Source organism: Photobacterium sp. DNB22_13_2, from assembly GCF_052873915.1.
Genome location: NZ_JBNNXU010000006.1, coordinates 115,146 through 345,201, shown reverse-complemented (window position 1 = coordinate 345,201; position 230,056 = coordinate 115,146). Strand labels below are relative to the sequence as shown.

The window sequence follows — 230,056 nt, the reverse complement described above, 5'->3', positions numbered from 1 at the left end:
AACATGATGGTTCGCCTCCGTATTATCTCAAACCAAAGCCTAGCGGCTTTGGAGTGAGGCGGACCATCTAATTAAGCCTTCCTCATTCCGCTTCAGGAGAAGTGGTGACTAGGTGGGAAGAGGAAGGCTGAAGGATTGCTCAAAATGCTGTTGTTCCTGTTTGGTATTCAGTTGGCTTTGATGCAGCATTAGAATCGATTGGATGATCTTAGTGCCTAGCCCCATAGTGCCGCAGGGGGCTTGCGGGTCGATGTCATTCTCCATGGAAATACCTAGCCCAACTGGATCGGAATTGATAGTGAGTTGTATCTTACTCGCTGACGGTGCGTGCCTAATGGCGTTGTCAAACAAGTTAGTGAATAGCCGTTGCAATAATTGTCTGTCACCGAAAACTGCGTCTTGCGTGGGAATATTTAGCGCTAGCTCGACTTTCTTTTTACTCGCCTCTGGTTGCATTGTGTCAATGACGTCCTGAAGTATATGACCGAGCTTCAAGGTTTCAAATTTCGGTTCGGTGAGTACCGATTGCTGGCGAGCGATATCGATTTGTTGTGTTAATAGGTCGGATAACTTCAAGGCATTACGCTGGGCGGTGTTGATTAATGGATCCGGTTTGGTGGCCTGAATTTGCCAAGTTTCAAGGTAACCCAGCACACTGGCGAGTGGGGTCTTGAGATCATGGCTGAGTTGTACCAGCAGTTCGTGGCGTTTTTGCTCTTGCTGCTCAAGTTGGAGAAACTGCTGCGAAATAGTTCGTGCCATAAGGTACATCTGCTTAGCGATGGGTTTTAGTTCCGCCACTTTCAGCATGGCCTCGGGTTTTAGGCGATATCCATTTTCAGCCTGTGTTTTCAGGTCTTGTGTGACACGCCTTATCGGGTTTAGTAAGGTTGCTTTAGTGAGCATATATACCGTTAAGCTGAAACCTAGAACAAGTATTAAAGCGGCCGAGGAAACCCAAGCTATTGGCGAATGTAGTAATGAGTTGAAATCACTGAACTTGGCGGCGAGGACACGTTGTTCGCTACCAATGACGACGTACAAATACCCAAGCGTAGTATTACCTTCTGTAATAGGCGCGACAGAAAATACTTTCTGGCTCAAAGAATCACGTGGATCATCGCCTAAGATAGGAAAAGGTTTGTTGGCGAGGAAATTTTGGATGGGCAAGAGATTGATTTGTTGCCTGATAATTTTTCCTTCTGGTGCCGCATGGCTTTTGATATTACCGTCGTTATCGAGGAAGTAAATTTCAAAATCAGGGCCGAGCAGCATCAGGGTATGAAAGATGGATTTCAATGCCTTGGGGTTGTAGTTACTGCCTTCCATTAGTGGACTATCATCACGCATATGCACCGCCAATTCACGATGCAGGTTTTGCTGTGTGCGTTGTTCAATATAGGTTTGCTGGTAGTTAAATAAACCACCAATAATGACAATAGACAGCAAAAACCAACAACCGGTCAGCAGAACAAGCCTCGTTTTAAAATTCATATCAGCCTCTCCAGAGTATTGCCGCGCCATCCAATATCAGGCCTCAAATTTGTATCCCACACCCCAAATGGTATGAATGTATTTGTGCTCTTCGTTGCTGGCATTGAGCTTGGTTCTTAACCGGTTAATTGTGCTACAGACCGTGTGGTGGTAACCCGAAAACTGGGTCTGCCAAACAGCCTCGAGTAACTCATCTTTGCTATATACGCGTCCCGGCCTCTTGGCCATAAAATGCAGTAAGGTAAATTCAGTCGCAGTAAGGGAAATAGCATCGTGTTTGAGTTCAACCTGATGGGTGGCAGGGTTGATGATCAGATCACCAAAATTTAATACATTAGCGCGGCTATCATCGGACGCTTGAATGGCAAGAACTGTATCGTTGGCGGCATCTTTTTTACTAAAGTGCTGGCGGCGCAAGATCGCCCTGATTCTGGCTTGAAACTCCAACACGCTGAAAGGCTTAGTTAGGTAATCATCGGCGCCAGATTCAAGCCCTTCAACCTTATCCTTCTCGGTATCTCTAGCCGTTAATACCAATACGGGAATCCATGGCTGACTACCTATTTGCTGTTGCCGTATCCCTTGGCACAGGCTCAAACCATCGCCATCTTCCAGCCCACGGTCAAGCACCAGAAGATCAAAGGTTTGTTCGGTCAAAGCTTGCCTGGCCTGTTGTAGACTCGTTACCCGAACGACATCATGCCCTTGGAAGGACAGATGCATGTTGATCAGGTCGGCAAGGTCATTATCATCTTCTACGATGAGGATCATTGCGGCTGGTACCTGTTTTTCAGCTAAGGTCATTGTGATATCCAATCATCTGAGGAGCTGGCTCCCTCAGATGACCGGATTGCGACTGATTTCTTTCACGCTATCGTTAGAGAAATGTCGAGATAGTTGTCATTACTCTGTACGGGTAATGATCAGTTGGGCTGCTGGAGACTGGAAGCGGTGAGTAGCGTCCAGTACCGATGTGCTTAAACCATCATCTTTGCTGATCACACCGGGATGGAATGAAACACGGTCGTTATCGTCGCGTTCGTTATTGAACCCTTCCCCGCCAGTTGCTGGGCCCGGAATAGTCTCGGCGGCTTCATCATTGGCCTCGGTACCTGAATCCCATGCTGGCATGGCGATGCGCAAGGTATCGCCAACCGCCAACTCGGCTAAGTCCATCGCGGTTTCAGCAACAAAGGCATCATTGGTATTGACTAACATGCTGGCCACAGAGAGATAAGATGATGCCGAGGTATCCATTGTAACGGTCACAGAATCGCTGTCAGCTGGCAGGATCACTCCGCTCCCAGCCGCTTGTACCGAGATACCGTCAGCTTGTTCGCTTAGTAGGGCGCTGTTATCTCCGCTTTCCGCGAGCATCTCAAGTGCTTCTGATGCGGGTTGACCGACAGTGAATAGCTGGTAGTCGTTACTATGACCAATGATAGCTAGTGGTGACAGGGGCTGGTTTGCCGAGGTGTTTTTAACCTCAACACTGAAAGTGGCGAGTGTCTCTTCTGGTGGCACAGGATCATCATCCGTGTCGGTCGGGCACCCCGCCAATAGCGTGACGCTCGCAGCGAGCAAGAGTAAGCGATAGTTCTTCATACTGCCTCCTTACTTCACGGTTACGGTAACAATGGCAACAGGGTTGAGCCAGCGATAAGCCGTACTGCTGATATCACTGATGCCGCCGGCAGGATCGGTATCACCGAGGTTACCCGGGTGGATATGAACACTGTCATTTGTAACCGTTGTTTCGACACCCGTCCCCCCAGTACCAAAGTTGATGAAAGGTGGATTTGGCATGCTGCCAGCGAGCTCATCATTGGCTTCGGTACCGGCATCATAACCGTTTAAGCGTACGGTATAGGTACCCGGTGTGGATGGGATTGGCCAACTATCTAAGCCGACAAAACCATCATTGGTAGGCAACAACATGGCAGTAATGGTAAGGCTATCGGCATCGCCGGTATCCATACTCGCAGTGGCTGAATCACCGGGATTGAGGATACCGCCAGCGGGGTTCGAAATGACAACAGCTCCGGCGTTACTGGCGAGGGATGATAATGGAACAATATCTCCGCCTTCGGCCATCTGCTCAATTTCAGAACTGGCTGTTTCACCGCTACGAAACAGGAAGATATCGCTGCTATGGGCTGCAACCAATAAAGGGGTGAAATAAATATTTTTGGTCGCATTGGTGATGGTGACATCAATTTCCGCTGCCTGGGCTTGCTCTGTGCTTATGAAGGCTGCCGTAAGTGATAGGGCAGTGAGTGTCTTGTTCATTGTTCTTTCCCTGTGTTGGTGAGTTACCTTCACTATGGCGAATAAATCTTGCAGGACTCTCCAAAAAATCTCACAAATTTCTCACAATGGTTTTAGAACCTAGAACCTAGAACCTAGAACCTAGAACCTAGAACCTAGAACCTAGGAAGAGCAGAACCTTGTTCATTGGAAATGCCGGAAGAGCAATAGTGTCCAGACAACGACGGGGGGGCGTGAGTTTGTTTATAGAACCCAGCATCTATATTCTTGATGAATAAACCTTCCTCCTTTAGATTACGTATTGTTTTATATAGCCAAGTAGCTTGGGCATAAATAAGATATTGATAGGAGATTGCCATGAACCGGGTACACCCTAAGTCGCTGTTTGGCAGCAAATGGACCAAAGTGGAAGTGGAAGGGCGAGAGAAGCATTTCATGGTGATAGACGTCGAATACGACGAAAATCAAAAAGTCGTTAGTTGCCTCATCCAAGCGGTCATTAATCACCGAATGTTTGAACTAGATTGGCGTGAATTAAAAGACAGTAGCCGTTGGCTAATGGGGTGGAAGTGAGGGGGGAGGCTGTAGTGGCGAATATTTTTCATCGACAGGATTGACGACCTGAATTGTTGTTAGGCGTGATCGGTTATATAACCCGCATCCTTTCTTAAATTGTGAAAAAGTGATGCAGAAGTTAATTGATGCGCTGGCGACCCAAGGTTTCTTCGTCTGGGATGATTTCCTTTCTCCTGAACAAGTGAACGACCTGAAGTCTTGTTTGCCAGGGAAATGGACTAAGGCCAGAATTGGCCGCAATGATGAAGTCTCTCGTGAGTCATCCATTCGTAGCGATAAGATCCATTGGCTAGCTGCTGAACAAGGTATCGCGGCTCAGGATTTTCTGGAAAGAATGGAAGCGATTCGCCGTGAAGTTAACCAACAATTCTTCTTGGGCTTGTTTGAATATGAAGCCCATTTCGCTAAATACGAGAAAGGTGACTTCTATCAGAAGCACCTTGATTGTTTTCGCGGTAATGAAAACCGCCGTTTGACCACTGTTTTTTATATGAACGACAGCTGGTCCGAAGAAGATGGTGGTGAATTGGTGGTCTATGACCTTGATGATCAAGAGCTAATGAAGTTAGCACCTAAATCGGGCCGCCTATTTGTGTTTTTATCCGAGCTATTTCCCCACGAAGTGCTGCCAAGTAATGTCGAGCGCTTTAGCATTGCAGGTTGGTTCCGCATCAATGGCGTGAAAAATAACACCTTAGATATTGCCCATTAATGAGCTGTAGAAAGACATTAGTGGCGAATATTTACCGCTATGTAATTGAAAATTGTAATTTTTTGTAAAGTTGCGAATTGCATTCATACTTTTTTGGTATTTTACTTGCTGCGGTATCCATCATTTTGAATTGGGTATGAAAAACGTAAGTCTGAGGGTGAGTGATGGGTAAATTATTTATTGGAAGGGACACAATCTCAGATATCAATGCCGTTGAATATCATTGGATTGCGTCATTAAGCCATGATGGTGTAGAGGTTGAGTCTATTCTTGCGCTAATTCAGCGCTGTCTTGGAGGTGATGAAATTACCGCCGAGTATTTACGAAAAATCGCATTAAAAATATGCCAGCCTATAGAATTACTACAGTATCTCGAGAGTTAACTGTCGTCTCCTGGTTTTATTACTTAGCCATACCCTGCCGGACTCAGAGTATGGCTATTTTTATTTCATAACAGATTTAATCCAAAAGCGGCTTTAATGTTTCCTAGGGTTTGTTCTGATTCTTCTTTCGCTTGTTTATTTCCTTTCTTCAACACCTCAAAGAGATAGCTTTTATCTGCGATAAGTTCCTGGCGGCGAGCTCGTATCGGCGAAATCAGCCTTTGCAGGCAGTCGGTAAGAATTTGCCCATGGATTTAGACATCTTGCTTTTACCGTCTGAAGAAAGGTTGAACAAAGGCTGGGTAATAATCATAAGCATGTTTATCATATTTTTGCTGGGGTCAACCCCGATGCCAATATAGCACTGCTGGACAGGTGTGTAGCCGCATCGAGGTTGAGTGGAGAGATGAATAACTAAAGTGCTACTCTTCTTGGTTAGACTGCTCGATGAGCCGAGTGCGCTCGTTGGTTCCTCTATTACGGATTTCGTGCATTACAAAAATTAACGCATCACGGGTCCATGGTTGGCCTGATTGTTCATCATATTGATTTGGCAATTCGACTCCCTCTGGGGCATAAGCATCAATACCTGCATCTTTTGATGTGTTGATGGTACGTAGGCTGTGTTCATAGAAACCGACGACAACAGCTTTGCCGAGCTTATCGGTGCCACCGGCTAATTTGACAATTTCTTCTGCAACACCGATGGTGCTCAGGTAAATGATCGTGCCATCACTACCAACCTTGGGGTATATCGCAGTGAGATCTTTAGCATCAATACGATCGCCAATTTCCTGCGCGATTTCCCATTGCGCGTATACTGGCTTGCTATTTTTTTCGTATATTTCCACTACCGTATCTGCCAATGCTGTGTTCATTGGGCCAGGTGATTGATTGCCGTTCTCTGCTATGCGGTTACCGAACGCATAGGCAATGATGCTATCAGCTTGATCGATTGGCAGTGGTTCACCTTGCCAGGTCAGTAAGTTTTTCATGATGAAATCAGCGGTATGAGCAGCAACTTTTTCATCCTTTAATTGTTCAGTTAATTTCACTGTTATCGCGGCTTGTAAGTCGGCATCTGATAATTTTTCGGCGCTGGCAAAAGGTGAAATCAGAACAAGAACAGATATTACAAGCACAGCAGATTTAGCAATTATATTCATATTAACTCCTTCCACTTTGTAAGGGGATAAAAACTCCATGTTAAAGGCTAGCAGTGAAATGAATTTCGGCGACTTGTCACTGCGATATTTCATGTAAGGAAGAGAAAGTAATGAGTAAGTAAATTTGTGCGACAGATCTGAGAATTGATATTCATCTGCAAGCATTTATTTTCTTTTGGTCGAGTTAACTATACTCAAGGAGATGGTGTTTAAGTATCTGAAATTAATAGCCAATATGAATGCGCCATTTTGAGTGTTGAACCGAGAGTTGTTTTGAAAGGAGATTGAAATGCGGTTAGCAATGGCGGTAGGAATAGCGTTAGCATCCTCAATGGCGATGGCAGACGGTGCTAATGTTGATGTTGAGCATGCCAAGCTTGAAAAGCAGCCCACCTTCCTTTCAAGTACTACGGTTTTAGCCGAGCAACCAAATTATACCTCCACCTATTCAAACTCTCCTTATACCAATACGACGTGGGAGCAGGTACCAAGAGAAGCGTCAGTGTATGATTCGCCTTATAACGTTGCTCTGTTTTCGGGGGAGAACGGCGAGGATATTGATCGTTTGTGGTCACAAACCAAATCTATTTTTTGGTATGGCGTGGGCGTGGCGGGCTTTATCGCTTTGTTGCCAGAAGATATCTCCAACTGGGATACCAGCGATGATCGCTTGTTGGAAAAATGGTGGGATAACGTAAGGGATGGTCCGGTATGGGATAGAGATGTGTGGTACATCAACTATATCGGTCACCCCTATTTTGGTGGTGTGTACTATCAAATCGCGCGTAAATCGGGATACCGCCAGTGGGATGCCTTTGTTTACTCCTTCATGATGTCGACCTTTTATTGGGAGTACGGCGTAGAGGCCTTTGCTGAAGTCCCTGCCATACAAGACATTGTGGTGACTCCCGTATTGGGGTGGGTGTATGGTGAATGGGCCTTTAACAAAGAGCGAGAGATTATTCAGGGAGGCGGTAAGGTCTGGGACTCAGAATGGGTGGGTAACACTTCGCTGTTCTTACTCGATCCCGTTGATAGCCTCGGCCGTGGGGTAAACCATTTGATGGGGCGGGATGTCGTGAAGTCAGGTACTGGTTATATTGGTTATCAGGATGTTGCTCTGGCTAATGGGCAAACGGATACTCAGTTTAATTTTAATATGAACTTCCAGTTTGGGGAGGGTGAAACGAGTCCTGCGATGCGACGCAGTTATACTCGGGTCCGAAACGTAACGACCAGCGATCCTGTTGACTACGGGATTGTCGGGATCTCTGTCGGAGGTCGCTATCTGGATTTGGATGATGAATGGGGCATTGAGAACAATTGGGCACCGATGATCACTCTGGGCCTTTATTATACGCCATCGTTGTCTTCCCGTTTGCAATATACCCGAGTTGATACTGACAGTAAGCTAACGGGTGAAAGTATTACCTATGAAAACTATAGCTTTGATTTCCAGTATTATTTCCTTTCCGAACATGATGTTCGCCCTTATATTAATGCAGGTATCGGCGAAACTCTGTTAGAGAAAGATCGTGATACCACAACTTTCCAAGTCAATGGTGGGTTGGGGTTACATTATCAATTAGACAATAACTGGGCACTTCAGGCAGATTGGGTGCATTTCTATAGCGGCAAATTATCGACCAATGATGATCTGTTTTCTGGGCAGTTGGTATATCGTTTTGGCCGCGGTGAGCGGTGGTGATAAATATATTATTACGCACTTTATTGTTACATTTTATGCCGATTTGATTTAGATCTCAAAGTGGCATAATTCTGCTTATAAATTATTTATGCGCGATATTTATCACGGTTTTTATAGTCCCATTGCAGATACTAATTTCGAATAACAACAATTAATTGAAATTAGATAATGGTGCGATCATGAAAAAAGGAATTATCAGCATACTCTCCCTCTCTGTATTGTTTGGTCTCGGCGGCTGTAACAGCGATTCAGAAGCGATTGATTATGGCAAGAAGGCAACGAGTTACCTAGTCAGTATTGCCGATGAGATTGAAGGGATCGGTGCGAGAGAGGCCAGTACACCTGAAGAAGAGGCGATGGGAAACTGGCTTTACGACAAGTTGACTGGCTTTGGATATGATGTTGTTGTGCAGCCATTCACCTATCAGAAAGGCGATCAATTACTTTCTTCGAAAAACTATATTATTGAGAAAAAAGGGGAGAGTGAGAAAACTATTGTCTTGGCTGCACATTATGACTCTACTGGCTCAGATCATGGTTCATTAGGAGCGACAGATAATGGTGCAGGGGTGGCGGCAGCGGTTGCAATTGCCGAAAACTTGATGCAAGAGTCGTTGCCTTACACAGTGCGTATCCTTTTCCCCGGCGCGGAAGAAAACGGCTTGAACGGATCGCTGCATTACGTGCGTCAGGCACTGGATAATAACCAATTAGACAATGTTATCGCCATGATTAACTACGACACTGTCGGAGGGGGAGATTATGTTTATGTCCATGCAGCTCACACTGATTACGGTGAGTACCAATCCACCTGTGAGAAATTAGGCCTCAGTGAGTCTGATTATAACGCTGACACCCATGTCCGAGATGCCATGCTACAGGCATCGATAGACGTTAAAGGCGAAGACGGTAAATATACGGTTCATCCAGAATTTCCTGGGTATCCGGAAGGTGAAACGGGCTCATGGTCAGATCATGCAGGGTTTGCCTGCGCTGGTATACCAATCGCTTATGTCGAAGCCACTAATTTCAACATTAACGGTCAGTGGGGATACGACGGTTATTCACAAACGACGAACCCAACAGCTTGGGATTGCTACGATGCGGAAAATAAAACCGCATGTGATCGTGACAGTGAAACTAAGTGGGGCAAGATTTGGCACACCGAGTTTGATCGGTTGGACAAACTGGAAGAACTATTCCCAGGCCGGGTGGATCAGCAATTGAGTGATAATGTGAACATCGTACTGCAGTTGCTAACGTCAAATTCTTACATCAATGAAAAATAATAAATAAACGATAAAAATTTCTTGTTTTACCTACTTGAGATTTATGGTTATAAATCTCGGTATTCTTTCAAAGATAGGTATACCCAGTCACTTGGGTATACCTACCCAAAAACTCGCTAGGTAAATGGGTAATTAGTATCAATTTTAGCATCTTTGGCCATCATACTTTCTGATGGCCTTTTTTTATCGCCTAATTATTTATTACTCAGCCATTAGTTATTTCGCTATTCAGTGCTTTGGGCTGAGCCTCACAGTTTGTCGAATAATACCCGGCAGAAACATCTGTAGTATCGTATATTCGCATATGTTTAACTGACCGACATATAGAGGATGAATGGCCAAGCAAGCAGCCCACAATGAAAACCCGCAAGATACCTCAGATGCTGATGCCATTGGCCCGCTAAGCTTATTCTCCTCGTACGAATCAATTCATATCGAGTTACGTAAACCACATCATATGCCTTGCTATCACTGGCATGGGCAAATTGAAGTGAATATCCCCTTTGGTGATGATGTCGATTACGTTATCAATGATCATCCGTTTACCATCAGTGATGGCCATGTTGGTATTTTTTGGGCCACGACACCACATCAGCTTATCGAGCCGGGAAACTCGAGCAATATGGGGATTTTAAATATTCCCATTCATTACTTTTTGTCTTGGCCACTTGATGAGGCGTTGCTCAATCAGATTACCCACGGTGCCGTTGTACAGTCTGCGCTGCCTAATCTCGTCACCGAACAGCAGATTGCGTTCTGGATGGAAGAGAGCAAGAGTAATGATATCGGCTTTCGTCAGTTGGCTGCTGATGAAATCTCCCTGATGCTAAAAAGGGTGTGTTTGACGGGGTGGGAAAAGCTTACCCATACCATGGAAAGTAAGGGCAGTATGAAGGGGCTATCGAAGCACTCCCAGTTCCATGTCCAGAAGATCCTTGAGTATATTGCTTGTAATCATGATTCATCGCTGACGGTGAAAAATATCGCTGAGCATGTAGGATTGCACACCAATTACGCGATGAACTTGTTCCAGAGCGTGATGAAGATGACCATTAAGGAATATGTCACCTCTATGCGGATCAATCATGCTCGTGCCCTGCTGACAGATACTAATCGGACTATATTGGATATCGCTCTGACGGTCGGATTTAATTCCAATAGTCGCTTTTACGAAACCTTTCAGCGCTATATGAAAATGACGCCAACCGAGTTTCGCAAGCTTAGTCGTAAAAGCAATAATCTCGCACTGCATGGCAGCAGTTTGGTATAAACTTCAATCCGAGTTACTATTTCAAGCTAATTTTGATTTAGCTTGAATGATAACAACACCAACATGAATGCCACTCTAAAACCTCAGATCATTGATCTTATTCTCGCCGATTTACAGCAAGCCTACCAAAGTGCATTGCATGCCGCCGATCAGGCACACAGTGCTGCGACTGATGATCAAAGTGTGGCGGAAACCCAATATGATACCTTGGCTATCGAAGCAGCTTATCTTGCCCATGGTCAGTCACAGCGGGTTGCAGAGTGTCTTGCTGATATCAATGCTTATGAGAAGCTTAAGTCAGCATTGCCGCAAGCAATCGAAGAGATCGTTTTAGGCTGTTTGGTCCATATTCTTGATGAAGATGACAACGACAAGTGGATCTTCTTTGGTCCGACTGCTGGTGGGATCAAGGTACAACTCGAACAACAAGAGGTTGTTGTAGTAACACCGACCTCCCCGCTGGGTGAGGCATTGCTTGGCCTGATGGTGGGCGAAGACGCAGAAGTGCACCTTGGAGGTAAGGTTGTGTTCTACGAAGTAGAGGCTATCTGCTGATAGTATGTACTTACCATATGACATGTTTGGATAAAGAAACGAGGAAGCTTGCTTCCCCGTTTTTTCGTTTATGCTTCAGGCTCTTGTTTAGTATCGGCCATACTGAGCAATGAACGGTTTGGGTTGTCCATCATTTCATCGTATAGCGCGACCGTTTCCTTGAACTGCCCTTTTTCTTTGCTTGGTACCGATGAGGCCATTGGAATGTTGGCAGTCATTGGGTTTACCGCACGGTTTCTGATCAGGAATTCATAGTGGATATGTGGTCCGGTTACACGGCCGGTGGCACCTGCAAGGGCAATTCGCTGGCCGCGAGAAACCTTCTGGCCTTTGCGGACAAGGACCTTGCTGTTATGCAAGTAGCGGGTACGGTAGTTGGTACCGTGCTGGATCACGACATATCTGCCGGCATAAGGGTGGTTGACGACTTGGGAAACCACACCATCGCCCGTTGCGATCACCGGTGTACCTGTTGGCGTGGCAAAATCAACACCGTTGTGTGGCGAAATACGGCCCGTGACAGGGTGTCGTCGTTTAGGGTTGAAACTCGAACTGATGCGGTAGGTACGGTTCCGTTCGTAAGGGTAGCGCAGGAAGGCACGCTGCAGGCTTTCGCCTTTCGAATCGTAAAAATTACCATCGCTGTGAAGGTAAGCTGTAGTGGCTCGGCCCCGGCTGTGGATACGAATAGCACGAATTTCATGCTGGCCAGTTATTGTATCGTTGACCGACTGGCGTGAAACCACCACTTCGAAGTTATCCCCGGCACGGAGATCTCGGGAGAAGTTGAGCTTCTCTTTTAGCAAGCTAGTAATTTCATAGATCTCTGTTGAATTCAGCCCAGCCTTTTGTGCAGAGACAGAGAAGCTGCCGTGGATCTCACCGCTGGCGATGATATCGTCCCAATCACCAGGAATGGTGATTTCCTCAAGCTCAAAACCATTGTCTTCTACCCGTTGATAGGCGACTTTTTGAGCAATGCTAAATTCCAATTCCAAGCGGTTGAGACGCCCTGCGGCCGAATCAACCCAAAAACGCATAGTATTGCCTGGCTGCAGTGTATCAATCTTCAAATGGTTGAGATCGGCTTCTTGCAGTTCTTGAATGCTTCGTAAAGGAATATTTAGTCGGGAGAAAATTTGGCTAAGTGTGTCACCTTTTTGAATGGTATATGCGTAACGAGGTGGCTCATATACGGGTTGATCAGCCTGATCGCTAGGAGACCATTGAGTTGTATTGATCGCAAGGTTGAGTGGAACCGTGCGTTGAGTCGTACTGGTTTGTGTTAGCAGCGCTGCTATCGTCAATAGCGAAAAGCCTGCTATCCCTAAAAATTTGGTCGACATCCACTTTCGAGAAAGCGTCGAGTTTTGCGTAGACATGGTAGAAAGAACTCGTCGTATTTATTGCTGATTTTTATGACAGATAAAGGTTCTTTATCTCGGGCTATGGAGTGTTGTTATCATTTTCCATAACCATGAATTTTTTTTGAATGTTTATAACTATGCATCCATTAAGGAGCGCTAGTCTGCCATAAAGAGACATCGGGTGTGTTAAAAAGGTTCCGTGATCGCAAAAAAATCAGTTTTCTTGCGTAAAAGATATCCGATATGTGAAGTATGTTTGATTTTTTACGGCTTAGGATAGCTGGTGAATGTCAAAGCAGAAAAAAGCGACTCTTAACATTGCCCTGACAGAAGGTATGCGCTCTAGTTAATATGATTGGTTAATAATGCATCGAAATGCATTGGGTTAACAAGAATATCAGAAGGAAGAGTGGTTTACAGGTGGTTGAAACTTGAGCAGGGTGAGGAGTTGGAAGTATCGATGACAGCGCTCTGGTTAGAGCGCTGCTTTTTGTAGATCCGAAATATTAAATAAATCGAATTTTAACGGCTTGTAGGTTGCTGCTCGAGTCATCCATAATGAACTCGACTAAGCTACCTGACGCTGGTTGGCCTTGGCTGGCGATGTTTACGCCGCAGAAACGAATGTCGCCGCCTAGATCACAAGTGATAAGGCCAGTGCGGTTAGTTGGGTTGTAGCTGCGGATAATGCCGGTATGTGAAATCATATTTTTTCCTTCGTGCCCAAACTCTGCATTCTGTCCCGACTAGCATATTCATTGTTTGCTAGTGATTGGGAACTTGCGTTGAGTTTGTGGCTATCAAATTGAGTACAAATGCTGAAAACAGCGCTTGTCTTGCCGGAATGTCAGCTAAGGCTGATCCGGTTTACTCATTGACCTTTACTATTGGGCGTCAGGAGATCACCAACTCACTGACTCATCACTGCGGAGCGCTTGCAACATAGCGCGGCAGTGGCAATAAAGATAATCTTCTTGGGGTGCATCTAACTTTGGCGAGAAGTGAGGTGTATACTTCGAAAATCATTTGTCGGTCTGAGTAGCAGACCTCGACAAACTAACCCTAAACGATGCCGTTGTAAATACATTAAATTGCAAAAAATGTGATGTTGATTAACTCAAGTAGGCATTTATAGTCTGAGCTATCTACAGATGCAGTAAGTTTGGCCCGTATTTCGAGCCAAATTCTTGCCTATGCGAGGCCGCATAGCTTACCTCTCTCACTATTTTTTGTGTTCTACCGCACTTTACCAAAGCTCTGGTTTGTTGAACGCAGCAACACAGGCTGAGTTGCCGGTTAGCGGCACTAATGGTTGAGCGGTGAGTGACTGTGCCAACCAACCGTGTGGATGAGACAGTGGTAACGGTGCCTTGAACTGCTGCTCAGTTATACACTTAAAGCCGATTTGACTGTAAAAGTTCGGATCGCCATACGTAAAGGCCAGCTCGATACCTTGTTGCTGCAGTGTGTCGAGGCCAAATTTGATCAGCGCTTGGCCGATACCTTTACCTTGGCTTTGGGTAATTACTGCAACTGGCGCCATCAAGAAGGCCGTTTTGGCTGATTCAAATGTCAGGCGGGTAAACAGAATACTGCCAACAATCTTATCTTTTTCCTTGGCAACAAAGACGAAAAGGTCATCGGCTTCTGTTGATGCCAATAATTCGCTTACCAAATTGCTGATCACTTTGCCCTCGTCTATATCTTCAGCGTCAGAAAAAGTTTGGTAAAAGAGTTGAATGATTTCTTCAGATTGATGGTGTTGGTAGATGCTGTACTGCATTATTAGCTCCTCACAAAGTTTGTACAAAAGCATAAACTGTGAAGTTATAGACAGGTCAATACTCAATACCAACAATTTCTGCTGGCTTAAACGTTAGTAGAAATTAAAAATGTGAATAGTAGAAGACAGTGAATCAGTTGGACATAAAACAAGTTATGGCTCACAAAAAAGTTGAAAAGTGGTGTATTAGCAACAAAAAAAGTAGGTAAAAGAGCCATTCTTCTTGTTTTCAACGCCGTTTCTTAGTGATAGTCTGAATTGACCGTAGGTGTTTCAACCTTCATTTGGATTCAAGGATGGATTTATGAGTTTGAAAGAAGACAAAAACTGGCGCAGCACAGAACGAGATGCGCTATGTACCGAGTATGAGATTTACGTCGAGCAAATGAAAAGCCGAGGTCTATCTTGGGTTGATTTTAATGACTGGCTAGATATCTAGTCCAAACCACTGACTTTATTCTTCTTTTCGCCTAGCCGTGATTCTCTAATCGCGGCTTCTTAATGTTTGCCATTTTGTACATAGCCTTACACTTCCTAGATTAGTCACAAGATGAATGATTTCGAACTTCCAACCTACGATTCCCTTCAAATAAACACCGAAGTCATGGCTAATGGTGAAACGCGCTCTCGCATGAAGTCTAATGATGGTTCAGGGTATATTCGTACCCGTTACCCCGATGAGCAGGGAAGTTGGCAAAACAGCCATGTTCACCACACGACCTTCGAAACTTATATCGTTCAGTCAGGCTCAATTCTTTTTGCCGAGTTAAAGAATGGCGATGTAGAGATAAAAGAAGTGTGTGCGAATGAAGTGCTAACGGTGAAACCCGGCGTACCGCACAATGTCTATGTCTTTCCGCGAACTGACTTACACACAGTTAAGCATGGTCATAGCCAGCCAGATGATTGGCATGCCTGCCCAGAGTTAGATCGTCTTCTGGCCGAAAGCTAATTTAACTGACGGTTCTTCTTCCTCCTAAATACATTTTTTGATTGTTTCTTAAGCAGTCGAACTTCTCATATCCATAAATTGACATTTTTTTCCGTCTTTTTGCCGTCTCGTTCGTCTTCCTGTTGTTACCCCTTTTCTATGGAGACCACGGTTTAATAACATATGAATATTATCTGGAAATTGCGGGGCTACATAAAAATGTTTGCCCGCCAATATTTGATTGCCATTGTGATGCTACAGGTGGTCGCATTGCTGAACCTGGTGCCATCTTGGCTGATAGGACGAATTGTTGACCTTATCAGTGTGGGTGAACTGACACTGGCTACCTTATTATTTCACCTCGGTGGGATTGTTGTCGCCGCTGTTGCCATGTATGGCTTGCGCTATGTTTGGCAGAGCAGACTTTATGGCGCATCGATTGCCATTACTAAGGTACTGCGTAAGGACTTGTTCCAGAAGTTCGCCAAGTTATCACCGTCATTTTATTCCCGTCGTAGTACAGGCGATCTGATGGCCCATGCCACCAATGATCTCAATGCCGTCGAAGAAGCTACGGGAATGGGGATCATGACGCTGGTGGATTCCTTGATAGCTGGATTTACCGTTATTTTTGGCATGATTTTCGTTGTCAGTGGAGAGCTGACGACTGTTGCCCTGTTGCCTTTCCCGTTGCTGGTTTTGGTCACGAGCCGATATGGGACTAAATTGCACAAAGCATTTGGTCGTGCGCAAGCCGCATTCTCAAACCTCAATGAAGAAACCCGAGAAACCGTCTCGGGGATCCGCGCAGTGCGTTCCCATGGTATTGGCCAACGTCAGGAGCAGCGGTTCGGCCAAACTCTTGACGAAACCTTGGACGCAAACCTTGCAGTAGCTAAAGTAGATGCGGCGTTTGGGCCGACTATCCAACTGATTTACGGCTTATCGTTTGTCATTTCCCTTGGCTACGGTGCATGGCTTATTAGCCATGGCAGTATTACCGTTGGTCTATTTACCACCTTTACGCTCTATCTTGGTCAGTTATTAGGGCCATTTATGCAATTTGGTTGGCAGTTCAATGTTTTCCAGCGGGGGAGCACCTCATGGCAGCGTTTGGAAAAGTTGTTCGCAGAAAAAGAGGATGTGGTTGAAGGCACGGAAGTACTTCCTGCTGATGCAAAAGCCAATTTGTCGATCAAGATTGATTCATTTGCCTATCAGGGTGCAAATCGACGCGCATTAGAAGGTATTGAGCTGGACTTAGCCAATGGCGGTTTTGTGGGTATTACTGGACCGACGGGCAGCGGTAAAAGTACCTTGCTGCAATTAGCACTAAGGCAGTTCCCGCTCAGCCCATCATCAACGATCAGTATTGGTGGTCACTCTATTGAAACACTGACCTTTGAGTCTCTGCGCGACAAAATGGCGTGGGTGCCGCAAAAGCCATTTTTGTTCTCCGGCACCATTGCAGAAAACATTGCGTTGGCAAAACCTGAAGCCACTGAAGACGAGATTGCTTTTGTCGCCGAGATGGCCGGTATTAAAGCCGAAATTGACGCGATGCCGGACGGGTTCAGCACCGAATTGCGTGAAGGCGGCACCAACCTTTCTGGTGGGCAGCAACAACGGCTGACATTGGCTCGAGCATTGCTGTCTGATGCAGATATCTTACTGTTGGATGACCCATTCAGTGCATTGGATATGAAAACTGAGGTGATCGTACGCCAGAACTTGAAGACACACTATGGGCACAAGACATTGCTGCTGGTGACGCAGCGGTTGACCAACCTGATAGAGGCTGATCAAGTGTTGGTGCTCAATGATGGTCAGATAGAAGAGCGCGGCACGCACCATGAATTGGTCGCTAAGCAAGGCTGGTACGCAATGGTGTATCAGCGCCAAAGTCAGCTAGTAACAGATTTACAAGGTAAAGTGGTGACAGAAAAATCACAACAGGTAGCGGTCGACATCTTCGCCGAACAACCAGCAGGAGATGCCCATGCTTAAGCGATTGTTGGCATATTCATTGCCACATAAACGCCGTTTTCTGGCGGCATTTGCCATGCTGGCCGTTGCGATAAGTGCTGAAATGGCGATCCCATGGTTGGCGAAGATCATTCTTGATGATGTGATTGTGCCACAGCAATTTGAGTGGCAGCACTTGGTATGGCTGACCGGTCTGGTAATGCTGTTTTATGTCATCTCTGCCATATTTTCCTACCTTCAGGCGGTGACATTTCGTCATGGCGCGTTGCTGGTGGTAAAGGATGTCAGGAAGGAGCTGTTCGGTCATGTTGTTAATTTTCCTATCCGGACCTTCGATAAACAGCCTACGGGAAAATTGGTGTCTTATATCACCAATGACACGGAATCGATGCGCGACATGTATGTCTCGACCATTCCGACCATTATTCAGGGTGGCTTACGTATCGGGGCTATCTTTATCGCAATAGCCTTGTTGGATTGGCGCTTAATGCTATTGAGTTTGGTACTGATCCCGGTACTGCTGCTGACCATGCATCTGTACCGTAAGATCTCTATGTCGGTATTCAATGGTGTCCGTACCCAGATCAGCAATATCAATGGACGGATTAATGAGTCATTGCAAGGCATGGCATTGATTCAAGCTTTCCGCCAGGAAAAGGCCTTTACGGAAAAGTTTGAGCAGGACAATCAGCGCTGGTTTGAATTTAGAACCAAATCGATTGCTATCGACAGCTTGATGCTGTTGCCGCTAACCCGTTTGGTTTCTACGTTGACTGCTGCAGGTATCGTTGCATGGTTTGCTAATGGCTCGCTAACGACAGTGGTTGAAGTCGGGACTTTGTACGCATTCTTGAACTATATCGAACGTTTCTTTGATCCATTCAGACAGCTGTCGATGGAGCTGCGCAAATTGCAGGTCGCGACGGTTGCATCCAAGCGTGTTTTTGAACTATTGGATGACGATTCTGAACGAGAGCGTCACCCTAAAGCCTTTGTTGAGGTGTCGGAGCAACATGATATTGAGTTCCGCAATGTTAACTTTGGTTATGAGGAAGGCAATCCGGTGCTGTCCGATGTCAGCTTTACGGCCAAAGGGGGCAAGTTTACTGCCATTGTTGGTCATACCGGTAGTGGCAAGAGTTCGGTGATCAACTTGTTGATGCGTTTCTATCGACACCAGCAAGGGGAAATATTGATCGGCGGTCAGCCGGTTGGATCTCTGCCGGATGCTCAGCTACGCAAGATGTTTGGCTTGGTCTCGCAAGACCCGACTATTTTTAGCGGCTCGGTGCTGGAAAATATCGATCTTTCTCGCAGTGCATTGGATATCGATAAAGCAAAGTTTGCCGCCAAACAAGTGAAAGCGCATAAGTTTATTGAGCGTTTATCTGGCGGGTACGACCATAGGCCCGGCCATGGTGGGGCATCTTTATCGGTGGGGGAAAAACAGTTGTTGGCTCTTGCGAGGGCGATTTCACATGATCCGAAAATCTTTTTGCTCGATGAGGCAACGGCCAACATTGATAGCGATACCGAGGAAGCCGTGAAAGAGGCGTTGGACAGTATTCAGGATGGCCGCACGGTGATCACGGTGGCTCACCGCTTATCGACCATTCAGAACGCCGATCAAATATTGGTGATGAACAAGGGTAAGGTGGTGCAAAGCGGTACCCATGATGAGTTGATTGGCTTAGAAGGCGACTACCAAGACTTATACCTGGCGCAAAAAGCACAGGAAGAGAGTGAACACTTGAGTAGTTCGCTGGGTTTAGTTGGCGCTACAGCCGCCTAATTGCAAAATTTTAGAGTAGTAAACGATGACAAACGAAAAGTATAGTTTTCTGTCGCAGCAGATCATTGAAGACGCCTGTGAGTGGGCCATCATGCACGGTGTCGCGTTTAGACAAGCTGACAATACGGCTCGGCACTGCCCGTTCAGTATTGCGCCGATGACCATGGAGCGTGAGGTGTATGAGCATCTACTAAAGGTGACGCCGCTAATCACCAAGCTGATCAGCCATGTCTCTGAAGATCACGACTTCCTGCAAGCCTCATTGGGGGATATGGCCAAGGCGGATCCGTTTTTTGGCCGCTTGATGGAGCTCCATCAGCAAGCTCATGGTGATATCAGTAGCAGCCCTGCGCGCCAACCGCTATTACTGATGCGTACCGACTTTATGGATGATCGCCAACACGGTGCTAAGGTGATTGAGTTCAACGGTATTGCAGCGGGTATGGGGCCGTTCGGTCAGCGTGCAACGGAGTTCCATGCCTTTATGCAAAACCAGTGGCCGCAGACTTACCTAGATTGGCTGGAAGATAGCGATGCGGTACCGGCAGAGAACCAGGGGCTTGAACAACTTGCCTATGCGATTGCGACTTCAGCCAAAAGGATTCAGGAGGATTTTAATGCTCAGGGTAAACCGACCTTTTTGATGGTGGTACAGAAAAATGAAGATAACGTCTATGACCAACATTTGCTTGAGGTTGCATTGCAAAAGCTGGGGCTGCGTACCGTTCGTCGTACCTTCGACCAACTCAGTACTCAGTTGTCGACGGGGGATAACCAGCGTTTGATACTCGACGGTGTCGGTGCTATCGACGTGGTCTATTTGCGCGCGGGTTATCAGTATTCAGATTACTGGGCACCAGAGCTGAACGAATCTATCTGTTGCCATACCTTGAGCCAGACTCGCTTGTTTATCGAGCAGCATAATGTGGCAGTCAATGCGACAATTAGTCAGCAACTAGCGACCAGTAAATCGATGCAGATGCTACTGACCATGATGCCAGCAGAGGATTATGCCCGCTGGGGGTTGAGCCTTGATGAAGCGCAGTTAGTAAAGAGTGTATTGGCGGAGATGAAGCCGGTAAATACTGAGACTATCGACTGGTTTAATACCCAAGCAAATCAGCATGAGTGGGTGCTGAAAAACCAAGGGGAGGGAGGTGGTCATTGCGTCTTTGGTAAGGATATCAGCGATAAATTGAGTCAAATATCACCTGAAGAATATGACGCTTGGGCCTTGATGCAGCGCTTATACCCGCATGAGCGAGAAACTCCAACTATCGCCGTACGAGATGTCGAGCAGACGATGGTGGATGACTTGGTTAGCGAAATTGGCCTGTTTACGGCATATTTCAATGGTGAGCCAATGACAGAGTTAGATGGCTATGCAGGGTATTTGATCCGCAGTAAACCGGCGAGTGAAAACGAAGGGGGGATCCACAGCGGTAAGGGGATCCTTGATTCATTAACCTTGGTCGGCTAATCGAGCGTCAGGAAGTAGATAGAGACAAGGAGGCTGCGAAGCCTCCTTTCTCATGTGTTGGCTGGTCATCATTGATGCTTAGGCTTGTTAACGGCTACATTCTAAATAGCTCAACCCGAAGGTGATTGTCGTCTTCGTATGCAATGACTGATTGGAAATTGCCATCTTGCTCTATTGCTTCAGAGAAGATGTCTTTGTCTTGCGTGTCGCCGATGAACAGGACCTGAGTGGATTTTATCATCAGACCATCTTCATCGAAGCTTGAGGTCAAATCTTCATCAACTACGCACACAAGTACCTTGCCGTAACGGGCATTGAGGTCTATATCGTGCGCTTTCGAGTACTGAACTTTGGTTTTGAGTTGTGACTCGACTGTATCGACAAGCCCAACAAAGCGATATAAATCGGTAGAGCAAGTCTGGGTTAGTTGCTCCACTTCATTACTTAGCACCGACTCCAAGTTACCCTCAGGGTGGCGGCCGTGTGCAATCCACTGTTTCGCTGACTTTCTTATTGTTCTATATCTATTGGATTTAGCGATACGTTTGAAGTACTTAACTAAAATGTTGTTTCTTTCAGCTAAGGTAAGGTGCTTGTCCAGTTTTTGGAATTCAAGGTGCAATAAAGCATTGGTACTAACATCGAGCAACAGCTGGGTTTGGTTCATTAACGTACTATCCAAATCTCTACAAGATTATCGGACTCATTATATCGAAGTTCGAATACTTTTTTTACACTTTATATCAATTACAGCCAATTGATATCACTTTATATCAATTGGCTGGTGTCGCTTGTTGTACGAAGATAGAAGTTTTGTTTATCGAGCTGATGTGGTTCAGTAATGTTTGTTGATCTTTGCGCAGCGAAGAGCTGTACCGTGAGGTTCTATCAGTTGCTCAAGATAGCCTAGGAGGGTTCCAACACTGGTTTGAAGGCACTTAGGAAGCCAGTGTTGAAATGATAGTATCCCAAATTAATGCTCCCGAAATCGGTTAGTTAATCTATTTGGTGGTTTTCCTTGAGGAAGCTCTAAATTTTGCGACTTGAATGTATATTCATGTGGTTAGTAATATCCAAGTGCCAGTTCGTTTTTTAGTCTTGTTCTGAATGTTGACTTCAATATTTCACCAAGTTGAATATTATTACTTAGGTCAATAATCGAGAGTGATTCTATCCAATAAATATCAGTAAGAAAGTGTAAGTCTTTTGCTAATTCAAATAAATCATTTATTGATAAATTACTAATATTTTCATTCCATGCTGGTGTGATATCAATAAATATTGATCTTTGAGAACTATTGTTTTCATACTCATGTTGTAAATCAGCATGAGAACGATCTATTAAAATCATTTCACATTCGCCTTCGCCGTTATCATTTACACTATAGAGTCGATCATTAATGTGAATGTTTATTTTGTTATCTTTTTCTAGTGAATCGCATAATGACATTATTAGCTATCTCTTTAAGTTTTTTGGAATTTAAAATTAAACTATCACTTGTTTATTGTTGGTGCTATGAATATGAGAAATTCACATTTGCAAGTCGATGTTGTAAATGAACAGGGAAAATAATATCTGTTATGCGTAGTAATTTCATATTCACACCTTAATATTGCACTCAAACCAATGATTTTATTGCCACTCCGTTAGGTATAAATAACTACGGGATTGGCGATGATCGTAATCAATGCGTCTATCTGGGGACCTAAAGGGATGACCTTGCGAATGGTACCCAACTTGATGCTGCTTTCTTACCGACGTTTGTATCGGGTGAGGTATAGGCCAAGCCCGATACAAACCGGGTCTAATCGAGAGAAAACAGATCTTGAAGGCCATGCTTTTGCATGAAGGTCAATAATATCAATAATTCTGGTCTTTATTTTAATATAAATTACTGGTTGATAATTTATGCAGGCTGTTGTTATTGAAAGCTTTATTTATTTTACATTGGTTATTTGCTTATTATTTATTGGCAAGTTTGCCACAATGCGTTAAGGGGTATTATGGAAGTACAGTATTCCAGAACCAGTTATTGGTGGGTTCTATTTCGTTGATAGGCGGAGTAGGTCAAACTATGGCTTGGTTTCCGACTTTTGCTGAAATGGGTGTCGAAGGTGCCGCAAAGATCGGAATAGCCAGTAATGCGCTAGGGCTTATTTTTGCCTGTCTTGTTTGGGGGCCGATTGCAACTACCTGATAAAAAATAATCGATTAGAAGTTAGTACAGATCACCAGTTAGACATTGGCGTTTACCATAGTGAAGCGGTTAAGCTGGATCACTTCGGCTATACATATGCGTGGTTAATGTTAAACCTCAGCTTGATGGTAGATTACTTTATTAATATCGCTTTACCTGACATCGGGCGCCAGTTACCCATATTTTTCGCTTGTTTATTGGTCGGTATTGTTATCGGTAGTTTTAAATCAGTGGTGTTGAAACATAAGGTAAGTAAGAACGTTCAACTAGGGCAAACCCTTATATCGGATGTTTGCCTCGGTATGTTCTTGACGATGGCGCATATGGGGCTTCAGTTATGGTAATTACAGATCTCGGTAATGTTTTTAAGTGTTGTTATGTTACTTCTGGTGGTTATGTCGATTTGCTTTACGGTACTGGTTGTCTTCCGGGCGATGGGAAAAAATTATGAAGCAGCGGTTATCAGTTCGGGTTTTGGAGGCATTACATTAGGGCCAACGGCTACTGTTATTGTAAATATGACCACGGTAACCCAGCAATGTGGCGCTGCACATAAGGATTTTATCATTGTTCTATTGGTGTGTGGTTTCTTTATTGATATGGCTAATGATTTGATAATAAACACCTTTATTCGATTTTTTAGTGACGTGGCAGGACAAAAACTTGAAATACTCAATGCTGGCTGTTGAATAATGTTTTTTTTAACTTTAATCAACGGCCATTTTGGTATGGTTAGTATTTAAGCGGTTAGCTAAAAATCAGGGGAGGATAGGCATCGAAAACTTACGGATGCAAGAAATGAGAGAGGTATTATAGGGTTTTTATGCAATTTATAATGATAAAAGAGGTGTGATCTGACCGATTATTATTGAATTTCTGTGAGCAATTTATCAAAAAACGATAAAATCACACGGGTTTTGTTATTCTCTCACTGAGATTACATTCAAAAATAGCGAATCATTCGCATGAAAAAAGGTTGATGCTGCCACAGTATTAGCATAATTGTGGATATTTAGTCGTAAAGTGACTATTTATTCCATTAACAGTAGTTATCTAGTGAAATGATATTTTGATTTTCATCACATTTCTGCTGAAATAATTAACTTACTATTTTGCCACTTCGATAAGTATTTCAAATAAATCGATTAAAATCTCTGACTACATATAAGGAAAATGTCGACATGGCTGGCATCATTAAAGTTTCACGCAATACAGAAAATGCCCCTCAAAGCACTCTATCTTCTCAAACAGTTGCTTTCTCACACTACAATAACTTTTCTGCACAGTTACCTGTAGACCCTAAAACAGGCGAGATTGTTGTCGGTGATGTAAAAGATCAAGCTAAGCAGTGTTTAACAAATATCAAAGCCATTGTTGAAAGCATTAACCATGTAATGGACGACGTTGTAAAAATCAACGTATTCCTTAAAGACCTTGCTGATATGGAAGCGGTAGACGAAGTTTACGCGACTTTCTTCAATAACCTTCTTCCTACTCGTACTGTGGTTCAAGTTAACGCTTTACCAATGGGCGATGCTTTGGTTCAGATGGATGCGCTGATCTCAAACGGTGAAGGTACTGCGCCACAAGACCCTTGTGCGCTTATCAAACTTTCTCGCAACACTGAAAATGCGCCACAGAGCCCATTATCAACTCAAACAGTTGCTTTCTCTCACTACAACAACATCTCAGCTCAGTTGCCAGTAGACGCTAAAACTGGCGCATTAGTCGAAGGCGGCGTGAAAGAGCAAACTGCACAATGTCTTAAGAACATGAAAGCAGTGCTAGAAAGCATCGATGTACCTTTCGATGACATCGTTAAAATCAACATGTACTTAACTGATCTTGCTGATGCTGACGCAGTAAACGAAGTGTACTCAACATTCTTCCCGGATTCAGCTATCGCTCGTACAGTGGCTTACGTACCAGCACGTTCTGTTATCGCAGCTGACGCACTACCAATGGGCGCTCTAGTTCAAATCGATGCTTCTGTATCTCATGGCGACGGCACACCTCCACAAGAAGTTGAAGATCGTCACAACATCGTGATTCGTGCAAACAATACTGATGCTGCACCACGTAACGCATTGCACACACAAACAGTGGCCTTCTCTCACTACAACCACGTTGCTGCTCAACTTCCAGTTGATGTGAAAACAAATGCAATCGTAGTTGGTGGCGCCAAAGAGCAAGCTGAACAGTGCATGAAAAACATCAAAGCGATTGTTGAGAGTGTTGACCACGTAATGGACGACATCGTTAAAATCAACATCCAACTTAAAGATGTTGCTGATATCGATGCGGTAAACGAAGTGTATACAACGTTCTTCCAAGGCGATCTTCCAGCACGTACTGTTGTGGGTGTTTCTCAAATTGAAATGGGTGCACTAGTACAAATCGACGCTGTTGTTTCTAACGGTGAAGGTACGCTTCCACAAGCATAATATCGTCTTGAATGCGCTGTAGCCGCCAGGCAATGATAACAAGCGTTATTCAATGATACTAACTGGGCAGGCTTTTATTATTTGGACACCTCAATGAGGGGCAAACAATAAGGGCCTGCCCATTTTTTTGATAGCAATAAATAGGGGATATGTGCTTAGAAATCCCACTGCACATAAAGCGTATTGTAGTCACTGTCCCCCTTTGATCCTGCCAAAAGCTGAAGAGAGGGTGAAAATACCCGAACGGTGATGCAGGCTGTAGCTTAGCCACATATTCGATAGTGATTTATTGTTAAGCATATCCCCCATATTGACATCGAAGGAGAAACCCAAGTCGTTCATTAGCTTGAGTGATATCACTTAGGTTCATTTCTGAAGTATTCGAATAGCTCACCACTTCAGTCATGACTGGGCGGGCAATGGTCTATTTTGTTTCTGATTCTGATTCTGATTCTGATTCTGGCTCTGAGTTACAACCCATTAAAATAACAACGGACAGCGCTAAGCTAATGGTGGTTTTAATTAACTTATAACTAGGTATGCTTAATCGTGGCAACGGCATCTCGAGTGTCTCCAGAAAGATTGAGAGTTATTTTATTTTTAGCAGGTTATCTAATCACAATAATTTAAATGTGACGTTTTGTGATATGGCTAATGATAAAGAATAGATATTACGGACACTATGTATAAGAGATATTCATTTTTGCTCGTACTTGTTTTTTTCAACGAACTACAACAACAGCCAGCATGTTGCTGGCTTGATTTTGTTTTTAATATATTGATTTTTTAATAAATTAGAAGATTTACCAAGTGAGTACTTAAGTCGATTCGCAATGTTACTACTATCATAAGAGCCCAAAAAAGGGATTCAAAGAGAATGTTTAACTTAACCATAAAGGGAGACCCTAAATAAAATAGGCAATTTTGAAATATGAGTTTAATGGTTCGTTTTGCTTTAGGTTAAGTTTAAGAAAGGTGTGCTGAAATAACGATGATTAAGAGAAATTCATATTTGGGCATTCATAAGAAAAACCGCCTTGGCATAGACGGTTTGCAGAGGGTATCCGAGACGCTTTTTGTTATCTGGATTATCAGTCGTTGATATCCTGAATGTTGATGACCAGTTGCTCCCAGTTTCTCTGGTTTTCAATATCAAACTGAGCACCTTGTTCATCGGCCCAGGTAAACCGGGTAATTGCGGAGGTTTTGCTGGTGGCTTGGTATAACCAATAAGCCTCGGCCTTAAGTGCATCGTTGATGGGCCTGTCGATAGACTCATAGACAGTTTGTTTACAGGCGTTAATGGATTCGGCTGGGAACTTGGCGATACGCTTGGCGAGTGTCTCGACGTATTCACCGATTTCATCAGGTTCAAGCGCTTTGTTGATGGTGCCATAGGCTTCTGCTTCATCGGCATCAAAATCTCGTGCGCTGAGGATGATTTCCAGCGCTCGGCCTAACCCAGCCTGGCGCGCCATTCGTGAAGCACCACCACCGCAAGGCAAAATACCCATTGCCACTTCCATCTGCATGAATTTATATTTTCCGCGTGCGGCGAAACGCATGTCACAGGCCAGTGCAAACTCATGGCCACCGCCACGGGCATAGCCTTCCAGTTTGGCAATGGTCGCTTGTGGTAATCGACTAATGCGCTCTAGTACGGCTTGTAGATCGAGGAGCTTAGCTTCGTTTCGGGCGACAGCGTCTTTAGACATATCGCGCAGCAGGTTAGTGTCATAATGGCAGACCCAAATTTCAGGGTGGGCGGATTCGAATACAACGACTTTGACCTCTCGGTCGCGCTCTAGCCGTAATGCTAGGCTGTTGAGATCGGCGAGCATCTCTTGGCCCTGTACATTGACAGGCGGGAAATCAATAGTCACCCAGGCGACACCATCATCGATCTTTACCGAAAACGTCGTGAAATTCTTATATTCCATCGTATTACTCCTCATCGCTGCATCCATTGTTGCAGTCAGTTTTTTGAATCGAGTGAATATCAAGGACATGCTGCGCTACTTTGTGGATAGAACGTACCGCACACATTAAAAACTAGGAGAGTGAAGGCTAGAGGTAAATTAGAGTTAACAGAAAAGAGAATATGGATTTTCTATATAATCACTTGGCCAATACAGAGTAAACGGCGTGTTACATCAATGATTGGTGTTTTGCGTTGTCGTAAACTGGCACCCGTTAGTACCTAGAATAGTTTTTGACAGTAGAATAATTTTAGACAGAAGAATAGTTGATGAGCCAAAACGACATCCAACAAAAAATAGCTAGTTTTACTTCGATTGAGGAGGCACTTGATTACTTTGAAATTGGTTTTGATAGTAAGTTTATCAACGAATATCGTACTCAGTTAGTTAAGCGCTTTAATGGCTATTTATTGATTTCAAAGCCTGACGATTGGTTTTCTGCTCGTCGGGCACTGAAAAATGCTTATTGCAAGGTACAGCGGGGTCGACTGGATCCGCATAGCCGCTCGGCTTGTCGAGGATGTACTTCTTGCCAGCGCCGTTAGGTTGTTTGATTACAAAGATAAAGGTGCCGAATCAGTAAAGAGTGGCTGACTCGGCAATTGGTCGTTAGCGGCTGTTTTCTTGTCGTCTGATTTAGATTGGCACAACGAGAATATCAACCGGGGATTTATTGATGAGGTGCTTGGAGTAAGAAATGATATTGCTCCAGAAGTCATGGTGGTGGCCGCAAATGATCAGCTCTACACCATTTTCTTGGATAATATCTTGTAGCTTACCGCTTAAGTCGCCGGTACCAATGATGAAGTGTTTGATTGGGTAGTCGGTATGGGTTTCAAAAGCTCTTAGTTGATCCATTTTGGGCTCGCCCAATGGGTTTTCATTCGGGGTGACTTTTATATCAATCAGCTCTGGATAGATTTCCCCGTGTGTTCCGTCAATGTGGACAAAAGAGACGTCTGCATTGAGGAGCTTTGCCAGAAAAACAGCCCTATCAATTAGCACATTGGTTTCTTCCGATAGTTCAAGTGCAACTAGGATATGTTTGTATTTCATAACTATGCCCTCCTGCTTAAAAAATATATCCAAATCACTTCAAGGTCATTGGTTATAAACCCAGCATAGTTCGAGACAGAAATAAATAGTGTCGAAGATGTCTCAGAATGGCTAAAAAGCCTATAATTTGTTGATATGTAATACAATAATGCTGAATGACCATATGTGATAAGCGGTGTGAGAAAGTGGTAGTGGTTAGTGCTTCGTCAGCCAAGAGGAAGGAGACATACCCGTGACCTTGCGAAATGCACGGGCAAAACCGGAGCGGTTGCTATATCCCACTTCTTCAGCGACGTAAACAAGTGCTTTGCCTTTTCTGAGCAGGTTTTGTGCGAGTTCGATTCGCCATCTCATTTGATAATCACCCGGTGTTGTGCCGACGATAGACTTGAATGACTCCATAAAAACGGTGCGTGACATTGCCGCTTCACAGGCAAATTGAGCCATAGAATATGACTTATCAGGTTCGTTGTGGATTAGGGTCAGCACTCGGGCCAGTTTGGGGTGAGACAGTCCGGCAAGCATTCCATCATCCAAACTATTTTGCTCGATACTATGGCGAATGAGCAAAACCAACAGGATTTCGCAGAGCCTATCGATAATCAGCTGTTTGCCTGGATGTAGTGTAAAGGCTTCGGTAAATAACTGTTCAACAATAGCTGAAAGGGAGTTGGATTGAGCCAAAGTTATCACCATCAATGGTGGGAGTGCGGTGGTAAATAGGTTATCAGGGCCGGCGCCATAATGAACGGTGGCACATACTAGCTCGGGGCCGTTGCTATCCGTGTCGTCACCTGCTTCATCTCGGGAATGGAGAGTATGTGCCATCGGCCTTGGGATAAAAATCAGGCTTGGCTCATTGAATTGATGATGGGTGTTGGTGGCATCGACGATGGTGAGTGACCCTTTCTTGAGTAGGTGAAGGTGGCCAGAGGTTATCGATGGATCATCAAAACGGGAAATGCCGCACAGGGCGCCGGTATAAAATACCCCGGCTTTTACCGAGAAATGTTGCATCAGTTGGGACAAATGGTCCATTTGTATATCCTTTTAGACCTTCTTTAGCAATATTGGCATCATCTCCGTACTATCAGTATCAAGTATAGGACTCATGTATCCCTATAAACCGGATTTTGTCGCTAGATTTATGAATGTCATTTATGCAGGAGAATCACCATGGCGACGATCACTTCCACACTACGAAACTTGTCAGCAGTCTCGCTGTTGAGCTTGTCCATGACGGTATTGGCGGCAGATATTGATATTAATGCCGATGAAAATGATTTGGCAATCAAGGGATATGATCCCGTTGCGTATTTTACCGATCAACAGGCTCAACTGGGCAGTAGTGATTACAGTGCAGCTTACAAGGGCGCTACATATCATTTTGTTGATAAGCAAAATATGGAGCGTTTTCAGGCTAATCCAACCGATTATGCGCCTCAGTATGGTGGCTATTGCGCCTTTGGGGTTGCAATGAATAAGAAGTTTGATACCGATCCGCTAGCCTGGAAAGTTGTCGACGGCAAGCTATACCTCAATTTGGATAAATCGGTGCAAAAACGCTGGTTGGAAGATACTGGAGGCTATATTACTAGCGCCGATAGCAACTGGACGAAAATCAAGCTAGTTGAAGCTGATAAGTTATAGCCTTAAAATTGCATTGATTTCCCCCTGATTTCTATTGGTCACAGCGCGGTAACGGAGAAATTGAGTATTGTCTATAATCACTATTGTTATAGGCAATACTATCGCCCCATTTATTTGTGAAGGAAAGCAAATATGACCTGCCAATTTGCTGTGGTGACGCCTGATATCACCTTAATGATGTCGGCATGGTTTAACCAAGATTTCCGCCTTTCAAACGACTTCCCTGTTTAGTCTCTGCTTGGGCTCGCCCCAAACTTAATCCACTTGAACTGAATACTGCAGCGTGATTTTGCCCTGTTGAATTAATTGTTATCCGTCACTGGCAAATGGCTTGTGAGCGGGCTATTGGAGAAAAGAGATGAAAAGGATCCCAGAACCATTTCGTATCAAAATGGTAGAGCGTATTCGAATGACGGATGAAGAAGACCGTCGCAAGGCATTGATTGAAGCTGGCTATAATCCGTTTATGCTACGTAGCGAGGATGTCTATATTGACCTACTTACTGACTCGGGAACCGGAGCGATGAGTGATAATCAGTGGGCGGGGTTAATGATGGGGGACGAGTCCTATGCCGGTAGCCGTAACTATTACAATCTCTGCCGGGCGGTTGAGCACTTCTTCCGGTACAAGTTGACCGTCCCTGCTCATCAGGGGCGTGGTGCCGAGCAAATCCTGTTCCCTTGCCTAGTTGAACGAATGCGTCAGGTCAGGGGAGGGGCGGAGGCTATATTTCTTTCTAACTTCCACTTTGATACGACCGCCGGTCATATTGAGATGAGTGGCGGTAAAGCCATTAACCTGCTGACCGAAAGTGCTTTCCACACCTCAACTTATGATGACTGGAAAGGTAACTTTGATCTAGAGAAGCTCGAAGCGGCGATCGATCAATACGGCTCGGTAAACATAGCTGCCATTATCACCACCGTTACCTGTAATAGCTCGGGTGGCCAACCGGTAGCGATGGAAAATATGCGGGCGGTATATGAATTGGCGCAGAAGAACGATATTCCCGTGGTCATTGATTCTGCCCGCTATTGTGAAAATGCGTATTTCATTAAACAGCGTGAATTGGGCTATGCGGATAAATCTATTCTGGAAATAATCCGCGAAATGTACCAGTACGGCGATATCCTGACGATGTCGGCGAAAAAAGATCCGATGGTGAACATTGGTGGCCTTTGTTGTATCAAAGATCATGAAGACTTGTTCCAGGCAGTAAGAACCCGTTGTGTGCCGATGGAAGGTTTTGTCACCTATGGTGGTATGGCCGGGCGTGATATGGAAGCCTTAGCACGGGGACTATATGAAGCCGCGGATGAAGACTTTCTTCATTACCGGATCGGCCAAGTGAAATATCTGGGTGAGCGGTTGCGCGAGGGAGGGATCCCGATCCAATATCCAACGGGTGGGCATGCCGTGTTTGTCGATGCTAAAAAAATGCTGCCACATATTCCTTCTCATCAGTTTCCGGCTCATGCTCTGTGTAATGAGCTGTATCTTGAATCTGGCGTGAGGGCGGTCGAGATTGGCTCGTTATTGATGGGGCGTGACCCACTGACGGGGTTGCAGAAAGACACTGCGTTGGAATTGATGCGTTTAACCATCCCACGGCGGGTGTATACCAATGACCATATGGATTATGTCGCCGATGCCTTGATTGCCGTGAGTCAAAGAGCCAGTGAGATATGTGGGTTGGAGTTTGAATATGAACCGCCAGTATTGCGCCATTTCACGGCTAAATTGAAGCCTGTGACGGAATAGCGGGCGAATAACCACCGTTTACCATTGGCTTACGGTGGTTTTGACGCACTTCTAACGTAGCGATGACGCTATCCCCACAATCACAGCACTACAATGGTTACTAAGTTAAGAGAGAATGCTAACTAAGGAAATCAAGATGAAAAAGACCTTACTTGCACTGATTGTGGCTGGCTTCGTACTGGCGGGATGTGATCAAAAAGCCACACCAGAGTCCCCATCTCAAACAGAGACAGATGCTGCATTGGTTGTTGAAAATCCAACTCAAGCAGGTGACGCTTCAACAACAGAAACACCGGTGACTTTACCAGAAGTTGAGCAAACGGAAGCGGTCCCAGCACAACTGCCTGAAGTGGCACAGCCAGTAGCCGATTCTGCCCACAGCACCCGCAATGCATTGGATTGGAATGGCACCTATACCGGTATTTTGCCTTGCGCTGATTGTGAAGGGATAAAGACTGAGTTGGTGGTAAAAAAGGATGGAACATTTATCCTTACAGAGGTGTACCTAGGTAAGGAAGGCAGTGCCTTTGAATACGAAGGGTCATTTAATTGGAATACTGCTGGCAATACGATTGCCCTGCCAGGTGCTGGTGATGATGCAGTACAGTACTTCGTTGGTGAAAACCAACTGTTCCGTCTCGATAAAGAAGGTAATCGGGTAGAAGGTGACTTGGCGAGTCATTATGTATTGCGTAAGCAGTAATAGATAATAAAATAGCCACCGAAAGGTGGCTGTTTTATATTCAGCCTTTCAATAATTTAGTCGACAAGCTCGACATCGGATTTCGGTACGCAGCAGCACGCCAATACTTTCCCTGACTCTCTATCGCCCGGTAGCAGGGCAGGTACATCCGGTTGGTCAACCTCACCCGATTCAAGCGTCATCTTACAAGCCCCACAGAGTCCAGCCCGGCAGCTATTAGAGACATTAAGTCCAGCAGTTTCAGCTTGCTCAAGTAGGGTCTTTTGATTATCCCCATTGAACAAATTGCCATTAACGCTGATGGTGACCGCTTTGGTTTTGCTTTCCTTGCGCGTTAACGGGCCAAAAGCCTCTTGGTGATACTGCGTTGCATCAAGGCCCGCATCCAGCAACAATGTTTTTGCATCGTCCATGAAGCGGTTAGGGCCGCATACAAATACTTGGCGTTCGTTCAACGCATCCAATTGCTCTAGGTGCGAAGCTTCAAGGCGGCCTGATAAGCCTTCCCATTTTTTATCAGGGCGGCTGAGGGAGATCATCACTTTTAGCTGGGGAAATTGCTTCTGCAATTTTTCCAATTCTTCAAGATAAGGAATGTCAGCTTGAGAGCGGCATTGGTGGTAGAAAATGACATCCCGCAGCTGATCATGGTCAGCCAGATAGCGCAGCATCGAAATCATTGGTGTTACACCGCTGCCGGCAGAGAGCAATAACAGCTTGTCGGTATGATGTCCGAGATGAAAGCTGCCGTCAGGCTGTTGGGCTACGAGGGTGTCGCCAACTTGCAGGTGGTCATGAATCCAGTTCGAAATGCGGCCGTCGTCGACACGCTTTACCGAGATCCCATAGCGGCCCGGGCGAGAAGGGCTTGAAGATAGGGTATAGCGACGGGCTACATATTCACCGTTGATTTCCACTTGGATTGGCAGGTGCTGTCCCGGTTGGTAAGTTGGCAATGTTTGCTGCCTGGCAGGCTCTAGCCAGAATGTAGAAAAGTCGCGGGCAATGTCTTCGCGTTCCACACAAGTCAGGGTAATGGATTGGTTGCCGTTATCGAGGTAGATTTCTTTGGGCTTGGATTCAAGGACTTCTACAGGATCTCCAGCTTTGATGAGGCCTTCATTGAGGGCAACTAAATTTTGGCCAAAATAGACTTCACCACTGCCGTCTGAGCGGAAGGCCGACAAGGTATTAAGTGGCTCTTTCAATGGGTTGAATTCGCCAGTGGCAGGATCGACCGTGGTCAAAATACAGCGAGAGCAAGGTTTTAGCGCTTCAAATTCAACCTCGCCGATACGAATCCGTTTCCATCCATCTTCCGCAAAAGGCTCTGTGCCTGACACGACTAAGTTGGTACGAAATTGATCCATGGTGTGTTGTTGCGGGCTTCGGGCATTGAGCTCGTCGAGTGAGGCCTCGCTAATAATCAACATCGGGTAGCCATCAGCAAAGCTAACATTTTGATTGAGTTTTGATCTCAAGCGCTGTGATTGCTCACCAGTAAATAGCAGTTGAACGGGCTCGCCGATGACTTGGCTGAACCATTCATTGGCTTCTTGTGTCGTCAGGTAGGCATTGAAGGTATCTTTCCAGACAGTCGCTTCAGATTCCGTCATTACAAAGTCGGCGTAACGTAGTTTCAATGACGGTTGTCCCGGATAGTTGAGGACTAAGCCAGTGGATAGTAATGCCGCAGACACCTTAACTAATTGTGGGTGCTTTCTTGCCGTGATCATACTGCCGTCGAGTCGGGTGACCATGAAACGGCGGTCGAAACTCAAACCTTGTTGCTCAACCCAAGCATGTGACAGGCTTACTCCTGCAATTGATTTAACAGGAAAAACGTTAATTTGGCCTAGTGTCGGAATATTGGCTGATTTACTCACAGTGTTCATCCTTGTGTCGTTATTTTTTGTACGGATAACGCCATTCTACCAAATAGTTTTTTGCTGAGGCGCAAAATTCATAAACCATAGGATCCAGAAATTTAAAGCGATATAGCTATTAACTGTTACTAGTCACAAAGTTACGCTTTGGTGATTTATACTTTTTTACAATGTTAGTGGTTAAGGGTATGAGATTTATGAATATTCGTAAGTATTAAGCTTGTTTGGTCGTTCATAATAGCTGGAAAATAAAAAACATTTAAAGAGGGAGCTATGAACCTATTACGGCATTATGGGGTAAGAGCCAAATTATTGGCATTAATCGCCATTGCAGTTATTTTAATGCTATTTAATGCAGCATTTCAGGCTAATGAGAGTTACCAAAGCGATATCGCTGATCGCAAAGGGTCGATGCAGGAGCAAGTGAAAGCGGCTATTTCTTTGGTCCAATATTACTCTGACAAATACCCACTTGATCAGCTTACAGCCCAGCAGGAAGCCAAATCGGCTCTTGCCGCAATGCGTTTTGACGGTGATAACTATTTTTGGGTAATTGCCACGGATAATCGGCTAATCATGCATCCACTGCGACAGCAGCAGGAAGGGCAATCGATGCAGGCCATCACCGACGCTTCAGGCAAGCAGCATTGGCAAGAGATGACGAATATTAGTCGTCGTGCTGGCAGTGGCTTCTTGGATTATGCTTGGATTGCCCCCAGCGGAGAGGTGTCTGAGAAAATCTCTTATGTCGAAAATTTCGCCAAGTGGGGGTGGGTAGTCGGAACCGGTGTCCATTTCTTGGATATTGAAGAGCGCTTCTTTGACAGTGCGGTGTTCCAGCTTGGCGTCAGCCTTGTTGTTGTCTCTATTTTGGTTGGATTCGGGCTTTGGATCAGCAACGACATTAGCCAGCCACTCCAGTTATTGACCGACAGAGTGCGAAAGCTGGAACAGGGCGATCTTACTCAGAATTTCACGATGGATCGTCGTGACGAAATTGGTCAGATTGCGCAAGTGCTCCATCAGGCATCTTCTTCTATGCGAACGACTCTACAAGCAGCAAACCTCAATGCTCAACAGTCGGTGAGTATGGCAGGAACCATCGCCGCCGCGAGCGAACAGTGTGCCCAATCCATTACCGAGCAAAATCAGCAGTTGGCTCAGCTGGCTACAGCGATGGAAGAGATGAGTGCAACTATTACTGATGTTGCCCAAAACGCCGAGACGGTTTCTTCCTCGACCGCAGAAATTAATGCCCAGGTTGATGCCAGTAACCAGCGTATGGTACAGGCGATGGCTGCGATCCACAGCGTGTCAGAAGGTATCGTACATTCCGATCAGCGTGTTAGTGAACTAAAGGATGGGGTTGAAGAAATCGGCAATGTGACTCAGGTGATCCAAGGGGTATCAGAGCAAACCAATTTGCTGGCACTAAATGCTGCGATTGAAGCAGCCCGTGCCGGTGAACAGGGCCGCGGATTTGCAGTGGTTGCTGACGAGGTACGAAATCTTGCAAGCCGAACCCAGCAGTCGACGATTGAGATTCAGGACACGATTGATAAGCTGACACAAAGTACGTTAAATACAGTGAAGTCGATGGCGGAAAGCACCGAGCAGACGCAGCACAGTGTCGAGCATACCGAGCAGGTGCAAAACGAACTCAACCGTATCGCTGGTTTGGTGACGGATGCCAATGACATGATCATGCAGGTCGCCACAGCGGCAGAGCAGCAGGGTACGGTAACGGAAGAGGTCAACAATACAGTTAATCTTATCCATACCGCGACCGAGGATATCAATAAGGCGGCACAGCACTTGGCATCGGAAAGCCAATCTTTGAGTGAGGCGGCAGCGACTTTGGGTGATCAGTTGAAGCAATTTAAAGTGTAAGTTGCTCCAACGAAGATAAAATGGAAATAATTTAAGCTCTAGTCTGTTGGCTAGAGCTTTTTCTTTCTTGTTGCTAATAGTTGGTCTTACTTAGTCAAAGCCTGATTTAGCCATTGGTCAAATTGACCTTTTGGTAAAGCGCCATTGATTGTCTCGATCATTTGACCGTTTTTAAACACCATAATAGTTGGAATGCTACGTATACGGTATTGTGCTGCTAGTGCTTGCTGCGCTTCAGTATCAATTTTTACAAAGCGTACGTCGTCGTTACGCTCTTTGGCGACATCCTCGAAAATCGGGGCGAAACCGACACATGGGTTACACCATGGGGCCCAGAAATCAACTACAACAGGTTTATCGCTTTGGATAAGGGCAAGAAAGTTGTCCGTCGTTCCTTCGATTGGCATGCCATCAAGTAAGCGATCTTTACAGGCTCCACAAGTCGCGATGTCATTCATTCGCTCTGTTGGAATACGGTTCATAGCCTTGCAGTGAGGACAACGGGTAGTCATTGTAGTCATAATCGGGTTCCAGTAAGTCTTGTCACTTACTAATTTAACGACTACCCAAGTATAAGCAAAGCAGGATTAACAGATTATATTGATAGAAATAATCTATCGTTTAGATTTCCCTCAAATTCTACGGTCGTTATAACATTGTTTGTTATTTATCATTTAGGTGAAGGCTTAGTGGATCAGCCCTAGCTCTTTGGCTTCCTCAATTGTTAGGCCACTAGCACGAATGTCGCGAAGCATCTCAATACGGCGGCGCGCTTCAGCCTGCTGGCGTTTGTTTTGGGAGATGTGCGAAGCGGTTTCATCTTTGAAATCCCACTTGGAAGACACATCAGACATCTCATTGTGGTCGATAGAATTGATAGACACATTAACCTCCTAAATAATCCCTGCGTCGAAATCAACTTATCTTTATCAGACGATTATGACGGCGTTAAGACGTTCAGACCGACTTTGTGACACATCCCAAAATTGTGCAAATTCCATGAAAACTTGCTTTTCTCTCCAACCAAACAGGGGTAGTGTTGACTGTTCCACCCGAGTAAAAAATCATGTGGTGAGATCACTTTTGCAAGCATCTTATTTCTTATCTCTGCCACAGCTAATTCATCGCCACTGATAGTTCAATAAATGAGCATGCAACTGATTGTTTATTAACGGTTTTGATTGTATTTTATTATGGTTGTGTGAATCGTGACCGCTTGGGCTTGGTGGGGGTTTACAGTGCCCGAAATCTCCCTTAATATTCACCGCACTTACGGAGAGATGGCTGAGTGGTTGAAAGCACCGGTCTTGAAAACCGGCATACGTTTGTAGCGTATCTAGGGTTCAAATCCCTATCTCTCCGCCACATTCTAGAAATTGGATGGTTACCATCGAGTTTCATACAGAATTGGAGCGGTAGTTCAGTTGGTTAGAATACCGGCCTGTCACGCCGGGGGTCGCGGGTTCGAGTCCCGTCCGCTCCGCCACTACAACGAAGCCTCAGCAGAAATGCTGGGGCTTTTTTGTATGCGTTGAATTTGGCGTTCGCCCTTTGGTCGAATGACTGGAGCTTTTTGTGTGAGTTGGTTTTACGTTTTATCGAGCTAACTTTTTATCAGCAATAGAAAGAACTTGCTTTTCAACTTGAGTGATTATCTCTGACGTTTGTTCCCATGTATTCCAGTAAAGCTCGACAAAAATAGATTGAGGGTCGATCGTCACTATTTCTGATTTATCTAGTCGGCTTTTAATGAGTAGTTTCGGTAACATTGTCCAAGCTATACCGTGTTTTACCGCATCAAGAAGGACATGGGAGCTAGGGAAGTAATGGGTTCTTTGCTGTCTATGTTTTACATCATAGAGCGACAAAAAACGGTCAACCAGATCATCATCCCTATCCCGATTATGAAAGCACTTGATGTGTTAGATACTGAGATAACATTGATCCAACCATAATGCCTGCCGTGCTGGCTCAGACTCCTGGGGGGGGAATTGGATTCAACTTCATAAGCTGATACATGGTTTGGTGAAAAAGGGACGAGTGGTGGGGATGGACTTGGTTGAGATAACGCCTTCATGCGATGTCGGGAATATTTCCATGATCCATGCCGAGCGCTTACTGTGCAATTTCATTGGTGCGACAGTCAGGGCTGGGTATTATCGACATCGTAAGGTGTTAGGTTGAGCCCTTGCTTGCTTAGGCGGCATTAGACACCACTATGTTGCCATTTTTCTCTGTGCGAGCTCCTTTACACCCACAGTTGGCATAGATGTTAGATTTTGATCTTATAAGCTATCGAAATAGGTTTGAATATTGTGTATCCTCCTTTTTTGAACGTTGTTTTATTTGGTGTAGGTTGGTTACATGTTAAAGATTGTGTTGGTCGAAGATGATGAAAAGCTGTGTGAGCTTCTGGCAAATTACCTTCGGCAACAGCAGTTTGAAGTGATCACAGTGCATGATGGGCTTCAAGCTCCCGATGTGATTATCAGCCACCAACCAGACCTCGTGGTGTTGGACCTCATGCTGCCTGGTATGGATGGGCTGAGTATCTGCCGTAAGATCCGCGGCAAGGTACAGAGTAAAATTATGATCCTGACCGCCAGTGATGATGATATTGACCATGTTGCAGGGCTGGAAGTGGGGGGCGATGATTTTGTCAATAAGCCAATCAAGCCACGTGTACTACTGGCAAGGATCCGAATGTTGCTTCGTCGCCAGGTAAATGGCGTAAAGTTGGATTATGATGAACAGAGCCAAAACCAACAGACGGCATCCGATGAACAGGAGCATCGTTACGGTAAACTATCAATCAATCATCGTAGCCGTAATTGCGAAATGGATGGTGAGACAGTCTGTCTGACTGACAGCGAATTCAATTTATTGTGGCTGTTGGCAAGCCATCCAGATGAAGTACTGACGCGTGAGTTTTTGGTAATGGAAACGCGTGGAATCAAATATGATGGTTTGGATCGCACCATCGATAATAAAATTGTTACCCTACGCAAAAAGTTGGGCGACAACCCGTCTCTACCAAGGAAGATTATTACAGTACGCGGCAAAGGATACTTGTTTGTGCCTGATCGCTGGTAGGCCGAGTCCATGAAGCGTCTTTATTTAGAGTTTTTTATTGGTTTATTTGGTTTGTTCTTCCTTTGCATTCTGGTCTTTTCTTTTGTGACCCAGGAGCTAACGACAGACTACGAAGCAGAGTTGGAAATAAGTCATGTTTCCAGTGTCATGCAAATCTTGGACGATGTTGCTGCGCAGCGAGGCCAAGAAAAAGCCGATAAGCTACTGGCAGGTTATGCCGAACAAAGTCATTTAACCTACCAGCCTTTTAGTTGGGATCAGCTTGGCTTCACACAGGCCGAGCACGATAAGCTCAGCCGGCGCGGAGCCTTGTTTGAAGATGAAAATCAATATTGGGTTGTGTACGGCGATCAAAAGCAGGTGTATTTCCTACAGCCTGATACTGAGCAAGATCTGTGGCAGATGTTGGATCTGGAGTTCAAATTGCTATGGGTGTCTTTTTTCGCCACGTTTGCGCTTTACAGTGCCATTATGCTGAAGATTTTGTCCAGCCGGTTTAGGAAGTTGGAGAAAGCCACAATGGCTTTTTCTGATGGTGACTTCAAGGTCAGGGCCTCTGAAAAAGCGGGAGATCGTGTCGGCCGTCTCAATGCCCGTTTTAACCAGATGGCAGATAAGATTTCCGAGTTGATCCAGAGTCACAAGCACCTGACCAATGCCATTGCCCATGAGCTCAGAACACCACTTTTCAGGATGCAATGTCAACTTGATTTATTGGAAGAGTCCGCACTGAATGTCGAGCAAAAAAACACTCTCGCAGGCCTTTATGAAGATGTCGATGAACTTGAATCTCTGATTGAAGAGCTGCTGTATTTTGCCAAGATGGAACGCTCTAGCGTGACATTACAATTGCAACAGCAGGATGTGTCCGAAGTATTACAACGCACGCTTGTTCATTGCCAAAAGGACACAGCTAAGCAACTGATCTTGGACTGCCCCAAACATTGTGTCTTTGATGTTGATGCCCATCACCTCGAACGTGCGGTATCTAATATTATCCGCAATGCTTTTCGATATGCTGAACAGTGTATTGTTGTCAAAGCATTTTGCCAAGACAGTATATTGACGATTCAGGTGGACGATGATGGCGGTGGTATTCCACCGGATGAGAGAGACAATGTACTGAAGCCATTCTATCGTGTCGGTACATCCCGAGACAGACAGTCTGGTGGTCATGGCTTAGGCTTGGCGATTGTGTCCCAGGTTGTTTCTTTGCATCAAGGTGAGCTGGAGATCAGTGAAAGTGACAGTGGCGGAGCAAGGTTTATTATCCGCTTGCCATAAGTGCGGCTTCCTGCCGATAACCATTTTAACTTGCAAGGGCAACGAGGTGGAAGATGGCGACGATCCCGGTGAGCTTGTTTCTCATTGGCTGGTAATCCGCAGGGCTATTTTCTTTTTCCACTTCGCGTATTTTTTTCTCGGCAAACCAAATGGCGACAAAGCCAAACAGCAACACTAATATTGTCCAGACATAACTGTCTGGTGAGTGCAGTAAAACGCCCCATGCAATTAGGGCGAAGAGGTTACTGAGCAACAGGGCATTGCGGCTGAGGCTGGTTTTCATGTGGTCAATGGCATTTCCCCATAAAATACCAGAAAGAAAACTGAGGATAACTGCACTGTAGGCAATAAACACCTTGTGGGCACTGAGTCCGAATAAGGTTTTGTCAGCCCATATGCAGATAAGGCTAAGTGCAAAAGGTACCAAGCCTAGATAGGCAAGGCGGGTCATTATTTGATTGGGACTTGAAGTCATTAGCGCATTCCCTATTAACAGGCTATTGAAAAAGCATAGTTGAAGAAAATGCGGTCAGATTATCTGATTTGGTCAGGAGCTATGGTGTTGCCTTGCTTTGATACCGTCGGAGCGCTTGGCTCCATAGCGGGACATAGAAATGGCAAATGCGGTACAGCAGATAACCGGTTGCCGAAAGCCCTGATAAGGATGCATTGAGGTGGATGGAAAGGCCAGCTGCTAGGCCGATGAGCATTACGACCAGTGAAAGCAAAATTGAACGCCAGACATTTTCGACGAGATAGGTGGCCCATTGGCTGAAATTGGTATTTCTTAGCTTAAAGCGTAAAAACAGCAGGACAGCGAGATACAATGCAGGGATCAAACTGACTAATGGCACTGGCCAACCGTGGTATAGGGTAAACCCAACCAGCAGTTTGCCCGAAACAGCATAGGTGAGTGCCAGAGAATGGATAAATTCAAATGGTAGCAGGCTGGCAATAGTAAATAAGCAAAGACCGATAGCGTAAACCACTGAACCAGAGAACAAGATGAAATAAACCGGTAAGCCAATGGCGAGGTGTGCTAAAGGTGCAAGTGTCATTGTATGCATTAGCCATTTTAGCCAAGAAGCATGATTATCCATAACCAACTCCATATACCTTAAGGGGATTGGGTTGCGCGTCTATCATCTAATGAATCAGTGAATGTTGCAACTACATGTATATCCTTCTTTGATGGAAATCATGATGCTAGCTATCTACAGGGGTCTATATAATCTTTCGGGTCGATTGTGTTGTTAAGGCATGACATGAAGGCCTGAGAAGCATTACTATAACTCTGTTGTTACTACTGTTGAGATTAAAAATGAGAAAGCTTTCTCTTACTTCATGCGTTTTCGTTTTGTTGTCATCCTGGCCTGTATTTTCATCGACTTTGCCGGCACCGGTTGCCTTTCAGTCGGTACCTGAAATTATGGTGCAATTTGAAGATGCTTTAGAATACCGCAAGAAAGCCGTTACTTTAGGGCGCCTACCGCATAAAGTTGAAATGGGGAAAGCGTTCCCAACTTATGTTGCCAGTGAGGATGGAAAGCCAGTCCTGGAAACAGAGAATACGATAACCGGCGAGGTCGTTATTGCCCGTAATCCATCGCCAGTTGTTGGTGCGGTTTATAATGAGTGGTTAGTGCCGACAGACGCCTGGATGACTACATATGGTGAACTACCCATGTTTGATACCTTTATGCCATTTAAACGGGTCAAAAGTATCAAGGCGATCCCCATTACTGAAGATATCTTGAGTCTACTAGGTAGCCTTGATGGTGAAACCGCCGTTATTGAGGTTGAATGGAATGACGCAGGAATGAAAGTTTACAGGGAAGGGTATCTGACGGATGGCGGTTACGGTATTGCACCGGAAGAAATGCAGCGAACCTATGAGAAAGTAGAACAATAAACCAGTAAAATTGCCCCTCGGGTGTTAATCAATGCACTCACTTCGGTGTTATATCACCAAGGAATAGATTGGGTATTTAAATTGGTTATGTTTCTTGAACTGCATGCATTGATGAGGCTCTGCCCCTTTTATCTTGAAGGTGTCAGTAATATACGCTGAATAATCAGGATACTAAAACGCTTTGTTATGAAAGTAACAAAGCGTTTTTTGTATCTAAGGCATAATTTATTCGACGGAAATCACAATAAAGCGTACTTGAGATGATTATTAGTTTTATCTTGGTGATAAGGGAGTCGAATAATAATTATTAATAGAATGGTGTAATAGTATTTATATTGTTTTCAGGTGTTCTCTAATGTACTTTATTTTTGATTTTGACGCTTAGTCAAAAATTTACTTATATTTAAAGTGGGGATATAAATGGACGTTTTATTTAAAGAATCAGTGATTGAAGTTATTGCAGAAGTATTAGAATTAGAACTCGATGAAGTCGGTTTTGATGATGCTCTCGTTGATGACTTAGGGGCTGATTCACTCGATATCGTTGATCTTTCTTTTTCATTAGGTAAAGCGTTTAAAGTTCAAATGCCTCAGAAAAGTGTTATCGCATATGCTTTAGAGGTTGTGGGTGAAGAGGGTGTTTTTGTTATTAATGAACGCCTTACTGAGCAAGGTGCACAGTTATTACAACAAAGCCCATTTAAGTACTCAGTCGATAATGTCTATGAAGGCGTTAGCCTGACTGATGTATATGTATCAACGACAGTATTGAATTGGACCAATGTTTGCTTCGCCATAAAAGAGAGTGGCCTTGTTGGTGAGGAACTGATTAAGCGGTATGTATCTACTTTTTGTGAAAAATTAAAAGCTGCTGTTTAATAGAAACTGAAGGGTTATCATGGAAACTGTTGCCGTTACAGGGATCGGGGTTGTAACCGGAGATCACCAAAACCCGGAAGGTCAATTTTTATCGTTATATAATGGAGGGTCAACAATAAAAAAAGACATACGACTTTCTCAATTGGGTATCGATAATATTGTTAGCTCACCAATACCTTCCTCTGTTATTAATATGCTTAAAAAAAAGCACCACATTGATAGTGGTAATGGCTATGAAGGGAATTGTATAGCTTTTGATGCGGTTACGCAGGCGGTTAATTCTGCAGGATTAGACGATGTTAGTATAAATAAATCCGGTTTGTTTTTTGGGATAAATAAAATATTTCCTGATGAACAAGATTTAAATACTTTGTGGGATGTCTATCAAGGAAAAAGTATTTCTGATGCCGATATGTCAAAGGTTTTGCAACGACTTGAATGTCTTAATCCTGACCAAGTGTCCGAATATATTACATCTCGGTTGAATATCGATGGGCCGAGTTTAGTTTTTGGTGATGCGTGTGCAGCTGGTGCTGCGGCAATAACGTCAGGCTACCGGAGAATTCAACAAGGCCAGTTAAACATCGCTATTTGTGGTGCAACGGAATTTGGTACTCAGCCTATTATGCAGTTGCTATTTACTAAGCTCGGGGCAACCAGCAATAACGTATTTCCAACTCCAGAGCAGACTTCAAGGCCGTTTGATAAAGAGCGTGCTGGTTGTGTATTGGCCGATGCTGCTGCATTTCTGGTGCTGGAAAATGCTGAGCATGCTAGACGCCGAGGGAAGCAAGCACTAGCGTATATTCGCGGAGCCTCTCGTCAAATCGAATCTTTTAAACTGACCTCAACAAATCCTGATGGCAGTTTGTACCGGGATTGTATTGAGAATGCGCTGGCAGATGCAAAGCTGTCGCCCGACGCCATCGATCATATTAATGCCCATGGCACATCCACAGTGAGTAATGATCAAGCGGAGTCTCGTGCTATAGCTAGCTTGTTTCCAGCTTCAACGTCAGTGACATCGACAAAATCAGCCCTTGGACATTCGTTGGCAGCCAGCGGAGCCATCGAAGCGGTGATGTCAGTTTTATGTATTGCTAGGCAGCAGGTGCTCCCGACGCTTAATTTTACCGAATCTAAGCCTGATGAGCCTAATTTGAACATAGTGAAACAAGGAAGCCACCAAGTCATAAGCCATATTTTGAGTAACTCCTTTGGATTTGGTGGGGAAAACTGCTGCTTAATTTTTTCAAAGGAGAGTCCGTAGATGCCCGTTTACTTAAGACAGGGACAGCAACGACTACCTAAAGATATGGGATGGGACGTTTTTTTTTCGCAAGCTCCTTTACCTGTTACAGCTATCGATAATACATCCAGCTTGGGGCTAGCGAGCAAGGCCGGTTATTTGAGTGATACGGATCTTAAACAAGTCGGTGTTTCCCGCATTGTCCGCAAGACTTCAGAGAAACAATCTCGTTGGGTGATCGAGAACAGTGTTAACAGCTGGCGAATGCTTTTGGGTGAGCAATTAGCGGATGAAAAGACTGGATTATTCCTAGGGCTGGGCACGGTTGATTGTGATGATGATGGCGAGCAAATTTCTTTTCAAGGTGATTACGCTGAACTGGCTAGGGAAGGGCTGTCACAAATTAAACCACTGTCCGGCCTTACACTGTTAAATTCAACCACGGCTAGCCATATTGCTGAGTTGTTGCAAATAACTGGCGTCAATGGTGTGTATTCGCCTCATGCAGATGCTGGCGGAAATGCCATTGTTGAGGCTTATTACAACCTTTCTGAAAACCAGTGTGAAATTGCACTGGTTTCTGGAGGGAGTCCAAAAATAACTCCTTGGTATTTCTTGGCCTACCAGTCGATACTGAAGGGCTTTTCTGGCCAGTATTGGTTCCCAACTGAAGCTGTGGCGACGGCTTTACTCAGCAAGAATTCACAATCTTCTGAAGGGTGTTTGCTGTGTGTCCAGCGTGGATTTAGCGCTGACTTTCAAGTTAATAATCATTCACTTGATCATATTTCATTACATTTATCACAAAGTCAGGATGCTCTACTTTTTGAAAGTCCGCTGCAAGTTATTCACGTAGGTCTTCCTGAAATAGCGCAAAAAACAATCTCATCATTCAACCGCTTCTTCCCGGGTTCTCATCATTTATTGCTAGACAAACTAATCGGTACCTCAGGGCCTGCCAGTGCCATCGTTGGAGTGAATCTGGCGCTGGAAATCTTTAAACGGCAAGTGATGCTGAGTAACGATAAAAGCCAACTCAAGACGTTTAGCTGTGAGTCAACTAATTGCCGGCATGTATTGGTGGCCTGTTATGGCCTACAGGGGCAGCAAGTGTATTTTTTGGTTGGTGATGCCGCCGTTGGAAAAGTGCTCGGTGGTGAGAAGGAAGGATCCAAGCATGATTAATCACAAAGTAGTGATCACCGGGATGGGTGTGATCAGTTGCTATGGCTATCAGTTGGCTGATTTTTGGCTGGCGATTTCTCAAGGTCAGAGTGGGATCACGAAATGGCCTAGTGTCGAGGGAACGGAGTTTCCTGTTCATTATGCTGCGTCAGTTGATACTGGCGATGTGCTAAAGGCGTTCCCTGAATGGCAAGCGTATGCTGAACCGCTAGAGCGGCGCGTGTTGTTTGGGGCGTTAGCTGCACAGCAAGCGTTAGCCGATGCTGATATTCAGTGCAGTGACGGTATTGGGGTGTTTAGTTGTAGTGGAGTACCGGAAATCAATGACACCGAGCTGATCCAATTCAATCAGCAAGGTATCCAAGCCATATCGCAACACGGCATTAGTGCGCAAGCTAATGAGTTTTCGGCGCTTCGAAGTAGTAATGACAATATCAGTGTCCAAATTGCCCAGCAATGCGGGACAACGGGACCGGTCGTGAATATTAATGGTGCGTGTGCCGGTGCGGCGCAGGCGATAGGCGCAGCTTTCAAGGCCATCCGACGCGGGGAAATTCAGCTGGCATTGGCTGGCGGGGCCGATTCGGTATTGAATGCCCGCACTATGTCTGGGTTGTTCCTGCTTGGAGCTACAGCCACTGGCAGCCATCGGGGAAGCAAACTTTGTTGTCCTTTTGATAGTGATCGTGGTGGCCTCGTTGCAGGGGAAGGCGGGGCTTATCTGGTGCTGGAAAGCGAAGTCTCAGCCAAGGCCCGCGGCGCTCGGATATATGCGGAGGTACAAGGCTATGGAAGTTCGATGGATGCCTATAAAGTCACGGCTCCGCGGCCTGATGGCAAAGGGGCACAGGCGGCAATGGCAAATGCATTGTCAGATGCAGGATTGGGCCCTGACGAAATTGATTATGTAAATGCTCATGGCACCTCAACGCCGCTCAACGACAAAATTGAAACTGCGGCAATAAAAGCGCTATTCGGCCAGGTCGACACTACCGAAGTCGAGGTTCCGTCTTTTCCTTTGGTTTCTTCCACCAAGTCGATGATTGGGCATTGGATTTCGGCTGCGGCTGCGCCGGAGGCAGTCGCGACTATTTTGGCGATATACCATGGTCTTGTACCTCCAACGATCAATCTGCACTCACCGGATCCCCTGTGCGATCTTGATTATGTTCCTGATGTGGCAAGACCATCTCCCCTGGCGCATTGCCTGTCTAATTCATTCGGCTTTGGCGGCATAAACTCCTGTTTGGTATTTGGTACTTATAATGAATAAATCTGCAATTGCTATTACAGGCGTCGGTATAGTGCTTCCCGAATCAGAGCCAATATCTGATGGAAAGGAGCTGACTGAATCGTCTCTAATTCCAAGAAAGTTACGGCGTTTTGCGGCCCGATCGATTCCCGCTTCGGTAAGTGCGTGCCAATTGGCCGTTGAGATGAGCGCTCTCGGTGAAGATAATCTGCGCGAAAAGGCCACCTTGTACACCTCACAAAGTGGTTATCAACATCCCGACTTTGACGACTTTATTGACGCTCTGAAGGGCTGGGACCAGTACGGAGATACATCCTTGATTGCAACATTATGGAAGTCTCGCCAAGTCAATCCTTTCTTAATCACCCGGGCTCTGAGTAATAACGTGGTCGGTTTAATTAGCCAAGTATGGCAGTTGAAAAATGACGGAGTGGCATTTATCCGTGATCAAGCCGGATCCGCCGCGGCCTTGGACGAAGCGTGCTTCCAGTTGCGGGGAGGATATGCGGATGTGGCCATGGTGGTGATGTCGGGTTGTGCTGAAGATTGCTATTCGGCGGTTGCTGAGCAGAAGCCTTTTCCCCGCCATGATGAAAACTGCGGCGCTGCAGTATTAATTCTTGAGTCTGAAAAACATGCCACCCAACGGGGTGCAATTGTACAGGCGTGGCTTGATAACTATTTCTTGAATGCAGCGCAAACAGATTGTCAGCTTGAGGGAGCGAAATTTTGTGAACAGAAAGGACTGGAGTGGGCTGGTATTGTGATGACAGTAGCACAGAGCATACAGCACTTGGCCTCTGATCATTTTCAAGGTTCATGGGCTGTTGAGTCAAGCAGTGGTAACAAACGTAAAGCGCTGGCAATACTTAAAAGGGATGTCGAATGAACCACTATTTACAATACTGCAAGCCATCATTGTCTAGTGCTTTGAGCAGTATCGGGTTGGATAAAACTTACCACCGTGCCCAAGGTCAGTATTTATATTATTCAGATAATCAAGGTAACGAAAAGGTGGTGCTGGATTTACTGGGCGGATACGGTGCAGTGCTGCTTGGCCACAATGACTCGGCTTTAAAGAAGCAGGCTATAGAGCTACTACAAAGTGATATACCCATGCATCACCAATTTTCAATCCGCAATGGTGCTGGAGCATTAGCTGAAAAACTACAGCCCATACTGAAAAAAGAAACCGGATGGAAAGAAACATTCCGCTGTGCTTTTACCTCAACGGGGGCTGAAAGTGTCGAGATTGCAATCAAACACAGTGAAATGAGTCGCGGTCACAAACTGGATCTACTTTTGCAACAGTCCGAGAGGGGATTGGAGCAAGTCACGCAGGCATGGAGGGTAGACCCTGATTTGTCATTGTCGCTTTCTGAGACACAAGTGCAGTCCTACCCTGAATTAGCTGGCGATTCCATTGATGCTATGTTCGACTACATCAGAGAGCACAATGCGGCTTTATTACAGCAACCGCCTGTATTTATTGCCTTGAACCATGCCTTCCACGGCAAGCTTACCACCTCAATCCAACTGACACACGGAAGTATGTACCGAGAACCTTTCCGTCGCTTGGGCTTGCGGACTGAGTTTGTCTCCATCTCTCAGTTAGATGCGCTGTGCAATGGTGACGCGCCTTGGTTGGAGCAACCGGTGCTGTTGATACCCAAGAAAGCCAAAAGAGGTTGGGTTATCGAACAGGTTACCGTTCCCACAGTTGCAGCTGTTTTGGTTGAGCCGGTACAGGGAGAGGGGGGGGTATATGTCCTGACTGAAGCTGATGCAAAAGTATTACATCGGGTGAGGGACACCCTAGATTGCCCACTGATTGCCGATGAGGTGCAGTCAGGAAGCGGTCGTTGTGGTTCATTTCTTGCGGGGAGCCAAATTGGTTTAAAACCTGATTATGTCGCGCTTTCAAAGGCACTGGGCGCTGGGATATCTAAGCTTGGGGTCGTCGCCATTCGATCGGGTCAATATGTCGATGGTTTTGATATTTTGCAAAGCTCTACGTTTGCCGAAGATGAAATGTCCTGTCAGCTGGCCGCGGCTTATCTAGATCGTCTAGCGGAAGGTGAGGGCCATGTACTATCAACGGTCCGTGTGTTGGGGGAGACACTGCTTGCGGAATTGAAGGGGTTGCATCAGGACTACCCCGATGTGATTAAGGATATTCGTGGTAAAGGGTTATTGCTCGGTATCGAATTCCAGCCTCAGGACAATGCAGCTGCACATTTAATCAGGACATCAGCCTATCAAGGAGCCTTGGGGTACCTGTTAACCGGACATTTACTGAACGAGTATGGGATCAGGGTTGCCCCTCCGGCCAGTGCTGGCAGTGTGATCCGGATAGAGCCAACCATCTTGTTGAACCAGCAACATATAGAGGAGCTTATGTATGCTCTTGATCGTGTGTGTTTAGCACTGAGATATCAAGATACGGGCTACTTAACGCATTTTCTGGTCCATGAAGAGCCACATCCTACACGTGAGCCGCAGGACTTCCGTGCTTGGTATGACTCACTTGGGCTTGATGCCGATTATTCACAGCCAGCCGATAGTAAGGTGGCCTTTGTTAATCACCTGATTTCCAGTGATTGGTTGCGACAAGTGGATGCGTCCTTGAAACATTGGTCAGATGAACAGTGTGATGAGTTGGTAAGGCGTTTTGCTTTTGATAAGCGAGTCGCCCCTTTTGCGCCGGTAAGGATGCGCTCAGCTCAAGGCCAGAGCGTGGATTTCGTTTTATATCCGATTAATGCTACCTCTCAGCAAATCAGTGAACAGCTTGAAGATAATCAATTAGAACCTCTACGTGCGGCAATTGACGAGAGGTTGGCGGCAGCGAAGGCTGATGGTTGCACCCATGCAGGACTCGGGATGTTTACGTCCATTGTGATGAACAACGGAAAAGCAGCGCAGACGGCTGGTATCTCCCTGACCACAGGGAATGCACTGACCATCGCAATGGCCCATGAAGCGTTACTCAATGCTGCCGAACAGCGAGGAACCCCACTTATCTCTGCGGCGGTTATTGGTGCAGCAGGCAATATCGGTTCGGTTTACAGTCTGCTCGCGGCAGAGCACTGCCAGCAATTGATCTTGGTAGGCAGTGGTCGGCAAGGATCGGTGAAGCGTCTTCAGAAAGTTGCTTACCAAGTTTATCAAGCTGAATGGGAAAGCCTATTCGCGTCAGAGCTGACAGCGGTAGGTATCGCCTCAGTATTACAGCCACATCAAGAAGCGATTAGTGCAAGGCTGCAAGACTCGCCAGCTAAAGCGGTTGGCGAGGTCATTTTTGCGTGGTGTCAGCAGCATTTATCCAATGCCCCTGTTTTGGTATCAACCGATCTTGGCGTCATCACCAAAGCCGATACTGTTATCTGTGCCTCAAATGCATCCGATGCCTTTATTGATATAAGCACAATTCAGCAAAACGCGATCGTTTGTGATATTGCAGTTCCGCATAACCTCTCTGATGACGCTTTAGCTGCACGTCAGGATATACGTTGTATCCGAGGCGGGATCGTACAAACTCCTCAAAATGAGAGCTTGGATCCAAGAGTGAGGGCTTACCTTGGTGAAGGTCAGATCTATGCCTGTATGGCAGAGACCGTAGTGCTTGGCATGGAGCAGTATCCTACTCATTACTCCTATGGAAACTTAACGAAAGCACAAGTTAAGTGGATCGCGCAGCGAGCGCGTGGGCACGGTATGACGTTGGGCACTGTCAAGGTAACGGAGTCGATGTAATGATATGGAATAAAAGCAATGCAAGACCGGTTGCATTGATTACTGGGGCGACGCGTGGAATTGGGCGCAGTATTGCCTTGGCGTTTGCCAGCAAGGGCTATGATATTGCCTTTTGTTACCGAAGTAACCAGGTGGATGCAATCTCATTGATGGCGGAAGTCGAAGCAGGTGGTGGCCGGGTGCTTGCCCGCCAACTAGATGTCAGTGACGAACCTGCCGTAAAAGCACTCTTTGGTGAGATAGAGCAGCAGTTTGGCCGGCTGGATGTGCTGGTCAACAATGCTGGTCAGACTCGGGATGGTCTCTTGGTCAGTATGGAAAAGTCAGATATGGATGATGTGCTGGCAACCAATGTCGTTGGCCCCATGCTGTTTTGCCGCGAGGCCGTCAAGTTGATGCTGCCAGCGCGCAGCGGAAATATCGTAAATTTGTCGTCCATCACAGCGGCTAAGGCGAATAAAGGGCAAACCAATTACGCCGCTTCAAAGGGAGCGGTAGAAGCGTTGACCCGGGCACTGGCAGTAGAAGTTGGCAAAAAAGGTATCCGAGTCAATGCAGTTGCACCAGGAGTGATCAAAACAGAGATGGCCGGTGAGTTGCTGGGCAATTTTGAGAAGCAATTGAAGCAGCGCTTGCTCGCCAAGAAGTTCGGTGAGCCGAATGACATTGCCGAAGCGGTATTGTTTTTAGCCAGGCCCGACAACCACTACATCACAGGTCAGGTACTGACTGTTGATGGTGGGATAATACTGGGTTAGCAGGGGAAAATGATGAAAGGGAAAGTTGTCATTACAGGGGCGGCAAGTGGAATCGGAGCCGCAGTACTAAAGTCGGAGCTAAGGCTGGCTGAACGCCAGATAGTAGCCATTGATATAGACCAACCGGCATTTGAAGCGATCAAGCAGTCGTTGACTCCAAATGAGAGGAGTCGTGTTACCTTCTGCTGTCTGGATCTTGCCGATAATCAGGCCATGACGGCAGCGGTCTCTGGCTTTTGTCATGTCGGGGAAGGGGTCGACAAGGTAGTGATCAGTCACGCTCTGAGCAATGAAAACCAAATTGGCCAACAATCGGTTTGGGACAGGGTATTGGATGTGAACCTACATGCCACTCAACGTCTGCTTGCGGCTTTGGAGCCCCATATCAATGCCGGTGGTCGGGTGGTGATCTTGTCTTCGGTACTTGGTAGAGCAGGCAAGGTGGCGAATTCAGCTTATTGTGTATCGAAACACGGTTTGCTGGGGTTGGTCAAGAGTTTGGCATTGGATTGGGCATCGAGGAAAATTACCGTCAATGCAGTGATGCCCTGCTGGGTGGATACGCCAATGCTGAGACGTGAACTTGCCCCCCAAGCCGATGTGCTCGGGATCTCGGTTGATCGTATGATCCGCCAGATCAAAAAGCGTATTCCCTTGAGACAATTGATCAAGGATTCCGATGTCGCCGAAACCGTTGCATTTTTGACGTCGCCAGCAGCGGCTATGATCACGGCACAGGGTATAGTCATCGACGGAGGCTTTGGATGTGGCGTGTAGTTGCCTTTTCCGGCTTGTTTATCGGTTCGATGGTTGCCTTTAAAGCACAAGCCAGTGATTGGTACGTTGAACCTCGGTTATCGGTTGCGGCTTCATCACGTTTGCATGGCAGTGAAACATTGACCTCTCAGGTTAATGCTGCTGGGTTGAAGTTGGAGCATTATGGTGATGACCTGTCGTTCAACTTCGATGGAGAGCTGCAATATGACGCCGTGTTTGACTGGACCGATCAATATAGCCGTGAAGCCCGTGACGAATACGGGACTCGTGTATGGTTAGACGAAGCCTACCTGTCGTGGCTGTGGGCCGACTGGTCGTTTTATTTGGGCTATCAAAAAGTTGTTTGGGGAGAAGCGGATGATCTTAGGGTAACAGATGTTGTCAACCCATTAGATCTCAAGGACTTTGTGCTTTTTGATATTGATGACTACCGGATCAGCCAACCGATGCTGCGCACTGAGTCTACCTTTGGTGAATGGGATGTAGAGTTACTGTGGCTATTCGATTTCGAGCCTAACCAATTAGCCGCAAGCGGTAGTGAATTTGCGATGCCGGCCTTAGATGGCGTGCCGTTTGATGAACCCAGTGGTAGTGAGTTTGGTTTTCGTTTCACAACTATCTTGTTTGATGCTGATACTAGTTTCTATGGTTTTTCTGGTTATCAGGATGACCCTGTATTTATTGCCGGTCAGCAACAGGTGATAGGCAAATATTACGATCAACACATGCTGGGCAATAGCCTGTCATTTTCGGCGGGCGACTTTATTCTACGTACCGAGTTAGCGTGGTTTTACCAGCAAAGTTACGGAACCACGTCTTTTCATCGAGAAAAACACAATACGACCCAAGGACTGCTCGGTATTGACTACCTCTACCGTGATTGGTTGATAACAGGCCAAGTGTCGGATAGGTATATCAGCGGTTGGTCGAATAGGTTAGCCGTACCAGAGTCAGACACGCTGGTTACCCTTTCGGCGGAAGGGAATTTAATGGAAAGCAAACTGACGGCAAGGCTTGCCGCAACCTATGCTGACGCCAGCGGTGGTGGCGGATTATACCAAATGAAGTTGGCTTATATTCCGACTAGCTCCTTGAAGCTGCAATTGAATGTAGATTTATTGAACGGTAATGAAAATAACTTCTTTGGACAATATAAAAACAACGACAGGGTCTGGGTGTCGACAACATATTATTTGTAAGGTAAAAACATGAAAAAGGGAATTGTTGCAGCGTTACTATTTAGTTCATTCCTATCTTATGCAAGTCCTGATGCTGACAGTATATTAACGGCTGTTCGCGATCGAGATGACGGACAATCATATGTATCAGATGTTGAACTTAATTTAATAAATTCTGATGGTAATGTCAGAGCTAGAAATATGTATATGCTGCAAAAAGATACTAATGACAAGGAAATGACATATATCTATTTCTATGACTCTGTCGATGTTCGGGGCGTTAGTTTTCTGATGTACACCTATCAAGAGCAAACAGGCAGTGCGGATGACCAGTGGTTGTACTTACCTGCCTTTAGAAAAATTCGTCGGATAGGTTCGAATGACAAGCGTGGCTCATTTATGGGCAGCACCTTCTCCTATTATGACCTAGATAAAATCCGTGTAGGGGATTACCAATCGACAGTTGTCGGTGAGGAAACCATTGATGGAAGAGATACTTGGGTTATCGAGCAAATTCCGTCATCACAAGAAGTCATCAATAAAACGGGTTATTACAAAGTGACACGTTGGGTAGACAAAGAGAGAGAGATTTTTGTTCGCAGTGATTATTTCGACGCCAAAGATGTGTTATTTAAGCGTCAGGAAGCCATTGAAGTAGAGGCTATTCAAGGGATCTGGACAGTTACTAATGCAAAAACATCAAATTTCGTCAACAACACATCATCTGAGATGATATTTAATAAATTAGAATACAACGTTGGTTTGGATAATAAAAAGTTCAGTAAGCGGGCTTTAAAAAATGGACTGAAAATATCTTCGGTTGCCGAAGTTATTCAGGGAGATGAAGGTTAAGTCATGAATGAATACATAAATTTCGTGTCCAAGTATGCAAAATCAATTATATTTTTATTGGTTTTGATTACAGGTTACTTTACTTATCATATAGGGTATCTGACTGAGGACAGCAACCCTTATTTATTACAGGAAAGCCATCCAGCAAGAAGCAGTTTGCTGGATATGCGTGAAGAATTCACGGGTACGTATGACTCTATTCTCATCGCGCTCTACAACAAAGAGTCTATTTTTAATCAACAAAGCCTCAATGCCATTTTTAACCTGACTCAGGCGGCCCGCAAAATCATGTTGGCTGATCAATCGGATATAGATCGGCTAGCCTTGCTGCAAGAAAGCTATGCACAGCATGCTGAGTTGAATACATTAATTACCGGCGTGTTGGCGCAGGGGCTTGAGCAGAATGATGCAGCAGCAGTCAGGCAGTTCGTTGCAGAAGGACATGGCCAGGAATTGGCTGCCGCGGATTTGAAATATCTCCGGGTATTAGCTGAACGTTTGGATCCTGTTCGTGAAATGGCCGGTATGTCAGCAACAGAGAATGTTTTCCTTGAGCAGGACGGTACGCTTCGCGCAAGTATTACCTTGAACCAGAATGATAGCGACCCGAGCATTATTCAGAAAGCGATCATGAAAAATGAGCTAATGGATATGGGGGTTGTTGATAAATCAGGCCATGTTGGGCTGGTGGTCATTGAAGTTAGTGTGCTTCAGGATGACGCGGAGGGGCAGCTCAGGGCATATGATACTATTAGCCATCTGGTTGATGAATACAAAGTGGCTAATCCTCAGCTGAAAGACGAGGTCTTTATTGGCGGCGTGCCTGTATTCTTTGCCGAGCAAAAGAAAATAATGGACCGTGACTTAGGCACCTTACTGCCTGTGGTCATTGTGCTGATTGCTCTCATCCTCGTGGCATTCTTTCGTTCGGGGCTCGGGGTGGCCATCCCTATGGTCAATGTTGTCATGTGTACCATTTGGACTATGGGCGCGATGGCGTTAGCCGGTATTCCTGTTGACTTGATCACCAGTGTCTTGCCTGTTTTCTTAATCACGATTTGTTCTTCAGATGCGATTCATGTCATGGCGGAGTATTACCATCAGCGCCGACAGGAGCAGTCGAACCGGCAGGCGGTAGTGGTTACTATGCGGTTGATGACGGCACCAGTTGTACTGACGACAATTACCACTTGTTTTACCTTTATTATTTCAACCACAACGAGCATCAGCAACTTGCAGAACTTCGGCATTAGTATGTCATTTGGTATGTTCGTAGCGATGATTATTTCATTGCTGTTGATTCCTGCATGGCTATCGCTGTTGAACCCGAAGAAAGCAGCTAAAAAGCAAGATAACAAGTCCGGTGAGTCATATCTCATCAGCCGCTGTCTGATTGCTATTTTTAAACCGGTTATTGCATACCGCGCCCGATTTATGGTGCTAACCACCCTAGTCATGTCGGGGCTGGTGGTATTGGCACTGCAGGTCAAGGTGGATGATATGGGCAGTGGCTATTTTGCCTCTGACAATGAATTCCGTGTCGCGGATGATTTTATTAACAGTAATGTGGCTGGTACCAGCCCGGGCTGGATCGAAATTGATACCGGAAAGCCCGGCGCTGCGCTCGATTATGACACCATCATGTTTATCGACAAGCTGGAGAAATTCATTCACCAGCAGGCGAATATCACGTTTAGCTACTCTGCCGCCAGATATGTGAGGCGTATGAACTTGGTGCTCAATGATATGGACCCAGAGTACGACCGTCTGCCTTATCGTGAAGAGATCTTTACTGATATCGATGAAGAGACAGGTGCGGTTGATACAGTGACAATTTCTGGGCAGGACATCATCCGTCAATCTATCTTGATGTATGAAAATGGCGGGGGCAGTGATTTGACCAATGTCCTCAATGGTGATTTTTCAAAAACCGTCATGCTCTACACTATGAACACAACGGTTGCCAGCGAGTTTCAAGGCTTCCTCGATGCGCTGACCCCTTGGTTGGAAGAAAACACTCCGGCGGGCGTCAGCTATAAGCTAGCAGGTGCCCCGATTATCTGGACAGCTGTACTTGATGAGTTGATTTCAGGTCAGATGCTCAGCATCGGATTGGCATTTTTGACTGTCGTGATCACTATGAGCCTGTGGTTGAAATCTTGGAAGATGGGGCTTGTCGGCACCTTGCCATTAGCGGCAACGGTGGTGTTCTATTACGCAACCATGGCGTTGTTTGGTATTGAGCTGAACATCGGAACGGCAATCATTTCATTCTTGATCTTGGGTATCGTCGATTATTCTGTTCACTATCTGCTCAGAACAAAACACGGTGTGGAACAGGGACTGTCTATTGATGATGCGTTGTTGCAGGCATTGTCACAATCAGGTCGGTCGATTATTGCCAATGTCTTTGTATTCAGTATCGGTTTTATTGCTCTGTTGTTCTCAGAATTTAAACCTATCATTGATTTAGGAACTTTGGTTGGCTTATCTTTGTTTATTAGCGGCATTATGTCGTTATATGTGATAACCCTGCTAGCGCCTTGGCTGATCCCAACAGACAAAGTGGTAACGGCAGAACAACCGCAGATGGTGTGATAAACCAGGCTGCGCGTTCGGTGAGAAAGCGCAGCCATAATATTTCAATCTGGACAATGGCTGGCGCGATAATACGCTTGATGTGGGATAACGGAAAGGAATGGCAAATTTAACGAGAAAGGAAAGGGAAAGGCGGCAAAGAGAGTCGCTATTTTTGGACATTGCCTATGATCTTTTACTAAAGGAAGGCTCGAAAGCCCTGACAATGGAAAGAGTGGCGCAGATTGCTGAATATTCCAAAGGTACAGTGTACGGCCACTTTAGCTGTAAAGAAGATATGATTTCAGCGTTGAGTGTTAGGACCTTGATGCTGCAAAAGGCGATGATGCAAATGGTCCTTGAAGGCCAGTGTTCAACCCGTGAACGAATATTGGGCTGTGCCTTGGTGTATGTACTTATCCAAGAAAAGTATCCACGGCTGCATTATTGTGTCTTGTCCCTTAATGACCCGCAGATCAGCTCCAAGCTGTCAGGCACAATGCAAGACCTTTACGGTGAAACCGAAGAGCAAGTTAAGCGTCTGCTGGTTGATACGATCACAGAAGCCCAGCAGGATGGAGATTTGTCCAGCAATATACCCGCTGACTCCATTGCCTATGCAGTGCGAGCAATGGTGTTTGGTATGTCGTTAATTGGCCATGAAGCGTTGGAGAGCGTTACTCGTTGTCACCTGAATACTCTTCTTGATGGGTTTGGCTGGCAACCGCTGACCCGAGACGTTGATTATCAACACTTTTGGCAACAAACCCGTGATTCTCTTTTGACTGTGACGATACCTGATATCCACACGAGCACTTCTTTTTAATTTCATCCTTTATTCTGATTTTTCATTATCAAGTATGGTTACGGTGCTTAGGTATATACTTTTTGGTTGCAAAATCCCGAATGGATCACATTTTTTCTTGAACAAAACCTGTTTTAGTTGTTTAGCTAAAACGGTTTAGCAATAATTGGTTCAGTTGAATTTTTGAGAGACAAGATAATGGCTAAAGTATGGGTAACAGGCGATGCCGTCGTTGATCTTATTCCTGAAGGGGAAGGGACATATTTGAAATGTCCAGGTGGTGCACCTGCGAATGTTGCTGTGGCCATTGCGCGCCTTGGCGGCGAAACAGCATTTTTCGGTCGGGTTGGCCAAGATCCGCTAGGTCGTTATATGAAGCGGGTCCTGTCTGATGAAAGCGTGAATACCGATCTGATGAAGCTGGATGATGAACACCGTACCTCGACCGTTATTGTTGACTTGGATGACGGGGGAGAGCGTAGCTTTACCTTTATGGTTAAACCCAGTGCAGATCAATTCACATCGAACGATGACGTACCAGCTTTTGCCAATGGGGAATGGCTTCATGTCTGTTCGATTGCTTTGGCCAATGAGCCATCGCGCACTACCACGCTGGATGCGATGAAAGCAATTAAAGCCGCTGGTGGCTATGTCTCGTTTGACCCTAATTTACGCGAAGAAGTTTGGGCTAAACCTGCTGAGCTCAAACCTGTCGTGATGCAAGCTGTCGCATTGGCTGATGTGGTGAAATTCTCTGATGATGAACTGTTGTTCCTCACCGAGCAGGCTGACTTGCAAGCCGCCTTAGCTTCCATCGAGGCAAGTTACCACCTGCCTTTGGTCATTGTGACCCAAGGCAAGAAAGGCGCCTTGGTCGTCCAGAGGGACGAGCAGCAATTAGTAACCGGTAAGCCGGTAAGTCCAGTTGATACGACTGGAGCAGGTGATGCATTTGTTGGTGGTTTACTGGCGGGCTTGGTATCGGTTGATAATTGGCAAGAGAAAGAGACATTGCTCGATATTATCAAACAGGCCAATGCTTGCGGTGCACTAGCCACAACCGCAAAAGGAGCAATGACAGCGTTGCCTACGGCGGAGCAGTTGGCTGCGTACTTGGCGGAATAACACTTGTGAGTGTAGAGTCGCCGTTAATAAAGAGCGGTGGTAAAGCTGAAAAGGGTCTAGCTTTTGCTAGGCTTTTTTTATGCGTGATGTACTTTACAATTTTGGATTAATTGTCCGTTACTTTTACGCATCGAACCGAAAACATATAGCCCTTGGAACTGGTTGCACTGCTGGTCGTCCAAAACTCAGTGTATGCGCCTTGGGTGATGTAAAATCCATTCCACTTTACGCCTGCAGCTTTCACTCGAAAAAGTCACTCAACTGGTCGCTGTAATTAAAGCGCTAGAATAAGAGGGCATTAAGCCAGATTTAGTCAGTGGTACCTCTGCAGGCTCTATCGCGGCCATACTTTACGCATCAGGAATGAGTCTTGGATAGATGGAAATAGCCATCGAGAAAGTCGGTATGTCAGATATGCCCATTCCCGGCGCTTTTGTCGACGTGGAAAGCCGTGGAGATATTCTTGTCGATTATCTCAACAAGAGATCAACAATGCTGATATTGTCATTGCACCAACTTATGAGCCAAGTGGTAGTGCTGCCTTTGATGAGAAAGCAGAAGAGATTCAAGCTGGTTATCTTGCTGCAAAGCAAGTGATGCCGGAAATAAAGTAGATACTTTCAAGAGCATCAACGTATACACAATGGGACAATACTGTGCCTATTTGGGGAACTGGCACGAAGCTGTAAAAAGAATATTGAAATGTTTTCGGTAGTATCAATAATCGCATTTGAGTAAAGAGTGCTTACCATCGCCTTTTGCTGCGAAAGTGCGATGGTTGCACTGATTTACTTTGTCCCGTTTACACGCGTTATGGTTCTTACCCTAAACGCCAAGCTTCAACGTCTATACAAACAGTCTCATCACTCAGTAGGCGAATAGCTGTGGCATCTGCTGCGGTAAACACGCGGGCTGTCATGACAAATTCACCTTGGTTGATAAACAGCTCTAGCGATGAATTGTCCGCCAATAGCTGCAATTCAACATCTTGCTTGTTTGGCCAGGGCAGTTCACGAATGGTTTCACCGTCAGTGGGCTGAGCATTGGTACGATCCAGGCGGATCTGCTGCTTGTCAGCATCTAGGATGATGTCGCTGTATTCACTGCCATTGTCCATCACGCGAAGTGTCGTCTGGCCTGACGCTGGCCATGATAGAGTGGTTTGTAACTCGAAGCTTTTGTTACCGAGATTTAATGACGATGTTTCGTTGCGACCTTCAAGGGTAATACTGTATTTTTCACCTCGAAGTTGGTGCAATTCACGGGCGGGCAGTTGATAGATCTTACCGTTTTGCCAAGACAGTTCACGCAGGCAAGTTAGCTGATGAACCCACTTGTCTTCAACGCTTGGCTGGTTGATCTCATCAGGCAGACCCATCCAGCCGATCATCAAACGGCGGCCGTCTGGTGCTTCCGTTGTTTGCGGAGCATAGAAGTCAAAACCGAAGTCCAATGTTTGAAAATCTGACAATCCAAGTTGGTCATTGCTATTTAATGTGGCTTTGAAATAACCGTTATGGTGAGGGATATTATGGAACTCGCTTTTGGTATCAATACCCTGTGGGCAGATGATGCCCACTAGCTGACCGTTGAGTTCGAATAAGTCTGGGCATTCCCACATATAGCCAAAATCATTCATTTCATCGCCTGCCAGCGACACAAACTCCCATTGACGTAAATCTTCTGAACGGTAAATAGCGAGTCGACCGAGTAATTCACCATTTTTGGTTTCTTGCTGTACACCCAATAACATCAACCAATGATCGCCGTTCTTTACTAGTTTAGGATCACGGCAATGCGGAGTGACTGATGGTGGAAGGCTGTCGATGACCGGGCCGTGTTTGGTGAAATTGATCCCGTCTGTCGAGGTGGCCAGGCACTGGGTAGTGATGCGATCGCGCTGCTCTCCGACACGGACATTGCCAGTGTAGAACAGCATTAGTTCTTCTTTCGTACTGACAGCATGGCCTGAAAATACCCCGTGGCTGTCGAACCAATCTGAAGGGCATAATGCCATAGGCTGGTGATACCAATTGACTAAATCTGTGCTGGTAACATGCGCCCAGTATTTATCTTTGTGTACACAATCAAAAGGGTAGAGCTGGTAGAAAAGATGGCATTCACCGTTGTGGAAGGTGAAGCCATTAGGATCGTTGAGTAGGCCCTGTGGTGGCGCAATATGCCAGATTGGACGGTACTGTGATGATGTCACTTCACTGTAATCAGCTAAGGTCTGGCGTTGGTTGTGTTCGATGATACGGCCGAGCTGATCCCAATCAGCATTGTTTAAAGGTTCGGTTGGTGTCCATGATACTTGGTTTAGGTTGCTGTTGAATGGTAGCTCATGTGCTTGGCCTGAGCGAAGTTCGGGATTATTGAGCTCCAGAATCACTTGTTGGTCGACGCAAAGTGCACGTAAGAGATTTGTTGGGCCGCCGCAGGCAGCAAGGATGTCTGTCAGTGTCATGGAAGTGAGGCCTTAAGCTGTATTTGCTTGTAATTTTCGGGAACGTTCCAAAAATACAGAAGATGCAGTAATCAAAGCAAGAGGAGCAATGGAATTACTCCCCTTAATGACGAAAAGTGTGCGTTTGATCGCTTTTTATGACCCTATAGGGTGAGAGAGGAGAAAGACAAGAGTTGAATACGGAGCCTTATGCGCTTTCGCGTGGGATCCAGTCAAAGCCCAGCACTAACTTAGAGACTTGGCTGCGGCCTTGTTCGATGATTTCGAGCAGCATTTTTGCTGCGTTATTGCCAGCAGGCTCAAACCCATAGGCAAAAGTCGACAAGGTTGGCGTGACAACGGATGCCATTTCATCGTTACCAACACCGATCACCTTAATGTCTCTTCCGGGCTGAAGTCCGGCTGCATTAATGGCCTGCATAGCACCAATGGCGATGCGGTCTGTCGCACAAAAAACCCCGTCAACCTCTTGATTTGAAAGTAAAATGCTTGCCATTTCTTGACGGCCTGATGCTATCGAAAACTGCCCCTGGCTGTGGAATTTTGGTTGACTGGCTCCCATGTGTTCCAGAGCCGTGGCAAAGCCATCGAAACGTTGTTGGTCAACAGCAATATCATCACTTTGTACCCCAAGGAAGCCAACACATTTGCATCCTGACTGGGTGAGGAATTCCCCTGCGCAGTAGCCAACCCGGTAGTCATCATGAATCACACTCGGGATGTTATAGCTAGAGCCGTCCTGACCAATTAAAATCACAGGCGCTTTGGAGCGCTTGATGGCAGTGACCAACTCAGCATCGATGTGGGTGGCAAACATCACGATGCCTTCAACCCGCTTCTGGTTGAACAGCTCGATGTATTGCAGCTCTTTGCCGGCCTCCAAACGGCTGTTGGCCAGCAAGACCTGTTTGCCTGCGAGCTCAAAGACAGCACTTAATCCATCGACACCCTGCGAGGTAGCATTAGAAGCAACGCGGGGGACAATGATTCCTATCAAGTTGGTTTTATTGGATTTTAAATCTTTTGCAACTTGATTGACTACATAGCCACATTCTTCAATCGCACGTTTAACTTTTATTTTTGTGGCTTCTTTAACGCCATATTCGTCGTTGATCACCCGGGAAACCGTTGATTTCGATACCCCGGCAAGTCGGGCTACATCGTGTAGGCTTGCCATAAATAACTCCTTGGTTAACCAAGATGATCTGCAAACTAGGGATGCTTTGCAATATTTGGTCGCCATATCGGTTATTTAGAGTGATTAAGATCACGTTTTTTCTTGGTGATTTATCATATTCATCGATCATCCTCACAGTCAACAAAGCCTAGCTTGACGGAAGCTTACTCTATCGTGAAAACTATTTCGGTAACGTTCCCGAAATGGTTTAATGATTGGTTCATCAAGATGAGTCGTTCCAGTACTTGCTATATCTTAAGGCGCATCAACTTGGATCTCGGGAGCAAAAATGATTTTAATAACGTGTGCCCATAACAGTAGATATGCTGAGGGTTGAATTTAGATTTCTAAGCGTGAATAGCATTCGCGACGGGGGTAGAAAGATGGACTTTCCGGTTATTGCCAAGCAACTTATCGAGAAGCTGGGTGGAAAAGACAACATTGCAGCAGCTGCACACTGTGCGACGCGCTTACGTTTGGCCTTGCATGATGAAAGCAAAGCCGATCTGAAAGCAATCGATGATATTGAAGGGGTAAAAGGTCAATTTCAGGTTGCCGGACAAATTCAGGTGATCTTTGGATCGGGTATCGTCAATCAGGTGTATGCCGCTATGACGGCAGAGACTGGCCAGACAGAGATGTCGACCAAGGATGTGGCCTCTGCTGGAGCGAAAAAGCAAAATGTAGTGCAACAAGCAGTGAAAGGGTTGTCGGATATCTTTGTGCCGATTATTCCGGCCATCGTTGCGGGTGGTCTGTTGATGGGTATTTTCAACCTGTTGACCGCTCAGGGTCTGTTCATTGATGGTCAATCACTGATTGATGCTTACCCGGGTATGGCTGACTTGGCGTCGATGATCAATACGTTTGCCAATGCACCTTTTGTATATCTACCTGTTTTGCTGGCATTCTCGGCATCGAAAAAGTTTGGCGGTAATCCGTTCCTTGGTGCGGCGCTGGGTATGCTGATGGTTCACCCGGACCTACTGAATGGTTGGGGTTTTGGTGGTGCTAGCGTAAGCGGCAATATTCCAGTGTGGAACATATTTGGCTTTGAGATCGAGAAAGTAGGTTATCAAGGTTCGGTATTGCCGGTACTGGTCTCTGCCTTCATTCTTGCCAAGGTTGAAAATGGTCTGCGTAAAGTGATCCCATCGGTACTGGATAATTTGTTAACGCCGATGTTAGCAATTTTCATTACTGGTTTCCTGACCTTTACCCTCGTTGGTCCTATCACTCGCGATGCTGGTTTTTTGTTAGGTGATGGACTTAACTGGCTCTATGAATCAGCAGGCTTTATTGGTGGTGGTTTGTTTGGTCTCGTGTATGCACCGTTCGTTATCACGGGTATGCACCACAGCTTCATTGCTTTTGAAACGCAATTGTTGACAGATATTGCTGTGACCGGTGGTACCTTTATTTTCCCGATTGCAGCAATGTCCAATATCGCCCAAGGTGCGGCTTGTTTGGCATTTGGTTTAACGACCAAAGACAGTAAAGCAAAAGGCATCGCGATGCCATCAGGCGTAACAGCCTTACTGGGTATTACTGAGCCAGCGATGTTTGGTGTAAACCTTAAGTACCGTTACCCGTTTGTTGCCGCCATCATTGGTGCGGCAACAGCCAGTGCGTTTATTACTTTATTTAAGGTAAAAGCAACGGCGCTGGGTGCCGCAGGTTTGCCGGGCATTATCTCAATCGCTCCAAATTCGGTGATGTATTACATCTTCGGTATGATAATTGCGTTTGTGGTCGCGTTTAGTATGACAGTCTTGTTGGGCTTAAAGCAGAAGAAAACTGCGCGCAATAAAACGGTAGTTGTCTAATTAGGTACGGAACTTAGCGATGAGCTAGGAAGAGATGTCATTGAAAAAGGGTGAGCTTTATTAGCTCACCCTTTTATTTTTTGTTTCATTACGAGGTTTGAGTTATCGACTCAGCATTGTCATGGTCATTTGTCTCATGACGGGCACCGACAATTGCACCAGTTAATGCGATTACAGTTGAGCCGACCATCGCGATGATCATAGGCCACAGCGAGGCACCACCCAGCATAGCCGCAAGTGCGCTGACTCCGGCACCGATACCGTATTGCACGGCACCAAGCAGGGCAGATGCAACACCCGCATTCTTATCGAAGTAGCGCATAAAGCAGGCACTTGAGTTCGCCATGATCCCGCCGTTGGCAGCAATGGAGATAACGAATCCGCTAACAATGAACCACAAATTTTCAGGTGCAATGATCTGGCTTGATATCAGGGCCACACCACCGATAAGCTGCAGGCTTAGAAATATTTTAAGTAAGGTTGAAGGCTCAAACGTACGCAGTAGGTAGGTATTGGTGCGGTTGATGATCACAATACCGATCACATTGGCAATAAAGAGTCCTGAAAACAGTTCGGCAGAAACACCGAAGTGATCGATATAGGCCAAAGGCGCATTGGTAATGAACGTCATCAATACCGCATAACCAAAAGCCTGTGCAAGAAGGTACCCTAGCGCACGACGCTCTTTGATGACAGAAAGGTAGCCACCCGTCCCCTTGGCTTTCTTGGAGGGTTTTGCTTTTGGCATGACCACTATAGCATTCAGTGCGACCATAATGGCAATAAAGCAAAGTAGGTAGAAGATCCAAGGCCAGCTTTGGGTGCGTAAAATCAAGGTGCCGACTGTTGGCGCAATGGAAGGGGCCAACATCATGATCAGTGCGATGAGCGAAAATAACCGGGCCGCTTCTTTGCCAACCGCATTATCACGGATCGTTGCCGGTACACCCACCACCGCTATTCCGCCGCCAAGTGCCTGAACAACCCGCCATGCCCATAACATTTCCAGTGATTCAACTCCAGCCATCATAAAGCTGCCGGCTGCAAAGAGCAGTAGCCCTGCCACCATGGTCGGCTTACGGCCAAGCCTGTCAGAGAGTGGCCCACCAATTAACTGACCTATTGCCATGCCAAGGACGTAAATACTGACGGTAACGGCAACCAGCGAGGTGTTTACACCAAGATCGCCGGCAATAGTTGGGATCGCAGGTAGGTAGCTATCAATCGCAAAAGGTGATAGCGCAAAAACAGCGGCGAGTAATAGCAACAGGGAAGTGGGGATGTGTTTAGTCATATAACCTCTTATTTATCTTTCCAGAAAGATACTAGCTGGCATTTGTCTTTCCAGCAAGATATATTTGAAGGGTTAGGAAGGAGTAGATTGATGGCGAAACAAGAAAGCGTTGCTAATATATTGAAAAGTATCAAAGAAAATTGGCCTGAATCGTTTGAACAATACTCACCGCCGATTTTACGTATTCACCGCATTCATGATTACCTGCAGCAAGACTTGGCAAAGGTGATTGATCAATACCAGCTGCAAAGTGCCGATTTCGGCGTACTGGCAACGTTGAGGCGGGCTGGCGCGCCGTTTTGCTTATCACCGACAGAGCTGTACAGTTCGATGTTGCTAAGCTCTGGTGGCTTAACCAAAGTGCTTACCCGGGTGACCACGGCTGGTTTGGTTGAGCGGATTGATAACCCCGAGGATAAACGCAGCAAGTTAGTGCAGTTAACGGAAGAGGGTAAAGTGCAGATCGATGACATCATTCGCAAGCTACACGATAGCAATCAAGAGAAGTTGAAGGTGTTATCGAAAGAAGAACAACAACAACTTGATGGGTTATTGGCCAAAATGCTGGCAGCGTGGGAGTAGGGCGTTAGTGTTTGCGGTATCCGCTAAGCTTTGTATACTGCCCGCAACGCACATTTAGCTAAGACATTAATATGATCATTTTCACGACAAACTTTGGTGACATCGAGATTGAGTTGGATTTCGATAAAGCACCGGTTAGCTCAAAGAACTTCCTGCAATACTGCAAGGATGGTTTCTACGAAGGGACGATTTTCCATCGCGTAATCGACGGTTTTATGATCCAAGGGGGAGGGCATCTTCCGGGTATGAAGGAAAAGCCGACCCGAGACCCAATTGTCAATGAAGCCAACCGTGGCCTGAAAAACAAAATCGGCACCATTGCAATGGCCCGTACTGATGCACCACATTCGGCGACAGCACAGTTTTTCATTAACTTGGAAGACAACGACTTCCTTGATTTCACTTCAACCACAAACCAAGGTTGGGGTTACGCCGTATTTGGTAAAGTTACGGCTGGAATGATGGTAGTCAACAATATCGGTAAAGCTTTGACTATGACCCGCTTTGGTCACGCAGATGTACCTCTGGACGACATTATTATCGAGAAAGTGACGATCAAAGAGTCATAATCACAAATTCGATATAAGAAAGCCACCTTTGCCGGTGGCTTTTTATTGCTTAAATTCCAACTACTCAAATTACTTATAGTTCTAGTTATTTTAACCTTTTTCCTTTCATGTTCTTCATGACTATCCGGTATTAAAAGTTTTTTAATTTTATATAAGATTTTAAATAAATAAATGATAAGAACTGGATGAAATGATTAATAAATTTTTATTAATCACTCCTATATTGTTTGAAAAATATGGTGAGAAAAAAAAGTGTGCTCTAGTTCAAGTATTTTACTCTTAATCTCTGTTTTTATTATCCCCAGAGAAGGGAATATGCCGAGGTTGATAGTTAGTCGTTTAATAACGGTTAGCCCTTTAAATTAATTTGGCAATTATATTAGGTGACTTTAATTATGCGAGAATTAACAGTAGAGCCTCTCACTAAAGAGGCATTTGCCCCTTTTGGTGATGTGATTGAAACGGATAACTCCGAATTTTTTTATATCAATGATCGCTCAGGTCAGCGTTTTCATGGGCTTGGTGCTATTGATGTGTCAGATACTGCTGCACCGTTGATTAGTATTGTGCGAGCCGCAGGCTTTGATAACAGCCTCTCATTCGACTTACTGGAAAAGCATCCTAAAGGGAGTCAGGCTTTCTTTCCATTAAACGGTGAGCGATTTATTGTTATCGTTGCTCAGGGTGATGACGATATTGATGAGCCAACATTACGTGCATTTATCACCAATGGAAATCAAGGCGTAAATTACCACCGTAATGTTTGGCACTATTTACTGTTTGCAAAAAATCAAGAAACAGACTTTTTAACGATTGACCGAGCAGGTGAAGATAATTGTATTGTCAAAAACTTATCTGCCAATTATACCATCAGTTTTTAAATATTTTAATTTAATTAAATCCTATTTGATTAGGGTGAGACAACTTACCCTATCTATAGGTGGAGAAAAGTTATGGCGAGAATGCGAGCAATAGAAGCGGCAGTATTAATTCTTAAAAAAGAAGGTGTGGATACTGCATTTGGTGTCCCAGGTGCCGCGATTAATCCTATGTATGCAGCTCTGAAAAAGATAGGTGGCATTGATCATGTGTTAGCACGGCATGTTGAAGGTGCTTCTCATATGGCTGAAGGTTATACCCGCACCGCGCCGGGTAACATTGGCCTGTGTATTGGTACGTCAGGTCCAGCCGGTACCGATATGATCACTGGCCTCTATTCTGCCTCTGCAGACTCGATTCCCATTCTCTGCATTACCGGGCAGGCACCTGTTGCGAAGCTGCATAAAGAAGATTTTCAGGCTGTTGATATCGAGGCAATTGCCAAGCCTGTTACGAAAATGGCGGTCACAATCCGAGAAGCCGGCCAGATGCCTGGCACTTTTCAGAAGGCCTTTTACGAAATGCGCTCTGGTCGCCCAGGTCCGGTACTGTTGGATTTACCGATTGATGTACAGATGACTGAGATTGAGTTTGATATTGATCTCTATGAGCCAATTACCCCTTCAAAAACATCGGCGACAAAAGCTCAAGCTCAAAAAGCGTTGGCCATGCTTAACGAGGCTGACAAGCCTGTATTGGTCGCTGGCGGTGGGATCATCAATGCCAATGCTTCTGAACTTCTGCGCGAGTTTGCAGAATTGGTCAATGTGCCCGTTATCCAAACGCTGCGTGGTTGGGGAACATTATCAGATGAACATCCGTTGATGACCGGCAGAATGGGGTGTCAGGCAAACCATCGTTACGGCAATGCCACTTACCTTGAGTCAGATTTTGTGTTTGGTATTGGTAATCGCTGGGCGAACCGTCATACAGGGGATCTGAATACATACACCGAAGGGCGAAAGTTTATTCATGTTGATATTGAGCCAACTCAAATTGGCCGCGTCTTTTCTCCAGATCTAGGTATTGCTTCCGATGCTCACGATGCATTGTCGGTATTTATCGAAGTGGCCCAAGAGATGAAAGCCAACGGTGATCTGAAAGATAGAAGTGAATGGGTGGCGAGTTGTGCTGAACGTAAGCGTACGATGTTACGACGTGAAGATTTTGATTGTACCCCTGTAAAGCCACAGCGTATTTACCACGAAATGAATAAAGCGTTCGGTCCCGAGACAAGGTATGTGTCTACGATCGGTTTGGCGCAAATTGCCGCTAATCAGTTTCTGCATGTTCACCAACCAAGGCACTGGATCAATGCTTGTCAGGCTGGCCCACTAGGTTGGACGATGCCAGCAGCATTGGGGGTGGTAAAAGCCGATCCGTCCAAGCCTGTTGTTGCCATTTCTGGTGACTATGACTTCCAATTCCTCGTTGAAGAACTCGCGGTGGGAGCCCAGTTCAATCTGCCGTATATCCATGTACTAATCAACAATGCCTATTTGGGCCTTATTCGTCAGGCTCAGCGAGCCTTTGATATTGATTACTGTGTTCAGCTTTCTTTTGAAAACCAGAATGCGCCGGAGTTGAAAGAATACGGTGTCGATCACAAGCGTGTCGTTGAAGGACTTGGTTGTAAGGCTATTCGTGTGGATCAGCCTCAAGACATTGGCCCTGCGCTAGAGCAGGCAAAAGAATGGCTGCAGAAGTACAAAGTGCCTGTTGTGGTTGAGGTATTGACCGAGCGCGTCACCAATATTGCGATGGGTCCTGATATCGACAAGGTGATGGAATTTGAAGATACCGTCGACCTCTAAGCCTTTCTAGTTAATACATATCAATCAATTTTGATCATTTATTTCGAATTTGCTGTGGCTGGAATGCCACAGCATCGAGGAGCATGAATTATGCCAAAACTCGCAGCTAACCTGTCAATGCTTTTCACTGAGCTTGATTTTATGGACCGTTTCAAAGCCGCTTCAGAGGCTGGCTTCCGTGGTGTTGAATATCTCTTCCCTTACGATTTTCCTGCTAATGAAATTGCAGCGAAGTTAGCAGCAAACGGCTTGCAGCAGGTGTTATTTAATTTACCCGCCGGTGATTGGGCGGCGGGTGAACGGGGAATTGCTTGCCATCCTGATCGGATTGAAGAGTTTCGCTTTGGTGTCCCCAAGGCGATTGAGTACGCCAAAGCGTTGGGCTGTAGCCAAGTGAACTGTCTGGTAGGTATCAAGCCGGATCATATCACTGATGATGATGCTTATCGGGTGCTTGTCGAAAACTTACGGTTTGCCAATGAACAGTTAGAAGCCGCAGGAATTGCTTTTGTTATTGAAGCCATCAACACCCATGATATCCCTGGTTTCTTTGTATCCAATACTCGAATGGCTCTTGGCTTACTGGAAGATGTCGGCTCTGACAACATTCGCTACCAATATGACATCTACCACATGCAAATAATGGAAGGTGATATTGCCCGAACGTTGGAAGCGAACCTAGACCATATTGGCCATGTCCAGTTGGCAGATAACCCAGGTCGTCATGAGCCAGGTACGGGTGAGCTGAATTACCCATTCCTACTGGCTCATCTCGATAATATTGGTTACACCGGTTGGGTAGGATGTGAATACGTTCCAGCAAATGGTACTCAGGCTGGTTTGGGCTGGCTTAAAGATTTTAATCTAGTTTAAGGAAGGGAGAGAATAAGATGAAAAATATCGGATTTATTGGTACAGGGATCATGGGTAAGCCGATGGCTAAAAACCTGCAAGATGCTGGTTACACCTTGTACTTCTCTGAACATTTTGAGCCAGCACCCGCTGAATTACTGGGGGAGAAAGGCTTTGCTTGTCCAACACCAGCAGCGGTAGCAGAAGCTGCTGAGGTGATCATTACAATGGTACCGGATACCCCTCAGGTTGAAGATGTTCTTTTCTCTGATATTGGTATCGCCAAAGGGCTTGCAGCGGGTAAAGTCGTCGTGGATATGAGTTCAATCTCGCCAATGGCAACGAAAGGTTTTGCCCAGAAAGTGGAAGATCTCGGAGCATGGTACATCGATGCGCCAGTGTCCGGTGGTGAAGTCGGCGCAAAAGCTGGCACGCTATCCATTATGGCTGGGGGGCGTGACGACATCTTCGCCCAGGTTAAGCCGCTACTTGACGTGATGGGACAGAATATCACTCTTGTCGGTGGCAATGGTGATGGCCAGACTTGTAAGGTTGCCAACCAAATTATAGTGGCGTTGAACATTGAAGCAGTAGGTGAAGCGTTATTATTTGCGTCAAAAGCCGGCGCTAACCCAGCAAAAATCCGTGAAGCCCTTATGGGCGGTTTCGCTTCTTCGAAAATTCTCGAAGTACATGGCGAGCGTATGGTTAAAGGGACGTTTGATCCGGGTTTCCGTATTCAGCTACACCAAAAAGACCTTAACCTTGCTCTGACTGGTGCTCGCGAGCTGCAACTTAACTTACCGAATACTGCCACGGCGCAAGAGTTGTTCAATACCTGTGCCGCACTTGATGGAAGTGGCTGGGATCATTCAGCGATGATTAAAGCGCTTGAACATATGAGTAACCACTCAATTCGAGGCTAATCCAATCAGCGGGCACCTTGGGGTGCCCGTTGTGGTTTTTGCTGATGTGTTCAGAAAAGGAGAGAGTGGATGAAAATTGTTATTGCCCCTGATTCATTCAAAGAAAGTTTAAGTGCCGCTGATGTGTGTCGAGCGATAGAAAAAGGTATTACCCAGCGTTTACCATCAAGTGAGGTGGTATGTGTGCCGATGGCGGATGGTGGGGAAGGCACGTTGGATGCATTAGTCGATGCGACGAATGGGCTTCGCCATACTGTGAAGGTGATGGGGCCATTACCGGATATGCAGGTAGACGCTCAGTTCGGCATGCTTGGTGACGATGAGACGGCCGTGATTGAAATGGCGAGGGCCTCTGGGATAGAGCTATTAGCTTCTGAACAGCGGGATCCTCGCCTGACTACAAGTTTTGGTACTGGCCAGTTGATTTCAGCGGCCCTAGATGCCGGGGCCAAACGGTTGATTGTCGCGATAGGCGGCAGTGCGACCAATGATGGCGGAGTTGGGATGATGCAGGCGCTTGGTGTTAGGTTCCTCGATAAATACCACTATCCAATCGGCCATGGAGGCGCTCAGTTGTCACGTATCGCGGACATTGATATGGAAAACTTGGATCCTAGGCTTGCTAAAGTTGAGGTAGTGGCGGCATGTGATGTCGATAACCCCTTGATCGGAGTGCGTGGGGCTTCGGCCATCTTTGGGCCACAGAAAGGTGCCTCCCCCGAGGTTGTTGATCAACTGGATCTGGCTTTGGCACGGTATGCCGGTTGTATCGATGAAAAGTTAGGGTGTCAGGTGGTTAATGTTCCTGGTGCTGGAGCCGCAGGGGGGATGGGTGCCGCTTTGCTGGCGTTCATGCAAGCTGAATTGAAGCCCGGGATCACGATTGTATCGGATACTGTTTCACTTGAAGAAAAGCTGCAAGGCGCTGACTGGGTAATTACTGGTGAGGGGAGAGTGGATGGGCAAACATTGGGTGGGAAGACACCGGCAGGTGTCGCCAAATTAGCTCAATCAATGGGTATTCCAACCATAGCTTTAGCAGGTTCATTAGGCGATGGCTGTGATGCATTACGCCAAGTGGGCATTGTGGCATGTTTCTCTATTTTGTCTAAACCGTGCACCTTATCTCAAGCCCTTGCTGGTGGTGGTGAAAACCTAACGTTAACAGCCTTTCAGGTGGCTGGGATGATGGTGAATCAGTCTCATTAAGGCAAGACATTCATTCGATATGACTAAAATGCAAAGTGCCACCTTAAGGTGGCACTTTTTATTTCAGAAGAGTAAAAGTGGCTGCTTAAATCAGTAATACTCCATGGCAGTAGCGACTGACGCGCCAAGATGTATTTGAGCTTTGTTTTTATGCAGCACAGCTTCAAGTGCAGCGAGTGTATGAAGAACGGCTTCTTGGCGGGCGTTATACCCCATCGTACCGATACGCCATATTTTGCCTTGAAGCGGGCCGAATGACGTCCCAATCTCAATGCCGAAACGAGTTAATAATTCTTGGCGAACTTTTTCACCATCAACCCTATTTGGAATATAGACACCAACGACATTGTTCATCTTGTAGTCTTGATCGCCAAATAGTTGTAAGCCCATAGCTTGCAGACCGGCAGCCATTGCGTTCCCCGCTTGCTTGTGGCGCGCAATGACATTGGCAGGACCTTGTTCTAGGTAGATTCTTGCACATTCTCTCGCAGCGTACAGCATTGAGGTGGCTTCAGTATGGTGGTTTAGCCTTTCTTCACCCCAGTAGTCGAGGATCATTGGCAAATCGAAGTAGTTAGATTGGATCATCGCTTCTTCACCATCAATATGGTGATTGTCGCGGATCCCTTTTTCTACATGTTTACGGCGATTGATCTGCTCGACAAATTTTGGGCTCAAGGTGAGTGGGGCACTACCCGATGGGCCACCCAAGCATTTTTGGAGACCGACGGAAACAGCATCAAGGTGCCAGTCGTCAACAAAGAGGTCATTACCGGCAACGGAAGCGGTTGCGTCACAATAAAAAAGCACATCATGGCGTCGACATATTTCGCCAATTTCAGCGAGTGGCTGGTTCATTGTCGTTGACGTATCGCCCTGAACGGTGGCCAGTAATTTAGGTTTGATCCGTTTGATGGCATCCTCTACTTGTTGAGGGTCACAGACCTTGCCCCATTCGACGTCAATGGTGGTGATCTCGGCACCGGTGCGCTGGGCTATTTCGCACAGTAAGTGGCCAAAGCGTCCAATAACAGGGATCAAAACTTTGTCGCCGGGCTGAAGAATAGACACCAATACAGCTTCAATACCGGCCCTTGCCGTACCATCAATGAGCAACGTTTCAGGGTTTTGGGTATGAAAGACTTGGCGGTATAGCTGCTGGGTTTGACGCATGTATTCCGTCATCACCGGATCATACTGACCGATGAGCTGGCTGGAAATCGCTTGATAGACACGAGGATAGGCGTTGATTGGACCTGGCCCCATCAACAAGCGCTGAGGTGGGTTGAGGGTTTCAAACAGTTCATTGTTAATCGTCATTGATTGCGGGCTCCTTGAACTTATTCTTCCGGCTTTGCTATGCGATAGTTGAAAGTATTGGTCAGTCGCATGACAGCGGCATTTAACCTGAGGATATATGGATTGATGCTATGAGATCATTGATATAAGTGGAAGAATTGTTTTTCTATAAAAAGTTTTGATAATCAATTTATGATTAAAAAAAAGAAGCGCAGGATAGGACCGACGCTTCCAAAGGCGATGTCACACGTAGTGTTTAGCAGTGGTAGAGATTTACAACGAAATATCTCGGTTACAGTCTTTGGAATAAATATAGCTAAGTGGCTCACCTCTCCCTGTTGCGTAGCAGGCTTGGGGAACGTAGGCGGCCATAAAGAGGTAATCGCCTTGCTTCACCGGGATCCAATTGTTGTCTAGGTTATAGACACCTTCACCGCTGAGAATATAAGCACCATGCTCTTGAACATGTGTCTCGATATAGCCATGGCAAGCTCCTGGCTCAAAAGTCAGTACATGAAAATTCATGTCGAACCCTAAATCTTTCGGAAGCAAGTCCTCGACAATGACATTCTCCATGCCTTCATAGTGGATTTTCTCTAGGTTATCGCGGTGGTTAACGATTAAGTGAGGCTGGTAACCTGCAATAGGTTGGTATTTTCGCTTATACAAGAAGGCCTGGCTATCTTCGCCTTGGTTGGCATTCTCGATGAATAGCAGTGCTCCCGGAGGACAGTAAATATAGCCACCTGCGGTGAGTGTATGACGTTGACCATCAGCTTCGACTGCGACTTGTCCGGAAATGACATAGAAAAAAGTTTCAATTTCTTCTCCACCAAATCCGCTACGATTGTTGCCGCCATCATGAAGGGTAACTAGATAATCAATAAAACTGGCACCTAGTTGTGGTGATGACAGGGTAGTCAGGTCGCAATTTTCAAAACCAGGTAGAATATTTTTAACTAACCCGTCTGGTGGAAGAATTGCAAAGTTGTTCTTTTTAATTACTGCGCGTGTTGCCAGTAAATCATTAATGTATCCAGTATTGTTGTTTAAGTATCCCATCTTGTACCTCGAATCTATCACCTAAAAAAGCGGGCCCGGAAGGAAGTTTTTTGGGCCCTATTACCAGAAGCTGTGTTGGTCAATAAATATTAACTAAATAAGAGACTAAAAGTGTGATCAAGGTAACTCAATTTCCACTTAAAGGTTTAATTGTATGCTGATGTCAGAATTAAATAAAAATGTTTTATAAAGAGGTAATTTACACATATAGGCTAGACATAAAATAGAGTCGTTAATATTTTATATATACAACGTTGAATATGATTTTAAGTATTTAGCATCCCGCAGGGTATATAATAAATAGGTGTATCATGAATAAAAAAAGAATTGTTATTGCGTTGGGCGGTAATGCCATGCTCAAACGTGGTGAAGTGTTATCGGCAGAAAATCAACAACGTAATATAGACAAGGCTGCCGTACTCATTAAGCAACTTGAGCAAGACTATGATGTCACCATAGTGCATGGCAACGGGCCGCAAGTTGGTTTACTGGCACTACAGAATTCGGCCTACAACGAAGTGCCGGTTTATCCGCTCGATAATTTAGTGGCTCAAACGCAAGGTATGCTGGGTTATATGCTCATGCATTCATTAACAGAACAAGGTATGAGTGATGTATCTTGCCTGTTAACCCGGGTTGAAGTGTCAGCATCCGACCCTGCTTTTTCTGATCCAACAAAATATATTGGGCCGGTATATTCGCCACAAGACCGGACTAAACTAGAAGAGCAATATGGATGGCAAATGAAACAAGATGGTCAATATATCCGTCGTGTGGTTGCTTCACCTAAACCGGTTCAAGTTATTGAAGCAAGCACAATTGTAAGCCTGCTGGACCAGGGTAAAACAGTTGTATGCTGTGGCGGCGGTGGAATGCCTGTGGTGCAACAGGAGGTTGGATATCGTGGTGTGGAAGCGGTGATAGATAAAGACTCAGTAGCAGCAATGCTTGCCGAGCAAATTGGCGCTGATTATTTGATGATCCTTACTGATGCTGATGCCGTTTATCAAGATTGGGGTACGCCTAACCAAAAAGCACTGAGGGATGTCACTGTTAGCCAGATGCGTCCTTTTGCAGCACCTGATGGCGCAATGGGACCGAAAGCAGAAGCCGTTATTCAATTTGTGGAGCGGACAGGGCAAATTGCTTTTATTGGTGCCTTGCAGGACGTAGAGCAAATTTTAGTGGGTGAAAAGGGGACATGTGTCAGACCGGCATGCACAGTTGTCCCCGAAGATGTCTTAGTGAGTTAGTTGATCGATATTTTTCAAGAACCCTTGGATTATGGGATCGTTATTTTTGAATAGATCTATAATCCATTGGGTCACTTCACCGGTTGAGTCTTGACGCCAACCAATAGAAAGTGGAGACGGAGTGCGGCTCCACTGCACTTCTTTCTCAATTAACACACCCTCATCAATCAAAGGTTTAGCGAGGTTTTTGGGCAGAAAACCAATACCGGCCCCGTTCTTGTGGCAGGCCACTTTTGTCGATAAGTCTGGTACTTTAATCTCTTTTTGCTCGCGCAGCAGCCAAGCCGTACGCTTGTTGATATGCTGCGAAGTATCCTCAATATTAATTGCAGGGTGATGCCTGAGCTGCGACTCTTTGAGTGGTACATTGAGTGCTGCCAGTGGGTGGTTAGGCGCCAGGGTAAAGCTCCAGCTCATTTTTCCGAGAGGACGTAACTTTACCGCATTATCAATAGTATCGAGCCCTGGAACACCGATTGCCAGGTGGTAGTCATTATTCAACAGGTCGTCCCATACCCCCATATATACCGCGCTAGAGATGTTGATTTGAGTAAAAGGGAAAGCCTCATGTAATGCCAGTGTGAGCTGGGAAACCGCATGTTCGTCAAAGAGTAGGTTATTTACCACGATATTAATAAACCGCTCAACGCCATCGGCAATTTGGCGCAGCTCATCTGGCATACTTTCCATCCAATCAAGCCACTTTTGACACTGTCCAAGTAAATGCTCACCAGCTTCAGTAAGGTGTACACTGCGTGTTGTACGAATGAACAACTGTGTATCGACAGCGTCCTCCAGTACCTTTATTCGATAGCTGATTGCAGCCGGCGTTTTATGTAATTCTTCAGCCGCTTTTGAAAAATTGGCATGCTCAGCAACCTTCATAAATGAGCGGATGGTTTCCCTGTCCAGCATAGGTATTCCTTGAATGAATAGTTAGGTCTGTTTTATAGATTAATACAGCAAGAAAAAAATTGATCGGGGTTCAATATTGATAAATACCTTAAAAAGATAAGTGTAATAAAATGATTTTTGATAATGAGTTATGATTTATATAAATAATATTTACAATATACATTTCTGATTTTTCATTAGTCAATAAAGATTGAACGATAATAAGGTCATTCTTTAAAAGATTATAACAATATTTTTGGTGTGATATTGCTCAATATTTTATATCTACTTCTGACTTAATCTCTAATTAAATACAGGGAAGCACAGTTAAAAAAATAGCTTTCTCATCGTTATTTATTTGGGGAAAAGGTGGTCGTACATGATCCAAGCATTTTTGAAAAAGGGTTGTTTTCAGGACTCAGTGAGTCTGATGTTGATATCAAGGCAATTAACTAATGGCGGTGATGTTGAAGAAGTGTCTGTAATGATGGGGACGCCTGCCAATAAGTCCTTGTTGGAGTCAACAGGCTTATGGCATCCACTGTTTAATGATGCGACGCCTAACGATATATGTGTCGCGATTAGGCCAACGACTGATAGCGGCGATGTATCAGAAGAAATCGCGCAGCAACTAAATGATGCCCTTGCGTCGGTTGCGCAGGCTTCTGCTGGAGGGCAACGACTTGATGTGGTTCGTCGTTGGCAAACCGCACTGGCAAAACAGCCAGAGGCCAATTTGGCTTTAATATCTGTGTCTGGAGATTATGCCGCCGATTTAGCTGATGAGGCATTAAATCATGATCTCAATGTGATGATGTTTTCAGACAATGTGTCCGTTGAATCGGAAGTTGCGCTGAAACAGAAAGCGGCTAAAAAAGGACTGCTGGTTATGGGGCCTGACTGTGGTACCGCTATGGTGGCGGGCTCTCCACTCGCTTTTGCTAACGTGTTACCAAAAGGGCCGATCAGCATTGTTGGCGCTTCAGGTACCGGTATTCAGGAACTTGCTTCGCAAGTTTGTTTAGCCGGCCAAGGGATCACGCATGCTATTGGTTTAGGCGGGCGTGACTTATCTGCTGACGTTGGCGGCGCAAGTGCATTGAGTGCACTGAATATGATGGAGAATGACCAAGAAACTGAAGTTGTCGCATTTGTCTCCAAGCCGCCAGCCCCTGAAGTTGAGCAAACCGTCATTCGTGCAATGAAAGGGATGAGCAAGCCAGTAGTCGCGCTATTTCTGGGGACTCGACAAGAAAAATCGCGAGACGGCAATGTCTTCTTTGCCAACAGCCTTGCTGAAGCCGGCAGGCTTGCAGCGATGTTAGCCAACGTCCGTCAATATGTTCCAGAGTGCAACCACACTGCCGGTAAAAACATTCTTGGTCTGTATACCGGTGGTACGCTGGCTGCTGAGGCGGCAATGCTTGCCGCAGAACAGCTAGGCCTTATAGTCGATGATGCCCACAACCAAGGTGTCATGCTTAATGATGGCGGTCACCTCATCATCGACCTCGGTGATGATCATTATACGGTTGGACGTCCTCACCCGATGATTGACCCAACTACCCGTACCTTAGAAATCGAGAAACGCGCTGTTGAAGAAAATGTTGGTGTTCTGCTGCTTGACGTTGTTATCGGTTATGGCGCAACAGCAGATCCAGCCGCAGCACTAGTCGACGCGGTTGAAAGCGTTAAATTCAAGAGACAAAGCCCACTGCATGTTATTGCGACAGTAACGGGTACTCAAGACGATCCTCAGCAACGCTCGAAGCAAATTGACACGCTAGTTGGTGCGGGAGTCGCCGTCGTCAATACCTTGGAAGAAGCGGTATTGCTGTCAGAGGCGTTAATTAAACAACAAGAAATAGAGACGGTTAAAGAGCGGCCTTCCCTTTTAGATGGGATCAAGGTGGTGAATGCGGGTCTACGTAGTTTTGCTGATGATTTGCAATCTTCGTCTACGCCAGTTGTGCATTATCAGTGGGCCCCGATCGCGGGTGGAAACTCAAAATTAGCCAGTCTTTTAAAGCAAATGCAATAGGGAAGCAAAGATATGTATTCATCAATTAATGAAGCCAATACCGCCGTTCTGGAAAAAGTGAAATCAGCACGTCCATTTTGGGTTGATGTCGCCTCTGCGGGTGAAGTTATCTCGTGGTTGGCTGAAGGTAAGCATTTACTGCATGCCGGCCCGCAGATCCAATGGGAAGAAATGACCGGTCCGATGCAAGGCGCCTGTGTCAGTGCTTGCTTGTATGAAGGTTGGGCAACAACAGATACAGAAGCTATGGCTATGCTTGCGAGCGGTGAGGTTAAATTCAGTCCTTGTCATCACCATAATGCCGTCGGTCCTATGGGCGGGATTACATCTGCAAACATGCCAGTGATTGTGGTTGAAAATAAAGCAGATGGTAACTTTGCTTACTGCAATATGAATGAAGGTATCGGTAAAGTCATGCGCTTTGGCGCTTACGGTGATGAGGTTCAGCAACGCCTGCACTGGATGCGTGAAGAGTTGATGCCGGTACTCAAGGACACGCTGAAACAGACTGATGGTGGGGTTGATTTAGGGGCTATTATGGCTCAAGGCATTACCATGGGGGATGAATTTCACCAGCGTAATATCGCTACCTCCTCATTGCTATTGAGAACGCTTGCGCCAAGCATTGCCGCTGTCGATATCAGTCAGGATGTATTGAAGAGGGTATTTGACTTCCTCAGTATTACGGATCAATTTTTCCTCAATTTGGCAATGGCATTTTGTAAGTGTGCAATGGATGCTGGTGCGACGGTTAAGGCTGGCTCTATTGTTACTGCAATGACACGTAATGGTAAGGACTTTGGTATTCGAGTCAGTGGACTAGGCGACCAATGGTTTACCGCACCAGTCAACACACCTGAAGGCTTGTATTTCACCGGTTACTCGCAAGATCAGGCAAATACGGATGTTGGTGATAGTGCCATTACTGAAACTTACGGCGTCGGTGGCGCTGCGATGGTTGCTGCACCTGGCGTTACACGCTTTGTCGGTGTTGGCGGCGTTGATGTTGCGTTGGATGTTTCAGAAGAAATGTCTGAGATCTTTGTCGAGCAAAACTCTTTGCTACAAATTCCTTCTTGGAATTTCCAGGGTGCATGCTTGGGACTCGACGTCCGACCTGTGGTTGAAACAGGGATTACACCTGTTATCAATACAGGTATTGCCCACAAGGAAGCCGGTATTGGGCAAATTGGGGCCGGAACGGTAAGGGCACCATTAGCATGTTTTGAAAAAGCCTTAGAAGCCTTGGCTCAAGAGATGGGCTTTGAGGCCAAATAAGTTACATGGAGGCGGCCTTGTGGCTGCCTTGATCAAGCCGGGGGATATGATGGTAAAAGAAGCGCTAGCTTACAGTTTATCTGCGCCGTCTAAGTTAGGTGAGTTACGTTTTGCTGGTAGTGGCAGCAAGGCGATTAATTTTCTGACTGAAGATAACAAGGTACTGACCCTTCATCGCAGCGATGCGGGGATGAGCCCCTCTGGCTGGTCAGTTTCAACCCAAGTGTTTAATCAGCTCAGTACATTAGTGCCGGAGACTCGCGACATACGTTTGGTTAGTCATGGCATGATAGTTAACGATTTACATCTGCGAAAGGGTGTAAATGGAGTGTGGCTAAAAGCGCAAGGTGCATCGTCTATTTCCTTGGAGGCGTTGACTACTTTCCTGAGTAAACAAGAAAAGGATACGGGGTTATATGGTTCATTGTCGGAAATTATAAAAGACGAAGACAAGGCACATTTTTATCCAATATTGACTCAACTTTACCAATGGTTTGAAGAGCAAACACCATGCTGGAAAGGTATTGTTGGGGCTGGGCCAGGATTAACACCCAGCCATGATGATATGTTGGTTGGTATGTTGGCTTGTGCTTATAGCCAATCCGATTTGAAAGAAAGAGCGCATAAATTATTGCCTTTATCTCTTGATTTAGGATATTGGACAACATCAGTGAGTGCTGGGTATTTAGAACAAGCAAGAAACGGCTATTTTTCAGTTGCATTACTAGATTTAATAAACACCAGTCCAGAAAAGTTTAGTTATTATGCTTCTCGATTTTTAGATCATGGCCACTATTCTGGTGCCGATACATTATTGGGCATGTGGTTGTTCTTAAAATTACAAAAAATCATAAACACTATATAAAACCTTTTAATTATAAATTCTAGATAAACAGAAAAAATCATTAAGTTTAATCGAGTGTTTATAGATCACAAAACAATATATTTCTTCAGCTAATATAGATTTATAGAAAAATGAAATAAACCTATTAGCCCGTGAAATAAAATATTTATCATGGAGTACATTATGAATCTTTCAAGTGAGCAGCTTCATCAGTTAATTAAAAATAAAATTAAACAAGCCGGTTTATCTGATGAACATGCTGATACTGTTGCAGATGTCCTTGTTTTTGCAGATGAGCGTGGCGTGCATTCTCATGGTGCTGTTCGGGTGGAGTATTATTCGGAGCGAATATCGAAGGGAGGAATAAACGCGAACCCTCAATTCACTTACGAAGAAACAGGCCCCTGTAGTGCACTTTTCGATGGTGATAATGGTGCTGGCCATGTCATTGCAAAGAAAGCAATGGATAAGGCAATAGAGATGGCAAAGTCGAAAGGTGTCGCGGTTATTGGCGTAAAGCGTATGAGCCATAGCGGTGCATTAGGCTACTTTACCAAATATGCTGCTGAGCAGGGTCTTGTGGCAATTTCTATGTGTCAGTCAGACCCTATGGTTGTCCCTTTCGGTGGCAGTGAAGTTTACTATGGCACTAACCCCATAGCTTTTTCAGCGCCTGGCCCTGATGGTAAGACAATTAACTTTGATATGGCGACCACAATACAGGCTTGGGGTAAGGTGCTGGATGCACGATCTCGTAACCAATTAATTCCTGATACCTGGGCGGTAGATAGCACAGGGAAACCGACTTCTGATCCTCATGCTGTACGAGCACTATTACCTATTGCCGGACCTAAGGGCTACGGTCTGATGATGATGGTTGATATTCTTTCTGGTGTGATGCTGGGTCTGCCTTTCGGTAAAAATGTCAGTTCAATGTATGATGATTTAGCAGAAGGGCGTGACTTAGGTCAGTTACATATTGTGATTAACCCTGAATTTTTCACAACAAAGGACTATTTCATTGATTCAATCTCTCAAACAATGAAAGAGTTGGGAGAGATAAGACCAGCGCCTGGCTTTGATAAGGTATTATATCCGGGGCAAAATAGTGACTTAATTGAAGCAAACTCAAAGAAAAATGGAATAAATATTATCGACGATGTTTATGAGTACTTGCGTTCGGATAAAATATACATCAACTCCTATGATCATAAATCTGCGTTTAATGGATAAGCAGATAAAATAAAAACAATAACAGATTTTATTAATCACCTGTACCAATATTAACATCCTATCGTAAATACATATTTTGAAACAAAATAAGGAATGAAAAGATGGATCTATTAAAAACAAAGGTAGAAGAAACGTCGAAAAAAATCACTCAATACGGTTATCAAGAAGGGGCGGGTATGACGCGTCTACTATACACCGAAGAGTGGTTATCGGCACAGAATACTTTCTTAGAGTTGTTTGAAAAAAGTGGTTTCCAAGCTTACTCAGATGATGTAGGTAATATTTATGGTCGCTTGGAAGGCACTGAGTTTCCTGATCAAGTTATTATGTCAGGCTCGCATATCGACACCGTAGTGAATGGCGGTAATCTCGATGGTCAGTTCGGTATCGAGGCGGCATTCATTGCCATGCAATACTTAAAAGATAAGCATGGTTCACCAAAGCGTTCGCTGGAAGTTGTTTCTTTAGCTGAAGAAGAAGGCAGCCGATTCCCTTATGTTTTCTGGGGAAGTAAAAACATTGTTGGTATAGCTGATAATGAAGCGGTGAAAGATCTGAGTGACAACAAGGGTGTTAACTTTGTTGATGCAATGAAAAAGTGCGGTTTTGACTTTGGAACAGAACGTACAGTAAGAAAAGATATTAAAGCCTTTGTTGAACTGCATATCGAACAAGGCAAAGTGCTAGAAACCGAAGGAAAACAACTTGGTGTCGTGACCAGTATTGCCGGCCAGCGTCGCTATAACATTACTTTGAAAGGAGAAGCCAATCATGCGGGAACGACCCCGATGGGATATCGCAAAGATACGGTTTATGCTTTTAGTAAAATTTGTAGCCAATCAATTGATAAAGCAAAAGCTGAAGGTGATCCGCTGGTATTGACCTTTGGTAAGGTGAACCCTAAACCTAATACTGTCAACGTTGTTCCGGGTCATATACTGTTTAGCATGGATTGCCGTCATACTGATAAAGAAAAACTGCTCAGTTTCAGTGATCAAACGATTGAGGATATGAAGCAAATCTGTACTGAGATGGACATTGAAATTGATGTTGATCTGTTTATGGACGAAGAGCCAATTCCGATGGATCCAACCTTGGTTGATCTTATCGATACTACGTTTGAGTCTCAAGATAAAAACTATATGCGAATGCATAGTGGTGCAGGACATGATGCGCAAATTTTTGCACCTCGTGTTCCGACAGGGATGATCTTTATTCCAAGCATTGCAGGTATTAGCCACAACCCTGCAGAAAAAACCAATCTTGATGATCTTACCGTTGGTGTTGAAGCATTGATTAATGTGCTTTATGAGCTAGCTTACAAATAATAAGCGGAAATTAATATGGAAATTAATAATCAGTCCGGTGTTGAATACTGGAAAAAACTTGTCGTAATACTTTGTTTTGGTTGGGTGGCAATTTGGATTTATCGTACAGTTCTTACACCTATTTATCCTGAAATTCAGTCAGCCCTTGGCGATATAAGTGATACACAGATAGGTCTTATTGCTACATTTTATTTTGCTGCATATTGTGGTGGTCAAATTCCTGCCTCTATTGTTGTTGAAAAAATGGGACAGAAACTAACCCTTTTATGTGGTTTTAGCTTATTTACTGTCGGTACACTGGTTATTGCCAATGCGCCCTCAATCAACATGGTATATGCAGGTTCATTACTGTCCGGATTAGGTTGTGCTTCTTTCTTTTGCTCGGCTTACTCATTGTCTGGTGAGTATGTACCACCAGAGCGCCGTGCGTTTGCATCAGCAATTGTGAATAGTGGTTCAGCTGTGGGTATGGGGATCGGCCTTATTGGATCCAGTGTTCTTGTGAAGAACATGGGGATGGCATGGAATAATGTGCTCTACATTTCCGCGGCTGTCATCTTCGTAATGCTTGTGGTATTTGCGGTAATGATTAAACCACATAAAAAAGCACAAGCTTCGGTCGAGACCCAAAAAGAAGATTCAGCTTCAGTTGAGACTGATAAACCAGACTCCTCTTTACTGAGCCCGGAACTGATTGCGGTATATTTCCTATATTTCTGCACTTGTTATGGTTACTACATGATAGTGACTTGGCTACCGAGTTACTTGCAGACAGAACGCGGATTTGAAGGCGCTGCAATTGGTGGTGCGTCTGCTTTGGTTGCGATGGTTGCGGTTCCTGGTGCGCTGTATTTTAGCTCATTAGCTGATAAGTTTAAGTCACAAATGATTAAGCTGGTTGTGGCGCTGGAGATAGCGGGTGGCTTAATGTTGGCCTTTACCGTTTTATCGCCGAATACAACGGCGTTGATGATCAGCCTTATTGTTTACGGATTTTTAGGCAAGATGGCCCTTGATCCAATCTTGATCTCTTATGTTACTGAGCGTGCACCGAAAATAAGAATGGCAAGGGCATTGGCTATTTTTAACTTATCAGGGATGTCATCATCAATTATTGCGCCACCATTGACAGGCTTTATCTCAGATATAACAGGCTCTAAAGCCATTGGCTTCTATCTTTCTGCGGGATTGTTGGTTGCTGGGGCATTATTCTTCATTATTATTAACTTGAGAGCTAGTACTAAGCCAGAAGTGCAAACAGCCTAATCTTAACCCCAAGCATAACTGAAAAAGCCAGCTAACACTGTTAGTTGGCTTTTTTTGTGTCTTATTTATTTTTTAGATTTAATCAGTATGGAGTGATTATAATTTTTTCTTTAAATAGATAATCTGGTTTTTAATTATTGAATATTTGAATAAGGATCTCATTATGCAAACTATAAAAGCAGATTAAATAATAATGCTGTGATCAACAAAATAATAAAAATATTGTTTTTTGTGTGGTTTCTTTCGAGTACAAATATAATACCTCACTGTATAGTTTTCCAGACAAAATGAATTGCTATCCAATAATAAGGGAAACACCATGAGTGATATAACAAAGGAATTAATCGATGAATATCGATCTCGGGGGTATAACAGTGATTTATTACCTAAGCCGACGGAAAAGAGAACATGGCGAGCATTAAATTATTTCACGCTATGGCAGGGCTCGGTGCATAACGTACCTAATTACGTCGCTGTTGGCGGTTTTTTTATGCTCGGCCTTAGTACTGCCGGGATCATGGCTGCAATTCTGTTAAGCGGTGTTGTCATTGCGCTGGCAATGATTTTGAATGGTGCGCCTGGATCGAAATATGGTGTCCCTTTCTCTATGCTCCTTCGGGCTTCATATGGGGTTAAAGGCGCACTGTTTCCTGGCGTCTTACGTGGTGGTATCGCCGCCATTATGTGGTTTGGTTTACAAAACTACGCGGGCTCAATCGCTTTACTGATTATTATTGCCAAAATTTGGCCTGAGTTTCTGGCTATTGGCGGTGATTGGTCTTTGTTGGGTATTTCAGCACCCGGCTTGATAGCTTTTTTGGTGTTCTGGGCCATTAACATGGTGATTGGCTTAGGTGGAGGGGCAATCCTCAATCGCTTCACAGCAATCCTCAACCCGTGTATTTATCTGGTCTTCGGGGGCATGGCAATCTGGGCGGTTTCCTTGGTAGGTTTTGAGAGTATTCTTGCCTATGTTCCGGCTAAGGTTCAGCAGAGTGATGCAGGTTTTTTCGAATTTTTAATTGTTATCAATGCGATTGTAGCTGTGTGGGCTGCTCCAGCGGTGAGTGCGTCTGATTTTACTCAGAATGCTCGTAGCTTCCGTGACCAAGCAACGGGTCAGCTTGGTGGCCTAATGTTAGCTTACCTGTTGTTTGCTGTTTCTAGTGTGTGCGTACTGGCCGGTGCCAGTATTCATTTTGAAATGGATACATGGAATGTCCTCGATATTATCGCCAAGTGGGACAGCTTATTTTTGGTCATGTTTGCCGGTACTGTTGTTTTGATGACCACTATATCAACCAATGCAACGGGTAATATTATTCCTGCCGGTTATCAGCTTGTCGCCGTTTTCCCTCGCCTTACTTATCGTCAAGGGGTAATGATTGCTGGGGTGATTAGCGTGATTATCTGTCCATGGAAATTGATGGAAAGCCAGGAAAGTATTTTCCTATTCTTGAATACTATTGGTGGCATTCTTGGCCCGGTGATTGGAGTCATGATTGCTCACTACTTCATCATCATGAAGCAGAAAATAAAACTGGATTCTCTGTACGTTTCTGAAGATAGCTTTAATTACTACAAAAATGGCGTCAACCTCATCGCGTTCTACGCCACAATCTTTGCCTGCATACTCTCCTTAGGGGGCCAGTATATTCCGTCGTTAAGTGCTTTAAATAGTGTGTCTTGGTTCACCGGCGTTATTGTTGCCTTTGTGACCTATGTTGGCCTGATGAAACTTGATGAAAAACGTAATCCAGATCTTTACCTTTCGTTCCGATAATCCGAAGTATTTATTTCAAAATAGTTTAAATTAAACCAATAAAATGGAGTGAAACATGTCCTACGATAAAATTATTAAAAACGGTACCGTTATTCTAGAAAATGAAGCGATTGAAACAGATGTCGCAATAAAAGACGGTATGATTGCCGCGATTGGCAGTAATTTGGGAGTGGCATCTGAGTATATTGATGCCACTGGCTTAATCGTGGCACCAGGCATGGTTGATGGTCATGTTCATATCACCGATCCTGGCGGCCCTCGCAGTGAGTGGGAGGGTTATGAAACGGCAACGAAGGCAGCAGCAAAAGGTGGTGTTACTACCTGTGTTGAAATGCCATTGAATCAGGTACCGGCCACTATTGACCGTGAAACATTGCATATTAAGTATGAAGCAGGTAAGGGTAGACTGACGGTTGATGTTGCCTCGTTAGGTGGCCTTGTACCGCATAATATTGATCGCTTGGATGAGTTGGCCGAAGAAGGCGTGGTTGGCTATAAATGCTTTGTATCGACTTGCGGTAATCCAGATCCGACGTCGGGTGATTTTTGCAACGTAAACAATTATCAGCTCTATGAAGGTATGACCGAGCTAGCTCGTTTAGGCAAGATATTACTAATGCATGCTGAAAATGCAGAAATCTGTGATGGTTTAGGTAAGAAAGCGGTGGCAGAAGGGCGTCATACCGCCAAAGACTACATCGCCTCCCGTCCAGTTTTTACAGAAGTTGAAGCTGTTCGCCGGGCTATTTATCTGGCGAAGGAAACCGGTTGTAAGCTCCACCTTTGTCATTTGAGTAGCCCTGAAGCGATCGAGGAAGTCACCAAGGCTCGTAATGAAGGCCAAGATGTGACCTGTGAATCTTGTGGCCATTACTTTGCTCTTGATGATAATCAGTTTGAAGATATCGGGACCAAGGCCAAGTGCTCTCCTCCAATCCGTGACAAGGATAACCAAGAGCGTATGTGGGCTAAGTTGCTAAACGGTGAGATTGATTTCATTACATCCGATCACTCGCCTTGTACGCCAGACTTAAAAGAAGGCGGCATCTTCGATGCGTGGGGTGGTATTTCTTCATTGCAGAATAGTGTTGATATTATGTTTGATGAAGGGGTACAAAAGCGCGGTATGGCATTGACTCAGTTTGCTAAGCTAATGGCCACTAACCCTGCAGATCTATTTGGTTTAGAGCAGAAAGGGCGAATTGCGATAGGTAAAGATGCAGACATCGTCATGATCAAACCGAATTCATCCTATGTACTAACCGCAGACGATCTGGAATACCGTAATAAATTTAGTGCTTATGAAGGCCGTAATATTGGTGCGCAAGTTGCCAAGACACTGCTTAGAGGTCAAGTTATCTATGATCTTGATATTGGTGTTGTTAACCCATTCCAAGGTGACTTTGTTACAGTGTAAGCGATTGTTGAAAGAGTCATAATCAAAGGGCAGCCATAGGCTGCCTTTTTTATTGGTTCGCGATAAGTGGATGTTACAAACGTGGAATAAACTAGAGTGAGAGAGCCGGGTCGATAAAAAGGCAAGAGAGAGAATTCTCTACAAGGTAGATATGGGACCTTACCTATCAAGCATTCACATTTACAAACTATGTTTATATAAGGTTTTTATCAACGGTTGTGGGAACAACGTTAATACTATATTTGAGTATTGATTTTTCCACTATGCGTTGTTGATATAAAATGAACGATAGAATGATAATTAACTTTAGAAGGGCTACTTAAATGTTAATTTTGGGAGCTGCTTTTATTGTTAATATCCATAGAAGTAGGCGATATTAACAGTATAAATAAGAAATAGTAAAGCCAGCAAATAAGGATTTTCTGGCTTTCATTATTAGAGCTGATTTATAGTTATTAACTACTTATGCTTGTACGTATTCTGCTGTTTTCTCGTCGTTGTAGACGTCTCGGTCGAACTCTCCGAGTTTGTCAGAAACCAGCATGGCAATCATGACATCAACGGTATTGTTCAGTAGTGTTCTGAACATACCAGAGAACCAGTCAATACCGATAAGAATAGCGACACTTTCTAATGGTAGCCCCATCGAGCTGGCCAAGAAGGTATATACGATAATCATGCCACCGGGTACGACAATGGTGCCCATACACATCAACACAGATAGCAGGATAGCCATCCCCATCTGGAAGGGCTCGAGCACAATACCTGTGGCCTGGCTCATGAAGAATATAGCCAAGACGTAGCACATTACAGCACCATTGGCATTCATCGACATGGTTATTGGCCCTGTAAAGTCAGCTACTTTTCGGCTTACGCCAAATTTTGTCACTGAATCTTCCATTTTTGTTGGAAGGCAAATCGCTGAAGAAGTCGTTGTCATTGACATTATGGACAGCTTGGCAAATTTCTTCGGCATTTTAAAAGGATTTACTTTCGTTAGCATGGCTGTCATAGGGCCATACATTAGCAATAGAATAATATCGCCGATTGCCAGAGCGCCTAAGAACTTAAGCATAGGGATAATAACTTTAAAGCCGATAGCACCTGAAACATTGGCTAATAAGCAAAAAATACCAATCGGAGCCAACTTCATTACCATCTTGATGATATTCATGATGACGGCATTAAAACTGACGATAAATTCAGTAATAACTTTATTACCTGTAGTGCGAGAATATGAACCCATTGCAAGCCCAAAAATGACGGCAAAGACAATACAAGGTATCATTGCGCCACTGGACATGGAGTCAACTATATTGGTTGAAAAGAAGCCAAGGATTGTATCTTTTATGGATGTGTCGGGAGTTGCTACTGCAGCTGCTGCGCCTTCAATAATTATACCTTCTCCGGGCTTAATCGTTAGGGCGAGGAATAATCCGACAAAGGCCGAAACAATAGTCATTGAAACGATCCATTTGAATGTATGTAGGCTCATTTTTCCTGCGCCTTTGCTGTCAACGTTTCCTATAGCTGCGGATACTGCTGTCATTACCAGTAATACAACAGACATCTGGATTAATCGGATGAAAATATCGCCGATGAATTTTATATTTTCAGCCCAAGGGCCAACAAATGCTCCGAAGGCGATCCCTCCTGCAGTCGCAATAAGTATCTGATTGGTTAGTGATATTGATAGTTTGGGCTTGGGGTTATTCTCAGCCATACTAATTGACATATTTGTTCCCTCATTTCAGTTTCATTCCTGATATTTAGGTCTACAAATGCTATAGATCACAATAATAGTGAAAAGCATTACAACTGTGCCTGACCTCTTCTATATCGACTCATACATCTTATTTTTATTACGTATCTGGCTGTGATACAGAATAGGGAAAATTTGATAGCTTTTATTTGATGGTGATTCGATAAAAGTGAAATGTTAAATTGTTTTATGAAAAGGAGGGGGATCGTTAGAAATGTTTAAATGTTATTGAAATGAGTGCTTACGGTTTTTTTCTTCCATCTTTTTGTCTGTGAGAATGTCAAAAAGATGGAAGAATAATATCAGCTTATATAGCTCATTAATACTCTGGCAAATCAAAGTTTTCTGAAATTTTGACAATTTCATTGTCCGAACAATGGGCAATATCTTCCATTACTTCACGTGTGAGGTGAGGACAGAATAACTCGATGAAATCCAGCATGTATTTTTGCAGGAACAGGTTTCGGCTGTAGCACAGCCATGCATCACAAGCAGGAATAATATCGTTCAACGGGATGCTGACCAGATTTTCATCCACCACATCTTGGGCGGCAACTTGGGCTATAATGCCAATGCCGTAACCGAGATTCACATATTTCTTAATCACTTCGACGTCCATCACCGTCATGAAGTAATACGGAGTGATCCCTTTTTCTTGGAAGGCTTTGTCTTGTGAAGAGCGTCCAGTTGACCCCGGCTCGTAGCTGATCAGCGGATAAGCCCCAATTTTCTCGATTGAGATATCGCTGTCATTAGCCAGTGGGTGATTTTTGGGTACGATCAGGCTCAGGTTCCATTTATAGGCCGGCAGTACAATGATGTCTTTTTCACGCTCGACATTTTGCGCCAGTATCGAGAAGTCAGATTGGCCACGTTTTAAGATATGGCCATATTTGTCGAGCTGCGAAGTACCAATGTGGAATTTGATTTTTGGGTAGCGCTTAACGAACCGTTCTACTGCTTCAGGAATGAGGTAGCGGGCAATGGTGTTGGTGGTGTAAATATTCAAAAAGCCTTCTTCTGGCTTGATGTGATCGCGAACAATTGTTTTGATACGGCTCTCTTTTTCAAGCATGTCGATTGCTTCATCGATGATCTGCTTGCCGATTGGGGTAACCGTACTGATGGATTTGCCTTTGCGCTCAAAAATTTTGACGCCCAATTCTGACTCAAGCAACCTGATCTGCTTGCTCACGCCTGGCTGGGTCGTGAAGAGGGAATTGGCAGCAACCGAGATATTTAGGTTGTTGTCTATTACCGCCTTGAGGTAACGCAGTTGCTGTAATTTCATTGCTCTCTCATCATATTCGCAATATTTTCATACCTTTGATTGTGCCTTAAGTAACAAATTTTTCATATAACAAATGGTGATATTATATTCACTTTCCTTTTGGTGATAAGGAAGGGTTTCTGAGGAATGCCTCTACTTTGAATTATACTGCAAGGGTCTAATTCTCTAGGGCACGGATCATTTCAAAGCGGCGAAGTCCTTGGATCACTCGATCTTCTGCTAATACGGTGAGGTTGCGAATGATAGCATTGGTGATCACCAGCGGTGGGCTGACAGACTTCGTTCCCTTAGTTTCCCCGCGATAGATTCTCAGCAGCAACACATCTTGCGGCACACTCAATGAGCTGAGATCGCTGATCCCTATCACTTGAAGCTGCAAGTTGCGCGCGATTTTGATCAGCTTTTCTGTCATTTCGTTCATGGTGTTATTGAAAAGTAAGATCAACACATCTTCAGGTTTGGAGGCGGTCAGGCATTCAGCCAGTTTTGACCGCCCTAAAGAAACGGTTTCTGCATCAATGCCAGACCGGTTTAGCCTGCGAGAGAAGTGCTCAGCCAACCCTTCGGTATTATCTTGGCCGTTGATGAAGACTTTGTTGGCCGAGAGGATCAACTGGCTTGCTTCATCCAGATCTGGCTGGGAGACCGAGCTGGCAATTAATCTGAGGTGTTCAATCTCCTGACTGATCGTCGATTGCAGTACCGAGCCTTCCATTTGTGACAAGGTATGCTGATGGCGGTCACTGGCATCGGCAGACTGATTGGCAAATTTGATCAGGTATTGTTTTAGTTCAGGATGACCGCGAAAGCCGAGTTTTTGTGCCAGCCTCACCAAGGTCGAAGGATGTACCTCAATAGCATGAGCAATGTCTTTGCCGCTATGAACGGCATGGTCGGTATTGGCGAGGTAGTAGTCGACGACTTTGACTTCTGATTTGGTCAGTTTACCTTCAACACCAGTGATCAATTGTTGAATGGCACCACGAAATTTGGCTTGGTAGCTGATTTGTTTATCGTTCATTTTCTTATGTGCAATAGCGAAAGTAACCTCAATATAGGGATGAAAAATGACTGTTAAATGTCAAATTGCAGAATTCATGTAATTGCAATTTTGATTGCAAAGTATGAAAAACCTATATAAACAATCTATTATGGTTGTTCTGCAACGATTGCAGCGTTCTCTTCAATGAATAGACGAATTACTGAAACGGTAGTGTCATTTTTCCGGCCTAGCATGCTCCGCAGTCCTTCAGATAAAAATGGAATGAATCATGAAACTGCGCCTTTCAGCTTTGGCTCTCTCGCTCGTTGCAGCAGGAGCGATGGCAAAACCGGTACACGTCGAGCTTTGGCATAACCAATCGGGTGATGCCGAGGTTGTATTGCAAAATATCATTAACGACTTTAACACTGAGTACAGCGGTGTTGAGGTCAAGGCTACATACAACGGTAGCTACGCCGATATCATTACTAAGCTACAGGCGTCCATCCCAGCCCGTCGCAACCCTGAAATGGCAGTATTGGAAGTGACGCAGTATGGTGTTTTCGCCGAAGCCGGTGTGCTGAATGACCTCAATGCTTACTATCAGGCCAACGCTGAATTTACCGAAGAGCTTCAGCCATTTGCGCTGGAAATCGGTAATTACAAAGACGGTAACTACGTTATGCCGTTTAACTCTTCAACGCCGCTGATGTACGTAAATAAAGCGCTGCTGGAAAAATCCGGTTATGAAAGCGTACCAGCGATGACGTCATTCGATGAAATTCTTGAGGTCGCTAAGAAGGTACAAAATGAATTGGGTGCAGACAACGTTTACGGTATTAATACCCCAAGCCAGTTCACCCGTTTTGGTTTGGTGATGCAAAATGGTGGTGATTGGGTAGATGCGGCAACCAACAAGTCGGGCCTCGCTGATGAGGCAACGATCGAAGCCTTCCAATGGATGGGGGATCTTTACCACAAGCACCGTGTTGCTTCGGCAGAAAGTGTGACTGACGAAAAAATCGTTAAGCAGCACTTCAGTGCGGGCCGTGTCGCTATTCATTTTGATAGCACCGGTAACCTAGGCGATTACAAGCGTATTCTTGGCGACGACCTTGTTGTATTGCCTATGCCGTGTACGGTTGAGTGTCGCGTGCCTATCGGTGGTGCTGGTGTCGGGATGATGGCTAATATCACCGATGAGAAAAAAGCCGCCTCATGGCAGTTTATGCAATACCTCGCTTCAGCTAATCCTAGTGCAAAATGGTTTCAGCACACGGGCTATATGCCAGTGAACAAGACTGCGTTGGAAGTGGATTCGTCAAAAGACTTGTTAGCTGATAATCCTGATTTCGGTGCGGCGATGGAACAGTTGCCGGTTGCTCAAGGTCGTGCCCGTCCGCCTGCAATGGCCTGGATCCGTGCGCAAGAGCAAGGTATCTGGGAATCGATTGCACTTGGTCAGCAAGATGCGGATAAGGCCCTGAAAGCTTTCAACCGCCGTGTTGAATCCCGCCTTTAATTTCTCAACTGGCGGGAGCAATCCCGCCTATTAAGCATGATCATGAAAAGATATACGCCGTATTTTTTTGTTTTACCTTGCCTACTGTTAATAGGTGTATTTACGTATTGGCCGATTGTCTCGTCCTTTATTTATAGCTTCCATAGCTGGAATTTTCTGAGCAGCGACATGCCTTTTGTCGGCCTGGAAAACTACCGTTACCTGCTGGAAGGCGAAGAGTTTCGTAACTCGCTATACATCACCTTGATATTTGTCGTGATCTCGGTGCCGGTTAGACTGGCCCTCGCGTTGTTGTTGGCCAATTTTCTGGTGAACGAAACCAAGTTGGTTCGCTTCCTACGCGGGGCGTACTTCTTGCCATCGGTCACTTCAACCGTTGCGATTTCGGTTATTTGGAGCTGGATTTTTGCTACCGATTTCGGCCTGATAAATAGCATTCTAAGTACCTTTGGTATGGAAAAAGTTACCTGGTTGCAATCGCCGATGCTCGCGCTTTGGGTAGTCATCATCGTTAATACCTGGAAGCAACTGGGCTATGACATGGTGATTTATGTCGCTGGTCTTCAGGCAATTCCCAATGAACTGTATGAAGCATCTCAGGTTGATGGCGGTAAGAAGTGGCATGTCTTTCGCCGGGTGACATTCCCGTTGGTGATGCCAACGACTTATTTCCTGCTGATTATCTCTGTGGTGGAGTCGTTCCAAATTTTCACCATTGTCAATGTGATGACCAACGGCGGACCGGCGTTTGCGACAGATATGTTGGTGAACCTTCTCTACCGTACCGGTTTCGTTCTGTTTGATATTGGTCAAGGCTCTGCGCTGGCAGTGATTTTATTTGTGATTTTACTGGTATTGGCCGTCGTGAAATCGAAGTTGATTGGTAAAAAGGTGCACTATGAAGGCAGCTAAAGTAATTCAGCTTGCGCCCAAGAAAACCCGTTGGTCGCTGTCGATGGTCATACTGACCGCCATGGCATTAATGTTTTTATTCCCGATTGGGTATGGTGTATTTCTCTCGTTCATTCCGTTTGATAACTACGCATCGGGGCAAATAGGCTTTTCATTGGAAAATTATGTCTATGCCTTTACCCAGATGAACTTCCCTTTGTATCTGCTCAACACAGCCATTGTGTCGGTAGCGGTCACGGTATTGAGCCTGACGGTATCGGTTTGTGCAGCATATGCCTTTAGCCGTATTGAGTTCAAAGGCCGGGAGCTGTTGTTCTGGCTAGTCGTGGCAACCTTGATGGTGCCGGGGCATATCAGCTTGATCCCGAACTACCTCAATATGGCAAAAGTGGGCTTGCTCGATAGTTACTGGACATTGATTTTGCCATCAATTGCCAGCGGCTTTGTGACCTTCTTCCTGCGCCAGTATTTCAAGGGTATCCCCAAAGCGATGGATGAAGCAGCATGGATTGATGGTGCCAATCACCTGCAGGTGCTGTGGAAAGTGATTGTACCAATGGCACGTCCTGCTATTGCCGCCATGGCGCTGTTTACCTTCCTTGGTGAATGGAACTCCTATATCTGGCCATTGATTGCCACCGACAGTGAGGAAGTGCGGACACTTCAGATTGCCCTGTCCCGTTTATACGCCAGTGCCGCCGATGATGGCATGGTGAACTGGCCGCTGGTTATGGCTGGCGCAACGTTAACCATGTTGCCGACATTGCTGTGCTTTAAATTAGTAGAAAAACACTTGGTCCGTGGTATTGCCATGGGTGCGTTAAAGTAAGAGATGAAAATGATGAAATCACAAATTGCTTCACACCGAGGCGGAACACTTGTTTGGGGTGAAAATAGCCGCCGTGCTTTCGAAAACACCCTGAATCTTCCGGTCGAGTTGGTAGAGTTTGATGTTCACCCAACCAAAGATGGATTTATTGTTGTCCATCATGATGCAACGCTCGATCGCACGACAGATATGACCGGCCCGGTGAATGCCAAAACTTGGCAAGAGCTATCACAAGGTAGTGTGAACTATTCCGGTGGCGAGCGAATAATGACACTGGAAGAGTTGTGCGAGCTATACCAAGGCAGCGACATTATTCTACGGTTGGAAATCAAAGCTGATGTATACAAGATACCGTATCCGGGTGTGGTCGATAAAGTGCTGGCGATCCTCAAGCAAGCAGGTATGTTCGAACAAACCATTATCTCGTCGTTTAACTGCGAAGTGTTGGCTGAGCTTGCTGAAAAAGCCCCAGAACTTTTTACCATTTGGCTCATGCAAAGAAATATGCCACGCCTGTTGGGCTCTGAGTTTATGATTAGCCTTGCCCAGTCGATGCAGATTAATGAAATCTCGGTCCATGTGACCCAGTTGGACAAAGAGTCTAAACACCAAGTATTGGCGAACGGGCTGAAATACGGGTGCTACGGTGCCCATACCGCTGAGCTGATCCAAACGGCACTTGATTACGGTGTGCACGCCTTCACCACTGACCGCCCTGATTTGGCTATTAAACTACGCGACGCCTTCATGTTGGAGAATGCATCATGACCGCTATATCACTACAGCACATAGATAAGACCTATCAGGAAGGCAATCAAGTTGTCTTTGACGTCAATATGAATATTGAGAGCGGTGAGTTTATTGTGATCGTTGGCCCATCAGGCTGCGGTAAATCGACCTTGCTGCGAATGCTTGCTGGCCTAGAAGAGATCACCGCAGGCGATCTGATCATCAACGATCAGCGCATGAATGATGTTCTGCCGCAGGATCGTGATCTGGCCTTTGTGTTCCAGAACTATGCCCTTTATCCCCACCTGAGTGTACGCGATAACATCGCCTTTAGTTTGGAGTTGCGTGGTGTTGATAAGAAAACACGTCACCAGCGGGCAGAAGAGGTAGCGAAAACGCTGCGATTGGAAGATTACTTGGACAAAAAGCCTGGTCAGTTATCTGGTGGCCAGCGCCAGCGTGTTGCAATGGGGCGGGCGATAGCCCGTGATGCAGGTATCTACCTGATGGACGAGCCGCTGTCTAACTTGGATGCCGAGTTACGTAATTCGATGCGTGCGCAGATCAAACAGCTGCACCGTAAATTGGGGAACACCACGGTCTATGTGACCCACGATCAAATCGAAGCCCTCACTCTGGCCGATAAGATTGCCGTGATGAAAGGCGGTGTCCTACAGCAATTTGCCAGCCCGGAAGAGATCTATGACAACCCCGCCAATGTGTTTGTTGCTTCATTTATCGGTGCGCCACCGACCAATATCCTGCCATTATCGATTCAAACTGGCCAAGCACGCCTGATGGACGATGTTGCAGGATGGACATTGCGAGATAACACTTTGGTATCAGGTCACTATTTACTGGGTATTCGTCCTGACAAGATGGCGATTTTAGATGCCAGTTACGCCAAAGATATTCGATGGCAGGCTGATGTTGAACTGGTGGAGACAACAGGTAGTGACCGCATCATTCATTGCCGTTGTGAAGGGCATAAATTCTTACTTTGTGTCGATCGCCACTATCGTATCGAAGAAGGTGAAACCATTGATGTTGGTTTTAACGTGGCCGATGCCTTGATATTTGATGGTAAGAGTGAAGAGCGAATTTATACCACACTTAATCAAGCAGAGCGGGCGGCGTAGAAGGAGTTCGTCGCCGCCCTCATCTTGAAGCTCACAGGTTTGTGAGCCATGAAATGGCTGCCTTGTGCAGCCATTTCTTATTTTTTATTTAGTGGCTTCTTGAGATCACCCAAGTTGCCTGGCAATCGCCGCAGCAGACCTTAGCATCGCTGATGCTCTTGTTGATGATCTGGGTATTCTCAGAGTCACACTCTGGGCAATGGGTTCGGGTTGGCGGGCAATTAAGCTCAACACAATGATTCTGATTGTCCTTAGCTTTAACCATTGGTTGTTTGCAATCTGGGCACAACATGAATAACACTCCTTATATTTTGAACTGACTTCTTGTCAGTCTTGCTGTTATGCGTTTTATTTCCCTATGTCGTGTGGCACAAAATTTGTGCCAATATGGCAGAAATAAAAGACATGCACTGTAATATCACCGTTGTGCAGGTGTGACCAGCCTGTCAGCTTTATTGTTGGCTGTTTGTTGATCGTTATCATGAATAGGCAAAAACAGTGAATAATATTGCGAACTATTTGCCGAGTCTGTAATTGATCTTCATTAATTCTGTCATTGTACTGTCTTTTACCTGTTACTGTAACGTCAAGTAATTGAATTATATTGCCTTAATAATGTGCATTAATGGTTTTTGAAGCCGCTTCAATTCACCGTGTGTTCTCTCTTGTTAAATCAGGCTCGCCACTGTTATCTAACATGATTTTCCGCGCGGTATTGCGTAGTGCAAGTGTTGCCTGCCAATCACTGCCGTCAGGTTTAATTAGCGGGCTGATAATAACGTCGATATCTCCCTTGCGGGGAAAGAGTGATTTATCTCTTAAAATGGAGCGGGTGCCTTTTAGCGTAATGGTGAGTATTGGTATCTGCTTTTCGACCGCGATTTGAAATGCACCGAGGTGAAAGTCATGCAGGCCAGCCATTCGATATAACGTCCCTTCGGGGAAAATAGTCAACGGCCTTGGACTATTGGCGAATGCGGCTAACTGACGGCTATCGGTGAGGCTTTTCTGGGTATCGAACCGATCGACAAAATGGGTGCCCAATTTATTGAGGAAAGTACGGGCAAAAACATTGCCTTTGAGCTCAGACTTGGCGACAAACTGGTGCTCTTTGCCTGTCGCAGCCAACAGCACTAGGCCGTCTAGGTAACTGGCATGGTTGACGATAACCAGATATGGTGAATCGTCGGTAGGGATATGTTCAATGCCGTCTATTGCCAGTTTGGTGCCGGTTAGCTTGATGAGTGAGCGAGCACCCCAGCGGGCAACTGACCAGCAAGCTGATCGTGTCGGTAACAGCGCGACCAGTACCCAAACGGGCGGTGCTAATAATGCCATGATCAGCCACATATAGCAGGCAAAGCCCCAGTCTGCAGCCAATCGCCTGAAGCGTATGAATGCAGGCTTGGCGCTGGACATGAACAAACGGGTCGCTTGCCACCATACGGCACGCTGTGGGGCACTAAGCTTGTCTTCCTCAAACAGGGTTTTACATGCTGAGCGGCGGATTTTACCACTGGAGGTTTTGGGCACTGTATGGGGAGGGCAGAGCTCGACCACATCGGTGGGGATCCCTAACAGATTGAATGACAGGTTCTGTATCTCATCCCTTAGCTGCTGCTTTTTTTGTTCATCTTCAAGTTTGGTTTCGGCCAGTACCACCAATTGCTCGGTGCCTGTTTTGGGGTTGGCACTAGCAAACACCGCAACACAGCCTTTGCGGATACCATCAAGTTGGCTGACGGCTGATTCCAATTCTTGCGGGTAGATGTTACGGCCAGCTTTAATAATGATGTCTTTAACCCGGCCGGTGAGAAACAGCTCCCCCTCCATTGTTAGGCCACGATCGCCGGTTCTAAGCCAGTCACCATGGAAGAGCTCGGCAGTCTTATCTGGGATTCGATAGTAACCCGCTGTTGATGAAGGGCCTTTGAATTCCAATTCACCTTCTTGGCGTTCTGGTACTTCTCTTCCTTGACTATCGACAATACGGATTTGGTGCCCTGGCAGTGGGTGCCCCAGTCCGATAAGCGGAATACTGTGCTCGAGCAAAGTATTGATGTCTTGATCTTGTTCGGTTACATCACTGTTGACGGCTTTACCCGAGTTCATCATAGCTTTACCGGTATTCATCATTGCTTGCCGATCTACCCATTCCACCCTTGGTTTGCGGGTTTTGAGCGGGAACGTTAATCCGACCGACGACTCAGCAAGTCCGTAAACGGGGGTCATCGCCTCAGGGGCAAAACCATGATCTTGGTAGCGATGGGCAAACGCTTTCATTGTTGCCGGGCTAATGGGCTCTGCGCCATTCCAGCAATGCCTTACTGAGGAGAGATCCAAGCCTTCCAAGTCAGCATCCGCAATCTTGTTTACACATAGCTCGTAGGCAAAGTTGGGGGCGGCGGTTATGGTTCCCCGGTGATGGTGCAGTGCCCACAACCAACGCTTGGGCTGGGTAAGAAAATTAAGCGGAGACATAATCACTAAGGGGATAGCATGATAAAGGCTGCCAAACCAAGCGCCAATTAATCCCATGTCATGGTAAACCGGCAACCAACTGACGAATACATCGTCAGAGGTGGCGCCGACGGCTTTGCCCATCGCCCGAATATTGGCAAGTAGATTGGCGTGGGTAAGTTTCACTCCTTTGGGGACACCGGTACTGCCAGATGTGTATTGCAAAAAGGCAATATCATCTGGTTGGGCTTGGCCTAATGGTAGTTGCTCGGAAGTGACGGATTCAGCCGATAGGGTTTCAATCTCTTCGGTGGTGACAATATGCTGCAATGCAGGCACATGCAGTTTGAGCAGGGTAGATAACCCTTTGGCTTGTTCGACTGTGATCAGTAATTTGGTTTCGGCATTCTGCAAAATCTTGCTGTGCCTGATCAGGTGATCTTCAATTTGCGAAGCCCTCGCTGGTGGGTAGATCGGTACCGGGATTGCTCTCGATAATAAAATCCCAAAGAAACAATAAAAATAGGCGTTACAAGTGGGCAGCATGATCGCTACGGTATCACCAGGGCCGATACCGAGATCTTGCAGCCGACAGGCGATGATCTTTGCCTGCTGGTAGAGAGTTTGGTAACTGATGGATTCGACATTGTCCGCGTTTTGATATACATACAAATGTGGTCGTTCACCGTGTTGATCGACGTGCCATCGCAGTAGATCTTGCAGTGTTGTTACTTGATCGGGGTAATTGGAGGCTGAAGGTAACTCAATCCTTTCTGCTGAGGATTTTATCGCCGCTGGGTGCTGTTCGGCATTGAAGATCGCATTGAGCAAGTCGCGGGGAGTTTCGATTTCTGCCAGTGTCTGCGTGGGAAGCGAAAGGGCAAACTGCTGTTCGGTGCGTTGGAGCAGTTCGGCTCTGGCTAAGCTGTCGAGGCCCAGATCTTGGTCGAGCTTGCTGTCAAGGTGGACGGAACTGCTATCGAAATTGTCTGGGGTGATTTCGTTAGCAAGCTCTTTCACTATGCCGAGTAATGAATGGGCAGCCTGTTTGGGATCGGAATAGGGAAGGGGATTCTGGCTTTCCATGGGCTACCATTTTTTGTTGTTATGATGCCTAAAGTGTAGCCAAAATCGGCATTAATGCCGTTAAATGTATGAAAAGTGTGGTGATGTGCACACTCAGTATCGATGTCTATTAAATGCGACTAGATCATCGATACCTCATGGTGTATTAGCGTGCTATTTACCCATTATGCGTTGCTGGCGACTTGGCTTAGCATGGTCTTATTTTCTTCAAGCCATTGAACATAACTTTGTGGCTGACGTCCTGTAAGCTTCTCGTATGCTTGGCTCGTGCCATCAGAAAATGCGCCGCGAGCGTGTTGATCCATCGTGGTCACCAGCGCCACAATGCCTTCCGGAAGACCGAAAGATTCCAGTTGTGTTTTTAGCTCATCATCGGATTGATGGATGACTTTAACGTCCAACTCTAGCGTTTGGTTGATCATAGCTGCCATCTCTTCCGTGGTTAGGGATTGCGGGCCGTTAAGTGTTAGGGTCTGCTTACTCGCTTCACCTTTAACTAATGAAGCCGCTGCCGCGTAGGCGAGATCTCGACGACTGATCTGGGCTGACTTGCCTTCTTTGGCTGCCGTAAACCAAGCTTGGCTTTGTAGTGTGCTAGCGAAAAACTCAACCAAGTTCTCGAAATACCAGTTATTACGCAGTACCGTCCAGCTGTTGATTTGGCTGTCATTGATAGCTTTCTCAGTGGCTTCATGCTCAAACGCAAATACCACTGGTGAGTTATCAGCTGCTGGCATCGAGGTATACGAAAGGTGCTTGATGCCGACGTTGTCTGCAGCAATGATAGCGTTATGATGCAGTTCGCTACGCTGGCCGATGGCATCAATGCTGATCAGCAGCATGTTGTCGGCACCAGCAAAGGCTTTTTCTAATGAAGCTGGGTCTGAAAAGTCAGCTTCACGAACATCGACACCACGTTCTGCCAAGTGGGCGAGGCTTGCTGCGCGGCGAGTGGTGGCGATGATCTGGTTGGCTGGCACATTGAAATCATTCAGCAGAAACTCGATAACCTGTTTGCCGAGCTTACCTGATGCGCCTGTGATGAGCAGTTTACGATCTGACATGGTGTTTCTCCTGATAGTGATGTCTTTGGCTTGTATTGGCGATTAATGCCGTTTGTTGCCGTTGGTTATCACTATATCGTTTACTCTTTGATTGATAATTAGCGTAACGATAAACTCATTGTTTATCATGGTTAAACAATGGTGTAATTATGAGTATCTCACTCGACGACATGATGGTGTTCGCGGTGGTAGTGGAACAGCAATCTTTTACTAAAGCAGCCGATATACTTGGCCTTGGCAAGGCAAGAGTGTCGCAAGTGGTGTCACGGTTGGAGTCTAACTTGGATGTCAGGTTGCTTAACCGGACAACACGCTCATTGTCATTGACTGAGGCGGGCACGTTGTATTACCAAAAGTGCAAAGAGATCCAAGAAATAGCCCAAACGGCTAATGCAGAAGTGCAGTTTGACACGGCCGAGCCAAGTGGTTTGATACGTATTTCAACGCCAGTTGGGAGCCGCGAGTTGGTCAAACAGTTAAGCAACTTTTTGACGCTTTACCCAAAGATCAGCTTGGATATTATCGAAAGCGATGGTTATCAAGATCTCACGGAAGAACGCTGTGATATAGCGATTCGTGCCTCAACGGCATTGGTGGACTCTAGCTTGTACGCGATCAAGATTGGCGAGTTCACTGACATGCTGTGCGCCTCAAAAAATTACCTTGAGCGCTTCCCACCAGTGGAAGCTATCAATGATTTAACCGCTATGAACTGGCTCAGCCATGCCATTGTTCATGGACGCAAACATTTGGTACTCAATAATGGTCAAGGCCAAACAACAGTATTGAATAAAGAGCCAGCACTGTCGGTACGCACGACCTCCATGCTCAAGGATTTTGTTCTTACTGGGGAAGGCTTTGCCATAATGCCAAGCTTTGTGATTGAGAATGAGCTGGAATCAGGACAGATCATTCGGATATTACCGGAGTTGCACGGTGTTACAGTGTCGCTTTATGCCGTATACCAGCACAAAGCTCTGATGCCGAAGAAGGTTAGGACGCTGGTCGATTATCTCAGGACAAATTCACTCTCGGCATAGGTATCAAGCCCGCTTGCTCAACGAATGCCATGTTGCATTTCTCGGTGTGGTATTTACTCAATTTAGTTTGATTGCACCATCAATACAGGGCCATGAGTTGAGCTTCTGAAGAGTAAAAGACGCTCCGTTATTCCACATCATGAATTATTTTCATGTTCTATGTGAAGCAAAAGCTATTTTATTCAACTATCGAACAAAGTATAAAAAAGACTGCTCTTAGCGTTAGGTAAATTACAGCATTTTTTAAATCCGGCTATTCGTCGTAAATAGCAAAATGCTGTGAAATTTATCGGTTGGGAAAACAAAAACAGAATCATCCCTTAAAAAGAGTAAGGAATAAATTCAGCTTTTTTCTAAGGAAATAGGATACCAAATCACGATGAATAACGATTTCATATTTGCAATAAAGAGTATTTCTTTTGATGAAAATTATCAGCCATCAGATAATACACGTGTCACTACTAACTTCGCCAATTTGGCTCGAGGCAATAGCCGCCAAGAGAATCTGCGCAATGCACTAAAAATGATTGATAATCGTTTTAATGCACTGGCGTATTGGGATAACCCTGAAGGTGACCGCTACTCTGTCGAGCTTGAGATCATCTCTGTTGATATGGGTATACAAGGCTGTGGTGAAGCCTTTCCGTCGATTGAAGTGCTGAAAAATAACATTGTTGACCACAAGACCAAGGAACGCATTGAAGGCATTGTAGGGAATAACTTTTCCTCTTACGTACGAGACTACGATTTTAGTGTTCTCTTGCTGGATCATAACAAAAACCAACCTCAATTCAGTATTCCGAATAACTTTGGCGATCTGCATGGAAAGCTCTTTAAGTCTTTTGTGAAATCAGATTTATATAAACAGCATTTTAAAAAGCCGCCAGTGATATGTCTGAGCGTATCTGATAATAAGGTTTATAATCGCACTGACAATCAACATCCTGTATTAGGTTTTGAGTATCGGCCAAATGAATCTTCTTTGACTGAACAATATTTCAAAAAGATGGGATTGCAGGTTCGCTATTTTATGCCGCAAAATAGCGTTGCTCCTTTGGCTTTTTATTTCTTTGGTGATTTGCTGAATGATTATTCTAATCTAGAGCTCATAAGCACCATCAGCACGATGGAGACCTTCCAAAAAATTTATCGACCTGAAATCTATAATGCCAATGCTGTTGCAGGTAAGTGCTACCAACCAAATTTGAAGAACCTGGATCATTCATTAACTCAAATTGTTTATGATCGTGAAGAACGGAGCCTGTTAGCGATTGAGCAGGGGAGGTTTGCCGAGGAGCATTTCATCAAACCATACCAAACAATTCTCGAACAATGGTCTGCAAATTACGCTTAGTCAATAACGAGACCCCATATCTGGAACAACGGGCAGTATTTACCATGAAAATATTATTACCGACTTCAACGGCTGGCAGCTTACCTAAGCCATCTTGGCTGGCTCAACCTGAGACACTTTGGTCTCCTTGGAAATTACAGGGTGAGGAACTCATTGATGGCAAGCAGGATGCTTTACGTTTGTCTTTGCAAGAGCAGCAACTTGCAGGGATTGATATTGTTAGCGATGGGGAGCAAACACGTCAACACTTTGTGACTACGTTTATTGAGCACCTTAGAGGCGTTGATTTTGAGAATCGTAAAACGGTTAAGATTCGTGATCGCTATGAGGCGAGCGTACCGACGGTTGTTGGTCCCGTGAGCCGCCAAAAGCCAGTCTTTGTCGAAGATGCCAAGTTTCTACGTCAGCAAACCAAACAGCCTATTAAGTGGGCTTTACCTGGCCCCATGACGATGGTCGACACGCTTTATGATGGCCATTATAAAAGTCGCGAAAAGCTCGCTTGGGAGTTCGCCAAGATTCTCAATCAAGAAGCGAAAGAATTAGAAGCGGCGGGTGTCGATATCATCCAATTTGATGAGCCTGCCTTTAATGTGTTTTTTGATGAGGTTAACGATTGGGGGATTGCTTGTTTAGAAAGAGCAATTGAAGGACTGAAGTGTGAAACGGCTGTTCATATTTGCTATGGCTACGGTATCAAAGCCAATACCGATTGGAAAAAGACGTTGGGCTCAGAGTGGCGACAGTACGAAGAAGTGTTCCCTAAACTGCAAAAATCGAATATCGATATAATCTCGCTAGAGTGTCACAACTCTCGTGTGCCTATCGAGTTGCTTGCGCTTATTCGAGGTAAGAAGGTGATGGTTGGTGCAATCGATGTCGCAACCAACACAGTTGAAACGCCAGAAGATGTTGCCAACACGCTGCGAGAAGCACTTAAGTATGTTGATGCCGACAAGCTTTACCCTTGTACCAACTGTGGTATGGCTCCTTTGTCTCGTGAAGTGTCTACAGCCAAGCTCAATGCCTTAAGTGCAGGTGTAGAAATCGTCCGAAGAGAACTATCTTCTTAGTTGCAATTGAAACAACGCATGTTTAGAAATACAAAACCAAGAGCCACTTTCTTGGTTTTTATTTAAGGTACTCTCCCTAATACTCTTACCTACATATCCTTTTGCTTTTCGAGATTCGAGATTCGAGAAGGTCGCAGCTATACCAAAACCTCAACGAAACAGGCCCAGCATCGACCTAGCGGGTGCTAGTGGGAACGATACTGGGCCGAGGGTCAGTTGTAACTTAGTAAGTTAGAGTGTTTATTTTAGGTCAAAGCGGTCTGCATTCATTACCTTGGTCCACGCGGCGATGAAGTCAGTTACAAACTTCTCCTTGGCATCATCTTGGGCGTAAACTTCAGCAATAGCGCGAAGTTGAGAGTTCGAGCCAAACACCAAGTCCACACGGGTCGCGGTCCATTTCTTCTCTCCAGTCGCTCGGTCTGTCCCTAGGTAGGCGCTGTTGTTAGGACACACTGGTTTCCATTCTGTCGCCATGTCCACAAGGTTGATGAAGAAGTCGTTGCTTAGCACGCCAACTTTATCGGTCAATACGCCATGTGCTGTATTGTTGTGGTTTGCGCCTAGTACACGTAGGCCGCCAATAAGTACTGTCATCTCTGGTGCTGATAGGCCAAGTAGTTGTGCTTTATCAAGCAACATCTCTTCAGCAGGAACTGAGAACAGTTTCTTAGCAAAGTTACGGAAACCGTCCGCTTCAGGTTCCAATACCGCAAACGACTCTTCATCAGTTTGCTCGGCTGTTGCGTCAACACGGCCAGCTGAGAATGGTACATCTACATCAAAACCGCCGTCTTTCGCTGCTTTCTCTATAGCAAGGTTACCAGCTAATACAATGAGGTCTGCGATGGATACGCCACGCTCACCTTTATTGAAGTCAGCTTGAATACCTTCTAAAACGGCCAGTACTTTATTTAGCTGCTCTGGTTGGTTTGCTTCCCAATTTTTTTGTGGTAATAAACGAATGCGCGCACCGTTGGCACCGCCACGGTAGTCTGAACCACGGTAAGTTGAAGCACTAGACCAAGCGGTAAATACCAGCTCAGAAACGCTGAGTTCTGAGTCAAGAACCGCTTGTTTCAGCTCAGCAACATCGCTACTTGAAAGAGCTGCAAAGCGTGCTTGTGGCAGTGGGTCTTGCCAAATCAGATCTTCTGACGGTGACTCTTCACCGATGTAACGGCTCTTCGGACCCATATCGCGGTGCGTCAATTTAAACCAAGCACGGGCAAAAGCATCAGCAAATTGATCTGGGTTTTCATGGAAGCGTTTTGAAATTGGACCGTAGATTGGGTCCATACGCATTGCCATGTCAGCGGTCGTCATGATGGTTTTCACTTTCTGAGATGCATCATGTGCTTTCGGGGCCATGTGATCTTTATCGACGCCAACTGGCTCCCACTGCCAGGCGCCTGCTGGGCTCTTCACAAGATCCCAGTCGTAGCCAAACAGCATATCGAAGTAACCGTTATCCCAAACGATAGGGTTTGGTGTCCAAGCGCCTTCAATTCCAGAAGTCGTTGTATCATCACCTTTACCTGTGCCAAAGCTGTTCTTCCAGCCAAAGCCCATTTCTTCTAGCGGTGCTGCTTCTGGCTCTGGTCCCATTTCTGCTTCAGAGCCTGCGCCGTGCGTCTTACCAAACGTGTGACCACCAGCAACGAGTGCAACGGTTTCTTCATCGTTCATACCCATGCGAGCAAAGGTATCGCGGATATCGCGGCCTGAAGCCAGTACGCTAGGATCACCATTTGGCCCCTCTGGGTTTACGTAGATCAAGCCCATTTGCACAGCGGCTAATGGCTTTTCTAAGTCTCGCTCACCTGAGTAACGCTCATCACCAAGCCAGTCGCTTTCAGCACCCCAGTAGATATCTTCTTCTGGTTCCCAAATATCGGCGCGACCACCGACAAACCCAAAGGTTGGTAGGCCCATAGATTCAATTGCAACGTTACCTGCAAGGATGAATAGGTCAGCCCAAGATAGGCTATTACCATACTTCTGTTTTACCGGCCAAAGTAGGCGACGAGCTTTGTCTAGGTTGCCATTATCTGGCCAGCTATTCAGTGGAGCAAAGCGTTGGTTACCTGTGTTAGCGCCCCCGCGACCATCTGAAGTACGGTATGTCCCTGCAGCGTGCCACGCCATACGGATCATAAATGGACCGTAATGACCATAGTCTGCCGGCCACCAATCTTGAGAGTCGGTCATGAGTGCTTCAAGGTCAGCTTTCACCGCTTTTAGGTTCAGCGCTTTGAAGGCTTCTGCATAGTTAAAGTCTTCACCTAAAGGGTTTGATTTCTTGTCATTCTGATGCAGTATTTTTAGGTTCAATTGGTTTGGCCACCAATCTACATTCTTCGTTGCTTTTCCGCCTAGGGTTGTATTCCCACCATGCATGACAGGGCATTTACCTGCTGAACTTTCTTGATCATTACTCATAGTGAACTCCTTGTCTGCCAGCAATCAGTGCGGCAGTCGTTATGTTTGGAAAACTCAGTATGAATATAGCGAGAATGAGAAATGTTTACAGATGGTTGTATCGATAGTTGTGATAGAGCGGACCTATCTATCTGTGAATCTAATAGTTAATTGATTTATATCAAAATGTTACAGGCTGGTGGCTAGGTAAAAAGAAACCCTGCCAGACAGATAGTATTGGCAGGGTTGAGACCATGGAAGATGTAGGTTATTAGGCCTGCTTTAACTCAACCTCATCGGCGATAAATCCACCTGTCTGGTGCTCCCAAAGCTGGGCATAGATACCGTGGTGATCCAATAGTTCCTGATGGGTACCTTGTTCGACAACTTCGCCTTTATCTAGAACAATCAGGCGATCCATAGCCGCAATAGTGGATAGGCGGTGGGCAATCGCGATAACGGTTTTACCTTCCATCAACTCGTATAGACTCTCCTGAATGGCGGCTTCAACTTCCGAGTCTAGTGCTGAGGTGGCTTCATCGAGGATCAAGACCGGGGCATCTTTCAGTAATACCCGTGAGATCGCAACGCGCTGGCGCTGGCCCCCGGAGAGTTTCACTCCGCGCTCACCGACTTGTGCATCGTAACCGACATTACCGTGGGGATCGCTGAGTGTCTGGATAAACTCGTGAGCATGAGCTTGTTTGGTTGCACTGAGTAACTCTTCTTCCGTCGCATCCGGACGACCGTAAAGGATATTCTCACGGATAGAGCGGTGCAGCAGCGAAGTATCCTGAGTCACCATACCGATTTGGCCACGCAGTGAATCTTGGGTTACATCGGAAATCGTCTGGCCGTCAATTTTGATGGCTCCCGATTCTACATCGTGGAAACGCATCAACAGGTTGACCAAGGTTGATTTACCGGCACCTGAGCGGCCAATCAACCCGATTTTCTCACCCGGTTTGATGTTGAGGTTAAGCTTTTCAATTACCCCTTTCCCTTCACCATAGTGGAAGCTGACATCGCTAAATTCAATCTCGCCCTTGGAAACGTTCAGGTCGGGTGCATTGGGTTTATCTTGGATGTCGACCGGCTTGGATAGGGTTTTCATGCCATCAACCACAGTACCGAGGTTTTCAAATAGGCTGCCGACTTCCCACATGATCCATTTGGACATACCGTTGATGCGCAATGCCAAGCTGACTGCGATGGCAATCGCACCAATGGATATTGCCGCGCTCGACCATAGCCAGATAGACATACCGGCAATGATGAAGACCAGCAGGTAGTTGATGGCTTCGACAGAAATATTAAAGCCGGTGACAAAGCGCATTTGGCGGTACACGGTATCCATGAAGCCGCTCATGCCTTGCTCGGCATATTCAGTTTCGCGGTTTGTGTGGGAAAACAGCTTAACGGTGGAAATGTTGGTATAGCTGTCGACTATGCGTCCGGTCATCATTGAACGTGCATCCGCCTGTTCAGTAGCAACCGCTTTGAGCTTCGGCACAAAGTAAAGTTGAATGCCAATATATGCTAGCAACCAAAGTAACATTGGGATCATCAACCTAGCATCGGACTGGCCAATCATCACCACCATTGAGGTGAAGTAGACAGTGATATACACCAGCACATCAAGTAGCTTCATCACCGTTTCGCGAACGGCCAGTGAGGTTTGCATTACCTTGGTGGCAATCCGTCCCGCAAACTCATCTTGGTAGAAGGACACACTTTGGCGAAGCAGGTAGCGGTGCGCCAACCATCGAATCGACATGGGATAGTTGCCTAGCAAGGTTTGATGGACAATCAGAGAGTGCAGAGTAATAAGGACAGGGACGATAATGACTACTAGCAGCCCCATGCCCATTAACTTGCCACCTTCCTCGGCCCAGAAAGTGTCTGGATTATGTACGGTTAGCCAATCTACCAGTTGTCCCATAAAGCCAAACAAGGAGACTTCAACGATTGCAATCAGTGCACTGAGTACCGACATGGCAAGCAATGGCAGTTCAAAACCACGGGTATAGTGGCGGCAGAAGGCGAGCAACCCCGTTGGTGGTTGCTCAGGCTCATGAGGCGGAAAGGCCTGAGCGAGCTTTTCGAAACGTTTGTACATAAATTGATGGTTCCAGTCTGGCAGATATGTTTGGCAAAATAGCTCTATCGAAGGATATAGCTCGGGGTAACGCTATGACTTGGTGCGCAATGGCATGGAGGCATAGAGAGAGGTGAAACCGGAGCGATATCCCGATAGGAAAAGGAATGTGTAGGAGCAATACTCAAACTTGAATTTACACATTATGGTTGGTAATTGTACATTTATGCAACTAAGAGGTTAAGGCTTAATTCTCTTTCAATCTTGCCTGATTCTGCATTATGGATAGGAAACACTGTGAAAATTATTGAAATACCAGCTGAGCTGACTCTGCCGATTCGACATCAGGTGCTGTGGCCAGATAAAAATATCGAATTTTGCCGAGTTCCTGATGATGCCGATGGCCTGCATTACGGGGTTTACGAAAATGACATATTGGTGTGTGTGGCGTCGATATTTATCGCTGGAGATCAGGCGAGATTAAGGAAATTTGCGACGCTGCCAGCTTATCAGAGCAAGGGGATCGGGAGCGCGGTGATCGAACATATTCTTGCTGATCTCAAGCTAAAAAGTGTCCGTTGTTTTTGGTGTGACGCTAGAGAGTCGGCAGGCGGATTTTATCATCGTTTTGGCATGGCTCCTGAAGGTGAGCGTTTTTACAAAGGGGATGTTCCTTACTTTAAAATGTCCATGACACTGAAATAAAATCAGCTTAGACTGGTGTTACCGGTAACAAATGATTGCCCAAGCTGCGGTCAGGCTTGTGGGAATCAAATGGATAATAAAGAAATACAGGAAGAATAATGAAAGAAAGTCAGCAACTGAATCTCGAATTTACCCCACTGATTGAGCAAGGCTTCGACCTTGCCGAGTGTCCACGATGGGACTGGCGCCAGCAGGCTTGGTGCTGGGTTAATATCCCTGCAGGTGAACTGTGGCGCCTGAAAGAGGGCAAAGCAGAAGCTCGACGCTGGGATGATATGCTTGGTTGTGCGGCGATGTGGGGTGAAAGCGGTTTTGTATTGGGTACCAAGTCCGGTGTTTATCTGCTAGAAGGCTGGGATGCCGAGCGTCAGCAAATTGCACCTCTTGAAAAAACGCACCCAAGAATGCGTTTTAACGATGGCCGTGCCGCTCCGGGTGGACGCTTTATGGCCGGTACGCGTAACGGTGCCAAAGAAGGCGATCAGGGCCAGTTCCATCAATTGATGGCGGGTGGTCAATTAGAAAAGATGCCAATGTTCGCTTGGACCTGTAATGGACTGGCGTTTTCACCATGTGGCAAGACGCTGTACTGGGCCGATACTGGTTCTAGCTTGGTTTATTGTGCTGACTACAACCCAGCAACGGGTGCGTATGGCGAAAATCGTGTCTTCTGTGATTTAACCGATTTCGATGGCCGTCCAGATGGTGCGTGTGTCGATAGTGAAGGCGCTTACTGGGTCGCCATGTACAGCGGCAAGTCGGTAGTGCGTATTGGTACGGATGGTGTGGTTACTCACGTGATCCCGGTACCGGCCGATAACCCAACCATGGTTGCTCTGGGCGGTGAGAAGGGTAACCAACTCGTAGTCACCAGTGCCGAAAGTTCTAATGGGCCGGGCAGTGTGCTGACCGCTCAAGTTGAGTGGCAGGGGATCGAAGAGCCTTTAGTGACCGTACTGTAAGGTTACCGTAACCACTTCTTAATCATGGGCGCTTAACTGGCTTAATCCGCACCCAGCTTTATTCTACGATAAGGCAGTTGCGCCCTTCTTCTTTGGCCTTGTAAAGGCAATTATCGGCACGTCGGATTAAGCTGTGAATGTCGCTCTCGGCGTGGGTCATACCCAGGCTTATGGTGTACTTGATGGTATTGCCGAGGATCGTCAGTTCAGACTCCGCAATTTCTTTGACTAAATGGTTTAGTCGTTGGGTAAATATTTCTGGTGAGTTGCCATAAAGAATACAGAATTCTTCACCCCCGAAGCGGGCAACCAAGGCATCCGGGAAATAACCTTGTAAGGTGTTAGCCAACTCAATCAACACCATGTCTCCGATATGGTGACCATAGTTGTCATTGAGTCGTTTGAAATTGTCGACATCAAGCAGGGCTAGGCAACGCGGTCCAGTATTCTTTTTTACCAACTGGTGGTTGAAGAAATAGCGGCGGTTCCATGACTGTGTAAGGTAATCTCGGTTGGCCAATAGATAGAGGTTGCGCTCGGAGTCAAGAATATTCAATGTACTGTGAAGTCGGCAGTAGAACTCTTCTTGATTAAAGGGCTTTTTGAGGAAGTCGTTGGCACCGGCCTTGAGGAACTTTGCCGTCAACGCTGGCTCTTCACTGGCTGAAAGGCCAATGATTGCGAGTTGTCCGGGGCGAAAGCGTTTTCTCAGTTCTTTAATCAAGCTGACGCCGTCCCGCTCTGGCATAGAATAATCGGTTATGACTAAAGAGATCGATTTGTGCTTGTTGATCATTTCCAGTGCTTGCTCGCCATTCTTGGCCTCAAGAACGGTCAGGTACTGTCTTTCAAGCAAACTACGAATGTACTTTCGTGCGGTGATGGAGTCATCAACGACTAATGCGGTATGGTCATGATTGCGTTCTAAGCGCTGTAGGATCGGGATGATACTGGCAATACAGGTCGGACTATCTTTGGGAATATAGTCAATGACTGTTTTGGCTAATACTTTTTCACGGGTCATCTCATCCATTAGCGCCGTCAAAACAATGACTTTGATACCAACAGACAAACAAACATCGATGATCTCACCATCTTGCCCGTCAGGCAGACAGTAATCGAGAATGGCACAGAGGAAGTCTGTACTATTGTCTAAAACAGCTTCGGCTTCAGCAATGGAGTTGGCTATAACGGGTGTGTAACCTGCTTGCCTTAGCTCACTTTCAATGACTCGACGGAATGGACGGCTATCTTCGACGACCAATACTTTTTGTTCCATCACTCTAATCCTGCAGCTGTCTATTATTATCATTGTTTATAAGGCGCAGTATTATGAGCTATTTTATTTTGAGATACAATTAACACAATCTCTTGTTTTAAGAAATATATTTGCTCGAACAGAAAAAACTGTAAATTTAGCTTGGCATCGAATCAAATTTTGGTCACGCTAGTGTTGTTTTTTTGCTCGTTTTATGTATTGGATTACGTGTGTATGGTTTGTATCCCTTTGATGTAAAATAACTCAATAGTCTTAGCCTCTGATTTACAACGAAGGAAATCACGGGTTTGGCCAGCATAATACAAGGGTATAATTAAACATGTAATGTTATAACCCTGTCATTTTTTTAATTTTTTATCTATTAAAATAAAATATAGCTGAACATAGCAAGCCACTATTTGTGATTTTTATTTATTACCGATAAATAATCTGAAAACTTATTTTTCATTACATTCTCTATACCTCATGAAAATTAATGGTTAAGTCTTTTTTTTTTAGATGAATCACGGGCAATTTCTGGCCATAGAATATTACCCGTACTGTTTGTCGTGCTACGCTTTTTAAGCAGGGCTGTAGTGCTGCAAAATTGCAGTGACTTCTTTTATACGGCGTTGAAAACTGGCTTTAGAGGCGCGTTCGTGCTCGGTATGATCACCATCGCCAAATGGACCAAAGCCGTCGAGTGTCGGGACACCTGCACCTGCCATTATATTGGCGTCACTGACCCCACCGCGTTGCTCTGTTTTGAGTGGGTAACCCAGAATGCTGGCAAAAGTATCAAGCAGGATCTGCTGCTCAGCCGTTGGGGTCATGACATCACGTTGTAATCCGCCTTCTATCTTGGCGGTTACCCCACCAACACCATGCTGGTGGATCAGCTCAGGAATAGCACTCAGTACACGCTCTTGTTCTTGTGTTTGGGTAAAACGTGCTTCAACCATTAATTCTGCACCGGGAGAGATGGTATTGGTGCTGATCCCACCTTTAATTTTACCGACATTGACGGTCGTTCCTTGCTCAATGTGTGTTAATTCATCTAAAGCAATGAGTAATTTGGCGGCGGCAAGGTTGGCATTCTTGCCTAGGTGATAATTATTTCCGGCATGTGCGGCCACTCCAGTGAGTTCAATGCGATACGTTGCTACCCCTTTGCGACCAACAACGACCTCATGGTTTGGGCCAGCAGCTTCGAAGTCAATACAGGCATCGTAATGGTGGGCAATTTGACGGGTGACAAATTTACTGTCATCGCTGCCAGTCTCTTCATCACTAACGAGGAGTACATCTATATTGCGAATTTGCCCATGGGTTTGTTGCAGGTTTCGTAAGGCACTCAGCGCGACAAGGTTACCTCCTTTCATGTCACAGGTTCCTGGACCATATACCCACTCATCATCCTCATGGAAGCTTTCAAAAATCCCCGGAGGGAATACGGTGTCCAAGTGGCCAAGCAGTAACAATTTAGGGGCGCTATTTTGCCTTGGTGTGGTGAACAATAAATGATCGCCAACACTTTCACGATGGAATACCTCAATATTAAACCCTAGTGGTTTCAACCACTTTTTCATGGTCTGACCACTCAGATCTACGCCTTTCTTATTCCCAGTCCAGGAGTTTATTTCGACTATTGTTTTTAAATCAGTGAAATTGATAGGTTCCATAATTTGATTCCTTGCACAGGTTTGGTGTTTTTTCTGTGCTGTTTGAGAGAAAGTTCCACATAGCTCACTGTTACCACATATATGCAACATTATGATGTCAAACTATATTACTATCCTGTTGGTTTTAATCACAATGCCACATCGGCATATTTTTGAGCTGCTCACAAAGGAGTGACACATGGCAAGGCACCGGGTCGGTTTATGGATGTATGAAAACTGTGGAGGAAAAGAAATAGAGCAAAAAATCGTCAGTAAACTGCGAGAGCGTGAGATTGATGTCTTGACGGCACTGAATCTGGCGCAAGCAACCGCATTTGACGGAAATATTGTGTGTAATGGACAACAACTCAACGAACTCGACCTGTTTTTCTCTTATAACGCGGGCCAGCAGTCGCCATATCAGGTGTATCTCTATCAGGTACTCAATTCGATGATGCCGATGATCAATAACTACGCATCATTTGCGCTTACCGAAGATAAATTCCGCACCGCCCATGTGCTGAAGTCACATGGAATTACTGCGACGGATTACCTTGTTTGCAATAAGTACAATTTGGAGCAGGTCAGGGCGCACATGCAGTTCTGGGGCGGCAAGGCGATATGCAAACCGGTCGATGGCTGGGGTGGTAACGGTATTATCAAGTTGGAAAACGAACATGATTTGGAATTGCTGACGCCGTTTATCAATCAGCAGCAAGCGCCGCAGTTCTATATTGAACGAGTGATTGAGAATGACTATTCAGACTATCGCATCGATATTGTCGATAATAAGTATGTTGCTTGCTATGGCCGCAAAGCTGCACCGGGAAGTTGGAAAACGAATGTGACCAGTGGCGGGAGTGTGATTAAGCGCGAACCTGTGCCTGAAGTTATTGAACTGGCACTAAAAGCTGCGAAAGTGACCGGTTTAGAGGTGGCGGGTGTAGATATTATCTATGACGTCGAGCACCAGCGTTATGTGGTGATTGAAGTCAATGGAATCCCTGCGTTTGCCACGCCGGACCAAGAAGCATTTGGCCTTGATTTTAATGACACCAAGATTGACTACTTGGTAGACCTTATTGATCGCACTGTCACCAAAGACAGTAAGGCGCCAGCCAAAGGCTTTATCCCATCCCTATCAGAAGCGCTTATCAAACCTAACCTGCTTACCGAGGAAGCTGCAGTATGAACACCTTGAATCAAACGCGTCCCAAAATCGGCTTGTTGTACCTTGATCATGTACTGCGCTTTTTCAATCGCTCGAACTTCAAAGGGTGGCCAGATAAAATAGAGCAGGTTACCTATCACTGGGGTAATGACAAAGACCGCTTCGTTGCCGAAGTGAAGCGCAAGAAAATCGATGTGTTGATTGGTAATATCCCGGCTACCGCCTACGAGACATTTCGCGCTATCGCCCGTGAGTTGCCGGGGGTACGCTTTTTACCGTCACTCGACAGTCAGTTCAGTAATAAATCAAAAGAGAACGTCACCCACTTTTGTGAGAAATACGATTTGCCGATCCCGCGCACTCGTATTTTCTATGAAGTGGAACAAGCGCTGGATTTTCTAACGAATACCGATTATCCGAAAATCGTCAAACGCTCTTATGGCCCATCAAATTACGGTGGTTATTTTGTCCATAAAGTGGATAGCGCCGAAGAAGCATTGCGATTGTTCTCGGAGAAACGTTACTACCCGGCATATATCCAAGATTTCGTACCGATGAAAGCGGATATTCGAGTGATGTTAGTTGGTCATCAACCAGTATGCGCGTTCTGGCGTCGTCCACCAGAAGGTGAGTGGTTAACCAATACCAGTCAGGGCGGGAGTATGGATTATCAGGCTGTGCCTGAAGAGGTGCTTGAATTAGCGGTAAAAGCATCGAAAGCCGCCAACGCGGAGTATTGGGCCTGTGATATTGCCGTGAGTATGGATGATGACTACACCATTTTGGAATGTGCCACGGCCTTTGCTGCCTTCCCATATATTCGCGACTGGATTGGCCAATATTTGATGTGGTTATTGGCACCACAGGACTTCCGTAAGCCGTATTTTGCTCATCGCAACTGGGAAGAGTTGGGTAAGATTGACTCGTCATTGCTTCGCACCATGCGTTATATCGGGTTTGGTCAGCCTGACTATTCAACCGATACCGGCGAATATGCTCCTGCTGATGAGCAGTATCGCTTATTGGAAACCCGTTATAAACAGGAAGAAGAGTGGCCGAGTGAAGCGTGGAACTTCCAAGGTAATACCCCTACCAAAGTGATTGCTGCCGATAAGCCAGTGGCTGGGTACTCTGGTGTCTCCATCAGAGAGATTATGGAAGAGGCTGATACGGGGATTGAACAACAGGGTGAGGTGGATATTTCTCCTGTATTTAAAACTGTTGACGTCACTGTTGAGACCAAGGAGCTAAGTGAACAAGAGCTGCTTGCGTTTTTCCTTCAGGTTAAGAGTGTAGGGAAAATCTTGGCCACTGATATTGTCACCACCCTAGGCGCGAGCGAGACACTTCGCGTACTCAACCATCAACCTGAAGTTCTACTGCAGTTCAGAAACCTCAAGCACAAGAAGCTGGCTATTATCATGGATGGATGGCATCAGTACTGTGCGAAAAAGCAGTATCGCTATGAAGAGGTTGCTGAATGAAGAAACAATATATCTCTTACCAGGGCATGATGGACCTTCTGGAAGAGGCCATGGCGAAGTATCCGGATTTGATCCGCTTGCAGAGCATTGGTGAGACTCATGAAGGGCGGCCAATAATGATGGTAACCATATCGCAAGATGTGGCCTATGCGGATTTAAAGCCAGCGCTGCTTTATACCGGTACTATTCATGCTCGGGAGTGGATCGGTATTGAGCTAGCGGTCAGTTTTATCCGATATTTACTGGATAATTACCCATCCAACCCGGATGTGGTAGAGGCGCTGGCTCGTAATACTTTGTACATGGTGCCTTGCCTGAACCCTGATGGTTTTGAGTATTCCCGTAAGCATTTTTCGTTCTGGCGTAAAAATCGTCGCGACAATGGTGATGGGACTTTTGGGGTCGATCTCAACCGAAACTTTGGTATTAATTTCCGGCAATCGACACAAACCAGCTCTAATATCTACGGTGGTCCTGGCCCGTTTTCTGAACCGGAAACGCAGGCGATTAAACAGTTTGTCGAAAGCCGTGACAATATCTGTGTGGCGTTGGATTACCACTCGCAGGGAAATGTATTTTTCCCTGCCCATAAGTTTAATCATGAGGCGGAACTTGAAGGCACGGATCTGAATATCCTCTGTGCCAACATGGCACGGGAAATCCACAAGGTTACCAAGCGTCAGTACGGTATCCACCGTGGTAAGCCGCCTGCCAACTTGATCCACGGTAGTGGTCGTGAGTATTACTACGACAAGGGTATTCTCTCTACGGTGGTTGAGGTGGGGAGCCGGAATATTCCGGATTACCTGATTAACATGTCACAGAGTGTCGATGAAAATATCCCAGCGCTGCTCTATGCCCTCAGAACAACGATTGATTACTCGAAATTGGCGCCCAGCCGGCCGGAGAGCTTCTCAACCAAAGACATCACCGCTAATTCGGTTGAGTTGATCTGGGAGCCGGGGAAAGAAGATGATGGTTGTTATTACAAGATTTATCGCAGTGAAACACCGAAGGCACCCTGTACCCGGGAAAACCTGATCGCAATAACGTCGCAATTAAGCTACACCGACAAGCAGCTCAAATCTGGTCGTCGATATTTCTACAATTTGCGTAAAGTAAACCGGGTGAACCGAATCAAGTCGCCGTTCGCCCCTGAGTTGAAAATCAAAACCTTGCTCGAGCGTGATGAGTTCTCGTTTACCCTGTTTCCGAACCCTGAAAAAATCGGTTATGTGGGCGAGTTAACCCGTGCTAACAATGCCGAACACTTTGGCCATAACTCACTGTTTATCGGTGTGAATAAAACCAAAGGGATCTGCTACGGCGTTATTGATTATGACATGAGGCGGCTACCGGCTGATGCCAAAATCAAGGATGCTTTGTTCTCGCTTTATCCAATGAACCGGGTCGGGGCGAAAATTGAGAACTACGGTGAATGGTCGGTATCTATCCTGAATCCGGATGAGATCACTGATATTTCAGACTTTGATCAAATCCATCATGCAACGCCAATACAGACGTTGGGGAATGCGATCGACTCGGATCAGCTGACGCAGGGGATCTGGAAGAGCTGGCACTTCAGTGCGATGGAAAAAGGATTGATCGAACAACAGCTGGAGAAAGGACGTTTGCTGTTGAGGCTGCAAGGTCCCGTTGATTTGCCGATGGGTAATGATTCCCAGATGATGCAGTTTGATATCGGATACGGACGCTTTGGTGGTGGGATCCATTATCGGCCAAATTTGGATTTGGTTTATCACCGTAAGCCCTATCAGCTCTCTGTCGGTGCCAGTGCTTTCCACACGGTAAAGGCGAAAGAGGTTGAAGGTGGCAAGCTGCAAAGTGGCTATGATGCCAACGGTGAGCGCATTTTTGGGGTAGTGGACTTCACCTTACCTAGGATGTCTGAGCAGAGTGATGTGATATTTACCGATGCCTACTTTGTGCTGGAGAGCGCTTCGCTCACGGGAATTAACCAACCGATGCGCTTTATGGTTGAAATGGTTGATCTCGATGAGCCTGACTTTGAGCAGCTGAGTACCGGTGAGCCGATTGAATTTATCGGTTATGAAGTCAGCAGTGAAGGATTAGCCAAAACAGCCCGGCAGACTTTCATGTTCGATAGTTCTGCCCGTCAGTACCTTGAGGATTGCTACGATCAAAACCGAGCGGTGAAGTTAGTCATCAAGGCGACCTCAGCCTCCAAGCAGCATGATGCCTTGGTTGAATGGAAAACTGAATCTAATGACGGCACCATGTCTACCCAATTGGTGGTCGAGTATATCGAGCGCCGTAAGCAGCCATTGGAAACGCCTGAAAACTTTCAGGCTAACCTTGAAGGCGGCATGGTTAAGCTGACGTGGGATAACCCGCAGGACAGCTATTGGGTAGGTACGTATGTGGTGCGCAATAGCTTCCATCCACCGCGATCCCCGTTCGATGGGGTGAAGTTGTATGCTGGTAAAGACGGGTATACCTTCGACAAGTTTGGTAATGCCAACTTGGCCAAGTACTACTCGGTGTTCAACTACGATAATGTGCCTAACTATTCTGCCCCAGCGGTACTTAAGTTCAGCTCGGATGAAGTGACCCCGATTGAGTTTGATGAATTTGAAGCTCAGGACGAAGTCGAACAGCGCTATCGCCAAGGGGACTGATCCCAAGGCCGGTAACTGTTTGATATAAAAAGCCGCCAGTGCTGTCTATCTCTAAAGATAATAGCGCTGGCGGCTTTGTTTTTATTTAAGGGTCAATGATTAGTGTTGGTTAGCCTCAGCTCTGCCCCTGCCAGATCAATTCACATTGCTGGCTACCATCTTGAGCAATCGGCTTTTCAACCAACCAGCGCAGTGGCGAGACTACAGGGCTGGTGGTGAAACGAACCGAGGTCTCCATAATGGCGGATAATGGTATTGAGAAGTCGAAATCTTCAAACTTGCCAAAGACCTCTACCGGCGTTTGCAGGCTGAAAATTTGCGCCCGTTTCGACTGGGGGCGCAGGTACAGGGCAAAGTCTCTGTCGGCATAGCTGGCATCGAACTTGCCATTGACCTGAATACGCGTCGTATCCAGCAGCAAGTCGCGTTGGCTCATTGTGCCTTGCTTGATATCTAACCCCGCAGCAACACAATTGAGTACCGATGGGTCGTTGTTGGTAAAGTTTGGAATGATCGCATCGGTCAGGCTTACCGCCCATAGGTCGATCAAGTCCGACTCAAACTCTTGCGGCCATGCGGCAAAGCCGATAAAACCGTTGGCGTTATTCATCAGGCTATCTGGCGAATTAGCCAAACTGGTTAGGTTGAACTGGGTTGAAATATTGCCATACATGCCGCTTTCCGGTGCCAGACGGCGGGCGAGAACCCCGTAGTCGAAATTCTCGATATGGCCGTTTAGCTGGATATCAAACATATCACCCTGGGCTTTGATCTGGCTTGCCATCTCGACATTACCGCCCGGCAGCTGGATAGTCATCGGTTTGAGGTTGAACACGCCGTTTTCAAGCGCCCAGTGCAATTGACCTGCGCCTAGCCAGTCTTCACCGGAACGCACTTCATCGACATCCAGCGAGAAGTTGGCATTAAGCATGTCCAGACCATCGGTACTGATCAACGCCGTATTCTGTTTGTCATCAATGGTTTGGTCGGTGTCCGTTGTGCTTTCTTTTTCCCATGCCTGCCAGTCGCCAACCTTGAAGTCGTTGAGCTGGATAAATGGCGCACGGAAAGCCAGTTCGAGGCGAGGGCGTTGCTCTGCCTTGAGTGGTGGTAGCCAAGCGCCTTTACCGGTTAGTTGACTGTCGTTGACTTGTACCTTCATGTCGTTGAGGTGGTAGCCCTTGTTATCCATCGATAGGCTAGCAGCCAGAGTGATTGGCCCATAAGGTGGTAGGTCAATATCGCTAAAGGCTTCGAGTCTATCGAGGTTGGGCGTAAACACTTCAAAGGTGAGGTTGAGTGCTTGCGGGTCAATCGGCAGGCTGAGATTGGAGCTGGCGTCAAACCGCATGTCACCTACGTTGGCAGCCAGTGATACCGGTAGTGTCGAGCGGCCATCATTGGCTTCCTTGAGGGAAATCGATGATAGTTTGAATGACGCTGCTTTGCCTGCGGCCATTCCGTTAATCGTTAGGCGAGTAGCTGTGTCTGGTCCGGTCACAAACCGGCCTTGATCCAACTTAACTGTCAGCGCTTTGCCGGTGTAGCTATCGGCGATATTGGCGTGGCCACCAACCAACGCCGCATCAACCTCGGTATGTTCCATCAATTCTAGAATGGATCGCCCTGACAGAGAGACAGCCAGCTTGGCATGATCCAAGCGCATATCAAAGTCATCAGTAACATCGAATCGGCTCAGGATAGCCCCTATATCCGGTTGGTTTACGGCAAGGTTAAGCTCTGCATCAATATTGGCAGCATTGATACCTAAGCTCAGATCACCTTTGTAGGTACTGCCCGCAAAGCTGGCACTGATTGGCGCTTTGTTCATATTGCCATCACGGACCTGGCCGCTGAAGGATAAGTTATCTAGTTGCTGATCAGCCCATTTTAGTTTGTCGGCACGGAAGTTGAGATCGGCATCGGCAATCACCATTTCGCTACCCAGCAACGGTACATCCAAGTTTACCCCTTGGGTCGGCACGGTTTGCTCGACCTGTGGTAGTTCGTCATCATTGATGAACTGGCCAAACTGGGTGAAATCCAATTGCGAAAACTGGGCATCCATCACTAGGAAAGGACGCTGTTGGTCCGGTTGCCAGCGCAAGGTGACATCACCGTAGCTCTCTAGCAAGGCGAGATCTGGCATTGAGAGGTCGATCCAGCCATTTTGGTAGTTAAGTTTGCCATCAATATTGATGTTGCCGGATATATTGGTTTGGGTACCCAGCCAAGGATTGAGTAGGCTGGCATTATCACTGTTGATCTTAAGATCAAACCAGCTGCCTTCCTCCCAGCGGGTATGCTTCAGAAGCCCCTTGGCCTCGACAGAAATCGCCGGAGAGTCAAAGGTCAGGGTGGTTGGCCAGTCCCTGCCCATCATAATATCTTGTAAAGTACCCGCTTGGGCTTGGATATGGGCGGGTATGCCCATCAATTGGCCTTGGATATCGGATGTGAACTGACGATTAATACCGGCATTGAGCCTAGCTTGGTCAATGCTGAAGTTGGCTTCGCTACCCCATTCGACCAATGCTTTGTCGATGGCTAGGGACAGCTCGGCGCGCTCTAACCACTCACTGAGCTTGGTGCCGTTGGTCGTAACGGCGAGCTCTGCACGATCCAAATGACCGCGTGAATAAGGGATACCTGTGATCCAGTGGGCCATTTCGCCTAAAGGCGACTGTTCGGCACCCAGCCTGATATCCAAGTTGGACACCCAACCTGTAGCGTCGAGTGAAGCCTTGCCGCGAAAAGGCACCTCGGCAATATCAGCGGTCATCGGTGCTGATAACACTCCGGCTTTGCCGTTTACCGACAGGGATAGATGTTCAACCGGCGTGCCCAACCCTTTGATCTCATCAATGGAAAGATCGACCCGGGTCGTAGTTTTTTTCAGCCATTGCTCAAGGGCTCGTTGTAAAGGTGACTGTTGAGGAGGGGCTGCAAAAGCACGCATCATTGGCTGGGGTTCTGGCTGGAGCCAAGGACGTAGGTCAATCAATGGGATATTCAATTCGCCATCAATGACATTATGCTCGCCAAGCTCTATATCCAAATAGCCTGCGCCATGAGTGATCGGGCTGTCGATAACGAGGTCGCTGATCTTGATAGTGTTGGCGTTGGCATTAACGTGAGTGGAAATCGTCAATGGAGCCACATGCTTAGCATCGAATCCGAACAGGGCTTCAATAGGTCCGGTATCTTGCCATTGCAGGCTGATATCGGCATTGACCATATCCGATGCATCAGCATCAATATTCAGCTCTGCCCCAGCAAACGAGCCTCTGGCTTTCACCTTACCGGTTTGCTGGTTGATGAGTTGCTCGAGATCGCCAGTTAGCTGAATATCATATGGTTGGCCAATCATCGCTCCCTTGGCGGTAAATTCCCACTCATTGCCAAGCTGACTAAGGTTGAGGGCGTCGAGATACCAGTCGAAATACTGTCCTTGGCTTTGGTCTTCGAATACCACGGATAAGTTGTTGGCACTGACACGATCAGTAAGTGCTAACTTAAATGCAGAATCGTTATTGGCAGGGTTATCCTCATCAGCATTATCAGCGATGCTTGATACTGACGTTTGCGCCCCAAGCAACCAATTTGCCTGCCCATCATGGGCTTTGGCAAGATGCAGGTTGATATTGTCGAGCTCAAGGTAGTCAACGGCCAATGTCCCTTTGAGGAGCGGGAGTATTGCCACTTTAGCGTTGATCTTGCCTGAGGTAAGCATCGGTTGCCACTCAAAGGCATCGATATTGTCGATGTGTACACCTTCAAGGTGAACCTCAGGACGGAATGATAATACCAGCCCCATTTCCCCGTCGATACGGGTCTCTCGGTCAAGGTTAGTGGTCAGCCACTGGTTGATATCGTCTCGATAAGGCGTTAAGTCAACTTGGATTCCTACGGCAAGGGCTGCGGTGATAATCGCTGTGGGAGTGAGTAAACCAAGTCCTACCCACTTACTGATTTTCTTCAATGGCGACGTTATCGCTTTTGTCGGTGTCGCTGGGCTAGTAGTGGCTGTTGGCGACTCGGGCTGCGCATTAGCAGCATGGTTGTTTTTTTTTGGGCGCATAATGATTGCAAGAAGGCGAAAGACAAAAGAAAAAGCACAGCAAGAATGGCCTGTGCACTATTTTGGATGTTGTTTTATTAATAGCTTCAACCATACCATGAAATGGGTTTAGTAGGCATTAGAGGGGAGGGGAATTTACACACCATTGACGGTTATGTCTGGATATTTACAGCGTATAAAACCATTAATTCAATTAATGTGAAAGATGATTTCCAACGGTTTGAATCATGCCGAGGAGGGAAGTAAACTCACGGCAAGATTGGAGTAGTGTATGACAGAGCAACCTACAGAAATATTCGCCGCCAAACTGCTGGGATCGGGCTTTGAAACCGATCAAGAATCTCACCTGACAGTGAGTCTGCAACCGGGACAGCATTTGGCGATCAGTGGTCCGTCTGGCTGCGGTAAATCAAGTCTGCTGCAGGTCATTGCCGGTTTACGCCCCTCTTCATGCGGCGATATCCACTGGCAACAAATCACTGTTAAAGAAGATAACCTGTCCTGGTGGCGCCAACAGTTTTGTTACTTGCCGCAGCAAGCTGTGATGGGCGGGGAAACGATATTACAGGCGATGATGCTGCCTTGGCATCTTAAAGCCCTTTCCCTTCCAGAGCCCTCACACGAACGCTGCTTGGGTGTACTGGCTTCCTTAGGGATCACCCATACGCTTGAACAACCAACCGATAAATTATCTGGTGGTGAGAAACAACGGCTAGCCATTGCTCGTGCGCTTTTGATGGAACGCACGTTATGGTTGATGGACGAACCGACGTCGGCGCTTGATGCTGCCAGTCGAGATAAAGTGATCGCGCTGATTGCCAAGCGGTCACTGACGGTGATCTCCGTTTCCCACGATCCGGTTTGGATGAGTTCGGCGCAACTTCAGCACCAAATGGGAGGGGCCAATGAGTGAAACCTTGGTGATCAGTAACTGGGCGTTGGCCGGGTTTTACCTGCTGTTTCTAATTCCTCTTGGACTATTCCACCGTTGGGAGTTCGGCCTCAGTAAGACGTTGATCTCAGCTGTATTACGAATGACGCTGCAATTATCGATAGTGGGTATTTACCTACAGACGCTATTTTCCTTTCAAAATCCGTGGCTCAATACCCTGTGGTTATCGGTAATGGTGATTGTGGCCGGCTTCAGCATTTGCCGCCGGGCGGGAGTGCCACCAAAATCGGTATTACCGGCGGTATTTAGCGGCCATCTTATTGCGATGCTGGTGGTGCTACCTCTGTTATTGGCTGGTGTGATTCAGGCGGAACCTTGGTGGCAGGCACAGTATCTTATCCCAGTAGCGGGGATGCTACTTGGTAATTGCCTGGCCGCTAATGTGCTGGCTTTGGAACGCTGGTACAGCAGTTTGAAGGATAAGCAGGATGAGTATCAATTTTACTTGGCGATGGGCGCACCGAAACCGGAACAACCGTTTATTCGTACAGCGGTAAAAGCGGCACTGGCGCCGCAGCTAGCGTCAATGACAACTTTGGGTATTGTCAGCTTGCCAGGGATGATGACAGGCCAGATCCTTGGTGGTACCGAGCCGTTACTGGCAGTGAAGTACCAGTTGGTGATTATGGTCGCGATATTTATCTCAGCCACTCTATCGGTAACGACCACGCTGACGGTCGCTAGCCGCTCGGCCTTTAATCGTTATGGACAATTGAAATATTGAGATTTTTGTATAGAAACTGCAGATAAAAAAACAGCCGGCGATACCGGCTGTTTTTGTGCGAATAAAGATTTATTCTGCGATTTCTGCGTTGTGGTAAACGTTCTGCACGTCTTCACAATCGTTTAGTGCATCAAGGAACTTCTCGAATTTCGCTACATCTTCGCCAGACACTTCAGTCATGGTTTGCGGAACGAAAGAAATTTCCTCAACGTCTAACGCTACTTCAGGCATGGTTGCCGCTAGCGCATTTTTAATCTTGAAGAACTCAGTGTGTGGGGCAAATACAGTGATTACGCCGTCTTCACACTCGATGTCAGATACGTCAGCATCTTCCATCATCAGGTTCTCAAGTACTGCTTCCTCGTCGTCACCGTTGAACTGGAATACAGCTTGGTGCTCGAACATGTGACCAACAGTACCTGGGCCACCGATTTTCGCACTGTTCTTAACGAAAGCCTGACGAACGTCCATGAACGTACGGTTGTTGTTGTCGGTTAGACAGTCAACGATCACCATGGTGTTACCTGGACCAAAACCTTCATAGCGAGCAGTTGCGAAATCTTCACCGCCGCCGCCTTTTGCCTTGTCGATCGCTTTTTCGATAACATGGCTAGGCACCTGATCTTTTTTAGCTTTCTCGATCATGCGTTTAAGGGAAAGGTTAGTGTCAGGGTCGATACCACCGTTTTTCGCAATAACGTAAATTTCTTTACCGTATTTTGAATAAACTTTGATTTTAGCGCCCTGCGTTTTCGCCATCGAGGCTTTACGGACTTCGAAACTGCGTCCCATAGGAATCACTCTCTTTTTGATATTTGGGATTTCTTTTGGAGGCGGATTTTATCAGCAACCGAGGCGGTCTGGCTAGGGGTTATAGTGTTATTAGGGTGGGGATTGCTGGAGTAGATCAATTTCTGTTTTGAATTTGGGGCCAATCTTCTCTTACTTGCTAGATTATTAGCGTTGAAAACGGTACAAAGCAAACAAGAGATATAAAGAAATATAGAGACCAAAGACTCATGAAAATTGTTGCTGTTACCGCTTGCCCGACCGGAATTGCCCATACCTATATGGCTGCCTCTGAATTGACTAAGGCTGCTCAGCAGCTTGGTGTACAGATGATGGTAGAGACCCAAGGCGCTATGGGCATTGAAAACCAGCTGAGTTTTCAGGATATAGGCCGAGCTGATGTGGTATTGATTGCTTCTGATATCGAGATTGAGCACCGCGCACGCTTTACTGGCAGTAAGATCCACTGTGTGACGATTGAAGAGGTGCTTACCGATCCAGCTGGCGTGATTAGTCGCTGTAAAGAGCTTTGATTCCAGTAAGAGATATGATCGATGGGCGCGAACGATGATTGAACGACGCATCACCTTTACCTTAGATGGTGAAGGGCTACCTGCCTGGAAACTGAACCGGTTAAAAACCTTGGCGGGGTATTTCCGCTCGGTCGTGGTGATACACAATATTTCTCAGCTCAGAATGGCCAACGCCGAACAAGCGATGCGAATGATGAGCTTGGGTTCGATGCCCGGTGATCTGTGCCAACTGATGATTGAAGGTTCGGATGCGGAGTTAGCCTGTATGGTATTGACTGACTTTGTCTCCGAGCATTGTTATTTGGTCTGTACCGGCCATCGCCACCTCAGCCAAGTAGAAGAAAAAGGGAACATTGTCTTACCCTTTGACTATGAGCTGAGCCATTTACCGCAGCTGTCCCAATTCACAGTGAGCTCGCTTGATAAAACGGATATATTGACGCAAGTTAGTCACCAATGCGCGCCCAATCAGCCCACTAAAGCCAACCGTTTGTTAGAGCAAATGCAAGCAAGAGAGGCGATATCTTCAACGGCGATGGGGAGTGGTGTCGCCCTACCACATATATTAACCCCCGATGTCGAGGTTCCTACTCTCGTCTTAGCACCATTAGAGCAGCCGATAGAGTGGGGCTCAAAACGGGGACCTGTAACCTGTGTCGTTGGTTTGGTACTTCCTGCACCTCCTCAACGAGAGTATTTGCTGGCTTTTTCTTCATTTTCTAAGCGGTTGCTTGAACCTGATTTTTGTCAGTTATTAACGGAAAATGCTCGACCAGAAGTGTTGAGGGCGGTTGTGCTCGATAGCCTGTCACTGCCATTTCGGTGATTCTCCACGCTAGTTCCTTCCGCGTTAATCTCTTCCACGGTAGTCCGATGGGGTCATCCCGGTTTTATTTTTGAATACCCGATAGAAGTAATTCACATCCTGAAAGCCACAACGGATTGATACCTCGCTCAAACGGAAGGTGTATTTCTTGAGCATGAACTTAGCCCGTTCGATCCTCACCCAAGTGATGTAATCCGCCATTCGCATATGTCCCTGTTGGCGAAACAGGCGTGATAGGTGGTTGGGCGTGATGTTGAATCGTTTAGCAATCGAGTCGCGTGTGATCGGGCGGTGGAAGTTTTCCTGAATGTAGATACATATCCCCTGATAAAGATCGTCACTGCGTTTTTTGTTGGCGTTGCTGGGAGCTGCGAGCATTTGCTGGCAGTAGCTCATCAATGCTTGTAATAGGTGCTCGTCCATTGGCTTTTGCAGAGGCTCCTTAGCCAGCGCATTGAGTGCGGCAAGAATATGGTCAATGGCAAAGCCCGTTCGAGTTTGGATACTGTGCTTTTGGATGTCGTAAAAATTGGCTTGTCCCTTGGCCTTACTGACCAAGCTGAATCCGAGTTGCCGCTTACCAAATAGCAGACTCAGTACCGAGCAGTCAGTATCCCAGTTAGGTTTGTTCCAGCTGTTGGGCGGAATATATAAGGCATCGCCAGCCATGATTTTGACTTCGGTAATACCATGATCAGGATCTTCCAGTTCATTGAGGTACTCACCACTGATCACCATCTCTAACCGGGGGAAGTTGACTTGATAGCTAAATGGAGGCGGAGTGACATGATCACCGGCAAACCAGATGCGATTGAAGTGCTCTCGCTCGGCAAGTAGGGTTTCGAGTAAATGGTGGAAGACTTGGCTCATGCTACAAATCGGCCTTGGGTGGAGGGTACGTTGAACGGGTATTATCTTTTGTCCTTGTCTCTATTGTCCTTGTTCTCGGCCAAATACCGTGAACTTGATCACTTAAATTCTTTCTATTGAACCGAAAAATCGTGTTACTTAAGTCTAGCGTGTATTCATTTATCTTTATTACTACTTAGTATTTATGAATAAAATAACGATATTAAACTGTTGTTTTTAAACGAATACATTGTTGTTCTATGCGGCTTATTCATAATATTTTATTGTGAGAGTCCGATCACACAAAATCATAGATGTTACAAATATCCAGTAAATGCCCCTCTGGTACACTATAAGAGGTGTGCTAAAAAGCCGAAAATATCCCCAACGGCAAACAGTATGCCGATATAAATAATTAAAAGGGGGAACACTCATGATCACAAACTTGATTAATGAGCAGTTGATTTGTCTTAACCTTAAGGCAACGACTAAAGAAGAGGTGTTTGTTGAAATGATCGACATTCTGCACAAGCAGGGTCGAGTCAGCGACAAGCAACAGTTTTTGGTGGATATTCACGCCCGTGAAGAGCTGGGTAATACCGGTTTTGAAGATGGTGTTGCATTGCCGCATGCCAAGAGTGCGGCGGTGAGCGAGCCGGCTGTTGCTATTGGTGTTAGCCGCAGTGGTATTGAATACGGTGCCGAAGACGGTCTTCCTTCTAAACTCTTTTTCATGATTGCCTCGCCAGACGGCGGCGCAAACCACCATATCGAAGTACTGGCTGAGCTTTCCTCTAAACTAATTGAAGACGGTTTTATCGAGGCATTCCTCGCGGCTAAATCTGAAAAAGATGCATTAGCTCTGCTGCTGGAAAAAACAGAAACAGAAGATGGACCTGCGGCAGAAAATGGCTTCCTTATCGGCGTTACCGGCTGTCCTGCGGGTGTTGCGCATACCTACCTAGCAGCGGAAGCGCTTGAGAAGGGCGCCAAAGAGCTTGGCTATGAAATCAAAGTAGAAACCAATGGTTCTATCGGGGTGAAGAACAGCCCGACAGCCGAAGATATCGAACGTGCAGAAGCCATTATTGTCAGCTGTGACAAGCAAGTCGACATGGCTCGCTTTGCTGGCAAGCGTTTAATTAAAACCGGCGTTAAAGCACCGATCAAAGATGCCAAGGGCCTGATTGGCCAAGCACTGGCAGCGCCTCAGTACCAAACCTCTGCAGACGATGCGCCAGCAGAGAAAGAAAGTAAAGTTACCCAAGCTCGTTCTGATCTGTATCGCTACCTGATGAACGGTGTATCGCACATGATCCCGTTCGTTGTGACCGGTGGTTTGTTGATTGCACTTGCACTGGCTATTGGTGGCCAACCGACTGAAGCGGGAATGGCCATTCCTGATGGCAGCATGTGGAATAAGGTACTGGATGTTGGTGTCGTTGCCTTTACCCTGATGATCCCAATCCTTGCCGGTTACATCGCTTATGCTATTGCTGACCGTCCTGCACTGGCTCCGGGCTTGATCGGTGGCTGGATTGCCAACAACGGCTCGTTCTATGGCGCAGAAGCCGGTACTGGCTTCATCGGTGCGATTGTTGCCGGTCTATTGGTTGGTTATTTCGTTAAGTTCATTGTCACCCGCAACTACCACAAGTTCATTCAACCGCTGGTGCCAATCATGATTGCACCTATTACCGGTAGCTTGTTCATCTCGAGCTTGTTCATCTTCGTTATCGGCGCGCCGATTGCGAGTTTGATGGATGGCTTGAATGCAATGCTAACTAGCATGAGTACGGGTAACGTTGTACTGCTGGGTATCGTACTAGGTGGTATGGCTGGCTTCGATATGGGTGGCCCATTCAACAAGGTTGCATTCCTGTTCTCTGTCGGCATGATTGCCAGCGGTCAGACACAGTTTATGGGTGCGATGGCGTGTGCTATCCCTGTTGCTCCTCTTGGTATGGCATTAGCGACAGTCATCGGCCGTAAGTTTAATATCTTTGAAGAGTCTGAAATTGAAGCTGGTAAAGCATCTGGCGCAATGGGCTTGGTGGGTATATCGGAAGGGGCGATTCCGTTCGCGGCGCAAGACCCGATGTCGGTTATCCCTGCTAACGTACTGGGTTCGATGGTTGCAGCAGTAATGGCCTTCTCGTTCGGTATCACCAACAGTGTTGCTCACGGTGGTCCGGTTGTGGCTCTTCTGGGTGCAATGAACAAACCGGTTCTTGCACTAGCGTGCATGGCGGCTGGTGCGGTAGTTACTGCGCTGGTGGCGGTATCACTGAAAAAAATGCGTCAGGGCAAAGCGCAACAAAAAGCAGCTGTTGCTTAACCCCCTAGCAATTGCTGAGCACGGTAATACCTGAGTTACTGCGTCCTTAAGGCTCCCTTATAATGAGGGAGCTTTTTGGCTTAGACGCACATAATTAGGGGCTTTGGGCTGGTTGTTATTGGTTGAAAGTGGTTAGCCTGATTAACCATGGAATAATCGATAAAATGTAATGAAAAGCCTCTCATTGCTTGTGTATTTTGGTAGTATGCGCTGCTGGTATGCAAATAACATAGAGCGTTAATCAGATTTCATTAGCGTCTCAAACACTGAGTTGGGGCCTTAATGAAATCTGCATTAGAAATAAGGAAAGCTATGACTTCTTCCCCTCGTTTTTATCGTATGCATAATGTGATTCAAGACTATGCATGGGGCAGCACAACATCGATTGGCCAATTGTTTGGCATTGAAAACCCAGAAGGTAAACCTCAAGCGGAAATCTGGATGGGTGCCCATCAGAATGGTTGCTCGCAAATTGAAGTCGATGGCAAACCTACCCTGTTATCAGAGTTTATTGACGCTGATCAAGCAACGCTGATTGGCGCAGATACAGCTGCGACATTCGGTGAACTGCCATACTTGTTTAAAGTGCTTGCCGCTGAAAAAGCGCTGTCTATTCAAGTTCACCCGAGTAAAGCACAGGCTGAAGACGGTTTTGCCAAAGAAGAAGAGCTGGGCGTACCTCGTAATGCTGGTAACCGCAACTATAAAGATCCAAATCACAAGCCAGAACTGGTTTACGCTTTAACGCCTTACCAAGCAATGAATGGTTTCCGTGAGTTTTCAGAAATTGTTTCTTTTTTCCGCACGCTAGAAATTGAAGAAATCCATTCACTGGTAGAAGAGCTGGAAGCGAACCAAAGCGAGCAGGGCCTTGAGCGTTTCTTTGAAGCAATGTTGTCTCTGGATGGTGAAGTAAAAGACAGCAGTGTTGCCAAGCTATTGGTATTTGCTGAAGCGCATAAAGGCGAGGAATTGTTTGCGTTGATCCTCGATTTGGCAGAGCAATATCCTGGCGATATCGGTCTATTTGCTCCGCTAATGTTGAACACCCTGACCTTGCAGCCTGGTGAGTCAATGTTCTTGTATGCATGTACTCCTCATGCTTACCTGAAAGGTACTGGCTTGGAGATCATGGCGAACTCTGACAATGTGTTGCGAGCAGGTTTGACGCCAAAGTATATGGATGTGCCTGAGCTGGTTTCTTGTACCCGCTGTGTGCCGATCCCATTCGATAGTCTTTTGATGGCACCGCAGACTGAAAATGGCGTAGAGCACTACCCAATTCCGGTCCCAGATTTCAAGTTTAGCGTGTATCAGCAGGCGAATAATGTTGAGCTACACACTAACAGTGCTGAAATCCTATTAGCGGTCGATGCGTCATTGACCGTTGCTCACACTGACGGTGAAACATTGACCATTGCTAAAGGTGAGTCGGTCTTCATTCCAGCCAATGCGGGTACGTACCTAGCAAGCTCGGAAGGCAAATTTGCCCGAGCTTACAACTAGTTGTTTTATATTCAAGCAAGGTGCGGGCTTGTTGTTCAGTTGGTCAGTGAGGGTTGAAAAGCACTTTACACTAATCTGGTGAGCCCGTATTATATGCCGCACAAAGGAGAGATGGCTGAGTGGTTGAAAGCACCGGTCTTGAAAACCGGCATACGTTTGTAGCGTATCTAGGGTTCAAATCCCTATCTCTCCGCCAAATTAGAAGAAGCCAGCTTAATTGCTGGCTTTTTTACATCTGCCGCTTGGCAATGAAAGGGATAGGGAGAATAAACCTAGACTGGGTTCAGTCGAGCGAAGCTCGAATTATTACTCCAGAATCAGCTTACCTGCCCGACTAAAAGTTTTGGCTATCCAAGTGAAATCCGATTCTCTCTCCACACGAAAAATCGTTCTGAAGCCGTAGATCGCTCAATAATGGTTTGACGACAGTTCGCCCATGGCTTGCTGTTCAAGCATCGTCCAACTATTAAACTGTCCAACTTTTGGAAAAACACTAAACAAACATATAGTTACATAATTTTGTTTGTATCGTAGTGTGACACAAATTAGTATGCATCAAATTTTATACCTTCATGGTTAATATCAAATCATTAGGTGTTCGCCATATATATTTAAAGGGACAGAAATGAACAAGATAGCCTTCCTATTTTTAGGCTCTATCGCAATGTATGGTTGTAGTGGTGATAAGGAAAGCACACCATCAGATAAAAACCTATCAGATAGTGAAGTTTCAGCACTCATTCAGTGCACTAACCTAGCAGAAGGCACTCCATGTTCTCAGAATGTTTATGGTTCTTGGGGTGTACTTGTTTCACAGGATTTTCAAGATAATTACTGTACTTCGATGTATTGTTTTGCAGATGGTAGTCCGTCACCAGAGTACCCTAATCTGACTCGATTTAGAGATAATGGTGAATTAATACCTGTTTATTATTTGGATTCTAAAGATCCTCGCTTTGAGTATGCCTTAAACAAAGCAGAAGAGATCATTGGATATCAAATGTTTGATAGAAAAGGGGTTATTTCACTTGAAATAGATATTGATGACCCATTCTTTGAGATTGACTACTCAGGTGTTCCTACTGACTGGGGATTTATCTGGAGCCAAGGAACGTCAGCAGGGAGTTGTAGCTCAGGGACGGTTTCGAGTGGACCAAACTTGAATCAACTAGTCTCTTATTCAATAGACAGTAACTATGGCATAGAGCAGACAAAGTGGGGCAGTGGTTATGCATGGATAAACCTAGATAGCTCAAACCCAGACCCAAATTGCACAACAGTCGCAAGTAATGAAGTAAGTTTGCATGAGCTAGCGCACGCACTTGGTATGATTAATCACTTTGACGGATTCGGTGACGGTGCAGCATTCAATAAAAATGCAGAGCGTGTGTTGCGCAATATGTACAGTAAGCAAAACCCTGCTGGTCAACCATTTGATTCGTTGAATATTGAACCATAGTTTTAAGCTAGCGGTTATATTTAAATATTAATTGCTAAATCGGGAAGATTGATATCAACTGAAAAGCAACAACAATCTCCCTTTTAGCATCACCTATATATTGTCACCACAAACACTGACATTAAAAGTGAAGCTATTCACTCCACTAAATAATTCGATTGTAGGGCTCATTCGAATCATGTGGTGAGGTGATTAAGGTATTTGTAACTCAAATGCCCAGTCCCCATCCTTGTCCCAATCGCCCTCGCCAAATACAGAAAAAGCCCAACAGAAATGTTGGGCTTTTTGGCATCTGGGGCCTTGAGTTCAAATCCTCTATACCCCGAAAGCTCCGCCAAGTTCGAAGGGTTTGCAGTAAACTTGATAATTTTTGATAGATTTTATCTATCGAAACAATAAGTGTAATCAGCGTGACCTTATTTCTTAAAATGGGATAATGAACTCATCAACAGGGAGAAATGATTATTAAACTCCAGTTGCATCAGCGAATTATCAAAATTTAAGGGAAATAATTATGTTCGAATCCAAAGAAGGCCAAGCAGTCCCTCAGGTAACATTCCACACTCGTCAGGGTGATCAGTGGGTAGATGTCACGACTGAAGAATTATTTGCAAACAAAACCGTTATTGTCTTTTCATTGCCGGGCGCATTCACCCCGACCTGCTCTTCTAGCCACCTGCCTCGCTACAACGAGTTAGCTTCAGTATTTGCTGAGCACGGTGTTGATGACATCCTATGTGTCTCTGTTAACGATACCTTTGTAATGAACGCATGGAAAGATAACCAAGAAGCAGAAAACATCACTTTCATCCCAGACGGTAACGGTGAGTTCTCGAAGGGTATGGGTATGCTTGTTGCAAAAAATGACCTTGGTTTTGGTGACCGTTCATGGCGCTATAGCATGCTAGTTAAAGATGGCGTGGTAGTGAAGATGTTTATCGAAAACGATGAGCCAGGCGACCCGTTCAACGTTTCTGATGCTGACACTATGCTGAAGTACATCGCTCCAGAGCAAAAATTACAAGAATCAATCACGGTATTTACTAAGCCTGGTTGCCCGTTCTGTACCAAAGCGAAGCAGAATCTGATCGACAAAGGTCTTAACTATGAAGAAGTTGTCCTTGGTAAAGATGCAACAACGGTTAGCCTGCGCGCCATCTCAGGTCGTAGCACGGTACCTCAGGTATTCATCGGCGGTAAGCATATCGGTGGCAGCGAAGAACTAGAAGTTTTCCTAGCGAAGTAACAACACGCAATTAAACAAAAAGCCAAGTATGGACGTTCATACTTGGCTTTTTGCTTTTCATACCATCAATGTTGGTCAACGCCTGTTTTATCAGACTCGTTCAGAACAATTGATTTTGGGATTGCTCGTTAGTTTTATTTGAGAAGATTTCACCACGCTTCCCGAGCTTTTAGCTCTTGTAAAAGATCGATTTAGTGCCTTGCGAAGCGTGCTCTTGCTTTGGTTGTCCGGACCATCGATACTGAATCAATGTTTGTATTACAGCGCATAGGGAGTTGCTGCCTTGTTTGGGATAGAAAATCTGTGGCTGTTTGTTGTATCAGGTGTTGTACTTAACATGATGCCTGGGCCTGATTCTATTTTAATTGCGAGCCGAGGGGCTAGTCAGGGCTTCAGGGCGGGTTCGGCTGCAGCGCTTGGTATAGGTACCGGAATCTTAGTCCATGTTATCGCGGCGGCATTAGGCTTATCGGCAATTTTATCGACGTCGGCGATGGCATTTACAATAGTGAAAGTTGTCGGTGGGGTATATCTGATGTATATGGCTATCGGTATGATCAGAGAGAGCAATAGTCATCGGAAACCCCAAATTGCTCAACCCCAGAAAGCATCATTAAAAAGTATCTATACTCAAGGGTTAATCACGAACGTATTTAATCCTAAGGTTGCTATTTTCTTTCTCTCGTTTATGCCGCAATTCATCTCTGAATCGAGCGATAATAAGGCCCTTGCTTTTCTTGTCCTGGGCTTGGTATTCAATTTTACCGGGATGCTATGGTGTCATTTTATTGCATGGGCTTCTTCTTCAATGAGTTACAAGCTGTCGGCGAACCAGTCTGTTCGCAAATGGCTTAATCGGCTAGCTGCAAGCTTATTCGGGTTGTTTGGCGTGAGGCTGCTGGCTTCAACACAAAACTAACAGTAACCTAATCGCCGTAACGCTGTTGCCGTACTTACATCTAAAAAAGAAAATTGGCAATAAAAAGGCCCTGAATATTCGCCGATTTGTGGATCAGGTTATTGAGAAAGTAACATGATCCACAATACCAACCTGTGTCTTTTGATGGCTGAGAGTAATTGTCTACACCGACGTGGCGAGTTTATGTAGCCGGTTCGATTGATAGGCCAATGCAGAACCACAGATCAAAATCATGCCTCCTATCCCTAGGAAAATTGCGGCATCTCGCCATGTATCGGCAGAAATAGCAATCAAGCTGACAAACATCCCCAGCACTGCCAAGGCACGTCCCATAAACATCCCATTGGTATGATCAATCGGGCTTTGCTCCTCAATACTCATTGGTGTGTCCAAGCGGCGGCGGATCTCACTGGTATCTTTTTTCGTTCTTGATAGCCAAGGTGTCAGCATAAAGAAGCCGCCAGTGAAGATTACGTGGGATATAAAGGTAGCGGCAATTTTCAGGTCAACCTGTTCACGGCCCGTCAATGTATAGTCGAACAGAGCGGCAAGCCATTCGGCATTAAAGCCAAAATGGACGGTGAAGGATACAACGAGGCCAACCAGTACTGTTGCCCAACCAGACCAACCCGGAGTTCGGAGGTTGAGCAGCGCCAAGAAAGACGGGATTGATAGTGGCATCTGGATCATGGCGGTAAACAACATCATGATATCGAACAGGCTGTAACCTTCTAGCCGGGAAAAGAAAAGTGCCACGGCACAAGCCATAACGCCAGTTAGTAAGGTTGCCCACTTGCCCAGCAGCATTTGTTGCCGGTCCGTTCCTTGTGGGTTGATAAGGGAAAGGTAGATGTTATTTACCACGATGCCCGCATTACGGTTAAGCGCTGTTGTCATTGGGGAAACGGTAGCTGCTAGCATGGCGACCATGACGAGGCCGAGTAAACCGCTTGGCATATAGTGATCGATGTAATAGAGGTAAGCGGCATTATCAGCACCGGCTCCTAGATTTGGATAACTGTCTATCAGGTTGATATCCAGTGAGGCAACAAACCAAGGTGGCGAAAACCATAGCAGAGGAGCGAATAAGAACAGGACTCCAGCCAAGGTTGCGGCACGGGTCGCTTCTTTTTCGTTACTGGTGATTAGGAAGCGGTAGCTGCTGAGGGCATTGTTGGTATTGAGGGTTTGGCTCAAGAGCATGGCACCGATCCACAATACAAAGATCTGCCATGCAGCGATGCCTTCGCCCATGATGGTGTGAGATAACGATTCGACAGGAAGTACTGCTACTTCACTTGCAGCAGTCATACCAACAACCATGGTAATAGTAATGAGCAGAACGAGTTGAATGACATTGGTCGCAGAAACTGTCCAAACCCCGCCTGAGATAGCGATGAAGGTGACCAACAGACTGATGCCGATGATGGTTAGTTCGATGCTTATCCCGAACGTTGCAGACAAGAATGCCCCTAGTCCATTAAGCCAAATACCGGCACCGATCAGCGTTATAGGAAAGCTCAGCCAGGTAAAGGTTTGTTCAGAGGCTTTGTTAAACCGCAGTTTGATCACATCCATCGCGGTAGCAACACGCAAACGGCGATAGCGTCTGGCAAAGTACAGCGCCGAGATAAAGAAACCGAGAGCATTCCCCCAGAACACGAACATGACACTGAGTCCATCGGCATACGCTTTCGCCGCAGCGCCAGTAAAGGTCCAGGCGGAAAACTGGGTCATGAATGCTGTAGCGCCTGCCATCCACCAGGTCATGGCTCCGCCACCGCTGATAAAACCGTTGGCGTTGGTCGCTTTATGCCGAAAAGCTTGGGTCACTTTGACGATAAAAGCAAAGTATAGGGCCAGCATGGCCCAGTCTAGATATGTCACACGGTACCTGCTAGAAGAGTAATTACGCTGTAATAATTGAAATAACATTTTACTTTTTTTAGTTTGTTGATTCAAATTCATGATGGATTCATAGTGCTCGGGCATATTTATGTTCGGCTTTGGTGTGATTTATAGAAATGTTTAAGTTTCACTTTAACGGATTTTCTTACCACAAACTGATAATAAAAATTATCTTTTACACTTAATTAATCTCTTGTATATCAGGGTTTATAAGGTAGGCAATAGTGAGATTACATTCACATATTCTGCTTTTACTCACTACACGTAACAGAATAATTGATATTCTTGCTGAAATCAGTATAAACGTTTCGACTCTTAGGCTGCCAAGAGGTTTTCCATGCCAGAACATTCACTCACAGAGACTTTTCAGTCCCTAAATCGTTATCTTCAGTCTCAGGTTATCGGTCAGCCTGATTTGGTAAAACAGCTGCTGATTGCTTTATTAGCGGATGGTCATATTTTAGTGGAAGGCCCGCCAGGGCTGGCAAAGACTCGTGCCGTAAAAGTGCTTGCTGATTGTATTGAAGGCAGCTTCCAGCGAATGCAGTTTACCCCTGACTTGTTGCCGGCTGATTTAACCGGTACCGATATCTACCGACCTGAAACGGGCAGCTTTGATTTTCAGGAAGGCCCGATCTTCCATTCGCTAGTGCTTGCTGATGAAATTAACCGTGCTCCGGCTAAAGTACAGTCTGCGATGCTGGAGGCGATGGCAGAGAAACAAATTACAGTCGGTAAGCGAACCTATTCACTTCCTGATTTGTTTTTGGTTATGGCGACCCAAAACCCAATTGAGCAGGAGGGGACTTACCCGCTTCCCGAAGCTCAACTTGACCGCTTCTTGTTACAACTTCAAGTTGAATACCCAGACAGCGAAAGTGAATTGGCGATTCTTCGCCTTAATCGTGGTGAGGCGCTAGGAGTGAAAGGTGAAGAAGCTATGCACTTATCACAGCAGGAGATCTTCTCGGCGCGGCAACAAGTTCTTGAGCTGTATATGGCTGAAGAAATTGAGCAGTACATTATTCGCTTGGTAATGGCGACACGTGCCCCTGAAAGGTATGACGATCAACTGGCAAGTTGGCTGCAAATGGGTGTCAGTCCACGTGCGACGCTGGCGTTGGATCGCTGTGCGCGTGCACATGCATGGTTATCTGGACGTGATTTCGTGACTCCTGATGATGTGATGACGATGGCATACCCGGTGCTGCGCCATCGATTGTTACGTAGCTATGAGGCCCAGGCAGAGGGAATCGAAAACGATTTAATTATTAAAAAACTACTGACATGGGTAACCAGCGCATGAACCTTCCTGCGCATAGTGATGGTATTCACCTGTCACTGGCAGAGCTGTTGCACTACCAAAAACAGTCTGTACGTTGGCTTCCGCCATCTCGCAGTATTTGGTCATACTTAAGCGGCCACCACGATAGCACGGGAAAAGGGCGGGGGATGGATTTTGCTGAGGTTCGTCCTTATCAAAAAGGCGATGATGTCAGGTCTATCGATTGGCGGATCACGGCAAGAACAGGGAAGCCCCATACCAAGTTATATACCGAAGAGAGGGAGTGCCCGGTGATGCTCGCTATCGATCTGTCCACGACGATGCAATACGGGACGCGTCTCTTATACAAATCTGTACAAGCGGCCCATATTGCTAGTTTGATTTGTTGGCTGACGGTGGCACAGAAAGATCGGATTGGTGCTGTTGTTATTGGGAATGACCGGGTGGCGGACTGTAACCCTTCAGCTCGCCAGCAAGGTCCATTGCAAATAATTAATATGGTTAAAACTATTCACCAGCAGAGCCTTCAAGCGCTGCAGGGCAAGCAAAGGGTGAGTATGGGAAGTGGACCAATGGCTAAACACGATACTTTCTTGAGTGCGTTGAGCCAGTTACATCGTCTATGCCCGAAAGGCAGTGACTTGGTCATTGTCAGTGATTTTAACCGGCTCTCTGCTTGTGCAGAAAAAAGGTTGAAGCAACTGGCTCAGCACAACCAGTTGAAGCTACTTCATGTTTTTGATCCGATTGAAAGGGGCGAAACAACGTATCAGGGGCGATTTTGGCTCGGTGATCACCAACGGTCCATACCTGTGAGTTTTGGCAAGCGATCAACGGTTCACTCATTACAGCATGACTTCGAAATTCACCAGCAGCGCCTGACAGAGCTCTCACACCAACTTCAGTCACCGGTCTATCACGTTTCTGCTGGCGTACCGTTGATCGATCAGCTTGGAGGTCTGCGTGGATAATGCATTAAACTTAGCGCCACTTGATATACCTACAGAGCCCAGCTGGTGGCCTTTACCGACCTCGGCATGGTTAACGTTAGGCTGCATTGCCATGGTTGTACTTATTGGGCTTGGGGTGAAGCTCTACCGCTATGCACAAGGCAGAATCAAGCGCAAAGCATTACGGCATTTGTTGCTATTAGAGCAGCAACCGGACTTGCCGGCGCTTGATATCTTATTGCGCCGTGTCGCTCTGACATATTTTCCGCGCAACGAAGTGGCAGGCCTGACCGGTGAGGCATGGTTAGGGTGGCTGGATAAACAGCTCGATACACCGCAGTTTATGCCGTTGAAACACCATTGGTCTGCAGGGCTTTATGGTAACCGGCCATTATACGAAAGCCATTGGGTAGCATGCATTAGTGCAAGCCGGTTATGGGTTACACAACTTAAGCCGGAGGGGAAATGTTAGCGTTTGATTATCTAGCGTTAATCTTGCTGCTGCCTTTGCCATGGCTTGTTCGTCGTTATGTCGCGGAAGTACAGCCTATTGCTGTTCTTCGGTTAGGGCGGTTGCCTAGTGATCTTGAAGGCAGTATTTATTCTAGCAGAGTCCCTATAGCGCTGAGTCTTTTGGCTTGGCTTTTTTTGGTAACGGCTATAGCCAGGCCAGTTTGGCTTGGCAATCCGATCAGTGTTCCGATGGAGCATCGCGATGTCATGCTGGTGGTTGATCTGTCCGGCTCGATGGATATTGAAGATATGAACGGGGGGAATGGTGAAGCCATTAGTCGGATGACGGCCATGAAAAGTGTTCTTATCGATTTTGTCCGCCGTCGTGAAGGGGACAGACTGGGGATGGTGCTATTCGCTGATCATGGTTACCTCCATACACCACTAACTCTCGATATTCGTAACCTTGAACAACAGATAGATCAACTTGTCTTGGGGCTGGTTGGCTATATGACAGCGATTGGTGAAGGGGTGGCTATCGCGACCAAGACCTTTATCGACAGTGAAGCACCACAGCGGGTTATGATCTTATTGAGTGATGGCAGTAATACGATTGGAGCGGTTGAACCTATGGCGGCGGCAGAGCTGGCAAAGGAAAGCAATGTCACCATCTACAGTGTTGGTCTAGGGGCTGAATCAATGATGGTCGAAAACGCGTTCGGGGAGTTGCATGAAACCAACCCAGCCTGGGACCTGGATGAGTCGCTCTTAACCGATATCGCCGAATTGACAGGAGGCCAGTACTTCAGAGCCCGTAACCAAGATGAACTTGCCGAAGTTTACTCGTTGATTGATGGCTTGGAGCCAATATCCGATGCCGAACAAACCTGGCAGCCACGCTATGATCTGTATCCATACCCGTTGTTTATGACTGTGGTGCTAATGGTAATGCTGACAGCCTACCGGAGGCATTATGGTTAATTTTTTTGCTCCCTTATGGTTGCTTGGGCTTTTGGTTGCTCCTGTTCTATTTTGGCTGAAATACCACCGGAGACAGCAGGATCTGATAGCCCCGCACTTACAGCAACATCACTTTTATTCACGGAACCGTACCAACTGTTGGATTACCCTGGCTTGGGTAGTTGCGATGGTGGCTATGGCCGGGCCACATTGGCGTGAGCAAGACAGGCCTCAATCTGAGCATGAACGGGCGAGGGTTATCGTGATGGATATGTCGCAGGCTATGTATGCCCAAGACATTTCGCCAAGCCGTTTCCAACAGGCCTTCTACAAAATTTCCGACTTGATTAACTTGATCGATGAAGGCTATATCGCCCTCGTAGCTTATTCGAATGAGGGCTACACCATTAGCCCTTTAACCCATGACAACAATACGGTACTGACACATATTGAACATTTGTCGCCAGATGTCATGCCGAGCGTTGGCAAGAATGCGGCAGCCGGTGTAAAAGAAGCGATTACCTTATTGGAGCAGACCCATTTTGGCTATGGCGATATTCTTTTGGTGACCTCGGGGATCAGTGACACTGAAGGGACACAAATAGCAGATGCTCTAAGGGGAACGCCCTACACCTTATCCACTTACGCTATTAGCACTACGCAAGGGGCGGAAGTGTACGATGAAAATGGTAAGCCGCATCTTGGTAGTGACGATCAGCCTGTGATATCCCGTTTGGTTCCTGAGCGTCTGAGCGCTTTATCCGCGCAAACGGGGGGGATCTCGCTGACTTACCAGCACTCACAGCAAGATATAGAGCAGCTCTATGGGTTTCTCACAAAGATACGCAACCTGACGGAGTTAGCGGAGCAGTCTGAAGGGTTATCCAGCCAGTTTATCAACGATGGTTATTGGCTGCTGTGGCCATTGGCAGGTATGTTGCTGTTTGCTTTCCGACGTGGGGTAATTTGGTCAATCGGGTTAGTGTTGTTGGTCCCTGCTTCTCCTGTAGAAGCGAATGAGTTGAACCAGATTTGGAGCAATGCCGATCGGCAAGGTTATAAGCTCTACCAACAACAAAACTATCAAGATGCTGCGAATACCTTTGTTGACCCAGCCTGGCTAGGCGTTGCTTTGTATGAAACTGGTGATTATCAAGGTGCTATAGAAGCGTTTTCTCAAGTGACTGACAAGAGTAGTGATTACAACACTGGCAATGCGCTGGCTAAGTTAGGGCGGTTGGAAGAAGCGGCAGTTAAATACCGTGATGTAATAGAAGGTAACCCAGATCATCAAGGAGCCAAGTTTAATCTCGGATTGGTTGAAGGCGCGCTACAAGCTCTTGAAAACCAAAATTTTGATAATCAAGAGCAAGGTGGTGAAGCGGGAGATGATGGCAACTCGGATGAGGAAGAAAACGGTGACAGCGACGGCGACGAGGAGCGAGATGATAAAGGCTCTGATGACAATAGTGGTGGGCAGGACAACCTAGAAACGGATCCCGATACCGAAAACGTCCCAGAGCAGCAAGGGGAGAGCGAAAATACCGGCAGCGACTCTCAGAATAATCAATCTGATAATCCCCAGTTTTCGCCTGACAGTGGCGGGGACTTCCACCCTCCTCAGCAGCAGTCTGGCGAGTCCGGGGAGTATGATGCTGATGAATTCACTGCCGGAGCCACTGATTTAGATTTCGGCACGCCAACGGAAGACGATATAGAAGCTATTCGTCATCAGCTGAGTGAACTGGGTGAAATCAATCCCGTGCTGAACCGGCTTACCCAAATCCAGGACGACCGCACCCTGTTACTCAAAAACCTCTTGCTATTGCAGGCTGCACTAAAAGAGCCTTCCGAACAAACCGAGATTGAGTGGTAATTGAAATGATAAGAAGAACTTCTATCCTGCTGTTTAGCTTAATACTATTGCCGTTTAACGCTATTGCCGATGCTTTGGATACTAATCGGCCCGACGATTTGATTAGCCTCTCGGCAGAACTAATGCGAGATACCGTTTTTCCTGAAACTGAAGCGACCTATCTGTTGACGGTAGAATCGCGGGCAGATGTTCACTTCAGTCGCGTAAATCCTCCTCGGGCTGAAGGGGTTAGTGTTCGACGAGGAAGCCAAGATCATGAGTACTATTTTATTGATAATGAAGAGTTTAGGATCTCGACTTATCGATTTCATGTCGCGGCTGAAAAATTAGGCAGCATTATTCTTGATGGGGCGTCTTTGACACATGTTGCTATCAATGAAAACGGTACTCGTCGACGGGCTAGGAATAAGGCCGATACCGTTACCCTCGAAAGCCGCCCAAAGCCTGACAGCTACCAGGGGCTTTGGCTACCTTCAGAAAAGGTAACCCTGGATCAATACTGGTCAACCGAAGCCTCAGCGGTACAAGTGGGTGATTCTATCACCCGGACACTCAGCCTGCTTATTCAGGGCCGAAATATTGATTCATTTCCCCAGTTGATGGTGGACTATCCAGATAGCATGCATGTCTATAGCGAAGAGCCGAAGTTCAAAGACGTTGATGATGGGATGAAAATGACATTACGGCAGGTAATCGTACCCCGCAAAGAAGGAATGTTCGAAATACAGGGCATATCAATTCCTTGGTTCGATACTGACAATGGCGAGATCATGCTAGCTTCGGTTGATGGACTGGCTCTAAATATTTTGCCTAACCAGACCCAAACACTGGCACTTGAGGGCTTGGATAAAAATGAACCAAGCAACGATCATTGGCGGTATGCCACAATGATTGTTTGTGTATTATGGCTGTTGACACTTAATCGCTTATATAAGGCTCATAAGAAGCTTAATGGGGCTAGAAAGGCCACGGGCAGCATCGTAAGGGCCGATAATTGTCTTCAAGCAGCATTGGAGCAGAGAAACCATCAAGCGGTTGTAAGGGCTTGGGGGAGTGCTGATCTTGATGTGAAGAAGGCGTGCAGCCAATTAATGGATGCGTATTTTGCTACTTTTTACAGTGCCACACCAACGGATGGTGAGCCTGAGCGAATGGCAGTACTTGCATACCTTAAAGAACGAAGACTAGAAGTTAAAATAAAAAGCGACTTCGCACAGCTAGAGCCATAGTTAGAGGTCTGTCATTTCTTGATATCATTTTAAACGGTAGCAATAAGCTACCGTTTTTTGTTATTGGTTAAGTCTGCGTTCAATATAAATATGAGTTGTCTGGCGCGAGCATCCTAAAAATAAGACAATGTGTCAGCCTCTATCTTAGGATGTAGTAAATTTATGTAAATATATTGCGCTAGCATACAAGATAAAATGATTTATTTCGTAGAAATAATAGTTCTTAGGTGGGAGGTTTCTATTGGTAATATAGTTTTAATTTCATTGCCTTGTGGGTGCAGTGGCTATATGTTGCTGTTTTTATTGCATTACTTATTTTGTTGGTGTCGAATTTAATCTTGGGTTTCGATAGATTTCTATTGAAGCATAATATATAGAACAAAAATATTATAGTTTTATAAAGATATATGTTTTATCGATTCGTATCTCAAGCCATTGCATTCCATATGATAAAATCATGATAATGGTATATGTTGTATATATTGATTGGTATTAATTGCTAATTATTAGTTTTATTAAAATGCGTATTTTATATTTTAGGATAAGGTTAATAATAGAACTTTACTCTTCATATGTTCACTGTAGCTTTATCATTAAGGAGTTGATTATGGGTATAAATAATAAGCTAAGTGTCGTTAGTGTTGCCCTGGTACTTGCGGGGTGTTCATCAACCATCGCCCTTGATAAAGGCCAAACATGGGAGCAGTTTGGTTATGACTTGGCTATGCGTGGAAGTAAGTTGATAGAGACATCACGGCTTGAATCAGTGGATGTTGTCGCTTACAAGAAAGGGTATGTCACTGGCCTCGAAGCATTTTGCAATCAAGATGGATATGATGTTGGTCTGAGTGGTTTGTTTTACCAAGGCACCTGTGACGGGATAAACCCTAACTTTGCAGAGCAGTATAATATCGGTTGGGTCGATTATGAGATCAATCAACAGAATTACGACTGGGAGTTAGGGACCTACGAATCATCAATTGATACATACGAATACTAATAACCTAAAATTGCGAGTTTTATTCATTAAGCCTGTTAGCTCCTCTCAGCAGGCTTTCTTGTCTTCAGGCTGTCTACCAGCAACTTTCTTTCAGTGTCTGCTTTCTCCCTCCTTTCCATCTAGCCATCAACTCAGATCGTAAATGGGTATTGGGTCTCATTTTTGAAAATACACAGTTGTCGAAATGATTCGACTAAACTAGTATCCATCATATTGTTTATGGTTGATTGTGGCGTATAAAAACATAAACTTTCACTTTTCGTCACTTTAATTTATTGATTTTTAATGTTTTGCCTTTTGGGTTGTTGTTCGAAACGATACGGCTTTTAGCTGCATAAGAGCGACTATTTTGCTGTAAGACAAAGCTTCCAGATGGGTTTGAAGATTTTTCGGGAATGGTATGAAAACAGTGATAAAGCCGACTTTGCTCGCGCTGAGTATGACAATGGGTGGTTATGTAATGGCAAGTTCAACAATGTTTAGTGACATGATAAATGTTGAGCGCACAGAGTCTGCGTCATCAGCGCATTGGCAAGATGATAAAGAGAAAATGGACGCCTATATTGGTGGCTTGATTAGCAAGATGACGTTAAATGAGAAAGTTGGCCAACTTGACTTGCAAAGCGGTTTTCGCAATACCACTGGTCCGTTCATTAATGAGTCATATGAACAACAAATCAAAGATGGGCAGGTTGGTGCCATTTTTAATGCCTATGGTGCCGACTTCGGTCGACAGCTTCAGCGTATTGCTGTTGAAGAAACGCGCCTTGGTATCCCGCTGATTGTCGGTCACGATATCATCCACGGCCATAAAACGATATTTCCTCAATCTATTGGTGAAGCGGCAACATGGGATTTAGAGGCCGCTAAACTTAGCGCTCGTGTTGCAGCAAAAGAAGCCTCTGCTGATGGCATTATGTGGACATTTGCACCGATGGCTGACTTGGTTCGAGACCCTCGCTGGGGGCGTGTTTCTGAAGCGGCTGGTGAAGACCCGTTCTTATCAACGGCTATGGCGGTGGCCCGTGTTGAAGGTTTCCAGGGCGACGATTTAAGCCAAGAAGATACCATCATGGCAACGGCTAAGCATTTCGTCGGTTATGGCTTGTCCCAAGGGGGGCGAGATTATCACACTACTGACGTCTCAGAGCATGAGCTTTGGACCACGCAGATGCCTCCATTTAAAGCGATGGTCGATGCCGGTGTCGCCACTTTCATGACATCATTTAATGACTTGAACGGTATCCCTGCCACAGGGAGCAAGCGCCTGCTGACTGATATTTTGCGTGATCAGTGGGGGTTCGAAGGTTTTGTCGTGACCGACTATACCGCTATCAATGAATTGGTTCCGCATGGCTATGCTCGTGACGATAAGCATGCAGCAGAAATTGCCTTCAATGCTGGTGCTGATATGGATATGGTTGGTCAGCTATATATTAATTACCTTGAAGAGTTGGTAGCGGAAGGAAAAGTTTCAGAAGAGAAAATTGATACCGCCGTTCGCCAGATCCTAGAGATGAAATGGCGTCTTGGTCTGTTCGAAGACCCATACCGCTACAATGACGTATCGCGAGCCGAGCGCGAAATTCTCAGTGTGGAAAATCAAAATGCGGCACGTGATGTAGCACGTAAGTCTTTCGTGTTGCTTAAAAATGACAACCAGACTTTACCGCTAAAAGATGAGGAAATTAAGTCTATTGCCTTGATTGGTCCGCTAGCTGACAGCAAGGCAGACATGATTGGTAATTGGGCTGCAGCGGGAGATCGCAAGTCGCATCCTGTGACGGTATTGGATGGCTTTAAACATCGTTTTGGTAAAAACATTAAGATCAACTACGCCAAAGGTGCAAGTTACGACTATATCACTGCAAAAGAGGACATTGATGCCCTCCAAGGCATCGGCGTTCCACGTATTGCTGCGGATGATTCATCGCTTGAAAAAGAGATGAAACGTGCGATCAGTGCGGCAAAAAAATCGGATGTCATCGTGATGGTGATGGGCGAAGAGCAGCGTATGTCGGGTGAGGCTTCAAGCCGCACTGAATTGACGTTGCCGGGCAATCAGCAGCAGGTGATGGAAGAGCTGAAAAAGCTTGGTAAGCCAATGGTCTTGGTGGTCATGAGTGGTCGCCCAAATGATTTACGTTGGGCAGATGAAAATGTCGATGCGATTTTGCATGCTTGGTACCCAGGAACGATGGGGGGCATCGCCGTCGCTGATGTCTTGTCTGGCGATTATTCACCTTCTGGTAAGTTGCCTATGACCTTCCCGCGATCTGTTGGACAGGTGCCAATCTACTACAACCAGAAAAATACCGGACGCCCTTACTTTGCGGATAATCCGAATCAGCGTCAGGAACATTATAAGTCTCGTTATGATGATTCACCGAATACACCACTCTACGCGTTCGGCCACGGCCTGAGTTACACCCAGTTTGATTATGGGGATATCCAGCTCAGCAGTAACGAACTTTCCATTGACGGTGAATTAACGGTTTCCGTGGCAGTGAGTAACAAAGGTGATTACGCCGGTGAGGAAGTGGTTCAGCTTTATACCCGTCAGCATGTGGGGTCGATTACCCGCCCTGTCAAAGAGCTAAAAGGCTTTGAAAAAGTACATTTCGATAAAGGCGAGACGAAAACCATCTCTTTCACTTTAACTCCTGCAGATTTGGCCTTCTATCGCGCAGATATGAGTTGGGGAGTGGAAGCTGGCAAGTTTGATGTCTTTGTCGGTACGGCTTCAGACAACGTCCAGAAAGCAAGCTTTGAGCTTATTGAAAAATAATCATAATTAGCCCGTCTTTGACGGGCTTTTTTGAAGGATACTTTTATGAAAAAAGCGCTGTTATCATCTTTGGTAGCGGGTGTATTTACCCTGCCTTTCGTCAACTCAGCAGTTGCGGCAGAGCAAAGCACAGGTGCCAGCCCAGAGCGGCCGAATATTCTGTTCATTATGTCAGATGACCATGCGGTCCAGGCGCTCAGCGCCTATGGTCACCCTATTTCAAAACTTGCTCCAACACCGAATCTTGACCGTATTGCTGCTAATGGTGCTAAATTCCAACGTTCCTATGTCACGAACTCTCTTTGTGGCCCAAGTCGTGCGGCAATGCTTACTGGCAAATTCGGCCATGAAAACGGCTTTACCTATAATGGCCAGATCTTTGATGGTACCCAGTTTAACTGGCCAAATGCCCTTCAAGATTCAGGCTATGCCACAGCCATGATTGGTAAGTGGCATATTAACCGCATTCCAAACGGGTTTAACTTTGAGCATTGGGAAATTCTTAATGACCAAGGTGAATATTACAACCCTGATTTTATCACCGCTGACGGTGTGAAGATGGAAATGGGCTATACCACCGATTTGATCACTGATAAAACCTTAGCCTGGCTTGATAAAGGGCGGGACAAATCAAAACCTTTTGCCCTGCTGATGCACCATAAAGCGCCGCACCGAAACTGGATGCCAGCTCCTCGTCATACCCAGTTGTTTGAAGACGTAGAATTCCCGTTGCCAGATAACTTCTTTGATAGCTATGAAGGGCGGATGGCTGCAAGCAAGCAGACAATGACGATAGCGAACCACACCCAAGATGGTCACGATATCAAGATGACGGTGGCAGAAGGAGAAGGCGAGTGGCGTGAAGATATTTGGCCACATCTGTTAGCGCGGTTAACCGATGAGCAGCGTGCCGAATGGGATAAGGCCTATCTGGCTCGTAATGATTACATGAATGCCAATGAAGCTAACTGGTCTGAAAAACAGATGGCAGAGTGGAAGTACCAGCGCTACATGCAAGACTATCTGGCAACCATTGTCGCGGTTGATGAAAGCGTCGGTGAGGTACTTGATTACCTTGAGGAGAATGGCTTGAGCGATAACACCTTGGTCGTGTATACCTCAGATCAAGGCTTCTTCCTTGGTGAGCATGGCTTCTACGATAAGCGCTTCATGTATGAGGAGTCTTTCTCTACGCCACTTGTCATGCAGTTACCTGGGGTGATCAAACCCGGTACTGTTATTGATGGGTTGGTGCAGAATATCGACTATGCACCAACATTTATGCAGTTAGCTGGCTTGGAAACGCCATCTGATGTACATGGAAAATCCTTGTTACCATTGCTCTCTGGTCAAGGTGAAAGTGGTTGGCGTGATGCGCTTTATTACCACTATTATGAGTTCCCAGGGTTTCATGATGTAGCTCGACACTATGGTGTGTCAGATGGTCGTTTCAAATTGATCCACTTCTACAACCCTGATGACCAGTGGGAGTTTTACGATTTGGAAGCCGATCCATCGGAAATGGTTAATGCGATTGACGACCCTCGTTACAAGGAAGAAGTAGGACGTCTTATCCACCGCCTAGCAGAGTTGCAGGATGAATATGGCGTGCCTCCATTGAAAGAATGGCGAGATGTACCGTTGGAACGCCATCCTAACCCATCTTTGGAAGAGTTGTTTCCCCATAGCTTCAAGTAATTTATTTAACCGGTAACCGCAGGGTTACCGGTTTTGCCGTTCAGTATATCCTTACGCGCTCCTTGCATGGGCGCGATTTTTATATCCAAGCGTGTTCAAAGAGGAAAAGTGACGATGAAAATTACGGTCACAAATAATTATAAGAAACTGTTTTCTATTAGTTTACTCGCTGCATCTATCGCAGGTTGTGGTGGGGGGTCTGGTAGCGGCAATAGTGATGGTAAACCCGGTACCCCGCCTCCAGAATGGCCCTCAACGGATGTTTCAATTAGTTCATGGTCATTCAATGGGGGGAGTGGTCAAAGTGTGGCTACGGCGAAATTAGCGGGTAGTTATGCCGTTGCCGATCCTGCAAGTTTGAATATCGAAATTAGGGATATTCATCAAACGCTGAAGCACCGTATTGAGGCGGCGGATATCGTGGACTTATTACCCGATATGAACCTCAACCACGACACGGCTTTGTGTGGCATGACATTCACTCCGTCGGGGCGTTTTCTCTACCTTGCAGTCTGTGATAGTGAGGCAGGGCAGCGCGATGATGCCATTCTTGCCTACAATACCAATACTGATTCATTGACTGTTTTTCATCGTTTATCTTTACAGGAGAAAAACACTGGCGAAAGAGTCCGTGTCGGTATGAACTACTTTTCTTCAAGCTTGTTTGTAGGTGGAGATTCAGTGGTATACCGAATTGAAGCTGATCGTAATGCTGCCTATGAAGTTGAGAATGTAGGTCGCCAACTTGCTGTTGATGAGATTTCAATTACAGGCTTTGTGCAGGATATCGCGCTTGATATGGAGGCTGGGAATCTATTCCTTCAGACGCCAAACAGCGTTTATAAACTGCCGCATAACAGTCGATCAGCCCAGCGCGTATATCAGCAAGATAATCTGACTGGTGTAGCATTCAGCCGGGTTTATGGTAATGAAGAGTCTGCGGGCCTTTACATCAGCATGGAACATGATGATAAGACGGGACTGCTATTTACACCGATAGAAAAAGTACGTAGCAGTGGTCAATTATCACCGGTTCAATATCTACTCTCTGATACGCCTTGGCATGATTTCAGCCTAACGGCGGATGGCCAATTACTGTTTGTGGATGATAGCGCGTTCATGTTGCAGGACAATAACGATAAACGGATGAGCTTTGACGAGTGGACGCGGGATGAACTGGCGGAATACGTTAAGGCTATCAAAGGGCTAACCGCGTCTGGAATGTCAGGCAATTTCGCCTCACCGGAAGGCTTTCTGCATAGAAAACTTGAGCATACCAATCCTAATACGACGCCAATTGCCGATAATGTCGGTTGGGCGTTGTATTTGCTGATGGTGGCAGATCAAGTCGAGCATGATCCTGAAATAGAGGACTACGTTGAGCTATTAATCAAACGACACGCGGGCCTGCATGAAGACGGTAAGGGTGGGGTGAAAAGTATCGATGGTCATTTCGTTCGAAACTACAACAGCGATGGGTCAATCAATGCCAATAATCCCCAGTATCAGGTTTACATTAGTATGAAGTTCCTACCTGCGGCCATCAAAGCGGCAGAAATGTATCCGGATAACCCTAATATTGTCAGTTATGCTAAGTACCTTCAGCAGGTGTTCCAGCGTTCTGGAGATGTTGTGCGAGCTGAGCAGCGTATCACCTGGGATTCAGATGATTTCGGTCCGGTTCGTCTAAATCGCCTCATGTCCAACGAAACCTGGTTGTACGGTGATATTGCAGCGGCGCAAGATCCTATTGCGACACGGAACTATGGCAAGTTTACCTATGACAGAGAAAACTTTCTGTATGACTACGAGCTGCTTGATCAGCCCGTGATTAAATCATCGCACTCGGCATTTATCATCATGGGTGGCCCACTTATCTTGGACCATCATTTCCATGACAAATCATGGGCGGAACAGAATAATAATTACTTTGCGCTGACCCAATCAGAAACCGATGAGATGGGCTTTACCTATTTTGCTGGGTTTTCAGCGGGCCATAGCCCTAACTCTAACGGCAACTACTACAATGACGGCCCGACCGATCACCCAGATGATTTTATTCACTTCCCAGCGGTGAGCGGCTTTGGCCAACTCGGTAAAACTGATGCCGTAGTTGGTGCTTATATGGCATACCGAGATGATCGACGTCAGACTATGATCAGCGCGGGAGACAAAGAGGCGCAACTGTTGATGCGTTGGTCTGGCAATATGCCTAATTACGACAAAATGAGCGTCGGCATTGCCGATTTTTGGTATGGCGCAATAGGCCTCGCCGAAACTATTCAACCGGGTGTGGTGCAGAAATTTCGCAATACATTCTATCGTCCTGAAGTCCTGATTGGTTTTAACGAACAAGGCAGGCAGCAGCTGCTTTATTCGACCATGACACCAAGGTTAATAAAGGGTATACGGTCCGATGGCACTACTGAAGAGTTTGGCTATCATCGTTCGCCGTTTATCGTGCCAACCGGTGAGGTTTTCGCTGATTTCGACGTGGTTGACCCACAAGGGGACTGGGTAGAGCTAGATGATATTGTGGGTATTCACAATATTACCGCACCATTGGCTGGGCGTGACGTGATATTCAAGAACCCTAACTTCGAGCAAGGTGTTGATGTCGGCTGGCAAACCCTTTCGGGTAATACGACGAGTGGAGGCAGTATCTATGGCAATGGTGCAACGCTGTCCGGTATTGCGAATTTAACCCAAGCTGTCTACTTACCGAATGCCCTCGAAAATAGCGAATACCGTGTGTCCGCTTTTATTGAGCCACAATCAGGTTCTGGGAAGGCAAGAGTAAGGTTGAGCTGGTCGGATACCGGGAATATTAAAGACGCCTATGGCAGTGAAGAAAGTGGTAATGTTTTCGCTAACTGGGATGCGATCGTACGGACGGTGGACGTAAAACAACCAAAAGGTGCCAAGTACTTACATATTGAATACCTGACGGAAGGAAATGGGGCCTTTGTTTTTGGTAACACAGCGCTGCAATCTTTCGGAGCGAAGCAACCATTTATCAATGGTGACTTTGAACAAGGCACTACAAATTGGGAATTGGATAGCAATGTCTATATTACCAATGATAGTAATGAAGTCATCCAAGGGAATAACTCACTTAAATTTGACTTAAGCAGCGGTGTGACAAGTTGGCAAAGTGCCGAACGAAGTATTGATATTTCGGACGATCCTGTCGGCACTCGTTATCTGGTGCGGTTTAAGGTTGGTGAGCGTCGTCAATTGACCGACGCAAAGTTTGAAATTAAGTTCGACATTGAAAACCCACAAAGTCCACCTAATTCAGGTGTCACCCCAACGGGTGATTGGCGCGATGTCGGCTTTATTGATAATGATACCCCTGAAGAGGTCACTGTCACCGTACGTAAACGCCCGGGAGAGACTGCGCTGAACTTAGTATTGCGTATGAAGCAGGACAGCAATAGCGCAGAACCTAGCTATGTCATCTTGGATGACGTGCGTGTTTATCAGCAAAAGATGCTTGATGATAATTACTGTAATTATGGGACCCAGTGCTACTAGTTAGCTCATCATTTTGAGCGACAGTTCTGCCAAGTAGAAGGCCCAACCGCAATGCGGTTGGGCTTTTTTATGTGCTTGATTTAAAGGGTCTAGCTGAAATTTACATAACATTGGGTATTAAGTATGTTCTCATTATATGCACTAAAGCCTCTTGGAGTAGGCAAAACGTTTCGAAATGAGTGAAAAATATGCAGTGCTATTTCTATAATATTGGGATTGCAAAGTTAGAGCTATATCAAGTTTTTGGTAAATGACTGCCTGGCTAACAGCGATATAGTCCTAGTTTGACTGCCAAAAGGCTCTTTTTTAAACTTATTAACAATGCCAGGGTGGTTGGTTAAGTTTATGTTTTTATTGTTTATTTTGGTGTTTTTAACGTAGTTTCGAAAGAGGTAAGGAAAAAAGTGTGACCTATGTACATGATTTGCTAGCTCTTGTTGACAGTATGGGGGGGTTTACTTACTATCTGTAGAAACGTTTCAACACAAACAATTTTCTACGAAGAGTACGGTTATGGCCCAGGTCAAGCTGCAAAACATAAACAAAATTTACAAGAATGGTTATCACGCTGTTCATGATTTTTGTCTGGACATCAAGGATGGTGAGTTCATGGTGCTGGTTGGTCCCTCGGGCTGTGCCAAATCGACCACACTACGAATGATTGCCGGGCTTGAAAGCATTACCAGTGGTGATCTTCATATCGGTGATAAGCATTGTAATGACGTTCTACCGAAAGATCGTGGTATTGCAATGGTGTTCCAGAACTATGCGCTCTACCCACATATGACAGTGCGCGAAAATCTGGCTTTTGGCCTGGAAACACGTAAAAAGCCAAAAGATGAAATCGAGCGTCGAGTAAAAGAAGCCGCTGAGTTACTTGAGATTTCAGAGCTTCTAGATCGTAAACCGGGTCAAATGTCCGGTGGTCAATGTCAGCGTGTTGCCCTCGGCCGTGCCATGGTTCGCAAGCCTGAAGTCTTTTTGTTCGATGAACCGCTTTCAAACCTGGATGCCAAGCTACGTATTTCTATGCGGATGCGTATTTCACGTTTGCATGATGAGCTAAAACAAAGTGGCCGCCCTGCAACGATGATCTATGTAACGCATGATCAGGTTGAAGCGTTGACCATGGGTGATCGAATCTGTGTACTAAATCGCGGAGCGATTATGCAGGTCGATACACCAATGAATCTATATCACAAACCAGTTAATAAGTTCGTTGCGGAATTTATTGGTTCACCAACAATGAACATGTTGGAAGGCAAGCTAACTAAAACAGATGCAAATAAAATGGCAGTTGAAATAGATGGTCATTTATTTGAATTGCCTGAAGAGAAGCAAGCAACAGCTGAGCAATATAATAACCAAGATATTTACTTAGGTTTACGCCCTGAACATATTTCTATGGAGCCAGGCGAAAATAGTTGTGATGCAAATATTACCGAAGTGGAAGAAATGGGTTCAGAATCTTTTGTTTACTTAGATTTTAATGGTAAGCAGATGATTTGTAAGCATGTAAACCCTGATGTTACGTTGTGCAAACAAAGCGTGCATCGTATTTCTTTCAATATGAATAAATGCCATATTTTTGATAAAAGCACCGAAGAAAATATTTTTATTCCGACAGAATAACTGACAGTTTTAAAATTATAGTATAGGTAGTTTAATTTCATGATCCATACAATTTCTGATTCAAACCACTTGGTTTCAAATGGTTTACTTAACCTAGAATTTACTGAGCATAATGTTCTGAAGAATATTACATCTGGCAATGTAATGGTAAACCTTTTTGAGCCTAGTGAATTTGAAGGTGCATTATCAAATGTCTATATCCGGGTTAAGAGCGATGCAGGTATTTCATTTATGCCTCTTATGCACCTTAACCATAATATGCGAACCTTTCGTACTGAAGCAGGTTTAGTTGGTTGGGAAACGACAACCGAGACATTCCGTGCTGTTGTGATGATTAGCCTAGATGCTAAATCTGAAAAAGTATTCTTTACCACTCAGGTAGAGAACCTGCATGACGATGAGCTGAAGTATGACCTTGTCTTTGGTCAAGATCTAGCCCTGGCAGACGAAGGTGGCGTAAAGAGCAATGAATGTTACGTCAGCCAATACCTAGACCACCAGGTCTTTAACCTTGAGGAAGAAGGTTATGTGGTATGTTCACGTCAAAACCTACCGCAAAGTACGGGTAATCCATGCTCACAGATTGGTTCGTTGACTGATACTATTGTCGGCTACTCAACGGATGGCTACCAGTTCTTCGGTAAAGACTACCGTTTTGAACCAACGCCAGTAGTGCTTTCAGAGCCGACACTCGCGAATGAAAAACTACAGTTTGAAATGGGGTATGTCGCCCTTCAAACTGCGGACATCACTCTGGCTCCAGCACAGCGCGCAGAGTCTGTTTTCTACATCGCATTTGACAACAACTTACCGGGTTCGAATGTTTCTGAAGCGGCTAAGATTGACACTGTTAAGGCCGCTTATCTATCGCCTGAAATGGTGGAAGCGTCTGAACAAACACTGCCTTCATTTTTCCTAAATGGATACAATGTACTTGTTGGTGATGAACTAACAGACGACGAAATCCACACTTTCTTCGGTGAAGAGCGTCGCTTTGCTGAAGAGCAAGATGGTAAATTGCTGTCATTCTTTTATGGCAAACAAAAAGGTGAAAGCCGCTACGTTACATTGCCTGCGAAAGAGCGTGTACTTGAGCGTTCAACTGGACATATGGTGTCTTCTGGTAACTGTCAGGACTTCCAGAATGGGGTAATGAGCTCAACCCATGGCATGTATGGTGTGTTCAACTCCCATGTAGTGATCGGTAATACGTCATTCAACAAACTATTGGGTGTCGACCGCACATCTCTGAATTTGTTCAAATACAGCGGTCAGCGCATTTGGATTAAAGAAGGTGAGGATTTCCGTATCCTGTCTATGCCTTCTGCTTACGAAACGGGTCTGAACTTTTCGCGCTGGGTATATAAATATCAGCAAGGCTACATCGTAGTAACTAGTTTTAGTGCTCAGGAATCTTCTTCAATCCAATTGGACATCGAAACGGTTAACTTGTCTGATGCGCTTGAAGTCATTGTCACTAACCAGATGGTAATGGGTAACAATGAAAACGACGCGAAAGTTGTCGTTGAGCACCAAGATGAATACATGACAGTGACTGGTAATTTCGAGCTGATGAACTCGGTCCATCCTGAGCTGAAATACGCCATTCGCCCAGATGCTTCATTGGCTGAAGTGTCATTGGTGAAAGCGTCAGACAGCGTCCGTTATGTGCTTTTCCAAGGTAAGGTTAAGGACAAGGCAAGTTTGACGGTAGTTGGCGCACTGACTGCAGAAGAATTGACCGCGCCGGTTGCATTGGATTTTGCTGCTGAAATTGAAAAATACCAAGTTTCACAGCATGCATTGATCAATAACTTCCATATTGATTTCGAGAACGATAACTACAACGCGCAGAAGTTGAATGACACTATGCAGTGGTTTACCCACAATGCATTGGTGCATTACAGCACGCCGCATGGTCTTGAGCAGTACTCTGGTGCTGCGTGGGGTACCCGTGACGTATCTCAGGGGCCGTTTGAGTTCTTCATGTCGATGCAGCGTTACGATCGTGTGGTTGACTTGCTGAAAACGATTTATAGCCACCAACACATCGAAACAGGTACGTGGCCGCAGTGGTTCATGTTCGACAAGTACTCAAATATCCAGCAAGAAGACTGCCACGGTGATATCGTTGTTTGGCCTCTGAAGGCGATTGCTGACTACATCACTGCAACAGGCGATCTGGATGTTCTGAACATTGAAGTGCCTTACACCAGCATTGAAGACGGCTTTGCGTATACTACCGAACAATACACGCTGTTTGCCCATGTAGAGCGTCAGGTTAAGCACATTATCGACAACCTAATTCCTGGTACCTCTCTGTCATGTTACGGTGACGGTGACTGGGATGATACCTTGCAGCCTGCCAACCAAGCACTTCGTGAAAACATGGTGAGCGGATGGACTATCCCACTTACGCTGCAAGCACTGAAAACCATGGGTACAGCCCTAGAAGGCAATCCTGATTTCGCAGTTTTTGTTCATAAGATCAATAAACTGGCAATTGAAATGGAAGAAGACTACAACAACCTGTTGATCAAGGACGGGGTGATTGCTGGCTTTATCCACCTGCCTAACAAAGATGTTGATCAGGTTGAGTACCTACTGCACCCGTCAGATAAAAAAACGGGTATCAAGTACCGTTTACTACCTGCATCACGTTCGATCATCTCGGAAACATTCGACAAAGCGATGGCTGACAAGCACATGGCTATCATTGAGGAGAACCTTGTTCACCCTGATGGTGTACGCCTGATGGAGAAAATGGCGAAATACCAAGGTGGTAAGCAGAGCTACTTCAAGCGTGCTGAGCTTGCTGCAAACCTTGGCCGAGAGGTTGGTCTACAGTACTGTCACGCCCATATTCGCTTCATTGAAGCCTTGTGTAAGATGGGTAAGGCCGATGAAGTCGCACAGAACCTTTACAAGATTGTTCCTGTGGGAATTCAAAAAGCGGTGCCAAATGCAGAGGTGCGCCAATCTAACGCATATTTCTCAAGCTCCGACGGTAAGTTCAATGATCGCTACGAAGCGTACCGTGATTTCGACAAACTGAAAAAAGGCGAAGTGACGGTGAAAGGCGGGTGGCGTATTTACTCAAGTGGCCCTGGTATCTATATCAACCAGGTGATCAGTAATGTGCTGGGTATCCGCTTTGAAAATGAGTCTTTGGTACTCGATCCAGTCATTGCCAAGCAAATGGGCAAAGTGACGCTGGACTTCACGCTGTATGGCAAGCCATGTCGTTTGGTTATTAACCCAGAGCAGGGCTCTTACACGCCGAAACGCGTTGAGTTGAACGGTGGGGAGTTGGCTATTTCGCTAATGCCGAATGCTTACCGTACTGGTGGTGCGCTAATCGAGAAGCAAGCAGTGGCTTCAATGCTGCAAGATACGCAAAATGAACTGACTATCTGGCTGTAGTCATCAGGCCTGACACCCCGGGTTCCGGGGTGTCAACCTAATCATCTGTTGTATTATGTGTTGTTCGTCAATGTTACTCTCTTCCGATTTGTAGAAACGTTTTACATGATCCGTTATACTTCAAGTTAACTAGCTACAAATACAAAATTATTTTAGTACGCAAGGTTGCAACTATTTTCGGTTTAAGTGAGAGGAATAAGTTTAACTAATGAGGCCTACAATCAAAGATGTCGCTAGAGAAGCGAAAGTATCTATTTCGACAGTGTCTTATGCGATTAACAACAGTGATCGTATCAGCGAGAAAACTCGCAATCATGTGTTAGAAGTAGCAAAAAAGCTGAACTACTCTGCAAACAGCAATGCTAAACGCCTTAGACAAAAGAATGTGGGTGCCATTGGCATCTTCTTCAACTCTTGGTTCGGTCCAATCTATAGTGAACTTGTTCAGGGTATAGAGCGCAAAGTACACGAAATGGGTTACGACTTAATTGCCTGTAGTTTGTTTGGTGGCGCAGAATCGACAGCACACCGTTATCTTAAGGATCATATGATTGATGGTGCCATCATCTTGAGCAATGCTTTTGATGATGATTTCCTTAAATCTGTCGCTTCAAAAGACTTGCCGATCGTTGCTCTGGACCGTGAAGTTAAAGCCGAGAATATTTACAATATCTTGATTGATAACTTTGGTGGGGCATTTGGCGCAACTAAACAATTGATTTCGAGCGGTTGCCAGCAAGTCCATTACTTTTGTGGCCCTGATGATTCTTACGATAATCAGAAACGCTTGGAAGGCTACATTGCCGCACTCGGCTTCTATAATGTCAAATTTGATAACAATCTGATTATCAGATCAGATTTTACTGAAGAAGATGCATACTTGAAAATGAAGGAAATTATTGACCAGGGTGAGGCACCTAAAGCAATTTTTTCCGCAAATGATGAAATGGCTCTGGGTATTATTAGGGCTGCAAATGAAAGTGGTATTAAAATTCCGGAGCAGCTAAAGCTTATTGGTTTTGACAATATCAGAGAATCTGAAAGAACAATACCTGCATTGAGTACTGTTACTCACCATAAGTACGAAATGGGTGTTAAAGCTGTTGAAGTACTATTTAGTGCGATGAACAGTGAAAAAGAAATAGAACAAGTAACAATTCTACCAACTCAAATTGTTGAGCGAGAAACCGTGTAGTTTTTATTTGTTTATTCTTTCTTTCGGGTCAAAAAAACATATCTAAATAATTAGTTGCCATGAAAATTCATGGCAACAGCCATGTTTTGTGATTTTGGGCAATAATATCTAGCCTTATAAGGATAGCGAAATGAAATACAAGTGGCTTACAGTTCTCTTAGTTGCCATGGCAAGTTCTGTTTGTGCCAAAGAAAGAATAGAGTTTATGGTGTCATCGGGTGACCAGATGGCATTTGTCAACGAAGTCATTAAACCTGAATATGAAAAGCGTTATCCTGATGTCGAACTCATATTAACCAACGACGGCAACCTAGAAACACGTATGGCTGCGGGTGACTATCCTAATGTGTATGCAGGGATCTTTGGTTACATGGTACCAAGATATGCCAAATTAGGCCGCTTGATGTATCTTGATGATTTTGACGGGTTCGATGAGATGACAGATCGTATCGAGCCGCAATTCATGGAGAAGCACTTCGGTCGACAGTATTATATTCCATGGCACGCAACAACCCAGATGATGATTTATAACAAAGAGTTGTTCCGTGAAGCAGGACTAGACCCTGAACTACCACCAGAAACGTGGGATGAGTTATTGAATGCCGCAGAGAAGATTAATAACTTGCCTGCGCGCTCAAATGGTAGCCGAGTACATGGTGTTGCGCTTTGGAATGATGCGCTAGCAAGCGGTGGATGGTACTGGAACATGCTATCGCCTATGTATTACAACTTTAATGATGGTGAGTACCAACTGCTAAACCAGTACGGTACACATCCAGTGTTTGATAAAGAAGAAGCGGGCATGGTGCCATTCCTTGAGACCATGAAGAAGCTTCAGCAATTTGCTCCGCTGGCAATGGAACAGAACTTTTTCTCTCGCACTATTGGTATTTGGCCGCAATACGGAATCGCATGGCGAGCTAACCTTCAAGATGCTGCAGGCAAACCAATGGTTATCGGAGAAGATGTAGGCATTGCACCTATTCCTGTCAGGAAAAAGGGTGATACGCACTATTCGAATCTGGACGGTCGTGCCTTAATGGTATTCAAAAATACCCGTCAAGTAGAAGAGCGGAGCTGGCAGCTAATTGAATTGCTGATGGAAGATGACTTTAACCTTGAAGCGAACATGGCGTTGCAGAACTTGCCAACACTAACGTCACTACAGGAACACCCATACTTCCAAACTCCGGATATCAAGCCGTTTGTTGATCAGCTGCAACATGTTGTGATGAACGAATCTAATGCCTCAGTATCAGAAGTGTCCAGCATTTTACTTAATTACTATTCGCAATCGGTTGTTATGAACAGGCTAACACCAGAAGAGGCTGTTATCGCAGCAACAGAAGATGTTAAAAAAATAATGCGCCGATAACGTTCACTTCAATTGCGAACTCCGGCTGCAGTGCATGACTGCAGCCATCAATAGATTTTAATTTTAGATGGAATAAAACCATGAACATAAGACGTCACTGGGTGCCATACCTGTTTATGTTGCCGTGGGTAGCATATTTCATAATATTTATGCTATACCCATTCTTCTTGTCATTACAAAATAGTTTTTTAGATATAAATATTCTAAACCCAGAAAATACCCGGTTTGTTGGCCTAGGTAATTGGATCGAATCAGCAACAGATTATAAATTCTGGAAATCTCTTTTTAATGTTCTGTTTAACCAAATAATTTTCGTCACATTAAGCTTTATCTGTGCAATGGGTGCAGCGCTAATGTTGAATGAAATTACATTTTTGTCGAGCTTGTTCCGAACAGTTCTATTTATTCCAGTTGTGACCTCCATCACGGTAGCAATGATTATTTTTGATTTTATTGCCGGTCCTTCTGGTCCAATTCAGTCATTAATGATGGATTGGAACGTGTTGAGTGCCCCTATTTTCTGGAAGTTTGAAAAATGGTTACCGATGCCAGTTATTGCGGTATTCAGTGCCTGGAAGTGGTTCGGTGTCCAAATGATTATTTTCCTCGGTGGTATTGCCAGTATTAACCGCTCATTGCTTGAAGCGGCAGATATTGATGGTGCTGGCTGGTGGCGAAAAATCACCAAGATTATCCTGCCACTGATCAAGCCGCAGATTGTATTTGTAATGACAATCAACGTGATTAACGGTTTGCAGATGTTTACTGAAGTCTTCATGAACTTCGATCTACAAGGTGGCCCTCATAATTCAGCGTTAACGCCAGTGCTTCACTTGTACCAGACCGGTTTCGAACAAATGAAGATGGGTGAGGCATCAACCATTGGTCTTTTACTTGCGATTGTTATATTCGTGTTGACCATGCTTCAGTTGAAATTGACCAAGGGTAAGGACTAACCATGAATAATTCCAATAAAGGTAAGGTGCTCATTTATATTGGGTTGTTGGCTGCTAGCCTCATCGTACTTTACCCGTTTTTCTTTATGATCATTAACTCGTTCAAATCGGGCTCTGAGATCATGCACTCACCAAATGCCTTGCCAACCTCATGGTCAGCCAAGGGCTACATTGAAGTATTTGATAGTGTGAACCTATGGCGCATTTTCTTTAACACCATTTTCATTTCTGTATCGGTCATGGTGCTGAACTGCCTGTTGTCGGCAATGGTGGCCTTTGCGATTGCCAAGACTAAAATGCCAGGTCGCCAAGTTTGGTTGCGTTTGATTTTGTCATCCATGATGGTGCCAGCGATTTTGTTCACTATTCCCGTTTATATGATGATGTACGACTGGGGATGGGTGAACACCTATCGAGTATTGATTATTCCGGGTGCGATCAGTGCTTACAATATCTTCCTGCTTTACCAGTTTATGACCCAAGTCGATGAAGCTTACCTCGAGGCTGCACGTATTGATGGCGCCAGCGAGATGCGCATTTTCTTCAAGGTTGTGCTGCCAATGATGCGACCAGCGATGGCTACAGTCGGTATCCTGACTTTCATGGGAGCGTGGAACGATTTCATGGGGCCACTGCTTTATATTCGTGATGACTCGATGCTGACACTGCAGCTCGCCCTGTTTAAGTTCCAGCAAGATATTCCGGCGGGTAATTTAGAGCAGGTATGGGCAATGACCACAATGATTGCAGTTCCCGTCGTCTTTGTTTTCTTCTTTATGCAGAAGAACTTCATTAAGGCGTTCACAGGGGTGGGGGTGAAGTAATGACCGTTGCACAGTTGAAAAAAATCGCACTGCTTCTTTCCGTTGTCTTAATTGCATATTGGGCGGCTTGGGGTAAAGCTTATTTCCTATCGAAAAGCTATTTCGATTACGCAGTTGAGCAGGAAGCGGCTGAAAATTATGTTATCGCCTTGAAAGGGATGAATAAGCTAGAGCTTCGCATTGACGAGGAATACCTTGGCGGTTATCAGCAAGTTATCGAGGCTTGGGAGCATGCTCTCTTTGGTATTCGCCCTTCATTCTATGAAGAGGCCTTGATTGCCCCTGCACGTTTGATCCCACAAATTGCAGATGAGGATCTCCAAGCATTTATTGACATCTATGTTCAGCTAGACAGCAAATACGTGCCGGAAGTGGCCTACATGCAATTACAACGCGCTAGGCTCGTGGGTAATGAAGAGCTTGCTGCAGAGATGGATGAGTTTTTAACCCAAGCATTCCCTGACTTTGATTTTAAGTAATCATTTTATCTTTTTGCCGCCCAGTTCGGGCGGCTTTTTTTAATCATCTTTGCTGAGATGAATTAGCACTAATAGATTTCGGAGTATTGTATGGATCTGCCATATAAGAACAGTACCTTGCCTGTTGAAGAAAGAGTTGAGGACTTATTGTCACGCATGACGGTGGCAGAAAAAATAGGCCAGCTATGTCAGTCTCCTATGCTGGAATACAATATTCATCGTAAAGCGTATCTGGAGCATATTAGTCAAGGCCGCTGGGGTTCACGCATTCTTGCTGATACCGCTTGGGCGGGTAATGCTCCCGGTGAAACGGTTAGTCCAAGCCAATTAAATGAAATCCAACGTGCTGCCGTTGACGGTAGCAGACTGGGTATTCCGTTAATCATTGCCCGTGATGTGATTTATGGCCAGCAAACCGTGTTGCCAATCCCATTGGCACAGGCTGCATCATGGAATCCGGCTCAGATCCAAAAAGCCTACCGTTGTATTGCTAAGGAAGCCGCGTCATTAGGGATTCACTGGACGTTTGCCCCTATGCTCGATATCGTTCGCGATCCTCGCTGGGGCCGAGTTATTGAAAGTAGCGGTGAAGACCCATACTTGACCAGCCAGTTTGCTAAAGCTGTTGTGAAGGGCTTCCAAGGTGATTCACCAGCTGATGAAGATTCCTTGGTCGCCTGTGCCAAGCATTTCGTTGGCTACGGCGCTTCAGAAGGCGGTCGTGACTATGACACCACTGAAATCTCTGACAACACATTGCACAATGTCTATCTTCCCCCTTTTGCTGCTGCAGTTGATGCTGGGGTTGAAACGGTGATGTCAGGTTTTAACGACTTGGGTGGTACGCCAGTTTCAGGTAGTGAGTCGTTGATTAATGGTTGGCTGAAATCGCAGCAGCAATTCGATGGTATGGTGATCAGCGACTGGGGCTCTATCTCAGATCTGGCCTATTTCGGTGTGGCCAAAGGCGCTGAGGGCGCAGCAGAGCAAGCGCTTAAAGCCGGTGTTGATATGGCGATGACCAATGAGGCCTATGAAGATCACCTTCAAAATCTGCTAGACAAAGAAGCGATTGATATTGTACTTGTCGATGAGTCTGTTCGTCGGGTGTTGCGAACCAAGTTTAAAGCAGGGCTGTTTGAACGCCCTTATGTCGATGAATTCAAACATAAGAGTGTGATGCGTCACCCTGAACATCTGGCAGAGGCGCAAACGGTCGCAGAGCAAAGCATGGTGCTGTTGAAGAACAACCATGACTTGCTGCCGATTGATGCCAAACCGATGACCATCGCGGTGATTGGCCCACATGCCCATTCTAAGCGCCAGCACCTAGGCTCCTGGTGTTTAGATGGTAAGACCGAGGATGTGACCAGCATTTATGAAGGTATTAAAGCATGGACCTCAAAGCTGGATTGCACCATTGAACTGCTGACCGAAGAGGCAGCATTTACCGATGAAATGGTGGAATGTGCCCACCGTGCCGACATCGTGATCCTATGCACCGGCGAGAGCCACCGCCGTACCGGTGAAGCGCGCAATATTGCCGAGCTAACATTACCAGCTGGCCAGGAAGAGTTAATCCACGCGATTGGTGAGGTTGGCAAACCACTGGTTGTGGTGCAATGTACTGGCCGCCCTGTGCCGTCAGCGGCAACAGAGCAGCATGCCGATGCACTCCTGTATGCATGGCAGTCTGGTACTGAGGCCGGTCACGCCGTAGCAGGACTATTGTTCGGTGATGTATCACCATCAGGTCGCCTACCGATGTCGGTGCCACGTAGCACGGGCCAGATCCCAATGTACTATGCTCGTAAGCCGCTCGGTAAAATGCGTGACTTCCTTGACTATCAGCCATACAAAGATCAGAAAGATACCCCGCTTTACCCATTTGGTTTTGGCTTGACCTACGGTGAGTTCAAATACTCCAACCTGCGTTTGAGCAAAACAGAGATGACGGCCGGAGAGACAGTACAAGCCACCGTTACCCTTAGTAACTGTGGGGGCCATACTGCAACGGAGGTAGTGCAGTGTTATATCCGCCAGCTGGTGGCATCGACAACACGGCCTGTCCGTGAACTGAAAGACTTTAGCCGGGTAACATTGGAGCCGGGCGAGTCAAGAGATGTCACGTTATCACTGCCGGCAGAAAAGCTTCGTTTTTACGGCATCAATAAAACTTTCTTGCTTGAGCCATCAAAGGTCGAGGTGTATATCGGCAGCGATTGCAATGCAACCTTGAGTGGCTGTATTGAAGTGAGCTAATGAGTCCTTAGGACACCTTATTTCATTTTTCATTCTGAACACCAGCAGCGCCCTGCTATGTTTCATCGCAGGGTGCATTTGAGAGCCTACGATTATGAAAACTAGCTCAGTAACCGAGTCCTCACACTCTCGCCCGAATATTATCTATATCATGTCCGACGACCATGCCATTCGGGCATTGAGTGCGTATAACAGTGATATTGCCCATTTAGCGCCGACTCCCAACATCGACCGTATAGCCCAAAACGGTGCTCGGTTTGACCAATCTTTCGTGACGAACTCTTTATGTGGCCCCTCTCGGGCGGCCATGCTGACAGGGAAGTTTGGTCATAAAAACGGTTTCAACCATAACGGTCAATTGTTTGATGGCCACCAGCCAACGTGGCCAAGGATGCTCAAAGGACATGGTTATACCACTGCTTGCATTGGCAAATGGCATATCAACTTAACACCGGAAGGTATCGATTTTGACCACTGGGAGGTACTCAACGATCAGGGCGAGTATTACAACCCGGACTTCATTACAGCCCAAGGGGTTAAGCGTGAGCATGGTTATACGACAGAGTTGATTACCCAAAAGTCGCTGCGCTGGTTAGAAGAGCAACAGCAAAGTGACAAGCCTTTCGCTTTGCTATTGCACCACAAAGCACCGCACCGCAATTGGATGCCAGCCCCACAGCATATGCGGGCGTTTGAAAATACGGTATTCCCGGTACCTGATAACTACTTCGATACCTATGAAGGTCGGGCGGCAGCTGCGATGCAAACCATGACCATCTACCGCGATGCCCAAGAAGGTCATGATTTGAAAATGACCAAGGGAGTTGGGGAGACCGAGTGGCGTGAGGACATTTGGCCATTTTTATTAGCCCGTTTAACCCCGGAGCAACGTCAGGCATGGGATGAGGCCTACCAGGAGCGTAATGATTGGTTTAACGCCAATGAGGTCAGCATGACTGAAAAGGAAATCGCTATCTGGAAGTATCAGCGTTACCTCCAGGATTACCTTGCTACCATCAAGTCGGTCGATGAGTCAGTGGGTGAAGTGCTTGATTATCTTGAAGCTAATGGTCTCGCGGATAACACCATTGTTGTTTATACCTCCGATCAGGGCTTCTATATGGGTGAGCATGGTTGGTTCGATAAGCGGTTTATGTATGAAGAGTCGTTTCGCGCGCCACTACTGATCCAATACCCGAATCGCATCAAACCAGGAACGGTGGTAGAGCACTTGGTGCAGAACATCGACTACGCGCCGACATTCCTTGAATACGCAGGTGTTGATGTGCCTGAGGATATTCAAGGTGAGTCGATGGTGGCGCTGCTCGATGGTGAATCTCCCGCTGATTGGCGTCAGTCGCTGTACTATCATTTCTATGAATACCCAGCGATGCACGATGTGACAAGGCATTACGGCACCCGTGATAGTCGCTATAAGTTGATGCACTTCTATTACGATATCGATGAGTGGGAATTTTATGATATCGAAGAAGATCCGACTGAAATGAATAATGCGATCAATGATCCCCGGTATCAGTTTGAGATCTCACGGCTAAAAGCCGAGATCAGCAATCTAGAGGTGAAATATGACGTACCACCACGGGCTGAGTGGGTCAATTTGCCGCTTGAATATAAACCAGCGCCAACTCTAGAAGAGCTGTTTCCCGATAGTTTCCAGGTAACTTGCCAATAAACCTAAGCCGGAATTTATCAGTTTCTACTTTACGTAAACCAATGACTCAGGGCTTAGGCACTAAGCCCTAGATAACAACACCCTACATAAAGAGAATAAAAATAACTATGTCATCACTATTCACATGGACGAGAAAAATTACCAACCGGTTGATTGTCACTATTGCGATTGCCTTCTGCTCGATTGCATATGTGGGATATGAAGGATTAAGTGGCTTAAGTCATTTATCGAACCAGACATCGATATTGGTTGAGGATGATTTGGCAAAGGTAATAACAATCAGTGATATTCAGCAGCGAGTTGAACAAGCCAGAGTTCACTCTTTACTGGCCATACAGCATGATCCCAATGCATTCAGCGGTAGTTACCATGATCATTCGTTATCGATTCATACTGACTTGATCTTCGAAAGCTATGATGACTTGCAGGCACTGTACTTTGATTTGATGACATTCAACATGGGGGCCAGTCTTGAACAAGCTGCGACTCAAGCAAACTCACTCACTGATGAGCTCTTTTTCTCTGGGTTTGAGGTGATTGTTGATTTACTGGATCAAGGTGAGTACCAGCAAGCCAATATTTTGCTGCTCAATGAAGTGAATCCCACGATTGAACAGCTTAAGACGCTACTCAGTACGATGAGTGATTTGAGTGCGACTGGGGCAAGAGATGCCTACGCTGAAGCCGTTAGTAACGGTCAGCGTTTTGTATTTAGCATGAGTACAGCTTTGGCTATCAGCACATTGTTACTGATCGGCATTGCTTTTGTGACTATCCGACGCATTGTGTTTGCGCTTAAGGGACTGCAGTCAACAGCAAACAGCATTGCGGACGGAAATCTGATTTGTCGGGCGCAGGTACAAGGCCAAGATGAATTTACGGTTATTGGTGATGCAGTCAATAATATTGCAGCAAGGTTTCAGCAGACCGTCTCTTTGATTGGGGATTCAGCCAACCAACTAACACAGGCCTCACAGCAAAATACTCAACTGAGTGAGCAAACGGCCTCGAACGCGGCTTCACAGCAGGCGCAAATTCAGCAAATCGCAACGGCTACCGAAGAGTTGACAGCGACAGTGAGTGATGTCGCGGCGAGTGCTGTAGCGGCGGCAGAAGCCTCGCAAAAATCTGATCAACTTGCCCAGAGTGGTGTGGGTGTTGTTAATCAGGCAATTGCACAGTCTATTGATTTAGCAGAAGAAATTGAACAGGCAAAAGTCTCCATTAATGAGCTAGGTAAGCACTCCCAAGACATCGGTAGTGTATCTGACACGATACGTGATATATCCGATCAAACCAATTTACTGGCGCTAAACGCAGCAATAGAGGCGGCGAGGGCGGGAAGCTATGGTCGTGGATTTGCGGTTGTGGCTGATGAGGTTCGATCGTTGGCGCAGCGTACCAAAGATGCAACACAAGACATTCAAGATACGATTGCTCGTTTGCAAACCGGTTGCCAGCATGCCATCGAGCGGATGGATTCTGGCGATAAATATGCACGAGAAAGTACAGTAAAAACCAAGCAGGCCGGTGAGGCGCTGCAGGCGATCACCGAAACGGTTGCCAGCATTGCGGAAAAGAATATTCAGATAGCATCTGCAGCTGAGCAGCAAGCGGTGGTGACTGGGGATGTTAATACCAACGTGTTTGAAATTAATGCACTGGCGGATAAAACCGTCGGTGACTCTAAGTCGAGTCAGCAAGCATCACAGTCAATTGCTGAACTTGCGCAATCTCTATCATCAGAAGTGAAACGCTTCACTGTGTAGAAGCGCGGTGTTGTTAGCTTATGTATTTATCAGCCTCTCTAGCGATAATGATAGAGAGGTTTTTTTATGTTTATTTAGGGTAAACATAGCTCTCAAAAATGACATTTGGGCCATTAACCAGTTAGTTTTATTACCTCCGCTTTGTTAGTCTAACTTTTGGTCGAAACGTTTATATTGAGGCGAGAATGAATTTGAAAAAGATAGCCATTGGCATCAGTTTATCTGCTGTTGCCATGGGCGTAAGTGCTGAAAATCAGGAGAATAATACTCGAGGGAATATTGCCTTTTTTGATCATACCTTGCCTATTGAAGAGCGCTTGGATGACATCAGTGAACGCCTTACTGATGAAGAAAAAGGCCATATGATCACCTTATGGAATCAAGGTGTTCCAAGGTATGGTTTGAAGTCATTTATGCCAGGTGAGGCCCTGCACGGTCTTGCATCTCCACGGCAAAATGCAGCAACTGTATTTCCCCAGTCTATAGGCTTGGCCGCAACGTGGCAGCCAGATGCATTGCAGCGAATGGGAGATGCTGTATCCGATGAAGCTCGAGCGCAATATCACAATGGTCCAGTAATAAAAGATGGCAAGCGAGGCCCACTGACGTTTTGGTCGCCAGTCATTAATATTGCTCGTGATCCACGTTGGGGTCGTACCCAAGAAGCCTACGGGGAGGATCCATTTCTCAACGGCGTAATGGCCAGTGCCTATGTCAAAGGCCTTCAAGGTGATCACCCTAAATACCTCAAGACTGCAGCAGGTGCGAAACATTTCGTTGCTAACAACGAAGAGCACAACCGCTTTAACGGTAATGCCAATATTTCAGAAAAACAGTTACGCGAATACTATTTCCCAGCCTACAAACAAGTGGTCCAAGATGCGAATGCGCAAATTGTGATGACCGCATATAACAAGCTTAATAATGAACCTGCGGTTACCAATACTTGGTTGGTTCGAGATGTATTACGTGGAGAATGGGGGTTTGATGGTTTCGTGCTTGGTGACTATGGCTCAATACTGATGACCACAAAAGGATGGGGCGAACGCAGCTTCCACGGTCACGACATCTATGATAACTATGTTGATGCGGCTGCCGCCGTTCTGAATGCTGAAACGTTAGATTTTGATAACACCCGTATTTTCCGCAAGGAAGCGCTTACGGCAATCGAACAAGGTAAAACCACTTCAGAGCAACTGGACCGAGCATTTAGAAATACCATGCGTGTCGGTTTACGCTTGGGTATGTTTGATCCAGAAGAACTGTCACCATGGAAAGACATCCCGTTTGAAAAAATGACCACATTTAAGCCGCTTGCACTTGAGCTCGCAGAGAAGAGTATGGTCTTACTGCAAAATGAGCCAGTGAATAGCCAGCCGGTATTACCTATCGATAAATCTACAACAAAATCAGTCGCAATCATTGGCCCTAACGCTAACGTTTTGAACTTCGGTACCTACTCTGGCACAGCTAAAGACCCTATCACGCCATTACAAGGCATTCGAGATTATCTTGGTGATGATGTTGACGTCACGTACGTACCATGGACCCAAAATCAAGGTGAACTTAACCCAATCCCACTAGAAAGTATTACATTACTTGATAATCAAGGGCTAGGTGTTTGGACCGCTGATTATTACACCAACCGAAATGGCAGTGGTAAACCTGTCGCCAATAACACGGTTGGGAATATTGATTTCGACTTTGGTAACAAACCGCCGCACAAAGACTTAAATAACGAGAATTTTGCCGTCAAATATACAACGACAATTGTACCTCCTCAAAGTGGTCTGTATACGTTAGGCGTTGAATCCCAAGGCCATGAAATGGTGTTTGATATTGATGGCTCTACTATATTTAGAGACCACGGTAATAACAGCGAGCCACTTCGAACAACTGTAGAGCTTGAATTGGACTCTCAGAAAACGTACACGTTTACGGTACTAGCTATGGAAAAACGTGGCAGCTCTGCACGCTCAGTCAAATTTGGCTGGGAACTGCCATCAGAAGGCACTGCCTATGAAGGCGCAGAGCTTGAAGCGGCTAAGAAAGCCGATGTTGTTATCGCCGTTATGGGCTTATCGACTGAATATGAACGAGAGTCGATTGACCGCACTTCAGAAGGCCTGCCTTCTGAGCAAATTGATTTGCTCAGAAGCATTGTTAAGGTCAACCCAAAAACAGCCGTAGTACTGCAATCAGGGTCTTCAATTGAAAGCCCTTGGCTGAAAGAGAATATTCCGGCGATTCTGCAAAGTTGGTATCCGGGGGAGCAGGGCGGTGTCGCTATTGCCAATACCTTGTTTGGTGACAACAATCCAGGCGGTAAGTTACCTCTGACATTTGTGAAGTCGTGGAGTGATTTACCGGCCTTTGGCGACTACGATATCACCAAAGGCCGTACTTACCTGTATTTCGATAAAGAGCCTCTATGGGCCTTCGGCCATGGCTTGAGCTACACCCAGTTCGCTATGTCAGATCTGAAGTTCGACAGAAATATCGCTAAAGATGGCCAAATCAATGTCACAGTAACGCTAGAAAATACCGGTAAAGTGGCAGGCGATGAAGTCATTCAAGTCTACATGACCGATATGTTTGAGCGCAGCGAAAAACCGATTCAACGTTTGAAGGCGTTTGATCGCGTCTCATTGGAGCCGGGTGAAAGGCGTGATATTACCTTAACCTTCGATACCGCTGACTTGGCTTACTGGGACGAAAAAACCAAAGACTGGATGTTAGGTGACAAATACGAAATTCGGATTGGTAATGCGTCGGACAATATTGTACTGACCAACACAATAACGGTTGAGTAGTTAATGTTTTCTGTTTTAGTTCGATGAAATAGTTCCAGCAATATTCGCCGTTTTCAAAAAGCGGCGAATATTGCTCCTTTCAGAAAGCTCTTTTGAATTACAAATGTAGGTACTATTGATGCAGTCATTACCAATTCGCCTGTCTTTTTTAGCTGGGTGCCTTGCTATCCAGTTAGCTCAGCCAGCGCTATTACATGCAAGCGATGCCCCATTAATTGCCGCAGAGCAAGATCTCAATGCAACTCGTGATGAGCGTATGGCTTGGTTCCGTGAGGCCAAATTTGGCATGTTCATTCATTGGGGGGTGTACTCGATGTTTGAAGGGGAGTACAAGGGAGTCGATACGCCACGTTATGCGGAATGGATTTGGAACAACGCCCGTATTCCGGCGCAAGAATATGTCGATTTAGCGAAAAAGTTTAATCCCGTTGCCTATGACCCGGTTGAATGGGTGAAATTGGCAAAGGATGCCGGTATGACTTATATGGTATTGACTGCCAAACATCATGATGGGTTTGCCATGTTTGACACCGAAACCAGTGATTGGGGAGTCAAAGATTCAGCCTGGGGCAAAGATACTATAACGCCGCTGAAAAATGCCGCTGATGACGCGGGATTACGCTTTGGTCTGTATTATTCACAATCTTTAGATTGGGGAAACCATGGTGATGAAGGTGGTGCGCATTGGGATCGTTCTTACTCCCCATATCCTTCCCTAGAACGTTCAAAATGGTCGGAACAATTCAATAAATATATGAATGACGTTGCTTTCCCACAGCTTGAGGAATTAACGACGAATTATGGCAAGCTGGATATGTTTTGGTGGGATATGCCTAAAAACATAACGGATAGTCAGGTTCAGACAATGGCAGACATCCTTTGGGGTAATCAACCACAGATCGTTTCTAACCGTCGACTGGCTAGCAGGAAGAATTCGCTTGAGTTTGGTGATTTTGACACTCATGAGCAATCTATCCCACCGGTTCCCCAGCTTGATTCTTACTGGGAAAGTTGTATGACGATGAATAATACTTGGGGTTATCGTCGCTCAGATCAGGACTGGAAGAGTACTGCTGAATTGATCCATAACTTGACTGGTGTAGTGAGTAAAGGTGGTAACTACTTGCTGAACATTGGTCCAAAACCTGATGGCAGTTTCCCGCAAGCATCAATCGAACGTTTGCGGGATATTAGTCAATGGATGGATGTTAACGGCGAGTCTATTCATGGCACAACAGCGACCCCGTTTTTATTCCAACAGGCTTTCCGTGGAGCTACAACGCAACGTATACATGATGATGGTGTAACGCTATACCTTCATGTTTATGATTGGCCTAAAAATGGTGGGCTACAGGTGCTCGGTATCGCCAATGAGAAACTCTCAGCCTACCTCTTGGCGGACAATGAAAAAACGCCCCTCAAGATCAATCATACTGATAAAGGGGTGACGATTGTTGTGCCAGATCAGGCGCCAGATCAATATAGCTCTACTGTTGTTCTGGACGTCGAGGGCGAACTGGAAATTGAAGAATTCACGGGTGTGATGACAGTTGATGGTATGGTGCTTCGCTCCCTAGATGCCGATACCACGAGTGTTCATTACAATAGCTGGTTCAATAGCTTAACAGACTGGTCAGGGGCTGAAAGCTCGGCGAGTTGGAAGGTGGATTTTGCTGAACCTGGGCGCTATGCGGTGCAGATGTTTCATGGCAACATGGATGAATCTCGTATGAAATTGTCATTGGGCGATGATACTGCAAACCTGATCATTCCTGCCTCGGGGGATGAGAATATGCGTCGTAAATATCCTAAGCCAACCATTGTTGGGGAAATCGTGGTCACTCAAGCGGGTGAGCAAACCCTGACCTTAGCCCCCGCTACTGAAGGCTTTACACGGGTTAACATGGGGGAGTTGACTATTCTGCCTCTGGGGAACGCATTGCAAGGACCTGATGGCAATATTGGCATGCATGCATTGAATGCTGATTATAACGGGGAAGCGGTTGTTTACCGTGGCGCTCGCCGGTTCTTGAATGGGCAAAAAGAAGCGTTGTCGTGGGAAACAACCATTACTCGACAAACGGGGACTTTTGATGTCGTCTCGACCTATCGTAGTGAACAGGATCAGCAAGTGATCCTTTACGTTGGCGATAAAGCGTACCCATTTACGTTGCAAGCAACGGGTGAATTCCCAGAACCATTAAACTTGCACATTGGACAAATTGATTTGACTGAATCAGGGGCTACGGAAGTACGTTTAGAAACAACAGCCAATGGAACCTTTGATTTTTATGGTATTGAGCTGTTTGAGGCGGGGTTCTATGCGACCAGTGAAGAGCCATTGGCCACTGAATTTCCTATCGCGCGTAGTCATAATAATTATGTAGACAAAGGACAGAATCCAGAGGCACATTTTGCTGACAAAGTGTTAGATGGTAGCAATCAAACTCGTTGGTTACCGTCGCCCCGTAACCCAAATGATATGTGGTTTGAAGTTGATTATGGACAACCTCAGCACATCAAGCATATTAAACCGGTTATAGAGGAGCGTTTAGGGCAAACAGCGTTCTTCAATTCTATTGAGCTGATTGTGACTTACCGCGATGAAAATGGTGAGTGGCAAAAACTGACTACATTGCCAGCCCAAAAAGCGAATCAAGGGTTTGCCGTTAACCAAACAGCAAGGCAGTGGCGCTTTGAGTTTAGCTCAAACAAGCGAGGCACTTTCTCTGTGAGTCAGTTGATTATGAATTAATAACCAGACTTTGCTAATGCTGGGTGCCGCTGAATGAGATAATAAAAATGCGCTACTGTGACTTTCAGTAGCGCATTTTTATTGTCTAAGGATGGGTGATCAATAAACTTGGTACTCTGCGGTCCAATTGAAGCTTTGCCCGACAGGTACATTGACTTCAATGAAGTTTTCCGGAGACAGTGAACGATCATTCGCCCAAATGACTAATTTGTTTAATGGCTGGTCTACCTGAACATCAATGCCTCTGTTCAGTTCACGGTGATGGACGCGAAACTGGTGATCATCAGGGGTATTGGTAAACCCCGTCAGTGGAACGTACAGTCGCTTATCATCGCGGATAGCGTCAAGTATATTGAGGCTATCATTTTGTAGTTTTACACGTGACTCACTCTTGTATTTTTCCGGCGTAAAAGGAAAAAATACCTGATATTGCTCATCAACATCCTGGTCATCAATGACAAAAAAGTGGTGATTAAAGACGTTGGTTTCAATCGGTTTCTCACCCGTGTTTTCCAGTAGATGTGACATGGTGAACCCTTGCTCATTCAAACTAATGGTTTTCTGATAACGATAGCTGTAACCATTATCTGTTCGTAGCGTGTGAATGAACTCGACACTGTCTTCTAAAGCGTTAACTTGCCATTCACCATGGTCAAGAATCTGGTAGGGGTTGGTAAAGTTAAACCGTTTCTCGTCTTCTGGCTTTTCCAGAACACCGATACCGATACGAATAAAAGTATCGGATTCACCATAGCCTAGATTATCGAATATCTGAGCCGGTCCTTTCACGCTGAAGTGCAGTTCCGGATCATGTACTAGCTCAGGTCGCCAGCGACCGAAGTATTCCACACCTTCAAATTTAAGCGAGTGAATTAAGCCTGACCAATCAAAGCGAACGGAGCGATAAGAACCTGCTTCGGCATCTGGTAGGTAGATCGCCATTTCAACCACATCGTTTGTTAACCGTGCCTCAGGGAAGCTAGCCGCTGAAACGCCAACGCTCACTAAAGATAAACAGCCACATAGTAACCAGCAGATTTTCATTATTTTTCCTCGATTTTGGTATTGAACAACATACCACGGCCATACCAGCCCATGATGTAACGATCGGATTCTCGGATGGCTTGGGTCACTGGTCCCAAGTGGGTGTTAGGAGGCGTTTTCATTGTTACCTCTTGGCGCACCTATTTTAACATTTGATGGTTATATCATTTGGTCAAATGAGTTGTTTTTTTACGTTGAAGGGAAGCGGCGATTAATCACAGTTAACCAGCACTTCCCTCAAAGCATCGCCGATTTGCTTTAGGCAATGTTTTTGTGCGTTTACTTACGCCATTTCGGTATTTGCTCTTCCCAATCACGATAGCGCATGATCATCTCTTGCAGTTTCTCCGGTCGCTCTACTGATAAATCATGCTGCTCTTTGGGGTCCAGGGCTAAGTTATACAGTTCAGGCGCTTCAAATAAGCTGTCATCCCGCTCGGCGTAGGTTGTTTTACGTCCTTTGAAATGCTTAATATCTAGTTCTTGTTGACGCTCTCGCCATTTAGCGCGATCAATACGCCATACTAGCTTCCAGTCTTCGTGACGAACGGCTCGGTGCGCCTGATTTCGCCAGTAGTGGTTGTCACGTACAACTTCAGATATTTCACCTTCGGTGATGAGTGGCAACAAGTTAATGCCATCTAGCGGTTCGCCATCGGGTAAGGTAGCGCCTGCAGCTGCGGTGAAGGTCGGTAGCATATCTAACGTTGAGACTATACCTTCATACCGGGTATTGGCTGGTAATTTGTTACCCCATTGCATCGCCATTGGTACCCGAACCCCCCCTTCGTAATAGGTAGCTTTACTGCCTCTAAATACGGTGCTGTATTGCTTCTTACCACCGTTGTCGTTTGAAAAGACAATAATCGTGTTATCAATGACGTCGGCCTCTTCGAGTGCATCAATGATCGAACCTACCGCCTGATCCAAGGCGACAATCACGCCATCATGTTGGCTGCCACCTTCAGGGACATAGTGTTGCGGTACAATGTCTGGGGCGTGCACGTTGTATGGGGCGAAATAGAGAAAGAAGGGTTTGTCTTTATCGCGTAGAATTAGTTTTTCTGCTTCCTGAGTAAATGCTTCGGTTAAATAGCCGCGCACCTCGACGGATTCGCCATTTCTTACTATATCCAGTGCTGGCTTTTCGCCCTTAACAATGGTTGGCTTTTTGCCATTTTTTATCGCTCTGAGCTCACTTCGGTACTGAAAATAGCCAGAAGCACCACGATAACCAAACCAGTGATCAAAACCGCGTGCGTTAGGCTGGTATTTGTCTTTGGTCCCCAAGTGCCACTTACCAATCGCGTAAGTCTCGTATCCTGCATCTTGTAGTACGTTGGACATCATGACTTCGTTAACATTGACGCCAAAGTCATTCTTAATTCGATTTTTTGTCGGCCCTGGCAGTATTTCAAAATCGAATCTGGCTTGATAGCGTCCCGTCATTAATCCAGCGCGACTTGGCGCACATGTCGAATGAGTGGCGTAAGCGTGATTAAAGCCAACACCGTTCTCATAAATTGAGTCGATGTGTGGTGTTTTGGCTTTGGTATTGTGTGAGCCTGTTGCGCCGAGTGCGCCATAATGTAAGTCGTCTGCGAAAATCATGACGATATTTGGCTGTTCAGGCGCAACATTGGTTGGCTGCTCTGCGAGCGCAATACCATTCTGTGAGGCTGCTAAAATCGTGCACAGTGCAAGCGCGGCTTTGTTGAACGGATTCTTGATGAGTCTCATTTATCAAACCATGTAGAGTGAACGTAATTATAGAAACGTTTCAATTTATATATTTTCGGCTATAAGACAAGAATTTGGCTGTAAAATTGTGATGGTTGGGTGATTTGATTCTTTTAAAATGCGACTTTCATTTCAAATATTAGAAACGTTAATCTTAAGTGGGTAGATGGCCCTGGGGGCGTTTTCTGATGTTCAAATATGAGAAGGAAAAGATCCTGATATTTCAGGATCTTTTATTGTTTTTACGTGGCGTTAGTTTACAGATCGTCAGTAAACTCAACCGTGTAAGGAGTATTAAATAGAGCAGGGTATTCTGGCTCAGGGAACTCTTCGAGTAACACTAGGTATTCGTTGAGCAACTCTTGGAATTTATCAGGCTCTTCATTTCTTAGATCACGGCGCTGGGCAACATCATCATTAAGGTTGAACAGCATGGCTTTGACATCTTTTTTAACCAGCTCGCGGTTAGCGCGTTTTTCACCTGCGACTTTGTGCTGGTCGTTCCATGTTAGTACCCAGTCACCTTTGCGGTAGGCGATATCGTGGAAGAAACGGAAGAACATGGTTTCATGCGGTCTGCCTTCTTTTTCACCGTTTAGGTAAGGTACTAAGTCAACACCATCTAGCTCTGGTGTGTTTTCAACCAAAGGAATACTTCGCGTCAGCGTCGGCAAAATATCTAGCGAAATAACCGGCTTGGTATACTGCTTTCCGGCAGGAACAACGCCCGGCCAATTAATCACGAATGGCACACGAATGCCGCCTTCAAAGGTGTCGCCTTTAAAGCCTCTGAGATCGGCTGGGTTACCCGCAAGGTTCACCGGTTCTTTCCGGCGAACGATGGTCTGGTAACCGTTATCAGATAAGAAAACGATGGCGGTGTTATCGGCGATCCCTTTATCTTCCAGCGTTGCCATGATATTGCCTAGGCCATCATCCATGGCCAGCAGCATGGCGGCGATAACACGGCGGTGCCAGGTGGCAAACTCCCCATCTAATAGCTCATCCACGCGCTTAAGGTAGTGCTCAGGCGCTTGATATGGTGCATGAACAGCATTGTAGGCTAGGTGCAAAAAGAAGGGTTTGTCATGGTTACGCTCAATAAATTCGACGGCTTCGCGACTGAATTCATCGGTTAAGTAGGTGCCATTGGGGTATTCAACCATTTCGCCGTTGCGATAAATCGGTGAGCGGTTGTTCTTGCCGTTATAGTGGGTATTGGCATTGAAATAGTCGTGACCGCCGCCGAGGAAACCATAGAAATAATCCAAGTCGCGATTCCACGGTTTGTGCTCTTCCTCAAAGTGACCATAATGCCACTTACCTATAGCTCCCGTGGTGTAACCTGCGGCTTTGAAGTGGTCTTGCATCATGGGGTGGTCTGTTGGGAAGCCTATCTTGGCATTGCGAGAAAAGTTGCCCCAAATGCCGAGTCGGTCTTGATAGCGGCCTGAGATCAAGCCTGCGCGAGATGGGCCACACACCGATGAGGTGACATAGCCTTGGGTAAAGTGGGTGCCGCCGGCGGCAATTTTATCTAGATTGGGCGTGAACATATCATCGGCGCCCATGAAGCCGGATTCGTCATAGCCGAGGTCATCGACCAATACCACGATGAAGTTAGTATCGGTCTGCGCGGTTTGTAAATGTTCAGCGGGTGACTGACCAGCGGCAGGTTGACTGGCGATAGATAGGCCCGGCAGTAAGGCGAGGCTTAGTGCCGCTTTGGTAAAGATTTGCATGAAGGGTACTCTCTTAATTATTGTTGTTGCCAGAAAATTGGGTTGGAGTAGAACCACAAATCTTGCCAAGGGTATTGATTGCCTTGCTGTTTTGTCGGCTCCAATATATTGGTGTTGGTCCCACGTAGTCGTAGATAACCGTTCTGATGTTCCCGCGGGATATCAATGGTCAAAGCAATAGTGTTGTTTTTCACTTGCCACTGTGACTGATTAATGCGCTGGATAACCTGAGTCGTGTTATTTGTGTTGGGTTGGTTGGCGATGGCTGTATCAACGGCGCCTGTAATCACATCGATGCGGTTTAGTACTGGAATATCACCATTAGCATTTTTTCCCTCTCTGAGGTTGATCTCCAGCTTCAGGGATAGCTTGTCTTCCGTGCTGTCTAATAAAAGGGTTTCACCGAGAGAAACGCTGTTGTTTGCTTCGTTATTTGTAGCGCCTGCGCTTAAGTCGGCACTAAGCCCGCTGATCAGATCACCGAAGACAATGAAGCTACGGCCGTGGCGGAGTCCATCCATAATGTCAGTAGGCTCGTTGCGGGCGTAAACATAGGTTTTGTTGTATTCACCTGGCCAGAAGTCACGGCCTCCTACGCTGGTGTGTTGATGAGAATCAGCCGAAGAGGTGATCCAAAAGCGCATGCCGTTGCCGAGGATATGATCCCATACTCCGCCGACAACGGCTGTCATTTGGTCAGCTCCCCTGAAGGTGCCAAACTTGTAGTAACTACCTCGGTTGCCTCTAGCTGCTTGATGCCCCGGCGTTCCGACCATACCGATAAAAACGTCGGGATCAGTCTGGTGCCAGGTCATCAGTTTCTCAGGTGTCACCCTTGCCCATTGGTTGAGACCGGTTGCCTGGCGACTAGGGTGGTTTTTAATAATGATAGGTTTTTCAGTTTGGCTTGCGAGGTAAGTGATACCCTCTTGCATGTGCTCGACGTTGTTACGGTTACGGGTTTCTTTTCGGTATTCACGGATAGAGTAATCCCGTTGGAATTTGACCAGCACATCGCGTTCATCGCTATTGATCGGCATCATAACGGTAGCGTGTTCACCAGCTGGGACATCCAGTTCGATACCGAAAAACTGGTGAACATCAGGCACGGATTCACGGGCTTGCAGTAACTCTGGGTAAGCCTGCTTATTAAGTAACTTGGAATGTTCTGGGCCGCCGTGATCAGTATTCACTAACCAACTAAGGCCGTACTTCTTGGCGGCTTGTGCATTGTCGAGATAGCTATGGAGGCTGTCTCCGCCTTTTATTGGTGACCATGGCGAGGTGGATTTATCCCATTTCACACTCCAGTGGGTATGGGCGTGGTGTTCGCCTGCAAGCCATTGTCTTTCTTGGGCTGTTGCTTGCGAGGCTATCATGCCGAGTGTCAGTATGGTTGCTAATGTTATTAAACGAGGTTTCACTTTACGTACCTTAATTATTATTTGATTGATAGTTGAACTGTATTCTTCGGCTATAACCAACCTTGTTGGTCAAGAAATGGCAGTAGATCGCCGATGATCTTTTCTTGGTACTTGCGGCCATTGAAAAATCCATGACCTTTGCCTTGATAAGGCACAATTCGGCATTCTTGCTGGTGTGATGTGGCTTTGTGGCAAAATGCTTCTGCGGTAGAAATTGGAACCGTTTTATCTTCTGTTCCGTGGTAAATCACGGTAGGTGGTAGAGAGCTTGAAAGGTGGTGGAATGGTGAAAGTGTAATCAGTGGGCTTCTTGTCCATTCCTCGGTCCAGTGGGTTGGTTGATATAGGTTCGGCTCTGGTGCCATGATGGTGACAGGGTTGAACAACACCAATATCGCTGGGTCAAAACTCATGTCACCATAGTCGGGCAGTAGCACGGTCGCAGCGGCAAGTTGCCCGCCAGCAGATGCTCCAGCGACACCAATTTTATTTTTATCGATGTGATAGCGTTCAGCGTTGTTGTACAGCCAGTTCATTGCGCTTTTGGCATCGGAAATCGCTTCGGCAACGCCAGTGTTATGTCGATTACGGACGCGGTAATCAACTAGCATCGAAGCTATACCCGCGTTTTGCAGTTCACGGGCATAGGGCGCAAATTGGGCGGGATTACCACCTGCCCAGCCACCGCCAAAGTAAAACACTAGTGCAGGTGCAGGGCTTTCACTCTCTATGGTGAACAACCAGCTGTTCAGCGCTATGCCATCGACATGTTTGTAGGTGACTTGGGTTGCCCCATTGATAGTTGGTGGGTATTCACTTGCATGTAAGAGCTGTGAGAACAGTAATGCAAAGAATAAAACCGTAATGTCAGTCAGCTGAGAAATGCGCATAGTCGCCTCTACATTAATTCGCTGGTGGGATGGCAGGTAAAATGTATTCAGGTACAAATTGCAGTGGTACACGTCTTTGTTGACCGGTATTACTGCTAGTGACGGTGACGATAAGATCCAGCTCAGGGTTTACGAAAATAAATTGGCCACGAGCACCTCTTGCTGAAATGGTTTTTACTTCTTGATCATTCACGCGGAAGTTCTGAGTCCACCAGAAGTAGCCATAGTTGCCATTACGGGTCTTTGGGGTTGTTGCGCTATGTAACCATTCCTGGGTAAGTAACCGCTTTCCATTGAACTTCCCTTCGTCCAGCACCAACATGCCGAACTTGATCATGTCTCTTGACGTCATGTGGAGCCCTGAACTGGCTTTGGTCAGGCCACAGGCCGACTCTTCCCAATAGGCATTGTTGATACCCATTGGCTTGAAAAAGTACTCGTCGGTATAAGCCGCAAGATCTTTGCCTGTCGTGCTGTACAGGATATGGTTAAGAATATCGGCATCTGCACCTTGGTATTTGAAGCGTTTTCCCGGTTCGACATTGTCGGTTAACGTCAGGTATAACGCTGCATGATTATCGACGGTGATTGGCGAGTGGTCAGAGATATGGTTGGGAATAGAAATACCCGATTGCATGCTGAGCAAATCATGAAGGGTGATAGATTTACTGCCTGTGGCGAGTTTCTCTTTATCTATATTGGGCAGATATTTGATGGCGGGATCATTCACACTGTCGATATCGCCAAGCTCGATGGCTTTACCGATGGCATTGGAGAGCATGTTTTTGGTGATAGAAAACATGAAATGAGGCTTATCTATCGCACCATCATGCCAATAATCTTCCGCAATAAGTTTACCCTGGTGATGAATCAGCAAGCTGTTAATTTGACCATAGTTACCGGCTGCGATGTCTTGGCGCAACTGGTTGATTCGTTGGGTATCGATTCCTGTATGATTAATATCTGCAGTTATTAGGCCGTCATTTCGAGATACTGGCGTACGATAGCGACTGGTATTGCCCTGTGGAGCTTTTATGGCCGCAGGTTGTGATACTTCAGTGGCAATATGGTTTAGGGTGACGACTTCATCACTCAAACCGTCCTGTGCGTCAGCAGATACTGTCGATGATAATAATGCCAATGAAAATAAGGCCAATGTGAATGAATCATCACGGCGGCATTGTTTAAACTGCATGGGTAACTCTCTCCTTGGTTACACTTTCCTGAAGTGAATCATCCTGTTCACTCTTTATTTCTGTTAACTGCTCTGCTATTTGTTCTGTGTTTTGCGGCATAGCGGGAAATTGGAAAAGAGCTTTTATATCTTCAAGCACATGGTACAAGCAGGGCAGAAGCACCAAAGTAATAAAGGTGGCGAACAGAATGCCGAAGCCGAGTGAAATTGCCATCGGTACCATTAGCTGAGCTTGGTTTGAAGTTTCCATAATCATCGGGGCCAGCCCGCCAAATGTGGTTAATGTGGTCAGCATGATTGGGCGGAACCGCCGTGAGCTGCCAGCAACGATTGACTGAATGAGAGGTTGTCCTCGCTCCCGGTTCCGATTCACTTCTGTGACTAGAATTAAGCTGTCATTGATCACGACCCCGCTGAGAGCCAGCGTCCCCAGTAGGCTTACCACACTCAGGCTGTAATTGAGAATACTGTGGCCGATAACAGCACCAATGATGCCAAACGGAATGATGGTCATGATGATCAACGGCTGGCTATAGCTGCGGAATGGGATCGCGAGCAAGCAATACAGGCCTAACAGTACCAAAGCGCCGTTGGTCGCTAGGCTACTCAGGCTTTCTTTCTGCTCAGCTTGATCCCCTAAAAAGCCAATACCTAATCCTGGATATTGCTGCTGAAGCATTGTGAAAACCTCATTGCCCAAGGTTTGTGATAACGCCATTGCTTCTGATGATGGCGTGATATCGGCGCCCACGGTAACCCGACGTCGGCCTTCGCGACGCTGGATAGTGGAGGCTGAATATTCACGTTCAACGCTAGCTATCTGCGACAAGGGCAGGTAACGGTCACCCACTTTAATCGGCAGATGCTCAAGGTGATAGACACTCGAGCGTTGCCAATCGGGCAGTTGTACTTTGACATCGACCTCGTCGCTACCGCGCTGTTGGCGCATAGCCCTTACCCCGTTGAAGGCGTGACGCACCTGTCGGATAAGTTCTTGCTCATTCAATCCCATACTTTTGCCTTCGGGTAGCAGGGACAGTTTGATTTGCTGGCTACCGGACATAAAGCTATTTTCTATATCGACCACCCCGTTATAACCCGCTAAGATCTCGCTCAAATCTTCACTGGCCATTTGCAACCGCTCGTTGTTGCGGTGGGTTAGCTCAACGGTCACGCCTGCGACATCAGCTCCCGGTCCGTTGCCGGTTGCAGAGAAGCGAACGGCGTTGGCGGTCGGGATATCACCTGTGACTTTTCGCCAGGCCTGAGATACTTGACGGGTTGGGATATCTCGGATTTCTGAAGGCTGGAGAAAGATCCGCGAAATAATGATGAATTCACCGTCACGGCTGCGGATGTGGGTTGATACACCGGTTGCTAGTTGGTCCCCCCCATTTTGCTCAATAACCTGCATAGCAGCGTGTTCAAGTTTATGGCGTACTGCTGTGGCTTCCTCATAAGAGGTGCCAACCGGCATGAAGGCGCGGGCTAGGGAGAATTCAGCTTCTACTCGTGGCATGGTCGTGAAGCCTAGATGTCCCCCGGCGATGTAACCGATGCTTACCATTAGCATAACGGCACCACTGGCGATAACGAGATAACGAAAAGCGAGTAGCTTATTCAGAGCCGGTATATAGATTTTTGTTAGATACCACTGAAGCCCTAGGTCAACATGGTGCTGTAGCCATGCAAATGGTTTGGTCCATGCCGGTTGCTGGTGGCTGTCAATGTGGGCGAGGTGAGTGGGCAAGATAAACAGTGCCTCGACCCAAGAGATAATAAACACACAGGCGACGACTAAGGGGATCACTTGGAACATCATGCCTAAGGTTCCCGGCAGGAACCAAATTGGAATAAATGCGATGATGTTGGTGAGGATACTGAAGGTTAGTGGAGTGGCGATATCTTTCGCCCCTTCGATGGCTGCTGTCGAAAAGGGGATGCCCTGACTCATTTTTTCGTGGATATTTTCACCCGCGATAATCGCATCATCAACCACGATCCCTAGAGCGATGATGAACGCAAACATGGAGATCATGTTGATTGAGACATCCATGGCGGGGAGGAAGAGCAGGGAGCCTAGGAAGGAGGTTGGTATACCGACAGTCACCCAGAATGCAAGTCGAACATCGAGAAACAGGGCAAGTACGAAAAGTACCAGTAGCAGACCTGAGAACGCATTTTTGAGCAGCAAATGCATTCGTTGCTGGAAGATAATGGCATCGTCACTGACAATATTGAGTGTCATGCCAGGTTGCAGTGCGCTTTCCAGCTCTGGCAGGCGATCATAGACGGCCTCAGATATCGACACTGGCGTCTGATCGCCGATCCGGTATACACGAATACTGGCAGAAGGCAGGCCATTGTAGAACGAGCTGTTGTTCTTGTTGGCAAAACCATCACGGATGTCAGCAATATCTTCGAGGTAGACTCGTCCCCCTTGTGGGGTTTGGAGAACAACAATATCGTTAAACTCTTTGGCCCAGCCGCGGCGTTCATCCAGTTGAAGCAATATATCACCGCCGCTGGACTGTATCCGGCCGCCTGATTGGGTGACGGCATGGCTACTTATACTGCGGGCGACTTGATCTAAGGTTAGGCCGTAGCGTTCTAGTGTCTGGGTATCAATTTGGATTTGTACTTCATACTTTGAGAAGCCGTTGACTTCGACCTGGGTTAATTCAGATGAGCGCAACAGGATGTTTTGTAACTCGGTACTGGTTTCTCGCAGGGCGATAGGGTCGGTGTCGCCATATAGAACCAACTCCATTGATTCTTCGCGGCTTTCGTTACGGAGCACCCGGGGTTTTTCTGCGCCAGCGGGTAACTGCGCGGTATTGACCGCATTTTCAATTTCTCGCTTCACCCGTTCAACATCGACATTATTGATAAGTTCAGCGGTAATATTGGTCCCTGCCGAGTTGGCCCAAGAGTGGATTTCCTTGATCCCCTCTATGCCGTTGATGGCATTTTCAATTGGCAGGGTGATACCTTGTTCCATTTCTGCCGGCGTCGAACCGGGGTAATATACCCAGACCCGTATAGAATTATGCTGAGTGTTGGGTTGTACCTCTTTTTTTATCTGCCAACCCATCAAGAGTCCACCAATGATAAAGAACAGCATGAGCAAGTTTGGAGTGACCCTATTGTGGGTCATCCAGGCTATGGCACCTTTTGACTGACTCATGACTCTTGCCCCTGCGCTGATGACTGAGCTTTATCTGAGATCGTTTGCGTGGTCGTTAGCGAATCAGCTTGGTTGCTTTCGGCAGTGATAGTGTTTTTTTCGGGTGTGCGTAATTTAAGAGCGATCCCTTCGATAGCCCCGATCAATGGTGTAGTGACTATCCGCTCTCCCTGATCCAATCCGCCGGTAATGAGCACCGTTTTCTGGCCGCGGTGTGCGATGTCGACCTTTCGCGCTTCCAGCTTTTCTTCGTCATTCATGATCCAGACATACTGATCTTTCTGCAGGTATCGACGTGGAATCTTCACCGAATCAGTGAGCGGTGTGGCGTTGAATTCAGCCTGTAAAAACGCATTAAGCAAAACAACCGGTTTGTCTTTGTTTTCTGGTTTTTGGGCGAGAGGATCATCAATTCTGATCAGGACCGAGGCGGTTTTGATTCGTTTATCGAGCTCCGGAAGGAGACTGGTGACACAACCTTGTCGAAATTGGTCACTGCCCCATTCGTTAGGGTTCCTGATGACTACCTGAGAACCATAGCAATCGCCTTGTTGGCCGGTGTATAAGTGACGATCGGCTGATGGGATTGTCAGCCAACGAAGTTGTTGTGCTGGGATACTGGCTTTCAGCCAGAACGTATCCGTGGCGACAATATCCATCAGAACGGTATTGTCACGTACTTGGCTACCTTCCGCTGCGTCGATATTGATGATTTGACCGTCAAAGGGAGCCGTGATTTGAGTTCGCTCGTAGTTGATGATCGCTTTTTCTAATGTTGCTTGGCTACGGGCAATATCCGCTTCAATTTGCGCCAGTTGCGGGTGTCTTAACACTAGCGCGAGGTCTTCTTCTGATAACTCTTGGCCGGATAGCTGGTACTCCATTTCAGCAGCTCGACGGCGACCCACTTCTACATCATAGAGAGCTTGCTGCCTGTCCAGCGAAGCTTCTGCTTCTTTGACTGCTAAGTAATAATCTCGTTTGTCTAAGGTGATCAAGGTTTCCCCTCGTTTGACAAAGCCGCCAGGAATTAAGTGGTTTGGAAGCTCGGTAATCGTGCCACGTAATTGAGAACGAAGGTTGACACTGCGCTTAGCCATGACGTCCCCTTGAGCGATGATTGTCGGGGCTTCGTCGCTGTATTCCACATGGTAGACGTCAACTAATCTTGCGGGCGGCTGGCCTGCTGGACGATGGTGCTTGGGTTTGCCTTGCATTAGCATCTCTGTGGTATAAATGCCAACTGCGAGCACACCGCAGGGGATGATGATCTTTAATGCTGTTGCGATGTAGCGCAAAGCTCTGTTGGGTATCGCTTTATTGGGTAAAGCATTGACCTCAGTTGTCATGGTCAGGATTCCATTCTTGGTTGCAGTTCAACTGCACCGTCTGCTGATAGAGATATAAGTTGTCCGCCTAGAGACTGGTAGGTGGCTATACGGCGCAGGAACAGTTGGCGTTGGGCGCTAAGAGATTGCTTTTGTAGTGTGAATAGCTTTTCTTGGGCGTTTAATACATCAAGGTAGCCCTGCATGCCCCGGCTATAGCGAATAGATTCGACCTCAAGGATATTTTCTGCCTGACGGGTTTGGCGGCGTAATGAGTCAAGCTGTTCGTGTTGGCTTAGCTCCGAGAGGACATTGGTTTCTACCTCTTCTATGGCGCTTAGAACCCCTTGGGTGTAGTTGTAGAAGGCTAAATCAGACGATGCCTCGGCGACTTTTTGTTCCGCTTCGAGTTTTCCTGCATTAAATATCGGAACGTTTAGTTGGGCACCGAGATCCAATCGCCAGATATCAAAGGCATTTGACCAGTCACTGCTTGCCGCTGAGCTACTAATGGAGATGTTTGGTAAACGAGCTGCCGCTGCCGCTGAGGTTTCCTGCTGGCTAGATTCATATTGATACCAGAGTGCACGAACATCCGGTCTTCTATCCAACAGTGCTGTCGGCAAACCAGTTTCCGGTAACGGCGGTAAGGCTGGAAAAGAGGAGTAGGCCCAGTCAACGGCTGTGGTAGGGGATCGCCCTAACAGGACATTCATTTGCCTCTCCAGAATCATCAGGTTTTTGCGGGCTTGCTTTTCTTGCGCTTGCAAGCTTTCCAATAGCTGTTCCTGACGCCATAAGGCGCTGATACTACCCTGGCCAGTCCGGTAACGATGGCCTGTGATCTCGGCAATGATCTTGGTATTGTTAATTTGCTTTTCGAGTATGGATAAGGCTTGGTGTTGCTCAATCAGTTGATACCAGCGTCTTGCGATATTTCCGGCAAGGGTTTGGGCTGCGGCCTGTAGTTGTTCTTCAGTGGCGAGGTAACTGTAATAGGCTGCAGATGCCTTGGCTTGGTTTTTGCCCCACAAGTCGAGCTCCCAGCTAGCGTTTAACCTGAGGTTATCCGTTGTTTCTTGTGTTATTTCACCGCCGATTGAATCACGTTCACGACGGATATTGCTGCCAACCACACCGTTGACGGTAGGGTATCGACCTGCGTCTCTGACATCGGCCGTCGCTGCCGCTCTCTGCACTCGGGCGACACTCGATTGCAGGCTGAAATTTGACCTAAGGGCGGTGCCGACAAGCTCGTTGAGCTGTAGGTCATTAAATTCTCTCCACCAAAACTCATCGGCTTCCGTTTTGCCAGAAATGCTAAATGATGGTGAAACAACTGGCGCAATGTCGCTGTGCTCTTGCGGTGTTTGTACACAACCGTTTAAGAGCAAGGTTATTACAGAAACGCGGAGAAATAGTATTGCTCGCGAACTTGAAGGCATGATCTGGCTCCCACAACCTTATCGGGTGGTTATTAGGTATTGGATATTTTGGGGTGCCGCTAGTAATAGCGGCAGGTTATCGCTTAATTATTTCATTCGCGGATTAAACTCTTTTACGTTTATCCTATTGCCATCATTAAAACCAATATTACGGTTGGTTGGTTTTTCACTGAGCTTATTTACAGGCAGCGTTGCTTCCCAGGCATCGAATTTATCTTTTAGTGCTTGGGCAATATTGGGCTTATCGTTCGCAAGGTCATGCCATTCACCAGGATCGTTTTCCATATCAAACAGGCGAATGGTGCGCGGTCCATTGTCATCATTGACAGTGAGCTTCCAGTTGCCGTCACGAATGGCGTAATCATTGTCTCGGCGCCAATAAAGGGTTTGATGGGGCTCACCGTCTTTTTCACTTAATAAATAAGGGAAAAGATCAACGCCATCAAATGGTATTGTTTCAGCGTGAGCGTTTGACTCTATTTTATTAATGCCAAAACGTGCTGCAATAGTCGGGAAAATATCTAGCGAACTAACCATAGGGTCATATTTCATTCCCGGTTTTATTTGAGCGGGATAATGAATAATAAATGGAACCCTGATACCTCCTTCGTAAGTATCCCCCTTGAAGCCATTAAATGGCCCAGGGCTAGACATGGTCGTTTCCCCCCGCTTTTTCTTACGTGGCTGTTCAAAACCTTGTCCGGAAGGTGTGCCGTTATCACTCATGAAAAAGACCAGTGTGTCTTTATCAAGCTGGTGGGATTTCAGTGTATCCATGATCGCGCCAATGCCATCATCTAATACTAATGTTTGTGCGGCAAAGAAACGTCGCTCTTCATGGTGAACATCGAGTTGCTCTAATCGCTCAATGTATCCATCAGGAACTTGCCAGGGATGGTGAACGGCAAAATGGGCGACATGAAGGAAGAAAGGCTTGTTAGCATTTTTTTCAATAAAGCTAACCGCTTCGTCGGTAAATAACTCGGTTAAGTAACCATTGCTTTCTTGGATTGGGGGTTCTTTTTCCGTGTTGCGATAAAGAGGGGACAGCCACGGCTTACCCCCTTCCTCGGCATCAGAAAACATGTAGTTGTGCGAACCGCCATGGAAACCATAGAAGAAGTCAGCCCCACGCTCATTGGGGCTTCCGGTTGGCTCACCCATATGCCATTTGCCGATGACGCCTGTGGTGTAACCGAGATCTTTCATCATTTCCATCATAAGCGGCTGACTACGAGGGACATGATTCTGAGCAAAGTTGCCGTACACACCAAAACGCTGTTGGTAAACACCGGTTAATAAGCCTGCTCGCGATGGTCCACACACCGATGCGCTAACATAAGCTTGGGGAAAGTGTACTCCCCCTGCGGCTAATGCATCGATATTGGGGGTGTGGATGTCATCGTATCCGTGATAACCGACATCGCCCCAACCTTGATCATCGGTGTAAATCACAATGACGTTTGGCTGGCTTTCCAAGTTATCGCGAGGCGGCTCAAGTTGTTGGGTTGCCAGGCTATTGCCAGAGTAAATCAAGCCTGCAATTGCAAAAGCTAATGAGGACCTTTTCTTGTTTCCGTGCATAGTTGACTTCATTGAATACAGGCTCGTTGATTTACTTAGTGTTGAATCAATTAAACAATCTGGCAGCAGCGCTTAACTTTCTTGCCGCTACCACATGGACAAGGAGAGTTACGGCCTCCGGTAAATGTGTTCGCGACCATTTTTTTCTGCAGGTCGAGGTAGATAATGTCTGAAGCTGGGCGCCCACGCATAAGTAGATCGCGCATCTGTTTCATCTTGGCCTCGGAGTGCGCAAAGAAGGCATAGTAGCCGGCACAGAAGTAGCTATGGCCTTCTTGTCCTGCCTCAGAGCGGGAAAATCTATGTTTAGGGCAACCACCGTGGCATTGCATACGGTATGGACAGCGTCTGCATTGCAGCGTTAGCTTGTCTTTCTTATCCATACCAAATGTGACCGCTTTGTCAGTCTGGTTTAGGTCTTGGATTGGATCGCTGTGAATGTTACCCAACTTGTGCTCTGGGTAGACAAAGTGGTCACAGTTATACATGTCGCCATTTGATTCAAGAATAAAAGCATGACCACAGGTTTCTGACTGCACACAAATGCCCGATGGCTCGTTACACCAAGTCGCTAGTGTTGAATCGAAAGTATTGACGAAGATACGGCCAACGTCTTTTTTGACCCAGCGATCGAAGACACGGTTAAGGAATTGACCATAAGCGAGTGATGGTACCGACCATTCGGTTACATCCGCTTCCGCTTGGTATTCTGGACTGACCAAAAACAGCCCATCTTCAGTTTCTTGCTTGGCTTCGCGCTCAACGATTGGAATAAACTGCAGGAAGGTTGAGCCAATGCCGACCAAGAAATCGTAAACCTCTTCAGGGTATTTCACGTTCTCGCTGTTAAGCACGGTCAAAGTGTTGAATTCGACACCGTGCTTTTTCATTTTAGCGATAGCCGCCATTACTTTGTCATGGCTGGCTTTGCCGGCACGGGTAACCCGGAAGTGGTCATGAAGGTGGGCCGGGCCGTCGATGGAAACGCCAATCAAGAAGTTATTCTGCTTGAAAAACTGGCACCACTCGTCATCAATGAGTAAGCCATTGGTTTGAAAGGCATTGGTAATACGGTGGTTTAGTTTATACTTTTGCTGCAACTCTACGGCTTTGCGGAAAAAGTCGAGCCCCATCATGGTAGGCTCGCCGCCTTGCCAAGAAAACTCAATGGTTTCGCTGCTACTGTTGGCATCGATATATTGCTTTACGTAAGCCTCAAGCGTTTCCTCTGACATTTGCCAGCGGCTTTTTCGCTCAGGGTAAAGGTTTTCTTTCTCAAGGTAGAAACAGTAGGTACAGTCAAGGTTGCATACAGAGCTGCTTGGTTTTGCCATTACATGGCATTGTTTAAACGTCGACATTGCTTACCTTTATATCGTTATGAGCATAGGTTAAGAGGATAACCCGGACGTGCCGAAGCATCTTTGACAGGGTTAGGATGCGAAACTTCAACCTATGATTTGACTACCAGTTTAGTGCGTTTATTTATTGTTTGTATAAACGTTTCGAGTTGGTTTGAGATTACCTCAAAGCCTACCGAGCCACAAATTTTGCGTGGTTTGTTTCCTTGGGAATGTGAGCTGAATCTAGAATGGAGTCGAAATGATAAAGCCGGGTAAAAAAAGACAGCGCTTTGCGCTGTCTTTGTTGGTTAAAAACGTTATTGGCTGTAGGTTATCCAGCTTAAAGGCTATTTAGGTTTCGCCAGTTGGTTTCGACAGGGAACATGTTGCGGTTCCAGCCCCACATGGCATCTTCGTTCTTAGCATCCCAAGCATTCCATGCCTCTTGTAGGCGTTTCACTTGTTCTGGGTGCTCTTTGGCCAAATCTTTTGACTCTGAGATATCATTGCTGATATTGAATAGCTGTACACGAGGACGCTTATTGCGGATATTTGGCATCACGAGTTTCCAGTCCTGATCGCGAACTGCGCCAGCCATACTGGTGTTCCAGTATAGGAATCGGTTTTCTAACGACTTTTCTTCACCGGTAAGCAATGGCAGTAAATTAACACCGTCTAGGTTCCAATCAGCTTTTACGTCAACATTGGCTGCGGCAGCCATAGTCGGCAGTATATCCAGCGAAATGATTGGCTCTTCAATCGTTTGGCCAGCAGGGATTGTTCCCGGCCAAGAGACTGCAAACGGTATACGGATCCCGCCATCCCATAGGGTACCTTTTTGTGCTCGCAGCGGAAGATTGTAAGACGCATTGCCTTTTGGTTTACCGCCGTTGTCTGATAAGAAGAAGACAATGGTGTTTTCGGTTAGCTCATTCTCTTCAAGTGCATCAAGAATGCGGCCAATGTTTTGGTCGACGTTGTAGTTCATAGCCAACAGCTTGCGGCGTTTTTCATCTTCTATATGTGCGTATCGCTTGAGGTCTTCATCTGTCGCTTGTAGCGGTCCATGCACGCCATTAAATGGTACATACAGGAAGAACGGCGAGTCTTTATGGCGTTCGATAAAACTGATGGCTTCCGAGCCGAAACGGTCGGTCAGGTACTCATCGAAGTTGTCGTCGACTTTGTCATTGCGGTACATGACAGAGAATGGCTTCTGTGACGCCGTTTCTTGGTTCTGTGGTCCCACAAAGTAGTTGGCCGCACCATTGTTAAAACCGTAGAACTCATCAAAACCGCGGTGGTGAGGCCAGAACTTGCGCTGCTTACCGTCATGGTGTTTGCCAACCATGCCTGTGACATAGCCCGCTTGCTGGAAGTAGTAACCGAAGTTGTTGTTCAGCATCTCATCCGGTGTACCCTGGACAATACCTTCTTCACGGACAAATGGACCGGTATTGTTGTGGAAACCAAAACGCTGTTGGTAACGACCAGACGTTAACCCTGCTCGTGAAGGGCCACATACAGGCGCAGTAACATAGCCAGCGGTAAGTGCTGCACCACTGGCTGCGAGGCGATCCATATTCGGGGTTTCGACATCTTGGCTAGAGTTGTGATAGCCCACATCGGCATAACCGAGGTCATCGGCAAAGAGGACTACAACATTTGGTTGTGAAGGTGTTTCAGCCTGGACTGCAGCACCGCCGCCAAGTGCCGCGAGTACAGTCATGCTAATGGCGGTTTTTTTCATTATGTGTTTCATAGTGAATATCCACGTTATTTATCTATTGATATTTAAATAATCAGTTGCGACCACGCCAGCCGTTAGTATGTGGAAATAGGTTGCGGTTCCATCCCCATTTGGCTTCTTGGTTTTCGGCATCCCAACGTTTGAAGGCAGCAAGCAGGCGCTCAACTTGTTCGGGATGCTGTCCGGCCAAGTCATTGGATTCGCTGATATCTTCAGAAATTTTGTACAGTTCTGGTTTAGGGTTTTTAACCAGCGTGTTATGGATCACCAGCTTCCACTCGTTATCACGAATGGCGCTCTTGCTGATGGTGTGCCAATAAAGGAAACGCTCATCGATTTCCGATACTTCACCTTTAAGCAATGGTAGTAAGTTTTCACCTTCGAGTTGCCACTGTTCTTGCTGCTCAATACCGGCCATTGCAAGCGTAGTTGGCAAGATGTCGAGTGAAATCATAGGGGTATCTATGGTTTGCTTTGGTGGAATTGTGCCACGCCACGTGATGGTAGTTGGTACCCTAATACCACCTTCCCAGTAGGTGTTTTTTTCACCATTAAGCGGCGTGTTGTAAGAGCCGTTACCTTTTGGCTTACCACCGTTGTCAGACATGAAGATGATCATGGTGTTGTCCATCAGGTCGTGCTCTTCAAGCTTGTTCACCATCTTGCCGATATTGAGATCCATGTTGTATGTCATGGCGACCATCTTACGACGCAACTCGTCATCGATATGAGAAAACCTCTCTAGATCTTCCTGTTTAGCTTGCATTGGGCCATGGGAGGCATTGAACGGTACGTAAAGGAAGAATGGTTTGTCATGGTGACGGTCGATAAATTCAACCGCTTCGTTACCAAAGATATCCGTGAGGTAGCCATCGAAATCATCGACCAGCTCATCATTTCGATGGATTGACGAATAGGCTCTCTCCTCAGCATTCATGCTATTAAAGCCGCTGACAAAATAATCGGCAGCACCATTGTTGAAGCCGTAAAACTCCTGCCAGCCACGGTTGTGCGGCCAGTATTCCTTGGCATCACCGTCGTGAGACTTACCGATAAAGCCGGTGACATAGCCAGCATCTTGAAAATAGTTACCAATGGTTTTGGCATTGAGGTCAAGGCCCTGAACTATACCCGGCTCTTTGATAAATGGTGCTGTATTGTCATGGTAGCCATAGCGTTGCTGGTAACGGCCGGTCATCAGTCCGGCACGAGATGGACCACAGACCGAGGCTGTTACATAACCAGCAGATAAGATCGCACCCTCAGCGGCGATCTTATCCATGTGCGGTGTGACAATATCTTGGCTTTGGTTTTGAAAGCCCATATCGGCATAACCGATGTCATCGACAAATATAAATAGAACGTTAGGTTGTTGTGATGAGGTAGATGGTGCTTCTTGTGCTAGAGCAGGGCCACTAAGGGCGGCAGTAATAGCCAGAGTGATCCCATGCTTTTTCAGAGCAGAGTTCATATTATTGGTTTCCTAACCGAAATGAGAAAACGGCCATTGAAAATGGCCGTTGTGGATTGTTATTTGTTGTTATTGCGCGTCTGGGGCTGGTGCTTCATCCGTTGGGTTCATGACCAATTTGATGTCGCCTAGGCCGTAGCGGAAGCCACCTAGTTCTGTAAAGGATATGATGTCCTTTCCATCATCGTCCGGACCAAGGTTTACTTGCACGTGAGTCTCTAATTTTTCAACATACTGCAGGGCGTTTAGGCTAACTTGACCGTTGGCGCTAGTAAAGAAATCGCGGACAGGGATAGCAATATTGATCATCTCCCCTTTGTCTGCGCCAGCTTCAGTAAGGTTGTAAGTAAGGGCTATACCGTTGCCATAACTGTCACCGTCAATTACCATTCCCTCTGTACTGTTTCCTGGGCCGTAGAATTGCATAACAAGTTCTAGTTCACCTTCAGTTGGCATTGTCACTGTTCCGTTGTTTGGAATAATGAACTCAGCTTGAAGTTCGCCGTTAAGCATATAGTGGCTTAGGTCGAGACGTGGGTACTCAATATTGCCAAGGTTAGCATTAGCATCAATGGCGAAAGAGAGGATACTGCGTTTGCTATTATCGAATTTCTCATCATCATAATAAATCCCGCGTGCCCGAATGCTACCTTCAGTTGTGCCATTGTTTGTTATATTCGCTGCAGAACCACGTGTGATGCGTACATCATCTGCCTCACCGGTTAACTCCCAAATCAGTTTTCCGGCTTCATCGGTTGTTCGAATATCGCGAGTAATTACCGCCTCTTCTTCAGCTAGCACCTTACTGTTATTGTTGTTATAACAGCCTTGAATATTGGCGCTTGCAGGTGTCAATGAAACCGAGTTATTAGCCAAACGAGCTTGGCTAAATTCATATTGGATTGCACCTTTTGTTTCAATCGCCATCGCGATGTCAACATTTGTTAAGTCTAAACCTTCGTCGATAAAGCATTTTAGAGGAACGCGAATAAATTGAGCTTTATCTGATGCTGAAGCAATTACTGAACTGGTAATGTCTGTCGAAACTTTCTTGTTACCGTTGAACATCGTGAGCAGAACGGGGTTAGGGTTCTCAGGATCATCTCCAAGATCGTAGCTTAATGTGTTGATATAAAACTGAATTGAACCACCAAGATTTTTCCCTTCCGCGAAGAGGTTGGATTTTGTAATGTCGTAGGCTTTATCTGCTGAAAAGATCAGTGAGGCCTTGTCGTTACTAACTGTAACAGTGAGTGGTTCAGCCGAAGTAAATTCGCCTTCTACGTTAATATTGCTTGATGAAGGTAGGGCGTTGCCGTCTACTGCTGTTTCCGTACCATCAGCATCGACAGCGTTCATTACATATGGTGCATCCCAGTCAGAGTTCTGGTTGTCGTTATATTTGTAATATAGAGGTACTTGCGTTCCAAGTTCATTGGAAGCGCCGCCACCACCGCCACCACCGGAGTTGCCGCCACCTCCGCTGTAGTCGTAGTTATCATCTAAACAACCAGTCAAAGCGACTGATGCAATTAGTAAAGCGAGAGAGGATTTCTTATAAGTCATTGTAGGGAGCCTTTATAGTTAAATTGTTGGAATGCTGCTATCAGCCTTTTTTAGCAGCATTAAAGCTACGCAGCTCTTCACGGCTAACGACACTGTGTAAACCTGACTGGTAAGCTCTCCAATATGGTTTTCGAGCTTCTCGGAAACCATCTGTACCACGACCATGTTCTTGAATTAATTTCGCATTAGCCTTCGCCATATCCGCTTTTAGCTGTTTGATTTTGTCCGCATCACCTTGGCTAAGCTCTAAGAAAACTTGCATCTCATGAACTTCCGTCGAAATACGTTTTTGATCTCTTGGAGAAAGCTCGTTATAAGCAAGAGCCTGACTTGAAATAAGCATCAATAGTGCAGTAGAGCAGGTAACAATCATTTTTTTCATAGCGGAATCTCCAAGAAGACCTATGTCATATAAACGTTTCAATTAAATGTTGAGTGAAACATACATAAGTTATTTAAACGGTTCAATCGTCAGCCCCTCAACAAGAAAAAATTATGATGGTTTTTAATTAATTTTGTGATGTAACTCGTGTTAAAGCCTTATTTCTATCAATTAATGATCGGACTTTTTCGTATTAGGCGTTAATTTGCCGCTATTTGGTTATTAAGGTAAGAATATAAGTGCGTACGAATACACTCAAAAGGTGGTGCTTTTAAGTTACTGATTTAAAAAGGTTTAACTGGTGGTGGCACTTAATTGCATGTGATTTGGTTCATATTGTATGAATTTAGATTTATTGTAAATATTCACACTTTTGATGATTATCTTAATCAAACCAAAGGTTTAGATATTGTCTTAGCGTTTTTTTGCTTCCTTTGACTTCTCAGTCGAAACGTTTATCTTTGTGTCTATCAATTCGATGGCTGCATGAATACGATATTTTTTGTTACTTATTACGCCCCCTCAGCCATCAATTACAAAGTAAAAGCGAGTTATAATTTATCCGATACGTGAGAGCAGGGTTAAAATGAATAATAAATTGATGTTAAGCATAGGAACATTATTGTTATCTGGTGGAGCGTTAGCCTCTCAAGTTGATACAAGTTCTTATCAGATTGATATGGACGGTGATATCGACACAATTCAAGTGCGTTCTGATTCAAGTCCAAGTCAGCGAAGAACAAACTTTTTTACCGGTTTAGTTTACAACGAAACTGTATTTGATAATTCACCTAAACGTTCCTCGTATCGATTGGTATATTTAGATGGTTCTACACGAATTAATGAGAATTTTAGGTTCCGCCACGTATTATCTGAATCTTGGGTAGACGTTAAGGGTGATAAGGGATACAGCAATGATGGGCGTGTTAGCTTTACTCTTGCTCCTCGTTATGAACAATGGGTTAGCCCGAACCTAAGTTGGTTCGCTGAGCCGGTTTACATCCGTCAAGCTGAAGCTCAAGGTACTGCAACTCAAGAGTTGAAGCTTAAGCCTGGTGTACAGTTGACGTACGGTCAGCACTTTATTTCTACGACGGCGGATTACCAGTTTAAGTGGCGTGAGCGCTATGACCGAACAGAAAACAGAGATAATGATAACTGGCAAGGATATTCGGCCGATGTAAACTATGTCTTCCGTCATAGCCGCCAAATCAACTATGGTGCAAGCGTTTCTTACAATGGTACGGTAGACAACTCTGATTATGAGTTTCGTCGTAAAAACTACAATGTGAAACCGTTTGTACGCTTTAACCATTACTATGGTATTACAACTGAACTTAACACCGTAGTTGGTCGTGAAGAAAGTGGTAAATATTGGAATGGATACGATTACGTTAGATTTAATTTCAATAATAACAAGCGTATAAATAATAACTTACGTGTAGTAGCCAATTTCCAATATGGTGATAATAAGCGTCAATCACCATCTCATGCGACAGACTACAGTGGGGGCGATAAGCAAGAAATGCAGGTACGTGTTGGAATGAATATTACCATTTAATAGTTAACAAATAAAAAGGAGGTCAGCCTCCTTTTTATTTACCACATAATTTAATTTTTTGTAATGAAAAAATCTCTCGCTCGTAAAATACATTTCTAATTGTTTCTGTGATTTGGTGTCTATATCAACTGATCATCATTTTATAACACATTTCCTCTTTATAACTTCTTGTTACCTTTTTTGTTTTGATTACATAGTTTTACGTGCTTCACAAAAATGAAATAGTGGTTTGAATGAGGTTGCTGAAACGTTTATATTGTAGTTGTTCACTCATCATGCATAAATTGAATGTAGTCCTTAGCTAATGTTTGACCGGGAAATCTTTGCTGGACCTTCATTGTTTTATGTTAATTAATGACTTTAAAAGGTTTTTCGTCTATCTATGGATTTTCAATACTCTAAATTAGTGAAGGGGATGGCTGTACTGGTGGCAGCTAATGTCGCCATGCCTGAAGCTGTCGAGGCGGCACCTGTTTCGACAGAGCAGCCTAACATTGTTTTCATTTTCTCTGATGATCATGCCAACCGAGCGATCAGTGCCTACGGCTCTGAGCTGGTTAAGACACCTAATATTGATCGCATCGCTAACGAAGGCGCGATTTTCGAAAATACCTTTGTAGGTAACTCGATCTGTCAACCAAGCCGCGCATCAGTAATGACTGGTACACATTCACATATAAATGGCGTAACGGATAACACGGCACGTTGGAACCCCAATCAGATTGCGTTCCCTAAATTGTTAGAACAAGCAGGCTACGAGACTGCGTTAATAGGTAAATGGCACATGAGGCCGACACCTGTGAATGAGTTCGGTTATTCCATTGTACTTAGCGGTTCTGGCCGACAGGGTACATACTATCAGCCTGAGTTTGTTGATCAAAAAGGTAAAAAGTCTGTAGTTGAAGGCTATTCTGCGGATGTCATTACGGATATGTCTCTTGATTGGATGAAGCAGCATCAAGCTTCTGATAAGCCTTTTTTAATGAAGATTCAGTACAAAGCTCCACACACACCTCGCCGCCCAGCATTGAGACACCTAACCACCTTTAAAGATCATGTATTCCCAGAGCCTGCTACATTACATGACGATTACACTACCCGTGGTGATCATGCTCAACGTGCTTGGATGCAGCTATATGGCATGGGACCTGTTGGTATTAACGCATTTCCACCTGCTGCAACCACGCCGGAACGTAAGCAAGTTCGTGAGGAGTGGCTGTCTAGTATGAATCCTCGTGAACGTAAAAAGCATGAAGAGTGGATGAACAGAATGAATCAGGATCAGCGTGATGCATGGCATGCTGCTTATGACGATATCAATGTTCAATACTGGGAGATGCAAAAAGATCCTAAGTACGCCAGACAAAGAGGTAACCTCACTACTGAGCAAAAAGCCGACCGCCTAAGTTACATGTACCAACGCTTTATGCGTGATTATGCTGCAACAGTGTTGGGCATTGATGAAAATGTTGGCCGTGTACTGGATTACATTGATGAAGCAGGCATTGCCGATAACACTATTGTGGTTTATAGCTCGGATCAAAGCTTCTTCATTGGTGAACATGGTTGGGCAGAGAAACGCTACATGTATGAGGAAGGGATGAAAATGCCATTCCTGATCCGCTGGCCTGGTCATATTGAAGCTGGGCTTCGTCCTGATGCTATGATTCAGAACATCGATTTTGCACCGACTTTCCTCGATTCTGCTGGTGTTGCAATTCCTGATGTGATGCAAGGTAAGTCATTTAAAGCCTTGCTTGAAGGCAAGGTATCTGATGAGCAATGGCAGAAAGAACGTCCAGCGGTTTATTACCACTACTATATGCACGGTGCCCATAACGTACCAAGGCATGATGGGGTAAGAACTGAGCGATATAAACTGATTGATTTCTATTCTCAGAATGGTGGTAAAGGGGAGTTTGAACTTTACGACTTAGAAACTGATCCGTACGAAGTCAGTAATGTTTATGCCGATCCAAAATACGCAGAAGTTCGCGAAATGATGCATAGTCAGTTGAAAGAAGCTCGAAATAACTATGAGGTTCCTAACGAGGTATTTGAAGTGCCATATGTCTATATGAACCGCAAAGAGCGTCGGGAATTAGGGCTGATTAAGAACTAAGTTAATGTTTTAATTGCCTTTGTTTTAGGCTTGTCATAGCGTTGTGGCAAGCCTTTTTTGATTTACAAACTGCAACAATTTAATCACGTGACCTATCGCACACTCTATCTCGGTGTTAATTGAATAGTTAGTCGAAACGTTTATATTTGAACTCATAAAATACCTTTGCGTATCCCTTTTGAAGTTGAAGGAATAGAAATGAAAAAGAAGTTAGCTGCGCTGCTTATTGGTACAATGCTTCTGCCAGGAATGGCATTCGCAGAAACTGCAGTGAATGAGACAGTCATCAGTGAAACAGTGAAAAGCGATCAAGAGATTATTGATAGCCTTTACCGTGGTGGCTATGCCTACTGGCAACAACTACGCAATGAGAATGGCACTTATGAAGACAAGCTATTCCTAAACGGTGATCGTAGTTATGTTGGCTCTATTGCTAACTCAGGTATGGGTCTGGTTGCTTTGACTATCGGACACGCGAATGGTTGGGAGCCAGAAGCAGAGCAACTTGCTTTAGTTACATTACGTAAACTGGCTGGCCAAGATCCTAATTTTGAAGTGCCACAGAACGCGACAAATACCTTTATTCATTTTTATAATACACAAACGGGTGAAGCTGTTGGTGATGACTGGAGCCCGGTTGACAGTGCCATCATGATTTATGGTGCCTTGTTTGTTAAAAACTACTTTAGCGAAAACAAGGAAATTGCTGCGCTTGCCGACTTCTTGTACCGCAATACAGATTTAACACAGTATATTGCTGATGTTCGCACTGGCCGTATTTATCTAGCTCAGCATACCGATGGCACGTTTAAGCCGCATCGAACTAAAGCATTCAATGAATATATGCTTGTTGCGGGTATTGCAAATCAGCAGGCAAAAGATCTCGATACTGCGGTTAATGCAAGTAATGCAGAAAAATTCTGGGATATTTGGTATGCATCGACAAAGTTCCTTCCTGTTGCTGAATATAATGGAATTCCTGTCCTTTCAGAAGGTAAAACATGGTTTACCTCGCAGTTTAACTTCTTGTTTAATAACTACCTGATGCATGACTTCTCAAATAACCCTGAGTTTGTTACTGCTCTTAAAAATTCAGCTAAAGCAGATTTTGCGTTCTGGCGAGATGTTGATGTTGAAGGTGTGGAATTAAAAGAATATGAGTGGGGTAGTGGTGCTGGCTCTTGTCCAAATGGTTATTGTGTCGACCGTTTTCATTTTGAAGGTGATCGGCAGTTTAATCATAACCTAGTTGTTTCTCCTCATATTCTAGCTGGCTATATTCCGTTTAATGATAGAGCTAAGGATGATTTGATTTCGACTTACCGTGATAACAGCATTAATGCAAAGCATGAGCTTGATGGCGGGTACGAAATCCTATGGCGTTACAGCCATGATCAACCCGAGTGGAAAGCTGAGTTTATAGAAGGGGTTGATTTCTCAACATTTTTATTTGGTATGGCTGCCATGCCTGATCATTTGGGAATGGAATTCTTTAATAAGTATAACAACTACTTTGAATAGTTAATTTACTGATCAGTTTCTTAGGGTAATTTTACAATTAGCATCATTGTTGTTTACTCCCAACTTTATGGTTGGGAGTTTTTTTATAAAGACAAAAAGCTATTGATATTTATCTCATATAAACAATTTATTACAGGTTTTATTACACTATTTTTAGTACTTAACACGGATCACACTTTAGGTCTGTTTAATTGACGGTGTTAGTCGAAACGTTTATATTTGACTGTGTGAAATGGACGTGATTCACTCAATTCGATTAACTTGGCGGTTTGGCCTGTTATTTACTGAGTCGTTAGCGCATGGAAAGGCACATGTAATAGTTTTATCGCTATGCATAAAGTAAAAAATAGCTTGATGATATCAAGCTGTTTAATCTTATATTAGGCAAGGACAATATGAATATTAAACGCTCAACCCTTTCGAAGGGGATTGGCTTATTATTAGCTTCATCTGCAATGACCAGTGTTGCAGCGGAGCAAGAAAGACCAAACATTTTATTTATTTTTTCTGATGACCATGCCAACCAGGCTATCAGCGCTTACAACCCAACTTTAGGTCAAACGCCAAATATTGATCGTATTGCCAATGAAGGTGCAATCTTTGAGCGCGCGTATGTAACCAACTCTATTTGTCAGCCAAGCCGAGCATCGGTAATGTCAGGTAAGCACTCTCACAAGAATGGTGTACTTGACAATTCTTCTCGTTGGAATCCTGATCAGGTTATCTTCCCTAAGGTTCTTGAAGAAAGTGGTTATGAGACAGCTCTGATTGGTAAGTGGCATTTGCACCCAACACCGGTTAAAGAATTTGGTTATTCACTAGTACTTAATGGTTCTGGTGGTCAGGGAACTTACTACAACCCTGAGTTCATTGATCAAGAAGGCAAGACACAAGTCATTGAAGGTTACTCAACTGATCTTATCACCGATATGTCATTGGAATGGCTTGAAGAATCATGGGATGAAGATAAACCGTTCCTACTGAAGGTTCAATATAAAGCGCCACATACGCCACGTCGTCCACCGCCACGCCATATGTCAACGTTCATGGACCATAATTTCCCGATCCCTGAAACACTATTTGATGATTACAAAACCCGTGGTGAGCATGCAGAAAATGCCTGGATGCAGCTGTACGGTATGACGCCAGTGGGTATCAATGCCTTCCCTCCTGCACCGACAACACCGGAAAAAGCGCGAGTTCGCGAAGAGTGGATCAAGAGCATGGACGGTGATCAGCGTTGGCACTTTGATCAGTGGATGGACCGTCTAACTGACGAGCAGAAAGCTGCATTCCATGAAGCTTACGATGATGCGAACGTCGATTACTGGGAAAAGATGAAAGATCCTATGTATAAGCGTCGTTGGGGAAATGTACCACGTGATCTGAAAGTTGCACGTACAGAGTACATGTACCAGCGCTTTATGCGTGACTACATGGGTACGGTAATGACCATTGATGAAAACGTTGGTCGTATTCTTGATTACCTAGATGAAAGTGGTTTGGCAGAAAACACCATCGTGGTGTACAGCTCGGATCAGAGTTTCTTCATCGGCGAGCATGGCTGGGCTGAGAAGCGCTACATGTACGAAGAAGGCTTCAAAATGCCATTTATGATCCGCTGGCCGGGTCAGATTGAGGGCAACCAACGTCCACAAGCGATGATCCAGAATATGGACTTTGGTCCAACTTTCCTTGAGGCGGCTGGTTTGCCAACTCCAGAGGAAATGCAGGGTAAATCATTCTTGAAAGTACTAAAAGGACAGACTTCGGACGCTCAGTGGCAAGAAGAGCGCCCGGTTGTTTACTACCACTACTACATGGAAGGTGCACATAATGTACCTCGTCATGATGGTGTTAGAAGTGACCGCTATAAGTTGATTGACTTCTACTCTCAGAATGAAGGGAAAGGTATCTTCGAATTATATGACTTGGTGACAGATCCAAACGAAGTCAATAATGTGTACGATGCTCCTGAGTATGCTGAAGTACGGGCAATGATGACGACTGAGCTTGAGAATGCTCGTGAGCGTTATGATGTACCAGAAGATTACTTCGAAGCACCATACCCGTTCATGAACCGCCAAGAACGTGAAAAATTAGGCTTTTAATTGAAACGAGGTTGGTTGTTAACTCTGGCTATTCAGATAAATGCAGCAAAGCCGTTTAGTCTAATGTAAAAAACCCCTCATACGCTATGTATGAGGGGCTTTTTTTTAAGGTATGTTTACACAGACACAAATCGCGAGTCGGGTTAGACAAGTTAAGTGAAGCTTATGGTATGTTCAGGGCAATATCTGAATTGACCTTGTAAAGCATTCTCCAATTATGTCGTATAACACCCAAGATCCTGCATCATCAGACTCTTTCTGCTCAAAAGGCGCTAAAGTTAACCAGTTATCTTTGCGTAAGCACTTTTATCCATCGGAATTTGAACATGAATTACAAATCAATTTGGATTTCTTTCTTGATGGGGTCGGTGTTGATGAACAGTCAAAAGTGCCTTTCGATACCTTGCTTGTTACAGGGACTGAGATTGACCCTCAGTATTACGTCAACACCACTGAAATTGGTTTGTACCTCAATATTCTTACAGAAGCGCATCAAAATGGTAATAAAGATGCGTTGGTGAGGATCAATGAAACGCTTGATGTACTGCTAGAAACGCCGACTTGGAATGGTTTGTTTTATTGGCCATACGATATTGTTGATGGCAGATTACAGCCGCAAGAGGAGGGAATTGTCCCTGCGGTTGATAATGCAAACTTGGCCTTTGCACTGAGCGCGGTATCAGGTGCTTACCTGAACTCAGACGATGGCTTAGAGGTAAATGTTGTCAAGAAAATCGATGACATCTTGAAGAAACAAATTCCAGGCTGGCAGCAGTTTTACAATCCGGATAAGGCTTTGCTTGTTGCTGGATGGTCAGTGAAAGAAGCTGCCCCTTTGGGGTACTTCGTTGACCGGAAAGCAAATGAAAGCCGTTTAGCACCCATTTGGGCTCATTTGATTACCAAAGGCACAAGTATGCCGGTACCTCAATCAGCCTTTAACAATATGGAATTATATACGGGTACCTCTGGTTTAAATGATCAAGTCTATCATCCAATGCTGACTTGGGATGGGGCCTATTTCCAAGGCATGCTTCCTGCTATTTGGCTCAACGAAAGGGAGCTAATGCCGGATTATTCGATTATCGAAGATATGACGAAGATCCAGCAAATCCACTCAGAGATCTACAAGATCCCTTTTGTTTCTTCGGCGGCCACTACAGATGACAGCTATGCAGCTTTCGGCGTGCCTGAACTTTCCGAAGCAGCGGTTCGATTTGAACTTCAGGTTGCAGGTGGCAATACCGGTACACCTCATGCAACAGCATTATCATTTATGGTTGAACCAACGAACGCAATAGCATGCCTTAAATCAATCAAGCGACTATACCCGAGTATTGAATCGCCATATGGCTGGTTTGATGCCGTCGATACTAATGGGAATATGTCGACAAAATTAATCTCTCTCGATCAAGGGATGTTTGTTTGTGCCTTCTTGGCTTCAAACATCAATGATCAGGTAGAAACTTATCTGAAAGAAAAAGGGTACTACCAAGACGTTGTTGAAATGTATAAGTCGTTTGCGCCCAACAACTAATAGATTGAAAAATAAAGAACATCGAAAAAAATGCACTTTTTGATATTCTTTATACAATTGATTAAAAGAAAGTCAAACACGTCTTTATCCATCTTCGTGTCAGCTAAATGTCGGCTGACACAGAAGAGTGGTGAGCCGTTTTTCTAGAAGGACTTAGCAATGCCTAAGCCCTTCTCAATTCTTAAACGCGCTTGTTTCGGGTTAATTGAGGCCGTTCGACCTCTGTTAATAGACCTTTCACCAAGCTGACGCAACCAAGTACCAAAATCACAGCAAAAGGTAGGGCTGCGATAATAGTAATTGACTGTAGCGCCTGAACTGAATCGGTACCGCCAATCCACAACATCATCATAGCTATTAGTGCTGAGATAACCGCCCAAATAACCTTTTGCTTAATGGGTAACTCCAACTTACCCCCTGCGGTCATGCTATCGACCACGATAGAGCCAGAATCTAGGGTTGTGACAAAGAAAACGATGATCAGGGCGACAGCAATGATTGATAGAATATTACCCATTGGATAAGCATCAAGCATATAGAACAGGCTCAATGATACGTCGGTAATACCTTGCTCAGCTCCGAGTAATCCAGTTTTATCTATAATCTGTTGAATTGCGATGCCGCCAAAAAAGGACATCCAAGCTGTAGTGACTAACGTGGGGATACCTAATACACACACTAGGAACTCGCGTACTGTTCGCCCTTTTGAAATTCGCGCTACGAACATACCAAACAATGGGGCATAAGCTACCCACCAAGCCCAGTAGAATACGGTCCAGCCATGTAGCCATGTTGTATCGTCACGGCCAGAGTTCTGGCTTAATGGAATGATATTTTTCACATATCCGACAACGCCTGTCGCTAATGAGTCTAAAACGGTGGTGAAGTTAAGAATGGCGAGAAAACCAAGGAATACAAAAGCAATGATCATGTTGATGTTGCTCAACAATTTTACGCCTCCGTCCATCCCTCTAACGATGGAGACAATAGCGAGAGCCATAATCGCCAGAATAATGGTTATTTGGAGGAAGAGGCTATTATCAATCCCAAATACATGGCTTATTCCACTTGCCGCTTGAGAGCCGCCGAGGCCAAGTGACGTTGCAAGACCGAATAAAACGACCAGCACGGCCATAACATCAATAACATCACCAATTTTTCCCCATACTCTGTCACCAAGCAGTGGATAGAAAATGGAGCGTATTGAAAGCGGCAACCCCTTGTTATAAACAAAATACGCCAGGCAGAGTGCTGTCATGCCGTAGATTGCCCACGCGTGAAACCCCCAATGGAAAAGGGAAGCGCCAAGCGCTAACTCACGACCTTCAGGAGTGTAGGGCTCGACACCTAACGGAGTACCAAACCAGTTAGTGTAGAACGCAGTTGGCTCTGCCACCCCCCAAAAAATAAGTCCAATACCCATACCGGCCGCAAATAACATAGCGATCCAGGAAATAGTGGAATAGTCAGTTGTGGCTTTATCACCACCCAAACGAATTTTTCCTAATGGGGAGAAGGCAATACCAATTGCAAGAATCAGTATAATGTTAGCGCTCCACATGAAAACGAAATCGAACTTAGATAAAGCTGCAGCTTTAACCGTATCTATGGCTGCCTTTGCATCAGCGGGTGAAAGAACGAGAAGAGCGACAATAAATAGAATGGAAAAACCTGCTGAAGCGATGAAAACGGTGTTATGGATATCCATGCCCCACTTGGTGACATTGTCTTGACCAACTTGATAATCTGTTGAATTTATACTGTATTTTTGTGATTTAAAGTGCATAACTAAAAGGTTTACCTATTCGAGATAACGAATACGAAGACCGACTCCATGTTTGATTAGTAACTGGTTATATTTTTAATTCATGTAAATAATATTAAAAACAATAACCTTACGGTGTAATTTCTGCTTCGAATCTAAACCCAAGTCAACAACGCTAACATAAACTAGATAATTTGGGGATGACTTGGAACATTGAACGGCTCTAAAATACTAGACACTTTTCTAAACTAGCTTCGCCACACTTCCAAATCCGTTATGTCAGTCTTCGAGTCGGTCAGTTTTTGGGATGACTCATTTTTGCTTCATTACTTGTTAACGCAGTTACTCAATGGCAGATCGAGTTACTTGAATCACCATAGATTTGCTTATGCCTGACGACTGTGAGGCGAGGAAAGGATTTATGCTTGCATGACTCTGCTGGTTGCTGTGTTCTTGCCATTGTTGGGGCCGAGGTTGGAAAGTTAAATACCCCGTGAAAACGTTGCTTATTAAGGCGCTGCTTTCATTGGGGTATTTCACTTGGGGGTATTTGCTTAGCTTAGAAACCTAACGCTTTTTTCTCTTTTCGATTCATGTATGGATAAGGCGCTTCGAAGGCATCATTAGGCACTTTGTAGTCGGCGCGGGCTTTTTTCAGCTCTGCGGTCATCTCCTCACGGACTTCTTTGTATTGAGGAGCTTCGTAGACGTTGTTGACTTCGTTTGGATCCGCTTTTAGATCATAAAGCTCAAACCAACCTTTACCGCCATTCTGAGAGTAAAAATCAATCAGTTTATATTGTTCGCTTCTGACGCCGTCATGACGAGGTACGTTGTGGCCACCTTCCATATAGTAGTGGTAATACACAATTGGTCGCTCTTTCTGCCATTGGGCATCACTTTCTTTACCTGTGAGTACATCAAGGAATGATTTACCTTGCATCTCGCTAGGTACTTTCGCTCCTGCAGCTGAAAGGAAGGTTGGTGCAAAATCAATGTTTTGGATCATTGCCTCAGGTTTTGAATGGGCAGGGATATTCTCTGGCCAGCGGATCACAAATGGCATCTTCATACCTGGTTCGTACATGTAACGTTTTTCTGCCCAACCGTGTTCACCGATGAAGAAGCTTTGGTCTGAGCTATAAACCACTATGGTATTCTTGGCGAGATCGTTTTCATCAAGCCAGTCCAAGATACGTCCCACATTTTCGTCAACAGCGGTGACTGACGCCATGTAGTCTCGCATGAATCGTTGGTAGACATACTCAGCACGAATTTTCTTTTCGTTTTCAGGTACATTACCGTAACGAATTTTATATGGTGGAGATTGGATTTTCTTCCAGTAATCAACATTGATGTCGTCATAGGCTTTGTGCCACGCATCACGCTGTTCATCGGTCATTCGGGCCATCCAGCCTTCAAATGCTTTACGCTTCTGCTTGGTCAGGCTCTTAATCCACTCTTCACGAATTTCAGCTCGTTCTGGTGTTGTTGGTGCAGGAGGGAAAGCATTAATCCCTTCACCTGACATCCCATACAGCTTCATCCAAGCTTTATCGGCATGCTCACCGCGGGTCTCATAGTTGTCAAACAGTGTTTCTGGTAGCGGGAACGTTTTGTCTTTGAATAACGCCAGGTGACGCAGCGGTGGGCGGCGTGGTGTGTGCGGCGATTTGAATTGGACTTTTAGTAAGAAGGGCTTGTCGACATCTCGCTGTTGTTCCAACCATTCGATAGATTGATCGGTAATAACGTCGGTAGAATAACCCTGGACAGTGGTGATGTTACCTTTGTTATCAATAAACTCTGGTTGATAGTAAGTCCCCTGACGGCCATGCCCATTGAGCACGTTTGAGTAGCCAAACTCGTTGACTGGGGCAGGGTTCATATGCCATTTACCAATCAGAGCTGTCTGGTAACCAACATCTTCCAGCAAGTGAGTATAAATTGTCTGATTAGGATTCCAGCGAGAGGTATTGTCAATAACGCCATTTAGGTGTGAATGCTTCCCTGTTAGGATTGTTGCGCGGCTGGGTTGGCAAATTGAGTTTCCTACAAAGGTATTCTCGAAAATAGCCCCTTCGTCTGCGATACGATCAATATTTGGGGTATTTACAAACCTATCGTTGTAGGCGCTTATTGCTTGAGTCGAGTGGTCATCAGAGAAAATAAACAGAATGTTAGGTTGTTCGTAGGCAGCGGCAACACTCTGTGTAGAAATGGTGCCAGCGGCTAAAAGCACACCAATTCCTTTGGATAAAGTCGAGCGCTTAATTTTCATATTATCCTGCTTTAATGATGTTAAAAGTAAATTGTTATTAAAGTTTTACGGTTTCGGGCTTACGTTTTTGAGTTAGTCATTATCAATACCTCGGCATCTCGATGAGATACCGAGGCTAATGACAATTAATAGCCGAGTGCTTTACGCTCTTGAGCCGTCATAAATGGGAATGGTGCTTCGTATACGTTCTCCGGAACTTCATACTCATTACGTGCATCGTGAAGTTCTTTCATCATCGTTTCACGGACTTTTGAGAATTTAGGGTCGTTATAAACGTTATTTAGCTCATTCGGATCAGCTTTAAGGTCGTACATCTCAAATTCGCCTTTGCCGTTGTTTTCTGAATAGAAATTAATCAGCTTATAGCGGTCGCTACGAACACCGTCATGGCGTGGAACGTTGTGTGCGCCTTCCATGTAGTAGTGGTAGTAAACGTAAGGACGTTTTTTCTGCCATTGTGCATCACTCTGTTCACCGGTTAATACATCAAGGAAGGACTTACCCTGCATTTCGTCTGGTGCATCCAAGCCAACAGCGTCGAGGAAGGTTGGACCAAAGTCGATGTTTTGGATCATCGCTTGTGGACGCTGGTTAGCCGCAATGTGTCCCGGCCAACGGATGATGAATGGCATTTTCATCCCTTCTTCATACATGTAGCGCTTTTCCGCCCAACCATGTTCACCAATGTAGAAGCTTTGGTCAGAGCTATATACCACAATGGTATTTTCGGCCAGACCTGTCTCGTCGAGGTATTCAAGGATTCGGCCGATGTTCTCATCAACAGTAACCGTAGCTGCAGCGTACTCTTTCATAAAACGCTGATAGTTATACTCGGTACGTGCCTTTTTCTCGGCTGGTGGAACGTAGCCATAGCGCATCTTGTATTCAGGTGTTTGGATTTTCTTCCAGTAGTCGACGTTAATGTCGTCATAAGCAGCATGGAAAGCAATGCGCTGATCTTCAGTAAGGCGCTCCATCCACTGATCAAATGCATCACGCTCAGGTTTGCTCATACTCGCTAACCAAGCTTCTCGGATTTGTTTCTTCTCTGCGGTTGTTGGCGCTGGTGGGAAGGCATTGATCCCTTCAGCAGTCATACCGTAAAGCTCCATCCAGGCTTCGCTGGCATGCTTACCACGTGTTGTGTAGTCATCATGCAGCGTTGCTGGAATAGGGAATTTAGTATCTTTGAACAATTCCAAGTTACGTAATGGTGGCCTACGTGGTGTATGAGGTGACTTGAATTGAACTTGTAGCAAGAAAGGTTTGTCTGCATCGCGGTTTGTTTCCAACCACTGAAGTGACTGATCGGTAATGATATCAGTCGAATAGCCTTCAACCGTTGTTATCTTGCCATAGTTATCAATAAATTCAGGTTGGTAGTAAGTTCCCTGACCGCCAGCGCCATTCAGCACGTTGGAATAGCCAAACTCTTTTACCGGAGTTGGATGCATGTGCCATTTACCAATCAAAGCTGTCTGGTAGCCAGCATTTTCCATGATTTTTGGGTAGATAGTTTGGTCAGGGTTCCAAGCTGAAGAGTTATCAATAACGCCGTTTAAATGCGAGTGCTTACCGGTGATGATAGAGGCGCGGCTAGGCTGACAAATTGAGTTACCGACGAACGCATTGTCGAAAATAGCCCCTTCATTGGCAATGCGGTCAATATTTGGAGTTTGAACAAGGTCACCACTATAAGCACTAATAGCATTATTGGAGTGGTCATCAGAGAAGATGAATAAAATATTGGGTTGGCTACTCGCCTGGCTGGCCTGGGCTGTGACAGAACTTGCTGCTAGCAAGAGCCCGATCCCCTTTGCGAGGGTTGAATGTGCAGTTTTCATAAAGTCCTTGATTACATATCAGTTTTAAGAAGACAAATGGTTCATGTAGAAAACGTTAGGGAACTTGAATTGCCACATCAAAGATGAGTGTCTCAACATAAAAAATGTTAATACCACGAGGGTATTGAGAAATGCTTGCTTACAATTTTATCTTGGGAATAGCTTGAATATAAACGTTTCGAGGTGGTGGATCAATTATGCATGCACTTGGTGTGGTGGTTTATTTTGCTAATATGACTTAGATCTGATTTATTTTTGTGTTTTTATCGAACATCGATATTTTCTCTACGTGTTTTGTGGCAAGCATCCAAATTCAAAGCAAAAATAGCCTCCATGAATAGCTAGTACAAGTAAATGTTAACTTTATCACACGGCTTTATATAGAAACGTTTATACTCTGGCGATTGTTGATGTGAAGCATGATTTTACTTGCCTGTGAGCTTCACTTTTCGTTGAAATTGAGAAAGCTTGGCGAAGGAAAATCAGGAGGTTATCCGAATAACTGGGAAAGGCTTACGGGGACAGTTATTCATGGGTAACATAAATTCAAAGGATAAAAGATAATGGTTACCATGAAAAAGAATGTTTTAACCACCACGATGCTGATGCTGTTTTCAGCAGCTTCTGCGCCGTCAATGTCGGCTCAGCCAGCCCAGAATGAACAGGTCGCACCAAATATTTTACTCATTACCGCTGATGATATGGATTATGGCTCATTGGGTGTGACGGGTTCGACTGTACCTGAGATTTCTCCAAATCTTGACCGGTTGGCAAGCCAGGGCATTCGTTTCAATAATGCCTTCGTTACTGTGTCGGTATGTGAGCCATCCCGAGGTGTCATGGCAACAGGTCGGTATATCCAGAATAGCGGTATTGTTGGTTTTTATCCTACCACCCAGGAAATACCCACACTGGCCGAGGAGCTAAAGGATAATGGTTATAGTGTTGGTATTCTTGGTAAAGTGAATCACTCAACACCGAAATATGTTGATGATTATGTGTGGGATTACAGCAAAGATAAGGCTGATATCGGCAGTGGACGTGGGCCAAAACTTTACCGTAAGCATTTGTCTGCATTTATTGATTCTGCGCAGGAAAACAACAAGCCATTCTTCATGATGGCAAACTCCCATGATCCGCATCGCCCTTACTTTGTTGACAGTCCGAACTATGAAAGAGGCGGCAAGCAAAGGCCATCGAGGATTTATAAGCCTGAAGAAGTCCAAGTGCCTGGCTTCCTTCCGGATCTTCCTGAAGCACGAGTTGAATTGGCTCAGTATTTTAGCTCAGTGAAAAGGTTAGATGATACTGTGGGCGAAATGATGTCAGTGCTTGAAGAGAAAGGGGTGAGTGATAACACCATTGTTTTGTTCTTGTCTGATAACGGCCTTGCTGCACCGTTCGCGAAATCAAATGTGTATCGTAACAGTAACCATACGCCATTCTTTGTACGCTGGCCGAACAAAATTAAATCTTCAGTCGATGATGAACACTTTGTTTCTATGGTCGACTTGATGCCAACCTTGCTTGATGTTGCTGGAGTAGATATCCCTAAATCTGTGGATGGACGAAGCTTTTTACCGCTACTGCAAGGTGACTCCCAGGCCGAGCGTGATTATGTTTTTACTCAGTATCATGAAAATGCCGGTGGCCGAATTTTCCCAATGGCAGCGGTGCAAAACTCTGATTGGCTGTATATTTTCAACCCTTGGGCTGTTGGTGGTCGAGTTTACAAAACCTCTGCGAATAATAGCAGTACATTTAAAGCAATGAAGCGTCTAGCTTCGGAAGATGCTGAAATTAAAGAAAGGGTTGATTTCTTCCTTAATCGCACCGTTACCGAAGTCTATGACTTGCGCTCTGATCCTGATGCAAAAATTAACCTTGCCGGTAAGAAAGAGTTTAAAGAACAGCAAATGAAAATGGCAGAGCTAATGCGTCAACATATGGAGCAATATAAAGATCCTATGTTGGAGTTGTTCTTGAAGCGTGAAGACAATGATTTCTTGGTCAGTCGTACAGCCGAACTTCAGGTTGAAACACGCCAGAGAAAGAAAATTCACCGCCAGCTAAGCAGTAGTAAATAAAGTCATTAATTTATGATGAAAGCAGTGGTATCTAGAGTGGCAGTGAATAACTGCTGCTCTTTTTTATTTAAAATCAGGAATGGCACTCCCTTTCAAAAAGCTTCAACGAAGGAGTGAATGGGCTGACACCCTCCCGAAGGGCGAGTTTCTAAGCTGCTATACTGCGTTATTGTTTCTTGATTTAGAGCCACTAGATCTTCAAAACAATGCCTTGTCTATAAGCTTATAAATTCTCGCTGAACCTGCATCTTGAAGTAGCTTGGGTATGTTGGTTCTGCCTAAGTATGGTTTCATCGATTACGGTAGAAAAAAGCCAGAGTATTTTACTCTGGCTTGATTAAGTCACTGTAGTTAGTACTGCTTACCACGGAAGACTGTTTTATGCGGGAATTTTTTCTTGTTCCATCCCCATTTGGCGGGTTCATTGTTGGATTGCCATTGCTTGAACTCTTTCATTAAGCGTTCAACTTGTTCAGGATGTTTGTCCGCTAGGTTGTTGGACTCACTCATATCGTTACTGATGTTAAATAACTGAATTTGTGTTTTCTTTGGAGTGATATTTGGCATCACCAACTTCCATTCATCATCACGGATAGCGGCTTTAATGACTCGATCCCAATATAGGAAGCGGTTATCCAGTTTCTTTGACTGGCCGGTTAGGCGCGGCATGATGTCGACACCATTAATATCCCATTCCGACGTGTCTGCCCCGGCTGCTTTTAGTACTGTTGGTAGGATATCTAGTGAAATTACAGGATCGTCAATTGTTTGTCCGGCAGGGATTTTTCCTTCCCAAGTCACAGTGAATGGAACGCGGATCCCACCTTCCCAAAGGGTATTTTTCTCACCACGTAATGGGTGATTATATGACGCATTGCCTTTGGGCTTACCACCGTTGTCAGATAGGAAGACAATAATAGTATCTTCCATTAAATCATGCTCTTCGAGCTTGTTGATAATGTTGCCAACATTTTTATCCATGTTGAAGTTCATTGCCACCGACAAACGACGTTTAGGATCTTTGATGTGCTTAAAGCGTGCGATATCTTTTTCTAAGGCTTGTAGCGGGCCATGGATCGCATTGAATGGGACATAAAGAAAAAACGGTTCTTTCTTGTGGTTTTCAATAAAATTGACGGCCTCATTGCCAAAACGATCGGTAAGGTAGTCGTCAAAAGGGGGGACTAACTGATCATTATGGTAGATGGAAGAGTTAGGTTTTTCTTCGGCGTTCTTCTCATTGATTGGCCCGACAAAGTAATTAGCAGCACCATTGTTAAAACCAAAGAATTCGTCAAACCCTCGGTTGTGAGGCCAGTACTCTTTCGGGTCACCATCGTGGTATTTACCAATCATTGCTGTGGTGTAGCCAATGTCCTGGAAGCGGTTACCTATGGTTGGAATATCAAGTGGTAAACCTTGGGTAATACCTTCTTCTCGAACATAAGGAGCTGTGTTGTCGTGGTAGCCAAAGCTCTCCTGGTACCGCCCAGAAAGCAAACCGGCACGCGATGGGCCACACACCGGCGCTGTCACATAGCCGGTAGTGAGAATGGCACCAGCATGTGCCAATTTATCTAAATTAGGGGTGACGACATCTTTACTGCTGTTTTGGAAGCCTGTATCGGCATAGCCCAGGTCATCGGCAAAGATAAGAACTACATTGGGAGCGCGATGGCCATCAACAATAGGTATTGGATTTGAGTCGGCTAAGGCGGGTTGGCTCAGACTCAAAGCGGTGCTGAGTGCGCTAGCAAGGGCGCATTTATTTAGCGGTGGAAAAGACATTATTATTCCTTTAGTTCACATTAGAATGTATATACCAAAGTGACTTCAAGTTGTATAACTCAGCACATCATTGATGATTTTAATTCAAAGATAATGATTTAACTAAATAATTAGAATCTCAAAGCTTATTTAACATAGGAATGGGATTAGTGATGAGCTCAAAATTCGTTTTTGCTAAACCAAGTTCTTTGAAGTCACTTGGGTATAAAGCCAACCCAAGATGTTGAGTTGGCTTTATTAAGATATAAATATTTACGTTTTATTCTTCTGGAACTTCTGTTTCATCAGTTGGAATCACAAGTTTGATGTCAGCTAGGCCATATTTGAACTCAGCAAGATTGGAATATAGGGGCTCTTCATTAGGGCCACCCTGTTGAATATGTGTGACTAGTTTTTCTACATACTGTAAAGCATTCAAATTTACTAGACCGTCAGCATTGGTGAAGAATTTTTTTAGTGGTAACTCGATCTCATGAACGCTACCTAGAGCAACCTTTTCTTTTGTAAGATTGTAGTAGACAGCCTCTGAGCTAGGGTAGCCACCTGTAACTTCTCCCGTTGCACTGGCTACAGGAGTTTCCATTTTAATGACTAGATAAGTATCAGCGCCCGCTGGCAACTCAATGGTATTAGAAGGCATGAAATACTTCATTTGTAATGAACCTGACATGTAGTGGCTCATATCCAAACGAGGAATTGTCATATCTTTGAGGTTTTTGGTTAAATCAATAGCAAAGGTCAATATACTGCGGTTGTTCTCATCCCAATTCTTATCAGCAGTGTAATGAATACCGTTATAACGAATGGTACCTTCTTCCGTTGAATTACCTGGGTTGAGCTGAATTCCATTGCCTCGTGTTGTGCTGATTGTTTGAGTTGCGCCCTCTTGAACCCATGCAGCTCCACGGCGTACACTTTGAGCTAGAACAGACGCTTCTTCTGTAAGAACAATCGACTCTCCATTATTCAAGCAACCTTGGACGTTATTGGCACCTGGCTTGTCCGTAACAGAATTAGCAATAATACGGGCATCACTAAACTGGTATTCAATAGCGCCTGATGACTCAAGGGACATGGCAATATTAACTTTGCTGATGTCGATACCGTTTTCTTGGTTTTGGAAACAACTTAAAGGAACACGAATTAACTGTGGTTGATCGGCACTGATAGAGGCAGACACAGCACTTGTCACATCGATGTAGGCTTTGTTCTCGCCGGATGCCATGCTGAGTGCGACCTTATTTTCTTCACCAGCTTCGTTAAGTACATCAAAACTGTTTGTAATCACTTTAAATTGCAATGTACCGTTTTGATTGTCGTTACCGTTGGCCGTATTTAGGTCATAGGCTTTGTCATCAGAAGAAAAAACAATCGATGCTTTGTCTTCGGAAACCGTCACTGTCAGTGGGTCATTAACTGAGGTTTCTCCTGTCATTGTAATATTATTGTGTACAATATTGTTATCATTACCAATAGCTAAGGCATCACCATTATTATCATAAAGATACATTGCATACGGGCTTTCTTCTTTGTCATCAGCCTTATAATATAACGCGACTTCTCGAGGTAGCTTTAGATCACCGCCGTTATCGCCACCGCCGTTATCGCCACCGCCGTTATCACCACCGCCGTTATCGCCACCGCCGTTATCGCTACCGCCGTTATCACCACCGCCGTTATCACCACCGCCGTTATCACCACCGCCGTTATCTGGGTTGGTGACATCTCCACTATTACCGCTACCATCCGTATCCTTAGCGTCTTCAACACAGCCAGAAAGACCGATGAATGCTGCAATTAATAGCGCCAAGTGCTTCTTTTTAAGTTCCATTTTCTATCTCCTGATAAAACCGATAAGGTTTTGCTATTTGCCAGCTTGTGCTTGGCGCCACTCTTTTAATTCTTTTTTGGTAATGATTTGGTACAGCTCACCTTGATAGCTCTTCATGGCTGTTTTTCGTGCTTGTTTGAACTCGCTGCTTCCGCGACCGTATTTAGCCACGGCTTCTCTGTTGTTTAGGGTGAGTTCTTTTTTTAATTCGGTAATGGTTTTTACCTCGACTGGATTCAGCCCCATAAAATCAGCCATGGAGCTGACTTCGGTTTTAATACGTTTGATATCAGCATCATTAAGTTCAGCCGCAAAACTAGAAGAGGTTGTGATAATGCTTAATACAGCAATTATTGGTAGAAGAAATCTTTTCACATCAGATCCTTTAAATTTTAGTTGGTGAAACGTTTCTATGTTGTTTGGGTTGAAACATACTCTAGATGCAAGCGCTATTCAACATGGAGAAGCTGAAAATCGTGAGTAGTGAACACAATTTATTACATGGTGTGACTCAAATCAGGTTATGTAGTGAAGATATATGTAGGTGCCATGAATAAGCTAAGTGATAGTTAATTAGTATGGCTTTCTGGTAAAACACGACGTTTTCACACAGTTGATGGAAAGATTGACGGAAATTATTGTGATTGGCTTCATAATACTGAAACTTATCTGCAAGGGGTAATTTGCTCGCAAAGCCAGTATTTACAGTGCTTCTAGGCGATTTACAATAGTTTACATATGGTAATGGATAGTTGTAGATTTCAGTCGAAACGTTTATCCTTTTTGTGTTTCTTACAATACTTGATGCAGTGGGTTTTGTTTAGGCTTTCAGGTAGTGGTGTATTACAAGAGGCAATTTAACTCTTATGCAATATGTGCACTAATACATTTGAAAAGTGCTTAATGAAAGAATCAAGTTTTGATGATAATGCGTTTTTTTATACGGAACAGATACGCACTATAGACGGAATAATTATGAATAAAATAATACCTATAATACTTGGTTCTCTGGCTTTGACCGGATATGCCAACGCAGCAGATGACGGCAAGTTTCTTATCATGGAAGACGATGTCGATATCATCAGAAAAGCGCCGGAGTACTCATCTTATAAGATGCCAAAGCGTACTTCTTTCTTCTCTGGAATGGAATACAATGAAACGGTTTCTGATTTTTCAGCAAAAACAGAAAATATTAAGTATGTTGTTGCCGATGGGTCGACACGATTGCATGAGAATTGGCGTATACGTTATGTATTAAGTCAGATCCAAAATACGTCAGGCATTGAACAAGAAACTAGCTACAAAAAAACAAACTTCACTCTTGCACCTCGTTATGAGCAATGGGTTAACCCTTGGTTTAGTTTTTTTGCTGAGCCTGTGTATGTACATCAGTCAGATCCCGATGCAGGTCTCACTAACACCGAGATCAAACTTCGACCTGGGCTGCAGTTTACCAAAGGTAAGCATGGTCTAAACACGGTTTATACCTACAGTTTTGTTGAAAAAGAAACTGAAAATGAAAACCTTAATAAGAAATTCGATACCTTTGAAATTAAAGGTAACTATATCTACCGTTATAGCTCGAGAGTCAACTTTGGTTTAGAACTTACACGTAATGGCTATGTTGATAACTCTGATCCAGAGTTCCGTCGTCGCGCATATGCAGTTAAACCATCGATACGTATAAAGCATTGGCAGAACATCGTGACAGAAATCAGCACGCCATATAACTACAATGAAGGTGGTTTAAAATTAGCCGGTTCCGAGACCGTAAAGATTAATTTGAACAATAACTACCCAATCAATAAAAACATGAAGTTAATTGCAAATGTAGGCTACTCAATGATTAAGCTGCACGAGGGCGGGATCGATAAAGAAAAAGATAAGAATGGGTTGAATGCAAAACTTGGCTTTAATTTATCTTTCTAATTGAATAGAGCTTTGTCTTTGTTGTTTATGATAACGCTTAGAAAGGAATGATAATGAAACAGAAACTATTATCAGTGCTATTGGCTGCGCTTCTAACCCCTCAAGCTATAGCTGTGGAAAATCAGAAAAGTGATGAAGATATCATTCAGGATTTATATCGTGGTGGCTATGCTTATTGGCAGCAAGCGAGAAACGATAATGGCTCCTATGAGGATAAACTCTTCCTTAATGGTGACCGTAGCCATGTTGGCTCAATTGCTAATTCAGGAATGGGGTTGATTGCCCTTACTATTGGTCACAAAAATGGTTGGGAACCTGAGGCGGAAGAGTTAGCGTTGCAGACTTTGAGAATGCTAGCAGGTAAAGATTTGCATATTAGCGTTCCTCAAAATCGGTCAAATACCTTCATTCACTTCTATAACACTCAAACTGGCGATGCTGTCGGTGATGATTGGAGTCCAATTGATAGTGCAATTATGCTAAGTGGAGCACTTTTTGCTAAAAATTACTTTAGTGATAATAGTGAAATAGCACACCTTGCTGATGAGCTCTATCGGAAGACCGATTTAACCGCTTATATCGCAAATGTAGAGGAAGGTTTAATTTTCCTTGCCCAAAATAGTGATGGCACCTTTAAAGAATACGCTACTAAAACCTACAATGAGTACATGCTGGTGGCTGCGTTTGCTAAACATCAAGCATTAGACTTTGGTTATGGTGTAGATTCAGCACCTGTTGCTTTCTGGAATAAATGGTATGCCAAGCCGGATAACCTGCCTGTTGCCGAGTATAATGGTATTCCTCTCCTTTCGGAAAGTAAGAAATATTTTACGTCACAGTTTAATTTCTTATTCAACAACTACCTGATCCATGAATACTCCAATTCACCTGCGTACCAGGCGGCGACAGTCAATGCGGCTAGTGCTGATCATGCTTGGTGGAATGATATGGACGTTGATGGTTTAGAGAGTTATGAATGGGGTACAGGTGCGGGGGCTTGTCCTGATGGGTATTGTGTCGATCGGTTCCATTTTGATGCAGACCGGCAGTTTAATCATAACCTTGTTGTCTCTCCACACATCATGGCTGGCTTCATGCCTTATTCTGAGCATGCTAGACATGACTTAATTTCGATTTATCGTGATAAATCAATTAATGCACGATATGAACTTCCTGATGGCAATGAGATTCTATGGCGTTACAGTTATGACCAGCCTGAATGGAAAGCGGGTTGGGTCGAAGGTGTAGACTTCTCAACCTTCTTATTTGGTTTAGCCGCAATGCCAGAAAATTTAGGGATGGAGTTCTTCAATACTTACAACAATTACTTTGACATGGAATCAAAAAGTTAACTTGTGATTGGCGTACATCATATATTGGGTTTGGATATATTAAAAAACACTCTATATATTTACTACCTATTTTAGCAACGTGAACGTACTGTCAAAATTTATAATTTAATTATTTGCTTTACGAGATGCTTATGAATATTAAATTTAAAAGAGCAGCGGTGGTGACATCTGTCATTATGGCATTATCCGGCTGCCTTGAAGATGGCTTTAGTTATAATGATGGTAAAGATGGAACAGGGCCTGTTCCTGGCGGTGAAGTCACTCAGATATATGGCGAAGGATCTAATGGAGCTTTCATTATGCAGGCTGTCGATAAGGGAGATATGACCGTTGATGTTGATGGCCAAGAAAATACCGCATTGAGTAATATCCAAGTGATTGGTGATTATTTATCTCAAGCCGCTTTGAATGTAAGTGTGACGCAAGATGCGAAGGCTGGTATTCAGTTTATTGCAAGTTCCCCGGTCGATTACTCTAAGGTGACGGTTAATAAGGCTGGTTTGCTTCTCTTTGATGTACATATGAAAGATTTTCCTAGCGGGAAGGTAACTCCGGCTACCGTTACACTGATATCCGATGATGGTTCTGAAGGGAAGGTTGATATCACCAGTTCACTCAGTGCTTACTTGGGTGTTAAAAACAGCGATGTTGTCAATAGTACTCAAAGTGTCCGAATTCCTTTGCAATGTTTTGCTGATCAAGGTGTTGATTTCAGCAAAGTGACACAGTCTTTTTCTATGGACATGAGTGCCAACGCCAATTTTGATATCAGTAATGTTCGTGTTCAGGCTGAAGCGGGTGGTGATAAGCCTGGTATGAACTTAGTGATAGAGTGTGATAATTCAAAAAGTGAGGTATTAACTACACCTGAGTCCATTGTTTATGCTCGCCAGAAAAACGACCAAGGTGAATTTGTTGAGTCTGGTTGGACTTATCACCTGACTTCAAATGGCACCAAGATTTACCCAGTTAAGAATGAAGATTCAGAGATAGGTTGGGCAGGCGTTGAGTCAACAGCTGAACCAGGTAAGCAGACTTACTTAAGCTTTATTCTTAATAAAGAAGACGTAAAACTTAAAGATGTGAGCCAATATTTAGAGAAAGGCACATTAGAGTTCACTCTCTGGGTTGAGTCTTATAGTGAAATGGCTCATCCGACAAACAATATTATGGTTAAGATAGATACGCCGACCAAAAATGATCCCGAGAGTCCTTCTCCAGATTACCGCTATCCGGCATCAAAATTATGGGCCATGTCTTGTAAGACGGACAATTGTGAAGGGGCAATACAGAAGTTTTCAATTCCCTTATCTGAATTGTTTAGCACCACAGACGGTGATATTGATATTAATATTCTTAAGCATATAAAGAAAGTGGTCTTCTTCCCTGAAAAGGTTGATGATAAATCTTACTCGCCAAAGGGGTTAAAATTTAGTATTAGCGATCTGAAATTTGTTATGAACCCATAAATGTAGACATGTCACAAAGAGCAGTAGCCACAAGTTTGGCTGTTAACGTTTTGACTTAAACAATGCAGCTAACATTTGACGACAAATTATCAATTTATGTTTGCCGGTACTACTTTTCGCTAGGGGAAGTGTGTAGTACCGGCTTTTTTATTTTATGGAAAATATAAAGGAAGCGGGTTGTGAAAATGAAAGCAATACCTCTAATAGCTATGGGGGCTTTTACGTCGATTGGCATTGCATATGCTGCTGAATCAAAGCTCATTGAGAGCAATGCTGATGGGCAGCAAAGGCCAAATGTCTTGTTTATCATGACAGATGATCACGCTGTACAGGCGCTCAGTGCCTATGGGCATGAGATTGCTAAATTAGCACCAACGCCTAATATTGATCGTATCGCAGAGCATGGTGCGATTTTTACTAGCTCTTATGTAACTAACTCTTTATGTGGCCCGAGTCGTGGGGCAATGCTGACGGGCAAGTTTGGTCATAAAAATGGGTTTAACTATAATGGGCAGAGCTTTGATGGTAGCCAATTTACATGGCCAAGAGCATTGCATGAATCTGGCTATAATACCGCTGTTATCGGTAAGTGGCATATTAACTTGATCCCGGAAGGGCTAGATTTTGATCATTGGGATATCCTAAATGATCAGGGCGAATACTATAACCCTGATTTCATCACCATGAAGGGGGTGAAGCAGGAGATGGGCTATACAACTGATCTCATCACTGATAAAACCTTAGAATGGTTGACGAAGGGGCGAGATAAAAGTAAGCCATTTGCTTTGATGATGCACCACAAAGCTCCTCATCGGAACTGGATGCCGCCTCTGCGCCATGCTCGGTTATATGAAAATACTAAGTTTCCTGTACCTGATAACTTTTTTGATAATTACCAGGACCGCTTGGCAGCCAGTAAGCAGGAAATGAATGTTTACCGTGATGCTCAAGAAGGACACGATCTGAAAATGACCCGTGCTGTTGGTAGTACTGAGTGGCGTAAAGATATCTGGCCGCACTTACTGGCTCGTCTTACCAAAGAGCAGCGAGATGCCTGGGATACGGCTTATCAAGAACGCAACGATTTTATGAATAGCCATGAATCAGACTGGTCTGAGAGAGAAATGGCGGAGTGGAAGTATCAACGTTATGTTCAGGATTACCTTGCAACAGTAAAAGCCGTTGACGAGAGCGTTGGCGAGGTGCTCGATTATTTGGAAGAGCATGACCTTGCAGAAAACACCATCGTAGTTTACACGTCGGATCAGGGGTTCTTCTTGGGTGAACATGGCTTCTTTGACAAGCGTTTTATGTATGAAGAGTCCTTTTCTACCCCATTACTTGTGCAATATCCGGCAGAAATAAAACCGGGTACGATTATAGATGAGTTGGTTCAAAATATTGATTATGCACCGACACTATTGGACTTTGCTGGTGTGAGAACCGATGAAGAGTTTGATGGTGTATCAATGAAGGGGTTGCTAACTGGCCAGGAGCATGAAAAGTGGCGTGACAGCTTGTACTATCACTACTACGAAAACCCAGGGTTCCATAATGTCGCGCGTCATTATGGTGTCCGAGATCATCGCTATAAGCTGATCCATTTCTACAACCCTGATGATGAGTGGGAACTATACGACTTGGAATCAGATAAGTCAGAGATGGTTAATTTGATAGATAACCCTGATTATCAAAGTGAAGTCACTCGCTTAAAGTCAGAGCTGAAAAAGCTTGAATTGCAATACGATGTTCCGCCGCAAGAAGAATGGATTGATATGCCGCTTATTCATGAACGTAAGCCAACACTTCAAGAGCTATTCACTAAAGATAAAAGATAAAAGATAAAAGATAAAAGATAAAATAGCCCTAAATATATGAAATTAACACCCAAGTGAATGTGTGCTTGGGTGTTAATGACAGTAAGCGTGGTGAATGATGACGATTTTTACTAGTAATAATTTATGTTAGTTAGTGTGTCTGGGGCTATTAACACTCCACCGCACCTTGAACTACTCCAAATTAGTCCTTTTCTAATCTCATGTCCGCCAAAGAGATCGCGTGCACTATCAGTCGCTTGACTGATATCATCAAACATACCCAGTTGGATGTTAATATATTGACCACTGTTATTGGATAGCGCTCTTCCTTTCTCATCGAGGAATATAGCGATGTAATTCATGCTGCGACCTTTATTTTATTAGATAGCGATCTAACAACGTGCTTACACCATTCTGAATCTGCATGAAGTAAACTTATCTTTCTGTCTATAGCTAACTGAGTTAAAGGGTCAGAATCAATTCTGATTATAGTTAATTCAGCAATCATTTTTGATATTTCATCATGCATACAGATGAAGTATTGAGGGTCTCCTAAAACTAATCTAGAGTTCGCTTCGTCTTGTGTGATCTTTACTTTGGCTTCTTGTAGCTTTGGACTGCTAACAATAATCTCTCCTTCTTGCGTTATGGTATAGACTTTTTTATTAGGCTTGTTTATTTGGTAAACATCCTTGCAAGAAAGATATCCTTTGTTTTTTAACTTCAACAAAGTCCTGTATATTTGTTGGTGAGAGGTTTTCCAAGGTGATTTGTTTATTGTTTTTGTCAATTCATAGCCAGTGGACTCTTTTTTTAGCAAATTGGACAAAACGACGACTTCTAGATTGCCTATCATGATTTCTCTTCTAAATAGTATGTTGGTACGTATTATAGTTATAATTAAATGTTGGTTTTCTAGCCGAACTTAAACTTTATGGTGTGTCTTTATTAAAAAGACGCACCATGATTGGTTACGGGAGGGGCGAGTATTTCGACGCTTACCCATATATATTAAAGAAAGGTTCGTAGCTCTAAACAGAGATACTATGAACAAATGCCTATGGTTCTAGTACCTACCGCGCCAGCCGTTGGTGTACTTTAAGCGGTTCTTATCCCAGCCCCATAGTTGTGGCATATTCTCATCACTCCAAGTGTCGAACGCTTTTTTGAGCCTCTCGACCTGTTCGGGGTTGGCATCTGCTACATTTTTGCTCTCACTAATATCATCACTGATACGGAACAGTTCGTATGAAGCATTTTTATCCGAGAGGTTTGGCATAACCAGCTTCCAATTGTTATCTCTGATTGCTGTTTGGTTCGGCATATGCCAGTAGAGGAAACGATGATTAAGGTGCTCTTTTTCACCTTTAAGTAACGGTAATAAATCTGTGCCGTCTAATTGCATTTCTTGAGGCGCCTGCACGCCAATTGCAGCCAAAGCTGTCGGGAGAATATCTAATGAAATAATAGGATCGCTGATAGTACGACCAGCCGGGATCATCCCTTTCCAAGTTATCGTAAAGGGGATTCTGATTCCGCCATCCCAAACTTGTCCTTTTTCGCTTCTTAATGGAAGGTTGTAGGATTCATTACCATGTTTACCCAGGAATTTACCACCGTTGTCAGATAGGAAGATGATGAGTGTATCTTCCATCAACTGATGTTCCTCTAGCTTGGCAATGATACGTCCGACGTTATGATCCATGTTGTAGTTCATTGCTACTGCGAGACGTCGCTTCGGATTTTCGATATAGCTAAAGCGTTGTAGATCTTCTTCAAGTGCCTGCTGTGGGCCGTGGATGGCATTGAATGGCACGTAAAGGAAAAACGGTTGATCTTGATTGCGCTCTATAAAGTTAACGGCTTCATCACCGAACTTATCGGTCAGATACTGATCGAAAGGTGCGATAAGTTGATCGTTACGATAGATTGAGGAAAAGGGAGCACTTTTACTGTTTTCTTCATTGCGAGCCCCAACGAAGTAGTCAGCAGCTCCATTATTGAAACCAACAAACTCATCAAAACCGCGATTTTGAGGCCAGGACTGTTTGGCATCACCATCATGCCATTTCCCAATAATGGCTGTTTTATAGCCAGCATCTTGGAAATAGTGACCAATGGTTGGAATATTGGCAGGGACTCCCTGCTCAATGCCTTTTTCTAAGATGTAAGGGCCGACATTGTCATGTGCACCGAAACGTTGCTGGTAGCGCCCTGTTAGCATTCCTGCCCGCGAAGGGCCGCATACCGGAGCTGTAACATAACCCGCGTCGAAGATAACTCCATCTTCGGCTAATCTGTCGAGGTTCGGTGTTTTGACATCCTTGCTTAGGTTTTGGAAACCGGTATCTGCATACCCCAAGTCGTCGGCAAAGATGAGAAGTACGTTTGGTTGTTTGTGTTCAGGTAGGGCGACATGATCTGCTGAGGCACATGGCAGGGACATCATTGCGAGAGAGGCTGCAACAGGCCAGAGAGGGGAGTGCTTCTGTTTACGTATTTTGGATGACATCATCTTTAATTCCTTGCGTATGCGATGTTATGTCCCTGAGTATTGAATTGTAGCTGTAACGTTTCTATTGTTTGGGGCTGTTATATTGTTCTTTGTTGGTGTTAAAAATCGCTTTTGCAAACTTTAATCAACAGTTTATGTTGTAGGGGCTATGTTTTACATGAACTGTACAGCACATATTCACTCCTATCAATTGAAACGTTTCAATTTGTGATCGTTTTCAAATGTATGATATTTGTGCAGGTTTAAAATAAGGGCAGTTTAGGGGCTGACTATGCCAAGTGACTATTGATATCAAGTGACTATTCGTAGCGTTTTAATCGGACTGTTTATTTACCTTGTTGCCATTCATGCCGAAATAATGCACTTCGCGCCGATAAATTGCAGCTCATTTTATAGTTGCCGCAAACTATTGGCTCACTCAGGAGTTACACGTATTAATACATTCCATTGAATTTTGATTACGAACGATCTTTGGAGAATGCAGCATGCAATCATCAGCCAATCAACCGAACCGTCTATGGACGTTGTTGGGTACGATCCTTACGCAATTTGCGCTGGGCTCAGTCTATACATGGAGCCTTTTTAATGCACCCCTTGCAAGTAAACTGGATACGCCAGTAAGCCAAGTTGCTTTCTCCTTTGGTATTTTGAGCCTCTCTTTGGCAGTTGCATCATCACTCTCAGGCAAACTTCAAGAGCGTTTCGGTGTTCGTAAAGTGACGGTTAGCGCCGGTATCATGTTGGGACTTAGCCTAATCATTACTTCTTATGCTCCTAATCTATTGGTGCTGTATGTGGTCGCTGGGTTCTTGGTGGGGTTTGCTGACGGTACGGGTTACCTGATGACACTATCAAACTGTGTGAAATTTTTCCCTGAACGGAAAGGTGTTGCATCAGCGTGTGCTATTGGTGCTTACGGCTTAGGTAGCTTAGGTTTCAAGTACATTAACATGTACTTCCTTACTCACTCCGGCGTCGAAATGACATTTAGCGTGTGGGGAGTCATTGCAATGTGCTGCGTAGTGGTTGGCGGTATGATGATGCGAGATGCGCCTATTCATAGCGATTCGAATCAAAATGAATCGCAAGCAAATACAGCACTCGTTTCAACCGACTTTACGCTTGCAGAAGCATTCAAAACATCACAGTTTTGGATCCTATCTGTAATATTCTTAACCGTTTGTATGTCAGGCCTTTACGTAATCGGCGTGGCTAAAGATATTGGCGAGAATTTTGTTCACCTTAACTCAGCAGCAGCTGCCACCTCTGTGGCGATTATCGCGGTATGTAACCTGTCTGGTCGTTTAGTTCTTGGCGTGCTATCAGATAAAATCGCTCGTATTCGTGTTATCAGCATTGCACTTGTTATCTGCTTGTTCGGCGTGGTGTGCTTGCGTTTAGTTGCACTGGAACAATCGAGTTTTTACTTGGCAATTGCCTGTATTGCCTTTAGCTTTGGTGGCACTATTACCGTGTACCCTTCTTTGGTTAGTGATTTCTTTGGCTTAAACAACCTAACCAAGAACTACGGTTTCATTTACCTAGGCTTTGGTATTGGTAGCTTTGTTGGTTCAGTTATCGCTTCTGCATTTGGTGGCTTTACTGCAACTTTCTCTGTGATGCTGGCATTGGTGGTTATTTCCATCGTGTTCTCACTCACTGTAAAACTACCGAGTAAAGCACAGTCTCTTCAGCCTGTGATGTGTTAGTCACTCACTGACAGTTGAGTTCGTTATTAAGCCCTTATGAGTATCATAAGGGCTTTTTGGTTAAAGGGAGTATCTAGCTTGTTCCTTGAGCATTTGCAGATGTTATTCAATGTGTTAGAGCGTGCCGCATTTATGTTGTCAGCACTATTTCTGCTAACACAAGCGCGTGTATTCAAAGACATCATGAATAAGGATGCCTCTGAGCGAAAACCGACCGAGCTCATTTTTGTCTCGATCTTATTTATCTTCTTCGCGATTTTCAGCACCTATACCGGCGTTAATGTCGATGGCTCTTTGGTGAACGTCCGTATCATCTCCATCATTTCTGGCGGCATTATCTTTGGTCCTTGGGTCGGTATACCTGCAGGGATAATTTCTGGTATCCATCGTTTTTTGATTGATATTAATGGCCCAACTTCCATACCTTGCTTGATCACCAGTACCTTTGCCGGGATCTGCGGCACGATGATATATCGTTATGGCAACAAAAAGCATTACATTCGATGGGGGATTGCCGCTGGGATGTTTTGTGAAGTGCTAACGATGGCATTGATATATCTTCTTTCCGATGACAAAACGTTAGCGCTTACTATAGTAAAGAATATTGGTTTACCTATGGTGTTAGGCGCAGCGAGTATCGGTCTGATCATCAAACGAATTCAAGATGTACACAACGAGCGTGACCGCTTTGCCGCTCAGCAAGCAAAGCGGGCATTAGATATCGCCAACCAAACTTTACCTTTTTTTAAAAGCAATAATGCAGACCGTTTGGCTTATATTTGCGACATTATTCGTCGTGAAACGCAAGCTGATGCCGTCTTTATTACTGATCGGGAATTCATTTCTGCATACGCTAATGGTGATTCTCTTGGTCACTATGATGGCCATCAAGTCGCATGCGGCCCGTTGGTAAAACAAGTCCTCACTCAGAAGACCAATATCGTTGCCAACGATTATGAATATGAAAACTTTCGCTCTGCTTTGATTATTCCACTACAAGAAAGTGATCATATTACTGGTACACTCAAAATCTGTTTTAGAAAGAAGAATCAAATATCACAACCGCTTATCGAGATGGCGCAGGGGTTATCCGTCTTGATTTCTACTCAGATAGAAGCCTCTAGTGCTGAACAAACAAAAATGATGCTGCAAAAAGCGGAGTTCACTGCACTTCAAAGTAAGATAAATCCGCATTTTTTGTTCAATGCGCTCAATGCCATCTCTACGTTGATTCGTATTCAACCTGACAAAGCTCGTTCGTTGATCGCCAACCTTGCCGATTTTCTTCGTTACAATCTTGAGCGAGATGATGACTTCATTGATGTGCACTCCGAGCTTCAACAAGTGCGAGACTATACCGCGATTGAGTTAGCGCGTTTTGGTAACAAGCTTTCGGTAGAGTTTGATATTGACCCGGTTCAGATTCAAATTCCCTGCTTGTTGATTCAGCCCTTAGTCGAAAATGCGATACAGCATGGAATTCAGCCTTTCAGCCGCCAAGGGCATGTATTAATCCGAGTGAAACAGCAAAGCGATCATGTTTTGATCAGCGTTAAAGATAGTGGTGATGGAATCCCTCAAACTATTATCGAGAAACTTCACAGTGATGCCATGGAAAAAAACAAGATTGGTTTGCTCAATGTCCACCAGCGCATCAAGCTTATTTATGGTCAGGGGC

174 protein-coding genes, 3 tRNA genes and 1 pseudogene (1 of these 178 running past the window's edge) are annotated in these 230,056 nt (G+C 45.4%); 115 read left to right on the top strand and 63 right to left on the bottom strand.

Translation table 11 applies throughout. The annotated features are described in order from the left end of the window. Positions 1 to 108: 108 nt before the first annotated feature. The 4 genes from ACVA58_RS12135 to ACVA58_RS12120 form a co-directional block, all read right to left on the bottom strand. On the bottom strand, positions 109 to 1,494 hold the full coding sequence (locus ACVA58_RS12135) for an ATP-binding protein (RefSeq protein WP_446510701.1): 1,386 nt from the start codon (positions 1,492 to 1,494) through the stop codon (positions 109 to 111). A gap of 36 nt (positions 1,495 to 1,530) precedes the next feature. Continuing rightward, positions 1,531 to 2,298 (bottom strand): response regulator transcription factor, encoded by a 768-nt coding sequence (locus ACVA58_RS12130; RefSeq protein WP_446510700.1) that lies wholly within the window; start codon positions 2,296 to 2,298, stop codon positions 1,531 to 1,533. A gap of 99 nt (positions 2,299 to 2,397) precedes the next feature. Beyond that, a complete protein-coding gene (locus tag ACVA58_RS12125) occupies positions 2,398 to 3,099 on the bottom strand; it encodes a spondin domain-containing protein (protein ID WP_446510699.1) in 702 nt (233 codons plus the stop codon). Positions 3,100 to 3,108: 9 nt separating this feature from the next. Next, positions 3,109 to 3,783: a spondin domain-containing protein gene (locus ACVA58_RS12120; protein ID WP_446510698.1), complete on the bottom strand. Its 675-nt coding sequence runs from the start codon at positions 3,781 to 3,783 to the stop codon at positions 3,109 to 3,111. Positions 3,784 to 4,119: 336 nt separating this feature from the next. On the opposite strand from ACVA58_RS12120, the gene ACVA58_RS12115 reads away from it, so the two are divergent. The 3 genes from ACVA58_RS12115 (at position 4,120) to ACVA58_RS12105 (ending at position 5,433) form a co-directional block, all read left to right on the top strand. Continuing rightward, positions 4,120 to 4,335: a TIGR02450 family Trp-rich protein gene (locus tag ACVA58_RS12115; protein ID WP_255042588.1), complete on the top strand. Its 216-nt coding sequence runs from the start codon at positions 4,120 to 4,122 to the stop codon at positions 4,333 to 4,335. Between the two features lie 112 nt (positions 4,336 to 4,447). After that, entirely contained in the window at positions 4,448 to 5,050 is a 603-nt protein-coding gene (locus tag ACVA58_RS12110; protein WP_446510697.1) for a 2OG-Fe(II) oxygenase, read from the top strand. A gap of 164 nt (positions 5,051 to 5,214) precedes the next feature. Beyond that, positions 5,215 to 5,433, top strand: coding sequence for a hypothetical protein (locus ACVA58_RS12105; RefSeq protein ID WP_446510696.1), 219 nt, complete (start codon positions 5,215 to 5,217; stop codon positions 5,431 to 5,433). A gap of 422 nt (positions 5,434 to 5,855) precedes the next feature. Here the strand turns inward: ACVA58_RS12105 and ACVA58_RS12100 are convergent, their stop codons facing one another. Then, positions 5,856 to 6,599 carry a hypothetical protein gene (locus ACVA58_RS12100; protein ID WP_446510695.1) on the bottom strand — a complete coding sequence of 248 codons (744 nt, stop codon included), beginning with the start codon at positions 6,597 to 6,599 and terminating at the stop codon, positions 5,856 to 5,858. Positions 6,600 to 6,888: 289 nt separating this feature from the next. On the opposite strand from ACVA58_RS12100, the gene ACVA58_RS12095 reads away from it, so the two are divergent. The 4 genes from ACVA58_RS12095 to ACVA58_RS12080 all read left to right on the top strand — a co-directional run bounded on the left by ACVA58_RS12095 (position 6,889) and on the right by ACVA58_RS12080 (position 11,421). Further along, positions 6,889 to 8,307 carry a DUF3943 domain-containing protein gene (locus ACVA58_RS12095; protein ID WP_446510694.1) on the top strand — a complete coding sequence of 473 codons (1,419 nt, stop codon included), beginning with the start codon at positions 6,889 to 6,891 and terminating at the stop codon, positions 8,305 to 8,307. Between the two features lie 179 nt (positions 8,308 to 8,486). Continuing rightward, entirely contained in the window at positions 8,487 to 9,596 is a 1,110-nt protein-coding gene (locus ACVA58_RS12090; protein WP_446510693.1) for a M28 family metallopeptidase, read from the top strand. Positions 9,597 to 9,930: 334 nt separating this feature from the next. Beyond that, positions 9,931 to 10,866 carry a transcriptional regulator MelR gene (gene melR, locus ACVA58_RS12085; RefSeq protein WP_446510692.1) on the top strand — a complete coding sequence of 312 codons (936 nt, stop codon included), beginning with the start codon at positions 9,931 to 9,933 and terminating at the stop codon, positions 10,864 to 10,866. Between the two features lie 42 nt (positions 10,867 to 10,908). Beyond that, positions 10,909 to 11,421, top strand: coding sequence for a GreA/GreB family elongation factor (locus ACVA58_RS12080; RefSeq protein WP_446510691.1), 513 nt, complete (start codon positions 10,909 to 10,911; stop codon positions 11,419 to 11,421). A gap of 68 nt (positions 11,422 to 11,489) precedes the next feature. Here ACVA58_RS12080 and ACVA58_RS12075 read toward each other — a convergent pair whose 3' ends face one another. From ACVA58_RS12075 to ACVA58_RS12065, 3 genes are all read right to left on the bottom strand, one after another. Continuing rightward, positions 11,490 to 12,803 carry a peptidoglycan DD-metalloendopeptidase family protein gene (locus ACVA58_RS12075; protein WP_446510690.1) on the bottom strand — a complete coding sequence of 438 codons (1,314 nt, stop codon included), beginning with the start codon at positions 12,801 to 12,803 and terminating at the stop codon, positions 11,490 to 11,492. Between the two features lie 491 nt (positions 12,804 to 13,294). After that, positions 13,295 to 13,495 (bottom strand): hypothetical protein, encoded by a 201-nt coding sequence (locus ACVA58_RS12070; protein WP_446510689.1) that lies wholly within the window; start codon positions 13,493 to 13,495, stop codon positions 13,295 to 13,297. 539 nt (positions 13,496 to 14,034) lie between these two features. Further along, positions 14,035 to 14,571, bottom strand: coding sequence for a GNAT family N-acetyltransferase (locus ACVA58_RS12065; protein ID WP_446510688.1), 537 nt, complete (start codon positions 14,569 to 14,571; stop codon positions 14,035 to 14,037). 304 nt (positions 14,572 to 14,875) lie between these two features. Between ACVA58_RS12065 and ACVA58_RS12060 the strand changes: the two genes are divergently transcribed. From ACVA58_RS12060 to ACVA58_RS12040, 5 genes are all read left to right on the top strand, one after another. Then, positions 14,876 to 15,010 carry a hypothetical protein gene (locus ACVA58_RS12060; RefSeq protein ID WP_446510687.1) on the top strand — a complete coding sequence of 45 codons (135 nt, stop codon included), beginning with the start codon at positions 14,876 to 14,878 and terminating at the stop codon, positions 15,008 to 15,010. A gap of 111 nt (positions 15,011 to 15,121) precedes the next feature. Continuing rightward, entirely contained in the window at positions 15,122 to 15,523 is a 402-nt protein-coding gene (locus tag ACVA58_RS12055) for a cupin domain-containing protein (RefSeq protein WP_446510686.1), read from the top strand. A 162-nt stretch (positions 15,524 to 15,685) separates the two neighbouring features. Then, on the top strand, positions 15,686 to 17,509 hold the full coding sequence (locus ACVA58_RS12050; protein WP_446510685.1) for an ABC transporter ATP-binding protein: 1,824 nt from the start codon (positions 15,686 to 15,688) through the stop codon (positions 17,507 to 17,509). Further along, positions 17,502 to 19,280, top strand: a complete 1,779-nt coding sequence (locus ACVA58_RS12045; protein ID WP_446510684.1) for an ABC transporter ATP-binding protein — start codon at positions 17,502 to 17,504, stop codon at positions 19,278 to 19,280. Before ACVA58_RS12050 ends, ACVA58_RS12045 begins: the two co-directional genes overlap by 8 nt. Positions 19,281 to 19,305: 25 nt before the next feature. Next, positions 19,306 to 20,760: a glutathione synthase gene (locus ACVA58_RS12040; RefSeq protein ID WP_446510683.1), complete on the top strand. Its 1,455-nt coding sequence runs from the start codon at positions 19,306 to 19,308 to the stop codon at positions 20,758 to 20,760. Between the two features lie 94 nt (positions 20,761 to 20,854). Here the strand turns inward: ACVA58_RS12040 and ACVA58_RS12035 are convergent, their stop codons facing one another. Together ACVA58_RS12035 and ACVA58_RS12030 are read right to left on the bottom strand one after the other, a co-directional pair. Beyond that, on the bottom strand, positions 20,855 to 21,427 hold the full coding sequence (locus tag ACVA58_RS12035; protein WP_446510682.1) for a DUF2913 family protein: 573 nt from the start codon (positions 21,425 to 21,427) through the stop codon (positions 20,855 to 20,857). Between the two features lie 396 nt (positions 21,428 to 21,823). Further along, entirely contained in the window at positions 21,824 to 22,210 is a 387-nt protein-coding gene (locus ACVA58_RS12030; protein ID WP_446510681.1) for a hypothetical protein, read from the bottom strand. Between the two features lie 475 nt (positions 22,211 to 22,685). On the opposite strand from ACVA58_RS12030, the gene ACVA58_RS12025 reads away from it, so the two are divergent. From ACVA58_RS12025 to ACVA58_RS12015, 3 genes and pseudogenes are all read left to right on the top strand, one after another. Then, entirely contained in the window at positions 22,686 to 22,958 is a 273-nt protein-coding gene (locus tag ACVA58_RS12025; RefSeq protein WP_446510680.1) for a sodium/glutamate symporter, read from the top strand. Further along, a pseudogene (locus ACVA58_RS12020) lies at positions 22,934 to 23,647 on the top strand (sodium/glutamate symporter). The gene ACVA58_RS12025 and the pseudogene ACVA58_RS12020 overlap by 25 nt, the downstream one beginning before the upstream one ends. A gap of 492 nt (positions 23,648 to 24,139) precedes the next feature. Next, entirely contained in the window at positions 24,140 to 25,402 is a 1,263-nt protein-coding gene (locus ACVA58_RS12015) for a RidA family protein (protein ID WP_446510679.1), read from the top strand. Positions 25,403 to 25,591: 189 nt separating this feature from the next. Here the strand turns inward: ACVA58_RS12015 and ACVA58_RS12010 are convergent, their stop codons facing one another. Together ACVA58_RS12010 and ACVA58_RS12005 are read right to left on the bottom strand one after the other, a co-directional pair. Continuing rightward, positions 25,592 to 25,762: a hypothetical protein gene (locus ACVA58_RS12010; RefSeq protein WP_446510678.1), complete on the bottom strand. Its 171-nt coding sequence runs from the start codon at positions 25,760 to 25,762 to the stop codon at positions 25,592 to 25,594. A 731-nt stretch (positions 25,763 to 26,493) separates the two neighbouring features. Continuing rightward, the gene (locus ACVA58_RS12005) at positions 26,494 to 27,342 is read right to left on the bottom strand and encodes an enoyl-CoA hydratase/isomerase family protein (RefSeq protein WP_446510677.1); all 849 of its coding nucleotides are present in this window, start codon (positions 27,340 to 27,342) and stop codon (positions 26,494 to 26,496) included. 308 nt (positions 27,343 to 27,650) lie between these two features. On the opposite strand from ACVA58_RS12005, the gene ACVA58_RS12000 reads away from it, so the two are divergent. Further along, positions 27,651 to 27,926 (top strand): nitrogenase-stabilizing/protective protein NifW, encoded by a 276-nt coding sequence (locus ACVA58_RS12000; RefSeq protein WP_446510676.1) that lies wholly within the window; start codon positions 27,651 to 27,653, stop codon positions 27,924 to 27,926. Positions 27,927 to 28,017: 91 nt separating this feature from the next. On the opposite strand, the gene ACVA58_RS11995 is transcribed toward ACVA58_RS12000, so the two are convergent. Continuing rightward, positions 28,018 to 28,437, bottom strand: a complete 420-nt coding sequence (locus ACVA58_RS11995) for a universal stress protein (protein ID WP_446510675.1) — start codon at positions 28,435 to 28,437, stop codon at positions 28,018 to 28,020. 195 nt (positions 28,438 to 28,632) lie between these two features. Next, on the bottom strand, positions 28,633 to 29,475 hold the full coding sequence (locus tag ACVA58_RS11990; RefSeq protein WP_446510674.1) for an AraC family transcriptional regulator: 843 nt from the start codon (positions 29,473 to 29,475) through the stop codon (positions 28,633 to 28,635). A 138-nt stretch (positions 29,476 to 29,613) separates the two neighbouring features. On the opposite strand from ACVA58_RS11990, the gene ACVA58_RS11985 reads away from it, so the two are divergent. The 3 genes from ACVA58_RS11985 to ACVA58_RS11975 all read left to right on the top strand — a co-directional run bounded on the left by ACVA58_RS11985 (position 29,614) and on the right by ACVA58_RS11975 (position 32,552). Next, a complete protein-coding gene (locus ACVA58_RS11985) occupies positions 29,614 to 30,087 on the top strand; it encodes a YHS domain-containing (seleno)protein (RefSeq protein WP_446510673.1) in 474 nt (157 codons plus the stop codon). Positions 30,088 to 30,445: 358 nt separating this feature from the next. Beyond that, positions 30,446 to 31,849, top strand: coding sequence for a tryptophanase (locus ACVA58_RS11980; RefSeq protein ID WP_446510672.1), 1,404 nt, complete (start codon positions 30,446 to 30,448; stop codon positions 31,847 to 31,849). A 136-nt stretch (positions 31,850 to 31,985) separates the two neighbouring features. Further along, positions 31,986 to 32,552, top strand: a complete 567-nt coding sequence (locus tag ACVA58_RS11975; protein ID WP_446510671.1) for a copper resistance protein NlpE — start codon at positions 31,986 to 31,988, stop codon at positions 32,550 to 32,552. Positions 32,553 to 32,608: 56 nt separating this feature from the next. Here ACVA58_RS11975 and ACVA58_RS11970 read toward each other — a convergent pair whose 3' ends face one another. Then, entirely contained in the window at positions 32,609 to 34,447 is a 1,839-nt protein-coding gene (locus tag ACVA58_RS11970; RefSeq protein ID WP_446510670.1) for an MOSC N-terminal beta barrel domain-containing protein, read from the bottom strand. A gap of 264 nt (positions 34,448 to 34,711) precedes the next feature. Between ACVA58_RS11970 and ACVA58_RS11965 the strand changes: the two genes are divergently transcribed. Further along, complete coding sequence (locus ACVA58_RS11965; protein WP_446510669.1) at positions 34,712 to 36,328, top strand: methyl-accepting chemotaxis protein; 1,617 nt, start codon at positions 34,712 to 34,714, stop codon at positions 36,326 to 36,328. Positions 36,329 to 36,414: 86 nt separating this feature from the next. On the opposite strand, the gene trxC is transcribed toward ACVA58_RS11965, so the two are convergent. Both trxC and ACVA58_RS11955 read right to left on the bottom strand, forming a co-directional pair. Then, on the bottom strand, positions 36,415 to 36,849 hold the full coding sequence (gene trxC, locus ACVA58_RS11960) for a thioredoxin TrxC (RefSeq protein ID WP_446510668.1): 435 nt from the start codon (positions 36,847 to 36,849) through the stop codon (positions 36,415 to 36,417). A gap of 165 nt (positions 36,850 to 37,014) precedes the next feature. Continuing rightward, the gene (locus tag ACVA58_RS11955; RefSeq protein WP_039460297.1) at positions 37,015 to 37,212 is read right to left on the bottom strand and encodes a hypothetical protein; all 198 of its coding nucleotides are present in this window, start codon (positions 37,210 to 37,212) and stop codon (positions 37,015 to 37,017) included. Between the two features lie 390 nt (positions 37,213 to 37,602). Between ACVA58_RS11955 and ACVA58_RS11950 the strand changes: the two genes are divergently transcribed. From ACVA58_RS11950 to ACVA58_RS11930, 5 genes are all read left to right on the top strand, one after another. After that, positions 37,603 to 37,693, top strand: a tRNA-Ser gene (locus ACVA58_RS11950). 44 nt (positions 37,694 to 37,737) lie between these two features. Next, positions 37,738 to 37,814: transfer RNA gene (locus tag ACVA58_RS11945), tRNA-Asp, on the top strand. 509 nt (positions 37,815 to 38,323) lie between these two features. Beyond that, positions 38,324 to 38,512: an arginase family protein gene (locus ACVA58_RS11940; RefSeq protein ID WP_446510708.1), complete on the top strand. Its 189-nt coding sequence runs from the start codon at positions 38,324 to 38,326 to the stop codon at positions 38,510 to 38,512. 180 nt (positions 38,513 to 38,692) lie between these two features. Next, positions 38,693 to 39,421, top strand: coding sequence for a response regulator (locus ACVA58_RS11935; protein WP_446510667.1), 729 nt, complete (start codon positions 38,693 to 38,695; stop codon positions 39,419 to 39,421). A gap of 9 nt (positions 39,422 to 39,430) precedes the next feature. Continuing rightward, entirely contained in the window at positions 39,431 to 40,705 is a 1,275-nt protein-coding gene (locus ACVA58_RS11930) for an ATP-binding protein (protein WP_446510666.1), read from the top strand. Between the two features lie 25 nt (positions 40,706 to 40,730). Here ACVA58_RS11930 and ACVA58_RS11925 read toward each other — a convergent pair whose 3' ends face one another. Then, positions 40,731 to 41,180, bottom strand: a complete 450-nt coding sequence (locus ACVA58_RS11925; protein ID WP_446510665.1) for a DUF3429 domain-containing protein — start codon at positions 41,178 to 41,180, stop codon at positions 40,731 to 40,733. Between the two features lie 79 nt (positions 41,181 to 41,259). Beyond that, positions 41,260 to 41,805: a hypothetical protein gene (locus tag ACVA58_RS11920; RefSeq protein ID WP_446510664.1), complete on the bottom strand. Its 546-nt coding sequence runs from the start codon at positions 41,803 to 41,805 to the stop codon at positions 41,260 to 41,262. A 221-nt stretch (positions 41,806 to 42,026) separates the two neighbouring features. Here ACVA58_RS11920 and ACVA58_RS11915 point away from each other — a divergent pair, with 221 nt between their 5' ends. The 16 genes from ACVA58_RS11915 (at position 42,027) to ACVA58_RS11840 (ending at position 59,607) form a co-directional block, all read left to right on the top strand. Beyond that, a complete protein-coding gene (locus ACVA58_RS11915; RefSeq protein ID WP_446510663.1) occupies positions 42,027 to 42,617 on the top strand; it encodes a hypothetical protein in 591 nt (196 codons plus the stop codon). Between the two features lie 420 nt (positions 42,618 to 43,037). Beyond that, positions 43,038 to 43,496 (top strand): acyl carrier protein, encoded by a 459-nt coding sequence (locus tag ACVA58_RS11910; RefSeq protein ID WP_446510662.1) that lies wholly within the window; start codon positions 43,038 to 43,040, stop codon positions 43,494 to 43,496. A gap of 19 nt (positions 43,497 to 43,515) precedes the next feature. After that, the gene (locus tag ACVA58_RS11905; RefSeq protein ID WP_446510661.1) at positions 43,516 to 44,766 is read left to right on the top strand and encodes a beta-ketoacyl-[acyl-carrier-protein] synthase family protein; all 1,251 of its coding nucleotides are present in this window, start codon (positions 43,516 to 43,518) and stop codon (positions 44,764 to 44,766) included. Beyond that, on the top strand, positions 44,767 to 45,930 hold the full coding sequence (locus tag ACVA58_RS11900; protein ID WP_446510660.1) for a beta-ketoacyl synthase N-terminal-like domain-containing protein: 1,164 nt from the start codon (positions 44,767 to 44,769) through the stop codon (positions 45,928 to 45,930). Further along, entirely contained in the window at positions 45,923 to 47,203 is a 1,281-nt protein-coding gene (locus tag ACVA58_RS11895; RefSeq protein ID WP_446510659.1) for a beta-ketoacyl-[acyl-carrier-protein] synthase family protein, read from the top strand. The genes ACVA58_RS11900 and ACVA58_RS11895 overlap by 8 nt, the downstream gene beginning before the upstream one ends. Further along, entirely contained in the window at positions 47,196 to 48,071 is an 876-nt protein-coding gene (locus tag ACVA58_RS11890; protein WP_446510658.1) for a hypothetical protein, read from the top strand. The genes ACVA58_RS11895 and ACVA58_RS11890 overlap by 8 nt, the downstream gene beginning before the upstream one ends. Further along, positions 48,068 to 50,938: an aminotransferase class III-fold pyridoxal phosphate-dependent enzyme gene (locus ACVA58_RS11885; protein WP_446510657.1), complete on the top strand. Its 2,871-nt coding sequence runs from the start codon at positions 48,068 to 48,070 to the stop codon at positions 50,936 to 50,938. The genes ACVA58_RS11890 and ACVA58_RS11885 overlap by 4 nt, the downstream gene beginning before the upstream one ends. Then, positions 50,938 to 51,696 (top strand): SDR family NAD(P)-dependent oxidoreductase, encoded by a 759-nt coding sequence (locus tag ACVA58_RS11880; protein ID WP_446510656.1) that lies wholly within the window; start codon positions 50,938 to 50,940, stop codon positions 51,694 to 51,696. The genes ACVA58_RS11885 and ACVA58_RS11880 overlap by 1 nt, the downstream gene beginning before the upstream one ends. 9 nt (positions 51,697 to 51,705) lie before the next feature. Further along, positions 51,706 to 52,473: an SDR family NAD(P)-dependent oxidoreductase gene (locus ACVA58_RS11875; RefSeq protein ID WP_446510655.1), complete on the top strand. Its 768-nt coding sequence runs from the start codon at positions 51,706 to 51,708 to the stop codon at positions 52,471 to 52,473. After that, positions 52,461 to 53,672, top strand: coding sequence for a hypothetical protein (locus ACVA58_RS11870; protein ID WP_446510654.1), 1,212 nt, complete (start codon positions 52,461 to 52,463; stop codon positions 53,670 to 53,672). The genes ACVA58_RS11875 and ACVA58_RS11870 overlap by 13 nt, the downstream gene beginning before the upstream one ends. A 9-nt stretch (positions 53,673 to 53,681) precedes the next feature. Further along, positions 53,682 to 54,503, top strand: a complete 822-nt coding sequence (locus tag ACVA58_RS11865) for an outer membrane lipoprotein-sorting protein (protein WP_446510653.1) — start codon at positions 53,682 to 53,684, stop codon at positions 54,501 to 54,503. Positions 54,504 to 54,668: 165 nt separating this feature from the next. Further along, positions 54,669 to 57,101 carry an efflux RND transporter permease subunit gene (locus tag ACVA58_RS11860; protein ID WP_446510652.1) on the top strand — a complete coding sequence of 811 codons (2,433 nt, stop codon included), beginning with the start codon at positions 54,669 to 54,671 and terminating at the stop codon, positions 57,099 to 57,101. Positions 57,102 to 57,201: 100 nt separating this feature from the next. Beyond that, positions 57,202 to 57,906, top strand: a complete 705-nt coding sequence (locus ACVA58_RS11855) for a TetR/AcrR family transcriptional regulator (protein ID WP_446510651.1) — start codon at positions 57,202 to 57,204, stop codon at positions 57,904 to 57,906. A 177-nt stretch (positions 57,907 to 58,083) separates the two neighbouring features. Next, the gene (locus ACVA58_RS11850; protein WP_446510650.1) at positions 58,084 to 59,010 is read left to right on the top strand and encodes an aminoimidazole riboside kinase; all 927 of its coding nucleotides are present in this window, start codon (positions 58,084 to 58,086) and stop codon (positions 59,008 to 59,010) included. 297 nt (positions 59,011 to 59,307) lie between these two features. Continuing rightward, complete coding sequence (locus tag ACVA58_RS11845; protein WP_446510707.1) at positions 59,308 to 59,388, top strand: patatin-like phospholipase family protein; 81 nt, start codon at positions 59,308 to 59,310, stop codon at positions 59,386 to 59,388. Then, on the top strand, positions 59,389 to 59,607 hold the full coding sequence (locus tag ACVA58_RS11840; protein ID WP_446510649.1) for a hypothetical protein: 219 nt from the start codon (positions 59,389 to 59,391) through the stop codon (positions 59,605 to 59,607). Positions 59,608 to 59,830: 223 nt separating this feature from the next. Here the strand turns inward: ACVA58_RS11840 and ACVA58_RS11835 are convergent, their stop codons facing one another. Continuing rightward, entirely contained in the window at positions 59,831 to 61,477 is a 1,647-nt protein-coding gene (locus ACVA58_RS11835; protein WP_446510648.1) for a glycoside hydrolase family 32 protein, read from the bottom strand. Positions 61,478 to 61,664: 187 nt separating this feature from the next. Continuing rightward, positions 61,665 to 62,654: a LacI family DNA-binding transcriptional regulator gene (locus ACVA58_RS11830; RefSeq protein ID WP_446510647.1), complete on the bottom strand. Its 990-nt coding sequence runs from the start codon at positions 62,652 to 62,654 to the stop codon at positions 61,665 to 61,667. A gap of 383 nt (positions 62,655 to 63,037) precedes the next feature. On the opposite strand from ACVA58_RS11830, the gene ACVA58_RS11825 reads away from it, so the two are divergent. Then, entirely contained in the window at positions 63,038 to 64,480 is a 1,443-nt protein-coding gene (locus ACVA58_RS11825; protein WP_446510646.1) for a sucrose-specific PTS transporter subunit IIBC, read from the top strand. An 88-nt stretch (positions 64,481 to 64,568) separates the two neighbouring features. Here the strand turns inward: ACVA58_RS11825 and ACVA58_RS11820 are convergent, their stop codons facing one another. Then, positions 64,569 to 65,774 carry a multidrug effflux MFS transporter gene (locus ACVA58_RS11820; RefSeq protein ID WP_446510645.1) on the bottom strand — a complete coding sequence of 402 codons (1,206 nt, stop codon included), beginning with the start codon at positions 65,772 to 65,774 and terminating at the stop codon, positions 64,569 to 64,571. Positions 65,775 to 65,864: 90 nt separating this feature from the next. Between ACVA58_RS11820 and ACVA58_RS11815 the strand changes: the two genes are divergently transcribed. From ACVA58_RS11815 to ACVA58_RS11785, 7 genes are all read left to right on the top strand, one after another. Next, entirely contained in the window at positions 65,865 to 66,356 is a 492-nt protein-coding gene (locus ACVA58_RS11815; RefSeq protein WP_446510644.1) for a MarR family winged helix-turn-helix transcriptional regulator, read from the top strand. 71 nt (positions 66,357 to 66,427) lie between these two features. Then, entirely contained in the window at positions 66,428 to 66,925 is a 498-nt protein-coding gene (locus ACVA58_RS11810; protein ID WP_446510643.1) for a peptidylprolyl isomerase, read from the top strand. A 395-nt stretch (positions 66,926 to 67,320) separates the two neighbouring features. Then, positions 67,321 to 67,806, top strand: a complete 486-nt coding sequence (locus tag ACVA58_RS11805) for an ureidoglycolate lyase (protein ID WP_446510642.1) — start codon at positions 67,321 to 67,323, stop codon at positions 67,804 to 67,806. Positions 67,807 to 67,878: 72 nt separating this feature from the next. Next, the gene (gcl, locus tag ACVA58_RS11800; protein ID WP_446510641.1) at positions 67,879 to 69,618 is read left to right on the top strand and encodes a glyoxylate carboligase; all 1,740 of its coding nucleotides are present in this window, start codon (positions 67,879 to 67,881) and stop codon (positions 69,616 to 69,618) included. Between the two features lie 90 nt (positions 69,619 to 69,708). Continuing rightward, complete coding sequence (gene hyi, locus ACVA58_RS11795; protein ID WP_446510640.1) at positions 69,709 to 70,491, top strand: hydroxypyruvate isomerase; 783 nt, start codon at positions 69,709 to 69,711, stop codon at positions 70,489 to 70,491. 17 nt (positions 70,492 to 70,508) lie between these two features. Further along, positions 70,509 to 71,396, top strand: a complete 888-nt coding sequence (locus ACVA58_RS11790) for a 2-hydroxy-3-oxopropionate reductase (protein WP_446510639.1) — start codon at positions 70,509 to 70,511, stop codon at positions 71,394 to 71,396. A gap of 69 nt (positions 71,397 to 71,465) precedes the next feature. After that, positions 71,466 to 72,605 carry a glycerate kinase family protein gene (locus tag ACVA58_RS11785; RefSeq protein ID WP_446510638.1) on the top strand — a complete coding sequence of 380 codons (1,140 nt, stop codon included), beginning with the start codon at positions 71,466 to 71,468 and terminating at the stop codon, positions 72,603 to 72,605. Positions 72,606 to 72,695: 90 nt separating this feature from the next. Here ACVA58_RS11785 and ACVA58_RS11780 read toward each other — a convergent pair whose 3' ends face one another. Together ACVA58_RS11780 and allE are read right to left on the bottom strand one after the other, a co-directional pair. Next, positions 72,696 to 73,925 carry a pyridoxal-phosphate-dependent aminotransferase family protein gene (locus ACVA58_RS11780; protein WP_446510637.1) on the bottom strand — a complete coding sequence of 410 codons (1,230 nt, stop codon included), beginning with the start codon at positions 73,923 to 73,925 and terminating at the stop codon, positions 72,696 to 72,698. A gap of 252 nt (positions 73,926 to 74,177) precedes the next feature. Further along, on the bottom strand, positions 74,178 to 74,966 hold the full coding sequence (gene allE, locus ACVA58_RS11775; RefSeq protein ID WP_446510636.1) for a (S)-ureidoglycine aminohydrolase: 789 nt from the start codon (positions 74,964 to 74,966) through the stop codon (positions 74,178 to 74,180). Positions 74,967 to 75,277: 311 nt separating this feature from the next. Here allE and ACVA58_RS11770 point away from each other — a divergent pair, with 311 nt between their 5' ends. Continuing rightward, positions 75,278 to 76,219: a carbamate kinase gene (locus ACVA58_RS11770; RefSeq protein WP_446510635.1), complete on the top strand. Its 942-nt coding sequence runs from the start codon at positions 75,278 to 75,280 to the stop codon at positions 76,217 to 76,219. On the opposite strand, the gene allS is transcribed toward ACVA58_RS11770, so the two are convergent. Beyond that, positions 76,208 to 77,134, bottom strand: a complete 927-nt coding sequence (gene allS, locus ACVA58_RS11765; RefSeq protein ID WP_446510634.1) for an HTH-type transcriptional activator AllS — start codon at positions 77,132 to 77,134, stop codon at positions 76,208 to 76,210. The genes ACVA58_RS11770 and allS overlap by 12 nt on opposite strands. A 358-nt stretch (positions 77,135 to 77,492) precedes the next feature. Between allS and fdrA the strand changes: the two genes are divergently transcribed. From fdrA to allB, 8 genes are all read left to right on the top strand, one after another. Continuing rightward, a complete protein-coding gene (gene fdrA / locus ACVA58_RS11760) occupies positions 77,493 to 79,154 on the top strand; it encodes an acyl-CoA synthetase FdrA (RefSeq protein ID WP_446510633.1) in 1,662 nt (553 codons plus the stop codon). A gap of 12 nt (positions 79,155 to 79,166) precedes the next feature. Further along, complete coding sequence (locus tag ACVA58_RS11755; RefSeq protein WP_446510632.1) at positions 79,167 to 80,432, top strand: DUF1116 domain-containing protein; 1,266 nt, start codon at positions 79,167 to 79,169, stop codon at positions 80,430 to 80,432. 19 nt (positions 80,433 to 80,451) lie between these two features. Then, a complete protein-coding gene (locus tag ACVA58_RS11750) occupies positions 80,452 to 81,297 on the top strand; it encodes a DUF2877 domain-containing protein (protein ID WP_446510631.1) in 846 nt (281 codons plus the stop codon). Between the two features lie 162 nt (positions 81,298 to 81,459). Further along, on the top strand, positions 81,460 to 82,509 hold the full coding sequence (allD, locus tag ACVA58_RS11745; protein WP_446510630.1) for an ureidoglycolate dehydrogenase: 1,050 nt from the start codon (positions 81,460 to 81,462) through the stop codon (positions 82,507 to 82,509). 101 nt (positions 82,510 to 82,610) lie between these two features. Next, positions 82,611 to 83,837, top strand: coding sequence for an allantoate deiminase (gene allC / locus ACVA58_RS11740; RefSeq protein WP_446510629.1), 1,227 nt, complete (start codon positions 82,611 to 82,613; stop codon positions 83,835 to 83,837). A 15-nt stretch (positions 83,838 to 83,852) separates the two neighbouring features. Then, positions 83,853 to 85,103 (top strand): MFS transporter, encoded by a 1,251-nt coding sequence (locus tag ACVA58_RS11735; protein WP_446510628.1) that lies wholly within the window; start codon positions 83,853 to 83,855, stop codon positions 85,101 to 85,103. 319 nt (positions 85,104 to 85,422) lie between these two features. After that, positions 85,423 to 86,886, top strand: a complete 1,464-nt coding sequence (locus tag ACVA58_RS11730) for an allantoin transporter (RefSeq protein WP_446510627.1) — start codon at positions 85,423 to 85,425, stop codon at positions 86,884 to 86,886. A 55-nt stretch (positions 86,887 to 86,941) separates the two neighbouring features. Continuing rightward, positions 86,942 to 88,303: an allantoinase AllB gene (gene allB / locus ACVA58_RS11725; protein ID WP_446510626.1), complete on the top strand. Its 1,362-nt coding sequence runs from the start codon at positions 86,942 to 86,944 to the stop codon at positions 88,301 to 88,303. Positions 88,304 to 88,766: 463 nt separating this feature from the next. Here allB and ACVA58_RS11720 read toward each other — a convergent pair whose 3' ends face one another. From ACVA58_RS11720 to ACVA58_RS11710, 3 genes are all read right to left on the bottom strand, one after another. Beyond that, positions 88,767 to 90,038, bottom strand: coding sequence for a dicarboxylate/amino acid:cation symporter (locus tag ACVA58_RS11720; protein ID WP_446510625.1), 1,272 nt, complete (start codon positions 90,036 to 90,038; stop codon positions 88,767 to 88,769). 346 nt (positions 90,039 to 90,384) lie between these two features. Then, positions 90,385 to 91,356 carry a LysR substrate-binding domain-containing protein gene (locus tag ACVA58_RS11715; RefSeq protein WP_446510624.1) on the bottom strand — a complete coding sequence of 324 codons (972 nt, stop codon included), beginning with the start codon at positions 91,354 to 91,356 and terminating at the stop codon, positions 90,385 to 90,387. 157 nt (positions 91,357 to 91,513) lie between these two features. Next, positions 91,514 to 92,377, bottom strand: coding sequence for a MurR/RpiR family transcriptional regulator (locus tag ACVA58_RS11710; protein ID WP_446510623.1), 864 nt, complete (start codon positions 92,375 to 92,377; stop codon positions 91,514 to 91,516). Between the two features lie 250 nt (positions 92,378 to 92,627). On the opposite strand from ACVA58_RS11710, the gene ACVA58_RS11705 reads away from it, so the two are divergent. Genes ACVA58_RS11705 through ACVA58_RS11685 form a run of 5 tightly spaced genes read left to right on the top strand, consistent with a single transcriptional unit; the run spans position 92,628 to position 97,469 of the window. After that, positions 92,628 to 93,860 carry an ABC transporter substrate-binding protein gene (locus tag ACVA58_RS11705; protein ID WP_446510622.1) on the top strand — a complete coding sequence of 411 codons (1,233 nt, stop codon included), beginning with the start codon at positions 92,628 to 92,630 and terminating at the stop codon, positions 93,858 to 93,860. 42 nt (positions 93,861 to 93,902) lie between these two features. After that, complete coding sequence (locus ACVA58_RS11700) at positions 93,903 to 94,772, top strand: carbohydrate ABC transporter permease (RefSeq protein ID WP_446510621.1); 870 nt, start codon at positions 93,903 to 93,905, stop codon at positions 94,770 to 94,772. Then, entirely contained in the window at positions 94,759 to 95,601 is an 843-nt protein-coding gene (locus tag ACVA58_RS11695; RefSeq protein WP_446510620.1) for a carbohydrate ABC transporter permease, read from the top strand. The genes ACVA58_RS11700 and ACVA58_RS11695 overlap by 14 nt, the downstream gene beginning before the upstream one ends. Positions 95,602 to 95,610: 9 nt before the next feature. Then, positions 95,611 to 96,369, top strand: coding sequence for a glycerophosphodiester phosphodiesterase (locus ACVA58_RS11690; RefSeq protein WP_446510619.1), 759 nt, complete (start codon positions 95,611 to 95,613; stop codon positions 96,367 to 96,369). Then, positions 96,366 to 97,469 (top strand): ABC transporter ATP-binding protein, encoded by a 1,104-nt coding sequence (locus tag ACVA58_RS11685; RefSeq protein WP_446510618.1) that lies wholly within the window; start codon positions 96,366 to 96,368, stop codon positions 97,467 to 97,469. Before ACVA58_RS11690 ends, ACVA58_RS11685 begins: the two co-directional genes overlap by 4 nt. A gap of 88 nt (positions 97,470 to 97,557) precedes the next feature. On the opposite strand, the gene ACVA58_RS11680 is transcribed toward ACVA58_RS11685, so the two are convergent. The 3 genes from ACVA58_RS11680 to ACVA58_RS11670 all read right to left on the bottom strand — a co-directional run bounded on the left by ACVA58_RS11680 (position 97,558) and on the right by ACVA58_RS11670 (position 102,079). Further along, the gene (locus tag ACVA58_RS11680; protein WP_446510617.1) at positions 97,558 to 97,761 is read right to left on the bottom strand and encodes a hypothetical protein; all 204 of its coding nucleotides are present in this window, start codon (positions 97,759 to 97,761) and stop codon (positions 97,558 to 97,560) included. A gap of 356 nt (positions 97,762 to 98,117) precedes the next feature. Further along, positions 98,118 to 101,015: an AMP-binding protein gene (locus ACVA58_RS11675; RefSeq protein WP_446510616.1), complete on the bottom strand. Its 2,898-nt coding sequence runs from the start codon at positions 101,013 to 101,015 to the stop codon at positions 98,118 to 98,120. 164 nt (positions 101,016 to 101,179) lie between these two features. Next, positions 101,180 to 102,079: an SDR family oxidoreductase gene (locus ACVA58_RS11670; RefSeq protein WP_446510615.1), complete on the bottom strand. Its 900-nt coding sequence runs from the start codon at positions 102,077 to 102,079 to the stop codon at positions 101,180 to 101,182. A 149-nt stretch (positions 102,080 to 102,228) separates the two neighbouring features. Here ACVA58_RS11670 and ACVA58_RS11665 point away from each other — a divergent pair, with 149 nt between their 5' ends. The 3 genes from ACVA58_RS11665 (at position 102,229) to ACVA58_RS11655 (ending at position 105,546) form a co-directional block, all read left to right on the top strand. After that, positions 102,229 to 103,119, top strand: a complete 891-nt coding sequence (locus tag ACVA58_RS11665; RefSeq protein ID WP_446510614.1) for a LysR family transcriptional regulator — start codon at positions 102,229 to 102,231, stop codon at positions 103,117 to 103,119. Between the two features lie 379 nt (positions 103,120 to 103,498). Beyond that, positions 103,499 to 104,473 carry a DUF1852 domain-containing protein gene (locus ACVA58_RS11660; RefSeq protein ID WP_446510613.1) on the top strand — a complete coding sequence of 325 codons (975 nt, stop codon included), beginning with the start codon at positions 103,499 to 103,501 and terminating at the stop codon, positions 104,471 to 104,473. A gap of 44 nt (positions 104,474 to 104,517) precedes the next feature. Further along, on the top strand, positions 104,518 to 105,546 hold the full coding sequence (locus ACVA58_RS11655) for a methionine synthase (RefSeq protein WP_446510612.1): 1,029 nt from the start codon (positions 104,518 to 104,520) through the stop codon (positions 105,544 to 105,546). A gap of 240 nt (positions 105,547 to 105,786) precedes the next feature. Here ACVA58_RS11655 and katG read toward each other — a convergent pair whose 3' ends face one another. Beyond that, entirely contained in the window at positions 105,787 to 107,988 is a 2,202-nt protein-coding gene (gene katG, locus ACVA58_RS11650; RefSeq protein ID WP_446510611.1) for a catalase/peroxidase HPI, read from the bottom strand. Positions 107,989 to 108,238: 250 nt separating this feature from the next. Next, positions 108,239 to 110,086, bottom strand: coding sequence for an ABC transporter ATP-binding protein (locus tag ACVA58_RS11645; protein ID WP_446510610.1), 1,848 nt, complete (start codon positions 110,084 to 110,086; stop codon positions 108,239 to 108,241). Positions 110,087 to 110,362: 276 nt separating this feature from the next. On the opposite strand from ACVA58_RS11645, the gene ACVA58_RS11640 reads away from it, so the two are divergent. Both ACVA58_RS11640 and ACVA58_RS11635 read left to right on the top strand, forming a co-directional pair. Beyond that, positions 110,363 to 110,770 (top strand): GNAT family N-acetyltransferase, encoded by a 408-nt coding sequence (locus ACVA58_RS11640; protein WP_446510609.1) that lies wholly within the window; start codon positions 110,363 to 110,365, stop codon positions 110,768 to 110,770. 98 nt (positions 110,771 to 110,868) lie between these two features. Continuing rightward, positions 110,869 to 111,732 carry an SMP-30/gluconolactonase/LRE family protein gene (locus ACVA58_RS11635; RefSeq protein WP_446510608.1) on the top strand — a complete coding sequence of 288 codons (864 nt, stop codon included), beginning with the start codon at positions 110,869 to 110,871 and terminating at the stop codon, positions 111,730 to 111,732. 58 nt (positions 111,733 to 111,790) lie between these two features. Here the strand turns inward: ACVA58_RS11635 and ACVA58_RS11630 are convergent, their stop codons facing one another. Continuing rightward, entirely contained in the window at positions 111,791 to 113,011 is a 1,221-nt protein-coding gene (locus ACVA58_RS11630; protein WP_446510607.1) for a response regulator, read from the bottom strand. Positions 113,012 to 113,571: 560 nt separating this feature from the next. Next, a complete protein-coding gene (locus ACVA58_RS11625; RefSeq protein WP_446510606.1) occupies positions 113,572 to 114,672 on the bottom strand; it encodes a M20 family metallopeptidase in 1,101 nt (366 codons plus the stop codon). A 178-nt stretch (positions 114,673 to 114,850) separates the two neighbouring features. On the opposite strand from ACVA58_RS11625, the gene ACVA58_RS11620 reads away from it, so the two are divergent. From ACVA58_RS11620 to ACVA58_RS11610, 3 genes are read left to right on the top strand one after another with little or no spacing between them, the layout of a single operon-like run. Then, positions 114,851 to 115,843: an ATP-grasp domain-containing protein gene (locus tag ACVA58_RS11620; RefSeq protein ID WP_446510605.1), complete on the top strand. Its 993-nt coding sequence runs from the start codon at positions 114,851 to 114,853 to the stop codon at positions 115,841 to 115,843. Beyond that, positions 115,840 to 117,306 (top strand): ATP-grasp domain-containing protein, encoded by a 1,467-nt coding sequence (locus ACVA58_RS11615; protein WP_446510604.1) that lies wholly within the window; start codon positions 115,840 to 115,842, stop codon positions 117,304 to 117,306. Before ACVA58_RS11620 ends, ACVA58_RS11615 begins: the two co-directional genes overlap by 4 nt. Further along, positions 117,303 to 119,966, top strand: coding sequence for a M14 family zinc carboxypeptidase (locus ACVA58_RS11610; protein ID WP_446510603.1), 2,664 nt, complete (start codon positions 117,303 to 117,305; stop codon positions 119,964 to 119,966). Before ACVA58_RS11615 ends, ACVA58_RS11610 begins: the two co-directional genes overlap by 4 nt. A 115-nt stretch (positions 119,967 to 120,081) precedes the next feature. Here the strand turns inward: ACVA58_RS11610 and ACVA58_RS11605 are convergent, their stop codons facing one another. Continuing rightward, positions 120,082 to 124,047, bottom strand: coding sequence for an AsmA family protein (locus ACVA58_RS11605; RefSeq protein WP_446510602.1), 3,966 nt, complete (start codon positions 124,045 to 124,047; stop codon positions 120,082 to 120,084). Between the two features lie 271 nt (positions 124,048 to 124,318). Here ACVA58_RS11605 and ACVA58_RS11600 point away from each other — a divergent pair, with 271 nt between their 5' ends. Further along, positions 124,319 to 124,960 carry an ABC transporter ATP-binding protein gene (locus tag ACVA58_RS11600; RefSeq protein WP_446510601.1) on the top strand — a complete coding sequence of 214 codons (642 nt, stop codon included), beginning with the start codon at positions 124,319 to 124,321 and terminating at the stop codon, positions 124,958 to 124,960. Next, positions 124,953 to 125,723 (top strand): ABC transporter permease, encoded by a 771-nt coding sequence (locus ACVA58_RS11595; protein WP_446510600.1) that lies wholly within the window; start codon positions 124,953 to 124,955, stop codon positions 125,721 to 125,723. Before ACVA58_RS11600 ends, ACVA58_RS11595 begins: the two co-directional genes overlap by 8 nt. A gap of 69 nt (positions 125,724 to 125,792) precedes the next feature. Here ACVA58_RS11595 and ACVA58_RS11590 read toward each other — a convergent pair whose 3' ends face one another. Then, positions 125,793 to 126,515, bottom strand: coding sequence for a YebC/PmpR family DNA-binding transcriptional regulator (locus ACVA58_RS11590; protein WP_446510599.1), 723 nt, complete (start codon positions 126,513 to 126,515; stop codon positions 125,793 to 125,795). Between the two features lie 227 nt (positions 126,516 to 126,742). Between ACVA58_RS11590 and ACVA58_RS11585 the strand changes: the two genes are divergently transcribed. Both ACVA58_RS11585 and ACVA58_RS11580 read left to right on the top strand, forming a co-directional pair. Beyond that, complete coding sequence (locus tag ACVA58_RS11585; protein WP_446510598.1) at positions 126,743 to 127,045, top strand: PTS fructose transporter subunit IIB; 303 nt, start codon at positions 126,743 to 126,745, stop codon at positions 127,043 to 127,045. Positions 127,046 to 127,079: 34 nt separating this feature from the next. After that, positions 127,080 to 127,871, top strand: a complete 792-nt coding sequence (locus tag ACVA58_RS11580; RefSeq protein WP_446510597.1) for a PTS sugar transporter subunit IIA — start codon at positions 127,080 to 127,082, stop codon at positions 127,869 to 127,871. 24 nt (positions 127,872 to 127,895) lie between these two features. Here the strand turns inward: ACVA58_RS11580 and ACVA58_RS11575 are convergent, their stop codons facing one another. After that, the gene (locus ACVA58_RS11575) at positions 127,896 to 128,741 is read right to left on the bottom strand and encodes a helix-turn-helix transcriptional regulator (RefSeq protein ID WP_446510596.1); all 846 of its coding nucleotides are present in this window, start codon (positions 128,739 to 128,741) and stop codon (positions 127,896 to 127,898) included. Between the two features lie 412 nt (positions 128,742 to 129,153). Between ACVA58_RS11575 and ACVA58_RS11570 the strand changes: the two genes are divergently transcribed. The 6 genes from ACVA58_RS11570 (at position 129,154) to ACVA58_RS11545 (ending at position 136,188) form a co-directional block, all read left to right on the top strand. Then, a complete protein-coding gene (locus ACVA58_RS11570) occupies positions 129,154 to 131,058 on the top strand; it encodes a PTS fructose transporter subunit IIABC (protein ID WP_446510595.1) in 1,905 nt (634 codons plus the stop codon). A 312-nt stretch (positions 131,059 to 131,370) separates the two neighbouring features. Beyond that, a complete protein-coding gene (gene manA / locus ACVA58_RS11565) occupies positions 131,371 to 132,564 on the top strand; it encodes a mannose-6-phosphate isomerase, class I (RefSeq protein WP_446510594.1) in 1,194 nt (397 codons plus the stop codon). A gap of 105 nt (positions 132,565 to 132,669) precedes the next feature. Continuing rightward, positions 132,670 to 132,760: transfer RNA gene (locus ACVA58_RS11560), tRNA-Ser, on the top strand. A gap of 429 nt (positions 132,761 to 133,189) precedes the next feature. Beyond that, a complete protein-coding gene (locus ACVA58_RS11555; RefSeq protein WP_446510593.1) occupies positions 133,190 to 134,023 on the top strand; it encodes a hypothetical protein in 834 nt (277 codons plus the stop codon). A 514-nt stretch (positions 134,024 to 134,537) separates the two neighbouring features. Next, positions 134,538 to 135,269, top strand: a complete 732-nt coding sequence (locus tag ACVA58_RS11550) for a glutathione peroxidase (protein ID WP_446510592.1) — start codon at positions 134,538 to 134,540, stop codon at positions 135,267 to 135,269. Between the two features lie 283 nt (positions 135,270 to 135,552). Further along, entirely contained in the window at positions 135,553 to 136,188 is a 636-nt protein-coding gene (locus ACVA58_RS11545) for a LysE family translocator (protein ID WP_446510591.1), read from the top strand. Positions 136,189 to 136,350: 162 nt separating this feature from the next. On the opposite strand, the gene ACVA58_RS11540 is transcribed toward ACVA58_RS11545, so the two are convergent. After that, a complete protein-coding gene (locus ACVA58_RS11540) occupies positions 136,351 to 138,075 on the bottom strand; it encodes a sodium:solute symporter family transporter (RefSeq protein ID WP_446510590.1) in 1,725 nt (574 codons plus the stop codon). Positions 138,076 to 138,433: 358 nt separating this feature from the next. Between ACVA58_RS11540 and ACVA58_RS11535 the strand changes: the two genes are divergently transcribed. From ACVA58_RS11535 to ACVA58_RS11430, 22 genes are all read left to right on the top strand, one after another. Further along, positions 138,434 to 139,402: an AAA family ATPase gene (locus tag ACVA58_RS11535; protein ID WP_446510589.1), complete on the top strand. Its 969-nt coding sequence runs from the start codon at positions 138,434 to 138,436 to the stop codon at positions 139,400 to 139,402. Further along, positions 139,384 to 140,352 carry a DUF58 domain-containing protein gene (locus ACVA58_RS11530; RefSeq protein ID WP_446510588.1) on the top strand — a complete coding sequence of 323 codons (969 nt, stop codon included), beginning with the start codon at positions 139,384 to 139,386 and terminating at the stop codon, positions 140,350 to 140,352. The genes ACVA58_RS11535 and ACVA58_RS11530 overlap by 19 nt, the downstream gene beginning before the upstream one ends. Continuing rightward, the gene (locus ACVA58_RS11525; RefSeq protein ID WP_446510587.1) at positions 140,345 to 140,803 is read left to right on the top strand and encodes a DUF4381 domain-containing protein; all 459 of its coding nucleotides are present in this window, start codon (positions 140,345 to 140,347) and stop codon (positions 140,801 to 140,803) included. The genes ACVA58_RS11530 and ACVA58_RS11525 overlap by 8 nt, the downstream gene beginning before the upstream one ends. Then, on the top strand, positions 140,797 to 141,765 hold the full coding sequence (locus tag ACVA58_RS11520; protein WP_446510586.1) for a VWA domain-containing protein: 969 nt from the start codon (positions 140,797 to 140,799) through the stop codon (positions 141,763 to 141,765). Before ACVA58_RS11525 ends, ACVA58_RS11520 begins: the two co-directional genes overlap by 7 nt. After that, positions 141,758 to 143,620, top strand: a complete 1,863-nt coding sequence (locus ACVA58_RS11515; protein WP_446510585.1) for a VWA domain-containing protein — start codon at positions 141,758 to 141,760, stop codon at positions 143,618 to 143,620. The genes ACVA58_RS11520 and ACVA58_RS11515 overlap by 8 nt, the downstream gene beginning before the upstream one ends. 5 nt (positions 143,621 to 143,625) lie before the next feature. Beyond that, positions 143,626 to 144,849, top strand: a complete 1,224-nt coding sequence (locus tag ACVA58_RS11510) for a hypothetical protein (protein ID WP_446510584.1) — start codon at positions 143,626 to 143,628, stop codon at positions 144,847 to 144,849. A gap of 607 nt (positions 144,850 to 145,456) precedes the next feature. Continuing rightward, complete coding sequence (locus ACVA58_RS11505) at positions 145,457 to 145,849, top strand: DUF2799 domain-containing protein (protein WP_446510583.1); 393 nt, start codon at positions 145,457 to 145,459, stop codon at positions 145,847 to 145,849. Between the two features lie 400 nt (positions 145,850 to 146,249). Continuing rightward, positions 146,250 to 148,637: a beta-glucosidase BglX gene (bglX, locus tag ACVA58_RS11500; protein ID WP_446510582.1), complete on the top strand. Its 2,388-nt coding sequence runs from the start codon at positions 146,250 to 146,252 to the stop codon at positions 148,635 to 148,637. 45 nt (positions 148,638 to 148,682) lie between these two features. After that, on the top strand, positions 148,683 to 150,335 hold the full coding sequence (locus ACVA58_RS11495; RefSeq protein WP_446510581.1) for a sulfatase family protein: 1,653 nt from the start codon (positions 148,683 to 148,685) through the stop codon (positions 150,333 to 150,335). 114 nt (positions 150,336 to 150,449) lie between these two features. Next, on the top strand, positions 150,450 to 153,872 hold the full coding sequence (locus tag ACVA58_RS11490; RefSeq protein WP_446510580.1) for a hypothetical protein: 3,423 nt from the start codon (positions 150,450 to 150,452) through the stop codon (positions 153,870 to 153,872). A gap of 513 nt (positions 153,873 to 154,385) precedes the next feature. Next, a complete protein-coding gene (locus ACVA58_RS11485) occupies positions 154,386 to 155,504 on the top strand; it encodes an ABC transporter ATP-binding protein (protein ID WP_446510579.1) in 1,119 nt (372 codons plus the stop codon). A gap of 39 nt (positions 155,505 to 155,543) precedes the next feature. Further along, positions 155,544 to 158,927, top strand: a complete 3,384-nt coding sequence (locus tag ACVA58_RS11480; RefSeq protein WP_446510578.1) for a GH36-type glycosyl hydrolase domain-containing protein — start codon at positions 155,544 to 155,546, stop codon at positions 158,925 to 158,927. A 208-nt stretch (positions 158,928 to 159,135) separates the two neighbouring features. Further along, positions 159,136 to 160,122, top strand: coding sequence for a LacI family DNA-binding transcriptional regulator (locus tag ACVA58_RS11475; RefSeq protein WP_446510577.1), 987 nt, complete (start codon positions 159,136 to 159,138; stop codon positions 160,120 to 160,122). Positions 160,123 to 160,252: 130 nt separating this feature from the next. Continuing rightward, complete coding sequence (locus ACVA58_RS11470; protein ID WP_446510576.1) at positions 160,253 to 161,497, top strand: extracellular solute-binding protein; 1,245 nt, start codon at positions 160,253 to 160,255, stop codon at positions 161,495 to 161,497. A gap of 353 nt (positions 161,498 to 161,850) precedes the next feature. Next, positions 161,851 to 162,453, top strand: a complete 603-nt coding sequence (locus ACVA58_RS11465; RefSeq protein WP_446510575.1) for a carbohydrate ABC transporter permease — start codon at positions 161,851 to 161,853, stop codon at positions 162,451 to 162,453. Positions 162,454 to 162,455: 2 nt separating this feature from the next. Then, on the top strand, positions 162,456 to 163,277 hold the full coding sequence (locus ACVA58_RS11460) for a carbohydrate ABC transporter permease (protein WP_446510574.1): 822 nt from the start codon (positions 162,456 to 162,458) through the stop codon (positions 163,275 to 163,277). Then, a complete protein-coding gene (locus ACVA58_RS11455) occupies positions 163,277 to 163,756 on the top strand; it encodes a hypothetical protein (protein WP_446510573.1) in 480 nt (159 codons plus the stop codon). The genes ACVA58_RS11460 and ACVA58_RS11455 overlap by 1 nt, the downstream gene beginning before the upstream one ends. Positions 163,757 to 163,846: 90 nt before the next feature. Further along, complete coding sequence (locus ACVA58_RS11450; protein ID WP_446510572.1) at positions 163,847 to 166,018, top strand: glycoside hydrolase family 3 N-terminal domain-containing protein; 2,172 nt, start codon at positions 163,847 to 163,849, stop codon at positions 166,016 to 166,018. A 94-nt stretch (positions 166,019 to 166,112) separates the two neighbouring features. Further along, a complete protein-coding gene (locus tag ACVA58_RS11445) occupies positions 166,113 to 167,711 on the top strand; it encodes a sulfatase family protein (RefSeq protein WP_446510571.1) in 1,599 nt (532 codons plus the stop codon). A 107-nt stretch (positions 167,712 to 167,818) separates the two neighbouring features. After that, positions 167,819 to 169,480 (top strand): methyl-accepting chemotaxis protein, encoded by a 1,662-nt coding sequence (locus ACVA58_RS11440; RefSeq protein ID WP_446510570.1) that lies wholly within the window; start codon positions 167,819 to 167,821, stop codon positions 169,478 to 169,480. Positions 169,481 to 169,665: 185 nt separating this feature from the next. Then, on the top strand, positions 169,666 to 172,293 hold the full coding sequence (locus ACVA58_RS11435; protein WP_446510569.1) for a glycoside hydrolase family 3 C-terminal domain-containing protein: 2,628 nt from the start codon (positions 169,666 to 169,668) through the stop codon (positions 172,291 to 172,293). Between the two features lie 118 nt (positions 172,294 to 172,411). Further along, complete coding sequence (locus ACVA58_RS11430; RefSeq protein ID WP_446510568.1) at positions 172,412 to 175,048, top strand: alpha-L-fucosidase; 2,637 nt, start codon at positions 172,412 to 172,414, stop codon at positions 175,046 to 175,048. 99 nt (positions 175,049 to 175,147) lie between these two features. On the opposite strand, the gene ACVA58_RS11425 is transcribed toward ACVA58_RS11430, so the two are convergent. From ACVA58_RS11425 to ACVA58_RS11350, 16 genes are all read right to left on the bottom strand, one after another. Further along, positions 175,148 to 176,092 carry a hypothetical protein gene (locus ACVA58_RS11425; protein WP_446510567.1) on the bottom strand — a complete coding sequence of 315 codons (945 nt, stop codon included), beginning with the start codon at positions 176,090 to 176,092 and terminating at the stop codon, positions 175,148 to 175,150. Next, positions 176,092 to 176,214: a hypothetical protein gene (locus tag ACVA58_RS11420; protein ID WP_446510566.1), complete on the bottom strand. Its 123-nt coding sequence runs from the start codon at positions 176,212 to 176,214 to the stop codon at positions 176,092 to 176,094. The genes ACVA58_RS11425 and ACVA58_RS11420 overlap by 1 nt, the downstream gene beginning before the upstream one ends. A 157-nt stretch (positions 176,215 to 176,371) precedes the next feature. Then, entirely contained in the window at positions 176,372 to 177,832 is a 1,461-nt protein-coding gene (locus tag ACVA58_RS11415; RefSeq protein ID WP_446510565.1) for a sulfatase family protein, read from the bottom strand. Between the two features lie 257 nt (positions 177,833 to 178,089). Beyond that, positions 178,090 to 179,574, bottom strand: a complete 1,485-nt coding sequence (locus ACVA58_RS11410; protein WP_446510564.1) for a sulfatase-like hydrolase/transferase — start codon at positions 179,572 to 179,574, stop codon at positions 178,090 to 178,092. A 17-nt stretch (positions 179,575 to 179,591) separates the two neighbouring features. Beyond that, positions 179,592 to 180,998 (bottom strand): hypothetical protein, encoded by a 1,407-nt coding sequence (locus ACVA58_RS11405; RefSeq protein WP_446510563.1) that lies wholly within the window; start codon positions 180,996 to 180,998, stop codon positions 179,592 to 179,594. Positions 180,999 to 181,048: 50 nt separating this feature from the next. Then, the gene (locus tag ACVA58_RS11400) at positions 181,049 to 181,888 is read right to left on the bottom strand and encodes an alpha/beta hydrolase (protein ID WP_446510562.1); all 840 of its coding nucleotides are present in this window, start codon (positions 181,886 to 181,888) and stop codon (positions 181,049 to 181,051) included. 13 nt (positions 181,889 to 181,901) lie between these two features. After that, positions 181,902 to 183,083, bottom strand: a complete 1,182-nt coding sequence (locus tag ACVA58_RS11395; protein ID WP_446510561.1) for a serine hydrolase domain-containing protein — start codon at positions 183,081 to 183,083, stop codon at positions 181,902 to 181,904. Beyond that, positions 183,073 to 186,270 (bottom strand): efflux RND transporter permease subunit, encoded by a 3,198-nt coding sequence (locus ACVA58_RS11390; RefSeq protein ID WP_446510560.1) that lies wholly within the window; start codon positions 186,268 to 186,270, stop codon positions 183,073 to 183,075. The genes ACVA58_RS11395 and ACVA58_RS11390 overlap by 11 nt, the downstream gene beginning before the upstream one ends. Next, a complete protein-coding gene (locus ACVA58_RS11385) occupies positions 186,267 to 187,619 on the bottom strand; it encodes an efflux RND transporter periplasmic adaptor subunit (protein WP_446510559.1) in 1,353 nt (450 codons plus the stop codon). The genes ACVA58_RS11390 and ACVA58_RS11385 overlap by 4 nt, the downstream gene beginning before the upstream one ends. Before the next feature lie 2 nt (positions 187,620 to 187,621). Continuing rightward, complete coding sequence (locus ACVA58_RS11380) at positions 187,622 to 189,043, bottom strand: efflux transporter outer membrane subunit (RefSeq protein WP_446510558.1); 1,422 nt, start codon at positions 189,041 to 189,043, stop codon at positions 187,622 to 187,624. A gap of 87 nt (positions 189,044 to 189,130) precedes the next feature. Further along, positions 189,131 to 190,639 (bottom strand): sulfatase family protein, encoded by a 1,509-nt coding sequence (locus tag ACVA58_RS11375; protein ID WP_446510557.1) that lies wholly within the window; start codon positions 190,637 to 190,639, stop codon positions 189,131 to 189,133. A gap of 38 nt (positions 190,640 to 190,677) precedes the next feature. Next, positions 190,678 to 191,988: an anaerobic sulfatase maturase gene (locus ACVA58_RS11370; protein WP_446510556.1), complete on the bottom strand. Its 1,311-nt coding sequence runs from the start codon at positions 191,986 to 191,988 to the stop codon at positions 190,678 to 190,680. Positions 191,989 to 192,310: 322 nt separating this feature from the next. Next, on the bottom strand, positions 192,311 to 193,732 hold the full coding sequence (locus ACVA58_RS11365) for a sulfatase-like hydrolase/transferase (protein ID WP_446510555.1): 1,422 nt from the start codon (positions 193,730 to 193,732) through the stop codon (positions 192,311 to 192,313). Between the two features lie 40 nt (positions 193,733 to 193,772). Then, on the bottom strand, positions 193,773 to 195,191 hold the full coding sequence (locus tag ACVA58_RS11360) for a sulfatase-like hydrolase/transferase (RefSeq protein ID WP_446510554.1): 1,419 nt from the start codon (positions 195,189 to 195,191) through the stop codon (positions 193,773 to 193,775). 69 nt (positions 195,192 to 195,260) lie between these two features. After that, the gene (locus ACVA58_RS11355) at positions 195,261 to 196,757 is read right to left on the bottom strand and encodes a putative glycoside hydrolase (protein WP_446510553.1); all 1,497 of its coding nucleotides are present in this window, start codon (positions 196,755 to 196,757) and stop codon (positions 195,261 to 195,263) included. Between the two features lie 40 nt (positions 196,758 to 196,797). Next, on the bottom strand, positions 196,798 to 197,139 hold the full coding sequence (locus ACVA58_RS11350) for a hypothetical protein (RefSeq protein ID WP_446510552.1): 342 nt from the start codon (positions 197,137 to 197,139) through the stop codon (positions 196,798 to 196,800). A 586-nt stretch (positions 197,140 to 197,725) separates the two neighbouring features. Between ACVA58_RS11350 and ACVA58_RS11345 the strand changes: the two genes are divergently transcribed. The 5 genes from ACVA58_RS11345 (at position 197,726) to ACVA58_RS11325 (ending at position 205,991) form a co-directional block, all read left to right on the top strand. Further along, positions 197,726 to 198,700 (top strand): hypothetical protein, encoded by a 975-nt coding sequence (locus ACVA58_RS11345; protein ID WP_446510551.1) that lies wholly within the window; start codon positions 197,726 to 197,728, stop codon positions 198,698 to 198,700. A 382-nt stretch (positions 198,701 to 199,082) separates the two neighbouring features. Continuing rightward, a complete protein-coding gene (locus ACVA58_RS11340) occupies positions 199,083 to 200,822 on the top strand; it encodes a sulfatase family protein (RefSeq protein ID WP_446510550.1) in 1,740 nt (579 codons plus the stop codon). A gap of 198 nt (positions 200,823 to 201,020) precedes the next feature. Further along, the gene (locus ACVA58_RS11335; protein WP_446510549.1) at positions 201,021 to 202,343 is read left to right on the top strand and encodes a hypothetical protein; all 1,323 of its coding nucleotides are present in this window, start codon (positions 201,021 to 201,023) and stop codon (positions 202,341 to 202,343) included. 395 nt (positions 202,344 to 202,738) lie between these two features. After that, positions 202,739 to 204,454: a sulfatase family protein gene (locus tag ACVA58_RS11330; protein ID WP_446510548.1), complete on the top strand. Its 1,716-nt coding sequence runs from the start codon at positions 202,739 to 202,741 to the stop codon at positions 204,452 to 204,454. 217 nt (positions 204,455 to 204,671) lie between these two features. Continuing rightward, entirely contained in the window at positions 204,672 to 205,991 is a 1,320-nt protein-coding gene (locus ACVA58_RS11325; protein ID WP_446510547.1) for a hypothetical protein, read from the top strand. 181 nt (positions 205,992 to 206,172) lie between these two features. On the opposite strand, the gene ACVA58_RS11320 is transcribed toward ACVA58_RS11325, so the two are convergent. From ACVA58_RS11320 to ACVA58_RS11310, 3 genes are all read right to left on the bottom strand, one after another. Further along, positions 206,173 to 207,777 (bottom strand): BCCT family transporter, encoded by a 1,605-nt coding sequence (locus ACVA58_RS11320; protein WP_446510546.1) that lies wholly within the window; start codon positions 207,775 to 207,777, stop codon positions 206,173 to 206,175. Between the two features lie 538 nt (positions 207,778 to 208,315). After that, a complete protein-coding gene (locus ACVA58_RS11315; RefSeq protein ID WP_446510545.1) occupies positions 208,316 to 210,037 on the bottom strand; it encodes a sulfatase family protein in 1,722 nt (573 codons plus the stop codon). A 125-nt stretch (positions 210,038 to 210,162) separates the two neighbouring features. Beyond that, positions 210,163 to 211,881 (bottom strand): sulfatase family protein, encoded by a 1,719-nt coding sequence (locus ACVA58_RS11310; RefSeq protein ID WP_446510544.1) that lies wholly within the window; start codon positions 211,879 to 211,881, stop codon positions 210,163 to 210,165. 572 nt (positions 211,882 to 212,453) lie between these two features. Here ACVA58_RS11310 and ACVA58_RS11305 point away from each other — a divergent pair. Continuing rightward, a complete protein-coding gene (locus tag ACVA58_RS11305; RefSeq protein WP_446510543.1) occupies positions 212,454 to 213,968 on the top strand; it encodes a sulfatase family protein in 1,515 nt (504 codons plus the stop codon). Between the two features lie 351 nt (positions 213,969 to 214,319). Here ACVA58_RS11305 and ACVA58_RS11300 read toward each other — a convergent pair whose 3' ends face one another. The 3 genes from ACVA58_RS11300 to ACVA58_RS11290 form a co-directional block, all read right to left on the bottom strand. Then, positions 214,320 to 215,756, bottom strand: a complete 1,437-nt coding sequence (locus ACVA58_RS11300) for a sulfatase-like hydrolase/transferase (protein WP_446510542.1) — start codon at positions 215,754 to 215,756, stop codon at positions 214,320 to 214,322. 259 nt (positions 215,757 to 216,015) lie between these two features. Then, entirely contained in the window at positions 216,016 to 217,587 is a 1,572-nt protein-coding gene (locus ACVA58_RS11295) for a putative glycoside hydrolase (RefSeq protein WP_446510541.1), read from the bottom strand. Between the two features lie 33 nt (positions 217,588 to 217,620). Beyond that, on the bottom strand, positions 217,621 to 217,962 hold the full coding sequence (locus ACVA58_RS11290; protein WP_446510540.1) for a hypothetical protein: 342 nt from the start codon (positions 217,960 to 217,962) through the stop codon (positions 217,621 to 217,623). Between the two features lie 528 nt (positions 217,963 to 218,490). Between ACVA58_RS11290 and ACVA58_RS11285 the strand changes: the two genes are divergently transcribed. The 4 genes from ACVA58_RS11285 (at position 218,491) to ACVA58_RS11270 (ending at position 224,175) form a co-directional block, all read left to right on the top strand. After that, a complete protein-coding gene (locus tag ACVA58_RS11285; protein WP_446510539.1) occupies positions 218,491 to 219,516 on the top strand; it encodes a hypothetical protein in 1,026 nt (341 codons plus the stop codon). Positions 219,517 to 219,569: 53 nt separating this feature from the next. Beyond that, positions 219,570 to 220,868: a hypothetical protein gene (locus tag ACVA58_RS11280; RefSeq protein WP_446510538.1), complete on the top strand. Its 1,299-nt coding sequence runs from the start codon at positions 219,570 to 219,572 to the stop codon at positions 220,866 to 220,868. A 131-nt stretch (positions 220,869 to 220,999) separates the two neighbouring features. Beyond that, positions 221,000 to 222,337 (top strand): putative glycoside hydrolase, encoded by a 1,338-nt coding sequence (locus ACVA58_RS11275; protein WP_446510537.1) that lies wholly within the window; start codon positions 221,000 to 221,002, stop codon positions 222,335 to 222,337. A 185-nt stretch (positions 222,338 to 222,522) separates the two neighbouring features. Then, a complete protein-coding gene (locus tag ACVA58_RS11270; RefSeq protein ID WP_446510706.1) occupies positions 222,523 to 224,175 on the top strand; it encodes a sulfatase family protein in 1,653 nt (550 codons plus the stop codon). 337 nt (positions 224,176 to 224,512) lie between these two features. On the opposite strand, the gene ACVA58_RS11265 is transcribed toward ACVA58_RS11270, so the two are convergent. Together ACVA58_RS11265 and ACVA58_RS11260 are read right to left on the bottom strand one after the other, a co-directional pair. Then, positions 224,513 to 225,010 carry a PadR family transcriptional regulator gene (locus tag ACVA58_RS11265; protein WP_446510536.1) on the bottom strand — a complete coding sequence of 166 codons (498 nt, stop codon included), beginning with the start codon at positions 225,008 to 225,010 and terminating at the stop codon, positions 224,513 to 224,515. Positions 225,011 to 225,220: 210 nt separating this feature from the next. Beyond that, a complete protein-coding gene (locus ACVA58_RS11260; RefSeq protein WP_446510535.1) occupies positions 225,221 to 226,669 on the bottom strand; it encodes a sulfatase in 1,449 nt (482 codons plus the stop codon). A 485-nt stretch (positions 226,670 to 227,154) separates the two neighbouring features. Between ACVA58_RS11260 and ACVA58_RS11255 the strand changes: the two genes are divergently transcribed. Both ACVA58_RS11255 and ACVA58_RS11250 read left to right on the top strand, forming a co-directional pair. Further along, the gene (locus tag ACVA58_RS11255) at positions 227,155 to 228,378 is read left to right on the top strand and encodes an L-lactate MFS transporter (protein ID WP_446510534.1); all 1,224 of its coding nucleotides are present in this window, start codon (positions 227,155 to 227,157) and stop codon (positions 228,376 to 228,378) included. A gap of 36 nt (positions 228,379 to 228,414) precedes the next feature. Beyond that, a protein-coding gene (locus ACVA58_RS11250) for a LytS/YhcK type 5TM receptor domain-containing protein (protein ID WP_446510533.1) crosses the window boundary here: on the top strand, positions 228,415 to 230,056 show its 5' portion. Its footprint extends 95 nt past the window's final position; the window shows 1,642 of its 1,737 coding nt (coding positions 1-1,642); the start codon lies at positions 228,415 to 228,417; the stop codon falls past the right edge of the window.

What these genes read in the sequence shown, in the direction of transcription:
- ACVA58_RS12135 (WP_446510701.1), bottom strand. Translation starts at nt 1,494, where the DNA reads ATGAATTTTAAAACGAGGCTTGTTCTGCTGACCGGTTGTTGGTTTTTG.
- ACVA58_RS12130 (WP_446510700.1), bottom strand. Translation starts at nt 2,298, where the DNA reads ATGACCTTAGCTGAAAAACAGGTACCAGCCGCAATGATCCTCATCGTA.
- ACVA58_RS12125 (WP_446510699.1), bottom strand. Translation starts at nt 3,099, where the DNA reads ATGAAGAACTATCGCTTACTCTTGCTCGCTGCGAGCGTCACGCTATTG.
- ACVA58_RS12120 (WP_446510698.1), bottom strand. Translation starts at nt 3,783, where the DNA reads ATGAACAAGACACTCACTGCCCTATCACTTACGGCAGCCTTCATAAGC.
- ACVA58_RS12115 (WP_255042588.1), top strand. Translation starts at nt 4,120, where the DNA reads ATGAACCGGGTACACCCTAAGTCGCTGTTTGGCAGCAAATGGACCAAA.
- ACVA58_RS12110 (WP_446510697.1), top strand. Translation starts at nt 4,448, where the DNA reads ATGCAGAAGTTAATTGATGCGCTGGCGACCCAAGGTTTCTTCGTCTGG.
- ACVA58_RS12105 (WP_446510696.1), top strand. Translation starts at nt 5,215, where the DNA reads ATGGGTAAATTATTTATTGGAAGGGACACAATCTCAGATATCAATGCC.
- ACVA58_RS12100 (WP_446510695.1), bottom strand. Translation starts at nt 6,599, where the DNA reads ATGAATATAATTGCTAAATCTGCTGTGCTTGTAATATCTGTTCTTGTT.
- ACVA58_RS12095 (WP_446510694.1), top strand. Translation starts at nt 6,889, where the DNA reads ATGCGGTTAGCAATGGCGGTAGGAATAGCGTTAGCATCCTCAATGGCG.
- ACVA58_RS12090 (WP_446510693.1), top strand. Translation starts at nt 8,487, where the DNA reads ATGAAAAAAGGAATTATCAGCATACTCTCCCTCTCTGTATTGTTTGGT.
- melR (WP_446510692.1), top strand. Translation starts at nt 9,931, where the DNA reads ATGGCCAAGCAAGCAGCCCACAATGAAAACCCGCAAGATACCTCAGAT.
- ACVA58_RS12075 (WP_446510690.1), bottom strand. Translation starts at nt 12,803, where the DNA reads ATGTCTACGCAAAACTCGACGCTTTCTCGAAAGTGGATGTCGACCAAA.
- ACVA58_RS12070 (WP_446510689.1), bottom strand. Translation starts at nt 13,495, where the DNA reads ATGATTTCACATACCGGCATTATCCGCAGCTACAACCCAACTAACCGC.
- ACVA58_RS12065 (WP_446510688.1), bottom strand. Translation starts at nt 14,571, where the DNA reads ATGCAGTACAGCATCTACCAACACCATCAATCTGAAGAAATCATTCAA.
- ACVA58_RS12060 (WP_446510687.1), top strand. Translation starts at nt 14,876, where the DNA reads ATGAGTTTGAAAGAAGACAAAAACTGGCGCAGCACAGAACGAGATGCG.
- ACVA58_RS12055 (WP_446510686.1), top strand. Translation starts at nt 15,122, where the DNA reads ATGAATGATTTCGAACTTCCAACCTACGATTCCCTTCAAATAAACACC.
- ACVA58_RS12050 (WP_446510685.1), top strand. Translation starts at nt 15,686, where the DNA reads ATGAATATTATCTGGAAATTGCGGGGCTACATAAAAATGTTTGCCCGC.
- ACVA58_RS12045 (WP_446510684.1), top strand. Translation starts at nt 17,502, where the DNA reads ATGCTTAAGCGATTGTTGGCATATTCATTGCCACATAAACGCCGTTTT.
- ACVA58_RS12040 (WP_446510683.1), top strand. Translation starts at nt 19,306, where the DNA reads ATGACAAACGAAAAGTATAGTTTTCTGTCGCAGCAGATCATTGAAGAC.
- ACVA58_RS12035 (WP_446510682.1), bottom strand. Translation starts at nt 21,427, where the DNA reads ATGAACCAAACCCAGCTGTTGCTCGATGTTAGTACCAATGCTTTATTG.
- ACVA58_RS12030 (WP_446510681.1), bottom strand. Translation starts at nt 22,210, where the DNA reads ATGTCATTATGCGATTCACTAGAAAAAGATAACAAAATAAACATTCAC.
- ACVA58_RS12015 (WP_446510679.1), top strand. Translation starts at nt 24,140, where the DNA reads ATGGCTGGCATCATTAAAGTTTCACGCAATACAGAAAATGCCCCTCAA.
- ACVA58_RS12005 (WP_446510677.1), bottom strand. Translation starts at nt 27,342, where the DNA reads ATGGAATATAAGAATTTCACGACGTTTTCGGTAAAGATCGATGATGGT.
- ACVA58_RS12000 (WP_446510676.1), top strand. Translation starts at nt 27,651, where the DNA reads ATGAGCCAAAACGACATCCAACAAAAAATAGCTAGTTTTACTTCGATT.
- ACVA58_RS11995 (WP_446510675.1), bottom strand. Translation starts at nt 28,437, where the DNA reads ATGAAATACAAACATATCCTAGTTGCACTTGAACTATCGGAAGAAACC.
- ACVA58_RS11990 (WP_446510674.1), bottom strand. Translation starts at nt 29,475, where the DNA reads ATGGACCATTTGTCCCAACTGATGCAACATTTCTCGGTAAAAGCCGGG.
- ACVA58_RS11985 (WP_446510673.1), top strand. Translation starts at nt 29,614, where the DNA reads ATGGCGACGATCACTTCCACACTACGAAACTTGTCAGCAGTCTCGCTG.
- ACVA58_RS11980 (WP_446510672.1), top strand. Translation starts at nt 30,446, where the DNA reads ATGAAAAGGATCCCAGAACCATTTCGTATCAAAATGGTAGAGCGTATT.
- ACVA58_RS11975 (WP_446510671.1), top strand. Translation starts at nt 31,986, where the DNA reads ATGAAAAAGACCTTACTTGCACTGATTGTGGCTGGCTTCGTACTGGCG.
- ACVA58_RS11970 (WP_446510670.1), bottom strand. Translation starts at nt 34,447, where the DNA reads ATGAACACTGTGAGTAAATCAGCCAATATTCCGACACTAGGCCAAATT.
- ACVA58_RS11965 (WP_446510669.1), top strand. Translation starts at nt 34,712, where the DNA reads ATGAACCTATTACGGCATTATGGGGTAAGAGCCAAATTATTGGCATTA.
- trxC (WP_446510668.1), bottom strand. Translation starts at nt 36,849, where the DNA reads ATGACTACAATGACTACCCGTTGTCCTCACTGCAAGGCTATGAACCGT.
- ACVA58_RS11935 (WP_446510667.1), top strand. Translation starts at nt 38,693, where the DNA reads ATGTTAAAGATTGTGTTGGTCGAAGATGATGAAAAGCTGTGTGAGCTT.
- ACVA58_RS11930 (WP_446510666.1), top strand. Translation starts at nt 39,431, where the DNA reads ATGAAGCGTCTTTATTTAGAGTTTTTTATTGGTTTATTTGGTTTGTTC.
- ACVA58_RS11925 (WP_446510665.1), bottom strand. Translation starts at nt 41,180, where the DNA reads ATGACTTCAAGTCCCAATCAAATAATGACCCGCCTTGCCTATCTAGGC.
- ACVA58_RS11920 (WP_446510664.1), bottom strand. Translation starts at nt 41,805, where the DNA reads ATGGATAATCATGCTTCTTGGCTAAAATGGCTAATGCATACAATGACA.
- ACVA58_RS11915 (WP_446510663.1), top strand. Translation starts at nt 42,027, where the DNA reads ATGAGAAAGCTTTCTCTTACTTCATGCGTTTTCGTTTTGTTGTCATCC.
- ACVA58_RS11910 (WP_446510662.1), top strand. Translation starts at nt 43,038, where the DNA reads ATGGACGTTTTATTTAAAGAATCAGTGATTGAAGTTATTGCAGAAGTA.
- ACVA58_RS11905 (WP_446510661.1), top strand. Translation starts at nt 43,516, where the DNA reads ATGGAAACTGTTGCCGTTACAGGGATCGGGGTTGTAACCGGAGATCAC.
- ACVA58_RS11900 (WP_446510660.1), top strand. Translation starts at nt 44,767, where the DNA reads ATGCCCGTTTACTTAAGACAGGGACAGCAACGACTACCTAAAGATATG.
- ACVA58_RS11895 (WP_446510659.1), top strand. Translation starts at nt 45,923, where the DNA reads ATGATTAATCACAAAGTAGTGATCACCGGGATGGGTGTGATCAGTTGC.
- ACVA58_RS11890 (WP_446510658.1), top strand. Translation starts at nt 47,196, where the DNA reads ATGAATAAATCTGCAATTGCTATTACAGGCGTCGGTATAGTGCTTCCC.
- ACVA58_RS11885 (WP_446510657.1), top strand. Translation starts at nt 48,068, where the DNA reads ATGAACCACTATTTACAATACTGCAAGCCATCATTGTCTAGTGCTTTG.
- ACVA58_RS11880 (WP_446510656.1), top strand. Translation starts at nt 50,938, where the DNA reads ATGATATGGAATAAAAGCAATGCAAGACCGGTTGCATTGATTACTGGG.
- ACVA58_RS11875 (WP_446510655.1), top strand. Translation starts at nt 51,706, where the DNA reads ATGATGAAAGGGAAAGTTGTCATTACAGGGGCGGCAAGTGGAATCGGA.
- ACVA58_RS11870 (WP_446510654.1), top strand. Translation starts at nt 52,461, where the DNA reads ATGTGGCGTGTAGTTGCCTTTTCCGGCTTGTTTATCGGTTCGATGGTT.
- ACVA58_RS11865 (WP_446510653.1), top strand. Translation starts at nt 53,682, where the DNA reads ATGAAAAAGGGAATTGTTGCAGCGTTACTATTTAGTTCATTCCTATCT.
- ACVA58_RS11860 (WP_446510652.1), top strand. Translation starts at nt 54,669, where the DNA reads ATGCGTGAAGAATTCACGGGTACGTATGACTCTATTCTCATCGCGCTC.
- ACVA58_RS11855 (WP_446510651.1), top strand. Translation starts at nt 57,202, where the DNA reads ATGGCAAATTTAACGAGAAAGGAAAGGGAAAGGCGGCAAAGAGAGTCG.
- ACVA58_RS11850 (WP_446510650.1), top strand. Translation starts at nt 58,084, where the DNA reads ATGGCTAAAGTATGGGTAACAGGCGATGCCGTCGTTGATCTTATTCCT.
- ACVA58_RS11840 (WP_446510649.1), top strand. Translation starts at nt 59,389, where the DNA reads ATGGAAATAGCCATCGAGAAAGTCGGTATGTCAGATATGCCCATTCCC.
- ACVA58_RS11835 (WP_446510648.1), bottom strand. Translation starts at nt 61,477, where the DNA reads ATGACACTGACAGACATCCTTGCTGCCTGCGGCGGCCCAACAAATCTC.
- ACVA58_RS11830 (WP_446510647.1), bottom strand. Translation starts at nt 62,654, where the DNA reads ATGGCAAGCCTACACGATGTAGCCCGACTTGCCGGGGTATCGAAATCA.
- ACVA58_RS11825 (WP_446510646.1), top strand. Translation starts at nt 63,038, where the DNA reads ATGGACTTTCCGGTTATTGCCAAGCAACTTATCGAGAAGCTGGGTGGA.
- ACVA58_RS11820 (WP_446510645.1), bottom strand. Translation starts at nt 65,774, where the DNA reads ATGACTAAACACATCCCCACTTCCCTGTTGCTATTACTCGCCGCTGTT.
- ACVA58_RS11815 (WP_446510644.1), top strand. Translation starts at nt 65,865, where the DNA reads ATGGCGAAACAAGAAAGCGTTGCTAATATATTGAAAAGTATCAAAGAA.
- ACVA58_RS11810 (WP_446510643.1), top strand. Translation starts at nt 66,428, where the DNA reads ATGATCATTTTCACGACAAACTTTGGTGACATCGAGATTGAGTTGGAT.
- ACVA58_RS11805 (WP_446510642.1), top strand. Translation starts at nt 67,321, where the DNA reads ATGCGAGAATTAACAGTAGAGCCTCTCACTAAAGAGGCATTTGCCCCT.
- gcl (WP_446510641.1), top strand. Translation starts at nt 67,879, where the DNA reads ATGGCGAGAATGCGAGCAATAGAAGCGGCAGTATTAATTCTTAAAAAA.
- hyi (WP_446510640.1), top strand. Translation starts at nt 69,709, where the DNA reads ATGCCAAAACTCGCAGCTAACCTGTCAATGCTTTTCACTGAGCTTGAT.
- ACVA58_RS11790 (WP_446510639.1), top strand. Translation starts at nt 70,509, where the DNA reads ATGAAAAATATCGGATTTATTGGTACAGGGATCATGGGTAAGCCGATG.
- ACVA58_RS11785 (WP_446510638.1), top strand. Translation starts at nt 71,466, where the DNA reads ATGAAAATTGTTATTGCCCCTGATTCATTCAAAGAAAGTTTAAGTGCC.
- ACVA58_RS11780 (WP_446510637.1), bottom strand. Translation starts at nt 73,925, where the DNA reads ATGACGATTAACAATGAACTGTTTGAAACCCTCAACCCACCTCAGCGC.
- allE (WP_446510636.1), bottom strand. Translation starts at nt 74,966, where the DNA reads ATGGGATACTTAAACAACAATACTGGATACATTAATGATTTACTGGCA.
- ACVA58_RS11770 (WP_446510635.1), top strand. Translation starts at nt 75,278, where the DNA reads ATGAATAAAAAAAGAATTGTTATTGCGTTGGGCGGTAATGCCATGCTC.
- allS (WP_446510634.1), bottom strand. Translation starts at nt 77,134, where the DNA reads ATGCTGGACAGGGAAACCATCCGCTCATTTATGAAGGTTGCTGAGCAT.
- fdrA (WP_446510633.1), top strand. Translation starts at nt 77,493, where the DNA reads ATGATCCAAGCATTTTTGAAAAAGGGTTGTTTTCAGGACTCAGTGAGT.
- ACVA58_RS11755 (WP_446510632.1), top strand. Translation starts at nt 79,167, where the DNA reads ATGTATTCATCAATTAATGAAGCCAATACCGCCGTTCTGGAAAAAGTG.
- allD (WP_446510630.1), top strand. Translation starts at nt 81,460, where the DNA reads ATGAATCTTTCAAGTGAGCAGCTTCATCAGTTAATTAAAAATAAAATT.
- allC (WP_446510629.1), top strand. Translation starts at nt 82,611, where the DNA reads ATGGATCTATTAAAAACAAAGGTAGAAGAAACGTCGAAAAAAATCACT.
- ACVA58_RS11735 (WP_446510628.1), top strand. Translation starts at nt 83,853, where the DNA reads ATGGAAATTAATAATCAGTCCGGTGTTGAATACTGGAAAAAACTTGTC.
- ACVA58_RS11730 (WP_446510627.1), top strand. Translation starts at nt 85,423, where the DNA reads ATGAGTGATATAACAAAGGAATTAATCGATGAATATCGATCTCGGGGG.
- allB (WP_446510626.1), top strand. Translation starts at nt 86,942, where the DNA reads ATGTCCTACGATAAAATTATTAAAAACGGTACCGTTATTCTAGAAAAT.
- ACVA58_RS11720 (WP_446510625.1), bottom strand. Translation starts at nt 90,038, where the DNA reads ATGTCAATTAGTATGGCTGAGAATAACCCCAAGCCCAAACTATCAATA.
- ACVA58_RS11715 (WP_446510624.1), bottom strand. Translation starts at nt 91,356, where the DNA reads ATGAAATTACAGCAACTGCGTTACCTCAAGGCGGTAATAGACAACAAC.
- ACVA58_RS11710 (WP_446510623.1), bottom strand. Translation starts at nt 92,377, where the DNA reads ATGAACGATAAACAAATCAGCTACCAAGCCAAATTTCGTGGTGCCATT.
- ACVA58_RS11705 (WP_446510622.1), top strand. Translation starts at nt 92,628, where the DNA reads ATGAAACTGCGCCTTTCAGCTTTGGCTCTCTCGCTCGTTGCAGCAGGA.
- ACVA58_RS11700 (WP_446510621.1), top strand. Translation starts at nt 93,903, where the DNA reads ATGAAAAGATATACGCCGTATTTTTTTGTTTTACCTTGCCTACTGTTA.
- ACVA58_RS11695 (WP_446510620.1), top strand. Translation starts at nt 94,759, where the DNA reads ATGAAGGCAGCTAAAGTAATTCAGCTTGCGCCCAAGAAAACCCGTTGG.
- ACVA58_RS11690 (WP_446510619.1), top strand. Translation starts at nt 95,611, where the DNA reads ATGATGAAATCACAAATTGCTTCACACCGAGGCGGAACACTTGTTTGG.
- ACVA58_RS11685 (WP_446510618.1), top strand. Translation starts at nt 96,366, where the DNA reads ATGACCGCTATATCACTACAGCACATAGATAAGACCTATCAGGAAGGC.
- ACVA58_RS11680 (WP_446510617.1), bottom strand. Translation starts at nt 97,761, where the DNA reads ATGTTGTGCCCAGATTGCAAACAACCAATGGTTAAAGCTAAGGACAAT.
- ACVA58_RS11675 (WP_446510616.1), bottom strand. Translation starts at nt 101,015, where the DNA reads ATGGAAAGCCAGAATCCCCTTCCCTATTCCGATCCCAAACAGGCTGCC.
- ACVA58_RS11670 (WP_446510615.1), bottom strand. Translation starts at nt 102,079, where the DNA reads ATGTCAGATCGTAAACTGCTCATCACAGGCGCATCAGGTAAGCTCGGC.
- ACVA58_RS11665 (WP_446510614.1), top strand. Translation starts at nt 102,229, where the DNA reads ATGAGTATCTCACTCGACGACATGATGGTGTTCGCGGTGGTAGTGGAA.
- ACVA58_RS11660 (WP_446510613.1), top strand. Translation starts at nt 103,499, where the DNA reads ATGAATAACGATTTCATATTTGCAATAAAGAGTATTTCTTTTGATGAA.
- ACVA58_RS11655 (WP_446510612.1), top strand. Translation starts at nt 104,518, where the DNA reads ATGAAAATATTATTACCGACTTCAACGGCTGGCAGCTTACCTAAGCCA.
- katG (WP_446510611.1), bottom strand. Translation starts at nt 107,988, where the DNA reads ATGAGTAATGATCAAGAAAGTTCAGCAGGTAAATGCCCTGTCATGCAT.
- ACVA58_RS11645 (WP_446510610.1), bottom strand. Translation starts at nt 110,086, where the DNA reads ATGTACAAACGTTTCGAAAAGCTCGCTCAGGCCTTTCCGCCTCATGAG.
- ACVA58_RS11635 (WP_446510608.1), top strand. Translation starts at nt 110,869, where the DNA reads ATGAAAGAAAGTCAGCAACTGAATCTCGAATTTACCCCACTGATTGAG.
- ACVA58_RS11630 (WP_446510607.1), bottom strand. Translation starts at nt 113,011, where the DNA reads ATGGAACAAAAAGTATTGGTCGTCGAAGATAGCCGTCCATTCCGTCGA.
- ACVA58_RS11625 (WP_446510606.1), bottom strand. Translation starts at nt 114,672, where the DNA reads ATGGAACCTATCAATTTCACTGATTTAAAAACAATAGTCGAAATAAAC.
- ACVA58_RS11620 (WP_446510605.1), top strand. Translation starts at nt 114,851, where the DNA reads ATGGCAAGGCACCGGGTCGGTTTATGGATGTATGAAAACTGTGGAGGA.
- ACVA58_RS11615 (WP_446510604.1), top strand. Translation starts at nt 115,840, where the DNA reads ATGAACACCTTGAATCAAACGCGTCCCAAAATCGGCTTGTTGTACCTT.
- ACVA58_RS11610 (WP_446510603.1), top strand. Translation starts at nt 117,303, where the DNA reads ATGAAGAAACAATATATCTCTTACCAGGGCATGATGGACCTTCTGGAA.
- ACVA58_RS11605 (WP_446510602.1), bottom strand. Translation starts at nt 124,047, where the DNA reads ATGCGCCCAAAAAAAAACAACCATGCTGCTAATGCGCAGCCCGAGTCG.
- ACVA58_RS11600 (WP_446510601.1), top strand. Translation starts at nt 124,319, where the DNA reads ATGACAGAGCAACCTACAGAAATATTCGCCGCCAAACTGCTGGGATCG.
- ACVA58_RS11595 (WP_446510600.1), top strand. Translation starts at nt 124,953, where the DNA reads ATGAGTGAAACCTTGGTGATCAGTAACTGGGCGTTGGCCGGGTTTTAC.
- ACVA58_RS11590 (WP_446510599.1), bottom strand. Translation starts at nt 126,515, where the DNA reads ATGGGACGCAGTTTCGAAGTCCGTAAAGCCTCGATGGCGAAAACGCAG.
- ACVA58_RS11585 (WP_446510598.1), top strand. Translation starts at nt 126,743, where the DNA reads ATGAAAATTGTTGCTGTTACCGCTTGCCCGACCGGAATTGCCCATACC.
- ACVA58_RS11580 (WP_446510597.1), top strand. Translation starts at nt 127,080, where the DNA reads ATGATTGAACGACGCATCACCTTTACCTTAGATGGTGAAGGGCTACCT.
- ACVA58_RS11575 (WP_446510596.1), bottom strand. Translation starts at nt 128,741, where the DNA reads ATGAGCCAAGTCTTCCACCATTTACTCGAAACCCTACTTGCCGAGCGA.
- ACVA58_RS11570 (WP_446510595.1), top strand. Translation starts at nt 129,154, where the DNA reads ATGATCACAAACTTGATTAATGAGCAGTTGATTTGTCTTAACCTTAAG.
- manA (WP_446510594.1), top strand. Translation starts at nt 131,371, where the DNA reads ATGACTTCTTCCCCTCGTTTTTATCGTATGCATAATGTGATTCAAGAC.
- ACVA58_RS11555 (WP_446510593.1), top strand. Translation starts at nt 133,190, where the DNA reads ATGAACAAGATAGCCTTCCTATTTTTAGGCTCTATCGCAATGTATGGT.
- ACVA58_RS11550 (WP_446510592.1), top strand. Translation starts at nt 134,538, where the DNA reads ATGTTCGAATCCAAAGAAGGCCAAGCAGTCCCTCAGGTAACATTCCAC.
- ACVA58_RS11535 (WP_446510589.1), top strand. Translation starts at nt 138,434, where the DNA reads ATGCCAGAACATTCACTCACAGAGACTTTTCAGTCCCTAAATCGTTAT.
- ACVA58_RS11530 (WP_446510588.1), top strand. Translation starts at nt 139,384, where the DNA reads ATGGGTAACCAGCGCATGAACCTTCCTGCGCATAGTGATGGTATTCAC.
- ACVA58_RS11520 (WP_446510586.1), top strand. Translation starts at nt 140,797, where the DNA reads ATGTTAGCGTTTGATTATCTAGCGTTAATCTTGCTGCTGCCTTTGCCA.
- ACVA58_RS11515 (WP_446510585.1), top strand. Translation starts at nt 141,758, where the DNA reads ATGGTTAATTTTTTTGCTCCCTTATGGTTGCTTGGGCTTTTGGTTGCT.
- ACVA58_RS11510 (WP_446510584.1), top strand. Translation starts at nt 143,626, where the DNA reads ATGATAAGAAGAACTTCTATCCTGCTGTTTAGCTTAATACTATTGCCG.
- ACVA58_RS11505 (WP_446510583.1), top strand. Translation starts at nt 145,457, where the DNA reads ATGGGTATAAATAATAAGCTAAGTGTCGTTAGTGTTGCCCTGGTACTT.
- bglX (WP_446510582.1), top strand. Translation starts at nt 146,250, where the DNA reads ATGAAAACAGTGATAAAGCCGACTTTGCTCGCGCTGAGTATGACAATG.
- ACVA58_RS11495 (WP_446510581.1), top strand. Translation starts at nt 148,683, where the DNA reads ATGAAAAAAGCGCTGTTATCATCTTTGGTAGCGGGTGTATTTACCCTG.
- ACVA58_RS11490 (WP_446510580.1), top strand. Translation starts at nt 150,450, where the DNA reads ATGAAAATTACGGTCACAAATAATTATAAGAAACTGTTTTCTATTAGT.
- ACVA58_RS11485 (WP_446510579.1), top strand. Translation starts at nt 154,386, where the DNA reads ATGGCCCAGGTCAAGCTGCAAAACATAAACAAAATTTACAAGAATGGT.
- ACVA58_RS11480 (WP_446510578.1), top strand. Translation starts at nt 155,544, where the DNA reads ATGATCCATACAATTTCTGATTCAAACCACTTGGTTTCAAATGGTTTA.
- ACVA58_RS11475 (WP_446510577.1), top strand. Translation starts at nt 159,136, where the DNA reads ATGAGGCCTACAATCAAAGATGTCGCTAGAGAAGCGAAAGTATCTATT.
- ACVA58_RS11470 (WP_446510576.1), top strand. Translation starts at nt 160,253, where the DNA reads ATGAAATACAAGTGGCTTACAGTTCTCTTAGTTGCCATGGCAAGTTCT.
- ACVA58_RS11465 (WP_446510575.1), top strand. Translation starts at nt 161,851, where the DNA reads ATGTTGAATGAAATTACATTTTTGTCGAGCTTGTTCCGAACAGTTCTA.
- ACVA58_RS11460 (WP_446510574.1), top strand. Translation starts at nt 162,456, where the DNA reads ATGAATAATTCCAATAAAGGTAAGGTGCTCATTTATATTGGGTTGTTG.
- ACVA58_RS11455 (WP_446510573.1), top strand. Translation starts at nt 163,277, where the DNA reads ATGACCGTTGCACAGTTGAAAAAAATCGCACTGCTTCTTTCCGTTGTC.
- ACVA58_RS11450 (WP_446510572.1), top strand. Translation starts at nt 163,847, where the DNA reads ATGGATCTGCCATATAAGAACAGTACCTTGCCTGTTGAAGAAAGAGTT.
- ACVA58_RS11445 (WP_446510571.1), top strand. Translation starts at nt 166,113, where the DNA reads ATGAAAACTAGCTCAGTAACCGAGTCCTCACACTCTCGCCCGAATATT.
- ACVA58_RS11440 (WP_446510570.1), top strand. Translation starts at nt 167,819, where the DNA reads ATGTCATCACTATTCACATGGACGAGAAAAATTACCAACCGGTTGATT.
- ACVA58_RS11435 (WP_446510569.1), top strand. Translation starts at nt 169,666, where the DNA reads ATGAATTTGAAAAAGATAGCCATTGGCATCAGTTTATCTGCTGTTGCC.
- ACVA58_RS11430 (WP_446510568.1), top strand. Translation starts at nt 172,412, where the DNA reads ATGCAGTCATTACCAATTCGCCTGTCTTTTTTAGCTGGGTGCCTTGCT.
- ACVA58_RS11425 (WP_446510567.1), bottom strand. Translation starts at nt 176,092, where the DNA reads ATGAAAATCTGCTGGTTACTATGTGGCTGTTTATCTTTAGTGAGCGTT.
- ACVA58_RS11420 (WP_446510566.1), bottom strand. Translation starts at nt 176,214, where the DNA reads ATGAAAACGCCTCCTAACACCCACTTGGGACCAGTGACCCAAGCCATC.
- ACVA58_RS11415 (WP_446510565.1), bottom strand. Translation starts at nt 177,832, where the DNA reads ATGAGACTCATCAAGAATCCGTTCAACAAAGCCGCGCTTGCACTGTGC.
- ACVA58_RS11410 (WP_446510564.1), bottom strand. Translation starts at nt 179,574, where the DNA reads ATGCAAATCTTTACCAAAGCGGCACTAAGCCTCGCCTTACTGCCGGGC.
- ACVA58_RS11400 (WP_446510562.1), bottom strand. Translation starts at nt 181,888, where the DNA reads ATGCGCATTTCTCAGCTGACTGACATTACGGTTTTATTCTTTGCATTA.
- ACVA58_RS11395 (WP_446510561.1), bottom strand. Translation starts at nt 183,083, where the DNA reads ATGCAGTTTAAACAATGCCGCCGTGATGATTCATTCACATTGGCCTTA.
- ACVA58_RS11390 (WP_446510560.1), bottom strand. Translation starts at nt 186,270, where the DNA reads ATGAGTCAGTCAAAAGGTGCCATAGCCTGGATGACCCACAATAGGGTC.
- ACVA58_RS11385 (WP_446510559.1), bottom strand. Translation starts at nt 187,619, where the DNA reads ATGACAACTGAGGTCAATGCTTTACCCAATAAAGCGATACCCAACAGA.
- ACVA58_RS11380 (WP_446510558.1), bottom strand. Translation starts at nt 189,043, where the DNA reads ATGCCTTCAAGTTCGCGAGCAATACTATTTCTCCGCGTTTCTGTAATA.
- ACVA58_RS11375 (WP_446510557.1), bottom strand. Translation starts at nt 190,639, where the DNA reads ATGAAGTCAACTATGCACGGAAACAAGAAAAGGTCCTCATTAGCTTTT.
- ACVA58_RS11370 (WP_446510556.1), bottom strand. Translation starts at nt 191,988, where the DNA reads ATGTCGACGTTTAAACAATGCCATGTAATGGCAAAACCAAGCAGCTCT.
- ACVA58_RS11365 (WP_446510555.1), bottom strand. Translation starts at nt 193,732, where the DNA reads ATGAAACACATAATGAAAAAAACCGCCATTAGCATGACTGTACTCGCG.
- ACVA58_RS11360 (WP_446510554.1), bottom strand. Translation starts at nt 195,191, where the DNA reads ATGAACTCTGCTCTGAAAAAGCATGGGATCACTCTGGCTATTACTGCC.
- ACVA58_RS11355 (WP_446510553.1), bottom strand. Translation starts at nt 196,757, where the DNA reads ATGACTTATAAGAAATCCTCTCTCGCTTTACTAATTGCATCAGTCGCT.
- ACVA58_RS11350 (WP_446510552.1), bottom strand. Translation starts at nt 197,139, where the DNA reads ATGAAAAAAATGATTGTTACCTGCTCTACTGCACTATTGATGCTTATT.
- ACVA58_RS11345 (WP_446510551.1), top strand. Translation starts at nt 197,726, where the DNA reads ATGAATAATAAATTGATGTTAAGCATAGGAACATTATTGTTATCTGGT.
- ACVA58_RS11340 (WP_446510550.1), top strand. Translation starts at nt 199,083, where the DNA reads ATGGATTTTCAATACTCTAAATTAGTGAAGGGGATGGCTGTACTGGTG.
- ACVA58_RS11335 (WP_446510549.1), top strand. Translation starts at nt 201,021, where the DNA reads ATGAAAAAGAAGTTAGCTGCGCTGCTTATTGGTACAATGCTTCTGCCA.
- ACVA58_RS11330 (WP_446510548.1), top strand. Translation starts at nt 202,739, where the DNA reads ATGAATATTAAACGCTCAACCCTTTCGAAGGGGATTGGCTTATTATTA.
- ACVA58_RS11325 (WP_446510547.1), top strand. Translation starts at nt 204,672, where the DNA reads ATGTCGTATAACACCCAAGATCCTGCATCATCAGACTCTTTCTGCTCA.
- ACVA58_RS11320 (WP_446510546.1), bottom strand. Translation starts at nt 207,777, where the DNA reads ATGCACTTTAAATCACAAAAATACAGTATAAATTCAACAGATTATCAA.
- ACVA58_RS11315 (WP_446510545.1), bottom strand. Translation starts at nt 210,037, where the DNA reads ATGAAAATTAAGCGCTCGACTTTATCCAAAGGAATTGGTGTGCTTTTA.
- ACVA58_RS11310 (WP_446510544.1), bottom strand. Translation starts at nt 211,881, where the DNA reads ATGAAAACTGCACATTCAACCCTCGCAAAGGGGATCGGGCTCTTGCTA.
- ACVA58_RS11305 (WP_446510543.1), top strand. Translation starts at nt 212,454, where the DNA reads ATGAAAAAGAATGTTTTAACCACCACGATGCTGATGCTGTTTTCAGCA.
- ACVA58_RS11300 (WP_446510542.1), bottom strand. Translation starts at nt 215,756, where the DNA reads ATGTCTTTTCCACCGCTAAATAAATGCGCCCTTGCTAGCGCACTCAGC.
- ACVA58_RS11295 (WP_446510541.1), bottom strand. Translation starts at nt 217,587, where the DNA reads ATGGAACTTAAAAAGAAGCACTTGGCGCTATTAATTGCAGCATTCATC.
- ACVA58_RS11285 (WP_446510539.1), top strand. Translation starts at nt 218,491, where the DNA reads ATGAAAGAATCAAGTTTTGATGATAATGCGTTTTTTTATACGGAACAG.
- ACVA58_RS11280 (WP_446510538.1), top strand. Translation starts at nt 219,570, where the DNA reads ATGAAACAGAAACTATTATCAGTGCTATTGGCTGCGCTTCTAACCCCT.
- ACVA58_RS11275 (WP_446510537.1), top strand. Translation starts at nt 221,000, where the DNA reads ATGAATATTAAATTTAAAAGAGCAGCGGTGGTGACATCTGTCATTATG.
- ACVA58_RS11270 (WP_446510706.1), top strand. Translation starts at nt 222,523, where the DNA reads ATGAAAGCAATACCTCTAATAGCTATGGGGGCTTTTACGTCGATTGGC.
- ACVA58_RS11265 (WP_446510536.1), bottom strand. Translation starts at nt 225,010, where the DNA reads ATGATAGGCAATCTAGAAGTCGTCGTTTTGTCCAATTTGCTAAAAAAA.
- ACVA58_RS11260 (WP_446510535.1), bottom strand. Translation starts at nt 226,669, where the DNA reads ATGATGTCATCCAAAATACGTAAACAGAAGCACTCCCCTCTCTGGCCT.
- ACVA58_RS11255 (WP_446510534.1), top strand. Translation starts at nt 227,155, where the DNA reads ATGCAATCATCAGCCAATCAACCGAACCGTCTATGGACGTTGTTGGGT.